This window comes from Gimesia chilikensis, assembly GCF_007744075.1.
Lineage (GTDB): Bacteria > Planctomycetota > Planctomycetia > Planctomycetales > Planctomycetaceae > Gimesia > Gimesia chilikensis_A.
Map to the genome: position 1 here is coordinate 5,753,016 of NZ_CP036266.1, position 230,686 is coordinate 5,983,701.

At 53.2% G+C, this 230,686-nt stretch carries 166 protein-coding genes and 2 tRNA genes (2 of these 168 only partly in view); 64 read left to right on the top strand and 104 right to left on the bottom strand.

The features are described from left to right. Window positions 1-1,264: the 3' portion of a dipeptidase gene (locus HG66A1_RS21730; protein WP_145188937.1), read on the top strand. 110 nt of this gene lie to the left of the window's left edge; the window shows 1,264 of its 1,374 coding nt (coding positions 111-1,374); the start codon falls outside the window, past its left edge; the stop codon is at window positions 1,262-1,264. Window positions 1,265-1,343: 79 nt separating this feature from the next. Here HG66A1_RS21730 and HG66A1_RS21735 read toward each other — a convergent pair whose 3' ends face one another. From HG66A1_RS21735 to HG66A1_RS21745, 3 genes are all read right to left on the bottom strand, one after another. Further along, window positions 1,344-2,687 carry a DUF1501 domain-containing protein gene (locus HG66A1_RS21735; protein WP_145188942.1) on the bottom strand — a complete coding sequence of 448 codons (1,344 nt, stop codon included), beginning with the start codon at window positions 2,685-2,687 and terminating at the stop codon, window positions 1,344-1,346. A 136-nt stretch (window positions 2,688-2,823) separates the two neighbouring features. Continuing rightward, window positions 2,824-3,555, bottom strand: a complete 732-nt coding sequence (gene folK / locus HG66A1_RS21740) for a 2-amino-4-hydroxy-6-hydroxymethyldihydropteridine diphosphokinase (protein WP_145188945.1) — start codon at window positions 3,553-3,555, stop codon at window positions 2,824-2,826. 159 nt (window positions 3,556-3,714) lie between these two features. Further along, window positions 3,715-3,888, bottom strand: a complete 174-nt coding sequence (locus HG66A1_RS21745; RefSeq protein ID WP_145042410.1) for a Flp family type IVb pilin — start codon at window positions 3,886-3,888, stop codon at window positions 3,715-3,717. Window positions 3,889-4,274: 386 nt separating this feature from the next. Here HG66A1_RS21745 and infA point away from each other — a divergent pair, with 386 nt between their 5' ends. The 3 genes from infA (at window position 4,275) to recG (ending at window position 7,233) form a co-directional block, all read left to right on the top strand. Next, window positions 4,275-4,493: a translation initiation factor IF-1 gene (gene infA, locus HG66A1_RS21750; RefSeq protein WP_002643979.1), complete on the top strand. Its 219-nt coding sequence runs from the start codon at window positions 4,275-4,277 to the stop codon at window positions 4,491-4,493. Between the two features lie 149 nt (window positions 4,494-4,642). Beyond that, window positions 4,643-5,137: a ribonuclease HI gene (gene rnhA, locus HG66A1_RS21755; RefSeq protein WP_145188949.1), complete on the top strand. Its 495-nt coding sequence runs from the start codon at window positions 4,643-4,645 to the stop codon at window positions 5,135-5,137. A 20-nt stretch (window positions 5,138-5,157) separates the two neighbouring features. After that, entirely contained in the window at window positions 5,158-7,233 is a 2,076-nt protein-coding gene (gene recG / locus HG66A1_RS21760; RefSeq protein ID WP_145188952.1) for an ATP-dependent DNA helicase RecG, read from the top strand. A gap of 6 nt (window positions 7,234-7,239) precedes the next feature. On the opposite strand, the gene HG66A1_RS21765 is transcribed toward recG, so the two are convergent. Next, the gene (locus HG66A1_RS21765) at window positions 7,240-8,361 is read right to left on the bottom strand and encodes an LptF/LptG family permease (RefSeq protein WP_145188955.1); all 1,122 of its coding nucleotides are present in this window, start codon (window positions 8,359-8,361) and stop codon (window positions 7,240-7,242) included. Between the two features lie 453 nt (window positions 8,362-8,814). Between HG66A1_RS21765 and HG66A1_RS21770 the strand changes: the two genes are divergently transcribed. Further along, window positions 8,815-9,267 carry a TraR/DksA family transcriptional regulator gene (locus tag HG66A1_RS21770; protein WP_145042414.1) on the top strand — a complete coding sequence of 151 codons (453 nt, stop codon included), beginning with the start codon at window positions 8,815-8,817 and terminating at the stop codon, window positions 9,265-9,267. A 285-nt stretch (window positions 9,268-9,552) separates the two neighbouring features. Further along, window positions 9,553-11,076, top strand: coding sequence for a trypsin-like peptidase domain-containing protein (locus tag HG66A1_RS21775; protein ID WP_145188958.1), 1,524 nt, complete (start codon window positions 9,553-9,555; stop codon window positions 11,074-11,076). A 192-nt stretch (window positions 11,077-11,268) separates the two neighbouring features. Here HG66A1_RS21775 and HG66A1_RS21780 read toward each other — a convergent pair whose 3' ends face one another. After that, window positions 11,269-13,386: a DUF11 domain-containing protein gene (locus HG66A1_RS21780; protein WP_197996741.1), complete on the bottom strand. Its 2,118-nt coding sequence runs from the start codon at window positions 13,384-13,386 to the stop codon at window positions 11,269-11,271. A gap of 512 nt (window positions 13,387-13,898) precedes the next feature. On the opposite strand from HG66A1_RS21780, the gene HG66A1_RS21785 reads away from it, so the two are divergent. The 9 genes from HG66A1_RS21785 (at window position 13,899) to argS (ending at window position 23,988) form a co-directional block, all read left to right on the top strand. Further along, window positions 13,899-14,645 carry a lipoyl(octanoyl) transferase LipB gene (locus tag HG66A1_RS21785; protein WP_145188963.1) on the top strand — a complete coding sequence of 249 codons (747 nt, stop codon included), beginning with the start codon at window positions 13,899-13,901 and terminating at the stop codon, window positions 14,643-14,645. Then, window positions 14,632-15,531: a lipoyl synthase gene (gene lipA, locus HG66A1_RS21790; RefSeq protein ID WP_145042418.1), complete on the top strand. Its 900-nt coding sequence runs from the start codon at window positions 14,632-14,634 to the stop codon at window positions 15,529-15,531. Before HG66A1_RS21785 ends, lipA begins: the two co-directional genes overlap by 14 nt. Beyond that, window positions 15,532-15,813, top strand: coding sequence for a biotin/lipoyl-containing protein (locus HG66A1_RS21795; protein ID WP_145188966.1), 282 nt, complete (start codon window positions 15,532-15,534; stop codon window positions 15,811-15,813). 17 nt (window positions 15,814-15,830) lie between these two features. Further along, window positions 15,831-16,892: a DNA polymerase III subunit delta' gene (gene holB / locus HG66A1_RS21800; RefSeq protein WP_145188969.1), complete on the top strand. Its 1,062-nt coding sequence runs from the start codon at window positions 15,831-15,833 to the stop codon at window positions 16,890-16,892. Between the two features lie 201 nt (window positions 16,893-17,093). Continuing rightward, window positions 17,094-17,978 carry a stage 0 sporulation family protein gene (locus HG66A1_RS21805; RefSeq protein ID WP_145188972.1) on the top strand — a complete coding sequence of 295 codons (885 nt, stop codon included), beginning with the start codon at window positions 17,094-17,096 and terminating at the stop codon, window positions 17,976-17,978. Between the two features lie 168 nt (window positions 17,979-18,146). After that, window positions 18,147-18,554 carry a Minf_1886 family protein gene (locus tag HG66A1_RS21810; protein WP_232101999.1) on the top strand — a complete coding sequence of 136 codons (408 nt, stop codon included), beginning with the start codon at window positions 18,147-18,149 and terminating at the stop codon, window positions 18,552-18,554. A gap of 303 nt (window positions 18,555-18,857) precedes the next feature. Further along, entirely contained in the window at window positions 18,858-21,470 is a 2,613-nt protein-coding gene (locus tag HG66A1_RS21815) for a sodium-translocating pyrophosphatase (RefSeq protein ID WP_232102000.1), read from the top strand. A gap of 71 nt (window positions 21,471-21,541) precedes the next feature. Beyond that, on the top strand, window positions 21,542-21,904 hold the full coding sequence (gene rsfS / locus HG66A1_RS21820) for a ribosome silencing factor (protein ID WP_232106638.1): 363 nt from the start codon (window positions 21,542-21,544) through the stop codon (window positions 21,902-21,904). A gap of 119 nt (window positions 21,905-22,023) precedes the next feature. Then, on the top strand, window positions 22,024-23,988 hold the full coding sequence (gene argS, locus HG66A1_RS21825) for an arginine--tRNA ligase (protein WP_145188978.1): 1,965 nt from the start codon (window positions 22,024-22,026) through the stop codon (window positions 23,986-23,988). A gap of 69 nt (window positions 23,989-24,057) precedes the next feature. Here argS and HG66A1_RS21830 read toward each other — a convergent pair. From HG66A1_RS21830 to HG66A1_RS21875, 10 genes are all read right to left on the bottom strand, one after another. Beyond that, window positions 24,058-24,128: transfer RNA gene (locus tag HG66A1_RS21830), tRNA-Gln, on the bottom strand. 143 nt (window positions 24,129-24,271) lie between these two features. Further along, entirely contained in the window at window positions 24,272-25,597 is a 1,326-nt protein-coding gene (locus HG66A1_RS21835) for a DNA-directed RNA polymerase subunit alpha C-terminal domain-containing protein (RefSeq protein ID WP_232102002.1), read from the bottom strand. Between the two features lie 217 nt (window positions 25,598-25,814). Beyond that, complete coding sequence (gene rsmB, locus HG66A1_RS21840; RefSeq protein WP_145188981.1) at window positions 25,815-27,248, bottom strand: 16S rRNA (cytosine(967)-C(5))-methyltransferase RsmB; 1,434 nt, start codon at window positions 27,246-27,248, stop codon at window positions 25,815-25,817. Beyond that, the gene (gene aroA, locus HG66A1_RS21845) at window positions 27,230-28,516 is read right to left on the bottom strand and encodes a 3-phosphoshikimate 1-carboxyvinyltransferase (protein ID WP_145188983.1); all 1,287 of its coding nucleotides are present in this window, start codon (window positions 28,514-28,516) and stop codon (window positions 27,230-27,232) included. The genes rsmB and aroA overlap by 19 nt, the downstream gene beginning before the upstream one ends. 131 nt (window positions 28,517-28,647) lie before the next feature. Next, window positions 28,648-29,562 carry an SDR family oxidoreductase gene (locus tag HG66A1_RS21850; protein ID WP_145188986.1) on the bottom strand — a complete coding sequence of 305 codons (915 nt, stop codon included), beginning with the start codon at window positions 29,560-29,562 and terminating at the stop codon, window positions 28,648-28,650. Window positions 29,563-29,600: 38 nt separating this feature from the next. Further along, window positions 29,601-30,101, bottom strand: coding sequence for a hypothetical protein (locus HG66A1_RS21855; RefSeq protein ID WP_145188989.1), 501 nt, complete (start codon window positions 30,099-30,101; stop codon window positions 29,601-29,603). A 45-nt stretch (window positions 30,102-30,146) separates the two neighbouring features. After that, window positions 30,147-31,094 carry a ribose-phosphate diphosphokinase gene (locus HG66A1_RS21860; RefSeq protein WP_145042428.1) on the bottom strand — a complete coding sequence of 316 codons (948 nt, stop codon included), beginning with the start codon at window positions 31,092-31,094 and terminating at the stop codon, window positions 30,147-30,149. A 218-nt stretch (window positions 31,095-31,312) separates the two neighbouring features. After that, window positions 31,313-32,056, bottom strand: a complete 744-nt coding sequence (locus tag HG66A1_RS21865; RefSeq protein WP_145188992.1) for an NTP transferase domain-containing protein — start codon at window positions 32,054-32,056, stop codon at window positions 31,313-31,315. Window positions 32,057-32,165: 109 nt separating this feature from the next. Then, entirely contained in the window at window positions 32,166-33,239 is a 1,074-nt protein-coding gene (locus HG66A1_RS21870; protein ID WP_145188995.1) for a hypothetical protein, read from the bottom strand. A gap of 556 nt (window positions 33,240-33,795) precedes the next feature. Next, window positions 33,796-34,035: a hypothetical protein gene (locus HG66A1_RS21875; RefSeq protein ID WP_145188998.1), complete on the bottom strand. Its 240-nt coding sequence runs from the start codon at window positions 34,033-34,035 to the stop codon at window positions 33,796-33,798. Window positions 34,036-34,420: 385 nt separating this feature from the next. On the opposite strand from HG66A1_RS21875, the gene HG66A1_RS21880 reads away from it, so the two are divergent. Then, on the top strand, window positions 34,421-35,416 hold the full coding sequence (locus HG66A1_RS21880) for an NAD(P)H-dependent glycerol-3-phosphate dehydrogenase (RefSeq protein WP_187781921.1): 996 nt from the start codon (window positions 34,421-34,423) through the stop codon (window positions 35,414-35,416). Window positions 35,417-35,477: 61 nt separating this feature from the next. Further along, window positions 35,478-36,770 (top strand): PQQ-binding-like beta-propeller repeat protein, encoded by a 1,293-nt coding sequence (locus HG66A1_RS21885; RefSeq protein ID WP_145189001.1) that lies wholly within the window; start codon window positions 35,478-35,480, stop codon window positions 36,768-36,770. 108 nt (window positions 36,771-36,878) lie between these two features. Here the strand turns inward: HG66A1_RS21885 and HG66A1_RS21890 are convergent, their stop codons facing one another. From HG66A1_RS21890 to HG66A1_RS21930, 9 genes are all read right to left on the bottom strand, one after another. Then, window positions 36,879-38,306 (bottom strand): DUF1501 domain-containing protein, encoded by a 1,428-nt coding sequence (locus HG66A1_RS21890; protein WP_145189004.1) that lies wholly within the window; start codon window positions 38,304-38,306, stop codon window positions 36,879-36,881. Window positions 38,307-38,545: 239 nt separating this feature from the next. Then, window positions 38,546-38,869, bottom strand: a complete 324-nt coding sequence (locus HG66A1_RS21895; protein WP_145189007.1) for a hypothetical protein — start codon at window positions 38,867-38,869, stop codon at window positions 38,546-38,548. Between the two features lie 165 nt (window positions 38,870-39,034). Then, entirely contained in the window at window positions 39,035-40,033 is a 999-nt protein-coding gene (locus tag HG66A1_RS21900; RefSeq protein WP_145189010.1) for a DUF1559 domain-containing protein, read from the bottom strand. 194 nt (window positions 40,034-40,227) lie between these two features. Further along, window positions 40,228-41,928 (bottom strand): CRTAC1 family protein, encoded by a 1,701-nt coding sequence (locus tag HG66A1_RS21905; RefSeq protein WP_145189013.1) that lies wholly within the window; start codon window positions 41,926-41,928, stop codon window positions 40,228-40,230. Window positions 41,929-41,966: 38 nt separating this feature from the next. Then, window positions 41,967-43,286 (bottom strand): tetratricopeptide repeat protein, encoded by a 1,320-nt coding sequence (locus HG66A1_RS21910; protein WP_145189016.1) that lies wholly within the window; start codon window positions 43,284-43,286, stop codon window positions 41,967-41,969. A gap of 237 nt (window positions 43,287-43,523) precedes the next feature. After that, window positions 43,524-44,081 (bottom strand): hypothetical protein, encoded by a 558-nt coding sequence (locus HG66A1_RS21915; RefSeq protein WP_145189018.1) that lies wholly within the window; start codon window positions 44,079-44,081, stop codon window positions 43,524-43,526. Window positions 44,082-44,151: 70 nt separating this feature from the next. After that, window positions 44,152-47,385, bottom strand: coding sequence for an efflux RND transporter permease subunit (locus tag HG66A1_RS21920; protein WP_145189021.1), 3,234 nt, complete (start codon window positions 47,383-47,385; stop codon window positions 44,152-44,154). A gap of 68 nt (window positions 47,386-47,453) precedes the next feature. Next, a complete protein-coding gene (locus tag HG66A1_RS21925; protein WP_145189024.1) occupies window positions 47,454-48,929 on the bottom strand; it encodes an efflux RND transporter periplasmic adaptor subunit in 1,476 nt (491 codons plus the stop codon). 147 nt (window positions 48,930-49,076) lie between these two features. Beyond that, entirely contained in the window at window positions 49,077-49,568 is a 492-nt protein-coding gene (locus HG66A1_RS21930) for a hypothetical protein (RefSeq protein ID WP_145189027.1), read from the bottom strand. A gap of 345 nt (window positions 49,569-49,913) precedes the next feature. Between HG66A1_RS21930 and HG66A1_RS21935 the strand changes: the two genes are divergently transcribed. Together HG66A1_RS21935 and HG66A1_RS21940 are read left to right on the top strand one after the other, a co-directional pair. Further along, window positions 49,914-50,882: a C-terminal binding protein gene (locus HG66A1_RS21935; RefSeq protein WP_145189030.1), complete on the top strand. Its 969-nt coding sequence runs from the start codon at window positions 49,914-49,916 to the stop codon at window positions 50,880-50,882. 153 nt (window positions 50,883-51,035) lie between these two features. Then, entirely contained in the window at window positions 51,036-52,682 is a 1,647-nt protein-coding gene (locus HG66A1_RS21940; RefSeq protein WP_145189033.1) for a hypothetical protein, read from the top strand. A gap of 13 nt (window positions 52,683-52,695) precedes the next feature. Here the strand turns inward: HG66A1_RS21940 and HG66A1_RS21945 are convergent, their stop codons facing one another. From HG66A1_RS21945 to HG66A1_RS21990, 11 genes are all read right to left on the bottom strand, one after another. Then, window positions 52,696-54,273: an arylsulfatase gene (locus HG66A1_RS21945; RefSeq protein ID WP_145189036.1), complete on the bottom strand. Its 1,578-nt coding sequence runs from the start codon at window positions 54,271-54,273 to the stop codon at window positions 52,696-52,698. Between the two features lie 98 nt (window positions 54,274-54,371). Continuing rightward, window positions 54,372-54,872, bottom strand: a complete 501-nt coding sequence (locus tag HG66A1_RS21950) for a hypothetical protein (RefSeq protein WP_145189039.1) — start codon at window positions 54,870-54,872, stop codon at window positions 54,372-54,374. 135 nt (window positions 54,873-55,007) lie between these two features. Then, entirely contained in the window at window positions 55,008-55,667 is a 660-nt protein-coding gene (locus HG66A1_RS21955) for a lysophospholipid acyltransferase family protein (protein ID WP_145189041.1), read from the bottom strand. Window positions 55,668-55,686: 19 nt separating this feature from the next. Beyond that, window positions 55,687-56,619, bottom strand: coding sequence for a phosphatidate cytidylyltransferase (locus HG66A1_RS21960; protein ID WP_145189044.1), 933 nt, complete (start codon window positions 56,617-56,619; stop codon window positions 55,687-55,689). Window positions 56,620-56,621: 2 nt separating this feature from the next. Next, the gene (locus HG66A1_RS21965) at window positions 56,622-57,263 is read right to left on the bottom strand and encodes a CDP-alcohol phosphatidyltransferase family protein (protein WP_145042448.1); all 642 of its coding nucleotides are present in this window, start codon (window positions 57,261-57,263) and stop codon (window positions 56,622-56,624) included. Then, window positions 57,256-57,669, bottom strand: coding sequence for a hypothetical protein (locus HG66A1_RS21970; protein ID WP_145189047.1), 414 nt, complete (start codon window positions 57,667-57,669; stop codon window positions 57,256-57,258). The genes HG66A1_RS21965 and HG66A1_RS21970 overlap by 8 nt, the downstream gene beginning before the upstream one ends. Window positions 57,670-58,001: 332 nt before the next feature. Further along, complete coding sequence (locus tag HG66A1_RS21975; RefSeq protein WP_145189049.1) at window positions 58,002-58,514, bottom strand: hypothetical protein; 513 nt, start codon at window positions 58,512-58,514, stop codon at window positions 58,002-58,004. Window positions 58,515-58,522: 8 nt separating this feature from the next. Further along, a complete protein-coding gene (locus HG66A1_RS32140; protein ID WP_197996742.1) occupies window positions 58,523-58,699 on the bottom strand; it encodes a hypothetical protein in 177 nt (58 codons plus the stop codon). Between the two features lie 83 nt (window positions 58,700-58,782). Beyond that, window positions 58,783-59,346 (bottom strand): hypothetical protein, encoded by a 564-nt coding sequence (locus tag HG66A1_RS21980; RefSeq protein WP_145189052.1) that lies wholly within the window; start codon window positions 59,344-59,346, stop codon window positions 58,783-58,785. Window positions 59,347-59,399: 53 nt separating this feature from the next. Then, window positions 59,400-60,833: a hypothetical protein gene (locus HG66A1_RS21985; protein WP_145189055.1), complete on the bottom strand. Its 1,434-nt coding sequence runs from the start codon at window positions 60,831-60,833 to the stop codon at window positions 59,400-59,402. A gap of 48 nt (window positions 60,834-60,881) precedes the next feature. Beyond that, the gene (locus tag HG66A1_RS21990) at window positions 60,882-62,585 is read right to left on the bottom strand and encodes a GntP family permease (protein WP_145189058.1); all 1,704 of its coding nucleotides are present in this window, start codon (window positions 62,583-62,585) and stop codon (window positions 60,882-60,884) included. A gap of 174 nt (window positions 62,586-62,759) precedes the next feature. On the opposite strand from HG66A1_RS21990, the gene HG66A1_RS21995 reads away from it, so the two are divergent. Both HG66A1_RS21995 and HG66A1_RS22000 read left to right on the top strand, forming a co-directional pair. After that, window positions 62,760-64,604: a DUF1549 domain-containing protein gene (locus HG66A1_RS21995; protein WP_145189063.1), complete on the top strand. Its 1,845-nt coding sequence runs from the start codon at window positions 62,760-62,762 to the stop codon at window positions 64,602-64,604. A gap of 62 nt (window positions 64,605-64,666) precedes the next feature. Continuing rightward, window positions 64,667-65,947, top strand: a complete 1,281-nt coding sequence (locus HG66A1_RS22000) for a DUF1501 domain-containing protein (RefSeq protein WP_145189065.1) — start codon at window positions 64,667-64,669, stop codon at window positions 65,945-65,947. Between the two features lie 45 nt (window positions 65,948-65,992). Here the strand turns inward: HG66A1_RS22000 and HG66A1_RS22005 are convergent, their stop codons facing one another. From HG66A1_RS22005 to glgA, 3 genes are all read right to left on the bottom strand, one after another. Further along, a complete protein-coding gene (locus tag HG66A1_RS22005; protein ID WP_145189068.1) occupies window positions 65,993-68,188 on the bottom strand; it encodes an alpha-amylase/4-alpha-glucanotransferase domain-containing protein in 2,196 nt (731 codons plus the stop codon). Between the two features lie 373 nt (window positions 68,189-68,561). Then, entirely contained in the window at window positions 68,562-69,545 is a 984-nt protein-coding gene (locus HG66A1_RS22010; protein WP_145189071.1) for a DUF4921 family protein, read from the bottom strand. Window positions 69,546-69,604: 59 nt separating this feature from the next. Next, a complete protein-coding gene (gene glgA / locus HG66A1_RS22015; protein ID WP_145189074.1) occupies window positions 69,605-71,116 on the bottom strand; it encodes a glycogen synthase GlgA in 1,512 nt (503 codons plus the stop codon). Window positions 71,117-71,531: 415 nt separating this feature from the next. Between glgA and HG66A1_RS22020 the strand changes: the two genes are divergently transcribed. After that, complete coding sequence (locus HG66A1_RS22020) at window positions 71,532-72,995, top strand: sensor histidine kinase (protein WP_145189077.1); 1,464 nt, start codon at window positions 71,532-71,534, stop codon at window positions 72,993-72,995. A 26-nt stretch (window positions 72,996-73,021) separates the two neighbouring features. Further along, window positions 73,022-74,377, top strand: coding sequence for a sigma-54-dependent transcriptional regulator (locus HG66A1_RS22025; RefSeq protein WP_232106639.1), 1,356 nt, complete (start codon window positions 73,022-73,024; stop codon window positions 74,375-74,377). An 11-nt stretch (window positions 74,378-74,388) separates the two neighbouring features. Here HG66A1_RS22025 and HG66A1_RS22030 read toward each other — a convergent pair whose 3' ends face one another. From HG66A1_RS22030 to mutM, 5 genes are all read right to left on the bottom strand, one after another. Next, window positions 74,389-76,761, bottom strand: a complete 2,373-nt coding sequence (locus HG66A1_RS22030) for a polysaccharide biosynthesis tyrosine autokinase (RefSeq protein ID WP_145189080.1) — start codon at window positions 76,759-76,761, stop codon at window positions 74,389-74,391. 86 nt (window positions 76,762-76,847) lie between these two features. Beyond that, on the bottom strand, window positions 76,848-77,822 hold the full coding sequence (locus HG66A1_RS22035; RefSeq protein WP_145189083.1) for an SDR family oxidoreductase: 975 nt from the start codon (window positions 77,820-77,822) through the stop codon (window positions 76,848-76,850). 394 nt (window positions 77,823-78,216) lie between these two features. After that, on the bottom strand, window positions 78,217-78,978 hold the full coding sequence (gene rlmB, locus HG66A1_RS22040) for a 23S rRNA (guanosine(2251)-2'-O)-methyltransferase RlmB (RefSeq protein WP_145189086.1): 762 nt from the start codon (window positions 78,976-78,978) through the stop codon (window positions 78,217-78,219). A 90-nt stretch (window positions 78,979-79,068) separates the two neighbouring features. Then, the gene (locus HG66A1_RS22045) at window positions 79,069-80,793 is read right to left on the bottom strand and encodes an ATP-binding protein (protein WP_145189089.1); all 1,725 of its coding nucleotides are present in this window, start codon (window positions 80,791-80,793) and stop codon (window positions 79,069-79,071) included. A 140-nt stretch (window positions 80,794-80,933) separates the two neighbouring features. Continuing rightward, complete coding sequence (gene mutM, locus HG66A1_RS22050) at window positions 80,934-81,785, bottom strand: bifunctional DNA-formamidopyrimidine glycosylase/DNA-(apurinic or apyrimidinic site) lyase (protein WP_145189092.1); 852 nt, start codon at window positions 81,783-81,785, stop codon at window positions 80,934-80,936. 265 nt (window positions 81,786-82,050) lie between these two features. On the opposite strand from mutM, the gene HG66A1_RS22055 reads away from it, so the two are divergent. Further along, window positions 82,051-83,940 (top strand): DUF1598 domain-containing protein, encoded by a 1,890-nt coding sequence (locus tag HG66A1_RS22055; RefSeq protein ID WP_145189095.1) that lies wholly within the window; start codon window positions 82,051-82,053, stop codon window positions 83,938-83,940. Window positions 83,941-84,019: 79 nt separating this feature from the next. On the opposite strand, the gene HG66A1_RS22060 is transcribed toward HG66A1_RS22055, so the two are convergent. Next, window positions 84,020-85,441, bottom strand: a complete 1,422-nt coding sequence (locus HG66A1_RS22060) for an arylsulfatase (protein ID WP_145189097.1) — start codon at window positions 85,439-85,441, stop codon at window positions 84,020-84,022. Window positions 85,442-85,966: 525 nt separating this feature from the next. Then, window positions 85,967-87,202 carry a glucose-1-phosphate adenylyltransferase gene (glgC, locus tag HG66A1_RS22065; protein ID WP_145189100.1) on the bottom strand — a complete coding sequence of 412 codons (1,236 nt, stop codon included), beginning with the start codon at window positions 87,200-87,202 and terminating at the stop codon, window positions 85,967-85,969. A 318-nt stretch (window positions 87,203-87,520) separates the two neighbouring features. On the opposite strand from glgC, the gene HG66A1_RS22070 reads away from it, so the two are divergent. Together HG66A1_RS22070 and HG66A1_RS22075 are read left to right on the top strand one after the other, a co-directional pair. Further along, a complete protein-coding gene (locus HG66A1_RS22070) occupies window positions 87,521-88,183 on the top strand; it encodes a class I SAM-dependent methyltransferase (protein WP_145189103.1) in 663 nt (220 codons plus the stop codon). 135 nt (window positions 88,184-88,318) lie between these two features. Beyond that, window positions 88,319-89,689 (top strand): alpha/beta hydrolase family protein, encoded by a 1,371-nt coding sequence (locus HG66A1_RS22075; protein WP_145189106.1) that lies wholly within the window; start codon window positions 88,319-88,321, stop codon window positions 89,687-89,689. A gap of 27 nt (window positions 89,690-89,716) precedes the next feature. On the opposite strand, the gene HG66A1_RS22080 is transcribed toward HG66A1_RS22075, so the two are convergent. Continuing rightward, a complete protein-coding gene (locus HG66A1_RS22080) occupies window positions 89,717-92,890 on the bottom strand; it encodes a glycosyltransferase (protein ID WP_145189110.1) in 3,174 nt (1,057 codons plus the stop codon). Window positions 92,891-93,921: 1,031 nt separating this feature from the next. After that, entirely contained in the window at window positions 93,922-94,893 is a 972-nt protein-coding gene (locus tag HG66A1_RS22085) for an amidohydrolase family protein (protein ID WP_145189113.1), read from the bottom strand. Window positions 94,894-95,201: 308 nt separating this feature from the next. Between HG66A1_RS22085 and HG66A1_RS22090 the strand changes: the two genes are divergently transcribed. The 5 genes from HG66A1_RS22090 (at window position 95,202) to HG66A1_RS22110 (ending at window position 101,459) form a co-directional block, all read left to right on the top strand. Further along, on the top strand, window positions 95,202-96,944 hold the full coding sequence (locus HG66A1_RS22090) for a DUF11 domain-containing protein (RefSeq protein WP_145189116.1): 1,743 nt from the start codon (window positions 95,202-95,204) through the stop codon (window positions 96,942-96,944). A gap of 94 nt (window positions 96,945-97,038) precedes the next feature. Then, window positions 97,039-98,520, top strand: coding sequence for an alkaline phosphatase D family protein (locus HG66A1_RS22095; protein ID WP_232106640.1), 1,482 nt, complete (start codon window positions 97,039-97,041; stop codon window positions 98,518-98,520). Window positions 98,521-98,618: 98 nt separating this feature from the next. Further along, window positions 98,619-99,890, top strand: a complete 1,272-nt coding sequence (locus HG66A1_RS22100; protein ID WP_145189119.1) for a PmoA family protein — start codon at window positions 98,619-98,621, stop codon at window positions 99,888-99,890. Beyond that, window positions 99,832-100,683, top strand: coding sequence for an amidohydrolase family protein (locus HG66A1_RS22105; RefSeq protein WP_232106641.1), 852 nt, complete (start codon window positions 99,832-99,834; stop codon window positions 100,681-100,683). The genes HG66A1_RS22100 and HG66A1_RS22105 overlap by 59 nt, the downstream gene beginning before the upstream one ends. Continuing rightward, a complete protein-coding gene (locus HG66A1_RS22110) occupies window positions 100,680-101,459 on the top strand; it encodes an amidohydrolase family protein (RefSeq protein ID WP_145189122.1) in 780 nt (259 codons plus the stop codon). Before HG66A1_RS22105 ends, HG66A1_RS22110 begins: the two co-directional genes overlap by 4 nt. A gap of 9 nt (window positions 101,460-101,468) precedes the next feature. Here HG66A1_RS22110 and HG66A1_RS22115 read toward each other — a convergent pair whose 3' ends face one another. Further along, window positions 101,469-103,409 (bottom strand): translocase, encoded by a 1,941-nt coding sequence (locus tag HG66A1_RS22115; protein WP_145189125.1) that lies wholly within the window; start codon window positions 103,407-103,409, stop codon window positions 101,469-101,471. 654 nt (window positions 103,410-104,063) lie between these two features. On the opposite strand from HG66A1_RS22115, the gene HG66A1_RS22120 reads away from it, so the two are divergent. Next, window positions 104,064-108,689 carry a peptidylprolyl isomerase gene (locus HG66A1_RS22120; RefSeq protein ID WP_145189128.1) on the top strand — a complete coding sequence of 1,542 codons (4,626 nt, stop codon included), beginning with the start codon at window positions 104,064-104,066 and terminating at the stop codon, window positions 108,687-108,689. Window positions 108,690-109,173: 484 nt separating this feature from the next. Further along, a complete protein-coding gene (locus HG66A1_RS32725) occupies window positions 109,174-114,045 on the top strand; it encodes a GEVED domain-containing protein (RefSeq protein WP_197996744.1) in 4,872 nt (1,623 codons plus the stop codon). An 81-nt stretch (window positions 114,046-114,126) separates the two neighbouring features. Here HG66A1_RS32725 and HG66A1_RS22130 read toward each other — a convergent pair whose 3' ends face one another. Genes HG66A1_RS22130 through HG66A1_RS22140 form a run of 3 tightly spaced genes read right to left on the bottom strand, consistent with a single transcriptional unit; the run spans window position 114,127 to window position 116,131 of the window. Then, a complete protein-coding gene (locus HG66A1_RS22130; RefSeq protein ID WP_145189134.1) occupies window positions 114,127-115,197 on the bottom strand; it encodes a tRNA dihydrouridine synthase in 1,071 nt (356 codons plus the stop codon). Window positions 115,198-115,227: 30 nt separating this feature from the next. Next, a complete protein-coding gene (locus HG66A1_RS22135; RefSeq protein ID WP_197996745.1) occupies window positions 115,228-115,833 on the bottom strand; it encodes a Maf family protein in 606 nt (201 codons plus the stop codon). A gap of 34 nt (window positions 115,834-115,867) precedes the next feature. Beyond that, window positions 115,868-116,131: a zinc ribbon domain-containing protein gene (locus HG66A1_RS22140; RefSeq protein WP_145189140.1), complete on the bottom strand. Its 264-nt coding sequence runs from the start codon at window positions 116,129-116,131 to the stop codon at window positions 115,868-115,870. A 349-nt stretch (window positions 116,132-116,480) separates the two neighbouring features. Between HG66A1_RS22140 and HG66A1_RS22145 the strand changes: the two genes are divergently transcribed. Next, the gene (locus tag HG66A1_RS22145) at window positions 116,481-117,386 is read left to right on the top strand and encodes a DUF1559 domain-containing protein (protein ID WP_145189143.1); all 906 of its coding nucleotides are present in this window, start codon (window positions 116,481-116,483) and stop codon (window positions 117,384-117,386) included. Window positions 117,387-117,493: 107 nt separating this feature from the next. On the opposite strand, the gene hslU is transcribed toward HG66A1_RS22145, so the two are convergent. The 11 genes from hslU to HG66A1_RS22200 all read right to left on the bottom strand — a co-directional run bounded on the left by hslU (window position 117,494) and on the right by HG66A1_RS22200 (window position 133,440). Continuing rightward, window positions 117,494-118,858 carry an ATP-dependent protease ATPase subunit HslU gene (hslU, locus tag HG66A1_RS22150; RefSeq protein ID WP_145189145.1) on the bottom strand — a complete coding sequence of 455 codons (1,365 nt, stop codon included), beginning with the start codon at window positions 118,856-118,858 and terminating at the stop codon, window positions 117,494-117,496. After that, on the bottom strand, window positions 118,846-119,406 hold the full coding sequence (gene hslV / locus HG66A1_RS22155) for an ATP-dependent protease subunit HslV (RefSeq protein ID WP_145189148.1): 561 nt from the start codon (window positions 119,404-119,406) through the stop codon (window positions 118,846-118,848). Before hslV ends, hslU begins: the two co-directional genes overlap by 13 nt. A gap of 301 nt (window positions 119,407-119,707) precedes the next feature. Next, the gene (locus tag HG66A1_RS22160) at window positions 119,708-121,129 is read right to left on the bottom strand and encodes a DUF1501 domain-containing protein (protein WP_145042486.1); all 1,422 of its coding nucleotides are present in this window, start codon (window positions 121,127-121,129) and stop codon (window positions 119,708-119,710) included. 57 nt (window positions 121,130-121,186) lie between these two features. Next, window positions 121,187-123,688, bottom strand: coding sequence for a PSD1 and planctomycete cytochrome C domain-containing protein (locus tag HG66A1_RS22165; protein WP_145189151.1), 2,502 nt, complete (start codon window positions 123,686-123,688; stop codon window positions 121,187-121,189). A 220-nt stretch (window positions 123,689-123,908) separates the two neighbouring features. Beyond that, entirely contained in the window at window positions 123,909-125,051 is a 1,143-nt protein-coding gene (locus tag HG66A1_RS22170) for an aminotransferase class V-fold PLP-dependent enzyme (RefSeq protein WP_145189154.1), read from the bottom strand. A gap of 28 nt (window positions 125,052-125,079) precedes the next feature. Further along, a complete protein-coding gene (locus HG66A1_RS22175; protein ID WP_145189157.1) occupies window positions 125,080-125,889 on the bottom strand; it encodes an IclR family transcriptional regulator in 810 nt (269 codons plus the stop codon). 150 nt (window positions 125,890-126,039) lie between these two features. Further along, window positions 126,040-126,534, bottom strand: coding sequence for a hypothetical protein (locus tag HG66A1_RS22180; RefSeq protein ID WP_145189160.1), 495 nt, complete (start codon window positions 126,532-126,534; stop codon window positions 126,040-126,042). Between the two features lie 23 nt (window positions 126,535-126,557). Then, complete coding sequence (locus tag HG66A1_RS22185; RefSeq protein ID WP_145189163.1) at window positions 126,558-128,087, bottom strand: SpoVR family protein; 1,530 nt, start codon at window positions 128,085-128,087, stop codon at window positions 126,558-126,560. Window positions 128,088-128,147: 60 nt separating this feature from the next. Then, window positions 128,148-129,254, bottom strand: coding sequence for a DUF444 family protein (locus HG66A1_RS22190; protein WP_145189166.1), 1,107 nt, complete (start codon window positions 129,252-129,254; stop codon window positions 128,148-128,150). Between the two features lie 108 nt (window positions 129,255-129,362). Beyond that, window positions 129,363-131,423 carry a PrkA family serine protein kinase gene (locus HG66A1_RS22195; RefSeq protein WP_145189169.1) on the bottom strand — a complete coding sequence of 687 codons (2,061 nt, stop codon included), beginning with the start codon at window positions 131,421-131,423 and terminating at the stop codon, window positions 129,363-129,365. Window positions 131,424-132,108: 685 nt separating this feature from the next. Continuing rightward, window positions 132,109-133,440 carry a neutral/alkaline non-lysosomal ceramidase N-terminal domain-containing protein gene (locus tag HG66A1_RS22200; protein ID WP_145189172.1) on the bottom strand — a complete coding sequence of 444 codons (1,332 nt, stop codon included), beginning with the start codon at window positions 133,438-133,440 and terminating at the stop codon, window positions 132,109-132,111. Between the two features lie 207 nt (window positions 133,441-133,647). On the opposite strand from HG66A1_RS22200, the gene HG66A1_RS22205 reads away from it, so the two are divergent. Then, window positions 133,648-134,646: an adenosine deaminase gene (locus tag HG66A1_RS22205; RefSeq protein ID WP_145189176.1), complete on the top strand. Its 999-nt coding sequence runs from the start codon at window positions 133,648-133,650 to the stop codon at window positions 134,644-134,646. A 7-nt stretch (window positions 134,647-134,653) separates the two neighbouring features. On the opposite strand, the gene HG66A1_RS22210 is transcribed toward HG66A1_RS22205, so the two are convergent. The 3 genes from HG66A1_RS22210 to HG66A1_RS22220 all read right to left on the bottom strand — a co-directional run bounded on the left by HG66A1_RS22210 (window position 134,654) and on the right by HG66A1_RS22220 (window position 136,134). Continuing rightward, a complete protein-coding gene (locus tag HG66A1_RS22210) occupies window positions 134,654-135,409 on the bottom strand; it encodes a hypothetical protein (protein ID WP_145189179.1) in 756 nt (251 codons plus the stop codon). A 57-nt stretch (window positions 135,410-135,466) separates the two neighbouring features. Beyond that, window positions 135,467-135,540: transfer RNA gene (locus HG66A1_RS22215), tRNA-Arg, on the bottom strand. Window positions 135,541-135,642: 102 nt separating this feature from the next. Then, the gene (locus tag HG66A1_RS22220; RefSeq protein WP_197996746.1) at window positions 135,643-136,134 is read right to left on the bottom strand and encodes a DUF6717 family protein; all 492 of its coding nucleotides are present in this window, start codon (window positions 136,132-136,134) and stop codon (window positions 135,643-135,645) included. A gap of 143 nt (window positions 136,135-136,277) precedes the next feature. Between HG66A1_RS22220 and HG66A1_RS22225 the strand changes: the two genes are divergently transcribed. Then, complete coding sequence (locus HG66A1_RS22225) at window positions 136,278-136,745, top strand: hypothetical protein (RefSeq protein WP_145189182.1); 468 nt, start codon at window positions 136,278-136,280, stop codon at window positions 136,743-136,745. Between the two features lie 27 nt (window positions 136,746-136,772). Here HG66A1_RS22225 and HG66A1_RS22230 read toward each other — a convergent pair whose 3' ends face one another. The 5 genes from HG66A1_RS22230 to HG66A1_RS22250 all read right to left on the bottom strand — a co-directional run bounded on the left by HG66A1_RS22230 (window position 136,773) and on the right by HG66A1_RS22250 (window position 143,052). Then, a complete protein-coding gene (locus tag HG66A1_RS22230; protein ID WP_197993607.1) occupies window positions 136,773-137,954 on the bottom strand; it encodes a phosphatase PAP2 family protein in 1,182 nt (393 codons plus the stop codon). Between the two features lie 271 nt (window positions 137,955-138,225). Then, the gene (locus tag HG66A1_RS22235) at window positions 138,226-140,301 is read right to left on the bottom strand and encodes an LTA synthase family protein (protein ID WP_145189188.1); all 2,076 of its coding nucleotides are present in this window, start codon (window positions 140,299-140,301) and stop codon (window positions 138,226-138,228) included. 219 nt (window positions 140,302-140,520) lie between these two features. Further along, window positions 140,521-141,666, bottom strand: a complete 1,146-nt coding sequence (locus HG66A1_RS22240) for a M56 family metallopeptidase (protein WP_145189191.1) — start codon at window positions 141,664-141,666, stop codon at window positions 140,521-140,523. Continuing rightward, window positions 141,663-142,037 carry a BlaI/MecI/CopY family transcriptional regulator gene (locus HG66A1_RS22245; protein ID WP_145189194.1) on the bottom strand — a complete coding sequence of 125 codons (375 nt, stop codon included), beginning with the start codon at window positions 142,035-142,037 and terminating at the stop codon, window positions 141,663-141,665. Before HG66A1_RS22245 ends, HG66A1_RS22240 begins: the two co-directional genes overlap by 4 nt. 91 nt (window positions 142,038-142,128) lie before the next feature. After that, complete coding sequence (locus tag HG66A1_RS22250) at window positions 142,129-143,052, bottom strand: DUF1559 domain-containing protein (protein WP_145189197.1); 924 nt, start codon at window positions 143,050-143,052, stop codon at window positions 142,129-142,131. 347 nt (window positions 143,053-143,399) lie between these two features. On the opposite strand from HG66A1_RS22250, the gene HG66A1_RS22255 reads away from it, so the two are divergent. Next, window positions 143,400-144,386, top strand: coding sequence for a DUF1559 domain-containing protein (locus tag HG66A1_RS22255; RefSeq protein ID WP_145189200.1), 987 nt, complete (start codon window positions 143,400-143,402; stop codon window positions 144,384-144,386). A 164-nt stretch (window positions 144,387-144,550) separates the two neighbouring features. Next, window positions 144,551-144,730 carry a hypothetical protein gene (locus tag HG66A1_RS22260; protein ID WP_145189203.1) on the top strand — a complete coding sequence of 60 codons (180 nt, stop codon included), beginning with the start codon at window positions 144,551-144,553 and terminating at the stop codon, window positions 144,728-144,730. Here the strand turns inward: HG66A1_RS22260 and HG66A1_RS22265 are convergent, their stop codons facing one another. The 7 genes from HG66A1_RS22265 to HG66A1_RS22295 all read right to left on the bottom strand — a co-directional run bounded on the left by HG66A1_RS22265 (window position 144,731) and on the right by HG66A1_RS22295 (window position 153,708). Further along, complete coding sequence (locus HG66A1_RS22265; RefSeq protein ID WP_145189206.1) at window positions 144,731-145,276, bottom strand: hypothetical protein; 546 nt, start codon at window positions 145,274-145,276, stop codon at window positions 144,731-144,733. Further along, window positions 145,273-145,476, bottom strand: a complete 204-nt coding sequence (locus HG66A1_RS22270; protein ID WP_145189209.1) for a hypothetical protein — start codon at window positions 145,474-145,476, stop codon at window positions 145,273-145,275. The genes HG66A1_RS22265 and HG66A1_RS22270 overlap by 4 nt, the downstream gene beginning before the upstream one ends. Before the next feature lie 14 nt (window positions 145,477-145,490). Continuing rightward, window positions 145,491-146,633: a hypothetical protein gene (locus HG66A1_RS22275; RefSeq protein WP_145189212.1), complete on the bottom strand. Its 1,143-nt coding sequence runs from the start codon at window positions 146,631-146,633 to the stop codon at window positions 145,491-145,493. Window positions 146,634-146,936: 303 nt separating this feature from the next. Next, entirely contained in the window at window positions 146,937-147,887 is a 951-nt protein-coding gene (locus HG66A1_RS22280; RefSeq protein WP_197993608.1) for a universal stress protein, read from the bottom strand. 153 nt (window positions 147,888-148,040) lie between these two features. Then, complete coding sequence (locus HG66A1_RS22285; RefSeq protein ID WP_232106643.1) at window positions 148,041-148,907, bottom strand: site-specific DNA-methyltransferase; 867 nt, start codon at window positions 148,905-148,907, stop codon at window positions 148,041-148,043. 66 nt (window positions 148,908-148,973) lie between these two features. After that, on the bottom strand, window positions 148,974-152,324 hold the full coding sequence (locus tag HG66A1_RS22290) for a HEAT repeat domain-containing protein (RefSeq protein WP_145189222.1): 3,351 nt from the start codon (window positions 152,322-152,324) through the stop codon (window positions 148,974-148,976). A 160-nt stretch (window positions 152,325-152,484) separates the two neighbouring features. Next, window positions 152,485-153,708 (bottom strand): hypothetical protein, encoded by a 1,224-nt coding sequence (locus HG66A1_RS22295; RefSeq protein ID WP_145189224.1) that lies wholly within the window; start codon window positions 153,706-153,708, stop codon window positions 152,485-152,487. Window positions 153,709-154,198: 490 nt separating this feature from the next. Here HG66A1_RS22295 and HG66A1_RS22300 point away from each other — a divergent pair, with 490 nt between their 5' ends. Further along, window positions 154,199-156,559, top strand: coding sequence for a protein-disulfide reductase DsbD family protein (locus HG66A1_RS22300; protein WP_145189227.1), 2,361 nt, complete (start codon window positions 154,199-154,201; stop codon window positions 156,557-156,559). A 262-nt stretch (window positions 156,560-156,821) separates the two neighbouring features. Next, window positions 156,822-158,297 carry a YeiH family protein gene (locus HG66A1_RS22305; protein WP_145189230.1) on the top strand — a complete coding sequence of 492 codons (1,476 nt, stop codon included), beginning with the start codon at window positions 156,822-156,824 and terminating at the stop codon, window positions 158,295-158,297. Window positions 158,298-158,361: 64 nt separating this feature from the next. Here HG66A1_RS22305 and argF read toward each other — a convergent pair whose 3' ends face one another. From argF to hemB, 3 genes are all read right to left on the bottom strand, one after another. Continuing rightward, entirely contained in the window at window positions 158,362-159,282 is a 921-nt protein-coding gene (gene argF / locus HG66A1_RS22310) for an ornithine carbamoyltransferase (protein WP_145189233.1), read from the bottom strand. A gap of 113 nt (window positions 159,283-159,395) precedes the next feature. Next, window positions 159,396-160,601, bottom strand: coding sequence for an aspartate aminotransferase family protein (locus HG66A1_RS22315; protein WP_145189235.1), 1,206 nt, complete (start codon window positions 160,599-160,601; stop codon window positions 159,396-159,398). Between the two features lie 252 nt (window positions 160,602-160,853). Beyond that, window positions 160,854-161,840 (bottom strand): porphobilinogen synthase, encoded by a 987-nt coding sequence (gene hemB, locus HG66A1_RS22320; RefSeq protein WP_145189238.1) that lies wholly within the window; start codon window positions 161,838-161,840, stop codon window positions 160,854-160,856. 288 nt (window positions 161,841-162,128) lie between these two features. Here hemB and HG66A1_RS22325 point away from each other — a divergent pair, with 288 nt between their 5' ends. From HG66A1_RS22325 to HG66A1_RS22335, 3 genes are all read left to right on the top strand, one after another. Then, complete coding sequence (locus HG66A1_RS22325) at window positions 162,129-164,366, top strand: PQQ-binding-like beta-propeller repeat protein (RefSeq protein ID WP_232106644.1); 2,238 nt, start codon at window positions 162,129-162,131, stop codon at window positions 164,364-164,366. After that, window positions 164,366-166,243 (top strand): PQQ-binding-like beta-propeller repeat protein, encoded by a 1,878-nt coding sequence (locus HG66A1_RS22330; protein WP_145189241.1) that lies wholly within the window; start codon window positions 164,366-164,368, stop codon window positions 166,241-166,243. The genes HG66A1_RS22325 and HG66A1_RS22330 overlap by 1 nt, the downstream gene beginning before the upstream one ends. A gap of 235 nt (window positions 166,244-166,478) precedes the next feature. Continuing rightward, a complete protein-coding gene (locus HG66A1_RS22335) occupies window positions 166,479-167,294 on the top strand; it encodes a glycosyltransferase (protein WP_145189244.1) in 816 nt (271 codons plus the stop codon). A 17-nt stretch (window positions 167,295-167,311) separates the two neighbouring features. Here HG66A1_RS22335 and HG66A1_RS22340 read toward each other — a convergent pair whose 3' ends face one another. Beyond that, window positions 167,312-167,719, bottom strand: coding sequence for an ABC transporter permease (locus HG66A1_RS22340; RefSeq protein WP_145189248.1), 408 nt, complete (start codon window positions 167,717-167,719; stop codon window positions 167,312-167,314). Window positions 167,720-167,766: 47 nt separating this feature from the next. After that, the gene (locus HG66A1_RS22345; RefSeq protein WP_145189251.1) at window positions 167,767-170,235 is read right to left on the bottom strand and encodes a DUF4159 domain-containing protein; all 2,469 of its coding nucleotides are present in this window, start codon (window positions 170,233-170,235) and stop codon (window positions 167,767-167,769) included. A 344-nt stretch (window positions 170,236-170,579) separates the two neighbouring features. On the opposite strand from HG66A1_RS22345, the gene HG66A1_RS22350 reads away from it, so the two are divergent. Continuing rightward, entirely contained in the window at window positions 170,580-171,596 is a 1,017-nt protein-coding gene (locus tag HG66A1_RS22350) for an AAA family ATPase (protein ID WP_194242482.1), read from the top strand. Between the two features lie 10 nt (window positions 171,597-171,606). On the opposite strand, the gene HG66A1_RS22355 is transcribed toward HG66A1_RS22350, so the two are convergent. Together HG66A1_RS22355 and HG66A1_RS22360 are read right to left on the bottom strand one after the other, a co-directional pair. Next, a complete protein-coding gene (locus HG66A1_RS22355; RefSeq protein WP_145189253.1) occupies window positions 171,607-173,100 on the bottom strand; it encodes a protein kinase domain-containing protein in 1,494 nt (497 codons plus the stop codon). Between the two features lie 372 nt (window positions 173,101-173,472). Further along, window positions 173,473-174,639, bottom strand: a complete 1,167-nt coding sequence (locus tag HG66A1_RS22360; protein ID WP_145189256.1) for an N-acetylglucosamine-6-phosphate deacetylase — start codon at window positions 174,637-174,639, stop codon at window positions 173,473-173,475. Between the two features lie 315 nt (window positions 174,640-174,954). On the opposite strand from HG66A1_RS22360, the gene HG66A1_RS22365 reads away from it, so the two are divergent. Next, window positions 174,955-176,256 carry a radical SAM/SPASM domain-containing protein gene (locus HG66A1_RS22365; RefSeq protein WP_145189259.1) on the top strand — a complete coding sequence of 434 codons (1,302 nt, stop codon included), beginning with the start codon at window positions 174,955-174,957 and terminating at the stop codon, window positions 176,254-176,256. A 34-nt stretch (window positions 176,257-176,290) separates the two neighbouring features. Here the strand turns inward: HG66A1_RS22365 and HG66A1_RS22370 are convergent, their stop codons facing one another. From HG66A1_RS22370 to xylA, 3 genes are all read right to left on the bottom strand, one after another. After that, on the bottom strand, window positions 176,291-178,489 hold the full coding sequence (locus HG66A1_RS22370; protein WP_145189262.1) for a serine/threonine protein kinase: 2,199 nt from the start codon (window positions 178,487-178,489) through the stop codon (window positions 176,291-176,293). Window positions 178,490-179,123: 634 nt separating this feature from the next. Next, window positions 179,124-179,288, bottom strand: coding sequence for a hypothetical protein (locus HG66A1_RS32145; RefSeq protein ID WP_155366009.1), 165 nt, complete (start codon window positions 179,286-179,288; stop codon window positions 179,124-179,126). Window positions 179,289-179,533: 245 nt separating this feature from the next. Then, window positions 179,534-180,844 carry a xylose isomerase gene (gene xylA, locus HG66A1_RS22375; protein WP_145189265.1) on the bottom strand — a complete coding sequence of 437 codons (1,311 nt, stop codon included), beginning with the start codon at window positions 180,842-180,844 and terminating at the stop codon, window positions 179,534-179,536. Between the two features lie 375 nt (window positions 180,845-181,219). Here xylA and HG66A1_RS22380 point away from each other — a divergent pair, with 375 nt between their 5' ends. Continuing rightward, the gene (locus HG66A1_RS22380; protein WP_145189268.1) at window positions 181,220-181,702 is read left to right on the top strand and encodes a hypothetical protein; all 483 of its coding nucleotides are present in this window, start codon (window positions 181,220-181,222) and stop codon (window positions 181,700-181,702) included. Between the two features lie 61 nt (window positions 181,703-181,763). On the opposite strand, the gene hemP is transcribed toward HG66A1_RS22380, so the two are convergent. Beyond that, on the bottom strand, window positions 181,764-181,946 hold the full coding sequence (hemP, locus tag HG66A1_RS22385; RefSeq protein WP_145442152.1) for a hemin uptake protein HemP: 183 nt from the start codon (window positions 181,944-181,946) through the stop codon (window positions 181,764-181,766). 384 nt (window positions 181,947-182,330) lie between these two features. On the opposite strand from hemP, the gene HG66A1_RS22390 reads away from it, so the two are divergent. Next, the gene (locus HG66A1_RS22390; RefSeq protein ID WP_145189273.1) at window positions 182,331-183,365 is read left to right on the top strand and encodes a DUF1559 domain-containing protein; all 1,035 of its coding nucleotides are present in this window, start codon (window positions 182,331-182,333) and stop codon (window positions 183,363-183,365) included. Between the two features lie 74 nt (window positions 183,366-183,439). Here the strand turns inward: HG66A1_RS22390 and murJ are convergent, their stop codons facing one another. The 4 genes from murJ to HG66A1_RS32490 all read right to left on the bottom strand — a co-directional run bounded on the left by murJ (window position 183,440) and on the right by HG66A1_RS32490 (window position 187,353). Continuing rightward, window positions 183,440-185,077 (bottom strand): murein biosynthesis integral membrane protein MurJ, encoded by a 1,638-nt coding sequence (murJ, locus tag HG66A1_RS22395; RefSeq protein ID WP_197996747.1) that lies wholly within the window; start codon window positions 185,075-185,077, stop codon window positions 183,440-183,442. 63 nt (window positions 185,078-185,140) lie between these two features. Beyond that, window positions 185,141-185,563 (bottom strand): hypothetical protein, encoded by a 423-nt coding sequence (locus tag HG66A1_RS22400; protein ID WP_145189279.1) that lies wholly within the window; start codon window positions 185,561-185,563, stop codon window positions 185,141-185,143. A gap of 237 nt (window positions 185,564-185,800) precedes the next feature. After that, window positions 185,801-186,817, bottom strand: a complete 1,017-nt coding sequence (holA, locus tag HG66A1_RS22405) for a DNA polymerase III subunit delta (protein WP_145189282.1) — start codon at window positions 186,815-186,817, stop codon at window positions 185,801-185,803. Window positions 186,818-186,924: 107 nt separating this feature from the next. Beyond that, the gene (locus HG66A1_RS32490) at window positions 186,925-187,353 is read right to left on the bottom strand and encodes a hypothetical protein (RefSeq protein WP_232106645.1); all 429 of its coding nucleotides are present in this window, start codon (window positions 187,351-187,353) and stop codon (window positions 186,925-186,927) included. 42 nt (window positions 187,354-187,395) lie between these two features. Between HG66A1_RS32490 and HG66A1_RS32495 the strand changes: the two genes are divergently transcribed. Next, window positions 187,396-188,454, top strand: coding sequence for a hypothetical protein (locus HG66A1_RS32495; RefSeq protein WP_261344745.1), 1,059 nt, complete (start codon window positions 187,396-187,398; stop codon window positions 188,452-188,454). Between the two features lie 20 nt (window positions 188,455-188,474). Then, entirely contained in the window at window positions 188,475-189,608 is a 1,134-nt protein-coding gene (gene hemW / locus HG66A1_RS22415; protein ID WP_232106646.1) for a radical SAM family heme chaperone HemW, read from the top strand. A gap of 11 nt (window positions 189,609-189,619) precedes the next feature. Here hemW and HG66A1_RS22420 read toward each other — a convergent pair whose 3' ends face one another. The 3 genes from HG66A1_RS22420 to priA all read right to left on the bottom strand — a co-directional run bounded on the left by HG66A1_RS22420 (window position 189,620) and on the right by priA (window position 196,331). Next, complete coding sequence (locus tag HG66A1_RS22420; RefSeq protein WP_145189288.1) at window positions 189,620-190,648, bottom strand: hypothetical protein; 1,029 nt, start codon at window positions 190,646-190,648, stop codon at window positions 189,620-189,622. Window positions 190,649-190,838: 190 nt separating this feature from the next. Beyond that, window positions 190,839-193,817, bottom strand: coding sequence for a PQQ-dependent sugar dehydrogenase (locus tag HG66A1_RS22425; protein WP_197996748.1), 2,979 nt, complete (start codon window positions 193,815-193,817; stop codon window positions 190,839-190,841). Window positions 193,818-194,000: 183 nt separating this feature from the next. Further along, window positions 194,001-196,331, bottom strand: a complete 2,331-nt coding sequence (gene priA, locus HG66A1_RS22430; RefSeq protein WP_145189293.1) for a primosomal protein N' — start codon at window positions 196,329-196,331, stop codon at window positions 194,001-194,003. A gap of 179 nt (window positions 196,332-196,510) precedes the next feature. Between priA and nadD the strand changes: the two genes are divergently transcribed. From nadD to HG66A1_RS22460, 6 genes are all read left to right on the top strand, one after another. Beyond that, a complete protein-coding gene (gene nadD / locus HG66A1_RS22435; protein ID WP_145189295.1) occupies window positions 196,511-197,113 on the top strand; it encodes a nicotinate-nucleotide adenylyltransferase in 603 nt (200 codons plus the stop codon). 358 nt (window positions 197,114-197,471) lie between these two features. Continuing rightward, window positions 197,472-198,671 (top strand): iron-containing alcohol dehydrogenase, encoded by a 1,200-nt coding sequence (locus tag HG66A1_RS22440; RefSeq protein WP_145189299.1) that lies wholly within the window; start codon window positions 197,472-197,474, stop codon window positions 198,669-198,671. Next, on the top strand, window positions 198,659-199,900 hold the full coding sequence (locus HG66A1_RS22445; protein ID WP_145189301.1) for a PQQ-binding-like beta-propeller repeat protein: 1,242 nt from the start codon (window positions 198,659-198,661) through the stop codon (window positions 199,898-199,900). Before HG66A1_RS22440 ends, HG66A1_RS22445 begins: the two co-directional genes overlap by 13 nt. Before the next feature lie 84 nt (window positions 199,901-199,984). Next, window positions 199,985-201,295 (top strand): coproporphyrinogen-III oxidase family protein, encoded by a 1,311-nt coding sequence (locus HG66A1_RS22450; protein ID WP_145189304.1) that lies wholly within the window; start codon window positions 199,985-199,987, stop codon window positions 201,293-201,295. A 67-nt stretch (window positions 201,296-201,362) separates the two neighbouring features. Continuing rightward, complete coding sequence (locus tag HG66A1_RS22455) at window positions 201,363-201,899, top strand: hypothetical protein (protein WP_145189307.1); 537 nt, start codon at window positions 201,363-201,365, stop codon at window positions 201,897-201,899. A gap of 55 nt (window positions 201,900-201,954) precedes the next feature. Further along, window positions 201,955-203,247, top strand: coding sequence for an NAD(P)/FAD-dependent oxidoreductase (locus tag HG66A1_RS22460; protein WP_145189310.1), 1,293 nt, complete (start codon window positions 201,955-201,957; stop codon window positions 203,245-203,247). Between the two features lie 898 nt (window positions 203,248-204,145). Here the strand turns inward: HG66A1_RS22460 and HG66A1_RS22465 are convergent. The 3 genes from HG66A1_RS22465 to HG66A1_RS22475 all read right to left on the bottom strand — a co-directional run bounded on the left by HG66A1_RS22465 (window position 204,146) and on the right by HG66A1_RS22475 (window position 207,634). Beyond that, window positions 204,146-204,997, bottom strand: coding sequence for a DUF1080 domain-containing protein (locus HG66A1_RS22465; RefSeq protein WP_145189313.1), 852 nt, complete (start codon window positions 204,995-204,997; stop codon window positions 204,146-204,148). Window positions 204,998-205,264: 267 nt separating this feature from the next. Continuing rightward, window positions 205,265-206,275, bottom strand: a complete 1,011-nt coding sequence (folE2, locus tag HG66A1_RS22470; protein ID WP_145189316.1) for a GTP cyclohydrolase FolE2 — start codon at window positions 206,273-206,275, stop codon at window positions 205,265-205,267. Between the two features lie 339 nt (window positions 206,276-206,614). After that, window positions 206,615-207,634, bottom strand: a complete 1,020-nt coding sequence (locus HG66A1_RS22475; RefSeq protein ID WP_197996749.1) for a tetratricopeptide repeat protein — start codon at window positions 207,632-207,634, stop codon at window positions 206,615-206,617. Between the two features lie 669 nt (window positions 207,635-208,303). Between HG66A1_RS22475 and HG66A1_RS22480 the strand changes: the two genes are divergently transcribed. The 5 genes from HG66A1_RS22480 to HG66A1_RS22500 all read left to right on the top strand — a co-directional run bounded on the left by HG66A1_RS22480 (window position 208,304) and on the right by HG66A1_RS22500 (window position 218,404). Further along, the gene (locus tag HG66A1_RS22480) at window positions 208,304-209,533 is read left to right on the top strand and encodes a hypothetical protein (RefSeq protein WP_145189322.1); all 1,230 of its coding nucleotides are present in this window, start codon (window positions 208,304-208,306) and stop codon (window positions 209,531-209,533) included. 144 nt (window positions 209,534-209,677) lie between these two features. After that, window positions 209,678-211,399 (top strand): DNA polymerase/3'-5' exonuclease PolX, encoded by a 1,722-nt coding sequence (gene polX, locus HG66A1_RS22485; RefSeq protein WP_145189325.1) that lies wholly within the window; start codon window positions 209,678-209,680, stop codon window positions 211,397-211,399. A gap of 69 nt (window positions 211,400-211,468) precedes the next feature. After that, entirely contained in the window at window positions 211,469-212,956 is a 1,488-nt protein-coding gene (locus HG66A1_RS22490; RefSeq protein WP_145189328.1) for an AAA family ATPase, read from the top strand. A gap of 543 nt (window positions 212,957-213,499) precedes the next feature. Further along, window positions 213,500-214,093 carry a hypothetical protein gene (locus tag HG66A1_RS22495; protein ID WP_145042567.1) on the top strand — a complete coding sequence of 198 codons (594 nt, stop codon included), beginning with the start codon at window positions 213,500-213,502 and terminating at the stop codon, window positions 214,091-214,093. An 81-nt stretch (window positions 214,094-214,174) separates the two neighbouring features. Next, window positions 214,175-218,404 carry a c-type cytochrome gene (locus tag HG66A1_RS22500; RefSeq protein ID WP_145189330.1) on the top strand — a complete coding sequence of 1,410 codons (4,230 nt, stop codon included), beginning with the start codon at window positions 214,175-214,177 and terminating at the stop codon, window positions 218,402-218,404. Here HG66A1_RS22500 and HG66A1_RS22505 read toward each other — a convergent pair. From HG66A1_RS22505 to HG66A1_RS22530, 6 genes are all read right to left on the bottom strand, one after another. Beyond that, window positions 218,367-219,707, bottom strand: coding sequence for a hypothetical protein (locus HG66A1_RS22505; RefSeq protein ID WP_145189333.1), 1,341 nt, complete (start codon window positions 219,705-219,707; stop codon window positions 218,367-218,369). The two genes, HG66A1_RS22500 and HG66A1_RS22505, sit on opposite strands and share 38 nt — an antisense overlap. A 42-nt stretch (window positions 219,708-219,749) precedes the next feature. Beyond that, window positions 219,750-221,117, bottom strand: a complete 1,368-nt coding sequence (locus HG66A1_RS22510) for a prealbumin-like fold domain-containing protein (protein ID WP_145189336.1) — start codon at window positions 221,115-221,117, stop codon at window positions 219,750-219,752. Between the two features lie 4 nt (window positions 221,118-221,121). Continuing rightward, window positions 221,122-222,615 (bottom strand): hypothetical protein, encoded by a 1,494-nt coding sequence (locus HG66A1_RS22515; protein WP_145189339.1) that lies wholly within the window; start codon window positions 222,613-222,615, stop codon window positions 221,122-221,124. Window positions 222,616-222,658: 43 nt separating this feature from the next. Next, window positions 222,659-224,179: a hypothetical protein gene (locus tag HG66A1_RS22520; protein WP_197996750.1), complete on the bottom strand. Its 1,521-nt coding sequence runs from the start codon at window positions 224,177-224,179 to the stop codon at window positions 222,659-222,661. Further along, entirely contained in the window at window positions 224,103-224,435 is a 333-nt protein-coding gene (locus tag HG66A1_RS22525; RefSeq protein WP_145189344.1) for a PadR family transcriptional regulator, read from the bottom strand. The genes HG66A1_RS22520 and HG66A1_RS22525 overlap by 77 nt, the downstream gene beginning before the upstream one ends. A 386-nt stretch (window positions 224,436-224,821) precedes the next feature. Further along, window positions 224,822-226,003, bottom strand: a complete 1,182-nt coding sequence (locus HG66A1_RS22530) for a M20 family metallopeptidase (RefSeq protein WP_145189346.1) — start codon at window positions 226,001-226,003, stop codon at window positions 224,822-224,824. A 216-nt stretch (window positions 226,004-226,219) separates the two neighbouring features. Here HG66A1_RS22530 and HG66A1_RS22535 point away from each other — a divergent pair, with 216 nt between their 5' ends. From HG66A1_RS22535 to HG66A1_RS22550, 4 genes are all read left to right on the top strand, one after another. Beyond that, a complete protein-coding gene (locus HG66A1_RS22535; protein ID WP_145189349.1) occupies window positions 226,220-227,149 on the top strand; it encodes an SMP-30/gluconolactonase/LRE family protein in 930 nt (309 codons plus the stop codon). Between the two features lie 328 nt (window positions 227,150-227,477). Then, window positions 227,478-228,671 (top strand): 2-oxoglutarate dehydrogenase complex dihydrolipoyllysine-residue succinyltransferase, encoded by a 1,194-nt coding sequence (odhB, locus tag HG66A1_RS22540; protein WP_145189352.1) that lies wholly within the window; start codon window positions 227,478-227,480, stop codon window positions 228,669-228,671. 65 nt (window positions 228,672-228,736) lie between these two features. Beyond that, window positions 228,737-230,119: a dihydrolipoyl dehydrogenase gene (lpdA, locus tag HG66A1_RS22545; protein WP_145042587.1), complete on the top strand. Its 1,383-nt coding sequence runs from the start codon at window positions 228,737-228,739 to the stop codon at window positions 230,117-230,119. 1 nt (window position 230,120) lies between these two features. Next, a protein-coding gene (locus HG66A1_RS22550) for a biotin/lipoate A/B protein ligase family protein (RefSeq protein WP_197996751.1) crosses the window boundary here: on the top strand, window positions 230,121-230,686 show its 5' portion. The gene runs 172 nt beyond the window's last position; 566 of the gene's 738 nt are visible here — the first part of the coding sequence; it begins with the start codon at window positions 230,121-230,123; the stop codon falls past the right edge of the window.

Below are 230,686 nucleotides of genomic sequence, written 5' to 3' on the forward strand. Positions count from 1 at the left end.
CGAAACCCGGCGGGGAGCTGAATTTGTCCAGCAACAGATGGAAGCCGCTGGTCTGGAAAGCCAAATCATCGAAACCGCGGGACATCCGATTGTTTACGGCTCCTGGAAAAAAGCAGAGGGGAAACCGACAGTCCTTGTCTATGGTCATTACGACGTGCAGCCCCCCGATCCGCTCGATCAATGGCAGACGCCCCCCTTCGAACCCGATATTCGCGATGGTCATGTCTATGCCCGCGGTGCGACCGACGACAAGGGGCAGATGTATACACACATTAAATCGGTCGAAGCCTGGATGAAGACGCAGGGAGAACTTCCCGTCAACGTGGTCTTCGTGATTGAAGGTGAAGAGGAAGTCGGCAGCGACAACCTCGATCGCTTCCTGGCAGAGAACAAGGATCTGGTTGCCTGCGATATCGCGGTGATCAGCGACACCAGCCAGTATGCCCCGGGCATCCCGGCGATCACGTACGGACTGCGGGGAATTCTCGCCTGCGAAGTGATTGTCAACGGCCCGCGACAGGATCTGCACAGCGGCGTGTTTGGCGGTGCGGTCACCAATCCTGCTAACGGTCTGGCCCGCATGGTAGCTGCTCTGCACGATGACCAGGGCCGCGTCCAGATTCCCGGCTTCTACGACAACGTCATCGAGCTCCAGCAGGAAGAACGTGACCAGTTCGCTGCCCTGCCCTTTGATGAAGCGAAATTCATGTCGGACCTGGGTGTCAAAGCAGTTTCAGGGGAAGCAGAGTTCAGCACACTGGAACGCCGCTGGGCACGACCGACGTGCGATGTGAATGGCATGGTCTCCGGATATACGGGTGAAGGTCCGAAGACAATCGTACCAGCCCAGGCGCGCGTTAAAATCAGTTGCCGACTCGTTCCCGATCAGGATCCAGCCGCCTTGACCAGAGCACTGGAGCAGTTCCTGCTCGAACAGTTGCCGGCGGGACTCACCATGAAGTTCATCGATTATCACGGCTGCAAGGGACTCGTGTTTGATTTCAACAGCCCCTACATGGCGGCTGCCCGTACTGCGATTGAACAGGCTTTCGGAACGGCTCCGGTCATGATTCGTGAAGGGGGCTCAATCCCGGTGGTCGAAACATTCCAGTCGCTGGTGGGCGTCGAAACGCTGCTTTTAGGCTGGGGACAGAATACCGATAACCTGCACAGCCCCAACGAACGTTTCTCCCTCGAAGCCTTCCGTCAGGGAACCCTGGCCAGTGCCCTGCTCTGGCAGGAACTGGCGAACATTCAGGTTTGAATTTCAGCGCAGATTGCTTGCTGAAATTTATTCAGGCGCAAGAGCCCCGAGTTTGGACAGTGCGCTTACTTCGAGTCAATCAGACCAGTTCGGGCATTGCCTTGTATTTATCGCGGTCGACCAGATAGCGGGGACGTCCCTGCAGGTCGTCGATGGTTGCAGATTCGACATCGATCCCCAGGTTGCGATACAGTGAAGCGAAGACTTCCTGGAAGTGCACCGGACGATCTTCTGCGTATTCACCCAGCCGGTTGGTTGAACCGATGACCTGGCCGGTCTTCATGCCGCCACCTGCCAGCAGTGCAGTTGAAACGCGGGGCCAGTGATCGCGGCCGGAATTGGCGTTGATCTTGGGAGTCCGTCCGAATTCGCCCCAGACGACTACGGTGACGTCGTCCAGCATTCCGCGGTTTTCGAGGTCTTCGACGAGTGCCGTCACACCCTGATCGAGCATCGGCATGTCTTCACGTCCGCGTTTGAAATTACCGCCGTGCCAGTCCCAGCGACTGAAGGCCAGCGTGACACAACGGGCACCGGCTTCGATCAGACGCCGGGCGGTCAGAAAGTCATCCAGCAGTTTAGGGCCGCCGTCCGCTCTTAATTTAGGAGTTCCTCGTCCGTAGCGGTCACGCAGCGTCTGATCTTCTTTCGAAAGGTCCAGAGCTTCGGCGAGTTTGCTGGAAGTCAGAATTCCAAAGGCCTGCTGGGTGAACGAGTCGAGGCCGTCCATCGTGCCGGAAGCGTCAACCTGGCTACGGAACTGATCGAGCGAGCTGAGTACTTTTTTACGGTCATTCAAGCGATCCAGGGTGATCCCGTTGAGGGTCATGTCGGCCATGCCTTCACCATTAGGACGGAAAGGCGCGTGTGCCAGTCCCAGGAAGCCAGGATCTCCCGCACGTGCCCATTCCATGTGGCCCATCTTGGGAGAGAGACCGAGGAACGGCGGGATCGAGGGATCGACGGCACCATATTTTTTCGAAAGAACCGAACCCAGGCTGGGCCAGCCGCCCAGGGGCTGGTTGTTGAAACGCTGTCCGGTCAGACACTGGAAGGCATCGTGCCGACCATCAGAGCCAACCATGGAACGGATGAACGTGAACTTGTCTGCCATCTGCGCCATGCGGGGGAACTGATCCCCGATTTCAATACCGGAAACATTGGTCTGGATGGCGTTGAATTCACCACGGATTTCACTGGGGGCATCGACTTTGATATCCCACATATCCTGATGCGGAGGACCTCCCGGAAGGAAGATCATGATGATGCCTTTGTGCTGCTTTCGTTTGGTAGTTGAAGATTCCGCCTGCAGCAGTTGGGGCAGCGAAAGTCCGCCTAAAGCGAGCCCACCGATTTGAAGAAAGTTCCTGCGTGAGATCCGGTCACAGAATTGACTCTTTTGAGAACCCAGAATCTTGAGCATCGTATCAGGTCTCCAAATCGTTTCAGGTGGGAATGTATGAGGAAGGCGAGCCACACCGAATTAGTTTATCAATCGCTAGTTCGGTCAGCCATATTAAAAATATCGGCGAGCCCTTATGTACCAGTATAGTTGTTTTTCAGCGGAAATCCAGTGCAGATTGCAGTAGCCAGACAATTTGTTCAGTATTTCGCCGCATCTCAGAAGCGTCTAATCGCGGAAGTAAAGGCAGGGACTCAAACGCTGTTGTGGTATTCTCCTCCCCAAACCAGGCGACCAGGGAAGGATCTGCGTGCTGTTCATTGCTTTCCCAGCGGGAAAATTCGACCGCCGGAAAACGGGTCTGCAGCTCTTGAATCAACGCCAGAGCCTCATCTTGAGGCAGGCCTGCCAGTGAGAATACGAACGGTCGCTGCAGCAATCGCTGCTGGAGCTTGCCGATCGTCGTCTGTTTCACCGGATGAATGACATCGGCCGCAATCTCTACCAGTGGATCGAGCACGAAACGACGATACCAGCAGGCGGGATGCGGAATCGTCAGTTTGTTGTTCTCCAGGATCAGTTGATTAAATAACAACAGGTCCAGATCCAGTGTGCGGGCGCCCCAGCGAACCTCGCGAACCCGCCCCAGTTCCGTTTCTATGGTCTGAAGTTCTGTCAATAATGCCTCGGGAGAGAGCTCGACGGAGAGTTGGGCTGCGCCGTTCAGAAAGATCGCTTCTGTCTGACTGCCGACAGGAGTGGTTTCGATCCACTGACTGAGCTTTCCGACTACGATATCAGGGTGAGCATCAAGCCGCTGCAGGGCCCGGTCAAAGGTCTCCCGGACATTTCCCTGATTTCCCCCCAAGGCGATATAGCAGTCAGGCATTGGAATTCCGGCAGTCAAAAGAAGCGTAAAATGAGAGGACGACTGCCTGCAGTTTAGTGAATTGAATCAGAAGTGCAATTCCGCGGCTGCGGCTCACACTAGACGTCGAGACCTGCGAAAGTATTTCGCATTCCCGGAAATGTGCACGCTGTGAATGGCTTACATGCCGTGGTTGTGCATTTCTGTGGTGGCATTTTCGAACAGGGCATTCGTATTCGTACCCACGGCTGCGATGGCAGCCACACATGCCAGGACAATCGCGGCCAGCATCACTGCATATTCGACAGCCGTCGGTCCATCTTCTTCACAGAGTAAGTTCTTGAGAAATTGCATTGTTCGATTCCGCTATTCATACCTGTCATATTTTTCTGGAGTCCGCTGATCAGTCAGAGAGCGAACCATCCCCTCAATTCCGTAAACTATGACGCATGTTTAAAATTAGCTCATATTCCTGATCGAAAGCTGGAAAAACTGGCGAAGGTGTCCAAAAATCAGCTAAATCGGTAAGAGTTGCAGGTTTTTCCCGCAGGAATTAACGGGAAAGCAACTTGCAGGTCTGTTCAGACTGGCATAATCGGTGCATCCCTGTCACAATAAGAGACAGAAGACCGCTCCCGGACCTGAGTTATCATTTTTCAGGCTGTGCCGGTAGCGAGGATTGTGCGACTCAGTTCGCTGCTTCCCATTTCGTTAACTTTATTGGACAGGATACAATTGTTATGGCCAAAGAAGAGGCCATCGAAGTCGAAGGTACTGTAACCGAGGCGCTGGCAAATACACAGTTTCGAGTCGAACTGGAAAACGGACACCAGGTTCTGGCGCACGTTGCCGGCAAAATGCGCAAGCACTTTATCCGTATTGTGCCCGGCGATAAGGTTGTGGTTGAGGTCTCTCCCTACGATCTGAATCGTGGACGCATTGTGTATCGGGAAAGGTAAAGGCCCGCGGCCTGCCAGCCCTGCTTGTGGAATTCACAGCCACAGGAGTTTTCACTGATGACGTGTAATCTCCTGTTGTTGCTTTGCGTGCCGGGCTGAATTCGATACGTTCTTATTCCCCCAGACCGACTTGCGTTCCCGGAAGACATATGCCCCAGGACTCAGCCCAGCTGGACTCTCTCCCGTTCGTGCAACTGTTTACCGACGGCGCCTGCCGTGGCAATCCGGGTCCGGGAGGTTGGGGAGTTATTCTGCGTCATCCCTCGACCGGCACCGAAAAAGAATTCTCAGGTGGAGAGGCAGAGACCACAAATAACCAGATGGAGCTGCAGGCAGTCATCTCCGGTCTGGAACTGTTAAAGAAACGTTCGCGGGTCGAAATCATTACCGACAGCGTCTATGTTGCGAAGGGGTCCAAAGAGTGGATGCCCAACTGGAAAAAGAACAACTGGCGCCGTCGCGAAGGGAAAAGCTGGAAGCCCGTCAAAAACGAAGAGCTCTGGCGGCAGCTGGATGAACTGCTGCAACAGCACGAGGTGCGGTTCACTCAGATCAAAGGTCACAGCGGACATCCAGAAAATGAACGCTGTGATGAACTGGCTGTCGAATATGCGTTGAAGCTGCAGAATCAGACTGATCTCTAATTTACCGGTTCCGGAATGCGATGACCGAACCTTCCCTGGACACACCGATTCAATTTCTACAAGGAGTCGGATCGGAACGCGCCGAGTTGCTGGCGAAGCTGGGAATCGAAACGGTAGAAGACCTGCTCTGGCATCTGCCCCGGAGCGTACTCGATCTGACAGACGTCCGCCCCGTAAATGAACTCGAGGAGGACCAGCTGGCTTCGGTCTGCGGAAAAGTGGTTGACCTCGACGCCCGTACGATTTCCCGTGGACGGACCATCTCCGCCATTCTCCTCGACTGCGGAACCGGCTTCCTCAAGGGAACCTGGTTTAACCAGCCCTGGGTCATCAAGCGTTTCTTCCAGGGGCAGTTGCTGATGTTCTCCGGCAAGCCCAAACGACGTTCGGGCAAATGGGAAATGTCGCATCCCCAATACCAGGTACTCGAAGAAGATCTCGATGATCCCCAGGGGGTCGTACTGCCCCGGTACAGCCTGACCGAAGGCATCAAAATGTACCAGATGCGACGCATGGTGCGGACCGCGGTAGAGGAATATGCACAGCTGATTCCCGACTACCTCCCCGAACCGTTTCGCGAAGAACACGGTCTGCTGCCGCTGGCACAGGCGGTGATCCAGATGCATAAACCACAGACAATGCAGGAATACGAAGCGGGCGTCCGTCGCGTTATCTTTGATGACCTGTTGGAATTTCAACTGGGCCTGGCCATGCGTCGGCGGCAATGGACCTGCGTTGACAACGCACCGCTGATCAAGGTGACTGCCAAAGTCGATGCCCGGATCCGACGCCTGTTTCCGTTTGACTTCACAGAGGGACAGGACCAGGCAATCCAGGAGATCAAAACGGATCTGGGTTCCGGTCGCGCCATGCATCGCATGCTGCAGGCGGACGTGGGTGCGGGAAAAACGGCCATCGCGATCTACGCCATGCTCGCGACGATTGCCGCAGGCAAACAGGCGGTTCTGATGGCCCCCACAGAACTGCTGGCTGTCCAGCACTGGGATACGATTAATCGCATCCTGAATCAGAGTCGGGTCAAACGATGCGTACTGACGGGCAGCCTGTCCTCAGCAGAGCGGAAAGCCACGCTGGAACAGATCGCCTCCGGTGAGCAGCAATTGATTGTCGGCACCCAGGCCGTGGTCCAGAAAGATGTGCAATATCACGATCTGGGACTGGTGATTATCGACGAACAGCATAAGTTCGGTGTGATGCAGCGGGCACACTTCACCAGCGAAGCGAATACGCCTCATATGCTGGTGATGACGGCCACCCCCATTCCCCGCAGCCTCTGCCTGACTCAGTTCGGTGAGCTGGATATCTCCATCAATTCCGAACTCCCACCGGGCAGACAGCCTGTCACCACCAGTCGCATCTCGACGACTCCTCAGCGGAAGAAAGCCTGGGATTTTCTGCGGGCTCAAATCGAGGCCGGCAGGCAAGCCTATATCGTCTGTCCGCGGATCGACTCCGAGCTCGAGGAAAACAGTCGATCCAGTGCGGAAGAAGTCTATCGCAAACTGCAGAAAAGCGAACTGGCCAGTGCCTCGATCGGCCTGGTTCATGGCCAGATGGATCGCGAGGAGCGGGCCCAGATCATGGAACAGTTCCACCAGGGCAAGATTCAGGTGCTGGTCTCCACGACAGTGGTAGAAGTGGGAGTCGATGTGCCTAATGCCACCTTAATGGTGATCCTGCAGGCAGACCGCTTCGGACTCTCTCAGCTACACCAGCTGCGTGGCCGTGTCGGTCGTGGTATTCATTCCGGATACTGTTTTCTGTTTTCGTATACCGAAAGCGAGGAGGCACTCAAGCGGCTGGCCGTCATGGAACAGACGACCAACGGCTTCGAGATTGCCGAAGCTGATTTTCAGGCCCGTGGTCCGGGTGACATCTTCGGAACCCGCCAGCATGGTGAGCTGCCTCTGCGTGTCGCCGACCTCAGACGCGATGACGACCTGCTGCAGGAAACACGTGAGATTGCGCTCCGACTGGTTGAAAAAGGGGAGTTTGATCAGCCCCGCTTTGCGCCGCTGAAGATTCGCGTCCTGGACCGGTTCGGACAACTGCTGGACCTCGGACAGAGCGGTTAAACGCTGTCAGGTCTGGACGCGATTCGAGAACCAGGCAGCCAGCGTTCCATTGGCAATCACCGGAAACCAGGCAGCCTGATCGGGCTTGAGCAGATTGGCACTTCCCATGTAAAGAAAACATTGGGAGATGGCAAAGATCACTCCCATCACGCAGGAACAGATGGCGATATTCAGAATCTGGCTGCGGCTCTCTTTCCGGAGTACAAAGGGAATCGCCATCAGCACGGCGATCAGGTTCATGAACGGTCGCGTCAATCGGGAATGCAGGTCGAGCTTCTGCTTACGAATGGAGAGATCACTGAACGAGGGATTGTTAATCCGGGCGATCAGTTCGGGCGTCGAAATCAGCGAGCTGGAATTACGGTTACACAACTGATCGCAGCCCACGTCAGTTACGATGAAAATATCATTGGGATTCTTGCCAGGTAGTATCATCTTACGGGCGAAGGCCGCGATATCCAGGTCTTCATACTTCGGGAGTGCATCCTGCAGCACCCAGCCACCAGGCCGCGTTTCAGTCCCGGAAATGTAGTGTGCATGGGGGGCCTTCACGGTTACAAAATCGTGCACGGTCGGCTTGGAAAGAACGAACTCCGCATTCACCATCCGCTGTTCCGTGAGATACAGTTCCTGCCCGTTGATCATGATCCGGGTACTGAAATCATAGACCGGCTCAACGAACTGCGCGCTGGTATCCATCTTTCCCCGTTCTGCCTGAACCTTGTCGGCAATGCTGGGAAGAACCAGTTCCTGGTTGGCGATGATAAAACCGTTGACAATGATCGTCGCGATGGTCAGTGGAATCGCCAGGCGATAAGTCGGAATGCCGGCGGAAAGTACGGGGTTGAGTTCCCCATGTCTTACCATCAGCGAGAACACAACCACAGCAGCCAGCACGGTCAGAATCGGACTGACCATATCAAAGAAGACACTGGACTGGTACAGATAGGTCTCGGCCATCAGCCAGAGCAGCCCACCTGAGGAATCACCTTCCTTCAGACCGGCCTGGAATTCATCGATATTTGTGAATCCGTCAAAGACGACATACAGACCATAGGTGGCTATGAATCCGATGATGAACACATGGAAATATCGTTTCAGAAGATAACGGTCAAAAGTTGTAAACACGGTTTCCGGTCGCTGTCAGAGACTGAATAGAGAATGGATACCTCAAATCTGAGATTGTGGGGCGGGTATTACATCGCAATCCCCGAAATGGGTCAATATCAGGAAACAGAACAGGAAGTGCACATAAATACACACCTCGATTTTAGCTGACTTTTTGGCACTTCAAAATCAGTCAGAGTGGCGTTTATTGTGAATTTCCAAAAACAGTGAGAAAAGAAACTTGCATAAGTCATTTCATTTTTGCAGTTTATGGGCTATTCGAGCTTTTAGGAACTTTCCAACTCTCGACATTTAATCCGCGTAGTGAATAATACTCACGGAGCAGAGTGATCTCAAAACTGTCAGAAACATCAAAGGTTTTTGATTACTTTAGCTAATTTAAAAGCTATCTTTTGGGAGTATTCAATTTCGAATTGAGCCGTCTGAATCTGATTTTTATGAGGGGAAGATCGAGTGGTACGTAAAGATGCAATAATTCGGTTGCACAAGCAACTGTTGAACCGCCGCGATGAGCTCACCAAGCTTGTGAACGACAGTTCGGAAGGCTCCTCAGCCAGCCAGTCCTCCGTGGAGGACAGTGGTGACGCCGCGATTCGCCAGACACGACAGGATCTGGAATCTCACCTGGCAGAGCTGGAATACAAAGAACTGATGCAGATTCGGCGCGCGATCTCCCTGATTCAGGAAGGACGTTACGGTCACTGCGAGAGCTGCAATAAGAATATACCGATTGCACGGCTTAAAGCGGTTCCTTACACGATGTTTTGTGTCAGTTGTGCACAACAGCGCGAATCGATGGGTTTATCCACGAGTGATGTTCATGGCGATTGGGAAAACGCCTACGAGTTCGAAGGACGTCTTAACGATCAGGAGTACAGAATTCACGATTTGGATCTCGAAAAATAATCCCCCCCTCCGATAATAAACGACACAGGGTCACGCTCGACCGACTGCGTTTATTATCTGATCTCTCCACAACACGATGTCCCCTCATTCCTGTTACGATTCCCGGAGAGTGTGATTGCAGTCAATCACCAGACCCTGCTTTGTTACTGGAAGCCCGCGTAGATTCAGTTGGACTTCCGTAATCAAATCGTTCGGCACTTGGCGAAGGATTGCCTTATTTTGCCGTGGTCAGCAATAAGCTGAAATGCAAAAAAAGATCCTGGGTCACGCTGAGAGATTTGCAACATGAAGAATCGATATCCTTTGCTGGCAGTCATTGCCATCATTGTCTCCATTTCGTTGTGGAATACCTGCTTCGAGTCACCGCTCAGTTCACGTCAGCTGGAAGCGAAGATTCCTTCTCAGGGTAATGCCCGTCAACCAAATGCAGCGATGTTGTCTTCCGCATCTTCTCTGCACGATGGAAGCAGGCATCTCGCCAAGATCGCCAAACTCGCGACCCCCAGTGTCGTCCACATCCAGTGCGAACGGCAGACTCCCCGTGGCGCAGTTGAAGAAACCGGATCCGGTGTCATCGTTCGCGGTGAGGGAAAACCGGGGTTATTCATTGTTACCAACCGCCACGTCGTGCGTGACTCAAACGGACCTGCGATTTCAATCCAACTGCACGATGGACGCGTTATCAACCCGACTCATAAATGGGAAGATAAAGATACCGACCTGGCGATCCTCAAGATTGACGTGACCGATGTTACTCCGGCCGACTGGGGTGACAGTGACAAACTGGATATTGGTCACATGGTCCTGGCCATGGGCAGTCCGTTTGGTCTGAGCGAATCGGTGACCCTGGGTATTATCAGCGCCAAAGGACGCCGTTCTCTGCAACTGGGAAGCGGATCAGAGGTACTGAACCAGAACTTCCTGCAGACTGACGCCGCCATCAACCCGGGAAACAGTGGCGGTCCGCTGATCGACCTCGAAGGTAAAATTATCGGGATCAATACTGCAATTGCTTCCAACAGTGGTGGTAACGACGGAATCGGATTCAGTATCCCCAGCAAGCTGGTACAACACGTCTTTACACAGCTCCTGAAGTACGGGCAGGTCTATCGCGCTTACCTGGGTGTCCAGCTCGATCCGGAATTCAGTATCGGGACGGCAACCCGATTGAACATGGACCGTGTGCGTGGTGCCCGTGTGGTCAAAGTAATTTCTAACACGCCGGCTTCCCGCGCCAACCTGAAATATGATGACATCATTCTCAGTTTCGGCGGTATTGACGTTCTGGATCAGAACCACCTGATCAACCTGGTCTCCCTGACGCCGATCGAACATCGTGTGAGTGTCGTTCTGCTGAGAGATGGCCGTAAGGTCAACGTGATGGTGGAACTGGCGAACCGCCGGATTCTGGACGAACTGGAACGCAAACAGCGCGAATCACAACAGTCATCCCGACGCTTTGGTACCTCTGCTGAGCCGATGAGCTTCCACAAAGTCAAACACGCATCCGCCACAGAGGATCTGGCCGGACTGGGGGTTCAGCCCATGAACGCAGATCTGGCTGCTCAGCTCGGTTTCGCACAAGGTCAGGCAGGTCTGCTGGTCTTAAGTGTCGACGAACAGAGTTCATTCTCTGGCGTGGTCGATCTCTATGATGTAATCGAAGAAGTCGCTGGTTCACCAGTCCGTAGTCTGCAGGACTTTCGCCAGGCACTGGATCAGCATCGGGATCTGAATTCGCTGGTCCTGAAAATTTCTCGTGGCAAGCCGGGATCAGTGCAGCAGCAACTCGTCATCTGGCAGAGGTAGTCACAGCCCGGCACGACATTATTCCGACATCCACTCACCATCCCGCTACAGACAGTTAGCCGGATCAGTGATCACAACCGTATTCAAACCAGACTCGTTTCGTTGTTCAACAAGGGTTCTGCTTCAACGAAAAAAGCCAGGTCAGTAATGTACTGACCTGGCTTCGGTTTGAATCTTAGATTCGCAGAGAACTTAGTCGCGGTAGAAGCGAGTCAGTTCTTCGAACAGCAGAGGATCGCGGATCGAATCGCTGGCGAGACGAGCCCGGAACCGCTGGTTGCCTTCGACACTGCCGCGTACGATGACCTGGAACTGAACCGAGTCACCAGGTGCCAGACCTGCCAGAGATTTGAAGACGACCACACCGTTCTCAGCGATGTGCTGAGTGGGACCGGTGGCAGAGATCAGCTCAACTCCGGGAGGCAGTTCGCAGGAGACAGAAACGTTCTGGGCAGACTTGCTACCGTCGTTCTTGACTACTACGTTGTAACCTGTTTCGGCTCCGATTTCGACCGGATCGTTCAGGTCGGCAATTTCCAGAACCAGCTGGGCGACCCCTTCGATACGGGTCTGAATCTGTGCATCGGATTTCACGTTGTGTTCAGACAGAGCACGCACGTGGTGCACGTAGTTGCCGATAGTTTTGGTTTTCAGTTCGACGTTGACATTGGCTGACTGACCGGGCTCCATACGTCCCAGGAACCAGCTGATGGTGGAATCTTCAGGATTGAACTGACCGCCACGATCGGCTTTGACGAATTCGAATCCTTCTGGAACTTTATGCAGCACGCGAACGTTGTTGGTAGCAGCAGCACCGTCGTTGACAGTAGAAATTGTGTACTGTGCAGAACGGCCTTTGTAACGCAGTCCGGGACCTTCGATGGCAACCTGAACTTTAGGAGCGATCACGTTCACACGAGCCTGAGTTTCCTGAGCCAGACCACCTTCAGCCTTAGCGACAACTTTCACAACCTGTTCGCCACCCAGGACAGCTGCCAGGGCCAGACGGATGGTGCGGGTTTCGCCAGGATTCAGCGAACCGACCTGCATCTGCAGATACTCGGCAGTCACATGTTCCAGACCTTTAGGAATTTCAGCTTCCAGCACAACGTTGTGCAGGGTACCTGTTCCCGGGTTGGAAATGGTGACAGACTGTGAAGCAGGCTCACCAATCATGACATTGGTAGGACCTTTGACTGCAACCTGCAACAGAGGCTCAGCAACCATGAAGGATTCAGTCAGAGAGTTGGTAAACCGAACATTCGCTGCAGCGGTAATAGCACCTCGCTGGCTGGGGATCATTGAGATCTCGATGGTTTTGGTTTCACCGGCGTTCAGTGAATCAAACTTCCATTCGAGATGATCCTGGCTGGCAATGGGCCGGGGAGTGGCATCTGTCAGACGAACTGATACCGGGAAGAAGGCTTCCACAACAACGTCCTTGGCAGATGCTTTACCTTCGTTGGTGACTTCCAGTGCGAACTCGCATTCCTGGCCAACGTTGATTTCACTTTTCTTGATCCACTTATGAGACACTTTGGCTTTCGCAACTTCAGAAGCAGTTCCGACAGGCTTCACCTGCACGGCTGCTGCACGACGTTTCTGAGGTGTGGAAGTAATGGTCACACCGGAAGGCTGAGTAGCAGTTTCTTCCTGTGCAGCTTTTCCAAAGGTCAGATGATGTTTGTTTTCTACAGCCTGACGATCAGGAATCCGGGGAATTGTCAAACCAGGTGCCTGAGGAGCAGGCTGTTTGAATTCGGTTGGCGTCCGGAATGGATTCTGACCACTGCCGGCACTGACCTGCTGAATTTTGCCCTGTGTACCTTTATGATGCTGAAACTCAGCATGCACGATATTCTTTTTAGACTGATCCGCATTGAACTCTTCAAAACGGTACCGCTTCTGCTCTCCAGCCGGTTCCGCGTGGTCTACCTGCTGAAAAGCGGACTGCTTGACTTCAGCCTGCTGTTGTTTCTGCTCCAGGCGACGGTAAGGGCGTTCCTGACCGAACAGCTCCTTGTAATAGTTCGGGACCTGGGACATACGGGCTTTACCCGTGGGCTGGTACTCTGCACCAGGCTGAGCCGCAGTCTGCTTCGGCTGGGAAATGGTGATATTTCCCGAGGTGCCGGCAGCTTCACCCGTAGACTTCTGTCCGGAGAAGTACTGAATACTGGCTTTGGAATTGGAAGGGGGAACAGAATCAAAGGGAGACTTTGATTCCATCATGCGATCATCGGCGGTTGCGATACTCGCACTCATTACCATGGTTGAAAATATCGCGAGCATCTTTTTTCCGCGTCGCATTGTGTTTCTCCTTACCGATAGGAACTTACTGCTGGATAGGGATGTTTGAGTTACTGGATTTGACATGATGAGAATTGTGAGAGCTGTAGTATCTGGATCATGCACAGGAAGGTTTTCTACTTTTATCCATCTCTCTCTATCGGGTGTAACGATTCACTTAATTGAACGAGTTGTAATGATTTTTTAAAATAAATCGGAATTATAAGCTTTTCCGGTTATTCCGATTGCACCAGTCCCGATATTTCACAGAGCACATCCAATAACACAAACCACTACACAGCAACACCTTAAGAACCGAGCCCCATTCCCGAATCGATTCCTGGATCATCCACAGTTCCCTAACCTTCCTATTCTGGCAAACAGGTCCCTGCAGGTGAAACCGGGCCCTCAAATCCTGCAAAACACGATTTTCATTTTCTGGCGATTGACTCATGGGTACTTAGACTCAAAATGACTGTTAGCTTACGGTCCGGCACCGGATCCCTTATTTTCGAGTCATACAGCAGGCAAATATGAGTTTATCCGCTTCAGAGACAGGCCATTCCATGCGTCAGCACAAGACGCTGAAGGTCTACCTGCTGGGCTGTGTGGACTTTGATTCCCTGCTGACACTGCAGGAACGGGCTCTGCAGGAGATCCATTTCCAGCAGGACGAGTCCGCTATTCTGTTTGTCTGTGAACACCCGCCCATCGTCACTGTGGGGCGTGAAGGCAGCCATTACCAGCTGTCCGGGGCCTATCATGACCTGAAGGCGAAACAGATTGAAGTTCGCTGGACGAATCGGGGAGGCGGAGCCCTGCTGCATGCCCCGGGGCAACTGGCCGTTTATCCCCTGTTCCCCCTCAAACAGCTGGGCATTGGCATCAGCGAATTCCGGGATCGCCTGCAGCGGGCAACACGCAGTGCAGCCGGGGAGCAGGGTGTCGACTGTGAAACCTGTCCGGATGACTCAGGAATTTTGGGCCGTTGTGGACAGTTTGCCTTTCTGGGGGCTGCGATCAAATCCTGGATTTCTTACTATGGTTTGTATATTAATGTGTCTCCCGATATGAAACTGCAACGTCTGATCGACGCCAATCGATTTGACCACCGCGTGACTTCCCTGTCGGCAACGCTCACGCGGGAAGCCAGTATGGGTTCGGTTCGCGAAAGCATGATTCGCAACCTGGCTCAGCAGTTCGGCTATCCGGATCCCCACATTTTTACACGACACCCCTTACTGCATCGAGTAAAGAAGAAAGTTTATGTCGACACTTAATATCATCACCGATCCCGCCCCCGCACCCCGGCAGCGTCTTCCCAAGTGGCTCAAACGGCCCATGCCGAAGCCTGGTATGGCTTTCACCAGCAACGTGATCGAAGACCTCAACCTGGTCACCGTCTGCGAAAGTGCCAAATGCCCGAATCGCACCGAATGCTGGTCACATAAAACAGCGACACTGATGATCCTGGGAAATGTCTGTACGCGACCTTGCGGGTTCTGCTCGATCGCCAAGGGGAAAACCGAAACCGTTCAGCTGGACGAACCCGAACGCGTAGCGGAAGCAGCCGCCCGTCTGGGCCTCGAACATGTGGTGATCACCTCTGTCACGCGTGACGACCTGCCGGACGGCGGGGCAGAACACTTCTATAACTGCATCCTGGCAGTCCGCGAACGGACCGGGGCAGACATCGAAGTCTTGACTCCTGACTTCCGTGGAAATCGTGATGCCATTCAGCGGGTGATTGAAGCTCATCCTGATGTGTTTAACCACAACACCGAAACGGTGCCGCGTCTGTATCACCGCGTCCGTCGGAACGCCGTCTATCAGCGGACCCTGGATCTGCTGAAGCAGGTGAAAGACACTGATCCGAGCATCGTCACGAAAAGTGGTCTGATGCTGGGTCTCGGCGAAACACGCGAGGAAATACTCGAAGTCTGTGCCGATCTGCGGGCCGTTGGCTGTGACATCGTGACCATCGGCCAGTACCTGCAGCCGACGCCTGAGAACCTGCCGGTTGAGCGATTCCTGCCGCCGGAAGAATTCGATGAAGTGGGCGATCAGGTGCGGGCACTGGGATTCAAACTGGTGGCCAGTGGTCCCTTCGTCCGTTCCAGTTATCATGCAGGCGAAATGGCATCGGTACTGGGGAAAGAGTCCTGAATGCCGACCCCGATCACGGTTCCTCCCCTGGAAAATCAGGACCAGAAACTGACCGTCAGTCTCTGGCTGACACGAACGGGAGAACCGGTTAACCGGGGAGACCGGGTTGTCGAACTTCTGATTCCCGGTGTGACGTTCGATGTGGCTGCCCCCTGCACCGGAACACTTGCCCGTTGTGAATGTCGATCCGGAGACGAAGTGCACGAGGGAACCGTACTGGGCTGGATCGAACCTTCCGAAGCCAGTCCTCCAGATGAAACAGCCGCCTCTGGACCTGAGTGATCAGAAACAGAAATGCCATGACAACCGACCAGATCCGAGGTCATCAAACGATTCTGGAAATGCTCGACCGGGCCCTGTCCCGCGGACGACTGCCGCACGCGCTGCTATTCGCCGGTCCGGTGGGCGTGGGTAAGAACCGGGTTGCCCGTTATCTTGCCCAGTGCCTGTTCTGCGAACAGACTCCCTCAGACCAGCTCAGTTGCTGTCGCGAATGTAACTCGTGTAAACAGATGGCCGCCGGCACGCATCCTGATTTGATCAGCATCGAATGCCCTCCCGACAAAGCCATCCTCCCCTTAAGCCTGATCATCGGCAGCGAGGAGCGGCGGGGCCGCGAAGGGGTCTGTTATGAAATGTCGCTCCGCCCCATGACCGGGAATCGAAGGATTGCGGTCATCGACGACGCTGACAAAATGAATGCCGAGAGTGCCAACGCACTGTTAAAAACCCTGGAAGAGCCCTCGGCGAATTACCTGATGATTCTGATCGCCAGTGAGTTGGATGCGATCCTGCCCACGATTCGTTCCCGCTGCCAGCTGATCCGGTTTGCTGAACTCTCTGCAGACGATGTTTCCGAACTGCTGCTGGAACATCAACTGGCGGAGTCTCCCGAACAGGCGCAACAGGTTGCCCGACTGTCGGGGGGCTCGCTGGATGTCGCCAGCCAGTTGCTGGATGAGAACCTGCAGGAACTCAGGACGAGCATCACACGACTGTTGTGCCAGCATCCCTTCCGTCCGCAGGCGTTTTCACAGGCGGTGATCAAAGCCGTGGATGATATCGGCGGCAATACTGCTGCTCAGCGGAAAACGGCGCACTGGATCCTGCATTTCTGTGCCGACTTCTATCACCAGGCATTACAGACGGCCGCCGGACATGAGTCGGCGGTGAACAATGCGCAGATCGACAAATTTGTGAACGGATTCCCCGGCTCAACCGAAGACCGGATCGAGAAGCTGGGTTCGCTGCTGGATCGACTGCTGGAAACCGAAGAACAGATCGATCGGAACGCCACGATCAGCCTCTGTATCGAAAACCTGAGCGAAGACCTCCGGGCGCTGCAGAAAAGCACTCCCTGAACGCAAGTGCCAGTAACGGGGCACAGTCTGCTTTTTAAAAAAAAGGATTTCGCCCGAATCGATAGAGATTGATCCCTGCTGTTCGGCTATAATAGAATCTTAACAGCAGAATCCACGCTTCTCCTGCAGAGGATTCTTCCCGAGGGATCCGCGGGCCATTCTGCTGCTGTTTCTGATCTCCATTCGATGAAATTATCATAGATGAATAACGAAGTCTCAGGTTACATCGTCCGCTACGGGTCAACCCGCATGATTGGCGAGTTCTCCGCCAAGGGCCTTGATGAGCTGCCACGAAATGCCTCAGTCATTGTCAAAAGCGATCGCGGTCATGAATGGGGTGAAATACTCTCTCCCGCCACGGACCGCGTGCGTTCCTTCATGAAAGATACCAAAACCGTCGGCCGCATCATTCGTCCCGTCACCGATGATGATTATCGCCTGCGCGACAAGAATCGACACGAGGAACGCACAGAGTTTCTAGGCTGCCAGGATCTGGTGAAAGAACACAAGTTGCAGATGCAGCTGGTCGATGTGGAACATATTTTTGGTGGTGAAAGGATCATCTTTTATTACCTGGCCGAGAAACGCGTCGACTTCCGCGAACTGGTCAAAGCGCTGGCCCGCAAATATCGATCACGGATTGAAATGCGACAGATTGGTGTCCGGGATGAAGCCAAACTGCTGGCCGACTACGGCGACTGTGGCAAAACAGTGTGTTGTGGAACACATCTGACCGAAATGCCACCGGTATCCATGAAGATGGCCAAACTGCAGAAAACCTCACTGGACCCCAATAAGCTTTCCGGTCGCTGTGGCAGACTCAAATGCTGCCTGCGCTACGAGTACGACACTTATCGCAGTTATAAAAAAGAACTGCCCCCGGTCGGCTCATTCGTCGTCACGGAACAGGGGGAGGGAAAAGTCACCAATCAGGATATCCTTTCGGAATGCGTCCAGGTGATCTATCCTGATTCGCGAAAATCAATTGTCCATAGAAAAGATATTCAGGAAGTCATCAAGAAGAAAAAAGGGGAAGGCCAGCCCCCCGGGAACGGGAAATCACTCAATCAAAAACCGGCACGCTGAAATTGGCCAGATCGGGATTGATTTTCCTGAAATTCCCAATGATAATTTCTCGCTATCTGAAGCGCAATCTCCTAAGATAGTATTGACGAAGGTCTCTGTGACAGAAACACTGGATTGTAACAACATCAGAGACTGCAACCGCTCGAGTAAGAAGGTATGGGTGAAAACATGACATTTGCAACCAATCTAACCCGCCCCAAACTGCAATATCACCCGAATGCCTACGACTTTATCTTTGAAGCGTTGCAGCAGGCGCAAGAGATTTACGCCCATTCCATCTCTGAACTTTCCGAACAGGAAGAAGCTCACGTTTCGGGACAGGAACTCCTGGAGGGAGTGCGCGTTCTGGCCCTCAAACAGTTTGGTCTGATGACCCAGACTGTATTCAAACAATGGGGCGTGCACTCAACCAAAGACTTCGGCAAGATGGTCTTCGAAATGATCGAGCATGGCAGAATGCGGAAGACCGACAATGATCGCCTGGAAGATTTCGTCGACATCTACGACTTCCAGCAGGCGTTCGACGCAAACTACATCATCGACACCAGCGAAGTCTTCACACGCAACCCGGCATAAAGACCGATTCGCCGCGACTCTGGCACCTGCCCGTCAGTCCCCATTTTCACCTCTTACAATCCTCGTCTGCGCACGCTGCTGCGCTCCGTAAGTTTTTGCGTTTAACCAACTTTGTTAAGTTATCGTTATTGCAAAAAAAACCTTACGTGATACACTCCCCGGATAGAGTTTTTGCTGGAGTTTTACTTGTAGGTTTTTTGATCCTTTGAAAAACCTGTGCTGACTGTTGCCCGGAATCATATGAGGTTTTGAGGTTTTACAACAAGATTTACAACGGCTTATTAAATGGGGTTAACTCTAAGGATGAGGTTTTCTACCGTCGCTCGCTACTCGCCCGTTCGTCCTGTTCCCAAACTCATCACTCTAACCATCAGCACGCTCTTCTGCTCCGCTCCCTTGCTGGCAGCAGAAACATCAGATGCCTCGCCACCAGTGGCCGCATCTGAATCCGTCGTCATCAGCTGGCTACTTGCGATTGCAGGTGCGATCTTCGCCCTGTTTACCGCTTATCGCTTTTTCTCCTGGATGGTCGCGCAGTCCGAAGGTGACGCCCGCATGAAGACCATCGCCGAGCACGTCCGTGAAGGAGCCCGTGCTTACCTGGACCAGCAGTTCAAGGTCGTGACCCTGTTCTTTGCCGTGGTCTGTGCACTGCTGGCCTTCATGGCCTTTGGCCTCAACACTCAATCACACTGGGTCCCCTTCGCCTTTTTGACAGGGGGCTTTTTCTCTGCACTGGCAGGCTGGTTCGGAATGCGAACCGCCACACTGGCCAGTGCCCGTACTGCCCATGCGGCGAAAGAATCACTCAACAGCGGCCTGCAGGTCGCGTTCCGCAGTGGTGCAGTGATGGGACTCGTCGTTGTGGGACTCGGACTGTTGGACATCAGTCTCTGGTTTGGTGTCCTGCACTGGATCGTCAAGATGCCTCTGGCGGAGATCACCGTTACCATGCTCTGCTTTGGTATGGGAGCCTCAAGCCAGGCACTGTTTGCCCGCGTAGGTGGTGGTATCTTTACCAAAGCCGCGGACGTGGGAGCCGACCTCGTCGGTAAAGTGGAAGCAGGCATCCCCGAAGATGACCCGCGCAACCCGGCTACGATTGCTGACAACGTGGGCGACAACGTAGGCGATGTCGCCGGCATGGGGGCAGACCTCTATGAATCATACTGTGGTTCCATCCTGGCCAGTGGTGCTCTGGGTGTCGCCGCATATCACGGTTATCCCAAAATGCAGATGATGTGCCTGCTGCTGCCCATGTGTCTGGCCGCAGTCGGAATCTTTCTTTCGGTCACCGGAATCTTCATGGTAAAAACAGAGGAAGGTGCCTCTCAGAAAAACCTGTTGAAAGCACTGGCTAAGGGAATCGACACTGCCGCCTTCTGTGTGATTGTCGCCTCCCTGGGCCTGGTCTGGATCATGCTGGTAATCCCTTCGCAGTCCGCAGGAATCCCAGAAGATTCTCCACTGCTGACGGGGAACAAACTGTTTGGTGTCTTCGGCGCGATCGTCTCCGGTCTGGTTGCAGGCTGGCTGATCGGGAAATGGACCGAATATTCTACCAGTGATGAATTCAAGCCAACCCGTTTCATCGCGGATCAGTCTTCAACCGGTCCCGCGACCGTGATTATCGCCGGGATCGCCGAAGGCTTTTACAGCGTCTGGGTGCCGATTCTGGTGATTGGTGTCGCTATCATCGTCGCCTTTGGCTTGTGTACCGGCTTCGACTTCCAGAACTCGCAGGTATTCGCGATGGGCCTGTATGGCGTTGCGATCGCCGCTGTGGGGATGTTGAGCACACTAGGGGTAACACTCGCCACCGATGCCTATGGTCCGATTGCCGACAATGCCGGCGGTAACGCGGAAATGAGCGGTCAGGAACCATTCGTACGCCAGCGAACCGACGCCCTGGACAGCCTGGGGAATACGACAGCTGCTACCGGAAAAGGCTTCGCGATCGGCTCAGCCGCATTGACAGCACTGGCTCTGCTGGCCGCCTACGTGGAAGAAGTCCGCATCGGGTTTGAACGCTGGGTTGAGAACTCTGCCATCGTGCAAACGGTAACCGATGATCCTTCGAATGCGTCTGCCCTGAAGCTGAGCAAAAACTGTATCGCAATCCGTATGCCCGACAAAGACGGCAACGCTCCCAAACATAACAACATGGGTTACCTGCTGTTCCCCGCCCTGCACCAGACGCAAATTACGCCCGGGCGAACCAAAATCGAAGAAGCCGAAGTGGGATCGATTATCAACGGTCTGAATATCACAGAGCTTTTGCTCCGTAGCGACTGTGTTGAAGTCAAAAAAGCGACCGTACCCGACTTCTCCCGTTTCTATAATTTCTCGCTGCTGAACCCCAAAGTACTGGTCGGGATCTTCTTCGGCGTGATGATTGCCTTCGTCTTCTGTGCGATGACCATGAAGGCTGTCGGCCGCGCCGCGGGTGCGATGGTGGACGAAGTCCGGCGGCAATTCCGTGAAATCGCAGGGATTATGGAGAACGAAGCCGAACCGGATTACGCCGCCTGTGTCGAAATCAGTACAGCTGCGGCACAGCGTGAAATGATTCTGCCCGCTATGCTGGGCCTGCTCTCCCCGGTTGTCGTGGGTGTCCTGCTGGGAGTCCCCGGCGTGGTGGGCCTGCTGGTGGGAGCCTTGACGAGTGGGTTCGCAGTTGCCATTATGATGGCTAATGCCGGTGGTGCCTGGGATAATGCTAAGAAGTACATCGAAGCAGGCGCACATGGCGGCAAGGGAACTGATGCGCACAAAGCCACAGTAGTAGGTGATACCGTAGGTGACCCGTTCAAGGACACCAGCGGTCCCAGCCTGAATATTCTGATCAAGTTGATGAGTATGGTTTCTGTTGTCATAGCCGGTTTTATCATCCAATACGCATTAGAGCTATTTTAAGTATTTGAAACAGGCTAAAGGTCACCAAAATCAATACCGAACCTTCTCAACAATCTGATTCCGTCGAAAGCATGTCGAGTCTGGAACGTGCCTGCCTGTGCGCCCGTGTCTGCGAGCAGTTTAAAGGTCAGGACATCGTGGTCCTCGACGTCACGAAAATCACCCCGCTGTTCGACTACTTCATCATCACCAGCGCGACCAACCAGCGGCAGGCCCATGCCATTGCCGAGGAAATCCGGGTCCTGATGAAGCAGGATCATGCGAATCGCCGCAACATCGAAGGCAAGGACAGCAATTGGATCCTGGGTGACTATGGCGACGTAGTGCTGCACATCTTCACCGATGATGCCCGCGGGCTGTACGACCTCGAGCGTCTCTGGGGGGATGCCCCCCAGCTGGACTGGCAGTCGCACAAACCCGCCGATTCGCAGTAAGCCTCTCGCGGTTTCTACCAATCTGACGCTGCAGCGTGTATTCTGGGTACCAGGAGCGTACCCCCTTTGTATCGATGTTATTAAATCGGAGCGCCCCCGCTCCGAGCGGAACGAGAAACATGAATATCCTCGCCGAACTGAGAAGCCGGTTTGAACCTGTATTAACTGAATGGACCGACAATCCCTCTTCGGTCATCGACATGCTCAAGGCCTCACAGGACCCCAAATTCGGGGACTACCAGGCGAACTTCGCGATGCCACTGGCAGCCAGAATTCCCGACCTGAAACCGCGGGACCTGGCCGCGCAAATCGTCGAAAAGGTGGACCTGTCTGATTTCTGTGAACCACTGGAAATTGCCGGCCCGGGTTTTATCAATATCAAGCTCAAGCAGGACTGGCTCCAGGAACAGACAATGCAGCTGGTTCAGGACGAACGATTAGGTGTCGTGGCTGTAGAAGCCCCCCAGAAGGTCGTCGTCGACTTCTCTGCCCCGAATGTTGCCAAACCGATGCACGTCGGTCACCTGAGAAGCACTGTGATCGGCGATGCCAACTACAGGGTCCTGAAATTCCTGGGACACGATGTTGTAGGCGACAACCACATCGGAGACTGGGGTACCCAGTTCGGGATGATCATTTTTGGCTACAAGCATTTTCTGAACGAAGCCGCTTTCCAGGAAGAGCCGGTTTTCGAATTAGCTCGACTTTATCGGCTGGTCAACCAGCTGTCGGATTACCACGCTTCCAAAAACTCTCTTCCGCAGAAGGAACAGGAAATCGAGCAGCTGACGGAAAAACTGCAGACGCTCGAAGGGTCTGCAGACCAGACCGACAAAAAGGTACAGAAACAGCTTAAAAAACTCAAAGCCGAATTGGAAACCAAGCAAAAAGCCCTCAGCTCACTGCAGGAAAGCCTCAGCCAGCTGGAAGCCAATGAAGACCTGAAAAGCAAGGCGACCGCCTTTCCGGATATCGCTCGACTGGCACGAGAAGAAACCGCGAAACTCCATGCCGGTGATGCCGAGAACAACGACCTGTGGAAACAGTTTCTCCCGCAGTGCCTCGATTTAATTCAGGGAGTCTATGACCGGCTCGACATTCACTTCGATATGACGCTGGGGGAAAGTTTTTACCAGCCCATGCTGGCGGATGTCGTTGCAGACTTGAAACAAAAAGGACTCGCCACCGAGAGCCAGGGAGCAATCTGTGTCTTCATGAAAGGTAAAGAGGCACCGTTCATCGTACAGAAACAGGATGGCGCCTTTACCTACGCCACTACTGATCTGGCTACCATCAAGTATCGAGCCGAAGAGCTCAATGCTGATCGAATCCTGTATGTCGTTGATTCCCGACAGAGTGAACACTTTGAACTACTGTTTTCCACCGTCAAAGACTGGGGCTACACTGATCTGGAACTGCAGCATGTCAGCTTCGGTTCAGTCTTAGGTGAAGATGGACGTCCAATTAAAACCAGAGCGGGAGACAGTGTTGGTCTGGACAGCCTACTTAATGAAGCGATTCAGCGAGCCTATAACATTGTTTCGGAAATTGACGATGACAAACATGACGGACCAGAGCTGAGCAAAGAAGAACGCAAACAAATCGCTGAGGTGGTAGGACTTGGTGGTATTAAATACGCTGACCTGAAGCACAACAGAGAGAGCGATTACAGATTCGATTGGGACAAAATGCTGGCCAAGCAGGGTGATACGGCCACCTACATGCAGTACGCTTATGCCCGGGTGAATGGCATCTTCCGCAAGGGAGGCATCGACAGAGAAGAACTGCGGACGCATCAGCAGTCTCTCAACCTGATCGAACCTACCGAAATCGCCCTGGCGATGAAAATCAACCGGTACTCTGAGATCCTGGAAAGTGTCGCCGCGGAAGCACGGCCCAACTACCTGACCAACTACCTCTACGAACTGGCTGACCTCTTCAGTACCTTCTATGACGTCTGCCCCGTGTTAAAGGCTGACGATGAGACTGTCAGAACGAGCCGACTGCTGCTCTCCGATCTGACCGCCCGGGTCGTTCAGAATGGCCTGTCACTCCTGGGGATCAGAACCTGCGAGCGAATGTGATCTTTCGCTCTCGCATCAGGAAACAAAAAAAACGCATTCCACAATATGGAATGCGTTTTTTTATGAATATTACCCGGCAAGGGCTCGAACCTTGACTAACAGAATCAAAATCTGTTGTGCTACCATTACACTACCGGGTAATGAGTTTCTGTCAATTCAGACACAGTAGCCCAACTCAGGTTCACCGCTGGAGACCAGTAATGAACCTGGCGAACGGAGTTTATTGGATCTCCGCAAATCTGACAAGAGTTCTCTTTCAGAAAAACGGGATCTTTTTATTTCACTAGTCGTTACGCAGCTTGAGGTTCATCTCGGTCAGCTTCTCGCGAATTTCGTTCAGCGAGGTCACACCGAAGTTACGGCTGGCCAGCAGCTCGTCCGGGCTGCGACGCAGCAGCTCACCAATGGTGCCGATACCGAGACGCGACATACATTTTCGCGAACGCACGGAAAGCCCCAGATCGGAGATCGGCTTTTCGGTAACCGGGTTGTCTGCCAGTTCCGGAGGCAGGGCAGCATAGCCGCCATCCTGTCCCAGAGCCTCGTGCAGGTTCTGACCGATGTGCAGACCGAAGGAAGACAGCATCTCGCGAATTTCGTCCAGTGAGGTCTGACCGAAGTTCTTACCGGCCAGCAGATCGTTTTCGCTGACGCGTGTCAGATCACCCAGAGTGTGAATGTCCATCGCATGCAGACAGTTGCGGCTGCGGACTGAGAGTTCGAAGTCGGTGACTGGACGATCCAGCAGCTGCTTCATGCGGGCTTCGTTGCGGGCGGTCTCTTCGTCGTAGTACATGTTGTCGGCTGCTTCGATGTCCTTGAGGTACATCGCTGCCATTTCGTTGGTTGGATCCGCTTCCAGAATTCGACGGAAACAGAAGGCGGCAGCCGGGTAGTTTTCCATGTCTTCGTAGAGCAGACCCAGATTCAGGATCGCGCCCAGGTAGAACGGCGGGCTGGAGAGAGACTGCTCATACAGGCGAATCGCATCTTCGTCGTTTCCGCGTGATGCGTTTTCTCCAGCCAGACGGAAGATGGCCCGTGAATGACGGGGATCCATGTCGACGGCACGTTCGAAGTATTCAATTGCGCCATACAGGTCGCCACGATCGGACCGAATGCAACCCATCTGGAAAGAGTACTCAGCACGACCAGCGGCATCTTTAGCGATGGAAGAGAGCAGCGATTCTGCTTCATCCAGCTTGCTGACCAGACGACGGGTTTCTGCACGCCGCAGCGAGCATTCGATCGAGTCATAACCCAGCTTGGCAGCAGCTTCCAGCTGTTGATCTGCATCGTCATAACGTTTGAGAGCGATCAGCGAGACGGCATGGAAAAAAGCAGCGGTTGCGTTATCCGTGACTTTTTCCAGTTCGATTACGGCCTGCCGATGCTTACCCAGTAGATGCAGGGCGATGCCGACCCGGGCACACAGTGCCGAAGAACTTTCTCCGTCTGCAATGCGTTTGACGAGCGACTGTACTTCACTGTTGAGCTCTGAAACCTGATCAGAGCAAACAATTCTTTTCAATTGCTCGACATCCGAGTAGCCTACACTCTCAGTGCTGTTAAATACACCTTTTACGTCAATTAATTCGTCGACACTCACACTAAGTTCCTTTATTGCAGCTGGCGCGCAGATGGAAGCGTACAACGGGCTTTTTCACAGAACCTGTTGCCAAATTTCACAAATTCGAATCTTACAGTCTGACCTGGCAAACGGCAACCATCAAGGCCTGTTTAGCCCCTTATCCGGCTGTAGTTATGTACCTCAGACCTCTTCCTGACACCACAAAAGATACACAAGTTCACCAATTCTGGCAAAATCAGCGTACGAGGGCCTGATATCCCCCATCGCTGGGTGCTCCTGGCAGGTGCAGGTTCTCCTGGACGATCTGTCGTTCCGGGAATTGGGTTAACACTGTTTTCAACAACTCACCATTCTCCCGCGGGTCAAAAGAGCAGGTGGAATACACGAGCCGGCCTTCCGGCTTAAGCTGTCTGAGGGCTGTTTGCAGTAAGTCCTGCTGAATCTTCTGGAGTTCCTGGAGAGAGTGCTCATCCAGCCGCCAGCGGGCCTCAGGGCGTTTCCCCAGCACACCTGAATTCGAACAGGGAGCATCAACCAGAATGGCATCGAACTGTTCTTCAGGCAGCGTAGCCCCCCTGGTGTTGATCAACTGTGTGCGAATGCAGGTCAGCCCCAGTCGAGATGCATTCTGTTCGATTTTTTCCAGCCGGTCCGGAGAGACATCGGTGGCGACGATCGTACCCCGATTGAACATCAGCTCTGCCAGATGTGTGGTTTTCGTTCCCGGGGCTGCACACAGATCCCAGACCGTTTCGTCCGGTTGCGGACTGAGCAGGTTACCGGCCGCCATCGCCGATTCATCCTGGATGGTAAACTTACCGGCATCAAAGCCGACCAGTGACTCAAGCGGAACTGCATTTTCGAGACGAATTGATTGCGGCTCTGCTCCCGGGCTGACTGCGATTCCTGCAGACCGCAGTTCGTTCAAGAGTTCATCCCGACTGTTCTGCAGCAGATTCGTACGCAGGTAGAGGGTATTTCGCTGGTTGAACCATTGCGCGATGGATTGAACCTGCTGGCTGTCATATCGCGACAACCAGTCTGTCATCACGGATTGCGGATAGCTGAATGCCCGCGAAAAATATCCTGCCTGATCGACTTTCGGATCCGGAAACAGATCCGTTGTCAGACAGCGAAACCGCTGTGTGCTGAGCGGGACTGCATTCGCCTGAGGCTCTGTGACTTCGTCTGTGGTCAGCAGTCTGCCCACTGATCTCAGGATGGCATTCACCAGCTTCTTCCAGCGTTCCCTGCCAACCTTGCCGGCCAGTTCGACGGTTTCTGAAACAGCAGCATGATCGGGGATCTGATCGAGCATCACCAGCTGATAGACGCCGGTTCTGAGCAGTGTCCAGAGTGCCGGCTCAACCTTCTCGCGGGGGCGTGTGAGCTGGCTTTCAATCAGTGTATCCAGTGTCAACTGGCGGCGGATCACGCCAATGCTAATTTCCATTGCCAGGCGACGGTCCTGCTGCGACAGATCGATCCGTCGACTCCACTGTTGCAGGGAATCAGCGACAAACTGATCCTCCGTGCGATACGCTTCCAGCAGAAAAAAGGCGAGTTGCCGGGCGGAACGAAAATATTGCGGTAGCGCAAGCTCATCCGCCGGACGGGACTTTGATTGATCTTCCCAGACGTTTTTTTTCTTCACGACGTCTGACCACACAACCGTTCCAGGTCGTCAAAAAACCGGGGATAAGTTTTCGCAGTACAGCCGGGATCTGCAATCTGAATACCGGGCACCTTCAATCCCACCAGGGCAAAGCTCATCGCCATCCGATGGTCGTCGTAGGTCTCAATCACCGCCGGCTGAATATCACCGGGATGAATGGTCACGGAGTCATCCGTTTCTTCGACTTGAATCCCCATCCGTTTCAACTCTGTCGCGATGGCAGACAGACGGTCTGTTTCCTTATGTCGGATATGAGCTACGTTGCGGATACACGTCGGTCCCTCAGCAAACAGAGCTACTGCTGCGAGCGTCTGGGCGGTATCGCTGATTTCATTCATATCAACATCAATGCCCTTTAAGGGTTTCCCGTGGACCGTAATGCTGTTACGGTCCCGCTTGATGTTACAGCCCATGTCTTCCAGAACGCGGATGAAGTTAATATCACCCTGCAAGGCATCCTGGTTGAGCCCATCCACGGTGACTGAACCGCCTGTGATCGCAGCTGCTGCAAAAAAGTAGCTCGCGGCGGAAGCATCCGGCTCAATATCATAGGCGCCGGGTCGCTGATAAGTTTGCGGCAGGATTCTCCAGACATCATTCTGCACTCGATCGATGGTCACACCGAATTGCGCCATGACACCGAGGGTGATATCCAGATAGGGTCTCGAAACCATCTCGCCCTGAATGGTAATTGTTGTGGGTCCCAGTGCGGCTGGCGTCACCATCAACAGGGCACTCAGATACTGACTGGAGACATTACCGGCAATCGCCGTTTCTCCGCCCAACAATCCTCGGGCTTTTACCCGGACCGGCGGACAACCAGTGTCGGATTCACAGGAAACATCGACTCCCAGCTGTGCCAGGGCGTCAATCAGATCCTGAATTGGTCGCTGCCGCATGCGTGTGTTACCGTCCAGCTGAAATTCCCCCTGCCCTACCGAGCAGAGTGCGGTCAGAAAACGGATACTGGTGCCACTGTTTTCCAGCCAGAGTGACGCTTCGCTGGCGGGGATCTGGCCCCCGCAGCCTTGAACGACGACTGTGCAATTTTCCGGATCGTGATCGACGTTAATTCCCAGTCGGTTCAGGCTTTCGATCATCACCTGGGTATCGCGACTGTCCAGAACGCCGGTCAGTTCAGTCTGTCCCTCTGCCAGGGCAGCGACAATTAACGCGCGATTAGTGATGCTCTTGGAACCGGGTGGTCTGACAGTCCCGTTGAGCGGACCGGAAACTGGTTGAACCTGGTAAGTGTCGGACATGCGATAAACTATGAACTAGGAAAGGCTTCTGATACGGACGGATCAGGATCTGCGACAGACCGTCTACACCCACACAGCATACACGTTCGCTCGCCAAAGCTAAAGTGAGGGACCTGTGATCCTGCTCGGTCTCAGGTATTTTTAATCGCCTGAGAGAGCCCTTCCCAGATACTGGGATACTGCAACTCCACTCCCAGTTCTTCGCGTAACCTTTTGTTATTACAACGTTTATTAACACCAGCAGCACGTTCAGTGCTGTTAGGGCGGGTCGATTTTGACTTCACATCCGCCGCTTCTCCCGTCGCAAGCCGGGGCTGAGGTGCTTCGAGCAGTTGAGCCAGGGTTTCGTAATATTCCTGACGCGTTACGGGACGGCTGTCACTCACCAGATAATGTGAAGCGAGCTGCAAGTCTCCATCGCAGCGGAGAATTGTCTGGACGATGTCATCCAGATGAATCAGATTCAGCCAGGCATCAGGTCTGCCCGCCAGAGGTTCTCCCGCTTTGATCTGTTCCATTCGAGCCAGCAGTCTCCCGGGACCATAAATCCCTGCCAGTCTGAGAATTACAGCCCGCGCGTTTCCCTCGACAGCTGCTTCTCCGAGCAGTTTCTGCTGGGCGAACAACTGTTCTGCCTCCAGACAGATCTGCCCGTTCTCCCGCTCCGGTTTGCATGCCGAGGTCTCGTCGACCCACTCCCCCGCCGTCTGACCATAGACACTGGTACTGGAGAGATAAATGATCTGCTGTGTACGCTCTTTAATTACTGACAGGGCATGCGCGAGACCTTCGACGTAGACTTCGCGTCGAGACTGGCTCGCGGATCGATCAAAGCCCACCGCATACAACACGGTTTCCGACTCGGGGAGGCCCTGCAGCGTTTCCGGATTTGTGATCTCTCCCAAGACAGGCTGAATTCCCAGATCGGAAAACTGCTGTGCGTTTGCTTCCGAGCGCGTGAGTGCAGCCACATCGTGCCCCGCTTCCAGCCATCGACGAGCCACTTCCCGCCCTACATATCCGCAACCAATGATCAGTTTTTGCATCGATCCTGTTTTCTCTGAAATTCGGTGTGTGCCCTGCTTCAACGTTTACCGCGAATGCGGGGGGCCAGTTGAGTCGCTCCCTGCAACACGAGGGCGATCTGTACCTGAATCTGCTCGCGCAGTTCCTCTTCTGTTGAATCCGTCAGGTACTCGCTTAACTGAAACCGCTCCGGGTCTTCAATCGCTGTCTGCAGCCTGGTAAAACGGTCCGCCATTCTATGCAGTATATCCTCGAGTTCCGCCTGCGTCAGATCATAACGCTCGAGTGTGGAAGAGTCAGCCGTTCTCACCTTAGTCAGGCGGGCCAGTGTGTTCCCCTGGGTCCGATAGAGGTGGCCATCGAGATAGGCGCGCCTCAGATGTCCCTGTTCATCGAACTGATAGACAGGATCGCCGCCGAAGTAAAACGAATACTGCCCACTCCGTTTCTGTCCCCAGAAAACGGGTTCTGATTCCTGAGGTACCTGGAATTCCGCCCGGGGATAGAGGGCGATCGCTTCCCGCATCAGATCTTCGCGGTCCTGTTCGTGAAGCGCCATCAGAACCTCGTATTCCGCTCAGACACTGTGACTCCCAGACGTCTCTCAGTCGAACAGGTGGCTGACCGATTCATTGCGATGTATTCGGCGAATGGCTTCTCCCAGCAGGGGTGCAATCGAAATCGTACGTAAATTCGAAAGCTTGTCCTGATCGGGAATCGGCAGACTGTTGGTCACTACAATCTCTTTGATCGGCGCTTCGCTGAGAGACTTGATTGCCGGTCCACAGAAGACAGCATGCGAAGCACCAACGTAAATTTCTTTGGCACCATGCTCTTTAACCACATTCACGGCTCCCACAATCGAACCGGCCGTGGAGATCATATCGTCAAACAGCAGGGCGATTTTGCCTTCGATCGGACCACCGATAATATTGGCCTGCTGTGTTTCCAGGGCGTTCTTGCGGCGCTTATCCACAATCGCCAGCGTGCCCCCGATATTATTATTGTGCTGCAGTGTCCGCTTGATACTGCCTTCATCGGGGCTGACGACCACCAGATCTTTATCGGGGATATTCAGGCTGCGGAAATAGCGATCGAGAATCGGAGCTGCATACAGGTGATCCACGGGGGTATCAAAGAAACCCTGGATCTGGGCCGCATGCAGGTCCATCGCCAGGACGCGATCCGCGCCTGCTTCGTTGATCAGGTTGGCGACCAGTTTGGAGGTAATCGGAACGCGTCCCGAGTCTTTCCGGTCCTGGCGGGCATAGCCAAAGTAAGGAATGACCGCGGTGATACGCTCTGCACTCGCACGTCGACAGGCATCCATCAGGATCAACAGTTCCATCAGGTTATCATTGACCGGCGGAGAAGTGGGCTGCACGATAAAAACATCGCGTCCCCGCACATTTTGATTGAGTTTCAGGCTGATTTCCCCATCCGGGAAATTTGATAATTCGACTGAGGCCAGTCGAATGCCGAGATATTCTGCAATTTCTCCGGCCAGTTTGGGATGAGCTCGTCCACTGAGAAGTGTGAGATGGTCATACATTGAAAAAAAAGCCTGCAGTAGTGCAATACCTGGGGTAGCGGGATTCAGATCTGCGAGAGCCAGACAGTCCTGTCCGGTCCGTTTCTCTATTCACGCTTATCCAGAGAAAGAAGTCAAGCATGAGCTTTCGATTTCATGCGAAACTGCCCAAATGCCTTGCTTTGCACATTTTTTACTGGCATTAACGGCTGAGGATTCCATGGAAACCGGAGCGATTATTACGCCGTTTCCTGTTGCAGAATGTCTGCGACCTCGGCCAGCTGTTCCTGGGTATTGACGCCCAGTGCTTCCTGGATAGTGAAAGCGGTTTCTGCCAGGACCGTTTCCCCGTCCTTGAGCAGAATTTCTGCACAGTCGGTCAGATAGTATTCGGCCTGATTGTTATTCGGTCTGACCTGATTCAGAGCTTTGAATAACTGTCTGCCATCGAATGCAAAACAGCCCGTGTTGATTTCAAGAATCGCGGCTTCTTCCGGGGTCGCGTCTTTCTGTTCCACGATCCGCAGGAAACTACCATTCGTGTCGCGGACGATCCGTCCGAGGCCTTCGTTGGCTTCGGTGATCGCAGTCCCTACTACGCAGGCAGCATTCTGCTGTTGCTGAACTTCCAGCAGACGCGAGAGTGAACTCCCTTTCAACAGTGGTGTATCCCCCGCGAGTACGAGAACCGGTCCGTCATGTTCGGCCAGATTATCGGCACTCATCATCACGGCATGTCCCGTTCCTTTCTGGTCCGCCTGCAGAGCAAACTCCACATCCGGATGGTGGGACAGCGCTGCTTTGACCTCTTCCGCTTTATGCCCCACGATGACTACAATTTTTTCGCAGCCGGCAGCACGGGCGGCGTCCAGCACATAATCAATCATGGGACGCCCCAGAATCGGGTGCAGGACCTTGGGAAGTTCAGATTTCATCCGGGTACTTTTACCAGCGGCCAGGATCACAGCAGCAGGAGCGCTCACTTCAAATTCCTTTATCTATAAAAAAAGAGCGGAAAGACATCAGCCAAACCGCTCCGCGTTTCATTTTAATTCCATCACAGCCTGTTGTTCGCTGAGGCACAGATCTGAATTAGAACTGGAAGCCGAAGCGGGCCATGAAGCCGTCTTTGGTATCAAATCCACCACCGGACCCGAAGTAAGCACGACGACGGAATACACCACCAGCCTCGAGGAACATCGACATGCAGGCGCCTTCGCCTCGCAAACCGAGCATCAGAGCATAATCCTGGAATTCCACCTGGTCGCGGTTGGCGATACCGGTTCGTTCGACCTCGAACGACTCGATATCGTATTCGAAGGTTCCATACAGCCAGACGCTCTTGTCGCCGACGTTACCCAGGAAGCGACTGACGCGTGATTTGGGGAACATTGCCCGGATTTCCCAGAGATCATTCGGGGTCCAGACAACACCTGCATAAGGAATAATGTAATCACCCAACCGGTCCCAGTAAGCGGCACCGACGGCAAACATCCAGGTTTGAGAAGGACGATAGAACAGCACGACACGGGCATCAAACTGCCAGGCATGCGAGCTCAGGCTTTTGCCGAAGTCGGAAGCCAGGGCGGGCGTGAAACCGAGTTGAACACTCCAGAGACCGTTGGCCGGCGTCGATAATGCCAGGTCACTTCCAAAGCGATAGCCGGCACCAGGCAGTGAGATAAACTGAGGACCATTCCAACCCCGATAATCAAATTCGGGAGCTGCAGAAAAGATCCAGCCACTCCGCAGGGGAGTTGAATATTTCAGGTCGACATCAGTCTCGAAGACACCAAAATTACCACCATCTGCACCGCCGGGTTGCGCGTAAGTGCGAACCTTGGGAATCAGACCAAAGGTTAAACTGGAACTCCAGCCAAAACGAAACGGCTGAGGGCCATTCAATCCGGTTGTATAACCGGGCATCGGCGAACCTGCATAGGGATCGACAATACCTCCCGCGCCAGGTGTCAGGAACGGATCGTATCCCGGTCCGGGAGACGGTGCGCCGTAGAGGTTTCCGGCTCCCATATTCGGATCGAAGGGTTGTCCGTCCGGTACGGTATAGCCTCCACCTGCTGGTGGATAGCCTCCCCCTGGTGGCGGAGTTGTTCCGTAGGGAATCGATTCCTCGTAGGTGGGAGTCGGACTTTGCGCACGAATCACATCATCGAAATCCGACGCTGGTCTATAAATGGTGGTCAGTTCAGTGGCCTGAGCATTCAGACCCGCTGTGAAAACAATGGCTAGACAAAGAAGTGTAGTTTTCAATGTTCGACCTGTGAATTTGAAGGTAATTCAGGTTTCGAGCAGAAATGCTCTTTTTCTGAAGGGAGAGCCGGCCACACTGTGTTGCACAGCTCTAATGACTCGGGGGTGGTACAGTGGGGGGAGTTTTCCAGAATCGTCGAATCAGGTCAACATCAATCTGCAGACTCGCAGCAGCATACTTGAGGAAAAAAATAAATTTTTCCTCAAATTTTGAGACTTTTTTGGAATGGAAGAAAGGGCCGTTTTCAGCGAAAACTGCTGGGGCTCATGGAATTAAGCAGCATCGACGCAGTTTTTGGTTTGGAGAACATGCGTGAAGCCAGCGAGCCAAAAGGAAGCGCTTCGCATACCGGCCAGCCAGATATCACGCGGGATACTGACTGGCGGTTCGAATGACAGGGACGACTTAGCAGATCCAGTCGAATCCCCGGAGCAACGGTGTTTTCCGGATTTACTTGTGGTAACCCAGGCCGGTCACGACGGAGTGCAGTTCTTCGAAGGTGATAAACCGACGACGGTGACGCAGTTTGTACTGGTCGATAGCCTGAGCCAGTTCGTTTACGTCTTCATTTTCAGAGTTGTAGGAATTGCTGAACTGCCGACGTTCGACGCCACCATCGGGACGCTGTTCCCCACGATTCTGACGACGATCCTGAAAAGTGACAGCCTGTTGCTCGGTAACCTGGTTCATAAGATTGCTCCTCATTTTAAAACTTACCAGGTAAAACCTAGTATGGATTTCCCGGTAAGCTGCGAAATACTGTGATCTGCAACGGTTAATTCTGTGATTTGCTGCGGAAGATGCCTGCTGTTCCGATCAGAGGGATCGTGGGAGAAATGCAGCACAATCGAGTTATGCAGGATGCTGGGGAGTCAATCTCGGCCCGAAATATTCCTGTCATAAACTGGATCGGCGGTTTCTGCCGCCTTCTTTGGCTTATGCAGCATTTCTCGTTATATTACAGGTATCCGGGTCGTAGGTATTCTGCCTGTCATGCAGCAGACAACAGGAGGCGTTGCCTGCAGAAGAACCGATTCCCGATTTTTCACACTCACTAATGAAAGACAACCAAGTTATGACAACCAAAGTGGCAATTCTGGGTGGAGGCGGGATGGCGACCGCCTGTGCATCATTGCTCACAGAAAGCCCGGAGACAGCGGTCTCCATGTGGGTCCGTAAGCCGGAAGTCGCTGAAGATATCAACGTCCATCGGGAAAACCGCAGACTGCTGCCGGGAGTGAAGCTGCCTGACGCGGTGCATGTGACCTCAGACGTCGATGCAGCGGTGAAAGATGCCGATTTTCTGGTCATTGCGATTCCCACCGAATTTGTCAGACAGGCGCTGACCACCCTGAAACCGCACCTCAAAGGGGAAACGCCGGTCGTCAGTGTGATCAAGGGGATCGAGAGAGAGACTTTCTATCGTCCCAGCGAAATCATTACTGACGTGCTGGGACCGCGGCCCGTCGTGGCACTGGGAGGCCCCAGCCATGCGGAAGAAATCGCCCGTCGTCTGCCGGCCAGTGTCGTGGCTGCCAGCGGGGAACTTGATCTCGCCCGGGAGACTCAGCAGCTCTTCAGTACAGACCGCTTCCGAGTCTATACGAATCTGGACATCATCGGTGTCGAACTGGCCGGGGCACTCAAAAATGTAATCGCGATTGCAGCCGGAATCTGCGATGGGGGCAAATATGGCGACAACGCCAAGTCGGCCATTATGACACGCGGACTGGTAGAAATGACCCTGTTCGGAGCCTCTTTTGGTGCCGAACCGTCCACGTTTTCAGGTCTGGCTGGTGTTGGCGACCTGATCACAACCTGCATGAGTCCCTTTGGACGCAACCGGAGTCTGGGAGAACGGCTCGGCCGCGGCGAGACGCTGCAAGAGATTCTCAGCAGCATGGAAGCGGTCGCGGAGGGTGTCAACACGACTCGCAGCGTTTATAATCTGGCAGAACAGAGAGGGCTGGAAATGCCCATCACTACCGAGATCTATCGGGTGCTGTTTGAAGGCAAGTCACCCGAAGACGCCACCCAGACCCTGATGACACGCCCCCCACGTGAGGAATAATTAACCACCTGACATTCCAGGTAGCGCGCTAATACCTTCACCCCCTTTTGGAGTTTGTTTGATGCGATTCACACCTTTGTTGTTTCTTACCGTCTGCTGCGGTTTGTTTTTATCGACCGCAGAGACTCACGCAGAGACCTGGCCTCAGTTTCGTGGAGCCGATGGCAGCGGGGTCTCTTCCGAAACGAATCTTCCCACAAAGTGGTCGGCTCAGGAGGGTCTGCTCTGGTCTGTCGATCTCCCCGGTCGTGCGAACTCTTCTCCGGCGATCACAGCGAAACGGGTCGACCTGACAACCAAAACTCCCGATAACGGTCTCTGGATTCTCTCCTTCGACCGAAAGACCGGTCAGCAGCTGCTGAAAGTCAAAGTCGGCACCGGGGAACTCGCTGCACCGGGTCCCCGCAATCTCTGGGAACATCGTCACAATGCCGCGACACCAACCCCGATGTCTGATGAAGAAAACATCTGGGCATTCTTTGGTTCCGGGTTGCTGGTCTGCGTCGATGCCGCTTCCGGGGGAATCGTCTGGCAGAAGGATATGGTCAAAGACTACGGTGCATACGACATCACTTTCGGCATGGGTTCCACTCCCCGCCTGTGGAACAACCTGCTGATCGTCACCTGCATGACCAAAGGCCCCTCGTATGTCGTTGCTTTCGATAAAGAAACCGGGAAAGAGGTCTGGAAAGCCAACCGCAAACTTCCTGCAGAGAAAGACGGTGCAGACGCTTACTCGACACCGACCATTTTTCAGCGAGGTGATCAGACGGAACTGCTGGTTTCCGGTTCCGATCATGTGAATGCCTATGATCCCGCGACGGGCAAACAACTGTGGATTGCCGGCGGCCTGGATATTCCGAGCCCCTTCGGCCGAATCATCGCGGCACCGGTTGCGAACAAAGAGATGATCATCGCTACTTCCGGGAACCCCGGTGGAGGCGGATTGGGTTACATCAAAGCCTTCAAGCAGGGTGGCACCGGCGACATCAGCAAGTCGGGCCTGATCTGGAAGTTTGATACAGCTACCCCCGATGCATCCACGCCCCTGATCATGAATGACAAACTTTATATGGTCAGCCAGAATGGTGTGGCGACCTGCCTGAACCTCAGCGATGGGGAACCCGTCTGGAAAAAGCGGGTGAACGGTCAGTACTTCTCGGCTCTGGTTGGTGGAGACAACAAGGTCTACTTCCTGAGCATTGAAGGATTGTGCACGGTCATCGATGCTAAGACGGGAGAGGTGATTGCCGAGAACCAGTTGCCCGGCACTTTCTATTCAACTCCCGCCATCAGTGACGGAATCATTTACCTGCGTTCATTCGATAAGCTGTACGCCATCAAAGGTAAATAAATCTTTTCAGCAGTACGCAAAACAGCCCTCCCGGCGTGATCCGCCTGGAGGGCTGTTTTCTTTTGGTCTGCGCATTACCGCTGCCGCGTCACCGCGAGTTACCTGAGATCAGGCACGCCCCGCCAGTTCCGGAATCGCCTGGCCATGCATGACGATCGGCGTAGGACGACCGGAGAAATCGGGCAGGAAGGTATTTGCATAATCAATACCGAGGTGTGAATAGATGGTCGCCAGGAAATCGTGAGGTCCGACGGCGCGGGCAATTGGTCCTTCCCCTTTGGCATCTGTGGCACCAATGATCTGGCCAGTCTGAATGTTTCCGCCGGCAAAGAGCATCGAATTCGCGTTGGGCCAGTGATCGCGACCGGGTTGTGTCGTGCCGGCACTGCCGCTGCCGATGCCGCCCCCGGTACTTTTCGAGTAGGAGATGCGCGGGGTTCGTCCGAATTCTCCGCCGACAATTACGAGTACCCGTTTATCGAGTCCACGAGCATAGATGTCTTCAATCAGAGCGGTTACAGCCTGGTCGAAGAATGGTGCCCGGTATTTAATTGCATCGAACACGTGGTGATTGACCGCATGGTCGTCCCAGTTGGAAACGCGTCCGCACAGAGGCCCGGAAAGCTCGGTTGTGATAATTTCCACACCCGCTTCCACCAGGCGACGGGCCATCAGACACTGTTGTCCCCATTGATGCATTCCGTATCGGTCACGAATGTGTTGAGGTTCCTGTGTCAGATCGAATGCCTGGGCCGCCTGTTTGCTGGTCAGCAGGTTCGTTGCCTGGGCTTCGAACTGATCCATGGCCTGCATGGCTCCTTCCAGGTCGAGGTCTCGACGCAGCTGGTCAAACTGTTGTCGCAGACTGATTCGCTTCGCCAGTCGTTCGGACTGCTGGGCATCTGACAGACCAATGTTGGGAACCTTGAATTCAGGTTTGCTGGGATCCCCTTGAATCTGGAACGGGCCGGCTCCAGGTCCCAGGTAGGTGGGGCCGGCAATCTGGAAGCTGTCGTAGTTTGTTATCGCATTCACGCCCACATAGTTGGGCAGTACTTTATTCGGATCCCGGCGGAGAAAGTTGGCGACCGACATCCAGTCGGGCAGCTTGGGTTTGCGTTTATCGACGCGATCGGGATCGCCTCCCAGAACCTGCAATGACCCAGCGGGATGACCGCCGCCTGTATGGGTAATAGACCGCAGCACGGTGAATTTGTCGGAGATTTGTGCACAACGGGGGAGCAGTTCGCTCAGATACAGGCCTTCGGTTTTTGTCGCGATCGGCGAATAGGGACCACGATAATCGGAGGGGGCTTCCGGCTTGGGATCGAATGTATCCAGATGACTCACACCACCGCGGCACCAGACCAGAATGATGGCAGTTCGTTCTTTATTACCGGCTGGTGCTGCTGCACTGGCTGCCTGAGCCGCCTGTAACTGGTAGAGTGCCGGTAACGACAGGCCTCCCAGCCCCAGCTTGAGAAACTCACGTCGTGAACCTGTTTCGGCCTGATTTAGCGACGATTTCTGCTTCATTCCCGATACCATTAAAATGGAGTCTGATCTACTTGTGAGGTGGAGCACACCCCTCAAATCAGAGATCTGTTATGAGTAGTATACCACGGCCCCTCCCGAAATGTCTAACTATTCAGATATCGGCTGTTGAAACGCGGTTTCTAAAACAGGACAAAGTCCCCCGATTCAGAAGTTGTTATGAGGGAAAAAATAAGCCGCGTCAGCAATCTGACGCGGCGTTTCTTGAGGGGACAATGCTTCTAGAGCTTATCCGCCATTCCTTTCGCGATTTTTTTGGTTGCAGCCGGCGAGGAGGCCGCTTCCAGTTTTTCCAGGTCGGAAAGCAGTTGATCTGCCTTGGCAGAATCCGTTTTTTTCAACTCTTCCAGTGTTTCCCGGAAGCCCATGGCTGCACTTCCCATTTCTCCGGACTGGGCAATGGACTCCAGTGAAGCTTTCATGTCATCGGTGGAGGTGACATTGTTCCTCTCGGTCGCAGCGTTCTCTGCATCTCCGCCGCCCCCTCCTCCACAGCCGGTACAGATCACAGCCAGTAAAATTAACAGGACAGAAAGCGTTTTCATGATCGATTCCTTTAGCGCGTATCAATTCGAAATGTGATGTCTATCAGAGTGCTCTTCCAAGCAGGCATGCGGAGCAGAAGAGCGGTCAGGAAATGAAAAGAGAGCGAAACTCGACAGGGTGAGAATCGCTCTCTTGTAGTAACTCATCAACTCAGTTGAATGGGCTTACCATTCACCAATTGTCTCGCCACCGATGGCGGAACCGAGATGTTGCCAGACGTTGATGTCAATGTTATTGCTGGCAAAGCGGACGGAACCATCGGCCAGCAGCACATGCGCGCCACCGGTGTGGCGACTGCGAGCCGACCAGACTCCGGCTGAATCGTACCAGCCACAACCACTACAGGGGTGGGCATCCGGATTCGGCGAGTTTGGTGGGTTCAGCGTATTGAAGACAGTCTGTCCCCCAACGCCATTCATCCATTCACGGTTAACGTGACTGTGAGTGTTGCTGGTCCCGGTCAGAGCCTGGGTCCCGTAAGCATCCAGTGCCGCTTTGGTGGCATAAGAATCAGCAAAGCCACTGGGAAACGCCTGCGCACGAACGAGGTCTGTGTGCAGATCAAATTTTCCACTGTTGTTGTCACCCACGGTACGTTCGCCGGCAGCGATCGTGTTGGATGTACCATCCAGAATATCGCTGATGCGAGTTGGCTTGCTGAAGTTAAACACACCAACCTGATGTGCGACACCAACACGCCACCACTTGGAAGGACCGGCACTCACACAGTAGTTGTTCCCTGGATCGCCACCAGCCCACTTGAGGTCTGAAGGACACAGGAAGGCAGGAATCCGTGTGTTCTGCACTGTAGTGTTAGGAGCTTCATCGTAGCGGAGGCTCCAGTTGATTTGGTTATAGATATTAGCCTGGTCCATGTAAGGCAGCATCAGTGCCTGAGCACTCATCGCACGCCAGGCACACCCACCCGTACAGGAATCGCGAACGGAAGGTGCATTTGCAATCGGAAACATACCATGAGCATCATGGTAATTGTGCATGGCCAACCCGAGCTGCTTCAGGTTGTTCTTACATGTAGATCGGCGGGCTGCTTCACGTGCCTGCTGTACTGCGGGTAGCAGCAGTGCAATCAGAATTGCAATAATGGCAATCACCACCAGCAACTCAATGAGTGTAAAACCTCGACGCCACGCTAAGCGCTTCATAATACTCTCCCTCTTTATTCACCAAAAGATAATAAAATGATAACTCGCAGATGATGGAACTCTTCTTCAAAACTCGGCCCCACTACTGCATTTACTTCACCAATTCGAGCACATCTCTATCATAGCAGTAAAAATGAGTTTATATCAAACCGTTTTCACTGGTTTGAGACATCAATTGACGAATAGATACTTAACTACTCTATCAAATTGTACATTTGATTTAAGGAGGTGATACTTTGCACTTCGTCTACCTTGCCCGATGGCCAGTAGACTGTGACACCCTGTAACTCCGCTCCCTCAGGGAGTCCTGCATGCACCGTGTAAGCACTTTGAGAGAGATAACTTCCTCCCCCTGTCACATACCGGAATATCTCTCCCTGTGTCGTATGAAAGACGACTGTCGTTCCAATCGCATTTCGATTGGTTTTAGTGCCGATCAAACGAATTTGAACCCAACTTCCTTTCGATTCAGAGCAGTTTTTCAGTATCGCGGCTCGTTCATTGCAATTAGCAAACACCACATCGAGATCACCATCGTTGTCGAGGTCACCGGTGGCCAACCCGCGACCATAGTGTTGTTGTCCCAGATAGGCTGATTTCGGAAACGATAAGCTATGAAATTTTGCCTGTTGATTCTCTAGCAACAGAGGTAACTGGCGCACGGTAGCATGCTGGGGAAAATGGATGGCGTGGCCGTTGGAAACCACGATGTCTTCATCACCGTCGGAATCAAAATCACCGAACCGGGTACCGAATCCGACAAACAGATTTCCAATTGAATTCACACCCGTTTCCCGGCTGGCATACAGGAACTGCCCTGCCCCGATGTTTTTATACAGCGCAAATGCTTCCGACTCATAGTTCGCCACCCAGAGATCGGGTTTTCCGTCGCCGTTGTAATCTCCCAGATCGACGCCCATACTCCCATTCGCGACCGCCTGATCATCTACGGCCACGCCCCGGCTCAATGCCGACTCCTCAAGTTTTCCCTCTCCGTCATTGAGATAGAGGAAGTTATCGGTGGTATCGTTGCCAACATAAATGTCGGTATCCTGATCGAGATCGACATCCCCCAGGATCACTCCCAGCCCTTTGCCTTTGGGTACCAGCGCCGCTTCCCGACTGGCATCGCGGAACGTGCCGTCACCGTTGCTGTAGAACACAATATCGTCCACCCCGTTAAACCGTCGCGGAGGACAGACATCGCGCGTTCCGGAGGATGACGCGCACGAGGGATGATTTTCAATTGACCAGTCGACGTAATGCGCCACGTACAAATCAACGGCCCCATCACCATTGAGATCTCCCCAACCTGCAGAGGAACTCCAGTGGGGATCGATTAAGCCTGACTCTTGCGATACTTCCTCAAATGTTCCATCTCCGAGATTATGCCAGCACAAGATTCCGCCGTATCCGGTCACAACCAGATCCGGAAAACCATCATTGTCGAAATCTGCGACCGTACAGCCATGTGAGTAATACGGGCTGGCACCAATACCGGCAGGAGTGGTCTGGTTCTGATACGTCCCGTCTGCAAGCTGTCGGTAGAGCACGGAAGGCAACCCTTGCGGCGGCTGATCTTTGAAAAGTGTTCCCCCTCCCGGAAAGAACAGATCGAGACGGCCATCCAGATCATAGTCCCAGAGGGCAACTCCGCCTCCGATAGATTCCAGAATCGACAGGTTCCCGGATTCTTCATCGTTGCGGTACTTAAAGTCGACGCCCGTCTGATCTGTGATTTCTTCAAAGCAAATTGACGATGCAACAGGCGCAGAAGATTCCTGCTCGGTGGATACTGTCTCGACCGTTTGCTCTGAAGTACAACTACTCAGAAGCAGGCAGAGCGGAACAATGAACAAACGAAGCTGCTGAATGGGAACACCTCGTAAAGACAACTGATAATGCTGGATAGAGGATAAATCTAACGGGAAATTTATTGAGTGGCAGACGAATCAGGCGGGGTTTGCTGTTTGTCGTAGTAGTCAGTCAGAGTCTGTTTCGCCAACTGATTTTCTGGATCGTAATAGAGGGCGTTTTTAAGCCAGACGATACCCTGATCTTCTGAAATGTATTCTAAAAAAATCGTGCCGATCTCCGCACGCAGTTCTGCATTCTCGAGATCCTGTTGCAGCTGATAGAAGCATTCATCCAGCCGTTTCACCGCCTGCTGGGTCTCTTCGACAATTTTGAGTTGATCCTGTGCCTCTTCCAGCTTCCCCTGACCACGCAGGGCGTTCGCCAGGGCCAGCCGGGCTTTGCGATCTTTAGGATTACGCTCAAGTGCTTCCTGCAGATGAGCCAGAGCCTGTTCGTAATTCCCTGCAGCCAGCTCAAGCTGTCCCTGTTCCCGAGGAATGGCACTCTGGGCTTCGTAAGCGGGATCGCCGACGCGCTGAAAATCTTTCTGCATCCGGGCTTCTGATATCGCCTGTGCTTTTGCCAGCATTTCGCGTGCCTCATCTACTTCCTGCTGCATCCGTAAGCAGATCGCAGTACCGACAAGTGCTGCCGCGTGATCCGGCTGAAGTTCTGTGATGCTACGGTAGTTATCCAGCGCCGCTTCCACCTGATTTTGCGTCAGTCTGATTCGGGCCAGATTGTAAGCGGAAGGAATATGTTCCGGATCCAGTTTCAATGCCGATTCAAATTCGGTAACGGCCTGATTCCAGTCCCCTTCATGTTCCAGAATCCGTCCGCGATAATAATGCGGAAGAGGATCTTCGGGAAAATCGGCCTGCCAGACTTCGAGAACCCGTTTGGCATCATGAAAACGATAATTGAGCACGCAGCTGTTGACAAACGTCTCACAAATATCGGGGGCCCTTCCCCGTGGATCAATCAACATGTCTGCCAGATGCTGTTCCAGGTTTTGCAGATCACCAACCTGGGCTTCAACCAGCCACTGCTCCCGTTGCAGATCTTCCGTATTGCCGGTTAACTGATACAGTTTCGTCAAGTCTTTCACCGCAGACTCAATCTGACTGGAACGGCGATGGACACGCGCCATGATCAACAGGGTCTCTGGATTTTGAGTATCCGCTTCATAAGCGCGGGTAATCCACTGTAAGGCAGCTTCTGCGTGACGGTCTGCCAGCTGGCTCTCCGCCTGCCACTGACAAAAATTAATCCAGGCAGTCTTTCCCCAGAACACTCCGATCACTGTCAGCACAATCAATGCAGCCAGAACCTTAACCACCCGTCTGCGGGAGACGGAGGGCTCGCTGATTTCAGATTGGACCTCTGGAGCTGCCATGAATATTCGCCAGTGAGATGCGCATCGCTGGAATACCTGGATTAAGTGAATGACTTCCTGAAAGCAAGAAGTCTCTCACACAGATTGACTCTGATTCGATTATAGCAGCATTCCTGAATCGTTGTCGAACCTGTTTCAAGCACAGAAGATAAATACTTCTCTCTCGAATTGAGGTAATAAAAAACGCCGCGTCAGTTTACCAACGCGGCGTCACCTGTTCAGTTTAAACGAATTCGATCAGTGGGCGTGTTTCTCGCCATGTTCGTGGTCGTGGTCATGATCGTGAGCAGAGATTTCTCCCGTGTACGATTTGCCGTCGATCTCAAGAACCAGACGAGCCGTGGTATCTTTCTCGTGCAGCAGATCTCCCAGGGCCTTCTCTTTCAGTACAAACCGTGACGATTCCCCCTGGGGATCGGATTCTTCAGGTGCAGCGGTCAGTGTGAACTGCGACCCTTTGCCGTCATGCTTGACGTTCACGAGAATGCTTTCCGCTTTAATCGGAACATTCTTTTTCGCGGCACCATCCAGAATATAGACCGTGATCGCACCACTCTTTTCGTCGTGAACCAGTTCGCCATGATAGGCTTCTTTTCCGAGTTCGATCAACGAGCCATGATGCGGGCCTTCGGAAGGATGTTCGTGCCCATGATCGTGATCGTCCATCTCTTTATCTTCATGCGCCGTTTCGTCGAAGGTCTTGGTGTTCTGATCACTTTGATTCTGACATCCCACCAGGGCCAGTCCGAGTACACAGCACAATACCGTCAGCCAGTTCGCTTTGCGAATTTTCATTTTACAATCCTTTTCATTTAATTGATTAAGTTACAATTGTCAGTTTTGTCTATCGTTATTCATTCTGTTTTTAATGTGCGGTCGAAGCCGCCTGTTCTTCGCTTTCTTCCAGCAGAGGAATATCTTCCGTTCCCCGTTCGACAATCCGTGCTCCCGCCTCGCGTCCAAAACTCCAGAACAGAGCAGGACGGATGAAAAACTCCAGAATCGTACTACTGAGCAGCCCTCCGATGATCACCGTCGCGACCGGGTACAGAATTTCCTTACCCGCTTCTCCCTGCGCCATCGCCAGGGGAACCAGGCCGATGCCCGAGGTTAACGCCGTCATCAACACGGGTGCCAGGCGTTCCTGACCTGCTCGAATTATCATTTCGCGTGTCCAGCTTTCGCCTTCGTATTTCACCAGATGCAGATAATGGTTGAGCAGCAGAATTCCGTTCCGGGAGGCAATCCCCCCCAAAGAGATAAAACCAACCATGGCTGCGATGGTCAGAGTCTGTCCCGTAATGACCAGTGCGATCACCGAACCGATGAAGGCCATCGGCAGTGCCGCCATAACCTGCAGTGAGAAATTAACGGAATGGAACATCGTAAACAGCACCAGGAAGACGCCCAGCATCGAAACCACAAACAGGATTGAAATCAGTCGGGAAGCTGTCTGCTGATTCTCAAACTGCCCGCTGTATTCCACAAAATAGCCTGCGGGGAGTTTCTGAATAATCGGCTTCTGTTTCGCCTGAATGTCCTGTACGACGTCGACCAGGCCACGACCGGACACGTTACATTGTACGATGATCCGCTTCTGAACCTTTTCCCTGTTGATCGTATTGGGCCCGGACGATTCTGTAATCTCTGCGACCGAGGACAGGGGCGTTGTACCGCCGTCAGGCAAATTGATCGAAAGCCGTTTTAACGTCTCCCGATCTTCGCGGTACTGTTCGTCCATCCGAATCAACAGATCAAAGGTCCGTTGCCCCTGCAATACCTGGGAAACCACCATGCCGTTCATGGCGGTCTGAACATATTCATTCACATACGCGGGCGTCAGTCCATACAGTTTCAATTTATCCCGGTTGAGTTTGATCTGCAGTTGCGGGATCTCCACCTGTGGCTCAACCAGTACGTCAGTCACACCAGGTACCGAACGCATAGCGGCTCCCAGTTTTTGCGCTGTCGTCCGTAGAATGGTCAGATCCTCGCCATATATTTTAATTCCGACCTGGGCTTTCACGCCGGAAATCATATGGGAGATCAGGTGCGCCAGCGGTTGTTCTACGGAGATCACAATTCCGGGAATCGACTCCATCGAATGCCGGATCTCTTCCAGTACCGCTTCGCGTCCCCGTCCTGATTCAGGATCAAACGAGATAATGTATTCCGAGACGTTCACCCCTTCGGCATGTTCGTCGAGTTCCGCCCGGCCGGTGCGACGGGAAAAGGCAGCCACACCTTTGATTTTCTTTAACTGATCCATCACCGTACTGGCGATTTCATTCGATTTCTTCAGAGAGGTTCCAGGAGGTAGAACCACATTCAATTGCGCGACCCCTTCGTTAAAGGGGGGCAGGAAATCCTGTTCGAGCTGTATCAGGAACAGCCCTGCGATCAGCACACTGATAATCCCCAGCATCAGCAGAGGTTTCGCAAAACGGATACTGAAACCGATGACCATTCCAGCGCCCCATTTCAGGAGACGAAGCAGTGGTCCATCTTTGTGAGTGTGCTCACTTGCGTTTTCTTTATCCGATTTCTGAACGGGCGAACCGAATTTCTTACCGAGCAGCCAGTAAGACAACACGGGAGTCAGCGTCAGAGAAACCAGCAGTGATGACAGGATCGACACGATATAGGCCACACCCAGGGGTGTAAACAGACGACCTTCCATCCCGGACAATGCAAACAGAGGCAAGAACACCAGCACAACAATCACGGTTCCAAAGACAATGGAATTCCGGATTTCACAACTGGCCTGAAAGACGACCAGCAATGTCGGCTTGGGATTCTCGCGATAGCGATTCTCCTGTAAGCGGCGGAAAATATTCTCCACATCCACGATCGCGTCATCCACGAGTTCACCGATGGCCACCGCCAGGCCTCCCAGCGTCATCGTATTAATTGATAATCCGAAGACCGCGAAAATAATCGCCGTGATCGCAATCGATAAGGGAATCGCAGTGAGGGTAATAAACGTCGTGCGGAAGTTCATCAGGAACAGAAACAGAATAATCACCACCAGAATGCCCCCGTCCCGCAGGGCTTCGATCACATTCTCAATGGAACGGTCGATGAATGATTTCTGCGAGTAGAGTTCCGGCTGAATCCGAATGTCTTTGGGAAGCGAAGGCTTGAGTTCTTCCAGTGCCTTGAGCACATCGTTAGTCACCCGTCGCGTGTCGGCATTGGGTTGTTTATTGACGGTCAGCACCACCGCCGGTCCGCCGGCAAAGGTGCCATCTTCCTGCTTGATGAATGCGGAACTGTCCCCCCGTTTCACCTGGGCACCTTCGGTTACCCGGGCCACCTGGGAGAGCACAATCGGGCGTCCTTCCTGGCGGGTCACGACGACTTTCTTCAGATCGTCCAGCGACTGGATCCGGCCCAGTGCCCGTACCAGAAATTCGTTGGGCCCCTGTTCGTCCAGGTAGCCCCCGGTCGTATTCAGGTTACTCTGCTGGCAGGCCTCCCGCACCTCGTGCAGTGTGATCCCGTATTTGATCAGGGCTTCCGGATTGACGAGGACCTGGAACTGCTTGCGTCCGCCCCCCATCGTAAATACCTGGGAGACACCGGGAATGGTCAACAGCCGCTGACGAACCACCCAGTCCGCCAGGGTCCGGACTTCCAGGGGGGAAGTTTCATCGTCTTCACTCCACATCCCGAGCATCATGATCTGCCCCATGATGGAGGAGATCGGCGCCAGTTGAGGCTTGATGCCTTCGGGCAGACGATCGGTGACCAGTTGCAAACGTTCGTTGACAACCTGCCGGTCGTTGTAGATATCGGTGCCCCATTCGAATTCGACATAGATCACGGAAATCCCCACGCCGGAGGAACTTCTCACGGCCTGCACACCGGTAGCACCGTTGAGGGTGGTTTCCAGGGGAAAGGTAATCAATGATTCGACTTCTTCGGGCGCCATGCCTGGTGCTTCCGTCATCACCACCACTCGCGGGCGGTTGAGGTTGGGAAACACATCGATGGCCATATTCAGTGCCTGCCATGTTCCGAATCCGATCAGGAACAGGGAGAAGGCCAGCGTCAGGTGCCGCTGTTTCAGTGAAAAACGTATAATTGCATTGAGCATTGGATTCTTCCGTACCGGGAGTCACATTCAAGGGATGCACTAGAGCTTCAGACTGGTCTATAAGACGATCAGTGGTTGTGTCCCGCGTGGGGATCGACCGCACCACCGGCTTTGTTTTTCAAAGCCATCTGCATCTGATGTGCTCCCGTGAGTGCAATTTTGTCTCCGGGGAAAATCGCACCATCGTTTTGAATGACGGCCCAGAGCTGATCCTTATACAGGACATGCACTGGACGCCGATCAAAGTGATCGCCGTTCTCCTGAAAAACGAAACTCTCTGCCCCTTCGGTCGCGATTGCTTCCACGGGGACGACAATCTGCTTCTTCCAGGTTTCCACTGGAATCCGCAACTGCATCCTCTGTCCCGGCTTGAAACGCCACGTTATAAAGCGTTCTCCGTCCGAGCGTACGTTTTCATGCTCGACCTTATTCGGCAGATCGACAAAGACCGAAAAGATGCGTGCATCGGTTTCGATCTGGTTGTCCAGGTAATCGATCTGCAGGTTTTTAATCAGCTCTTTGTTTTTATTATTGATTTCCTGAATCGCTTCGACAGACCAGCCATTTTCCAGGCAGCGCGTTAATTCATCGGCTTCCTGTTCAAATGCCTGTCCTTTGAGATACAGGTCACTGTAATCAGCCAGGACACACAGCGTATCACCTGCCTGGACGAAGTCCCCTTTGCTGATATTCAACGACTGCACGATGAAGATGGATTTGTGGCGGGCATTGACCGTTCCCTGCGAACCGGGTGCGGGTGCTGAGATACGTTGAATTGCCATGTTAGGCAGTTGGACTTCTCCCGACTGACCGTGCAGCTGAGGGGCATACACCTGATGTTCTTTAATCAACCGACGGTTATCACGAATCTGGTCGACCTGACCTTCAGAGAAACCGTGCAGCAGCAGTGCCTCTCGTTGGGCTTTCAGAATTGCTTCCAGTTTTTCTTTGGCATACTCGCGTTCCAGCAGGACCTTACCGGCGATAACACCCTTATCCGTAATTTCCTTGATCCGGGCGATTTCCTTGTCTTCGACATCGAGTTCACCCAGCGTCTTCAGGAAGTCAGCCTGGGCCTGCACCAGGTCTTCATGGGTCAGGCGGATCTTGAAGAGTTCCCGACCTGGCTGCACCGCTTCACCTGCAATCACATTCACGTTGGTGATAATTCCGGTCATCGGTGCCACGACTTTCACGCGGGTCTTACCGGGTACTTCCACGACAATCGCAGGAATGGTCAGTGTGCGTGTGAACGCCTGCAGTTTCACGGGAATGACTTTCTCCTCTGTCAGACCGATATTCTTGCGTGCCTGGGAAGTCAGTTCCAGAGAGGTCGATTCTTCATGTCCCGCGTGATCGTGGTCATGATGATCCTCTTCCGATCCATGTTCGTCTGTTTCAGTTTTTGATTTTCCGTTTTCCGCCATGTCATTCACGGCAGGCAGCCATTGTTGCTGAGTCTTCCAGGCCAGCAGGCCAACGGGGATCAGGATCAGGAAAAATAAAATCCAGATCCAGTTCTGTTTGAGTTTTGATTGATTCATCACAGTCCTCGACGATGACAGCGCATCGGCTGTCGTGATAAGCGCAAGGGAAGTCGAATAGAACCGGTCTCATTTGAAGGTCCGCTGACAGTTTGAACAATCCGTGTCAGAGCAGAGGCCGGAGCGACAAGAGGTACTGCGGAGTGGTTAAATCAACCAGACAGTTGTCTGGGCCTGGGCGCGTACGCCCGGCGCGGCAAAAAGAAAGGCCGGGGGTAACTCACGCATCTGATTCACATACTGACGTTCCTGTGTGGAACAGATCAGTTCCCAGATGGGAAGCAGGCTGACCAGCTGCGACGATTCATCATCGACTTTGACAGTCGCTGCCGTCAGATAAGAACAACGCCCTTCATGGCAAGGGTCGGAATGCTGATGCATCGGATGTTCGTCCTGATGTTCCGCAGCTGCAGTGTGCTCTGCATGCGCATCATGATGAGCACACCCGCTTTCGTGATCATGGTGAGCGTGTTCGGCTTTTGAGTGTTCCTGCTCAGCTTCGTGTCCGCACAAGCCCAGGGGCTGACAGGAGTTAGTATGACCTGCATGAGCGTCATGCGCATGATGCCAGCCACAACCCAGCAATGTGTGGGTCAGCATGGAAAACAGCATCAAGATGACAGTCATACGTAAAATCATAATCGTTCCTGAGAGGAGTATCACTCTGCTGGAATCATGTCACTAAAACGGGAATGTGTCAAGCTCTCTCCTTTAGAATGCAAATTTGACTCCCAGAGAGCCCCTTCTACAATGAATTTCTCTAAGTGGTTTATGAGTGGTGCTTTATCAGAATGTTGAAAAAATGCCTCGCTGACAAAATCTGTTGCAGAATGGATCACACTGTGATCAAACCGACTCTCTCTGAAATGATAATCATCAGTTCCCTTATTGGTCTCCGCCAGCTAGACTGGAAAGTGCGCCAGTCAGATGAATCTTTCAAATGCTAAGTCGAGTTCAAGCAGGAACTCACTAAAGGAGTGAATTGTGTCTGCGAAATATCGCGTATTAATTACGGACCGTGCCTGGCCCGATTGTGAGGTCGAAAAACGAGAATTAGCCCGCGTGGAAGCCGAAGTTATTGAGGCCCCTCCCGGCGCGGATGAACAGACCCTGATCGAACATGCGACCGGCGTCGATGCGATCGCGACCTGCTGGGCCCAGGTCACCCGGCCCGTCATTGAAGCAGCTCCCGACTGTAAAACCATCGCTCGCCTGGGAATTGGTCTCGATAATATCGACGTGGAATATGCGACGTCACAGAAGATCCCGGTCACCAATGTGCCGGATTACTGCATCCCGGAAGTCGCCGACCATGCGATTGCCCTCATGCTGGCCAGTCTGCGGAATGTGGCCTATTTCCATCAGCAGACCAAACAGGGGGTCTATGATCTCTCCGCTGCCCCAATGCCCCGCCGGGTAAGTACGCTGACCATGGGACTGTTTGGTTTTGGATTGACCGGACAGGCGGTTGCAGAACGGGCCCGTGCGTTTGGCATGCAGGTGATCGCGACGAATTCGTCCGGTAACGATTATGGCACTGGTACGAAAATGGTCGATTTTGAGGAGCTACTGGCTGAAAGCGATGTGATCTCAATTCACGCCCCGCTGACGGAAGCCACCGAGCACCAGTTTGATGCGACTGCATTCGAGAAAATGAAGTCCACTTCACTGATTATTAATACGTCGCGCGGTGCGTTGATTGAATTCGACGCGCTCAAGTCGGCGATTCAGAATCAGAGCATTGCCGGTGCTGCTCTGGACGTGTTTGATCCGGAACCACCCGACCTGACCGATCCATTCTTTCAGCATGAACGGGTGATCGCAACTCCCCATGCGGCTTTCATTTCCAGCGAATCACTGGACGAACTTCGAGCACAGGCGGCCCGCCAGATAGCAGAGCTTCTCGTCGGTAAAGAGACGACGAATGTTGTAAACCCGGAAGCACTTGCATAACCGGTACCATCCGCAAATAGATGTCGAAAATCTGCATCATTGAATCCCTGAATGTCATCTTGTCGGACTTTCAATAAGCTAGGTTAAATATAGCTGTATTTAACTTTAGACCAAAAGCTTTACGAAAGGCTTCACAGATTCAGGCAGGTATGGATGGCCCCCGATAACAATTCTCCTCAATCCGATCACGCTGATCAGCGAATCGAATCGCCCGCGCTCCGCGAAGCGACTTCGGTTCCCGAGGGAGATGTTGCGCCTCAACCCGCCCGGCCGGAACGCCCTCAAAGCTCAGGGGAAGCGAAAGTCAGTTTCTCCGAACGTGAGCAGATCCGTGCCCTGGAAGCAGAACTGCTGGGAAAAGAGCAGCTCGTCGAAACGTTGACCGAACGACTCACCGAAGTCGCCGAGGAACTGGAAAAGAGCCAGCACAGCAGACAGGATCTGGCCAAGGTCGACAACAGAAGAATCAAAGAGCTGGAAGCCTGCCTGCGGGAAGAAGCGGAACTGGTGGAAACGCTCAAGGAACGCTTGACCGAAGTCGCCACTGAACTGGAGCGGTGCCAGAACAACCAGCAACACCCCGCGGAAACAGAGAGCCCCCGTCTGGCAGAACTGGAAGTGGAGCTCGCAGAAAAATCACAACTCGTCACCGACCTGAGCGGGCGACTCTCCGAGGTCGAGGCCGAACTCGAACAGAGCCGCCGCGCGTACCAGGAACTCTCTGCGTCAGAAAAACAAAAGGTCCAGACACTCGAAACTGAGCTGCAGGAAAAAGACCAGCTCGTGGTCATGCTCACCGAGCGACTGGAACAGGTCGCCGAACAGCTCGATCGTCGGCACCGTAGCGGTGCAGACCGGGGCATGACGGTCTCCGGGGGCATTCCCCGTGAAGTGATCGAAGAACAGCAGAAAATTGCACAGGATCTGCAAGCCTTCATGGAACAGATGCAGGGCGCGGAGACCGAGTCTTCCCTGGCCCGCATTGAAATGCAGATCGCCGAACTCAAAAAGATGGTCGAAGACGGGTTCGAAAAAGGTCCCGTCGCTGCGAAACCGTCTACCCTGGTGGATTACCTCTCCGCACCCAGTATTCCTGCGGTAGAAGAAAGTCCGCTGGAAAGCGAAGTGGAACAACAGGAGTCTGAGCCAGAAGAAGCCCCCGAGGCCTGCAGTGAGCCAGCTGCGGATCCGAATGTGAGTGGCTGGGAAGCCATGAAGCAGAAGCTGCTCTCAGGTCAGGGAGTCGATGTCTCCAGTGATCTGCCGGAGAAAAAAGCACATGCTCCTGCACCTCCAGTGCCTCAACCAGAGCCCGTTGAACAGAACAGTGCCCTGCTCTCCGGTGGCACAGGTCGTACCCTGGCCAGCTACAAGCCTCCCTTGCCGGATGCCCCCGCTGAAATTGACTATGACCAGGCTTCACACGAAGATCTGACCGCAGCCATTCGGGAACGGGATCAATACATCGGGCTGTTGATCAAGCGTCTGAGAGAAGCCGAAACCGCTGTAATTCCAGTCAACTGGGAAGCGATCAACAATGCTCCTGAAGAGCTCGTGAAACATCTGCAGACACTGCAGCACGATCTGGAACACAACCTGGGACTGGCCGAAGTCGAGATCTCAATCGAACGAGCACGTCTCTCCCGTACCGAACTGATGCTGCAAAACCGCGAAGAACAGATTCGCAAAAAGGAAAAACAGCTTGGTCTGAACCTCGAACGCGGCGAAGACGAAGCGGTTCCCGAGGAAAAGCAGCTCAACGACGATCAGAAGAAACGCTGGCTCGGCTTTTTGAATTAACCAGTCCGCCCTATTACGGAATCTGCTTGCCTCGTTGATGCTTCTGGTTCGCCACACCGGTCATCTCTGCCCACTCCTGCCAGGCGGCTTTCATCTGTGCGACCCGTTCCGGATAGTGGGACGCCAGATTATTGGTCTCGGTGCGATCCTGTTCCAGATCGTACAGCTCCCAGCGATTGATGGTTCGATCCGCCACCAGTTTCCATTTCCCCTGTCGGACCGCCTGATTGTTGCGCAGTTCCCAGAACAGGGACTCGTGCGGCTGGCGCGTCTCTCCCTGGAAAATCGGCAGCATGCTCTTCCCTTCCACCGGGATAATCTTATGACCTGCATAGGTTTCCGGGTACGTTGTCTCCGCGAGTTCGATGCAGGTCGGCATCACATCGATAATATGTGCCGGCTGGCGGGTCAGACTGGCGGGAGCCACATGTCCGGGCCAGCGGACAATCAGCGGAGTCGAAATGCCCCCTTCATGCATCCAGGTTTTAAAACGACGGAACGGTGTGTTCTGCGGGAACGCCCAACTGGGTCCGCAGGTCGTGTAGTATTCTTTGGGACCGGGTTCCTGCTGGGGATTCGCACCTCCCGGCTCGCTGGCATCAGGACCATTGTCCGACAGGAACATCACAATCGTATTCTCATCCACGCCGGTCTGTTTGAGTGTCTGCATCAGGCGGCCGATATTCTGGTCCATGCAGTCAATCATCGCCGCATAGACTTCCATGCGTCGCTGCTGCCAGTCGCGGGGGTACTTGTCCTTTTCCCAGTCAGCGGACTCCGGATCCCGTTCGGGCAGCTTCCACTGAGGATCGACGAGCCCCATTTTCAATTGTCGTTGATAGCGTTCTTCCCGCAGCGCTTCCCAGCCTGCGGCATAACGGCCTTTGTACTTCGCGATGTCTTTCGGCTTCGCGTGCAACGGATAGTGAGGCGCGGTGTAACAGAGATGCAGAAAGAAAGGCTGGTCTGTTTTCGCGTAGCCTTTGATCTGTTCGATCGCGTGATCGGTAAAGGCATCGGTCGTGTAAAAGTCATCGGGGAACTCGGTGATCCGCGTGGTGTTTTTTGCGAAGAAGCGGTATCCGCCCCCGGAACTGCCCCACTTGTATTTGGGATCACGGTAATAAGGATCAAAGAAATTGCAGCAGCCATCCAGCAGACCGTAATAGTCTTCGAACCCACGATAAACGGGGTGCGTGGTCTCGGTACGTCCCAGGTGCCACTTGCCGCTGAGGGCCGTCTGATAACCGGCCTGCTTGAGCACTTCACCGAGTGTCACCATATTCATTGTCAGATGAGGTCGGGGATAACGGGGATAGAGCCCGGTCACCAGTGAAGCCCGCGTGGTCCAGCAGACCGCGTTATTGTAGAACTGGGTGAACCGCAGACCTTCCCGGGCCATCCGATCCAGGTTGGGTGTCTGTACTTCACCGCCGTAACAACCGAGGTCCGACCAGCCCATGTCATCACACATGATCAGAATGATGTTGGGCCGCTGCTTTGACTTGTCAGGTTCTGCAGACCTGGCGGATTCAAAACACGAAATACAGACCACAAGACAACAAAAGACACGCAAAGCTAGAGAAATCATATTGAACTTTACCTTTGGGAAACTTCGGATGGTTACTGATTTCTACTATAAACGCTGTCTCAATCTGATGTGAGTCTATCGGCATATTTTTCTTGAATTCACTTTCTAGCCATGCGATGCCAGTCTATTCCTTTGACTAGCCAACTCATTTGTGTAATTGTCTCCAGGTAACGCATCTGCCAGTTCTCGTCCAGTCGGTCCTCGATCGATGCATGAAATCGCAGAGGATCCACAAGTGAGAATGCGTTTACGAAATGCACCAAAAAATGTCCGCTCACTTGAGCCGAAGTAACCATTTGATCGAGGATCTTTTCTGAACCACAGAGATCCACCATTGCCAGATAACTGATATTACTGAATGATGTCACAGCTTGATCATATAGCATTGTCTTACTATCACTACTCGCCAGAATGACAGGATCCCCAACCCAGCGTCCTGTCATATCTAAAGTACCGTCCAAATCTGAGATAAGATGCTTCAGAACTATCCCTGTGTAAGTATCTCCTAAAAAGCCCCGAAAAAAATTGGCACCCAATAAGTAACCTGGCTCGAAATACTCTTCTTTAGCAGGATTTACTAAACAGCAATTCGACCCCATTTCTTGTCTCCCGGTAAGTTCACTGGCAAGATTTCATTTCAACGTATCTTATCAGGACAAGAAACTGAATACTCAGGCTCGCCAGAGACTGGCATTGTTTATGGCAAATCAGAGAAAAGTCGGACTGTCAGTAAGTCATGAAGGCGAATAATCACCTGTCTGTCGACATGTAATGCAATACTGCTGCAGGTCCAGGAAGGAGGCTTTGATCGACTCGACCAGTTGTTCGCCGGTCTCTGCATCGGGAATGGTTTCTCCAATGATCACATCGCAGTTAAAGGGGACCAGCAGCGCTTCACCCCGTGGCAGTGCCCGGCCCAGTCCGTGCATCATTACGGGGGTCAGTCTCGTATCGGAGCGATCATGCACGATGTGATAGACGCCTCGTTTGATTTCACTCAATTCTTCGGGATTACCGCGACTGCCTTCCGGGAACAGGATCAGAATCTCGCCCCGATCCAGTGCCTCGTGACAGCCCGCGAACAGTTCGCTCTTGCGCATGCGTCCGGTCCGCTGAATGGGAATGATGCCCAGACAGTTTTTGGAAAACCAGGAGAGATAGCGATTCTTCAGGAAATAATCGGCGGCCGCTACGGGACGCACCTTATGCAGACGCGACAGGGGATACAGGCTCATCAGCACCAGGGCATCAAGGTGACTGTTATGATTGGCGACGACGATCGACGGACCCTCGACAGGCAGGTTCTGTTTACCTCGCAAGTTCAGTCCGAGAATGATAATCACGATCGGTCTGACGATGAGCGCAAAAAACAGGATTTTGAGTACCCGCTCCATAGTTCTGTCACTCCACAGCTCAGAAACTCATGTAATAGAGGTAATGAAAAAACAGTGGCGATGTGAAAATCAGGCTGTCGCAGCGGTCCAGGATACCGCCGTGCCCGGGAATCAGCGAACCGCTGTCTTTGATCTCCAGGTCACGTTTGATCGATGAGATCACGACGTCGCCGATAAATCCCGAGACGCTGATCAGCAGGCCTGCCAGCAGACTGAAGCGGAAATTCAACGGTGTCAGAAACGGTCCCAGAAAACCGGAAACCAGTGCAATGGTCAGTAATCCTCCGATGAACCCTTCCCAGGTCTTATTCGGACTGACTTTGGGAATAATCTTGTGGCGTCCCAGCAGTTTGCCCCAGATAAACTGGCACACGTCATTGAACTGGGTCATGAATAACAGGAAGATCACCAGCCCCATGCCGCCGGCTTCAGCGTTCTTTACCGGCAGCATCAGCAGGTAGGCGATGTGACTCAGACAGAAGACAGTCAGCATGACGGCCCAGTGAATGATGCCTGCAGAATGAATGAAGCCGCGCGTCTCTCCAATCAGCACCATCCGCATCGGAAGAAACAGGAACAGGTAGACTGGAATAAAGATGATAAACAGACCATACCAGCCGATGCTGACCAGGTAGTATTGCACGGGAATCGACAGGTAGGCCCAGAACAGCACACGCCGATCCGCCTGCCTTGTAGGGACGATCGAAAAGAACTCTTTGAGTGCCAGGAAGCTGATAAAGGCAAAGAGGATGATGGCCGTCGTGCGACTCACAATCAGGCAGAGAAACAGAATGCCGATCATCCACCACCAGGACTGAATCCGCTGACGCAGTTCGGTATAGTCCTTTTCCGGCTTGAGTCGCTTGAGAGTCAGTCGACAGGTTGTAGCCGTGACCAGCAGACCGAAGACGACCAGCATTGCATACAGAGAATGCGGAGGGATCTCCCACATGATCAGGCCTCCAGAAATCGATAGGCAGAAACGGCGCGGCGGATGCACGTCACAACCGCTCCCAGGATGATCACGATCAAAGCGATCAATAAGCAGTAATCAGAGTGCCAGACCAGCGTTTCGATTGCGGTCAACACACAGGCGATCGTCAGCACAGCCATGCGATGCTGCTTGGCCATGGGGCCTTTGAAGTCGACGGGCGCCCCGATGCTGGCACTCAGCGTGCGGATGTAGGCCGTCATCACAGCCAGTAACCCCGCACACCAACCCAGTTCGGCACCGTAGGCGACCATATGCACGGCATAACCGGCTGAAACCAGGATCAGCGGGTCAGCGATCCGGTCCGGAATATCGTTGAACAGTTCGCCCGAATTCGTTTTCTTGCCCCCCTCAACGGCGACCATCCCATCGAAGAGGTTACACAGCAGTCGGCACTGGATCATCAATCCCGCCAGAATTAACAGCCACCAGTGTGCATACAATGCAAAGCAGATAAAACCGGCTGCCGCCAGAGCCGCGAACAGAATGCTGATCACGGAAATCTGGTTGGGGGTGATCTGCTTACCGCTCAGGTAACGCGCGAACGCGACAACGAATTTCACTTCGCGAACCTTGAGCGGTCGTCTGGTGCCGGTGTCATTCATATTGGGTCGTCCCCTGCTGCTGATGAATGCGGAGTAATCTCCAGGATGTAAACATACAGAACGAAAACGCGACCATCAGGGCCGGTAAGATCGTGGCGATGATCCGCGGGGTTCCCATCAGGGTGTGTACATTGACCAGGCAGAAGCCGGTGAAGCAGATCACAATCAACGCCGGCACCACAACTTTGACCAGCGGTCGATCAAAGCGATGAAACAGGTGAGTCACCGCCTGCACCATGAACAGTGTGATCATAAAACTGGCGGTTCCCTGGGTGAGGGCTGCAACCACTCCCTGCTGTGCGGACTCCCCGGAGTTCATCACATAGGCCCAGCTTCCCCAGAGCAGAAATGCCAGACCAGCCGAGATCAGGTTAAACAGTTTTGATGTGCGAATATTCTGTGTCATGAAAGCAAACCATATTTATCAATGAAGCGTTTATTCTCTGCCGGACAGCCCTACCTTGACGTCCGGATGAAACCATAGTGTCGGCTGGCAAGCGGTTAGGCAAGCTCCGCTACAGACGAATTCCCGCAGTTTTACTGCCTCTGCCTAAGTACAGGGCGATATTCTCTCCCCTTTACCACGGCCTTTTTGAAAGATTTTTTCTATTCCGTGGAAATCCATTGTCTGACGACCGGGAACCTCGAGGAAGTACGCCAACCACATGAACATAAGTCACATAAGAGAATGCCAGCCGGGGATCATGCTGATTCAAAGATACTTTGGTGACTTAAAGTTTATTGGACCGATTGAATCCGGTTGAGCAAACGTTCGAGTTCTTCCCGCGGTGTTTTTGAATGCAGACCGGGTCCGCGCAAAAAGAACTGGATCGACTTGCCCATACCAATCGGCTCCTGGAATCGGAGTCTGATGCGATAGGGCTTCTGGCTGAACGGATACAAGAGAGGGAAATACGCACAGCTTCGTAACTCTTCGATGTTACTTAGCGGCATTGTTTCAGTCTGACCATCCTTTTCAAACCGAATGTGACTGTTATTGACGCAGACTACGTCTGCAAAATCGGAGACCAGATACCGGATCAAAAATGATAAACAGAGTCCGAAAACTAATGGTGTCACAAACTGCCCGACGGTTTCCCAATTCCAGCCCCCGACATGCTTCGAGTTCACACCGACGAAAACAATGACAAAGATGAGCGGCGTCAGCGGTACCCACCTTCTGATCAGAAACGTTATGCCTTCAGTGGAGATCTGCTCCATGTCTGATCGTGGAATGGATTCATTAAGCATGGTTGCCCTCATTCCAGTTGGCTTTCCTGTTCTGACTGTGCCCCCACCAGTTGTTCCAGTTCCGCAATCCGCAGGTCTTGAGCTTCCAGTTTCTGCTTCAGGCCTTTCGCTTCGTTGATTGCACCACAGGCCAGGCAGAACCCCAGGAACCCCAGAAAACTACTATATGTATCAAGAAACGGCATAGATTACTCTTTCGAATTAATTGAGACTCACTGATTGAGCTGATACCTGACCCTCGTCACACCAGCTAATGAGTACATTGTGTTTACAGAAACAGACCAATGCCGATCACGATGATGGCGAGAACAAAGGCGGTGGCAATTGTTACCCCGAGCGGAGAGCGGAAAAAGGAATTCACGCCTACCGCTGCCGAGTGTGCTGTCTGAAATTCGAGCCGGTAATTATCAATCTCGACGGGCTGTCTGCTGAAGGGAACTTCGGCCAGGGTATCCGAAACGAGTTGATCCTGATCGAGCAATCGAATGCCCACAATTTCATGTACTGCGACAGGCGAACTCAGATTCCAGACGAGTCCGTCGGTGGCTGACTGATTCGGTCTGGCTCCCAGTTTGTGATTGAACAGGTCTTGTGTGATAATCTGCACTTCGTAGTCGGGCAGTGCTTCCTTCTGTTTCAACAGGGGAATTCCGTGATCGCGGGGTTCTTTATCCACATCCAGGGCAGTCACTTTGACCTGGGTCAGCCCTTCGCTCTGCCATGCCGCCAGTGCCACGCAGGCCAGTACACTGAATAACACCACGCCGCTGCAGACCAGACTGGTAATGGCCCAGGGAGAACGGGAGCGGGGTTCGGGTGTCGGATCTGTCATGAAGTAAACCAGTAAATAGAACAGGTAAAACTGATACTTTATTCAGTATAATTCTACTGACTGAACTGAAAGGAGTACAGATCACACTCCTGCAGAATCCAACAGAGGCGGACCGGCTTCCCGGCCAGTGTCGACAGATCCGCGTCGCTCTTCCAGCGTACCTGACCGTCAATTTCATCTCCGATCAGAGGGATGCAATCATCCCTGGTAAAACCGGGTATGGGAGTTCCGTCCGACTGCTGCAGTTCGACTCGCAGACTGCCCGCGGCACTGGTACTGAAATTGACCCGCAGACGATCCCCGGCAAAGACCAGCGGTCGGGTCAGCAGTTCCCCGGCGGTATAGCCTGCATTCACGGAGACAAAACCGTCGGTGCGGAGTACATAGCGATCGCCGCTGCGATGATAGATCGACATTTCGGTCGGGCTGGTCGGCACCACATTCAAGGCCACGTAGTTCGCCCGGTTTTTCCACTGTTCTGGTTCCAGGCCCGGTCGAATGAAGGCGTGCTTGAACAGGCGATCGTAGTGTGAGGAACCGGCGCGCGTGGTCATCAACAGGATGTCGGTGGCGTTCTGATCTTTGAGATCATAATCAGGTGCAGAGCCACGTCCGGGAATGAAGCGGGTCGGCAGGGAGATATAAATGTGTGGTGCCCGGAAGTAAGGATGCGTCTGATTCGTATAAAGGTGTTCGCCCGGCAGATTCGGATCCATGGCGACCGGATCAGTCCAGTGACGAAAATCCGGAGACGTCGTACGACTGATGCTGCGGAGCCGTTCAGGATCAGTCCACGTACGAAAATAACAGACATACTGCTGCTCGGCTTCGGACCAGAACGAGACATTCGCCGAATCAAAGGCGTGCCGCCACTGGGGCTGATACGGGATGACTTCAGACTGCTTCGTCCAGTGAATGCCATCATGTGAGACGAATGCGAACAAGCCGCGTCCCGGTTCTACTAAACCGCGTTTGTCTCCCGGACCGGGATAGCCGGCGAGTGCCTTATAGCGTTCCTGCGGAGCGACGCCCGAACGGGTATCCAGAAAAGGAGTGAAGTTGGTCAGGAAGGGAGGCTGCTGCGCCAGGATCACATTGTTCTTGCGTGTTCCCCCGACTTCGTGCAGCCCCAGTTCCGGGAACTCCCATTCATGCCCGTCCCGGCTCTCGGCGTAATGCACGGTCTCCCCGGCATGACCGGTGTGCTTTTCTCCGTGATAATCCGGATCGGAACCGCGCCAGTAAGCCTGGTAGCGATCCCCGTTTTTGATGACGGTCATCATGTGCCGCACCGGTAATGGCGAGCGGGGTCGGGGTGCTTTGACAGGCGTGTGCAGCTTGAGTTCCACGCCCTGCAGCTTGTCGATTAACAGTTGATCGACAAACAACTCCCGACGCGAGCCGATGCCAACGGGTTGCGCAAACGCCGACAGTGGCAGCAGCATCAGTAGAGACCAGATCAATCCTCTCAAAAGTTGCTGCTTCACAAGACATCATCCCTTCGTTAAATGTAACGCGTTTGAAACGGCTTTCATTCAGGCCATGGGGAAAAATGAGACTCCCAGCAGGACGACAATGAATCCGACGACGCCCATCAGGGCCGTCATGGGGGTAATGAATTTCAGAGTCTCCCCCTCGGTCATGCCACTCATTTTACCGATGACCCAGAAACCGCTGTCGTTCATCCAGGAAAGGGGCTTGGAACCGCAGCCAATCGCGAGGGCAAGATAAACCGGATGAAAACCGAGCGTGGCGGATTCCGCAATCCCGCCCAGAATCCCCACGGTCGTAATCATGGCCACGGTCGACGATCCCTGGGCAGTGCGGATTGCCGTTGTGATCAGAAAGGCCAGCGTAACCAGCATCAGGGGAGAGACATCGGGCAGTGATTCAATCAGAAAGCTGACGCCTGTCTGCTGCAGGACACCCCCGAAGGCTCCGCCGGCAGCGGTGATCAGAATAATCACGCCTCCCGTAGAGAGGGAGGCCTGAATCGATTCGGAAAGTTCGCCCAGCGAAGATTTTTTCTGTCGCACCAGCGTCGCCAGGGCGATCACGGCAGCGATACCCAGTGCGATGTTTTTATTTCCCAGCGTCATAATCAGGTCCTGAACCTCGGGAGAGATCTGGTCGCTGATGGACTTGAACTTCAGCAGTGTGGACCCGGCAATCATTATCACCGGCAGCAGGATGGGTGCCAGTGACAGCCAGAGTGAGGGAAGATCTTCGAGCTGGCTGTTGGAAAGTCTTTCGAGATCAGCCTGTGTGACGTCAGCCGAATCGCGAAAGGGGAGTTCACAGTGCTTGTTGATCAGGGTGGCATAAGCCAGACCGAAGATGGCCGCGATACTGCCGACAATCATGCCCCCCATGATCATGGTGGCAATGTCGACCCCCAGCTGCTCCGCTACAAACAGTGGTCCGGGAGTAGGCGGCACCAGGGAGTGGGCCATCGTGCCTCCGGTCACAATCGCCAGCACGTAAAGCAGGTAGTTTTTACCGGTGCGGAATCGCATCGCTTTACCGAGTGGAATCAACAGGTAAAATACCGTATCGAAGAAGACGGGAATCGCCAGCAGAAATCCACTGGCCATGAAAGCAACGGGAGCCAGCTTCTCACCTACAAAATTAATGGCTGAGCGGACGATTCGCTCGGCGGCGCCGCTCTCGAGCAGGCACATGCCGATGATGGCGGCTAATGCGATCAGGATGCCGATCTTGGCACAGGTCGATCCGAATCCCGCGGCCACCCGTTCGCCGACCGACTGCTGCCCCGCTTTGATGGCCGCCTTATAGTTGGCGGGGGTGATGGCAAAATCGTCGAGGCGAATCTCGCGGCTGGCGCTGTCATCCCGAACTTTGAGGTCAGCGATGATCATCCGCTGGCTGTCTTTAGTAAACTCGGAGGTCACCCGGGCCACTTCGGTCTCGGCAATCGGGATCAGCGGAAACCCGGGCTGCTCGCCACCCATAATCATCAATAGCATGCCGGGCTGCAGCATCCCGGCTTTTTCGATCTCAATGACAATCTTCTGATTATCGGGAGTGACTTCGAGGATTTTAAACTTGTTTTTCCGGAGGGCCGTCTCCTCGATCTGCTGAGTGGGCGTCAAGACACCTACACAAATGGCTCCTGCCAGCAATGCGAGGAAGGCATGCAGACGAAAAAACAGGACGCCACCGACGACGATGGTCACCCCGGCTAAAATAATCACGATCACCCAAGCGCTTAGTTCCATGATTCAACCAGTTCGAATTGTAGACGCACCGTGTGTATTTCATGAAATTCACCATTTTTTCGACACATCCTGATCGGAATCGGGTTAAATAGACGTCAGCCATTCAGTGATGTCTGACTGACTCCCGAATGAAATTCGGGGCCATTCTCTCCGTCTCAGTTCAGGTGAAAGGTCATGATGAGTTTTTCCATCAAACGCACGGCACAACTTGTGAGTTTTCTCCTACTTACATTGTCGGTCCCATTATGCCACTCTTCGACTTTCGCAGCAACAAAGAAGCAGGAGCGGGTATCCGAATCAGAGCTGGCTGCCAAGGTTGACGCGCTGATCGAAGGGGAGCTGAAGAAATCAGGAATCACCCCGGCCCCCCTGGCCAATGATGAAGATTTCCTCCGCCGGGTTACTTTTGACCTGGCCGGCAGAATGCCCACGACTTCCGAAGTGCTGCTGTTCGGACTGGACTCGACTTCCGACAAACGCCGGGCCGTGATTGAGGAACTGCTCAAGTCGGATGATTACGGGGTGAACTGGGCCCGCTACTGGCGGGATGTGATTTACCTCCGCGCCACCGACATGCGGGCTCGACTGAATGAAGCCCAGTTTGTCGACTGGATGACCACACAGCTGAACGAGAATAAGAGCTGGCAGGAGATCACGACCGATCTACTGACGGCCTCTGGTGACGTACGGGAAAACGGCAGCACGGCGTTGATCTTCGCACATGAAGGGGATCCGGCTGAGCTCGCTGCAGAAACCTCGCGTATTTTTCTGGGAATCCAGATTCAGTGTGCCAACTGTCACGATCACCCGACCGACAAATGGAAACGCAAAGACTTTCACGAATTGGCGGCCTTCTTCCCCCGCGTGCGGGTGCGTCCCGTACGGGATTCCACACCTCGTACGTTCGAAGTGGTATCGATGAACCAGGGCAACCAGTTTGCCCGCCGGGTACAGATGCTGAAAAACCCCGAGTTCCTGTTCCGCTCTTACGACCGTAATCGTGATGGCAAGCTGACACAGCAGGAAGTGCAGCGAACCCGAATGGCTCGCGGCTTCGAACAACTCATTTCCCGTGCTGACACAGACGGCGATAAAGCACTGACTGCGGAGGAACTGAAGAGCCTGCCTCTGCCAGAAAACACGCAGCGTTTCATGAGTGAATATTACATGCCCGACCTGAACGATCCGACGTCGATGGGTCAGGTGATCCAGCCGGTCCTGTTCGTAGGCACCAAAGCCCCCGAGGGCCTGGATGACCTGGAACGTCGCGAAGTGCTCTCGAAGTTTTTAACCTCGCAGGCGAACCCCTGGTTCTCGCGGGCCATCGTGAACCGGATGTGGTCGGAAATGCTGGGCGAAGGATTTTATATGCCCATCGATGATATTGGTCCTGAGCGAAGTGCCGTCTATCCCGAAGTACTCGATGCCCTGGCCCAGGGCTTTACCGCCAGCGGCTATGATCTGAAGTGGCTCTGTCGGACGATTACCAATACCCGGGCGTACCAGCGGAAGATGCAGAAACGGTCTGAAGGACAGATGCAGACACCTTTCGCGGCGCAGCTTCCGACCCGTCTGCGAGGCGATCAGATTTTCACAGCCATCACGCAGGTGTTCGGCGTGGATGATCTGCAGGCCGATCCCAGTGCCGGCAACCGACGCTACCAGCGTAGCCGTTCGGCCCGGGGGCAATTCAGCAGCCTGTTTACATTCGATCCATCCACTTCGCAGGATGAGATCACCGGCGATGTTCCGCAGGCACTGTTCATGATGAATTCCGAAGCCCTCAACGGCATGCTGGGAGCGAATCGATCAACGAAACTCGCCCAGATCGCCCGCGACTACCCCGAGAATAAAGCGGCCATCCAGAAACTGTATCTGCTCACACTCTCACGAGAGCCGAGTGCAAAAGAACTGGAGATCTGCGAGGACTACTTCCAGCAGGCTGAACAACGCGAGACTGCCCTCGAAGACCTGATGTGGAGTCTGCTCAACTCGAGTGAGTTTATCACCAAGCGTTGACCCAGAGTGACTGCCGTTTCGCTTCAACCTTCAAAATCAATCTCTCCATCGAGGAGTTTTAAATGAGTCTTTATCACCAACAGCATGTTCAGGCCGGCCGCCACGGATTTTCTCGACGGAGCTTCTTACGCAACGTTTCCCTGGGTGCCATGGCTGCAGGCACGCTCAGTTTTCACGATCTGATGAGCGTCTCCGCGGAAGAGCTCCGCAAGCAGGGACGTTCGATGATCCTGCTCTGGATGTCAGGCGGGCCCAGCCAGTTTGAAACCTTCGATCCCAAACCGGGAACTTCCAGTGCCGGTGATAAGGCTCCGATTAAAACCGCTGTCTCAGGCATTGAGATTTCCGAAGAGTGGAAAGAGACCGCGAAGGTCATGCAGGAGATCGCCCTGATTCGCTCAATGACCAATAAAGAAGGGAATCACCAGCGTGCGACCTACCAGATGCACACCGGCTACATTCCTTCCGGAAGTGTCAAGCACCCCAGCCTCGGCTCCAATATTGTTCGCGAGATTGGCAACCGGGAACTGGAGATTCCGTCGATTGTTTCGGTTGGTGCGACCAACGGGGCCGGGTTCCTGGGCGTCGATTATGAACCGTTCAACGTCAGCAATCCGGGGAGCATCCCCAACAACGTGGCTGCCACCGTTCCCGATCAGCGGTACCAGAAACGGTTGGGACTACTGGGACGCCTGGATACGGAATTTGCCAGCCGGGGTGGTGAAGTGGTCGTCAAAAACCACAGTAAGATTTATAACAAAGCCTCAGCCATGGTGCTGAGCCCGCAGACGAAAGTCTTCGATCTGAGCGAGGAACCGGATACCCTGCGTCGCCAGTATGGTGAGAACAACTTCGGTAAAGGCTGTCTGCTGGCCCGTCGGCTGGTCGAAGCGGGATCGACATTCATCGAAGTTCGCTCCAACGGCTGGGACAACCACTTCGATATTTCCGAGTCGATCACGCAGCGTTCCCAGGAAGTCGACGCCGGCATGGCGACCCTGATTTCAGATCTGAAACAGCGGGGCATGCTGGATCGTACGCTGGTCGTCTGGATGGGTGAATTCGGGCGTACCCCGAAGATCAATGCCCGTAACGGACGCGACCATTATCCGCGTGTCTTCTCCGCCGCCCTGGCGGGTGGGGGCGTCAAAGGGGGACAGGTCATCGGATCTTCCACCAAAGACGGCTCTGCGGTTCAGGACCGTCCGGTTACCGTGACAGACCTGTTCTGTTCGATCTGCCAGTCGCTGAATGTGAATCCGAAGAAGGAAAACATGAGCCCGCTGGGACGTCCGATGAAAATCGTCGACGGCGGCGAAGTGGTTCAGGAACTGTTTTCCTGAACCACGGCCTGAATCCCTCTGGTGCCTGACCGCTGAAGTTCAGTCTCAGGCGCCGGAAGCGGCTGCTTCGCTGAGTGCCTTGGCCTGTGCGGCGGACGTATCCAGTGAGAGTGTGATCGTGACCGACCAGCGTCCTTCATCGTCGGCAACGAACTCCCAATGCGGGATGACGACCGAACTCTGATGGACGAGTTCGTAGCCCCCTTCAGACTGGCTGATCGTTTCGATGGGGAAGGTCCAGATGCTGGCGGGCGATGATAAATCGAGTGCCGCATCCAGTCCAAGCCATTCGTCGACCAGACCGATGCGATCGAGCTTCTCCAGGTCCAGCTTTGATTCCAACTGTCCGAGTTGCTTGCCCATGTGGTTGTAGTAGTAGCGGTCACTGGCGCCCGCAGCCATGCCGGCGAAGTTGAATTCGACGCCGAAATGCAGGGGTACTTCAGTGGGCAGGTTCGACAGTTCGTACTGGACGACCAGCGTTCCGGCAGCAGACTTGCTTAAGGAGACGGTCTTGGTGACTTCGACTTCATACGGTCCCACGTGTCCTTTACGGCTCATGCGGACATCGCATTCGTCATCCGTGCGGCGTACCGAACTCAGATAGACGCCTTCGACGAAGTCGCCCAGTTCTCCACCGCCGTTGATCACCGTATCGAGGTCTACACCCGGCTGATAGAAGTGATCCATCAGCGACTTGCGGGGTGTATTGTCGTACTGCAGTTTCTGTTCGAGTCCCGGCTGTTTGAAGCGGACGGCGTTATGGATCTTGCCGATGTCGTCACCATTCTGACCGCCCTGTGCCTGTTCCTGAGCCGCCTGACGGATAATGTCGTGGTAAGGCTCGGGACGCCGACAGAGCGTGGCCAGCAGGTTGTGTTTGGCGCCGCGGATATCCAGTTCATACAGGTGACCGCCGTGAGCGGGTGAGAGGAAGCTCACCAGGCGATGGCTGGCCAGGCGGATTTCTTTGCGGGCATCCAGGTTGAAGTCGGCCGCTTCGACTTCCAGCCAGTTGTTATCGCGATGATTGATCTTTTCCAGCAGTGAATCTGCTGAGATCAGATGCTTGAAGATCGCATTTCGCAGGTGAGGCAGATACAGACCGCCGAACGCACCATGCCAGTAAGGGCAGTTACACTGAGCGCGGTAAAGTTCGGTCCGAGCTTCGTGCAGGATTGGCAGGTCCTCTGCGTCGACTCCGGTGGCTTCCAGACTCTGCAGACGACTACTGACCAGCAGCATCCGCGAATACATTTCGTTGAGCTCTGAATACTTCACGCGGAAGTTACGCCAGAAGCCTCCCCGCAGGTATGGTTTGAGACGATCGAATTCTTCGTCTTCTGAGAATTTGTCTTTGAGGTGTGAGAGTTCGAGTTGCCGCTCGGAAGAGAGCGCCCACTCGTTCATTTCGCGGTAGCTGGCGTCCGGCAGGTAGCAGCTGCCCATGGGGGAAACGGTGTCGACCGATTCGCCCAGGGTCGTCACTTTGAGCCAGTCACTGTTCTGACGCAGCAGATCGAGGAAACGTCGCAGCCAGCCGTCCCGGTAGACGTGATCGTAGGTCCCGGGCCAGGCGCCGAATTTTTCTCCGTCGTCACCAAAGACGACCACCGAATGCGGATGATGGTCGGCAATCTGTTTCAGGTAGTGAATCGTCTCGACCGGATCGGTAAAGGGAATCTGGTAGCGGAGGGTTTCGTTGTCGGGGAAAATTTTCAGCAGGCGACCTTCGTCTTCCGACAGGTAATAGCCGTGCATTTTTTCCGCCCGGACGCCGGCGGCACTGAAGTGCGAATCGTCGAGCAGCGTAAATTCCATACCCGCGTCGACCAGGTCAGACACAAAGGACTGTTCCCAGACGCGTTCCGGAACCCACATGCCGCGAATCGGTGTCCCGAAGAGCTTCTTGAGGTATTCGGTATAGGCTTTGATCTGGCCGATACGGTCAGACTTGGGAATCCCGGCCAGGATGGGCTCGTAAAAGGGCCCCCCCAGAATTTCCACCTGCCCGGATTCTGCCAAACCGCGGACGCGATCGATGTATTCCGGATGGGCTTCCACCATCCATTCCATCAGGCTGCCTGAGGTATGCAGTGAAAAGGGGATATCCGGGTATTCTGACAAGACATCGAGAAATGGCTGATAGCTGTTTTGATAGGATTCTTCAAAAACGCCTTCAAAATTCCCGACTGGCTGATGGTTGTGAATGACTAATACGAGCCGAAGTCGACAGCCCATGGGCCGCATCCTTTCATCTGTGTGGTACACAGAACTATCGATAACGCAGTGAATTAGAACGAATGAGTGCTGACACTCGCGGGTCTGATCCTCCCCGCGTTCAGCGCCAATCCTGCAGGGTCTGGACGAATCTGACTTATAGTAAAGCCAATCTTTTACTAATGATAGAGGACTTTTTCCGAGAATAAAATCCAGGAGTCCTTAAAATCAGCACTCCTGGAGCTGAAATACTGTCGGATGGAGGGTAATTGTTAAAGCAGGTAAGTTTTCACCAGACAGAACGATGGTTTTAAGCCAAAAACTGACAGTGGCTTCTCTATTTTACCTGAGGCCGAAAAGAGCGTAACAGTGCCCCGCTCTTTGTGTTGAAGCTCTAAGACTGCTCTTTCGCGAGTTCCCGCTGGAGCAGCTCCCGCGCCTGTTCGGGGAAGACCGGATTGACGTACATCTGGGAGGCGAGCTCGAAACCCGCCAGATGGGCCAGCCGGGGATAGATGCGCAGCGTCCAGGTGTACCCGACGTCGTCTCCCGTCGGAAACGGGGGCGTCTGAATAACAAAGTTCAGATCGTGGCTGCCCAGAATCGTCTCCAGTGCCTTGAGCAGACGTCGCGTGATTGCCGCCAGGTCGTCGAGTTCCTCATCACGGGAGTGGTCATAGTGCGTACCGCGGGAACGGGGAATCAGCCAGGTTTCAAAAGCGAACCGACTAGCGTAGGGGCAGATCAGATCGAAGTGTTCGGTCACGAGAACCGGGTCGGAAGCCAGCTGCTCGAACAGCGAGGTCCCCTGCTCTGCCTGATACTGTTGTGCGGTTTCAATCTCTCTGTGCAGTGCCTCGGGAATCACGTGACTGACCATCAGCTGCGAATGGGCATGGCCGAGCGAAGCGCCCCCCAGGACTCCCTGGTTTTTGAAGATGATCGCATACTGCAAGCGGGGGTTCTGCCGATGCACGCGCAACCGGGCGCGATAGGCGTGGAACATGTTTCGGAAGCTGGCGAGTCCCAGACGGGAAATGTGCGTTTCATAGTGTGGGCATTCCACAATGACTTCGTGCACGCCGAAGGAATCGTGTTCGGAACCGGGCGTCGAGACGGGCGTGAGAGCAGGATATTTGTTATCTACTACCCGCAGGCTCCAGCCGGGCCCGTTGGGTTTGGATCCGGGTGCGCGGACAGCGAATAGTTCAGGCTCCGTCTCGTCTTCCTTCCCCTCGGCAAAGGGATCGGAGGCGATCTGCTCTGCGCTCTGATCCTCGTCGCCCTGACTGCTCTTGATGGCGATGGGACGTTTGGCCCGTTCCGGCGCAAAGATGGTCGTCAACCCGGTCAGTGGGTCGGTACGAATTTCAGACATGGCAGACAGTGATTCGAATGGGGACAGAGAGATCGATTTGAAGGATCGCTGGATTCCGTTTAAGACGAGGCAGAAACTGATTCAGTACTATTCGCACGAAAACTGAGCGCCTGCTGATAGACTGAGAGGTAGTTCTGAGCGCTATGCTTCCAGGACCAGTCCCGGGTCATGCCGTTCTGCATCAGTTGCTGCCAGGTTGGTTTATCATTGTACATATCGATGGCACGTCGCATCTGTCGATACAGTACGGTCGCATCAAAGTGCCAGAAGGAAAACCCGTTCGCAGTTCCGTTTTCGAGGTTGGTGTCAGAGGCATCCACGACGGAATCTGCCAGGCCGCCGACTTCATGCACGATGGGAACAGTGCCATAAATCAGGCTATACATCTGGTTCAGACCACAGGGTTCAAACTGACTGGGCATCAGGAAGATATCCAGGCCGGCTTCGATCTGGTGGGCCAGGATTTCGTCAAAGCCGATGAGCGTGGAAACCTTATCGGGAAACCGTCGTGCCAGTTCGCTGAAGGAGGTCTCGTGATACGGGTCTCCCGTTCCCAGGATGACCAGTTGCACGTCTGTGGCCAGCAGGTTCTCGGCGGCATCCAGAATCAGAGAGAACCCTTTCTGATCAGTCATGCGGGAGATTGCCCCCAGGAGTGGAACATCGGGTTTCTGTGGGAGTCCCATCCGTTCCTGCAGTGCTGCTTTACAGCGTGGCTTGCCTTCTGTGACCGTCTTTGCGGAATAATTCGCGGCGATGTGCGGATCGATCTCGGGATTCCAGTCGGTCGTATCGACGCCGTTGAGAATGCCCACCAGCCGATCGGAGTGGGAATCGAGAACGCCGTGCAGACCGTAGCCAAACTGCTCGGTGCGAATTTCCTTCGCATAAGTGGGGCTGACCGTTGTTACCATGTCGGAGAAGACGATGCCTGTTTTGAGCAGGTTCAACTGACCGAAGAATTCCATCTGGTGGCGATTGAAGTATTTCCAGTCGATTCCGGTGAGCAGCATATCCCAGTGCCAGTACTGCCCCTGGAAGGCCATATTGTGAATCGTGTAGACGGCGGCGGTCTTTTCGAAACCGGGCTGGTCTTCATACTCAATGTTGAGCAGCGCCGGGATCAGGCCGGTCTGCCAGTCGTTGGCATGGATAATGTCCGGTGAAAGGTTCAGTTTTTTCGTGAACTCCATCACAGCGCGGCTGAAGAAAATGAAGCGTTCGCAGTTATCCTGATAATCCCGGCCGCCCTCGTGGTAGAGTTCGGGGCGATCAAAATAGCGGGCCTGTTCGACCAGGTAAACCGTGGCGCTGGAACCGGGGAATCCGGTTTTGCGGAGACGGGCTTCGACTTCCTTGCTGCCGACGGAGATCGTTACTTTTTCCGAACAGAGTTCGAAATCATCAAGATTGAGCCCCCGCTTCGCGATTGACTGCGGGTAGCAGGGTAAAAACAGGCTCACCTCGTGCCCGGCGTCCGCCAGTGCCTTGGACAGAGCGGAGGCAACATCAGCCAGTCCGCCCGTTTTGGCAAAAGGAATCGCTTCAGAACTCGCTACGACGATTTTCATAAAATCCCAATCTATCTGGATTACATATCCGGTGGTGTGTCTACAATATTCTATACGTCATTATCGGCTGTGAGTATTGGTTCTGTAAACTCAAGCCGGTGTGTTGCGGCTGGAATCGGCGGGTTGTTCGCACGAATGTCTCAGTACCGCTGATGAATTTCAGCAGACTATATCAGACCCGTTCTGGTTTTACCTGTTTGTTCAGTAAAATTAAACCGGAACTGCAGCAAAATACCGCATGTGTAATTGCGGATCAATTTCAGATTCATGATAGTATATGATCTGAACCTATTCTGAACCACAGGCCATCCTCCAAGGGAGGGGCCGGGTTTCAGCACGACACTTTGTTGACAGTGTGGATTCATTGACGTTGCAGTCGATCCGCGGTCTGTCTCATCCAGTCATAATTTCTGATATGAATGATCATTCAGTCCTGAAGAATCAGCCCGAAACGACAGACCAGCCACCGGCTCCGTCTGCCGAGAGCGAAGCTGCTGCGCCGCCGCACCTGGCGCCGCCCCCCAAGATTCACCACGATGCCTTTACCTGGGAACTGCCTGCCGAAGAGATTACGCTGCGAATCCGCTGGTTTGGATTGTGTGTCGGGTATGTGCTGGTCAACTTCGTGGGCAACGATGCTGCGATTCAGGTCCCCCAGCTGAACTGGATTCTGACCCTGGGGGCGATTTATGCCCTCGCGGACACCTGGTTCAGCTTTCGAGGCAAAGTCTTTCTGGGCGAATGGCCGCTGACCATTTCCGTGATGGAGGCGCTGTTTATCGGTCTGCTCTGTCATTACGACACCGGGCTGAACAGTCCGTTCCGCTTTTATTATCTGCTCTCGCTGATTGTCTGTTCGATCCGGCACTCACCTCTGATTGCTTATGTGACGCTGGCGCTGCATCTGTTGAGCTACACGACGCTGCTGTTCCCCCTGCAGAATGCACCACCAGACTGGCTGACCCAGATACTGTTGATGGTCGTGTGGATGGGCTGGGTTGCCTGGGCCAGTATTGCGTTTTCCAGCCTGGTGAAACGCACGAGTCTGGAACTCTCGGTCGCCAACGAACAACTCAAACAGAACCAGGAACTGCTGGAAGACCGGATTGCCCGGCGGACGAGCGATCTGCAGGAATCCCAGGCGCTGTTGATTCAGCAGGAGAAACATGCTGCCTTTGGTCTGCTGGCCGCGGGGATTGCGCATGAGGTCGGGAATCCGCTGGCGGGCATCAGTTCGCTCGTCCAGCTGCTGAACCGGCACAATAATGACGAATACACGAACAAGCGACTGGACGAAGTCGACGCACAGCTGCGGCGGATCCAGCGTATTTTACGCGAGCTGATCGATTTCAGCCGCCCGGCGACTACAGAGCGGAACCGCTGCTACATCAATGAAGTGATCACCGAATCGCTGAATATCGCCAAGTATTATAAGCGGAAAAAGGGGAAGAAGATCATCACGCGATTTGCGGAGAATCTGCCCCCCGTTCAACTCGTGCGCGATCAGCTGGTGCAGGTGTTTCTGAACCTGATTCTGAATGCAATGGACGCCACCGAAGAGGGACAGTCGATTGAAATCACGACTGAAGCACGAGACGGACAGATCCTGATCTCCGTGCACGATAATGGTGAAGGCATCAAGGAAGTGGATAAGGAAAAACTGTTCCGCCCTTACTTCACGACCAAGTCCAAGGGGACGGGGCTGGGGCTGTTTGTCTGTCGCAATATTCTGGAACATTCCAATACAGGCACGATCCGAATTGACGATACCGTAAGTGAAGGGGCGAAATTCGTTGTCGCCCTGTACTGTGAAGAAGTAAAAGATCTGGGCGAAATTCCTCCGGGACCGGCCCAGGAAATGAAATTTGTAACTACCTGATGATAGAAAACAGGACGAACTCCGACGTGCAACTCAACCGCTCGATACTGATTGTCGAAGATGAAGAAGTCATCCGCAGCTCACTGGCCGAATTTCTGACCAGCGAAGGCTACGAAACCATGCAGGCTTCGACCGTGGCCAAGGCACTGGAGTTGGCCCGGGATCGGGATTTCAATGTCGCAATCTGCGATGTGCAGCTTCCGGACGGGGATGGAATTGAACTGCTCCGCCGGTTGCAGAATATCAAGCCGAGTATTTTCGTCCTGATCATCACGGCGTACGCGACGGTCGAAAATACAATCTCTGCGTTCAAGGCGGGGGCGTTTGATTACCTGGTAAAACCGGTGATCTTTGACGATCTGTCTCACAAGCTCAATCGGCTGTTTGAATACCAGAAAATCTTCTACGAGAATCAGATTCTCAGGCGCGAGCTGGCCCGCAGCCCCGGTATCGAGGAGATTGTCGGCAGTAGTAAGACCCTGCAGAAACTGCAGAGTACAATCCGCAAGATCGCGGCTACGAACTCCAATGTGCTGCTCTCAGGGGAATCGGGGACGGGGAAAGAACTGTTCGCCCGCTCGATTCACTCGAATGGGCCCAATCGCGAACAACGTTTTCTGGCCGTGAACTGTGGGATGCGTCCCATTGAGCTCCTGGAGTCGCAACTGTTTGGATCCGCGGCCAGTTCGCTGCAGTATCCCCAGGCGGAGCAGACCGGCGTCTTCAAGAACGCCGACGGTGGTACAGTCTACCTAGATGAGATCTCGCAGCTCCCGCTGGGAACCCAGGGCAAACTTCTACGCGCGATCGAATACGGCGAGATCCTGCCGCTGGGAAGTGCGGAGCCTGTGAAAGTCGATGTACGACTCATCGCTTCCACGACGCGCGACCTGGCAGAGATGGTCAAGACCGGCGAATTCGAGCAGGACCTGTTCTATCGGCTGGACGGGATGAAAATTCACATCCCTGCGCTGCGTGAGCGGGTGGACGATATTCCCGAGCTGGTTGAATATTTCATCGCCAAGCATTCGCGCAAGATGGGCAAGCGGGTTACAGGGGCGACCAGTGAAACGATTCGGGCATTGATGTCAGCGGAGTGGAAAGGAAACGTCCGTCAGCTGGACAATGCCATCGAACGGGCGGTGATGATGTGCGACGACACATTGATCTGCCTGAATGACCTGCCGCCCGAACTGCATCAGAACGAACCCCCACTACCGGACGTCGATGACCTGCGACTGGCGTTGCGTCATTACGAGCGGATGCACATCACCCGCGTACTCAAGGACAGTGCCGACAAACGGGAGGCCGCCAAACGGCTCAAGCTGGGACTGTCGAGTCTGTACCGTAAGATTGAAGAACTCGATATTGAACTCGAATAGTCAAGCGTGAATCAGCTTGTCACTTCGGTCTTTGCAGGATTCGCAGCCGGCTTTGCAGGCTCAGGTGCCGGCTTTTCGAAGTAGGCCTGATAGCCTTCATTGTCGATGTAATCATAGCCGACCAGCGAGTTGGTAATCACATTGTTGGCGATGAGACCAGTGATTTTAATGCCGTTGGTCTGGATGATCTGCTGTACTTTGCGAATCACGCCGCGACGGTTCTTATCGATACGAACGACGAGCAGGACTCCATCGACCGTCGAAGCGATGACGGAGGGATCGCTGACCACCACCAGGGGCGGTGTATCGACCAGGATGTAATCGTATTCATTCCGCAGCTGATTGACCATTTCAGCAAAGCGGCGCGACATCAGCATTTCCGAAGGATTTTCCGGCAGCATGCCTGCTGTCAGAATCGACAGATTGCTGATGCGGGTTTCGCGAATCGAAGTCTGGGCATCAATTTCCTGAGCCAGAACATCTCCCAGACCGACGGCGTTATTAATTCCGAACAGTTTATGCACGGTTGGTCGCCGCAAGTCAGCGTCGATGATCAGCACTTTCCGGCCTGTCTGGGCAATCGCCAGGGCCAGGTTGGAAACAGATGTTGTCTTGCCGTCTCCGGGTTCAGCACTGGTCACCTGCAACACCTTCGCACCGTTGCGTTCGGTTTTCAACAGCAACGAGGTGCGCAGAGATCGATAGGCTTCCGCTTCCCGGGATGCGGGTCGATAGTAATACCAGAGAGCTGAGTCGAACTGGCTGTCATCCATGTGAGCCGGTTCTTCTGTGAACTGGGGAACTTCACCCAGCATCGGCAGGTGCAACTGGTTACGAATTTCATCGACCGATTTCATGGTCGTGTCCCGCATTTCGCGGAAGTATGAGAACGCGAGGACCAGTCCCAGACCGGCAGCGCCGCCTGCCATCAGGAATTTCAGCTGTCGCTTGATGACCAGTTCGTCTTTAACGGGCGACAGCTGCGTCATGGTATAACCGCTGTTCCCTTGGGCCACTTTTTCGAGCAGCAGCTGTTTGAAAATGCTTTCCCTCTGCGTTTTGAGTTGGGCGATTTCTTCGTTGTAAGCCTGGTCCACGACCTGGTAATTACCGACCTTCTTAGCCAGTTCCGTTTCCTGATCAAAGAGCCGGGTCAGTGCGGTTTCGCGGTTTTCCAGTTCTTTCAACTGCTGTTCCATCGACTTCAGATAGATGTTTACGAAGTCGACATCCTTCACCTTTGAAACCTGGAATTCTCCCGACTCCAGATTATCGGCAGAGATTTCGATTCCCTGTCGACGATAGAGGTTGATGATCGTGTCGATGCTGCGATTGACGGCATCCAGGTCCGGATGATTCTTTTTGTAATCCCGTTCGAGGCGATTCTTCTGAATCAGCAGCGGCATGAGATGCGTTTCGAGTGCGAGGCGTGCCCGTTCCACCTGCGTGTTACCCGGTGTGATTGCCTGAGATTCGACACCACCGGTGGTGGCTCCCGACTGTCCGCGGGCCTGGCCCATCAGAAACTGTTGCGCCAGCAGTTCCAGAGTCTCTTTGGATTCTCCGCTGGCGATGGCTGACTTGAGCGTATTGATTTTCGATTTCAGCTCGGTCAGTTTGAGCAGGTTCTGACGCCGTTCATTGTCGATTGTTTTGACGCGTTCCTGATGCATGTTCGTACTGCCTGCCACAGCGGCTTCTGAACCGGGGGTGTTTTCCCAGTACAGGGGGGCATCTTTGCGGAACTCTTTGTATTCCTGTTTCTTCTTTTCCAAATCAGACAGAATCGACTCATTGGCCTTATTGAGCTGGTCAATAATTTCGCCCGTATTCTGATCACGCACCTCATCCAGGTAATGATGATACGCATCCACGATGGCCTGCATAATGACTTTGGCATCGTTAGAATTCTTATTCTCGTAAGTCAGATTCAGGATATTCAGATAAGTTCGGTCGGTTCCCGAGAGACGCTTGACCTTGAGAGAATCGATAATTTCCTGGGCAGGATCTTTTTCCCCTTCAAGCGAAGGCAACTCCGTGAGTTTGCCAGCTTTGACTGCCTGGCCGACAATCCGGGGACTTTTGATGACGTCAATGTGAGCCGTCAGTTCCCCGAATGTCTGAACCTCTCCCTCTTTGATGGGAACCGGATTTTTCTGTGAGACCTGGATCTTGGTATTCGCAGAAAAGACGGGGCCCAGTTTCATGTAGGCAGCCTGTCCCAGTAACAAACCGGCCAGCAGTCCCCCGACGATCAGGTATTTATTTCTGAAGAGCAGCCGGACGATATCCACTCCCGGAGCGGAAGTATTCGTGGTTGAATCTTCCATTCCATCGAAGTCCAGGTCGGAATGAGGTTCGAGAGGCTGAAATTCAGTATTCACAACAGGGGTCCTGATTTAGTGAGGCGCAATCTTCCTGCGATTTTGCTTCTGGGAGATGACTGAGTCGATTTCTGATGCCGGGACGATTAACAACCGCCCAGGCATTTATTGGATTCTGCACCAACGTACTCAGCATACCATTCGATGGTCCGCCGCAGGCCTTCCTGAATATCTACAACAGGTGCGTAACCCAGGTCCCGCTCCGCAGCGGAAATATCGGCCCATGAATGTTTGACATCGCCGGTGCGGGGCGGCTGGAAATCGGGATCGAAGGGTTTGTCCAACTGTTCGCAGATGAACTTCAAGAGATCGATCAGATTCAGCGAGCTGCCACAGGCAACGTTGTAAACATTCCCTGAAACGACGGCAGCGTCTGCCTGAGAGGCCAGAATGTTTGCCTGCACCACGTTATCAACGAAGGTGAAATCACGCGACTGTAAACCATCGCCGAAGATCACGGGGCGTTTGCCTTCCAGTAAGGCGGAAGCAAACAACGGAATCACAGCCGAGTAAGGGCTGTTCGGATCCTGGCGGGGTCCAAAGACGTTGAAATATCGAATCCGTACGGTTTCCAGTGAGTAAGAATTGGCAAAAGCCTGGCAGTACAGTTCGCCGGCCAGCTTGGCGGCGGCATAAGGTGACAGCACTTCGGGTGTCTGACCTTCATGCTTGGGCATCTGTTTCTGGTTACCATAAGCACTGCTGGAACCGGCGTAAACGACGCGCTGTACGCCCGAGCGACGGGCGGCATCAAGCACGTGAATGGTTCCGGTGACACAGGCTTCGTGTGTATCAAGCGGGTGATCGACACTGCGTGGAACGGAAGCCAGGGCGGCCTGATGGAAGATGATATCGACATCTTTGGCAGCGGCTTCAACGGCGGACAGGTCGCGGAGATCTCCCTCAACGAATTCGACCTGCTCTTTAATGTGCTCCAGGTTCTTCAAAGCGCCCGTGCTGAGATTGTCAAAGACACGGACCCGATGTCCGTCATTGATCAACCGCGTCGCCAGATGAGATCCAATGAAGCCTGCACCGCCGGTTACTAGATAATTTGTCACGTTTCTGTTCCTGCAAAGATCAAATTTCGTCGGGCCAGAACCATACAGCCAGCAGACGCCCAAGTCTGTCTCTACGAATGGCCCATTAGTTGTACTTTCAATGTAGCATCCGTTTGCCGGGTATCTGGCATGGAATTCAGACGTTTCCTCTTAATCATTATCGAACATCCTTCGCTCGATATCCTGATCCCTATTATATGCAGTCATTTCCCATATAACCAAAATAATAAGTCATGGAAGCCGGCCGCGCAGGTGCGCAGGAGAGCACCGCAGAGGACAGAGATCGAGAATAATCGCTTTAACCACTACCTGTGCAGGGTGTTGTAACAATCGTCACAATTTTGATGATTGTGTGGCAGCCTGCAGGATTTTCAGGTGTGAACGAAGGGGAAACTTATTTCACGCCGGGCCCGAAGGGAGAAAAGCGGGCGATCATAATTCCCGCGGCGACGGAGGCATTCAGAGAATCGACGAGCCCCGCTGAAGTGAGGCGACAGACGACATCGCATTGTTCGAGCGTGAGCCTTCTGAGGCCCTTCTCTTCATTGCCGATGACGACCATCCAGGGGCGATCCTGGCTGTAAGCGGCGACGTCTTCTTCCGCATGTTCGGACGTCCCCATGATCCAGATGCCGGCTTCCTTGGCTTCGGTGATTGCGCGACTCAGATTGGTTTCAACGGCGAAAGGAACCCCTTCCATGCCTCCCGAAGCGACATCATAGACGGTGCCGTTCAGGGGCGCTGAACGGTCTTTGGTCAGGATCACACCTCGCACGCCGAAAAACCCTGCGGTTCGAAAAATGGCGCCGATGTTGTGCGGATCCTGAATGCAGTCCAAGGCCAGCCAAAGTCCGCGAGATTCGCCCTCTGATTTGTCCATTGCGAACAACTCGCTCAGCGAAGAGGGTATGCGGGGTTTGACCAGCGCCACGGAACCTGCGGTGCGGCGGCCCTGATCTTCCGACTGGCGGCGTTTCATCTTCTGAGGTGGTGCCTTGCGGACCACGACGGGAATGCCGTGACTGCGGGCTTCATCGGCTACGTCTCCCCAGTTTCCCTGTGAGGCTCCCGCGGTCAGACGGATTTCGGTCACGTCGATGGGGCGGGTTTTCAAGGCAGCCAGCACACTATGGGGGTTTTTCAGCTCCAGAGCCACTTACACAATTCCTGAGTCAGCAAAGAAAATGATTCCTGTCGGGGCGAATCCCGACCAATGTGCAAAGGGTAGGCGCTCTGATCGACAGATTCAAGGAGTGCGTGACTCAGAATGCTTGTTCTCGGCCAGTTTTTCCGCGTATTTAGCCAGGTCCGACGATTTGAGGCGATTCATGCCGACAGAGGTGTCGTTGATATCAGAGAGCAGGTTGTCTGCATTAACCTCCATGCGAACGGGGAGTCGCACGGTAAACTGACTGCCGCGACCGAATTCACTCTCGAGAAAGACTTCCCCGTCCAGCAGCTTGGAGAGTTCGCGAATGATGGAAAGTCCCAGGCCGGTGCCTTCGTAAGAGCGGCTCATGGTATCCCGGGTTTCCGAGTTCGATTTCCCCTGGCGGAATTTCTCGAAGATGAATTCCTGCTCATCCAGGGGAATCCCGATGCCGTTATCACGGACGAGCAGATCGAACAGTTCCGGGTCCTCTTCACAGAGGGTCGCCGAGACATGCACACGTCCCCCTTCCGGCGTGAACTTGATCGCGTTGGAAAGCAGGTTGTTCAGGATCTGCTGAATCTTGACCGAGTCCTGGAAGAGGATCGGAATCTTTGGATCGATTTCCGAAGTGAGTTCGATATTCTTTTTGTCCGCCAGCGGCAGCATGGTTCCCACGCGACGTTCGATAAGATCCGCGATGGAAATCTCCGAAAGCTGCAGTTCCATTTTGCCGCTCTCGATTTTTGCCAGGTCCAGCACATCGTTGATCTGGGCGAGCAGGTTTTTGCCCGACATCTGAATGTTGGCGACGTAGCGTTTCTGTTTTTCTCCGAGGTCCTTGGAGTTCGCCAGCAGATCGCTGAAGCCCAGGATACTGTTCAGCGGTGTGCGGAGTTCGTGGCTCATCGTGGCCAGGAACTCGTCTTTGAGTTTATTCATCTCGTAAAGCCGGAGGTTCACCTGGGCGAGTTCATCGACTTTGGTATCGAGGTCCGTGTTGACGGTCCGGAGTTCTTCCTGCACCGTAACGAGGTGACGCAACATGCGGTTGAACGCGTAGCTCAGCTCTTCGAATTCATCCCCGGTACGAATGTCGGCCCGCAGATCGAGATTGCCGTGTGCGATTTCATCGCTGACGTCCTTGAGGTGCAGGACCGGCTTGACGATCACATACCGCACGATGGCGTAAGCGGCGAGCATCGCCAGGACGGCGGTGATCAAAGCTGAAGCGACGTTGATCGCCCGGTTCCAGTTCTGGGCCTGTTCCACCTTCTGGGAGGGGAAGCGAATATTGACGATGCCGATCAGCCCGCCGAGTTCGAGATCCGGATCATCGTGCAGACGATGACAGGAGACACAGGATTCGGTGGCATGAATGGCGCTGTAATACTGGAACTTGCCCTCAGACACGTCGGCGTAGAAGATTTCGTTTTCGCCCTGCTTGATGCGTTCCAGCGCCTCGTAGCCGGCACTGTCGATGGGGCGTTCCTTGGAGTCGGCGTTAGAAGGGTTGGCTTTGAAAACCGACCAGCTGTAATTTCCGAGGTCTTTGGACTTAACCGACTGGGCGATCTTTTCGATCAGCTCGCGGTATTCCTTGTTGTTCTCGGACCACTTCCAGTGCTTTTCCAGAATGATGGGGGCCACCAGCAGTCGGGCGGAGGTCACGTTCTGCTCATCCAGTACCTGGTTGTTCATCCAGGTATTGAGGGAGAAACTGGCGGTAATCAGGACCATAAGCCCCCCGCCGAACAGGAAGCGGCACTTCCGTTCGAGATTGGTTTCACCGAGCAGTTTTTTAAAAACGCGATACGACATGGACTTCCAGCTGCTAACGAATCAGGATCAGACCAAGGCCCCGAGCCCGAGTATCCTCTGATCTTATTCCAAAATTACGCGGAGAGAAAAGCACGATTCGCCAATTCTACTCCCAATTCATTGAAATATCTGAGAAATCCTCAGAGGCTGTGACCGACCTGGCAACAGGGACAGTAGAAAGTGGAACGTTGCGCCTGCACGATGCGAATGATCTCCGCCCCCCGGCAGGTGGGACAGTGTTCTCCCGCCCGGCTGTAGACGCGGTGATGATTCTGGTAGCCGCCCGATTTGTTCAACGCATTCCGATAAGTGCCATCGCCGAGTGTTGAGCCTTCGTAGCGGATTGCTGCCTTTAGTATCTTGCGCGTCGCCTGGTGCAGGGCTTTGACTTCGTCTGCATTCAGTTCGTTGGCGGGGCGCTGGGGATGAATCCGGCTCAGATGCAGAATCTCACTGGCATAGAGATTCCCGATACCGGCAACCATTTTCTGGTCCAGTAAGGCGACTTTGATCGCCCGGCTGGTGCGGCCACACCGCTGCTCAAGTTCCTTGAGTGTCAGGGCCAGGGCATCCGGGCCGAGCTTCGCGGGGCCGAGCACGGTCTCCAGTTCGGCTTTGCGTAATAATTGAACCGTTCCCAGTCCACGACGGTCCCAGAACCAGAGTGATGTCTGCTTGCGTCCGTTCTGCAGACGCCATTCCAGACGGAGGTGTTCGCGATCCGGCGGATCGGAGAGTAACATCAGTCCAGTCATGCGGGGTTCAATGACGAACGAGTCCTCGTTCTCCAGATCCAGGATCACGCGTTTGGCCAGTCTGCGTACGGAAACCACCGACTGATTTAAGACTCTGCCCTGGATCGACTTCAGGCCTGGTTTCATCGAAATGGGCTTGCAGGTACAGCGGCATTTGACGAATTCACGGATCCGGGCGCCTACGACGGCATCGCGGATGCCCCGCACCATGGTTTCCACTTCCGGCAGCTCTGGCACGATTATACTTTCTATAGCAATGGTAGCGGTTTTGCGTTGTCAACAATTTTGAACGAAGTGTTTCTATTCTACTACCTGTAACTGTTCTTTCGATGTCAGCGTTCAGCTGAAACAGGAAGAAGAAGAAATTTGAGATTACGCTTGACGTTGGGCCAAAGTTGGACGATCCTAGATCATAAAGTACTTAGATTCCCTATCTTGCAGAACGTGTACACACGGCCTGCAAATCGAACCGTCAAATATCAGTGCCAATCGGAGAGCGTCCATGCGCCCTAAAAACCCTCGAGTCGGCTCCAGTGTTGTTTCAGTCCTGGCAACCATCGCCTGTTTATCAATCGTACTGGCAGTCACGTTTTATCTGGTGAACCGCCAGCCTCAAGTGACCGTGGAAAAAGTGGAGGAGCAAATTCAGGCTCCTGCAGAAACCCCACTGGTCATGGAAGAACAACAGGAAGAAGTTGTGGTTGTGCCGGAACAAACTCCTGAACCGGTTCAGGAAACTCCGCGAGTCACTCCTGAAGAAATGGTCGCCGCTCAACTGGCTGCCGGCGAATTTGGTCAGGCGATTGAAACCGCAGAGACCGTCGCTGACCTGAATGAACGCACCATGCTGCTGAAGATGGTTGTCAAAGCCCAGATGGATTCCGGCGACTTTGTTGCCGCCCTGGGAACGATCAACCGGATCCCACTGGCAGAAGCCCGCTCACAAGCAATGAGCGAACGAGCCCAGGCCATGTCATTGGCCGGGGGTTCTCAGCTGGCCGACTTCACCGAACTGATTCAGTTGATTCAGACACAGACCTCTGGCCTCTGGTCAGACACCGGGGAAGGTGACGGGGAAATCAGTCAGTTTTCCAGCGGGGTTAAGGTCGATCCCAACGGACTGCTGCATCAGATCAGTCAGCAGGAACGCAACGGACAGCTGGCAGCTCTGGGCATTAAAGCCCGTCAGGCTAACCTGAATCAGAATGTCGCTCAGAACAGCCAGCTGCGTCTGGTTTCGCTGACACGTCTGGAACAGCAGGTACAGCAGTTAATCGAAGAAGGTCGTTCACCGGTCGAAACCATGAAAATGCTCGCTGGTCTGACCAAAGTTCAATACATCTTTGTTTACCCGGAAGAGAACGAAGTCGTGATCGCCGGTCCGGCTGAAGCCTGGATCTACAACGAGCAGGGCCAGGCAGTGGGTGTCGAAAGTGGACGCCCCGTGCTGCAGCTGGATGACCTCGTTACCGTATTGCGGACCTTCTCTGACCAGGGTGAAAAAATCTTCGGCTGTTCTTTCGATCCCCGTCCTGAAGGACTGGCCCGTGTGAAAGAATTCGTCGCTCAGTCTAACGCCCGCGGCCCTCTGCACGCTGGTGGTGGTGTTCGTAACTGGACCCGTCAGCTGAAAGACAAACTGGGCGTCCAGGACATCACCCAGTACGGTGTGCCTGACACTTCCCGTGTGGCCCGTGTTCTGATCGAAGCTGACTACCGGATGAAAATGATCGGGATCGGCAAACTGGACGCTGGTGCGAATATCCCCAGCTACTTCGATCTGCTGGCCAAAGAAAACTCACAGTCGGCTCAGAAACTGGAAGCACTTCGCTGGTGGCTGACCATGAAGTACGATTCCGTACTGCACAACCCACAGCGGACCGCCTTCGAGCTGGTTGGCTCTTCGGTTCTCTGTCAGTCTGAAAACCAGATTGTGACTAAAGAAGGTCAGCGTCTGCAGACCGGTCAGGCCGAAAAGCTGAACCGCGAATTCGCGGCGAACTTCACAAAACATTATCAGGAACTGGCCCAGAAAGATCTGGTTTACGCCGACCTGCAGAACATTTTCGATCTGGCCCTGGTCGCTGCCCTGATGCAGAACGAGCAGCTGGCCAACCGTGCTGGCTGGGAAATGAATGCCTTCGCTGCGAACGGCATGTATCGTCCCGCTGAGTACAAACCTGCTCACACGGTCGAAACGGTCGTCAATCACCGGGTCTACAACGGCAAAGACGTTGTGGTTCAGGTAGCCGGCGGTGTTCGCGTCGATACGGCATCGGTCGTTAAGAACCAGAACAACCTGAAGGTCTCTCCCGAAGTGGGAGCCGTCTCCACCAAATCACAGGCCCCGGCTCTGCCCGTCGGTCGCTGGTGGTGGGATCTGGCTAACTGAGATCAGTTCATCAAAAACAGAGATAAAAAAAACGCGGTCCCCAACAGGGCCGCGTTTTTTTATTGGAGTGGGCTCTCGCTTATTTCACGTAGCCCTTGATGCCAACCGGCTTGAGAGTCTGCGGAAAGTCGCGTGGTTCCGTGTGGGCCTGCTGCATGGCTTCGGTCATCTGTTTGACCTGTTCCGGATTCTGACTGGCGAGGTCCTTCGTCTCACCGACATCCTGTTTCAGATTGTAGAGTTCAATTGGACGATTCATCCGATTTTGAACGGCCTTCCAGTCTCCCATCCGCAGTGCCCGGGAACGAATCGTACCTTTGGTGTATTCCCAGTAAAGGTAATCATGTTTTTTCTGAGTTCCCTTCCCGAGCAACGTCGGCAGAATCGAAATGCCGTCGATATCAACGCCGGCGGGTACCTTTGCATGAGCCACATCAGCGAAGGTGGGCAGCATATCCCAGAAGGCGATCTGTAAATCAGATGTGGTGCCGGGAGCAATCTTGCCAGGCCAGCTGGCGATGAAGGGCACCCGCAGGCCGCCTTCGTACATGGTTCCCTTATGGCCTTTGAGGGGTGCATTGCCGTCAAAGAAATCGGTCATCTCTTTCCAGTTGCCCCCCTGCCCACCATTGTCGGAAGTAAAGATAATCAGTGTGTTGTCACGGATACCCAGCTCTTCGAGCAGTTTCACTACTTCCCCGACATGTGCATCAAGGCGTGAAACCATTCCGGCAAAGGTCGTGAGGCCATCTTCGGAACCAATGTAACCCGGACGCGGATCTTTAATCTCCCGTTTGGGGAATTTTCCCCGGTAGGGACGTTCTGATTCTTCCGGCACCACCAGTTCCACGTGGGGCAGGATGTACGACAGGTACGCAAAAAAGGGCTGTTTGCTGTTCTGGCGGATAAAACTTTTAGCGTCTGCGTGAATCAGATCCTGGATGTAGGTCCCCCGCTGATTATTTTCGTTTTCCGGCAGCATGACCTTTTCTTCATTCCGCCAGATCCAGAAGGGATAGTAGAAATGGGCATGCACCTGCAGGAGCTGACCGGTAAACTGGTCGAAGCCTTTCTGATTCGGGCGTCCCGGCGTGCCTTCGTAACCCAATCCCCATTTCCCGAAACAGCCCGTGGCGTAGCCGGCGGACTTCAATACTTCAGCAACGGTCTTGTCTTCTTCGTAGAGCAGCTGATTCAGATCATTGGCACGCACGGCGGTATGCCCGGTGTGCTGCCCCGTCATCAATACGCTCCGTGAAGGCTGGCAAACCATGCAGCCGGCATAAGCCTGGGTGAACTTCATACCGTCTGCTGCCAGCTGATCAATGTGCGGCGTTTTGATTTTCGTCTGGCCGTAACAGCCGACTTCCGCATACCCCAGATCGTCTGCCATGATGAAAATGATATTCGGTTTCTGCTGATCAGCGGCGCGGGTGACCGTGGTCAGAAACAGATTCAGACAGCTCAAAACTGTCAGCAGTACAAAACAACGTCGAAGCATTATGCCATTCCCTTTCGAATGTGTGGATTTGGTTTGTTTTTGAAAGATTTACATGCGTTAAATGTTTTGAAATCTCAAATTGAAAAAACGCTTTGAATTGGTCTTGACCGATTCGAGGGTACCTTCTATTCTCCCCGCACCATTAACGTTCAAGTTAATGAAATCAATTTCGAGAAGACAATTCCTGTTACTATCACACCTCAGAATGACAGTTATCATTCTCTGTTTCAACCTTCAAGCAAATACCGGTGTTCGTTGAGTGATTTCATTCACTCAACGGAAAGATCGAATGCCCGAGGCACGGACGCTGAGGCATCGATCTTTTTTGAAGTCACTCCAGACTGATACCTGCCAGACCGTGAATAACAGGATGAAAATTTAAGGCGAACAATCGCCTCCCGGAAGTGGTGCATGTCCTTCCCCCCCTGGGCTACTGCTTCCGGGAATTTTTATGCGCAAAGGCCCGTCTCGTTGAGGATCTCACGAGACGGGCCTTTTGTTTTTTGCGTTCTCTCTGGAAGAGTTTCAACCCTCTTCGGGGAAACCATCCATCTTGCCGATCACGACGATCCCGGATTCAGAAACGGTAAAGCCCCGTTTTTTATCCTGCTCCAGGTCATAGCCGATCTCGCAGCCTTTGGGGATCGAAACCCCTTTATCGATGATCGCATTCCGGATCTTGGCATGTCGCCCGACGTTCACGCCGGAGAACAGAATCGAATTATCGACCTCGGCCCAGCTGTTGACGCGGACATTCGAGGAAATGATGGACTGGCTCACGCGGCCACCGGAAATGATCGACCCCGGACAGACCATACTGTCGACCGCCTGCCCGACGCGGGGCTTGGAACCTTCGCTCTGGGCGAAGACGAACTTCGGTGGTGGATCGGGTGCCTGGTACGAGCGAATCGGCCAGGTATTATCGTAGAGGTTCAGCTGCGGATGCACGGAGATCAGGTCCATATTGGCTTCGTAGTAAGCGTCGATGGTTCCCACGTCCCGCCAGTAATAGCCGTCGCCGGTGTTTTTATCCTGAAAGGGATAGGCACGGATCAGGTGGTCATCAATGATCGAGGGAATGATGTTCTTACCAAAATCGTGCGCGCTGTCGAGCTGGGTGGCATCGTAGCAGAGGCGTTCAAAGAGGAAATTGGTGTTGAAGACATAAATCCCCATCGAAGCCAGACTCTTATCCGGGTGCGTCGGCATCGGGGCGGGGGAAGCGGGTTTTTCTTCGAACTTGACGACCCGCATGTCATCATCGACTCCCATGACGCCGAACTGGGTCGCTTCGGTGCGGTCCACGGGAATACACCCGATGGTGACTTCGGCCCCTGATTCGCGGTGGTCGTTGATCAGTTTTGAGTAATCCATCTTATAAATGTGATCGCCGGAGAGAATCAGAATGTAATCGGAACGGGCGCGTTCGATGGTATAGATATTCTGATAGACGGCGTCAGCGGTTCCCTGGTACCACTGTTCGTCAATTCGCTGCTGGGGAGGCAGGACATCGATGAACTCATTCAACTCCCGGCAGAGGAACCGCCAGCCCAGGTTGATATGACGGTCGAGACTGGCAGCCTTGTACTGGGTCAGAATCAGAACCCGCCGCAGTCCACTGTTGATACAGTTGGAAAGGGTAAAATCGATAATCCGGTAACCGCCTCCAAACGGTACCGCAGGTTTTGCCCGATCCCGGGTGAGAGGCTCAAGGCGCGATCCCTTGCCTCCTGCCAGTATCAATGCCAGGACATTCCGCATAGCTATTCCTCCTGAATATGGAACAAGGGTAAACGAAGGCTCCCTCGCTCCATTAAAATGATTCTGATGATGACTCAGCCTATGTTGTATCATCCTCTGCGCACGAAAGGAATTCTAAAAAACTCTGTTTTGCAGAAGTTCAATTTTCTTCAGGAAGTTTCGCATTGTCAGAGTGTCAAGTTGACGCGTCTGACATTTCGGAACTGTAACTTAATGAACTTCAGACAGATTTCACGCTTGCGGCTTCTCTCCCGGAATCGATCGATTTATAATTTCGCGTGTTCGACTCTCACCTTCCAGATTGCGGAGAATGCATCCATGAGCACCACTGACGAAAAACTCACCAAGTCCTTCTACGATCGCATCAGCCATTCTTATGACGCGCTCGCCGATTCCAACGAGCACGTGGCGCGTGAAAAAGGGCTGGCAGCCCTGGCTGTTTCTGAGGGAGAGACAGTACTCGAAATCGGGTACGGCACCGGCCATTCGCTGGTCGCTTTAGCCGAAGCGGTGGGAGAGAGTGGGCAGGTCTGCGGGGTAGATATTTCCGATGGCATGCAGAAAGTCTCGGAAAAACGCGTGGCCGAGGCGGGTCTGGCTGAGCGGGTTAAACTGTCGGTCGCCAATACACCTCCGCTGCCCTTCGATGACAATACCTTCGATGCGGTTAGCATGAGCTTTACCCTGGAACTGTTTCCGCTGGAAACCATTCCGGAGGTACTGAAGGAAATCCGCCGGGTCCTGAAACCGGGAGGACGTCTGGGAGTGGTCTCAATGGCTCTCACCCAAGAAGGGGAAAAAGACAGTTTCCTCGAGAAGACCTACAAATGGATGCACCAGCACTTCCCGCACATCGTGGACTGCCAGCCGATTAACGCTGTTGGCTTTCTGAAAGAGGCCGGCTTCGAAATCAAGGTTGAAAACAACCTTGAAATCTGGACCATGCCGGTCGCAGCACTGGTTGGCGTTTCCCCAGCCTGATTGAGCGGGGTCGGGCCGTTCCCGCTGCAGTGTGTTTTTGCTGGCGAGGCGGGTACGTATTTCGTAAGATATCAGTCTAACCCAATACGACCCGCCCGGAAGTTACATTCACGCCTTGCAGACTGGAACCTCAACATGAAATCACGCGCTTACACTTCGGCATTTGCCCTGTTCTGTTTTGTCATCAACTCTGTTCTCCCTGCGTTTGGAGAAGAAAAAGCTGAAGAGAAACAGGGACCACTGGAATTACCGCGGGTTGAGGCGTCTTACCATCCGCCCTATTATTCGACCACTTACGAACAACCAGAAAATCCCGCAGAAGGACAGCTGCAGATCGGCGTGACGTATACGCTCTGGATTCCCGAGGGACTCAAGCAGGTCCGCGGGATCATCGTACATCAGCATGGTTGCGGTGAAGGGTCCTGCAAGGGGAGTGTCACCGCGGCTCATGACCTGCACTGGCAGGAACTGGCCCGTCGCAACGGGTGTGCCCTGTTGGGACCGAGCTTCCACCAGGTACAAGCACAGAACTGCCGCCTGTGGTGTGATCCGCGGAACGGGTCCAGCCAGGTCTTCACCGACTCACTGAAGAAGCTGGCGGAGCTCTCCGGTCATCCCGAAGTTGCGACGGCTCCCTGGTGTCTCTGGGGGCATTCGGGGGGCGGATTCTGGTCGAGCCTGATGCAGATGCAGTACCCCGAACGAATTGTCGCGATCTGGTTCCAGTCTGGTACTGCCTTTGGTTACTGGACGAAAGGTGAGATTGAGGCTCCGACGATTCCCGAGGCAGCGATGCAGATTCCAATGATGGCCAATCCGGGTTTCAAAGAGAAAGGACACGAACGATTCCGTCGCGCCTGGGATGGTAGTCTGGCGATGTTCAAAGCCTATCGTGCTAAAGGGGCTCCGATCGGTTTTGCCCCGGATCCCCAGACGGGACACGAAACCGGGGATTCACGCTACCTGGCAATCCCCTTCTTCGACGCCTGTCTTAAGCTGCGGCTTCCGGATCAGGTGGGATCGCCGTTGAAAAAAGTGAATGTAGAACAGGGCTGGCTGGCACCATTGAACAGCGAAGAGACGCCGGTTCCCTTTGATCAATATACCGTTGATAAAGCAACTGCGGTCTGGTTGCCCAATCAAACCGTCGCGCTGGCCTGGCTCGACTTTGTGAAAACCGGTGCTGTTGGAGATCAGACACCCCCGCCGGCACCGACCAACGTCAAAGTCGACTCGAAGACCGGTACTATCACCTGGAACGCGGGTACGGATTTTGAAAGCGGTCTGCAAAAATTCCTGGTTCAACGCGATGGAAAGACCATCGGTCAGGTTCCTGAAAAACCGACGAATCGCTTCGGACGCCCGCTGTTTCAGAACATGAGCTACGGTGATACTCCCGTGCTGCCGCTGCTGAAGTTTCAGTTCGTGGATAAAGCCGCTGAGCCAGGGAAGGCGCATCAGTATGAAGTGATTTCCGTCAACACGGCTGGGCTGAAATCCAGGTAGTTCCGTGTGTGGTATGAAGACTAAACGTCAAGCCGCTCGTTTCAGCTGGATAGAATCCTGGAAGAGATCGTCGTACTGTAAAGAGACGGTCTCTGCGCTGAACCGATCGATGATCTGATCCTTAACCTGACTGAGACTGGCTGCATACTTATCTCGTTGTGCCAGGAACTGATGAAAATACCAGACCGCTTCCCGCACACTAAATTCGACGGGGAACGTAAATCCGGCCTGATACTCATCCAGAACGACTTTGATATCCCCCACATCGGTTGATAAGATCGGCACTCCCAGGGTAAGCGCTTCCAGCATAGCAACCGGCAGGCCTTCAAAAGCGGAAGTGAAGATCATTCCTTTTGAGACGGCAATCAATTCCAGGGGATTATTCACAAAGGAAATCTGAATTACATTCCGAAGCTGATGGGTGTTGATATACGCGTCGACTTCACCTTTCAGGTCGCCATCACCCACCATGATAAAACATTCGGGCCGACCAGCGTCCCGGAGTGACCTGACCATTTCCAGAAAAGCGAGTGGGCGTTTCTGATAGGTCTGGCGTGCGATGTGAATATACTTATCAACGTCTGCAGGCAGGCCATACTTCTGGCAAACTGTGGCGGCATCAAATTTCGAACGCTTGAACTCACGAATGCGGGCAGTATCGACTGCATGGTAAATATGCCTGATCCGCTCCTGTGAAATTCCTTTCTCAGTCTGCATCACCGATTCAATTTTCCGGTTGATGGCGACAAAGCGGTCGAAGCTCTGAATCCCCGGGTCCGTATAGTGTTGAATCCAGCCCGCCTGCTGATCGTAGACCTGGTGATCGACTATCGGCACATCCTGAAAAATCTGGCGAATCTTCCGACTGTTGGAAACAAACCAGTTAGATCCATTCGTAACGAGGAGGAGTTTCGGATCAAATTGACGCTTAAATGCCTGTAACAGATCCAGGTAATCATCCACCTGGGCAATTTCTGCGAAGTCATAAATATCGTCTGTAAACTGCTGAACCTGATGATGCAGACTTCCGCCACGTGACGTGTGGGGATCGAACGTAATCACGACGAAATGATATTTCGCCTGGAGTTCCTGCATCACTGCAATGATGTTACGTTCTGCCCCGCCGACAGCCATAATGATGGGAAACACGAAGACGACAGGTTTATTATCGGGTGCGTGCAGATGATGCAGATCAAACACGCCTGGCGGATCAGGTGTGTGCTGACCAAAGCTTAATTTCAGATTTGGATTGACCGCCTGCAGGTGTTCTGAACCAGTGGCAAACAGCTCTTCGAGAGAGAATTCCCGTACTCCCTCTGGAGCGGGCAATAGTCGCAGCAAACGCCCCTTCTCCACCACTAGTGAATCCTGGGAGAAATAAAGATTGCGTTTGAAAAATAACTGCGCCGCGAGATTTTGCACACCAACCGTTGGCCCCTGCTCATACGAATAAGAAATGAGAGCATAATCAGCCTGTGAGCATGCCAGTGAGATCAACACATTCTTGATGTGAAAGATCAAAGGCAGCTCTGACTCATTTTGAACCTGCAGAACATAATCAAAATGGACAGAGTCTAAATCAGTAGTGAATCCCGTGGCACCTTCCAGTTGATATTCAAAGCCGTCATCGGCTGGCATCAGAAACAGAACGGAAGATCCGAGCTCTTTCTGGCAGGCCTGAATCGACTCAAGCGAGATGGTCCCTGGGGACAAGATCGCAACGCGCGGAAGGCCGCTGACGACAGGGAGTACCGCCAGGGGATCGTCTTTCGCATCATCTTCTTCCTGCTCAGGAGGGAGTGGTTCCTGGGTCCCCTGATTTAGATTTCGCGTCCGTTGCCACGTTTTCGGCATTTTCAGTTTCTGTTTTAAATAAGCCCTGGTTTTCTTTTTAGCGAGTCTTTTCAAACCGGGACGTACCATCCAGCTACGTAACTCAATCGGCAGTGAGTCACTGATCAGTTCGTTGGCCAGCCTGATATCGTCTCGATTCCATCTGAAATTCAGCAGACGGCGATAATATTGGACCAGCAGAGTTCCGTTCGTCAGTTCGTTTTCATCTCTCAACTGATCCAGAACCAGACTTTCGAGGCCATCGTAATAGTCATGACCGAAACAGAGGTCATACAGAAAGTGTTCAACGCTATATTTGTCGTAGGCTTCCGCCTGGGTCAGGTAACCTGCAATGAATTTGAATTTGAACAGCTGGAGATAAACCAGAGACAGAATTTTTTTCAGCCTGTCATCATCGGGATGATTTTTCAGCTTTGCTTCCAGTTCGTGACAACAATGATAGACCAGGGGTAACTGTCGATGAGGCTGTGTTTGCACTCCATGATTTTGCAGATAATTATGGTACTGATCGACGTAACAATCGATGCCTAGCCATCGGTGCCATTCTGTATGCAGTACCCCAAAGACATAAGCCATTTCTCCTGCAGTTTCCTGTCGATGACAAAATCCTTCGACGTCATATTCATGAAAATGCAAGGCGTGTGCTGCCGGTGCATAGAAAACCTGCATTCCATGCGAAGACAGCCGATAAGCCAGTTCAATGTCTTCAAAATTAACTTTGTAAAACCGCGTATCAAACTTAATCGGTTCCAATGACAGCAAATTGCTGGAAACGCTGACGTTGCACGTATAGAAGTGGGTATAGTCGACGAAACTGTTTTCGGGCATCTGATCAAAACAAAACTGTTCGTGCCCGATCTCAGTAATATGAGTGAGAAGATGATTCTGTTTCTGATCGGGATGCCAATCGACTCGCCCCTGAATGGCAACATGATCTCCGAATTCTTTTCCCAGTTTGACATGTAGATTTAACAGGTCAGTTCCCGGATAGATGTCATCGCCGAGGAAGAGCAGTCGTCGCCCCCTGGCTGCCTCAACCCCGCTGTTTCTCGCTTCTGAAGGACCTGCATGCGGATTGGCCAGAATCTGCATTGGCAACCGGTTTTGATATGACTTGAGGATCTTTATGGTTTCATCTTCGGAACCATCATCACAAAATATCACTTCATAATCGACAGTGGTCGCAGCGTCTACTTTCAGCCAGCAATCGAGTAAATCCCTAAGTCGATCTGCCCTGTTGTAGGTTGGAATAACAACGCTGAGTTCAACAGGATATGACCTATGATCTGGATCTGGCGGAAAGACATTAAGTCTGTTTTGAGATGATGACACTGGAATCCATTCCATATTTCTAAATCGAGAGCGACTTTGAAAGGCCCGTATGGTAGTGGTATTTGAGATGTGATTTGAATGCCCGGGGTGGGCAGAGAGGAGTCTGAGAGGTTCGAGGAGAGCTTATAGACTAAACATCAAAATACGTAAAGCCCAAGATCCTGAACCTGCATGCAAGCTAATTGATAAAATTGTGCGTGAAACCTATGGCTGATTCTCACGATCAGCGAAAACATGCATATACATTAGGATAGATTTGTAAATTTATTATCAAGAGCATTTCCAGTCAATACAAATTATTTCTCTGGTGCTTCTTAGGCAAATGGTGAATACTCGATTCCCTTTCAGGGGATGAGGCTGTTGTCTTTTGAGGAAACCAACCTATGCACAAATGCGAACATTCCTGTCTGATGCATTCATTAACCTGTTCTTTCTCCCCTGAGTCATCGGCTGTAAAATCTGGAAAGCCTCTCCACTTGCCTCAAAAAATAACTTCAGAAGATCAATCTATCCCCTCCCAGAGACAGGAAAGATGATTCGGATTTCAGAGGATTGATCTGCTGGAGATTCGGTTTTTACGATAGCAGATCTTCTTCAGGGGCGCGCACGGGTCAAGGGCAGAAGCTCTTCAATGGTTTTGAAACCAGGCTGAAGCTACGGTCAGGTGAGTTGATTATGCTCCGAATATGCTGCGAAATGATTTGAAAATCAGGGAGACAATGGGAAGGTATGCCTGTTGTTCCAGTGAAAAACGGGAAAAATCGACGTCGATTCAGGTGCTGCTGACGAACAGGTTCGACAGATTCCAGTGCACGCATCATCCGCCTCGCGCGCGAAGCACAATTGCACAACAATACGATTCGGAGAGGGGGGTTCAAGATCAGTCTGTTCAGCTGAAAATTGAGTGCACGAGCGATCATTTTTTACTACCACGAAAGGCACGAAATTTTGAAGACATGCATCCATGTTTGTGACAGCAGATAAGCGATGCGAATGAGCCCGATAGTCTGAAGTTTTCAAGAGCAGCAAATCCGCCTGAGTTAACTTTATTCCCCCGGATATTTATCCCAGCGATAGGCGACTTTGGAGTTCTGCCAGAAGACTTTATCGAGGGCTGCCTGCCCTTTGTCCTGCAGATAATCGACCAGAATTTTCTGTAGCGTTACATAGTCGGCGGCCCGCTCTGAAACGGGCCAGTTACTGCCGAAGATCATGCGGTCGACACCAATCTGGTTCCAGATGACATCCAGCGTCGGGCGGTAATAGTCCACATCTGAGGGGACATCATTGGGACGATGACGAGAGGCGCCTTCCACCAGGGCAGAGACCTTGATGAAGACCTGCTTCTGATCGGTCAGTGCTTCCATGTAACGCCGCCATTCGGGATCAATTTCGTCGCCTTTGATCACGACGTTGCCGATATGATCAACAACGATACGCAGGTCGGGAACCTGTTGGGCAACCTTGCGGGCTGCATCCAGAGTCACCGGTCCACCGTTGAGATCGACCTGCAGGCCCTTGTCGGCCATGAATTTCAGATCGTCGATGAAGCGGGGTTGGGAGAGTCCTGGTTCGACCAGGTTATGATTCACGCGGATGCCTTTGTAGATCGGGTTTTTAGCGAACCGTTTCAGTTGCTGACGAAACTGGGGATCGCCGGGAGTCAGACGACCGACGAAGCCGATAATCACCGGGTTGTCTTTTGCGACATCAAGAATCCACTGGTTGTCTTCGACCAGTTTACTGGCCTCCACAACGACTGTCGCATTGACCGGCTGGTACTTCTTCAGCGCCACGAAGTCTTCAGGAAGGACGGTCCGGTAGAGCGATGAATTCTTTGGGGGCCAGGGAACGCCCTCGGGACGGCTGGGATCGTAGAAGTGGGTGTGCGTATCGACAACCTTCTGAGGCAGTAATTCCTGTGTTTTCTCCGCAGCAGCCCAGCTCAGAGTAGTCTGAGCTGCGACAAGGCCTGCAGAAGCCGATTTCAGGAAGTGACGACGATTCATGGATTGCATGGGGGTACCTCGAGGCTGGTGAAACTGGATGTCTGTACGCCGTTCTTTACAGCATACCAGAACTCGGACCGCTGGCCAGTCAGAATTCATGCGGAGGAGCGAATCTCCAAGGCTCACGTTTGAACAACGAGCCCAGCATGACTTATCTATTTTCACAGACAGTCGCTCTGAAGGGCCGAATCAGGAAACGCACTTCCCATAGAGGGTTCTTTTTGCTAACTTTCACGCACTGTCTATCTTACTATGCATCTTATGGGAGCCTGTTGCCAGGGTTGGCAACGTGCAAATTCAACGGACCTGAGATTGTGATGCCCCAGCCGGAAAACCGTAATTCGAAATGGAATCAGCGTGAGGAACTCACGTCTGAAGCGGAAACGGAAGCGGTCGACAGTGGGGAATACAGTGATCTCAGCGATGATTCTGCCCAGGAAGCGGACTGGTATTCACAGGAAATCGACGACGATGCCGACGAATACGACCTCTCTCTGAAGTTCGAAGATTTTGCTCCAATCTGGCTGCAGAAAGCCAAGTCGTTATACGACAGCAACCCGGAATGGTCAGTGGCTTCAGCCCTGGGTATCGTGGCATTGGTTCTGACCACCCTGCTCTTCCTATCGATGCCCGCGCCTTCGAAAGAACCGGTGGCCGCAGCTCCTGAAGCCGAAATTCCCTTTATTCTGGAACCGACGGTCACTTACCAGGACTTTGACTCGGAGCCCATTGATACACGTCTCGAAGTCGAACCGGACGCCGCTTTGCCCGTGGAGTTGATGGAGAGTGAACCGCTGCTGGTCTCTTTTGGAGAATTGCCAAACACTCTGGTAGAACACGCTGCACCCCGGGAAAGAATGCCGGAATTTACGCTGCCCGATTTCAACATCCCTCCCGAGCCTGCAGCGGCTGCGCCTGAACTGGCGATGAATGTACAACGAATTCAGATCATCGAACGAGAGATGCTCGATCCTGCGATTGACGAACCATTTCTGGTAGAAGCGAACCCAACGGCGATAGCGGATCCACAACAACTGGAACCAGGCGACCGACTGCTGTTTGATCGAAGCTGGCAGCGCATCGATCTCGTCCGGGCGGATCAACAGTCCGAGCCAGCCATTCGCCCCACCTTGTACCATGAGCGTTTTCCAGGAGGAGAACATGTGCAGGTGGGACGCGAGCAACCGCAGGAACGGAGCCGACTGGATCACCTCACTCGAGTGTCGGCACCGCGACAACAGGAAGAGCTAGAAATCGAAATCCGCAAGCAGGCTCCCCAGGAAGGGTCTTCTCAAAAACTGTTGACTTATTCCATTCTGGTTAAGAATGGAGGCAGCTCACCCGTCTATGATGTGCAGGTAGAAGAGACGATCTCCCCTACAACAAGTCTGGTGGATCTTTCACCGCCGGCTGAGGTCAATCAGAATCTGGTCACCTGGAAACTGGCGCAACTGGATGCCGGTGAAGAACGGGAACTACAGGTTAAAGTCTTTCCGAATCAGGAAGGTCAGGTACAGACCAGTTCTGCGATCCGCCTGGCCTCGAATGTGACTTCGGCCACCGAAATTACCGCCCCTGAACTGGCTCTACAGGTTAATGGTCCCGAAGCGGTCACCGCTGGTGAAGTATTCGCGATGGACTTTGTGATAACGAATGAGGGACAGCAGTCCCAGGCGGATGTGAGTCTGAATCTGGATCTTCCTGAAGGGCTCACGCACGACCAGGGACGTCAGTTGACTTTCAAAATTGATCAACTGGCAGGAAATGAATCTCGACGGTTGCGTGCCCGGGTGAAAGCAGTGAAGACTGGACAGGTCACCTCGCAGGCCGTACTCGTCCTGCAGGGGCGCTCACTGGAAGAAGCCGCTTTGCAGCAGGAAGTCAGTGCTCCCGCTCCTCAACCGGCTCAACCAGAGGCCAAACCTGCAACACCACAGCAACCGGCTGCTCCCGCGAAGCCAACTCCTCCCACGCCAGCACAGCCAGCTCCTGTAACGGCTCCCAACTGCCCCTGTCAGCCGCCTGTCTATTATCTGCCTGTTCCCTGGATGACCCCCTGAACAACGCAGAGTTGAATGGCTCTCCCGACTTCGGTTACTATCAACGCTGAACCCAGCATAGGAATGTAACCCTGGAATCAGTGGAGAACTCACCATGTCTGCCTGCCTCACCGTAATGTCGCCACGCCTGTTTCTACTTGGCCTGCTCGTATTTCTGGTGAATGATCACCAAAGCACTTCCGCATACGGACAGCAGCTGGATCGTAAACAGGGAGAGATGGCAGGAGAGGTCGATACCGGTTCCGTTATACTCCAGTCTCGACTGACGGCTCCTGAACTGGACGAAACGGGCGATGTTCCCGGCAGAGCGGGTGTGGGGCGTTTTGAAATCTCGACGGACAGGAGTTTCGCCAAATCGCGTTATACGGACTGGCTGACGGCCAAACCCGAATCTGACTTTATCCTGAAAACAAAAGTCACAGGACTCCAACCGGGAACCCGTTATTACTATCGCCTGCAGTTTGGTGCAACAGAGAACAAAACCGAAACGGGCCCCGTCAATACATTCGAGACGCTTCCCGCTCCCGAGACAGTAGCTGAAATGTCCTTCGTGGTCGTGACGGGAATGAATTATCGCGCCTTCTATAAAGGTCTTGCCGGGCGTCCCCCATACAAGAGGAAAGATCGCGATCTGGGGTTTCCGGCACTGGCCAGCATCCTCAAGCTCAAACCGGACTTTTTCGTAGGCACCGGGGATAACGTCTACTACGATCACCCTTACGACAATCCCGCCAGGACCCCAGCCGAGCTGAGAAAGAAATGGCACGAACAGTTCGTGCAGCCTCGTTATGTCGACCTGTTTGCTAATGTGCCGACCTATTGGGAAAAGGACGACCACGATTTTCGGTACAACGACTGTGACTTATCAAAGAAGAAGCGTGAGCCGGGAGTCGAACTCGGACTGGAAACCTTTCGCGAACAGGTGCCAGTCGTGGATCCGGATGAGAGTGATCCGATCACTTACCGTACCTATCGCATGGGCAAGCTGCTGCAGGTCTGGTTCACTGAAAATCGAGACTATCGCAGCAACAACCGCGACAAAGATGGTCCGGAGAAAACGATCTGGGGGAAGAAACAGCGTGCCTGGCTGCAGGAGACTCTGCAGAATTCAGACGCGACGTTCAAGGTGCTGATTTCTCCTACGCCAATGATCGGCCCCGATGGGAAAGGAAAAATTGATAACCACACCAACATCAATGGATTCCGCCATGAACGCGATTCGTTCTTTCAGTGGATTAAAGAGCAGAAGCTGGACCAGAACGGATTTTACATCGTGTGCGGCGATCGTCACTGGCAGTACCATTCGATTCATCCGACAGGTGTGGAAGAATTTTCCACCGGTGCTCTGGTTGATGCCAACTCGCGACTGGGAGTCGCCCCGGGAAACAAAAAGGGGACCGATCCGGAAGGCCTGGTCAAGCAGCCATACACTTCGAATCCGGCTTCGGGTGGTTTTCTGTATGTCAAAGTGACACCGGAGAAGGAAGATTCGAAAGCTCTGCTCCAGTTTCTGTTTTATGACGAGCAGGGTAAACTGCTGCATCAGGTCAATAAAACGCAGTCCCTGAAACACTGACATAGAGTGTTGAAGTTGCCTTGCATCCGGTGATTCACCAAAGCTAGCATAAATAAAGTCCGTTCCCGGAATGACACCTTACTGATTGAGTCGCACATATGAACCATGCCCTACGCCTCGCAAGTTTTCTGATTCTGACCGCCAGTCTCGTGGTCTGTCACATTGAAACGGTTTCTGCAGAGAATGGTTCACTCGGCACGATCAGCATCAGAGCCGGGAAGACTCCGCTGCAAAATCAACCGGTGAGCGTGGACCTGTCTGATTCCCAAGCGATGACTCAGCCGGTGCATCTGATCGATCCCGCTTCGCAGGAAAAGATTCCGGTTCAGATCGAAACCCGGGACGGGCAGCCGAGCCGACTCTGGTTGATTTATCCCGGCACACTGGCAGCCGGTGAGACAAAAACGCTGGATCTGAAAACGGGAGCGGTACCTGCGGCCCGCGAAGTGACGATCAAAGATACCGGCAAGGCCTACCAGATCATGATTGGTCAGCATGAGGTACTGGCCTACAACTACAAGCACGTTCCCGCGCCGAAAGACCTGCATCCGCTGTATGGCCGCAGTGCTCATATTCATCCGATCGTGACCCCAGGTGGCAAAGTCGTCTCGGATGAATTCCCTCCCGACCACGCTCACCAGAGTGGACAGTTTCTGGCGTATACCAAATGTATTTTTGAGGGACGCCCTACCAATTTCTGGGAGATCAAGAGTAATAAGGGGCGTGTACGGTTTCATAAACTGCTGTCAAAACAGTCAGGTCCGGTGTTCGGTGAATTACAGGTCGAACAGGAATTTGTCGACCTGACAGGAACTGCTGAAAAAGTCGCTTTGAAAGAGATCTGGACCATTCGTGTCTGGAATCAGCTGGAAGCGAATCCGGAATACTGGATGTACGACATCACCTCCAATGCACGCTGTGCATCTGACAGCCCGTTGCTCCTACCCGAATACCATTATGGCGGCATGGCGATCCGCGGTGGTCGGGGCTGGACGAAAGAGAACTGCCGTTTCCTGACATCGAATGGAAAAACCCGCGAAAACGGCAATCACGACCGCTCCCGGTGGTGTGATATTTCCGGACGGCAAACAGCCGATGAATCCTTCAGTGGCTTTACGATTTTAAGTCACCCACAGAACTTTCGCTTCCCGGAGCCGGTTCGCATTCATCCCTCGATGCCTTACATGGTTTTTACCCCCAGTGTGCTCGGCGACTGGAAAATAGAACCGGGGACGCCTAATATCAGTCGCTACCGATTTCTGGTTCACGATGGTCCGGCGCTCTCAAACACTGACCAACTCTGGAACAGCTATGCCCACCCACCCCAAGTCGCATGGAAACTGGCTGCTCCTACCGAAACTGAAAAATGAAAGTAACACAATGATCTGGGACCTGCACTGCCACCTCTCCGGGGTGGATGGAAAAACAGTCGATGAACGTATCGCCCAGTTGATGGTCTATGCTGACCGGATGGGCGTAGAACGCCTGGTCTTTTTTATGGGCTGGCCCTTTCTGATCGATCCGACGCCGAAACAGTTCCGTGAGCAGAACGATCAGGTCATGCAAGCCATCAGCCACTGGCACGATCGGGCGTTTGGCTTCGTCTATCTGAACGCCAAGTATGTGGATGAAAGTCTGGAAGAACTGGACCGCTGCGTGAAAAATGGTCCGATGATCGGTGTTAAGTTGTGGGTCGCTGCCCGCTGCAATGATCCTGCCATCGATCCGATTATCAAACGCGCGGGGGAACTCAAGGCCCTGATCTATCAGCATACCTGGTTTAAGACCGGTGGGAACCTGACAGGCGAATCAACGCCCAGCGACCTGGCCCTGATGGCAGCCCGACATCCCGAGATCCCCATCATCGCCGGGCACACAGGCGGCGACTGGGAACTGGGTCTACGGGCGATTCAGAACAGCCCGAATCTCTACGCGGGAATTGGTGGCTCCGATCCGACCGCTGGCATGACGGAGATGGCTGTCCGCACTTTGGGAGCGGAACGCGTGCTGTATGGCAGCGATATCGGCGGCCGCAGTTTTTCATCTCAACTGGCAAAGGTTCAGGGAGCTGATATTCCCGAAGTGTCTAAACGACTGATTCTGGGTGGTAACCTCAAGCGACTGTTGACCCCCATTTTGAATGAAAAGGGGATCAAAGTATGATTTATGACGTCAACGTTTATCTCTCACAGTGGCCGTTCCGCCGTCTGCCCAATGATGATACTGCTTCCCTGGTCAGAAAACTCAAACAGAATCAGATTCAGCAGGCCCTGGCCGGCAGTTTCGATGGGCTGCTCCACAAAGATCTGATGTCGGTGAATCAAAGGCTGGTTACAGAGTGTCAGACTAAAGGGGAAGGCATTCTGGTTCCCGTCGGCAGCATTAATCCGCGTCTCCCAGGCTGGGAAGCGGATGTCATCGCCTGTCACGAAAAGTGGAAGATGCCCGGCATCCGGCTGCATCCGAATTATCACGAATACGAACTCAGTGATCCTGCCGTGAAGAAGCTGTTTGCCCAGGCAGCCGAGCGTGGACTGTTCATCCAGATTGCCATGCGGATGGAAGACGATCGGACACATCATCCGCTGGTGCGCGTGCCCGATGTGAATTTTGAAGCCTTGCCGGGCCTGATGAAACAGCATGAACAGCTGCAAGTCACCATCTTGAATGGAATGAAGTCACTGCGAGGAGCGAAGCTGACCCGCTTGACGGAAAACCCGAATCTGACGATCGAGATCGCGATGCTGGAAGAAGTGGGCGGGATCGAGAAGCTGATGAAACAGGTTCCGTATCAGCAGATTCTGTTTGGTTCTTACTATCCATTTTTCTATCTGGAATCGAGCCTGAATAAACTGAGGGAATCTCAGTTGGGTCAGGAAATCGAAACCATAATTATCTGGGAGAATGCACAGGAGCGTTTTGTGCCGAAGCAATCATAAGATCTGTGCTTACTCGGTCCATTCCAGGTAGGGATCAAGGCCCATTTTATGAAACATCTCGATACGGAACTTTTCCTGCTTGAGCATATCACGCCGCTGTTTGCGATGCAGCTTTTCGAGGAAGTCCTGCGTCTTCTTGAAAAACGAAATCCAGCCGGGTGACAGTTCGCCTCGTTCATCGGCTTTCGCAGAACGGATGATCTGATTCAGCTGGTTCAATTCCAGACAGCGGAGCAGTTCATCCTCGAGAGAGAGGAAGAACTGATAATGCCCAGGGTCACCTTGACGAGCAGAACGACCGATTAACTGACGGTCGATACGGGCCGAGGTATGCATTTCCGTAGCGATCACATGCAGACCGCCATTTTCGCGAACGATATCTTTGAGCAGGATGTCGGTCCCCCGCCCGGCCATGTTGGTGGCGATCGTCACGCGGGCAGGTTCGCCCGCTTTTTTGACGATCTCAGCTTCCTGTTCGTGATACTTGGCATTCAGAATCTGATGCGGAATCGCCTTCATCGCCAGCAGATCTCCCAGTTCTTCGGAGGCTTCCACCGAGGGGGTTCCGACCAGAATGGAACAACGTTTTTGACGCAGTCGTTCGATTTCTTCGACCACCGCCATCCGCTTGGCCTGCAGTGTTTTGAAGACGCGGGGAGGACTTCCTTTCCGCAGACAGGGGCGATGGGTGGGGATCGATGTCACTGAGACTTTGTAGGTTTTTCGAATCTCCCGTTCTGCCAGGGCTGCGGTTCCAGTCATCCCAGCCAGGTGGGCGTAGTTCTGGAAGAAGCTCTGCACAGTAATCCGCGCTGCCTGACCTGTGGCTGCGGTAATTGGAACATGTTCCTGAGCTTCGATGGACTGATGCAACCCGTCCTGCCATTTACGGCCTTCCATCATACGGCCCGTAGATTCATCGACGATGACCACTTCATCATTCACGACCACGTAATCGCGATCTTTCAGAAAGCCGAAGCGGGCGATCAGCGACTGTTCGACCTGTTTGTAGATGCGTTCGGTGTCGATCGAATCCAGCAGCGAAGGCTTGGGCATCAGCAATACTTTGCGACAACCCTGATCAGTCAGATAAGCAGACCGTTTTTTGGGCTCGTAAACGTAATCGACTTCAGATTCCAGTTGATGCGTGGCCCGGTTGCTCCAGCGGAAGAGGTTTACGGAAGCCGCATCGTTGGGCTGAATCAGACCGATAATCAGCGGTGTCCGGGCTTCATCGATCAGCACACTGTCTGCTTCGTCAATCAGGGCGAAGTAATTTCCCCGCTGAACCAGTGGTTCCTTGCCCGAAGATTTGTGATTAGAAATGGCCTGCTCTAACTGCCCCGGGGCACTGGCTCCAATGCGAATGCGATCCCTGAGAAAGTCAAAGCCCATTTCATTGGCGGTGCCGTAGGTGACATCGAGACCGTAGGCAATGCGTCGATCTTCGTCTTCCATATCAGAGGTGATACAACCAACGGATAATCCGAGTTTATTGAAAACAGGTCCCATCAGCTCTGAGTCACGTTTCGCCAGGTAATCGTTGACGGTCACCACATGACAGCCCTTGCCCATTAGCGCTCGCAAATAAGCGGGGAGCACTGCTGTCAGCGTTTTTCCTTCCCCGGTCTGCATCTCGGCGATGCCCCCTTCAAAGAGCGCGATTCCCCCCATTAGCTGTACAGGGAAATGGGCCATTTTCAGGGTTCGCCAGGCCGATTCCCGTACCAGGGCATACGCCTCGGGCATGATTCTCTTGAGTGGCTCACCCGACTTGGCGCGCCAGCGCAATTCCAGAGAATAGCGTTCGAGCTCGTCATCAGTCACTGTCTTCAACGCTTCCCCACGCTTAATAATCTGATTAGCCTGGGCGCGCCAGCGGGAGAGCCGGGATTTAGCAGGGCGAAATCCGGTTTTCATCCAATGATAGCTGTGCGAAGAGATGCTCAAGTTGCCTCCCGGAATGTTTGAAACACAAATCTGAGTATCAGTCAGCCGCCTGTTGGTCTCTGAAACACATGTAAAGGCGATGGTTACTCAACTGAAAGACGCTTCTGGACGTGAAAGATAACGCTGAATGTCAAAGCGAAAACTCAGAGAATCTGAGGGCCTGCCTCATGATTCCTATTCCCAACAGAGAGATGTAAATCTCTATGGAATAGACACTTATCCTCATAAACATCCAATAAATCTGTCCAGTTTAAGCATCATTTTATCCAATGAACGGATCTACAACCAAACAAAAAAGTGAAAAACCCAACCCGGTCTTTAAAATGGTTTCACCACGATAAGTTGTTACGGTCCGTTGACTTAAATCAACATTTCGCATCATGTTCAGCAGGTAAATGTTAGATCGAAGTCAACCAATCGTCATATTCGGTGCAGATTGTTTTTTGACTACGTCATATAGAAACAGAACACCCATTCGGTACAATTACCCTAAAGAATGAAAACATTCCAATTTACCTGTTTTTTTAGGTAGTGCCCCTGCTTTAAAATCAGGACCTGAACATGCAGGTTCTGATCCCCTGCAGTCGCCATCCGCCAGAGGACTGAATTCTTAAGACACCCCTGACTGACTCATACACTAAAGATACCGAATACATGATCTCAAAATTGATTGATAATCTGTGGAGACCACGCCGACACCAGCACCATCGTCGGCTCAAAAAAACAACGGCTCCACTGGCAGCAACTGAGAAGCTGGAAGACCGGACCCTGCTCAGTGGTCAGGACCTGATCGCGTTTGGACAGGCTTTAGCTGCAGCGAACGTCACTCTGTATGGTGCAGTCTGGGATGCCGATACGACAGCACAAAAAGCGTTGCTGGGTGATGGCGCGACTTATATTAATTTTGTCGACATTACAGACAACGAACGCAATCTGAATGGCAGTGCTGCTGACGTGGGTATCAGCGATGTACAGGACCTGCGCCCCATCTGGAGACTGAACAACGGTACGTTAATCGAAGGCAGTTCCATTAACAGTCTGCAGGATCTGGCAACGGCAACTGGAATCGCGATCACGAATTCGGAAGGTCCTTATCTCAAAGACATTCCCACTCAAAATCTGTTTGCCAATACCGGCCTGCATGTTGCCCTGGATGGATTCGATCCCGACGGCGGACCATTGACGTACACGATAGAGAGTAGCAATCCGAATGTCTCCGCACGCTTACTGACTGGAAATCGCAGTTTGCGCATCAACGTCGCAGGCTATGGGGAGATGATTTTTGAACTGTTCGAGGGGAGAGCTTCCCGCGCTACCGACCGGATCATTCAGCTCGCACAGGAAGGCTTCTACGATGGTGTCAGCTTCCACCGGATCATCAATGATGCCATCATTCAGGGGGGAGATCCCACTGGAACCGGCGCTGGCGGTTCTACCTATGGTTCATTCGACGATCAGTTTCATCCCGAATTACAACACGTGCAATCCGGCCTGCTCTCGATGGCCAAAGCACAAGACGACACCAATAACTCCCAGTTCTTCATCACGGATCGCCCGCTTCGCAGACTCGACTATCAACACACTATTTTCGGTTTCCTGACCGAAGGCGACGATGTTCGCAATGCCATCAACGATGTGAAAGTGATCAATACGGACGATCCGCTTTTTAATATCACCATGGACAGCGTGGAAGTCTTTTCTGACTTTGAAAATGCCACGCTCTTCTTAAATGCTGCCGAAGGTTATAGCGGTTCATCCACGATCACGGTGACCGTCACCGACCAGGATGGAAATCAGCAGCAGCGACAGTTCCAGGTCAATGTGGCACCGGATACGATCGACCCTCCCTATCAGGACCAGGTCACCGGCAACATTATTTTTGATGCTTCAGATGCCAACCCTTACCTGGCAGATATTCCCACTCTGCAAGTCAGGGCCGGAGAATCCATTCAGTACCAGTTGCAGGCCATCGACGTCGATGCGACGGCTCCCAACAACGGGGTCCCAGTCTATATGAATCAGGATCTCCTCTCTGATTATGGTTTGTACATTCCGGTTACGGCCCCTGCGGGACTGATTAATACCATTGACCTGAACAACCAGGGAATCCTGACGATCAGCCCCAATGCCGGGCTGGCACCAGGCATCTACCAGTTAACCGTGGCAGTTGGATTTCAGACCAGTGCGATTGACTACCAGGTCGTGACGGTCGTAGTGACCGAACCTCCCGTTGCCAACAACGATTTTGTCGCCCTGCAGGGAGATACTCCCGCGTCGTTCGATATCTTCGCGAATGATACAGACAGTGATGGCAGCATCGATGAACAATCCGCGGAAATCATCTCTCAGCCCACACATGGTACTGTTACGCTGGTGCAGGTTGGCGAAGATGATTACGAAATTCAGTATACGGCAGACGGCTCTGGTTACATGGGTCTCGACTCCTTTACCTATCGAGTCGCAGACAACCTGGGCGCCTACTCGAATGTCGCTACCGTACAGTTTTCGATTGCCCCCGAGGGAGTGATTCTGGTCACCAATCTGACCGATACTTCTCCCAATAACCGGGTGACTTTACGCAGAGCGATTCAGGCAGCCAATTCAGACACGAGCATCGGTGTCGCCCCCGCGGGGAATGGCGCAGACATCATCATGTTCGACCCTGCTCTGTTCAATGGCACTGCAAAAACACTGATTATTTCTCAAGACCTTGAGATCACAGACTCGCTCACAATCATCGCTCCGACTTCTGCAGAAGGGGCTCCGCTACTGACTATCGACGCATATCAGAATGATCGGCACTTCCTGATCGATGACGGTCTGGAAAGCGATCTTGTAGTGAGACTGGAAAACCTGAAACTGACCAAGGGTAATCTCGGCGATAACGGGGCATCAATCTTTAACGCCGAAAACCTGGTGATCACAAATAGCGAAATCACCAATAACCAAAGTACCTCCGGACTGGGCGGTGCCATCTACAATACGGGACATCTGGAAGTCTATGACACCCTGTTCCAGTCCAATCTTTCTCTCTACTCTTCTGGAGGGGCGATCGTCAGTCAGTCTGGTACTGTAATTTTGAATGGAAGTACGGTGAACCAGAATACCGCAGAGGGATTTGGAGGCGGTATCTATGCCATCAATTCCGATGTCACGCTGATTAACAGCACGCTATCGACAAATGTCAGCGCAAGCGGAGGGGGAGGCGGCCTCTATCAGAACGGTGGTACTCTGACGATCAACGGATCGCTCATCACCGACAACACCACTGGAGCCGCCACCGATGGTGCAGGGCTCTACCTCTTCGATCTCACAACCACAATTACCGATTCCACCTTTTACCTGAACCGCAGCTCTGGTTCCGGGGCCGCCATCAGACAGTCAGACGGATCGCTGACCGTTCGCAGCAGTACGTTTTATGACAACTCGGCACTGTTTGGGGACGGGGGAGCAATCTCATCAGGAGCCCTGACAACATTGCTGGTCAACATCACCCTGTCCGGGAATACAGCCAGCAGCAGCGGTGGGGGCATCTACTTCTCCAATCCGGTTGATTTCGACAGTGCCATTATCAGCAACAGCACCATAGCGAATAATACCGCAAACCAGGATGGAGGCGGCCTCTTTTCCTCGTTCGATGTAATTACGCTGAACAACACAATTGTTGCCGACAACTCTGCTTCCAGTTCAGGCGATGACATCAGTGGCTACGTGAACGGGTCTTACAGCCTGGTGGAATCGACGTCTGGATTTACCAATCAGGGATCGAATTTTATCACCGGCCAGGACCCCGAACTGCTGCCCCTCGCCGATAACGGTGGTTCCACTCTGACTCATGCATTGACGACAACCAGTGTCGCCATCGATGCTGGTAATCCCGCCTTTGATCCCAGTGCGTTTACTCCCGAACTGACTCTGGATCAGCGTGGTTCTGCCCGTGTTGCCGACGGTAATAACGATACCATCAGCCGCGTTGATATCGGAGCCTATGAGGCAGAATCAGTTCTCGCTTCAGCAGACATGACCGTGAAATGGAAAGCCACCAGTACTGGTAGCGAAGGGCAAGTCGGCTCCCTGCCAGCCAACGTGGATTTCCTGGACGAGTTCAGTCCGGTCACCGTCGAGATCTGGGTGAGCATTACTAATTCCACTCAAAATGGCGTTGCATCAGCTGCCGTAGACTTCAGCTTTGATGCGACTTATCTGACAGTAGAATCAATCGTATACGGCGCCGGATTTACTCAAAACCAGACCGGGGCCATCGACAATGAAAACGGGACCATCACCGGCCTGGGGGCTTCCAGCGAATTGTCTGCTTTGGGAGCAGAAACTCTCGTGCTACTGGCGCGTGTGAACCTGTCCGTCAAACCGATCGACCTCAACGCCGACGGGCAGTACATGCAGCCTGTGGGCAATGTGGACTTTGAGATTTCGAACAGTGTCATTAACTCTGCTGTCGGAGCCGCAATGGTGACGGAAGGTGCAGCGGTGAATCTGACTCTGGTCCCAGCGCTCTACGACCTGAATGACAGTGGCAAGATTGATTTTGGAGACCTGCTTCTATTCGTTTCTGTCTACAATAAAACCACCGGTGCTCAAGGAGCGGACGCCACCTGGGCCTCCGACTTTGACCGTTCAGGTAAAGTCGATTTCAAAGACCTCACCCTGCTGGCTGCCAATTACAATAAGGTAAAAGGGGGCAGCAGTTCCTTTGTCTATCCGACCAACTTCAGTGAAGTCTGGCAACAAAACAACCTGGTCACCGCAATCATCAATTCAGAAAATGACAACACGCAACCATTGACCAGTGAAGAGGCCGCGCCGGTCCTCGAAGCTGCGAAACAACAGGTCGCCGCCAGTTCTGATGAGATTACCATTGAACAGCTCAATGACGTCAAACTGGAGATAGTCGAACTGCCGGGAAATCAGCTGGCCAAAGCTGACTCTTCCACCAATACAATCTACCTGGATGTTAACGCCGCAGGCTGGGGCTGGTTCGTCGACAGCTCGCCATTCTCGAATAGCGAGTTCGATGCCACCGAAGACCCCAGAATCTTCTCAGCGGGCCTCCTGAGTGCTGCCAGCGGTCAGATCGACCTGCTGACCGTTCTGTTGCACGAGCTCAACCACCTGCTGGGACACGAACATAACTCTGATGCCCCCATCATGGAGCCAGTTCTGGAAACAGGTGAACGCAGACTGCTGGATTACGGGAACTCAGAAGCCACCGATGAATTTTTCGGAAGTTATCTGGATCCTGAATTCGGGGGGATTATCTAATGGCTCCGTCCGAGTTTCGAGGAACCTGTTTTTTTAAGAGGAATCTACCTTGTTAACGGTGAGAATTCGTAAGTTCAGACGTCCAGAAGATAATGGTTCTGCGCGGTACGTTCGTCAAAACCTGAATCAACGGCTGCTTTTCGGTCGATCTTTTTTATCTTTTACTTGACATACGTAGTTTTGCTGCTGCACAATCGGTGGTAACTTTGCCCATTTTAACACTTAATCGTCGGTGTTAACTTGGGAAAACATGTGATGGGAAGCGAGCCCAGGCTCAGCCATCAGGAATAACGGAAACACTTAATTCGTTTTGCAACAAAGAGTTAAGCAACCTCTTCAAGATAAGCGACTCGCTGAAAACAGCTGACCTGTTTTGGCATGATATGGAAAGATGCAAATGATGTTTATGAGAACTAAACGTCGTCACCAGCCTGGTCGAATTGGTTCATTTCTTCAACGTTTACGTAGAGGTCGTGCTCGACGTTTGAAGAATCTACGACTGAACGCAACAGTCCACTCCTATTCGACCGTAGAAAATCTGGAAGACAGAACACTCCTGTCGGCTGTTAATTCACTCATCGATCCCAACGTCTATGATTCTCCCGCCGATTTCAATCCTGATGATTACGGCACCGGAATCAACAACTCACCCAACCGGGGTTTGACCAACCAGACGCAGTCGCAACAGCGATCACAGGCCACTGTGACTGAGGAGGACAAACAGAAACAGGAAAATGACCTGGGCCAGGTAGACGCTCCCAGCAATCCCTCTCAGTTTTCTGTCAATGAGGGAGAAACCATCGGCACGACTGGGACCAATGACGATATTGGTTCAGCCCAGTTGATCTCCGGCCTGGGTACAGGTATTGACGATGAGTATGACGCCGATATTAAAGGCTATCTCGCTAACGCCACTGTAAACACATTCCGGTCACCATTTCCCGAAGATGATGGCTCCATTCTGCTGGCCAACGATTTGGGGATCCTCCCTGGACAACAGATTTCGATTTTCAACGCTCAACTGGGTGATGGCCCTCATGGAAGTGCTGGAACCGGCACAGGTGACTTCGACTTCTATCAGATTAGTGGTGTTCAGGCGGGCGACCGACTCTCAGTCTCTGTGAGAGACTCCACTCAGTTCTTCAACCTGGATCCCATTGTGGCGATCTATACCAGTTCCGGATTCCAGGTTGCGTATGATGACGATGGTGGTACTTCCCTCGACAGTTTGCTGGAATACACGGCAACACTCGATGGTGATTACTACATCATGGTCTCCAGCTTCTATACAGGCACTCCGAATGATCCTTTCGATGAAACCAGTGGAAATGGTGCTGGAACTAACTCGCGGGCCGAAGGGGCTTACGATCTGACAGTCGGTCTGAACATACAGGATGTGGATTACTTTGCAGTCGAACTGGAAGCAGGCGACATTCTGGGAGCCAACGTAACCGGCGCAGCCCAGACGGTTTCCATGTATGGCCCCAGTGGCGGTCTGATTCAGCAGTCGTCTTTCTACCTGTCAGATCTTTACCCTGCTGACAGTCCCCTGCCCGGCGATGGTAACGCCGCGGCCTCCTTCGTGGCTCCAGTAGCCGGAACTTATTATGTGGGGATAACGGGTGATGTCGGGCTCTATGATCTCCAGTTGCGAGTTTTCCGTCCCGAGTTGGAAACCCAGATGCCCGGCGCTATCCAGACACTGTACATCGATTTTGATGGGGCAGAAGTCGATCCTTCCATCTTTGACAGTTTCCAGGCTTCACGTACTGCTACCATGTCCCCCTTAAGCTCGTTCCTGGGGAACTGGGGGCTCACCGCTGCTGATGAGGAAGCGGTCATCCGGGCTATTATGGCCACTGTGGAAGAGAATTTTGCTGACCTCGCATCGGCCAACAATGGTGATTTTGCTACCACCAACAATCCGGGTGACTACGGAATTCGCATCTTAAACAGTTTTGATAACCCCGGTCTCGACGAAACCAATACCCCGAATCTCAGCCGTGTGATTGTCGGGGGAACGATCAACGAACTGGGTATCGGTACCATCGGTATCGCTGAGTCGATCGATGTTGGTAACTTTGATACAACTGAATCGGCTGTCGTGCTTCTGGACCTGCTCAGCAGCACGAACCCGGCAGACCCCAACTCATTGAATAATATCGTCCGTAACTTTACCTCCAGTATTGTCGATTTGATTGGTGTCGCTGTCGGTAATATTGTGACTCACGAAGCAGGTCACTTCTTCGGCCTGTGGCACACCTTGAATTACGTTTCACCATCACAAATTATTGACCAGGGTGGCAATCTCGCCAACACAATCGGACTTGGCAACGATAATTTCTTCGGTACCGGTGACGATATTGATGTCGATTTCAATGTGGGTTTCCTGAATGACTTCCTGGGAACTCAGGACAGCCCCAACACACTGGCCTTTGGCCTGTCTACAGGAGCGTTCTACGGTATTGATTACGGCGATGCTCCTGCCCCCTACCCCACACTGGAAGCAGACGATGGTGCTCGCCATGACCTCGCAGGCGGCTTAACACTGGGCGCTTCCATCGACTTTGAAGACGATGGTCTGCCCAGCCTGGATGCTTCCGGTGACGGTGCAGACGACGATGGCATTGTCTTCCTCGATCCCAACGGAAATATCACCAACGGCATTTCCATCAGCGATAACATTGCCACTGTCGAAGTAACCGTCAACGGTGCTGGTTATCTCCAGGGCTGGATCGATTTCAATGGCAACGGTGCCTGGGAAGCCAGCGAGCAGATCTTCACAGACGAGTTCCTCACTGCAGGCACCCACCAGTTGTCCTTCAGTGTCCCTCAGGGCGTGGGTGAATTCGTGATTGGCGAAACATTCGCACGCTTCCGTTTCAGTACACAGACCGGACTGGGTGTAACCGGTTATGCTCCTGACGGGGAAGTCGAAGACTATCGACTCGAACTGACGGCTTCCCGTTACGGAACGATCGTCTTTGATGACGCTACCTACGACTCAGGTGATCTGATCACAATCACTGTCACCGATGGCGATCTGCTGGGAGCAGGTACAGTCGATGTGACTGTCACATCAACCGGCGGTGACCAGGAAAACGTCACTTTGACAGAAGTCGGTTTCGGAACCTTCACAGGCACGATCAACTCTTCACCGGGCACACTGGTTGTCGGTGACGGCATTCTGCAGGTCGTCTTTGGTGAAACAATCACCGCGGCTTATGCTGACGCTGACACAGGAGAAGGTCAACCCGGTAACTACCTGGGTGACTTCGTCTCCACCAACCTGAACAGTCCGCGTGATCTGGTCTTCGGCCCCGATGGCGATCTCTACGTCAGTAACGGCTTTGAAGGCTCAGACGGATCCGATCATACGGTCGAGCGGTTCGATGGCCAGACAGGTGAGTCCCTCGGCTCCTTTGTGATCCCTGGCTCAGGTGGCATCGACGTTCCCAACGGTCTGGTATTCGGACCGGATGGAAACCTTTATGTCGCCAGTTCTGATACAGGACAGATTCTGCGATACGACGGCCAGACCGGTTCGATTATTGGCTCAGGTGTCTTCGCTTCCGGTGGTGGTCTGGTTCAACCCCGCTTCATTACCTTCGGTCCTGGTTCCGCACCTGGTATCCCCGACCTCTATGTTGCCGACACCGGCTTCCTGCGTGATCGAATTTTACGCTATGACGGTCTGACGGGCGCATTCATCGAAGAATACGTTGCCCGCAGTGAAGGTGGCATGGGCAAACCCTATGGCATGGCCTTCGACAGCAGCGGAAATCTGTATGTCGCCAGCTTCAATACCAATGAGATTCTGAAGTTCGATTCCAATGGAGACCCAGTTCTCGGCGGCCCATTCATTGCTGCTGGAACAGGTGGGCTCGCAAACCCACGCGGGATTACAATTGGTCCGGACGGACTCCTGTATGTCGCCAACGGTGCCACCGAAAGCATTCTGCGATTTGATCCCAACACGGGTGCATTCGTTGATAATTACACCTTCAACGCCACCATCCAGTTGCCTTACGGCCTCACCTTCGGACCGGATGACAACCTTTATGTGGTTGATACCGACCTGGGTAAAGTCCTGAAATTCGCTGGTCCATTCGGTACCTCAACAGCACGTGTGATTACAGACACGGCTCTGATCGTTGCCAGCAACGGCGTCGATTACGGTGATGCTCCCGCTTCATTCCCGGTACTCGATGCCGAAAATGGTGCCAAGCATGCAATCAATAACTACACGAACCTCTATCTCGGTGCCGGCGTCACTGCTGAAGCCGATGGACAGGAATCTGCGACAGCGAGCCTGGACACTGATGACGGCATCCTGCTCAACCCGATTATTGCCGGTGATACTTCTACATCGATCACCATCATCTCATCCGGGACAGGCTTTATGGATGCCTGGATCGACTTCAATGGGGATGGCGACTGGGACGATCCAGGTGAGCAGATTCTCTCCAGCCAGGCAGTTGTTGCTGGTGCTAATTCTGTTTCCATTGCAGTCCCTCTGGGTGTGACTGTCGGTGATGTTGCAGCCCGCTTCCGCTTAAGTTCGGCTGGTGGATTATCGACCACGGGTGCAGCAGCGGACGGGGAAGTCGAAGACTACCTGGTCACGGTCGTGCCGCAAGGTTTCACCGGCCTGCTGCCCGATCCGAACCGACCTGGAAAGTCAGCTCTGTTCATCACTGGTACTCAGGCAAATGATATCATTCTGCTCTCGCAGACCTACCAGACCAATATCGTTCAGGTTCGCCTGAATGGCGTCAACCTGGGTGAGTTCGCTCCCACGGGTGGCGTTTATGTCTGGGGCCTGGGCGGAGATGACCAGATTATTGCCGACGACACCTTCTACAACCGCGAATCAATGTTCTTCGGCGGACTGGGTAACGACTACCTCGTCGGCGGCTGGGGCAACGATGTTCTGATCGGTGGTGCAGGTAACGATACCATCGAAGGTGGCCCTGACGGCTATGACATCCTGATCGGTGGCCTGGGTTCTGACTTTCTGCGTGGGCATAACGAAGCTCTCTACACCGACTATGGTCAGAATGGTGACATCCTGATTGGTGGAGCAACAGTCTATGACAATGGCCTGGCACAACTGTTTGCGATCTACCAGGAATGGATTTCTGCCGATCCGTTTGGAGACCGGGTTGCCAGCATCAGTACTCGCGTTGATAACGCATCCCTGGGCGTAAATAACGTTCGCCTGGATGATACGACTGTCTTTGACGACGGCGAACTGGACCAGCTCTACGGTGCCGTGGCCCGTGGTGATGACTGGTTCCTGCTTGATCTCGGTTACGATATCAACAACGCCGGTGCTCACGATGTCCGGCAGTAAACCAACTACCCCACGTTAACCACACAGCCCCTGAGAAATTCATTTTTCAGGGGCTGTGTTTTATTAATTCTGGCGTCTAACCTACCAGCGTTCGACGGGACCGTTGGGGGTTTTGACCAAAGCAGTGGGAACAGAGGACTCGCGTTCTCCATGACGTTCGCGGATCTGGTTCACGATCTCCTGAAACTCATCCGCAGATTCCAGGCGACGCAGACGGTCTTCCAGATCTTCCGGAATTCCGAGGCGGGCACCGTACCAGGCGGCAAACTTCCGTATCAGCTGGCAGCCATAGTTGTCATAATGATCGATCATCAGACGGAAATGATGCTCAAGAAACGCGATCTGTTCCTCGCGGTCCGGTTCTTCAACAGGCTGATCTCCTTTGAGTGTCATCTCAATCTTGCGAAAGATCCAGGGATCCATCATCGCACCCCGGCCAATTGAAACAGCTTCACAACCCGTTTCTTCACGCATACGGAAAGCATCTTCGACCGTACAGACATCTCCGTTGCCGATCACCGGAATCTCCTGTACCGCTTCCACCGTCTGTCGGATGCCATCCAGATCGACACTGCCGCCAAATCCCTGATTACGGGTCCGTCCATGAATCGTAATCGCAGCGACACCCGCCTGCTCAAATTCCCTCGCGAGTAACGGCGCGGTGATCGAATCCCGGTCCCAGCCCAGTCGCATCTTAACGGTAACTGGCAGCGAAACCGCATCTACGACGTCTGCCACCATCTGACAAGCTTTTTCCGGGGAGCACATGATCCGTGCCCCACCGCCGCTGCCGTTGATTTTCGCCATGGGACAGCCCATGTTCAGGTCAACCGCCTCATAGCCGGCTGTTTCCAGCCAGCGGGCGGCTTTGACGAGTTCCTCAGTCACTCCACCAAAGATCTGTACTGTTAAAGGACGATCAGCAGAGGACGTCTTGAGCAATGCCTTTGATTTCCGACTGCCAGCGAGCAGATGCGAAGCCAGCACGAGATCGGTCGTACAGAGTCCTACGCCTCCGAGACGGCGTAAAGCGACACGAAAGGCGTGCTGCGTATATCCGGCCAGAGGAGAGAGAAAATAGCGGGAACTCAGCGTGCGATTCCCAATCCGGATTTCGGGAGATTCGACAGTACTCCACTTGATCAGAGACATAAGATTTGACGTTTTCTTTCCAAATGCGTTTCAGCTGACTAACGGCAACAGGTTTTCCAGGGGTAATCCTACTACATTGGTCAGGCTGCCTTCAATTCGCTTTACAAAGATACTGCCTGCCCCCTGAACCGCGTAGCCCCCTGCTTTACCTAGTGATTCTCCCGTTGACAGGTACCAGTCCAGATACTTGAGTACATGCGACCGCTCGTGAAACGTGACCAGCGTCTCACAAAATCCAGTCTGGATGCCTGTAGAGGAACGTAAACAAAGTCCGGTAATCACCCGATGGGTCTTGCCTGCAAAATCGTTTTCAAACCAGTCCCGCACTGCCAGCTCCCAGCCGGAACCGGTTGGGGGCTGGCCCAGAACTACAAAATGCCCCGGTTGTCGCTCTACAACAACAATGGTATCCGAAGTTAACAATAGAACCTGACGCAGATCCCCGTTGCACGACTGTGCGAACACGTCTTCATTCTTAGCCAGGCAGATTTCTGCCAGCTGTTCTTTAATCGAAGACAGATCATGCAGTCCTTCAAACCCCGCCTCCTCAGGATTGAGAGGAGGGACCACTTCGATCGCCGATTCAGGCACCAGCTGCATCAGCAGCTCTCTGCGTCGGGGAGAACGGGAGCCCAAAATCCATTTCTGAAATTGCATATTCTGCCTGTATTCAAATTCGAGACCAGAAAAACGCGCTGATAATTGTCAGGACGATGCCCAGGATTCCCAGCATCACCCACCAGGAAGGGCGATCGCTCAGTGGATCCGTATTGCGTGTGAGATACTCACCACAGATCGGACATGCGACGGCATCCTCATAGACGTCTGCGCCACAATTGCTGCACTCAATGGTCTCTGACTCCGATTCTTCATCGTATCCATCATCGGGACCATATTCGTCAGCATCATATTCAGAATCCCAGTCATCATACATTTGAGTTTATCATCCTCTCGCCAATCCACGGTTGCAAATGAGTATAATGTACAGTGCAGTTTAACCCTATTTCTTTCATCAGCAGGAAAGGGGCTACGATACTCACTATTTTGAGAATTAACAAAACTTTTGCGTTGGATTGTGTGACTCAGTGGTATAAAAACACGGAAGTGTTATTTATTAACTGAAACCTGGCGAACTATGCCCTCTCTTTCAGTTCATGCATCGGCCTCTACTGATGCACCAGCCTGGATGAAGCTTGTCTGAGCTAAGCCTTCCCCAAGCACACCTTCGTGTGCACCCCGATTCGTTTTCATCATTTTATTATTCTAGCTACTGGAGACTCAAGATGCAGCCTCGCAGCATCCGCCCCGTCCGCCCGATGGGTTTCACCCTGATCGAACTTCTTGTCGTGATTGCCATCATTGCGATCCTGATTGCTCTACTATTGCCAGCTGTGCAGCAGGCGCGTGAAGCAGCCCGCCGCAGTACTTGTAAAAACAATGTCAAACAGCTGGGGCTTGCCTTCCATAATTACCATGAAACACATCGCAGCCTGCCTCCCGGTTGGGTTCAACGATCTCTGTCTGCCTCCTGTCAGCCTTCAGCAACCAGTACAGGTAGCTGTCTGCCCGGTTGGGGCTGGAGCACCATGCTGCTGCCATTTCTGGACCAGGCAAACCTCTACAATGCACTGAATGTATCATCGAGCAACCTGAGTGTGACTCCCACGGATCAGACGAAAACCAAAATTCCCCTGTTCCGCTGCCCCTCCGATGTCGGCAGTGATCTGAACGCAGATCGCGGCGGACACGCGACATCCAACTACAAAGGGATTTATGGCAGCCGGGGAACCGGATCAATTAACACCAGTCCACATAACGCCGCAGCCGGAAATGGTTCTTTCTGGTCCAACAGCAATACCAAAATTCGTGATATTACCGACGGCACGAGCAATACACTCCTGATTGGTGAAACCGCACGGGGTCGCGTAGGGGCGAATACCTACAATGGTGGCATCTGGGTCGGTTACTATGACAACGGTAAAACAGCATCCTGCGTTTGGAAAACGGAAAACCACCCTGGTTCACTAATCAATGGTACGCTGGCGTGGGCCTTCAGCAGTCAGCACACTGGTGGGGCTCACTTCCTGCTGGCCGATGGCGGGGTTCGATTTATCAGTGAAAATATTGACGGCACAACCTACGAAAACCTCGGAAAGATCAGTGACGGAAATGTCATTGGTGAATTCTGATCTCAGTAATTGATCCAGACTGATCCTCCGGGATCACAGATTTAAATAACAGAGCCCCGATACAAAACATGTATCGGGGCTCTATCTCATTTCAGGATCTCGCCTGTTTACAGAATAAACTTACTGAGATCTTCATCTTCCACGATCGTGTGCAGTTTCTGCTGCACATACGCGGCATCGATGACGATCTTCTTCGTCTTCAAATCTGGTGCTTCATAACTGACCTCTTCCAGTAACCGTTCCAGAATTGTATGCAGGCGACGGGCACCGATGTTCTGAGTCGTCTGGTTGACCTGGAAAGCGATGTCCGCCAGCGCTTCCAGCCCATCCTGTTCGAACTTCACATCGACGCCTTCTGTTTTGAGCAGTGCCTGATACTGCATGGTAATTGAACTCGACGGTTCTGTCAGAATCCGCAGAAAATCTTCTCGCGTCAGTTCCTGCAGCTCGACGCGAATCGGAAAGCGCCCCTGCAGTTCGGGCATCAGATCTGACGGCTTGGTACGGTGAAAGGCCCCCGCGGCGATAAACAGCATGTAATCTGTTTTTACGGAACCACTGCGCGTCTGCACGGTCGTTCCTTCGACGATGGGAAGCAAATCGCGCTGCACCCCCTGGCGACTGACATCACCGCTGCGATTTCCCCCTTCTTCGGAAGTACAGATCTTGTCAATTTCGTCGATAAACACAATGCCGTGCCGCTCTGCGAGATCCACCGCTTCCTCGGCAATCGCATCCTTGTCCATCAATCCTTCCACTTCCTGTTCCAGCAGAACCTTGCGGGCCTCTTTGACCATCATCTTACGATGCTTGCTCTGCTGAGGCATGATGCGTTCAAACATGCCCTGCAGGTCGACATCCATCTGGTCCATGCCCATATTTGAAAAGACCTGCACGGGAGAGTTTTTCTGCTCCACCGAGATTTCCACTTCTTTTTCTTCCAGGGCGCCCTGGAGGAGCATTGTGCGAAACTTGTCGCGGGTGCGCTCGTAGCGTTCCTGCGAATCTTCTTCCTTAACCTCTTCGGTGGATTCACGGAAAGATGATTCCCATTCCGGGCGGGGGATCAGGAGATCCAGCAGGCGTTCTTCGACACGAGCCTTGGCTTTATCCACCAGCTCAACCCGTTTTTTCTCACGCACCAGATTCTTGGCAGAGTCTACCAGGTCACGAATCATGCTTTCGACATCGCGGCCGTAGTAACCAACCTCTGTGTATTTGGTCGCTTCAACTTTGATAAAAGGTGCATCAATGAGCTGAGCCAGCCGCCGGGTAATTTCCGTCTTCCCGACCCCCGTTGGTCCGATCATCACGATGTTCTTCGGGGTAATTTCCTTGCGAAGCTCATCAGGCAACTGTTGCCAGCGCCAGCGGTTTCGCAGTGCGATTGCTACGGCGCGTTTGGCATCATCCTGACCAACAATATGTTTATCCAGTTCGGCAACAATCTGCCGGGGCGTTAGTTCGTGCACTCCAACTCCTCCACGATAATATTATTATTCGTATAGATATCGATTTCTGATGCGATACCCAACGAGTTCTTGACGATTTCCGGGGCGGACAGATCTGAATGCCTCACCAGAGCGCGGGCAGCCGCAGTCGCGTAGTTGCCCCCCGAACCAATGCCAATCACTCCATCCGAAGGAACAACGACATCCCCCTGCCCGGTAATCAGCAGACTGTGTTCGGTGTTAACCACAATAATCAGCGCTTCCAGCTTCCGCAGGACGCGATCAGTCCGCCAGTCACGTGCAAGCTCAGTTGCTGCGCGAGGCATATTTCCGGGATAGTCCCGGGCTTTGACTTCAAACCGTTCCAGCAGCGAAAAGGCATCTGCGGTAGACCCGGCGAACCCACACACAATCTGGCCATCCAGAATTTTGCGGATCTTGCGAGTATCACTCTTCATAACGGTATCGCCGTGCGTGACCTGTCCATCACCGCCGATCGCCACTTTGCCGCCATGACGCACTGTCAGGATCGTTGTCGAACGCCACTTCTTTTTATCTTTGGAACTCATAACTGCTGTTTCTTAATAAGATTCTGATAGAAGAACTCTGATCACGTTAGCGGGTAGACACCATAGAACAGAGACGACAGACATGCAAGCATCCGGTATCTGAATCATAGTCCCCCGGGTTTGCGTTTTTCAATCGCAGCCGGAATACATGCGCGGTGTTTTATCTTAGACTCAACGCTGAGATCATCGTCAGGGATCACTGAGACAGGGAAAATAGCCTCGATTGCGCAGGAAAACAGCCCTGACTCACATGGAGCAGGGCTGTTCTGTCGATTCAGTGATGATCAGACGAACTGGACACTTAAGCCAGTACACCATGAGCCACGTGACCGGCCACATCGGTCAGGCGGAAATCGCGACCGGCATATCGATAGGTCAGCTTTTCATGGTCCATGCCCAGAATGTGTAGCAGTGTGGCATGGAAATCGTGAATATGCATTTTATCTTTGGTGGCGTAATAGCCGAATTCATCGGTCGCCCCATACTGGAAGCCGGACTTCACGCCGCCTCCTGCCATCCACATTGTGAACCCTTCGGGATTATGATCGCGACCATTCTTACCTTGAGCAGTAGGAGTCCGGCCGAATTCACCACCCCAGACCACGAGCGTATCTTTGAGCAGACCACGCTGTTTCAGGTCTTTCAAGAGAGCGGCGATCGGCTGGTCGACCTCTTTCGCATTTTTGGTATGCCCTTCAAACAGGTTGCTGTGCTGATCCCACTGGACCTTCTGATCACTGTGAGAAACCTGAATGAAACGTACGCCACGTTCTGCGAAACGACGGGCCATCAGACACTGGCGTCCGAAGTCCGCGGTCTCTTTCTGATCCAGTCCATACATTTTCTGAGTGGCTTCCGATTCATCTGAAATGTCCTGCACTTCGGGTACTTCTTCCTGCATGCGGAAGGCAAGTTCAAAGCTGCCAATGCGGGCATCGAGTACCTGGTTCGGACCGGCTTCATCCTGGTGCATCCGGTTCAGTTCATTCATGAACTCGACCTGCTTCCGCTGTACTTTACGGGAGAGGAAGTTGTTCTTGATATATTCGATCTGAGCGTTTTCCGCAGCGATCGCAGCGTTCCCCAACGGAGTTCCCTGGTACGGGGCTGGCAGAAACGCAGAGCTCCAGTTTTTGACGCCACCATGGGCCAGAGTCGGACAGATGGTAATGAAGCCGGGCAGATTCTGATTTTCCGTGCCCAGGCCGTAAGTCACCCATGAGCCCATACTCGGACGCACAAATGCGTCACTCCCCGTATGCAGTTTCAACAGGGCGCCACCGTGGGCTGCATTAGTGCCGTAGACAGAATTCAGGATACATAAATCATCCACACACTCAGCGACATGAGGAAACAGTTCACTGACATGAATTCCGCTCTCACCATACTGCTTGAATTTCCAGGGCGACTTCAACAGATTGCCGGTCGGTGCAAACTGTACCCGGGGCTTATCGAAAGGCAGCGGCTTGCCATCATACTTCTGTAACTGAGGCTTGTAATCGAACGTGTCCATGTGAGAAGGTCCGCCCTTCATGAACAGGAAGATTACCCGCTTGGCACGCGGCGTAAAATGTGGTTGCCGGGGCGCAAGAGGATCTTTCGATGAGGCAGCCGCTTTTGACTCTTCATTCAACATGGAGAGCAGCGCCAGATTGCCGAAACCAATTGCTGATTTCTTTAACAGATCCCTACGGGAGAACAGTGATTGAGGCAGGATACTCATGGCAGGTCTCGATAATTTATATGAATAATGGATACAGGTAGTGGCTCGCAGCAGTTTCTATCGCAGATAGATGAACTCACTGGAAGCCAGAAATGACTGACAGAGCACCTGCCAGGCACGCGTGATCCGTTGTTCCGAAGATTTCGTTTCCGCCTGCAGTTCCTGTTCAATATCGTCCAGGAAATGCAGAGATTTATTGATTTCCATTTCCGTTGGTTGACGTCCATATGTCTTGAGGAACAGTTTCTGGATCTTCTGTTCCGGAGACAACGCGGTTTCATGCTGAATCTGTTCTGCCATCCGATGGGATGCATTTTCGATCAGATGACTGTTAAGCATGAATAGTGCCTGGGGAGCCACTGTCGTCGACGCCCGGTTCCCGTTGAGCACACTGGCATCCGCATAGTCAAAGAGCATGAACATGCCAAACAGGTGATTACGGATGACAGGCAGATAGAGTGAACGACGGTTGAAATCGTATGTCACGCCATCTTTGGATTCGTGATTGAAGACGAACGCACGGTTGTCAACGTTCATCAATGATCCGCCCATGGTCAGGTCCAGTCCATCACTGACAGCCAGGATAGCATCGCGAATCGATTCTGCTTCCAGACGGCGAATGTCGGCATGCCACATCAGTTGGTTATCGGGATCGATCGCTGCCGCTTTCGCATTCCATTCGCTGCTCATCTGCCAGGTATTCGACAACAGAATTATGCGGTGCAGCTCTTTGAGCGACCAGCCCTCTTCCATTAACGTTGCCGCCATCCAGTCCAACAGACTCTGATTGGTAGGCTTGGCGCCCAGTTTTCCGAAGTTATCGGTGGTCGCAACAATTCCCTTCCCAAAGTGCCAGCGCCAGACCCGGTTCGCAATCACACGCGAGGTTAATGGATGTTCGGGGTTACCCAGCCACTCAGCGAACTTAAGACGACCACTCTGTTCTTTGGGGAATGGAGTTTTGGGTTCGGGAGTCAATACGACAGGCACGTGCCGGGGGACGGTTTCTCCCAGTGTCAGATGACTGCCGCGAATGTGAATCGGTACGTCCGTGGTTTCGCGCTCTGCGGCCCCCAGGGCCGTGGGGATTTCAGGGCGCGTCTTCTTGAGTTTCGCAACTTCGGCTCTAAGTGTTTTCAACTCGGCCTGTGCTGCTTTGGTATAAGCTTCTTCCGGCTTCTTGGGGAGCTGATAGTCTTTTCCTCCCTCTTTCTGCAACCGTTCATTTTCCGCTTTGACCAGTGCAGCAATTTTTGCTTCTTCGCCTTTGATTTTCTCATCCCAGCGGGCCTGTTCCTGTTTCTGCTCAGGAGTGGCCAACGGATTTTCGTACCAGCGAGCAACTTTATTATAGTGCTCCATGATCTTGGTACTTTTAAGAATACCAGCCAGACCATAATAATCGTGAGCCGAGATGGGATCAAACTTATGATCGTGGCAGCGGGCACAGCCCAGTGTCAGCCCCATCATCGAAACGCCGATCGTGTTAATCTGCTCGTCGATGATATCCATCTCCATCTTGGTGGCATCCACTTCCGCCAGAACCTTAGGGCCCAGCGAAAGAAAGCCGGTTGCAATCAGTCGTTCATTCCGCTGTGCAACACTCTCTGCCGGCTCCATCAGGTCGCCAGCCAGTTGTTCTTTAATGAAGACGTCGTAAGGTTTGTCTTTATTGAACGCATTGACAACATAATCCCGATACTTCCAGGCGGTACCGTAGGCAATATTTTCATCGAGACCATTGGAGTCTGCATAGCGGGCGACGTCGAGCCAGTGCCGTCCCCAGTGCTCACCGTAATGCGGCGAAGCAAGCAGACGATCGACAACTTTCTCAAAGGCATTTGGTGAAGTATCGTTGAGGAAGTTTTCGACTTCTTCCTGCGTCGGAGGCAGACCGGTCAGATCAAAGGTCGTCCGGCGAATGAGTGTCCGTTTATCGGCAGGTGAGGCAGGCTGCAGCCCTGCTTCTTCCAGCTTGTGTAATACAAACTGATCGATGGGATTTTTGACCCATGCTTTATTTTTGACTTCGGGCAGTGCCGGTTTACGTACGGGCTGGAAAGACCAGAATTCACGTTCCTTCTCCAGGTCATACTTACCCTTGTCGCTGGCAGCGCGGAGTTTACTTAAGTCTGCGTTCGGATAAGGTGCCCCCATTTTGACCCAGTCACTCAGGTCTTTGATTTCCTGCTTACTCAGCTTCTCATCGGGGGGCATCTGCAGGTCATTCGACTGGTAATTGACAGCCGTGATCAGCAGGCTCTGTTCCGGCTTTCCGGGCACGATCAGCGAACCAGCTTTGCCCCCTTTGGCGATCCCGTCAAAGGTATCGACACGCAGATCTGATTCCTGGGCATCCTCTCCGTGACAGTCATAGCAATGCTTAATCAGCAGAGGACGGATTTTCGATTCGAAGAACTGAATCTGTTCCTGACTCGGTTTCTGTTCGGCTGCGTTGACGGGAGAAAGCGTCAGCAGGCAGACCAGAGCGAACAGCCCGGTAGAACACTGTGTTACGAAAGAAAAGAAACAATCTCGTAAACTCGCAGGCATCTTCATCGTTTTTCCCGGTAGTTTTCAGGTAGGAACCACAGTCTGACGTCGAGGAGCGCTAGCTTCTCACTCGGACACGGTGTGGTCTGGAGTGAAGGTAAGATTTTTTGATGATTGAGCTTATGCTTACCTTCATTATATTCCATCTCGGTTAAAAATCAGCAAAAATACATGGATGTCGTCGAATTCCAGTCGATTTTCTGCCACTGAAATGTGGCTAAATCGCCTAATTTCCGACAAAACTCTTGGATGACGCGTGGTGCAATTCCTTGAGGAAGAGCTCCACATCGTCCATTGTATTGTATCCATGCAGGGCCACACGGATTCGACCGGCGTGGTACATGGGGTGAATCTCTTTACTGTGCAGGTGCTTATAAATCCGCTCTGCTTCCGGGTGCCGGAAAGCGATGATTCCCGCCAGATCTTCTGTCTGTTGGGGCGAAATCAACTCGACACTTGATTCTTTCAGGCCGGCAAGACAGGCTTCCACCAGAGGTGCCGTCGCCTTCTCGATCTTTTCGACCCCGGTTTCTGTGATGTACTGTAAGGCTGCTCGGATCGCATAAACAGCTGGATAGTTGGGCATCCCCACCGTAAAACTGGCCGCCCCTGGCAGACTTTCCGCTTTTTCGAAACGCTGATCTCCAAAAGCGTCTTTCAGATTGAACCAGCCCCCGGCAGGAACGGTCCAATCGCTGGCTTTCTTCGATGGCACACCGACCAGTCCACCTCCATGTGAAGCCAGAATCCACTTGTGAGTGCTGCTGATCACCAGATCGATGTCTTCCAGATCCAATGGGATGCGGCCCAATGCCTGGGTTACATCTAACGCGATCAACGCTGAGGAGTGCTGACGAATCGTCTGAATCACTTCTTTGAGCGGAATCATGAACCCGTTGAAAAAGCTGACCAGGGAAATACTGACCATGCGGGTTTTATCACTGAGCAGGGATTGCAAGTCTTCCAGACGTAGTTCCCAGTCGCGGGCTTCCCAGATTTTGACCGTAGCAGGACAGCTCTGCTGCAACCCGAAAGTGTAGCTGGCGGGGAAGTCCAGATCACTGATGATGACTTCATCCCCCTCCTTCAATTGCAGCGCCTGGTAGGCCAGGTTGAATGCTTCGGAACTGCAGGAACAGATGCTGACTTCGTCCGAACTCAAGCCATACATGCCTGCAATCAGGGACTTGGCAGCATCCCATTGTGCTTCATGAAGTTTGCGTCCATCCATTCCCAACAGCTTATCCTCGAAATACTGATCGAAGGCCGCTTTGACCTGCAGGGGAGGAATCCCTTCTGCAGCTGTATTCAGGTAGGTTCGTCCCTGCAGACTGGGAAAATCCTGATTCCGTGTTTGTAAATCCAGCATGAAAACTCCGTTCGAGAACGCAGGGAAATTAAGCCAGGTCCCCTGCCGGGACAGTTGACTGGTGCAACATAGTCGGTCCAAATTCACTGGAAATCGCTTGAGCACACTCCAGCATCGCGGTTGAAATTCGTGTCGAGTCTTCTGATTCACCCACTTTGAGAATATGAGAAACGCACAACACCGCCAGCAACTTACCATCGGCCCCCAGAATCGGCGTTGCCGTATCGCGTACACCGACAATCAGAGAACTTTCCATCGTCCGGAAACCGGAGCGGCGGGTGGCGGCGAATTCGCTTTCACACTCCTCAATTTCTGAAGCAGTGAGATCGGTCTGTTCCCAGTATTTACTTCGCTGATCAGCTGATAAATATGCCAGCGCGACATGGCCGCTGTTTCGTTCATGCAGTTTGAAACTCGCACCAACGCGAACTGCCAGCGAGACGTCTGCATCGCAGTTTACCCGGGCAATCACCAGCATTTTATTTCGCACAACCAGGTTCAGATGGCACGATTCGTTCAGTTCGTGCGTCAGATTTTCCATATGCGGAGTGGCCCGCGCGATCAGGGCTTCCGTACTGGCGTGCTTGGATCCCAGTTCGAACAGCTTGGTACTCATGCGGTATCCCTGGTTGGCATCACGGATCAGGTACCCCTGCTCATTCAGACAGGCCATGACCCGAAACAGCTCCTGTTTCGTTCGCCCCAGACGGTCTGCAATATCGGTCAGCGATAGTGGCTGAGAGATCCCGGATAACAGTTCCAGTACCTCTAGCCCCTTCTCAAGGGCCGGTACGCGGTAAGACTGTTTTTGTTCTGTACGCTCTAATGTTTTACTCATGAAATATGATTTTACATATAAAACGCGGGTCGTCAAGCACTAATCCTGTCTTTCAGAACAGGGGCGCAAGTTCCATGCAGAAAAAGCCTTAAGACCATTACATTTTAAGGCTGAGGCCAGGAACACAGTGTAAACAGGCGTCTGATCAGCTCAGGGAACGGTGTCGACAAGGTCCTCGACAAGCTTGCGGAGCACTTCGTGCGTGATCTGCATTTCGACCTGAGTTCGTCCCGATTGCCCTTTCTGAGAGGCAAAGCGTTTCAGGCTGAAATTCCCGTTCGAGTGAGAAGACAGCATGATTTCATAATACTTAGCGCCTGTCTTCTGCTGATCGGGTGGAGTGGAGCGAATCAGTACCTGGCCGGCATTTTCGTCGTATTCCAGTGGTCCGATGTTTTCGAGCAGATAAGTGATCCGCTGACAGAGTTTCTGCCCCCACTCTTTGAGCTTGTCAAACGTGGACTGTGACAGTGAGGGTACATTGACGCGGATCTCAAGAACCGAGCAGCTCATGGTGTCGACCGAAGTAAAATCGAGCATGACATCGATTTTGCCGGTCGCTGAGATGGTGACGGTTCGAGGCTGGGCAGAGTGATAGCCTATCAGCTGAGTCAGTTCATGATTGAGTTGGTTTAATACAGACATAGAATATCCTCCTGACGAGGATCTTATTTCTTTTCTTTCGAGTTCGTGGAATGTTTCTTACCGTCATAGTTCAGAATCGTGGGGCGGTCATCCACGACGGTTTCGATGTTTACAGGCCGCTTCCAGATGGAATGCAGGTTGGCCAGCGTGTCCTGAGCATAATCCAGCTTGAGTTCAATTCCCAGGTATTCGTGTTCCAGGTACAGTTCGCCCCGGTTCTTATAGTTTGCATCCTGCACGTAAATAACAGGCCGTCCATGATTGCTGAGGCTGTTCAACAACTGCTGTTTGATCTGTTGAAATTCGCGTGATTGAATCTCATATGTTTTATTCGAATCGTTAAAGCCAAATGAAAACATCCGATGTTTATAACAGAACTCGGGGGTCAGAAACGTATCGATAAATGTAATATCGTTATGGATCCTGCGGACTTCAAAGATTTTCTCCCGACCAAGACCGAGCTCTTTATCCCAGTGTTCTCTTTCATACATGTCGGTGCAGTTATCATACTCCGGACCGAACTGCCCTTTATTCCAGCGTTCCTCTATGTCTTTCAGTAGTTCAATCCCCAGCTTGTAAGGATTGAGTCGGTTCGGGCTCGTGGCCATCGTCCCACTATGATGATCCGCGTAGTTAATCAGACCCTCGTCGGTCAGACCATGGCGGGTCATGATGGTCGAGTGCCAGAAACTGGCCCAGCCTTCATTCATGATCTTGGTCTGTCCCTGCGGCGCGAAGTAGTAAGCTTCGTCACGAATGATCGTCAGAACATCCCGCTGCCAGTCTTCCAGCGGCGCATACTGCAACAGAAAGAACAGCACATCCCGCACACGTTCTTTGGGGAACTTCAGTTGATCAGACAGTTCCATCGCTTTCTGCCGTTTTTGACTCGCTTCTTCTTCCAGAGCATCTTCCGGGTTAATATAGCGATCCATATAGTTCTTGGCAGGGAAACGGCCTCCCGTGCTTTCGGCATCCTCTGCCTTGCGTCTTTGCGTATCAGCCTTCGATTCTGATTTCTGCGTACGTCGAATGTGCGGTGCATAAGGATCGATCAGACTCTCCAGTGACAGACAGGTATCAATGAAGGTCTCGACCTTTTCGTAACCCTGCTCATCAATATGACGATTCACGCGAGTCGCATGATTGGCCATCTGGTCGAGCATCTTGCGGTTTGTATGCGAGAACCAGGCGTTGTTTTTGAAAAAATCACAGTGTCCATACACGTGCGCAATCACCAGTTTCTGGTCGGTGATATCATTGGCACTGAGCAGGTAGGCGTAACAGGGATCTGTATTGATCACCATCTCATAGATCTTCTGCAAACCGTATGAGTAGCCTTTCATCAGCTCGTCATACTGAGCGCCAAACCGCCAGTGTGGATAGCGAATGGGAAACCCACCATAGGCGGCAAACATACTCAGCTCTTCGTAGTCGAGCACTTCAAAGATCGTTTTGAAGAAATCGAGCCCGTAATCCAGCGCGTGCTGTTCCATCTCCTGCTGGATATCGCTGAGTTCTTTAGGTAAAGGGCGATGCGTTGTGACTACCATACGAGCCTCCGTCAGTCGTCAGTAACTGCTCCCCGATTAGAAGCAATCCTGTCGCTGCTATTATTTTCCTGTTCCCAGAAATGTCTTGATCGAGCCGTAGATGCCTTCTTTATCTTCGATTTCTGAAAGAATCAGGTTATCAAACTCTTCTTCGACCTTGCGGAGTTCCTTGATGAAATCTCCGGAGCCATAGGGGCTTCTAACCTGTCCATAACAGAACAGATTACAGACAGGAAACAGATTCTGCTTCAGGCTTTCAATACACTCCGTATTGTCCTCGCCCCAGTTGTCACCATCGGAAAACTGAAAACAGTAAATATTCCAGAGTGCCGGGGGAAAGTCCCGTTTGATGATGTAATCCGCAGCCCGGTAAGCGGATGAGATACGCGTCCCGCCACTTTCACGAACGCGGTAAAACGTATCTTCATCCACTTCATGAGCGACTGCATCATGCACCACATAACGGCGTTCGATACCGTCGTACTGGCGCTTAAGCCAGGTGTCGATCCAGAACGCTTCGGTGCGGACAATCTCTTTCTGAACATCGGTCATGGAACCGGAGACGTCCATCATATAAATCACAGCAGCATTGGTATGCGGTTCGTTAACGGTCTTCCAGCTGCGAAAGCGTTCGTCATCCCGGGTAGGCACGATCATGGGGTCGCGGGGATCATAATTATTGGAGGCGATCATTCGCCGCAAGGCGCGCTTATAGGTCCGCTTGAAATGCCGTAGTGAATCAGGACCGGTTGGCCGGATCGATGTATAACGGTCTTTCTGAGACGTCAGTGCATCGTCGCCTTTCGGCTCAATCCGAGGCAACTCCAGGGCTTCGCCGAGCATGTCGGCCAGTTCCTCGAGGGACATTTCCACTTCGCGGATATGCTGCCCCCGTTCATTTCCGGCCTGTCCCTGACCGTCGCCTTCCGATTTACCGCGACCAATCGGCTGACCGACTTCGCCTTCACCCTGACCGACGCCACCACTCCCTTTTTCACCGTGCTGGAAATGGGGAATCTCGATATTGGGCACGGGAATACTGACCGTTTCCCGGCCTTTGCGTCCCAGCATCTCTCCGTGATTGATATATTTCCGGAGCTGCTGGCGGACCTTCCCTTTGATGATTTTGTCGAACCGTTGCTGGTCCCGATCAATTCTGCGCACCATGCTGTCGAGCCCCTTTCAAAACAGGGAATCAGAGTTAGCAGCGTTTTAAACTCTTCCTTCTCATCCTGTAATCAGAGTCATTTCACTGGTTCAGGTTTCCCTGGCCGCTTAAGCGGCGTCACTGTTCTTCTTGGAATCGCCACGGGCGAAGATACTGGCGACGTACTGCAGCACATCGGTAGCTGATTCTTCGTCGTAGCCGTAATTGCGAATCAGGCGGGCCTTGACGATATCGATCTTCTCCTGCGTATCTGCATCGACCACATTCGAAACCAGGCTGGTCAGCTTGATCGTGTCTTTCTGATCTTCGAACAGTTTCATTTCCAACGCCTTCTGCAGGCGTTCGTTCGTCTTGTAATCGAAGGTCTTACCATCCAGGGACAGCGCTCCGATGTAGTTCATGATCTCACGACGGAAATCATCTTTACGCGTATCGGGAATGTCAATGCGTTCTTCAATCGACCGCATGAGGCGTTCATCCGGCTCTTCGTATTCGCCGGTAAACTTGTTCTTCACACGTTCCTTCTGTGTGTAGGCTTTCACGCTATCGAGATAATTGCCGCACAGACGGGTGAGTGCCTCTTCATCAGCAGCAATCGCACGTTGTACTTCGTTCTTCACGATATCGGTATACTCCTCTTTCACCACGGTGATCAACTGACGATAGTGATCGCGCATTTCATCGTTGGCAATTAAAGAGTGATGCTTGAGCCCCTCATCCAGTTCGTTAAGCAGCATGAACGGGTTCAGGTTGGAGCTATGCGAATTGACCACCAGGGCATTCGAAATCTTATCCTGCACATAGCGGGGTGAGATCCCGAACAGACCTTCGGACTTGGCCTCTTTGCGGAGCTGCTCGACATTTTCTGTCGTGAAGCCCGGCAGAGACCGTCCGTTATAGAGGTGCATTTTCTGAATCAGAGTCAGACCATGATGCTTAGGCGTTTCGAGTCGCGTGAGCACAGCCCACATCGCACCAATTTCCAATGTGTGCGGAGCAATATGTTTCCCACGCACGCGTTTGGAGTTGTAATCCTTCTCGTAGATTTTGACCTCTTCACTCAGCTTGGTGACATAAGGGACGTCGATCTTCACCGTTCGGTCGCGAAGTGCTTCCATAAATTCGTTAGACTGCAGACGACGGTATTCGGGTTCGTTGGTATGCCCGATAATTACCGTGTCGATATCCGTCTGGGCGAATTTTTTCGGTTTAATCTTATGTTCCTGAGAGGCACCCAGCAGGTCGTACAGGAATGCCACATCCAGCTTGAGAACTTCGATAAATTCTATCAGACCTCGGTTGGAGACGTTGAATTCGCCATCGAAGTTGAATGCACGGGGATCACTCTCGCTTCCGTACTGAGCAATCTTGCGATAGTTGATGTCCCCGGTCAGTTCGGTTGAGTCCTGGTTCTTTTCGTCTTTAGGCTGGAACGTACCAATGCCGATCCGGTCCTGTTCAGAAAAGATAATGCGTTTGACAACGATCTGTTCCATGACCTTGGTCCAGTCGCCATCCGCTTTTTCCAGCCGTTCATTAAAAATGAATCGACTCAATGGGCAGACTTCGCCACTGATCTCGACCGAGTACGAGGTTTCATCATCGATGTCTCGCCCCTCGTTCAGGTAACTGCAGAGTTCCTGGCGATACTTCATCGGCACCAGTTGCAGAGGATCGCCATTCATGGGATCCCAGAGAATGGTGCCGTCTTCTTCTTTCCAGCCGAAGGTATAAAGTGCGCCTTCTTCTGTGCGGGAATAACGTTCCAGCCCTTGTTTAAGCAGGCGGGCGATGGTTGATTTTGAACTCCCCACCGGTCCGTGCAGCAACAGTACCCGGCGTTCGCTGCCATACTTGAGTGCAGCAGACTTGAAGACGTTGACCAGTTCCATCAATGGCTTGGACAGACCGAAGATGCCATCGCGGCCGCCGTTAACGGGATCATCAAAGAAGCGGTAGCGGATGAGCCCCTTCTTACCCTCGACGGGATAAGTCCCATAACTCATGATCATGTCGTACACGCGTTGAAACGCGGTGCGAGTCACTCTGTGATCTTTGCGAACAATATCAAGGTACTCATCGAAAGTCCCCTGCCAATGTTCCTGACGAAACAGATCTGAATTCAGTTGACCTGAAATCCGAGTTAAAAATGATCGACCATTTTCCATGGGACTCCTCCTCCTGGCGTCACGACTTGCTTTCTTGCAATTCTCGTGGAAGGCCAATTAGTTCGAGGTAATTGATTTTGATTTGAATAAGGGCTTTTTCGAGTGCTTCTGCCTTTCACATAGACCGAAAATTAATCATCCAAGAGACACAAACTGCGCAGGGATAGTTCCCTCATTCATTATGAAAAACTGAAATGAGGTTGCTTACAGGACCATCCATGGCCAACACCAAATTGTTAAAAGGGATGTTCGTGTGGACGTGACTCGATTGGTTTCAGGGCATGCCACACAGGAATGTTAGAGACCGAATATCATGTTTCGAGCAATACCATTATTTCCCACGCCTCTGATCGAGACAATACCAATCTTAAACGGAGCGTCTTGTCTGCTTCTTTAAGGACTTTAACGATCTCAGATAAGTGGCTGCCTGATAATCAGTTAGAGAACTCCATCCTGAAGCAACAACTCAAGTGGAATTTCATACTTAAGTAGCTGAACGAAGCGACCCTTCTCGCATTAGACAGTGAATTTCCCCTGTTCTTTCTTACGAAAAATCAGGATCTAACCCACTGGTATTCTTACGTAAAAGAACAACAGAATGTGAGAACAGGTTTCTGATGGAAAGCAATAATACAAACCGAAATGGGGACCGTGAAATCAGACCAGCAAGGCGAGCGGGACAGTCTTATTGAGCAAGCATGGTCTGAATGAGTTTGATAATTCGATCTTCAACGCCAGGCTGAAATGGTCCGTGCCAGCCGAAATATTTCATCGCTCCCCCGCCCTCATAGCCCCCCTCTTTCAGTACTCGTTCGGAGGGGACATAAGCGAAGACCTCGTTACAATAACCGGCTACCCAGAGATGTTTCACAGAGAGTTCTTCGTGCAGACGAATGGCATAGTCGATCACCGTTTCCCCTCCCAGACCGATCAGAGTCAGATCCTCGCCGAACTCAAAGATCTGCGCTGAGAAAGGATACGACGTGGGAATGCTGCCCTGCTCTTTTAGTTGTCCCAGCAGGTAATCTGTCAACCGCTGCGTATAGACATCCCCCTTCCCTGTTTGTGATTCCAGTTCTGCTTTTGAGGGAGGAGCTACAAAGGGGAGATCGGTGCGTTGGAACCGGACAGTCAGCGGTCCACGAACGGGATCAAGTTTCTGTTCTACCGCTCGGCTGACCGCCCGGGCCAGTGCCGTCCCATGCTGTTCGGCCAGTTCCATCGTGCCCCGGGGATGCGGATTGGCATCGCCTCCACAACCAAGCATGAACATAGCCAGTGTTCCCGGATACTGTTTCTCAATCGCAATTTGTGCGAAGCCGGCGTAATCGCCACAAAATTCAAACAGGGCAATCGTGGTATTATGACAGGCGTAACCAAACAGGATTGTCCGCAGCCGACCTTCGCTGTCCGTCACCTTCAAAACAGGCACACTGTGATCGACGGGGCCATCCGGATTGATTCTTCCACGACGGTTAATCGCAAAGGTGGCCTTCTCTTCTCCAAAGCTGAGATCGGCTGGCTCAAGTGATTGACTGGCTTCAACAATGACTTTCACCAGTTTTCCCTGCAGTGTCTCCGCGTAGTCATCGACGTCCTGCTGTTGCTCAGGAGTAAAATCGTAAGCGAGTGCAGCACACCCCTTGACGACCGGGCTGCAATGCGTGTGCGAAGAATTGAGCATAATTTGAGCACGACTGATTCCGGTCTGGTTGGTGACTCGTTTGCAGACCGCATCGGAAATTTCGCGGGTCAGGCCAATCAAGTCGGTCGTCACGATCACCGCCCGTTGTCCCTGTGGATCTTCAAACACCAGTGCTTTGGCCCAGAGTGGATGCTGCGTGCTTTGTGCAGGTTTCTTGCGGGAGGCATAACCGGCCAGCCAGATATTTTTTGCAGGAGTGATATCAACCCGCGACTGACCGACCTTCCAGTCTGCGGCAATCAGGAAGGAATAATTTCCCCCAAACAGTCCTATCAGAATCACCAAAAGCGTCTTCTGCATTGTCGTCAACATCTTTGATTCCCTTAGAAAATAACCTGTATCATGTGCATTGGCGCATCGACCAGGTGAAGCATCACATAAACACGATTTTATCTTACAACCTGTCGACCTGAAAACGAAGTCTCAGGGGCAGGGACGCTGTTGACAATCCCCTTACACGGGCTACGATGTTGCCAGTAATTCAACCGTTGAAACTGACTTCGACCGGGAGTAAAAGACATGGACGACTTCATAGCGGCTCTACCCAAGGCGGAACTGCATCTGCACATTGAAGGAACGCTGGAACCGGAACTGGCGTTTCAACTGGCCGACAAGAACCAGGTTTCGCTCCCGTTTGCATCCGTCGATGAAATGCGGGCCGCCTACGACTTTCAGGACCTGCAATCCTTTCTGGATCTGTATTACGCCTCGATCAGCGTCGTCTGTACCGAGGAAGACTTCCATGACTTGACACTGGCCTACCTGAAAAAAGCGGCTTCTCAAAACGTCCGCCATACCGAAATCTTCTTTGATCCCCAGTCGCACACGGCGCGTGACATTCCCATGGAAACCGTCTTGAACGGCATTACCTCCGCCCTGAAACAGGGTGAAAAGGAGCTGGGCGTCTCTTCCCGACTGATCCTCTGCTTTCTGCGACACCTGTCGGCTGAGTCTGCCTGGGAAACACTCCAGCAGGCGCTTTCCTTCCGCGAGCAGTTCATCGGCGTGGGACTCGATTCCTCCGAAGTAGGACACCCGCCCTCAAAATTTGTCAAGGTCTTCGAAGAAGCACGTCGAAACGGGTTGCACATCGTCTGCCATGCGGGAGAAGAAGGTCCTCCAGAATACATCACCGAAGCCCTGGACCTGCTGCATGCGGAACGCATTGATCATGGAGTCCGCTGCATGGAGGACCCCACTCTGGTCGAGCGGCTGGCAGCAGAACAGATTCCGCTCACCGTCTGTCCGCTTTCGAATGTGCGGCTCTGCGTCTATCCGGACATGTCTCAACACCCGCTCAAGCGGATGCTGGAGGCGGGACTGCGAGTGACTGTCAACTCTGACGATCCCCCCTACTTCGGCGGATATGTCAACGAGAACTTCACCGCAGTGCAGCAGGCACTCGACTTATCTCGACAGGAACTGATTCAGCTGGCGCGAAATTCATTTACCTCTGCATTTCTCTCAGACGCGGAACAACAGAAGCTGCTCTCAGAGTTGCCTGAGGAAATCGATTGAAGCCGGCTCAGTTGAGTGTATCCAGCACCTGATTGAGGTACTGTTTCGTCTTCGGATCCAGCTTTTCATAGCCCTTGTCGGAGCGAGGCTGGTCCATCGCGTGCCGCATTGCGTTGTGCATCAGATAGCGTCCCGAATCGAGTTTCATGTGAATCGCATCCCGGTAGATGTCGGCAATCTGATCAAAGGTGGCCTTGCCGGATTTGATGTCGGCATCGACCTGCTCCAGTAGATCAATGGCATGGGTCTGTTTGAATTTCCGCTCCGGGTATTTTTTCTGGAGTGCAGCCAGCAGGGCTTTAATATACGCGGGGCTGTGCTGCAGTTTTCCCGAGATGTCCTGACTCTGATATTCATCCTCCCGGGTCGCACTGCGGGCCCAGCCGGTATGAATGATGAAGGTCGCCTTGGGCTGCATCTCAATCCATTGGGAAATCGTAGCCACATCTTCAGCGAGTGTGGAACCGTAGTGCGGTTGTACGGAGATCAGATCGTACTGTTTGTCCTTGAGGGCGGTCGGCCACAGAGTCGAAGTTTTGACACAAGGCTGCTCCGGGTGCTCATGGATATAAGGCAGGCTCTTGCCACAATCCACGTGCCACTGCACATCGCCGGCGAGTAATGCAGGAGCGGTATCCCAGGTCAGAGAGTTACCGATCAGGTAATAGCGTTTCGCTTTCTCTTCCGCCTGCAGAGAGAGGCTGGAACATAGAATTCCCACAGTTGTGAGACCAAGAACAAACAGGTTGAACAGCCTGGACATGGGAAGCATCCTTCTGAGATCGGACTGAAAGGTTAAGCGGCCATCCCTGAGAAAACATACCCCCGGCAGGGTTCGAACCTGCGACCTATGCTTTAGGAAAGCATTGCTCTATCCAACTGAGCTACGGGGGCCGATTGAACCTAATATAGTTATGGCTCCGGGCTTTCGTCAAACGATTGCTTCTCGCGTTTTGAGAGTGACACCAAAAAGATGAAGCAGGCTCGGTTTTCGGCTTAGTTCATCGGTTCCGCTTTAACATAAAGTTCCGGGGGTGCTTTCTCGTAATATTGGAACATGGCGGGACAGATCCAGCCTTCCATATCAGAATCGGCAAAACGGTAATAGTTTCCGCCCCGGTCCCCCCGCAGCCAGACCAGCTTTTTCTGGTAGTCGGGGAAGGGGTTTGAGGAGAAGATCAGGCGAAATCCCTGATCGGCATCGGGGATGTCTTTCACGATCACATCGATCATTTCAGGTACTCCCGCCACAAAGGGTTCCTGAACGAGGCCGGCGGAACTGTCGTCAAAGACCCAGGTTCCCTGATGCTTATAAGGCGCAATGACCATGATCGCATTCTGTCGAGGCAGTGAATTCCCGAACGGCAACAGCCGGAGTTGCCAGGCAATGCCGAGAGCGACCAGGATCAACCCAAGTACCAAAAAACTCAGGCGGCCCCAGTGAGTCTTTGGCGTGCTGGTCTCGGCGGGAGTCGATTCATCGGTCATGTGGTGTTGCTCCTATGGGATCTATCAGTTGTCCGTTTCTATCAGTTTAACTGATTGTCCGCCAAAAGCGAAAACTTTGTCTTCCGTCATTGAGATTGACGACATTAATAGAAGACCTGGATTCTATCGATGGACGAGACAACGTGGCAAAACGCAGACAAAACGAACAGAATCAGAATGTAAATCAATGGGTTGCCACCTTTTGCGGGCTCATTCTGGGAATCCTGCTTGAAGCAATTCTCGGCAGTTATTCCTGGATGGAGACCGGGCCGATGCTCCGATTTCAGAGCGGGGTTCGCTTGCCAATCGTCGGTCCACTGCTGGGTGGCGCTCTAGCCTACCTGTTTGCACTTCATTTTGGACAGGTCAAATTGAAAGGTGCCCTGAGGCACAGTATCGTCGGGGCGATTGTCGGCCTGTTGATCGGCTATGTCCTGGGAGCCCTGGTACTGGCGCCCCTGATGGCACAACAGGATCCCTACTACAACTTTCTCCGCAGCAAAGTCACCGCTGGTTACACTCGATATTTCATCTTCAACGGGATGCCGCTCTGTGGAATCATTGGCTGCCTGATTGGCTTCATTTACAGCGTGAAACTGAAACGGCGATAAGATTATCCAACTGATTCTGTCCTCTGATCACCAGTTATACTCAATCCCAATGCCTGTATTACCTCCCCAGGAGATTGGAAACATCCGCCAGTTGCGATCCGCCTGCTGTGTGGCGTCGACGGCATTCGTAGCGACCCAGGCCATGTACCAGCCCAGGAACGCCTGCGAGGGATAATGGCGATTATCATTCAGGCGAGATAATGGGGCCAGCGTGGAACCGGCATAATACAGCACTTTGAGCAATGGTCGATCAGTGACTTTGGCTGCTGCCAGGAAGGGAATGGCTCCCATGAAACTGTGGCCGCTGACACCGTTGTTGTCCTGAAAAGGCTTCCACTTCGCATTCGCTGACGTCTCTCCCGGGCGTGAAGCGCCGGTGATAGATTGCATCGCCAGCATGGGAGGCGTACCAACAATTATTGCGCGAATCGAGCGTTCTCCCCATTCGCCAGTCGCATTGATCAGCGGCACTTTTTCAAACAAAAGTCCGGCTCCCCAGGCGGCAGCAAACAGCGGTAAGGTATAGCGACCATTGCCCAGTTCTTTTTGCGCATGAAAAGTTTCCAGCCATTCATCAGACGACGCACCCAGTACACTGGACTGCAGATGATTCTGAATACCACCGTCCAGCGATGTATTGGCTATAATTGCGCCCACCCCAAATCCACCTGCCAGCCAGACCAGAGACTCTTTCGAGTAATAGTGCTGATGATCCTCCTTGATGCGACTCCAGAGTGAAGGTGGTGAAGTACCAAATTCTTCTTCAATTGAAGGATTAACACATTCAAAATCCCCCTCGATCCCTGCCAGCGGATCTTCCTGAAGGAATCCCTGGATTTGAATTCGTGTGGATTGTTGCGGGTTCTCCTCATTTTCGGTAAGTGAGGCTTTGAGGATATCCTCAGGTCGATATAGGAGCCGTTTAAATCCAGAAGATGATTCAGCACTGTCACCTGTCGGACCACTTAAATGAGCGAGTCCCTCTTCTGCAGTTTGCATTGGGGAGGCGGGAGAATCCATTTCAATGATCCGGCGAAAGCCTGGAGGTTCCTCCAGTTCCATCGCTGTTTCCGAATCGACACAAACTACCGTTTCAACGTGTGTTCTTTCCTTCAGCGTGATACATCCGGTGGCCAGGCACATCAGCAGCAGATAACACAGGACCGGGAGCAGTCCGCTTCTGTACCTTGTGCGCAGAATCAGCGTCATGATTGATTTCATAAATCTAAATCAGTCTAACTGGTAGATGGTCTAACGAGATGAAGGAGGATGTGAGCAAATGAGAGAGAGGTTGTGTACGCAGCCAGTCAGCCACATGTCGTGCGAGAGGTGAACGCTATCCTTATGGTGAGAGTGAAACAGAGTTGTCGCGCTCCTGGCAACTCCGTCCCTCATCTCACTCTCAACCATAAACGAATAAAATACTTTTCTAAAAAATGACTTAACCAGACTTATAAAATCAAGGCTATAGCATGAACAATTAAATTCGATCGTCTTTATGAGATCCGGTGACTTTCAAATCAGGAAACCAGCGATCGGAGTAGTAGAGTTCATAAGCAGACTGGAAGAGCGCAATTGCATTGTGGACCATTTCCTGATCCGGAATTTTCCGTTGATCCAGCTGATGGTTGGCACGATTCAGTTCGAATTCTTCTGCTGATTGTCCATAGCCAAGTACAACCATCCGATTTTCTGAATCCAGTAGTGCGACATCATGATTGTGCTGCATGATGGCACGACCGTGTGCGGGTTCTCTCTGAAGTACATCATAGCCAAAGAAGACAGAACGATAGTCACTCCCCAATCGCCCCATAATGGTCGGAGCAATATCCAGCGTACATCCCAGTGTACTGCAGCGTTCTCCCTGCCCCTTCCCATCTGGCTGGATCATCAATACCGGCACCCGATAGGAACTCATCGGAAACAGTTGGCTGCCGGTAACGCGGGCTCCATGATCTCCCATCACCACGAAAATCGTATTTTTATAAAATTCGTGGCTCTGCGCTTCCCTGAAAAAGTATCCCAATGCCCAGTCTGCGTATTTTACAGCATTATTCCGAGTCTGTTCTGTCTCGGGAATGCGTCCCTCAGGATAGGTGTAGGGCCTGTGATTGGACACAGTCAACAGCGTTGCAAAGAACGGCCGACCGTTCTCCTGCAGTTTGTCGAGTTCCCCCAGAGCCTTGCGAAACAGATCTTCATCGCTGACCCCCCAGGCGTTGACAAACACAGGATCCTGAAAATCAGACTGTTCACGGAAGTGATTGAAACCGTTGGCCTTCATGAATGACCGCACACCATCAAATAGTCCCCGCCCCCCGGTCATGAAGAGCCGCTCGTAACCTCGCTCAGCCAGGACATTCGCGATGGTAAAGACCCGTTCGGAATGATCGCGTTTCAGAATGGATTCGGTAGGGATGGGAGGCATGGAGGTCATCACAGCCTCCAATGCCCGTGCCGTCCGATTACCGGTGGCATAAAAGTTATCGAACAACAGCCCCTGTTTACTCAGCTCATCAAAGTGGGGAGTTAATCCCCGGTTATCTCCCAGTACGCCGATGAAGTCGGACCCGAGACTCTCTTCCAGAATGATAACCACATTGTAGTCTCTTTGTGGTTTACCCGTGGCCACCATGCGATCCACGGGATTACTTGACTCCGATTTCAAATGGTCGCCGGCCCCCACGATCTGTTCCCGTAAACGCTGATTCACTTCCTGATCTTCGAGAGTCAGGTAGTTTTTGTTGAAGTCGAAATGGCAGGTCCAGGCGTAATACACAAAACTATACAGCCCGTTCCACGAGCATTCATTTGCCACGCGATCACGACTGACCTGACGACTCTCTGCACTGGTGGATGTCCAGAGTAGAGCAATCGCTGTCAACACGGTGGCAAAAAAACCAAGGCGACGACGGAATGGCAGTGGAGTAGAAATCTGTTTCTGAAAATGATTTCTCAGAAGAAACCAGCAGCAACCACTAAACAATCCAACAACGGTCAACAGTTCTATGATCGGATACGACTCCCAGATGTTACAACAGACTTCACGGGGATAGACAATGTATTCAAACGCGATGTAATTCAATCGCGATTGAAACTCTTCGAAGAAAACAAACTCCGCGATGCAGATAAAAGGCAGAAACAGAAAGGCGATGATCCAGGTCAGATCGAAGAGACTCTGGTTAATTCGGCCCGAGACACGCCGATTCGGCACGAATGTAAAATGCGTCAGCTGGGGAATGATAAAGCAAAGTGACACCAGCACATCGAATTGCAGTCCCACCAAAAATACAGACAGCCCCTGAAGCAGGGTCAACTTTTGCAGATCTGCATAAGCCACCATCATCGCAACCCGCAGCGTCAGCAGAAAACTGAGCATGATTGCAAAAATGATGGCCAGAACGGTATACCGTCCGGACCACTCCGCGAACCGCGCATACAACCGTTCGGGGAGGGCTGCAAATCTTCTCACTGGTCCGCAGTCAGCCGCCTTCGTCTCCACATTGGTTTCTGTCAAATTGAGAAACGGCTCGGTTGTATAGATTCCTTTTGACATAGGTCGAAAATCCTTTTCTTCCCGGGCTGATGAGGTCGCCCCATACCCTGTTTCAGTTTCAGATCTCAAATCCGAAACCTTTAGTAATTCAGTTTAAAAAAATACCAGGGATTGAAATTCACTATACCCACGAGAATCCAGCCGCTTGCAGACGCAACCAGCCACACTCCTATAGTTATAGTAGTCTGGTGTAAATTTTTTTGGCGGGTACGTGTATCACTACCGCGTTACATCGGATGACACATTGTGGCGGGTGCTGTTGTGTTGCAACAGTTCATGCAGTTCCATCCGCCCGTTGTAAGTCTCGAAGTCATGCACTGAGACGCCGAAGTCATGCAGGGCATCAGCTGACCAGGTCGGCCAGGGAGACCAGTTGGCCCGTGGTGAAGCCAACACATCTACGGGGAGCCAGATGAATGCAGTCAGTAAAGTCGCGAGAACGAGACTGACAGAAGCCAGACCTCCGGACAGAGAAATTCGATGGTCTGTTTTGTGATTTTGTGCGATCTGTGTCAGACGACGGGCGCGGCTGGCAATCATACTCTGACCGCGGCCAAACGCCAGAGGCGTATGTGTTTCATCTGGCTGAGTCGCACCATATTCAATAATGGTCAGGAGCGTACGCAGGTATTGCGCAATTTCCTGGGGAGTCTGAATCGCAGCCTCATCACAGGCAAATTCCCGGCACAGTGCCGATTGCTGTGAAGCCCACCAGACCATGGGATGGAACCAGAAGATGACTTCCACCAGTCTCTGCAGGAAGAGTTGCAGGGGATGTCCGGTCTGCAGATGCTCCAGTTCGTGCCTGATAATGAAGTTGAATTTCTGAGGTTCGAAATCCAATAAATACTCAGGAATTATGATATAGGGATAATGCAACTGAGAACAGAAGGGAGAGCTCAGGCGAGTCGTAGTCAGAAACCGGACCTGCTGTTTCCCGGAAAGCTTAAACTTCTGGGAAAGCTCGTCCAGAGCTTCTGTAGAAATATACTCACTGATTTCCACCGGCTGGCACGATTTAAGAAAACGGTTGACCTGCCAGGCGCGAAAGAGAAATACCATCAGCGAGAGTACAGTTCCCCCCAGCCAGATCCAGAACAAAAATCGTCCCATCTGCATCTCGATACTGAGTAAGGTCGATGCATGATTCGTACTGAGCTGATTCCAGGGGTTTAAAAATCGGGGATGTGGCAACAGCACTGAAACCAGAATTAACGATAACAGGATACCATAACAGACAGTCCACAACCGGCTTTGTACCCGTTCACTCTCAACGAGTCTGCCGAGCCAGTGGGTGGCAATGATGACAATCGACACCTGCACGGTCAGAGAAACAACCAGTTCCAGAAATTGGGTGGAACTCATGCGTCTGCCTCCAGTGACTGGATGGCGAGTTTCAGTTCTTCAATATCAGACTGCGACATCGAATCGCCCTCTACCAGACTGAGTACCAGAGATTTTACCGAACCACCAAACAGCCGATCGGTCAGATCAGCTGCCATGCTGCGACTGATCATCTCACGCGATACAGTAGGTTCATACTCGTAGGCACGTCCCTTTTTCTGCTTTCTGACGACACCCCGCGTTTCATCGAGAATCTTGAGCGTTGTCATTACCGTCGTGTAAGCCAGTGGACGTTCAAGCGAATCCACCACTTCCTGGACGGTAGCGCGGCCTTTGCGCCAGACAACATCCATGACTTCCAGTTCACATTTTGTCAGATGAGTTTTTGTCATCGCAACCATTCCTTTTCATCGACAGCAGACATTGGTCAGTATCGACATTCCACTCATGGCCGACGGGCCACATAACGTATTTAATATAATCCTACTGGCCTGAGCGGCGTGCCAGTTGTTGATATGTTTTTGTATCGATGGATTCTGAAATAAATCGAACGTGACCGTCGCCGAACAGAAAACTGGTACCGCCCGGATGGCGACTGGAAAATTCACATTCGTCACACAATTTACAATTGGGAGAAGTCATGTTACTTCCCGTCACTCGACAGGCTGCATCTTCCCCTGCCAGATCCACTCCCAGCCAGGTGGAAGGGACCATGGCCATGGTGCGTTCTCCCACAACTGCAGTATTACTTAAGCCCCGCTGCAAATCGCGAAAACGTATTGTCTGAGCATACACTAATGCGCCATCCCCGGGTGGAGGGGGCATCCCGTCGTCTGCTTCAACTGTACCGTAGACTCCTACATAACTGGCGGTAGGCAGCTCCATAATTGCTGCACCTGCACCACCGGCAGGCTGCTCTTCATACAGGATAAAGGTTGGATCAAAAATATCAGATGGACAGAGAAAACCGGCAAGGGAAGTCTGCCGGGCACTAAGATTGAAAGGATGAGCCAGTATCTGGTTACGATCAACGATTTCATACACGGCCCGCTGCTCCAGGTAAGGCAGCAGTGGAACTGACCAGCTATACAGCGATTTCTGCGTAGACTCGAACTGCCAGCCCGCAGGAAAACAACCGGCGGTATCGTGATAGCAGTGAATGGCAATTCCGATCTGTTTGAGCTGATTTTTACACTGCAGCTGACGGGCAGCTTCGCGTGCGGAACCAACGGCAGGCAGAATCAGACTGACGAGAGTGCCTATAATACCGCAGGTCACCAGCAATTCCAGAACGGTAAATCCAGAGCGAGAACGCGAGTTTGATCTCTGTCGCCGTACTTTCCCTCCACCACAGCTGTGCTGTGAGTCAGGTAAGCCGACACAAAGTCCCGCAGGGCTCTGATGCATGTCTGAAATTCCTTTTTTCCGAGAGAATCCATTCAGGAAACGTTTTGTACTAACACTTTAGTATTATGTCAAGAGGAAGCATCCCCCTGAAAAACCAGGCGGTGACTGTGTCTTTCAGTTCACTTTGTTGAAGTCGATTCGCAGGTTCGCTGGAAACGAAAAACTATTCACACTTCACTCACTATTCTTTAACACTCGCCCGATAGGATACTCACCAGCATCAGGAAAGGGACTCCGAGCCCTGTTCCTTACGGTCAGTCAAGACCCATACCGGCACACCCCGCCTTGAGAAACTGAAACGCTGCTCTACATTCCATACGACTTTCTCACTTTAAGGAGACTGGAAAATGAGGACGTTACGTCCAATTTCTTCCCTCGCTACCGGTACGCGTCAACTACGAACGGAATCCCGCCGGGGTTTCACCCTGATCGAACTGCTCGTCGTCATCGCCATCATCGCCATTCTGATTGCCCTGCTGTTACCAGCCGTGCAACAGGCCCGCGAAGCAGCTCGCCGTACACAATGCAAGAATAACCTGAAGCAGATTGGCCTCGCATTCCATAACTTCCATGATGTTTACGATCGCCTGCCTACAGGCGCTCGTGACGGTGCCGGTGCTTCCTATGCCTGCTGTAATGCAACAGAACGTGCCGGCTGGAGCTGGCTGTATCACATCCTGCCTTACATGGAACAGTCCACAATTTATGACCTCGGTACTGATGCTGACCCGGTTGGTACCTATCCCCTGGTGGGACGTAAGGGTGTCAAAGCTTACTACTGTCCCAGTCGCCGTAAGGTGACCTCTTACGGTAGTGGTTATTACCGCAGCGACTATGCCGGCAACGGTGGTCAACGTGAAGGTGGTATCACCTCAACACTCAGCCTCGGTAAGCGGGGTGTGGTCGTCAGAACGGACTCTAAAGAAGTCCGCATCAACGACATTAAAGACGGTGCCTCGAATACGATCATGGTCGCAGAAAAAGCACTCAACCCAGATCGCCACGGTCTGGATGGGGGAGACAACGAGCCCTGGGTCAACGCCGGCTGGGATGAATGTGTCATCCGCCACGGTGCTGGCCGAACCAGTTCCGGAGTAGAATACGGCCTGACTCCCCTGCCCGACGTGAAAGCGCCGACTGATACGGTTGCCGTTACCGACAAGGGTGGCGTCTCCTGGACTAACTGGCACCCCTTCTTCGGTTCTGCCCATGATGGTGGTATGAATGCCTGTCTGGCCGATGGCTCGGTTCGCCTGATCAGCTACAACATCGACGGCGACATCATGCGACGTATCAGCCTGACCGATGACCGGGAACCCCTGGAAAACTTCTAATGCAGCTTTCTCAATCGCCTGCGTAAAAGCCTGCATCATCGTGAGCGCAGGGCATCTGATGGAATCCCCCCCGGAACCTGACGATGCCCTGTTTATATTTGCTCAAGTATTCTCGCTCGAATATTTTTTGAAATTTTCACTGTAACACACTCGAGGAACCTGTTGTGAAATTTGCGTCTTGTCTCATACTGTTTGCTGCCGCCAGCCTGCTTTCCGCTTGTGGATCTGAAGCTCCCATGGACTCCGGAGAAATCACCCCTGATGTGAAATCCGAAATGGAAAAAGAAAAGCAGGAAGTCTTTGATTCGGAATCAGCGCACCGCGCGGCTCAGGAAAAGAAGTAATTACGTTTCTGCTGTTCCCTGTGAGATACATTGATCGCAGTGATCAATGAACTCTCTCAGGGTCCAGTTTTCTTCCCAGGCCCGAAGAACTCCCTCTGAGGTAAGACTGGCCTCGAATTCCTTCTGGATCTCGACCCCCACAATCAACGGTGTCAGATCATCGAATGGCCCCCAGAACAGCAAGGGAAAAGGATCCTCTGGATGGAGTGGGGGCGAATCAACCAGAAATTTTTCCAACGCTACCGCATCAGAAATGATTTCAGCAATTTTCTGATGACATGTTGTACAAAACCAACGAGATCTGTTGGACCAGCCAGCCAGCGAGGGGCGTGCTTCAAGCTGCTCTGTAATCTCGAAAGCGATCGGTTCCAAGACCTCAGAATAATGCTTTTGCCAGCGTAAATATCTGAGTAAGAAGACCGGAAACCAGCCCAGAATGGGAATGCGTTTGAACCTGGCTTCCCAGCTCCCCGGAACAGGAGGCGGCAGCGCAGGAGGTGGCCAGACCGAGGGATAAACCAGAGGTTCATATTCGACGGCGGTCACCCCGTCTGTTCCTCATCTGAGTAAATCACCTGCGCGGCCAGTTGGCTGTTTAACGTTTCGGCAATTAACGCCCCCGAGATCAGCACCCCACCGGTGAGTAAAACCAACCCGTTGGTGAAGATCCCCAATGCGAGCAGAATGAATCCTCCCAGTAAAATCAGTTTATTGAGCAGGCTGTTGTGTCTGACAACTTTGTTCATCGTCATTTCCTTTTTCAGATTCGAATCGCGGCTGCATAGCGATCCATAAGCAGCGTACTGTCCAGTGCTTGCAATCGGGGTTCCACCAGGTCGTAAAGTGTTTCTGCCTCCCGAGCATCCCCCTGCTCAGCCAGTGCAATCGCGAGATAGGCGCGGTTGTAGTCGACAATCAACTGCAGCATCGGCTCACTGTGCGCGATGGGCAACAGGTTCTCCTGGCATTCGTGAAACAGCTTTACTGCATCGCCGCTACGCCCCTGATGCAGTGCCAGGATTCCTTTGAAATAGGGAAGCAGATATTTCAACAGTTCACTCAGCTGCTCTTGCTCTGCTTCTGCCATCAGTTGTTCTGCCAGTGGTATATTTTCTTCATATTTGAGTAAGGCATAGGCATAATCCAGTTGAGCTGTTGGATTTTCGGGAGCTGCTTCATACGCCAGTCGGTGACACTCAATCACCTGTTCGCGATCTTTGACGACCTCATACAGTTCAGACAGTCTGCCCAGATACATCCAGCGGGGGACATCGGGATCCTTTTCAAACGGCTTGACCAGTTTCATTCCCTCATCAAACTCTCCCTGAGCCGCCAGCGCGACAGCATGGCGGCAAGCCAGTTCGTAATCGGGAACTTTGCCGACCAGGGTCGGACAGAGATCAATGACTTCATCCCAGTGTCCCCAGGCAAAGGCCTGCATCAGTCGTTTGTATTTTCGAGCCGGTGATAAATACGTGAACCAGAGACTGATCGCCAGCGGCCATAACATCACCACGACGACACCGATATCTATTGGGTCCAGATCGTCAGGATTGTCAAACCAGCCTAATTTGTAATACCAGCGGTAAGCAAAGACCCCGATGACCAGCAGATAAAACCAGGCAGATTGCCAATAAGCACGCCTCAGGGTAAACAGCAGCTGCTGAAAATCGCTCAAATATTGCATCTTCACCAGATCTTCTGCTGTCAGATGCTCTTCCACATCCTTGTTATCAGGGAACAGATTTGTCGCGGCTGCAAACGCATCATCGCTATGGAGTGTGATATCAACAAACCCCTGCTCTTCCAGTTCGTTGCAGGCTTCGCGGGCACTTTCCGCCTTCACTCGATGGGTGTCTCGCTTTCCGCGTGTGTCCGTAGCGGTGATCAGATAGACGGGCATAGGCTGTTCCTGAATAGCTGCAGTGTCTTACTTTCTGTTCGACTCTGATGTACAGAAAGCATTCGGTCGATCGATTACAAAAAATCTATCAACCAGTCTACCACGTCACATTCTTCCACTACACAATCGGGTTTCGATTTCATTCTGGAAAATCAAAATAATCGCCAATCCCAGTCTTGGACTTGATTTCAGCAACTCCCGTGTCCGTGATTGCAACAACGTAAAAAAACATCGCGGACCGAAATCCGCGATGATTGATTGAGTTCCACTATGAACGGCTATTCGTAATGCTTTGTAACAGGTTTATTCAGGCACAACCGGCGAAACGAAGTCAGACGGCTTGAAGGTCAGCACGGAGCAATTGACTTTTTCCAGCATCCGCTCAGCGGTATTCCCGATAAAGAAACCACTCAAACCGGAACGTGCGAGTGTACCCATCGCGAGCAGATTGACTTTATGTTCGGCGAGGAAGGCGGGGATCGCCACATCGGGAGATCCTTCCAGCACATGTACCTGCACGCCGTAAGTCAGGGTACGGAAGTCAGTCTGAGCCAGTTGCTCGTTGAGTTCGTTTTCGATTTCAGATTTGATATCTTCGGTACACTTCTTGAGCGTCTCCTGGTTGACCCCCAGTCCTTTGAGACGTTCGTCGAGCCGTGTATCAATGGCGTGGACCAGATGAATTTTCATATCTGCCACCTGGGCTGACGAAACGATGAAGTTCAGAATATCGCTGCTGACTTCGCTCATGTCACTGGCGACGACGATTTCCGGAACCTCGGGCTCTTCATCAACTTTCACAGCATAGACCGGGCAGGGACACTGACGGAAGAGGTTCATCACGGTGCCGCCAAACAGGCGTCCGGTGAAACCATGCGGTCGTGTGCCGACCAGAACCATGTCGTGTTTATCGCGAATCACTTCCAGAATAATTTCCCGCCAGGGTGCTCCGAAAGCGACTTTCGAAGAACTCTCCACCCCCTTTGCTTTGGCTTGTTCAATCAGCTCACTCATCACGCGGTGGGCTTCGTCTTCGACATTATTTGTCAGGTGATCTCGGTCTTCTTCCAGCAGATGCTTGGTATGGGCCGAAAGATCCATGGCTGCAAAGAATTCGAGCCGGGCATTGAACAATGCTGCTACCCAGATGGCACGTTCGACAGCTTCCGCGGTCTGTTCGTTAAGCTCTTCTGCCACCAGGCGATCCGCGTGGGTCAGATCGACGCCGACCAGAATGGAATTGATGTTTTGCATGGATATTCTCTCGTTGTATTGTTGAGCGTAAACCGGACTCTCCATCAATATTATGACAGAAGTCGGATCTGGTTCCTAGTTGAAATCCGTTGTTAGAACGTGAGTTATACCGACTCCGCCACACGAATGCCAATCTACTGACTCACCTCAGAGCTATTGTTTTGGCTTTTGCATCAGCAGAATAAATTCATGAACTTTATTCACGCGAAAGACCGAGGGAAAACCGAGTGGTCGGAGATTATTGTATTCTGCCTGGCGGTTCCAGATGATCAGATCATCATAAATCATGCCGATCTCCTGCAGACGGGCGGCGAGATCACTGTGCAGAGGAAAAAAGCGGCTTTTCTTGCGGAGATCCATCACAATCACACAACAGTAGCCGCCTGGTCTGAGCGCCGTCTGCACATCCTGAAAGACACGAGATAATTCCTGCAGGAAGTCTTCGTAATCTTCCACAACCCCCAGATCATGTTCATGATTTCCATAATGCCTGACCTCTTTATGGTCGGCGGAGCGGCGCTGGTTGAGCACGTCCCAATACGGGGGCGACGTGATACAGAGATCCACACTGCCCGGAGTGACGTAATCAGACAGATTCAAAGCGGAACCGTGATGAATACGCGAGCGACTGGTAACGGTTTCCCCATCACCTGACTCCTCTGTGAGCTCCCCCAGTTCGGCCAGTCTCCGGGCGGCAATCTCGGCGTACTCGGCAGAGAGCTCCACTCCCACACCCGTTTTTCCCATTTTCTCCGCGGTGATCACCGTACTACCCGAACCGGCAAAGGGATCGAGAATGACATCCCCATCCAGAGGGAGAAAGGTCTCAATCAGTCGTTCTACCAGCATTTCCGGGAAGATCGCAGGATGCTTGAGCCGGCCTTCCTCAGTCGATTTCCGAATGTCACTCCAGACGCTGATCGAGTTTTGAATCCAGCGTTTACCATCCAGGGAATTATAAGGAGGCGGTAGCGTTCTGGTTCGTTTCTTTTTGGCTGGTTTCGGATCAGAAGTCGACACGCGCGCTAAGCCTCCTGCTGAATAACGGCTCACTCGGTCATCTTTACTGCCTACAGGGTACCCGGTTTAGAGACTTTGTAAATAGGCATTCAAGTCTGCCAGGTCCTGTGGAGTGAGATCCTTCAAAAGTCCGGTTGGCATCAGTGATGTGCTTTTCTTGTTTTCAAAATCAATTTCATCCGCTTCAATGCGGGTGGTCTGATTGTTCGAATCCCGCAGGGTCAGCCCATCCACCGAACGGTAGACCACCAGCCCGGTATAGACTTTGCCATCCACCGTACCAACGATTGTGGTTTGATACCGGGGAGAAACATCCCGATTGGGAGAAACGATCGCGGTGAAAAGATCCTCACGAGAGAAACGACGGGCGACTCCCGTCAAAGCTGGTCCCAGAGCACTGCGGTTTCCGTGACACTGAATACAGGCCCGCTTCCGGAACAACGCTTCACCCCGCTCCTTACTGCCGGTCTCCCAGTCGACGGTGGCCAGCACCGCATTTAATTTCTCTGCCTCTTCTCCCCCCTGCTGCAACACCATCTGATACACCTGAGGATACGTTTTAGCAATCCACTCCTCCCAGGCCTGAACCAGGGCGCGGGCTTTATCCGTGTCGGCGAGATCCGAAACCTGACCAAACTGTTGCCCGGTCCAACGCTGCAGTAACGGAATGATCCGCGCCTGCAGATTTTTTTCCCGCTTGTCATGCCCCAGTCGTCGCAGTGTAGCAAACAGTTTCACCGTTTCTTCAGGCTGTTGTGGAGGGGACAGTTTTTCGAGCGCCTTCACACAGGCTTCGAGCACCTCTATCTGGGATGATTCGAGCCCTGCGATAAATTTGTCCCGATCCTGCTCTTCAGGTTGCGCCGCGAGAACTGCCAGCACGGCTGGCTGCAGCGCAAAATCATCGTAGAGATCACGAATCATTTCCCGATGTGCAGGTTTTGTTGATTCGCCAAACACAAAAATCACATCACTGTTCCACTGAAAATCAGGGGAGGCTTCGATCTTACGTTCAAAAGCTTCAATCGCCTTGCCCAGAAACTGAGGAGGCAGTTGACTGAGAAACAGCACATGCCCCGGCAGACCAAAGTCAGGCTGTTCCACAATCTGGCGTGGGAGGTCGGCGTCGATCTTTACCAGTTGACTGTAGAGTTCTCTGAAGCGGTCATCCCAGTTGGTATCCTGGGGCAGTTTGAACCGGATCAGTTTCTCATCGATGTGCACGAGGGCACTGGCGATTTTCTTCGACTGTTCCCGACTGCGGTCACTGGGAATGCGGGCCGCAACAATCAGATAATGAATGTCGGTCACCGGATCGGTATCGTCTGTAATTTTCGCCAGAATGCGATCCAGCAGCTTCGGATTATACGGTGCGAGCATTGCCAGCACCCGGGCCAGTTCATGATCGAGGATTTCGTGACTGCTGGGAAAGGCCTGCATCAGACGGATGCGAATCGGGTCGAGGTGCCGTTCGTGATCACTCAGATCGACGCCGTTGGCATAGCCGTCAAAGACCGCTGCCATTTTTGTAGGTGGGCCCAGATCTCCCAGCCCCAGCTGGATCAGTCTCAAGGCATCCAGACGCAGGTCGGTCTGGTAATCTCCTTCAAAGACCGTGATCCCGGTGCGGACCGCCAGGGGAACGACACCGCCCCCCTGCTTAATGACCGTCGCATAACCGAGCGTCATCAACGCGGCACCTTCATCAGGACCAATCCGTTCGGAGAGTGTTTGAAAGTCCTCAGCGTTCAATGTTGCAGCGGCCCGGGCTGCGGTCTGACGTACATATCGGGCCGTAGCTCCCAATGTCTGCTGCAGACCATCCAGGCACTGGCTCTGATCGATCTGATCCCCCAGTTGCATCAGCGTCTCTAGCGCAAAGCGGGCTACAAGGGCAGAATCATCTTTGAGCAACGCATTCAGCCACTCGGCTTTGCGTGTTGGTTGATCGTGATAGGCAAGAGACCACGCCAGGCGGGCACGTACCCGCTCCGATTGATCCAGAATCAGGCGTTCGACGATTCGGTCCGGAAAACCACCCAGCTGTTCGGTTACGATTTCAATCGCCCGTATACGCTGATCCTCAGGACGACCGCTGTCGAGAGCTGCACGATAAAAGTCTTCCGGCTGCAATTGTTTGAGAAGTGGAAGCCAGGCTTCCCGCGACCAGCTGCTCAAAGGCTGTGGTGCCGAGAGACAGGCGTCGAGTTCTGCAGGAGTTGCTGTGGAATCTGCGACTGGTGCCTCTTCAACATCCGCAAGGTTCGGTTTTTGAGCAACCACCGGACCCACATAGTCGATGCGAAACACGCTGCCACGAGTACCGCGTCCGCCGACACTGACATAGAGTGCCCCCTCAGCGCCGATGGCCAGGTCAGTAGGAGCAAAACCGAATTGCCCGACTCCAGTGATGAATTCGGTCGGCTCAGTGGCATAGCTGCCGTCATAGTTTTCCAGTGGAATCGCATGCACACGGCCGAAAGTCCAGTCGGCTACAAACAGGGCTCCCTGATACTCTGCCGGAAAACTTCGATGTCGATAGCAGGAGACACCGGTTGGTGAACCACGATGAAAAGCGGCAACGGCAGGTGGCATATCTAAAAATGTATCAGGGCGCTTCCAGCTGCGGCTCCGCCAGCCTGCATTTGAACCGGGGAGTACATGAAAGACACGCGTAGGCCGGTACCACGGTAGCGAAATATCCCGCTCACCATCGCTGTCATAAGTAAAGACATCACCATTGGCCGAGAAAGTGAAATCGTAGGCATTACGAAAACCGTCGGCTCGAACTTCCCCTTTCGTGAGATCGGGAGTCAGCCGCATCAGGGTGCCGGCGTAAGGTTTCTTGACAGGTGAGTTGTCGAGTGTGATATATTTTTCATTGATGCCTGTTGTATTTCCGAGCAACAGATACCACCAGCCATCGGGGCCTTTCTGAATCGAATGGGTATTGTGTTCTCCACCGGTCCGGGTTCTTAAAAAGACATCCGGCTTGCCGTCTGCTCGATCATCGCCAACCTGATCGCGATAGCGGATCAGTCCAGCGTCTCCCGTGCAAAGTAAATCGCGGCCCAGAAAATACATGCCCTGGGCACCACTGGCAGGACCGTCAGCGAATTGTTTGAAGGAATCAGCGACGCCATCCTGGTCTTCGTCAATCAGGATGCGTACGTAACCGGGTCCGGAAACGACAACGCGGCCCAGAGAATCGACGGTCATGGAATAAATGTCATGCGCCAGGTCATCATCGGCATATAACGTTGCGCGGAATCCTTCCGGAACCTTGAGTCCTGCGAAACTATCGGCTGGTTTTGTCTGCGCAACAAGAGTTTCTGCGCCAACAAACAGACAGAGGAACCAGATAGCAAATCGATTTCCAGTTCGTCTGACGGCGCGTCGTATAGTAAATAACCGCATTGTGCCTCATGGGGTTGGTGGTTTGAATTCTCAAAAGATCCCGATCACTGAACCTCAGAGGAACGAATGTCAGGTCAGGTAGCCTCGATTGACTGCAAAAGTATCATAGTGCCTGTCAATGGTCTAAGGCAATCCCCGCTTGTGAGAGCCCTGAAATGGTTCATTTCGAAGAGACTGCGGTGGTTTTCCAGAATTCCGGGAGCTCGTCCAGTGTTTCTGCAACGATCTGCAGGATCACTTGCCGCTCAGCTATGGGGAAGTTCTGGGGTTCGACGTCCCAATCCGCTTTCAGCGTAGAGTCATTCGCGTTCAGGAATTCATAAATATCCTTGAGAATCCGCAATCTGGCTCCTGCTGGCATCTTCTGGAATCCATCAGTGTAGATCAGGTAACTCAATCGATACTGAAACAACCGGGTTTTTAAATCGAAGTCTTTTAACGAGCGGCCCTGCGAGTCCCGCTTCCCCTGACAGGCAAACCAGTCCTGATAGCCACTGGTGCCCTTCACCGGTGCCGTGAGCGGAGCTTCATCCAGAAACAGCAGGTACCGCACCAGCCGCTGCAGGGCATCCGATTCCAGCCCCAGCTGATACTCCATGCCGACTCGCGTGATCAGATTATGCGCGTGGACCTGATGATCGAGAACCAGGTGTGCCACCAGATCGGAATCTGGACTGAGATATTTTGTTGTATCGAAGAACTGATCGACGCGTGTCAGGTTGGCACGTAACGCCGGATTCGTTCGGAACTCTTCAATCGTCTCTCTGCCGAATACATTCCCCAGGTGCAGCATGTCTCCGTGAGTACCGGTCACGTACCAGCCACCCCAGCGTTTTTCGAGTGGTTTGTCATGAGAGATCTGCGAATAACCGGATATCGGGCGACCATGATCATCGGTGAGAAAGGAACGGACGAGCAGTCCCGGTACCCGCAGACTCGAATCTCCTGCATGACAGGCCAGACAGCGGTCCGAGCGGACGAAGCGGGGTTTCGCGGAAGCCTTGAGGTCCAGTTCATAGAAGATCGTTCCCCTCAGCGGGTCTATGGACGCCAGTTCCATCGAGCGAGCCCCTGGCACCCAGCCCAGATAGACATCATCATTGAAATAAACCACTCGTGGGTTATCAGGATTAATAATCCGTGGATTCAGGGCCGTCCTCGAATAGACCATTAACTGTGAAGATTCGGGCAGCTGTAACTGCTTGAGGACTTCCCTTAAATATCCCCACTCTGTATCGAATTTCAGCTCTCTTTTTTGCTGAATCAGCTGTTCGTTTAAGAGCGAGACGGGGTCTGTTAAAGTGCCGGTACCATACGCTACGGGCTGTAATCCGTAGGGAACAGGATCCCTAAAGTCAATCTGTCTCACAGGTTTGGTAGCCACCAGTGGTTCTTCGCCAGACAAATTGCCTACCAGCAGAAGCAACAGAATTCCAACTCTCAACAGGGGTGATATCATTGATTCAGCACGCCAATTGATCAATTTACATTGATGGGTTAAGATATTGAGAGATAACAGGTTGCCAGCTTAGCACGCAGTACTCTTCCCAGTTTAACAAAGGGGATGAGAAAGTTTGCGGGTCCGGCAACGGATTGTCAATGTTGACTCAAAAATCTAAAATCCGTAAGAAACGGCAAGGTTTTGTATCTTACTTCACAGAAGAAAACAGGCCTGTCACCGATATCATTCTACGTATTGTATAATTTAACGAGTGGGCTTTCGAGCCCGTCCGTGTTTGTCACACCTGAAATTGCCTGCCTTTTAAAGACAGATCACAGGTTCTCTCGCGAACCTGCCCGACAGGAGTAACCTGTCAGATCAGGGGTGATCGACCAACTATCAAAGTATCCGAGTTTTCTGGAAGGGTTTCATTTTGAAAACTCCCCGCCGCCATACCGCAACCGTTGCCTGCCTGACTATTCTCGCCTCCCTGTTCTGCAGTTCGCTGACACTCACAGCTCAGAAACCGTCTCTGCCTGATCTCTTCGGACAGAAACAGGCAGCATCCGGGAAGGAAACAAAGAACGCCAAGGCAGAAATCAGTGTCAGCCTGCTCCCTCAGGATGCCAAAGCAGGAGAGACCGTCACACTCTCACTGACCATGCTGATCCCCGAAGGTTCCTACACCTATTCCACCAACCCGACGTTTGGCGGCGCTACCAAGTTCGTCATTGAGGAATCGAAAGGCGTGACCGCCATCGATCAGCACTTCAATGCCGACCATCCTCCTAAAACCGTCTTTGAGCCCCTGTTCGGCAAAGAGATTGAAAAATACACCAAGAGCGTCATCTGGACACGACGCTTTAAGGTCAATAAAGACGTAAAAGAACCCAGCCAGGTTCAGATCAAAGGGCAGATGCTCTACCAGGTCTGTGATGCCAAGAATTGCGTGCCTTCACAATACGCATTCTCCGCAACCCTATCCGGAAAGCAGGAAAGTGCACCGCTATCATTTACCACGACTCCCGAACGGCGAAACGTACCTGATCCGATCGAATTGAAGTTTGCGCTGGAACCAGCGGCTGTGAATCCCAAGCAACTGGTCGACCTGAAAATTACGATGAAGCTGGAACCGGAATTCCATACGTTTGCACTCGATCAGGATAAAACTCAGGCGGGACTGCCGACACATATCGAAATTCTGAAGCTCGAAGGTTTGAAATCCGTCTCCCAGCAGTTCAAAGCGACACCAGATCCCAAAGAGGAAACTCACGGAGAATTCAGCCAGCGTACCCACTACAACGAAGTGGTCTGGACGCGGCAGTTTGAACGAATAGCAGATGCCCGGGAAATTGGTGTAGAAGGAAAACTGACATACCAGATCTGCAATGAGGGCAGTTGTAGACGCCCGATGCCGGTCGAGTTCAAACTGGGAGATCTCACTAATGCACAGCCGGTAGCGATGTCTTCACTGGAAGAACTCAACAGCGGCAGTGCAGCTGACGACGACACCATTATTATCAGCTCTGAAGAATCCAACCGCAGTCTGTCTTCGTATCTGTTTTTCGCCTTCCTGGGAGGCTTGATTCTCAACGTAATGCCCTGTGTTCTGCCGGTCGTGGCAATTAAGGTCATGAGCTTCGTACAGCAGGCGGGAGAAAGTCGACTCCGCATCTTCCTGCTAAATATCTTCTATTCACTGGGTGTCCTGGTCGTCTTTCTGAGCCTGGCCTCACTCGCGGTCTTCGCGGGACTGGGTTGGGGCGGTCTCTTCCAGAGCACAAAATTTAATGTCATCATGGCCTGCATCGTTTATGCAATGGGCTTGAGCATGCTGGGCGTCTTTGAAATCCCGGTACCGGGTATGGTCGGCTCTGCCGCGGGCGGACAACAGAAAGAGGGTCTCACCGGTGCGTTTCTGACCGGGATCCTGGCAACACTGCTGGCGACCCCCTGTAGTGGTCCGTTCCTGGGACCGGTACTCGCCTGGTCTGTCAAACAGACACCTCAAATCACTTACCTGGTCTGGCTGGTCATGGGACTGGGCATGGCTTCACCTTATATCATCTTCAGCATTTTCCCCAACGCGATCAAATTCCTACCCAAACCGGGTATGTGGATGGTCCGCTTCAAAGAGTTCTCGGGGATCGTGCTGATGGGAGCAGTGATCTTTATCATTTCGTTCCTGGACGAATCCCTGACCATTCCCGTACTGATCATGCTGTTGGGGATCACCACCGGCCTGTGGATGATCGGCAGCCTGTACTCACACAGTTCGCCTGCCCGGGTGAAACTGGCGGTGCGGACGGCTGCTTTATTGCTCACAGCGGGGATCTGCTTCTTCGGTTATAACATGAGTCAGAAGTCGACCAACGATCTTCCCTGGGTGCCTTTCAATGCCCAGGAACTGAAAAAACTGCGTTCTGAAAATCGGACTGTCCTCATTGACTTCTCTGCGGACTGGTGCCTGAGCTGTAAGACCAACGAGAAGCTGGCTCTGAATACTCCCGAAACCCTGGAAATGGTCAGTAAGTATAACGTGGTGCCGATGTATGCGGACTACACAGATTACTCACCTGACATCAAAGCATGGCTGGACAAATTTGAGAGTGTCAGCATTCCATTAACTGTGATCTTCCCCGCCAATAACCCCAACAAACCGATTATCATCCGTGACCTGTATACACAGTCCACGCTTTTAAGCGCCCTGAAACAGGCTGTGGATGAATCTCCCGCCTCGAAATCTGTCCCTAAACAGGCAATGATTTCTACTGAGAACGCCGAAGCACATTAAATTCGCGCTCGTTCTGAGTTGATTGCTTGCGGGCTCTGAATCGAATTTCTGTCCGTAGATGCATCAACGCTTTTCGATTCCTGAACTTTTTTGTAAGGTATGATGCATTCCGTGAACGTACCGTTTCCGTACGATTCCATCCCCTGCTTTCCTGCTGACTTGAGCGGAATGGCGACAGCCACCGGTTGGTAATTTCAATTCCCCATGGCTGGCACCATGCTGCCCAGTAAAACACAATGATTCTCTGACACCGAGACCTGCCATGCAAGACACCCCCTCCGCTCCCGAACCAGAACAGAATCAAGATGATATTGTCGTAGCCGCTCCCCGGCGCTCGACCTGGTCTGAAATGAGAACGGCTGAAGACTGGTGGGCGATCTGGATCGGAGGAACGCTGCTGGTAGTCTGCTTTCTGGCGATGTATTTTTCACTACCCGCCGATTTCGCAGAACAGGTTAAAGCTGCGGAAGCTGCTGGCGAGAAGGTGAGTGCACACAGCCCTCTAAAACCATGGCTGGCTAAACCGGGGTCCTGGACAGATAACCCGGTAGATTCATTGTTTCCTCCTGAGAAATCGAGTCTGCTGCTGCCGATCGGTGTCGTCTTCCTGGTCAGCTTGATTGTGTTTTCGATTGGTGTCACAGCCATGGGACAGAAAGCTCCCCCCTTCGCCATTGGTTTCGTAGCGGTCTTTCTGCTGGCCACGCTGGCATATATTCTGACCGGGCAAGCGGTGATCAAAAGTTATAACCTCGAATACGCACTCTGGGCGTTGATGATCGGTCTGGTGATCAGCAATACCATTGGCACCCCGAACTGGATTAAGCCGGCACTTAGAACTGAGTTATACATCAAATCCGGACTGGTCATCATGGGCGCCAGCGTGCTGCTCAACCGTCTGCTCATCCTGGGCCTGCCTGGTATCTATGTGGCCTGGGTCGTCACACCCGTTGTTCTGATCAGCACTTACTTTTTCGGGCAGAAGTTCCTGAAAATGGAATCCCGCTCGCTGAACATGGTGATTTCCGCGGATATGTCCGTGTGTGGTGTCTCGGCTGCGATCGCCACCGCAGCCTCCTGTAAAGCCAAGAAGGAAGAGCTCTCCTTCGCCATCGGGCTTTCATTGACGTTTACGGTCTTCATGATGATTGCCCTTCCCGCGGTGATTAAGGCGCTGGGAATGAGCCCGATTTTAGGTGGTGCCTGGATGGGGGGGACCATCGATGCAACTGGTGCGGTCGCCGCTGCAGGTAACCTGCTGGGACCTGAGGCAGAGCAAGTCGCCGTCACCATCAAGATGATCCAGAATATCCTGATCGGCGTGACCGCATTTGGCGTCGCCGTCTACTGGGTCAGCTGCGTGGAAGGTAAAGAATCCGGTATCAAACCGGATGCCTGGGAAATCTGGTATCGCTTCCCCAAATTTGTTTTAGGGTTCATCGCGGCTTCAGCGATCTTCTCGCTTTTGTATGTATCGCTTCCCGGCGGAGATGTCGTGGTGCCAGCCATGGTGAAAGAATCGTCCAAGGTCTTCCGCGGCTGGTTCTTCTGTCTGGCCTTTATCAGCATCGGACTGGAAACCAACTTCCGCGAGCTGGCGAAATTCCTCAAAGGGGGCAAGCCGCTGATTCTGTATGTCTGTGGTCAGTCTCTGAACCTGATCCTGACTCTCCTCATGGCCTGGTTGATGTTCGAAGTCTTCTACAAGGATGTTGTCACTGAAGTCTTCAAGAAGTAGGCTATCTGGCGCAAAAGAAAACCCCGGTCATTCCGGACCGGGGTGGTTGTTATTTCGCGAGTCATCAGGATGAGTGTTTGAGCAACCAGACCAGCAGCCCTTTGGCAAGGTGCTTGCGATTCTCCGCCTGGTCGAAGACCATGCTCTGCTCGCAGTCAACAACTCCGTCTGTTACTTCCAGCCCCCGTTTTGCGGGCAGGCAGTGCATGAAGCGACACTGTTTTCCGGCTGCGGACATCAGGCCTTCTGTTACCTGAAAATCGGCAAAAATCTTTTTGCGTTTTTCAGTCTCTGCTTCCTGTCCCATACTGGCCCAGACATCCGTGTAGATCACTGTTGCATCGGCAACCGCTTTCATAGGATCAGCTTCCAGTTCCAGCTGCAGGCCGGGATAATTACTCTTAAGGGTCGCAACCAGATCCGAACAGAGTTCAAATCCCTCGGGCGAAGAGACCACAAACGGCACATTCAGCTTGGCACAACAGTTGGCCAGCGAATACGCCACATTATTCCCGTCGCCGACGTAGACCAGTTTCTGCTGCGTCAGATCACCGAGCAGTTCCTGCATGGTAAACAGGTCTGTCAGCGCCTGGCAGGGATGACTGAGATCGGAAAGGGCATTGATCACACAACTTCCCGCGTGCTGTGAGAATTTTTCAATCAGCTCGTGTGAAAAGGTCCGCATGGTAATCACATCTGAAAACCGACCGATCACCCGGGCCACGTCTTCGATGGACTCACGACCATCGAGTCCCGCCTCTTTACAAGTGAAAAAACTCGAACCGCCGCCCAGTTCCCACATGGCTGATTCAAAACTGAGACGGGTCCGCAGCGAGGGTTTTTCAAACAGCTGGGTCATCGTATAACCCTGCAGCAACTGAGGACGTTCACCCTGCTTCCGCTTGTCTTTGATCTCTTGCGCCAGAGCAAAGATTTCAGCGATTTCGGACGATTCCAGATCGTTTAACGTGACTAAATGCCTCATGGAAGTTCTCGTTTAATGACGTTTTAAAAACAGGAATTCCTGTTCGTATCTTAAATTAAGACTCGAACAGGAATGTGTGAATGAATAATGGATGCTTGAGAGGGGCCGCGGCCTTATGCCTCTTCGGCCATTTCACGCAGGACGGTTGCGATCAGTTCGCAGCCTTCCTCGACCTGCTCGGCGGTCACATTCAGAGCCGGCAACAGTCGAACGACGGTATCGTGCGTCGCGTTGATTAACAGGCCGCGTTCCATGCATTTGCCGACTGCGGGAGCAGAGGGGATATTCAGATCGACGCCGATCATCATCCCTTTGACGCGGACTTCGCGAACGATGGGAAGTTCCTGCTGAAGCTGTTCAAAGAACTGCTTGAATTTGTCGGACATCGCATGGCAGTTTTCCAGCAGATTCTGATCTTCGATCATCTGTCCTGTCGCCAGACCGGCAGCCATCGCCAGGGGGTTTCCGCCAAAAGTGCTGGCGTGCATTCCAGGTCGCAGGCTGGGAGCAACCTCTTCTGTCGCAATCAGAGCCCCGGCAGCAACACCGCCGGCAATCCCTTTCGCCATCGTCATGATGTCTGGCTGAACGTCCCACTGCTGATAACCAAACCAGGTGCCGGTCCGTCCCATACTGGTCTGGACTTCATCGAAGATCAAAAGGCAGTTGGCTTCATCAGCGATTTTTCGCAGACCGGCCAGATAGTCCTGATCGGGGACATTCACGCCCCCTTCCCCCTGAACCGGTTCGACCATAATCGCACAGGTTTCATCATCGACGAGGCTGGTGATCGCTTCGAGATCATTAAACGGAGCATAACGGAACCCGGCAACCAGTGGTCCCAGACCGGCATGGTACTTGGGCTGCGCTGTCGCGGTGACTGCAGCAAAAGTCCGCCCGTGGAATCCGTTTTCACAGGTAATGATCTTGGGCCGCTTACCGTCATAATGCAGACGGGCCAGCTTGAGAGCCCCTTCATTCGCTTCCGCACCACTGTTACAGAAGAAGGCTTTTCCAAAGCTGCGGCTACAGAGGAATTCCGCGAACCGTCCCTGAGCTTCGGTATACCAGGTGTTGGGAACATGAATCAGCCGGGAAACCTGATCCTGAATCGCAGAGACAACCGGTTCGGGACAATAGCCCAGAATGTTACAACCCCAGCCGGGAAACAGGTCGAGATAACGGTTACCTTCCGCGTCCCAGACATAGCTCCCCTCGCCGCGTACCAGACTGATCGGGTAGCGACCGTAATTAGGGATCACATACTTGTCGAAGAGGGCAATCGTTTCCTGACTACTGGCATGTCCCGTTACTGACACTGAAACACCTCACTTGTAAGAGAAATCCGTAAATTCACAATATCGGTTTGATGGAAAGGAATTTTGACACTAATTCTTGAACTGAAGTTCGAAAAAAAAGCAAACTTTGACTCACCTGTGATTTCAGCAGTGAATCAGGCTTCCCTCCTGCAGCTGACAGCAGCGCAGAACGAAGCGGAAAATTATAGCAGAAGGCTTAAAATTTAGCAGCAATCCGGGAAAAAAGAATCGGATTACTCATCAAATATTCATCTAGCCTGCCTGAAGGATTTCCGCAACTTCTTTAGCAAAGTAGGTTAACACACCATCAGCCCCTGCCCGCTTGAAACAGAGCAGGCTCTCCAGCATGCATTTTTTGCGGTCCAGCCAGCCGTTTTGAGCAGCGGCGGAAATCATCGCAAATTCCCCACTCACCTGATAAGCATAGGTGGGAACCTCAAATTCCGCTTTGACGCGACGGACGATATCCAGGTAAGGCATTCCCGGCTTGACCATCACCATGTCCGCTCCTTCGCTGACATCCAGGCCCACTTCCCGCATCGCCTCATCGCTGTTCGCAGGGTCCATCTGATAGGTTCGCTTGTCCCCCGTTCCCAGGTTGGTTCCAGAACCGACAGCATCACGGAACGGACCATAAAAAGCAGAGGCATATTTCGCCGCATACGCCATAATCTGCACATGCTGAAAACCAGCTTCGTCGAGGGCTTCTCGAATCGCTCCAATGCGGCCATCCATCATGTCTGAAGGCGCGATGATATCGCAGCCCGCTTCCGCCTGCACTACAGCCTGCTGACAGAGGACATCGATGGTTTCGTCATTGACCACGTATCCATCTTTAACGAGACCATCCTGCCCGTGACTGGTGTAGGGATCCAGGGCGACATCGCAGAGAATCCCCAGATTGAGGTTCTGCTCTTTTAAAGCACGCACCGCCCGGCAGACCAGGTTTTCAGGATTAAAGGCTTCTTCCCCCCCTTCGGTTTTCTTTGACGGATCGGTCGCAGGGAACAGTGCCAGAGCCGGGATCTGTAATTCTGCGGCCGCAGCCGCCTGTTCCACCAGATGATCGATGGTCAAGCGGTGGACTCCGGGCATGGAAGGAATCTCTGTTTTCTGGTTTTCGCCATCCTGAATAAAGACCGGCCAGATCAGATCATTTACTGAAAGCTGATTCTCGGAAACCAGGCGTCGTGACCAGTCGGTTCGACGATTCCGCCGCATACGTACCTGAGGATACATGAAAAACAGGGTCCTTCTTTATTTGAAGTCAGGGAATGCCTATAAATTATAGATCGATTTCCTGATTATGGTCTAAAGAGCCTCGAATATAAAGGTACAGGCTCTTTTTAAATCTGGATGAGAGAACAGATTAGACCATTGCAATACCCCGAAAACTTCAATAGTGTATTAATTATATGTAGGGGATTTAACCCTCCCACCTTGCAGCTGAGATCACAGGTCCGACACCCGACCTGTCGTCCTTCATCAGTGATACCACATTCTATAAAAGAACAGTGAGGATCTTCTATGCGAAGAATTAACATGGTGCTTGTCAGCTCCATTATGCTGTTATTCACAACGTCGCTTGCCTCTGCAGGCGACTGGGCGCATTGGCGCGGTCCGGAGCATAATGGGATCTCCCGTGAAACAAACCTTGTCGACGAGTGGTCCCTCGACGGTAAAAATGTGCTCTGGAAATCTGACATCGGTGGCCGGTCAGCCCCCATCGTATTGAATGGTCGCGTTTATCTGAATTGTCGCACCCACCACGATGTCACCGACCCCAAAGATAAAATCAATGCCCAGGAACAGGTCGTCTGCTGGGACGCCAAGACCGGCAAAGTAATCTGGAAAGATGTGTTCAACGTTTTCCAGACCGATATCCCTTCTCCCCGTGTCGGCTGGGCCAGCATGGTGGGTGATCCGGAAACCGGCAACGTCTATGTGCACTCTGTCAGTGGTCTGTTCCGCTGCTACTCTGCTGATGGCAAGGTCCTCTGGGAAACATCACTGTCTGAAGACTACGGAAAGATTTCCGGTTACGGCGGACGAACCCAGACTCCCATCATTGATGAAAATCTTGTAATCGTCAGCTTCCTGCAACTCAACTGGGGTAAGACTGCCGCTCCTCCACCAAAGCAGACTTACTACGCTTTCGATAAAAAGAGCGGCAAGCTGCTCTGGACGGCCGCTCCCGGCGGTGCTCCCTTCGACACCAACTATTCAGCCCCCATCGTAACTGTCATCGACGGCGTCCGTCAGTTGATTGCCGGTAATGCCGATGGTGGCTGCTACGGTATGAATGCCCGCACCGGAGAAAAGCTGTGGGGCTTCAGCATGTCAAAACGGGGTTTGAACTGTTCTCCCGTTGCTGACGGTAACCTGGTCTACATCACCCATGGTGAAGACAACATCGATAACGTGGAATTCGGTCGGGTGCAGTGCATCGACGCTTCCAAACGGGGCGACATCACCGAAACCGGCAATGTCTGGCGTGTCGACGGTATTAAAGCCGGCTATGCCAGTGTCCTCGTCAAAGACGGAATTCTGTATGTCGTTGCTGACACCGGTCAGATGTATGCATTTGACAGCAAGAACGGCAAACAGCTCTGGACTCACAACCTCGGAACCGTTGGAAAAGGTTCTCCGGTCTGGGCAGATGGCAAACTGTATGTGATGGAAGTCAACGGAAACATCTTTATCCTCAAACCGAGCCGCGAAAAATGTGAAGAACTGTCTCACGTTCAACTGCTGGCTCGCGTCGACAAAGGGATGGATGAAATTTACGCCTCTCCCGCGATTGCTGATGGTCGAATCTATTTCGTTACGCGTGACCGTACGATCTGTATCGGCGACGAATCGCTGAAGCCGAGCAGCGATCCGGTGCCTCCTCTCAAAGAAGAAAAACCGGTTCAGGATAAGATTGCCACCATTCAACTGGTGCCTTATGAAATTGCAGTTCCCCAGGGAGATAAGATCGATTATCAAATCCTGGCCTACGATGCCAACGGCCGCTTCATCAAAGAAGTAGAAGGGAAACTGACTCCCGGTCCCGGCATGGAACAGGCGAAAGTGGATGGCATGTCGGTCACCACTCCGAGTGACCTGAAATCTCCCGCGGCAGGAACCATCTCTGTTCAAGTTGGTGATGCTACTGCCGAAGCCCGTCTGCGTGTCTTCCCGCCTCTGCCCTGGAAGTATGACTTCGAAGGTATGAAAGGGAAACAGGTACCTGGCAGCTGGGTGAATGCGTTCCTCAAACTGCAGCCAAACGAACTGGATGGCACCACGGCAATGAAAGCCAGCCCGGGTAAAGGTCGCCCCAGTGCCAGCGTCTGGCTTGGCCCCTCTGACATGAGCAAGCTGGCACCGAACGGTTACACTGTTCAGGCAGACGTGTTCATGAAGGAACAGAAACGTAAGCTGGCCAGTGTCGGCGTCACCGTAAATCGTTATGACCTGATCCTGAAAGGTAACTCGAGCAAGCTCGCAATCCAGAGTTGGGCTCCGCACCAGCGGATGGCCAAGGAAATCCGTTTCCGTTCTGATCCGGATGTCTGGTACACTATGAAGCTCAAAGTTGAGGTCAAAGATGGACAGGCAACGGTAAAAGGCAAAGTCTGGCCTCGTGAAAAACCGGAACCCGAAGAGTGGACCATCGAAACTGTCGATCCGCATGCGAATGAGAAGGGAAGCCCAGGGCTTTACCTCTACCGTCTCGCCGATGTTTACTTTGATAACGTCATTGTCTCTGAGGATAAATAATGAAAAAGATTCTATTACGATTTGCCCTGTTGAACTCATTTGCATGCTGTGCACTGCTGGCTTCCACAGGTTGTGAATCCCGCGATGCTGAGAAGCCGGAAGCGATGCCGGAAACAACGACAGACCTGGGTGGTTCTGCTCCGATTGAAGAAGCAGGTTCAACCACCGGTGGTGCCGGCGTGAATGTTCCGGAAGAAAAACCGGAGATGAAAAAAGAAGAACCGGCTCTGGATTCCGATGGGAACCCCGTAAAGCCTGAGGCAGAAGCCAAGCCGAAAGCCGAGGAAAAACCCAAAGCCGATCCTAAGCCAGAAAAGAAAGCTGAAGAAACCTCGCAGACCAAGCCTGAAGAAAAAACAGAGCTGGTCAGCAAGGATACAAAATCCGATGCGAAAGTCGCGGGCGACTGGCCGATGTGGGGTGGAGATCCAACCCGAAACATGGTCAATAAAACCACTGGTATCTCTCTGAATTTCAAACCCGGCGAAGGGGATGATAAAGGCGAGAACATTGTCTGGGTCTCCAAACTGGGTTCACAAACTTACGGTAACCCGGTTGTGGCCAACGGACAGGTTTATGTCGGTACCAACAACGGCGGTAAGTATCGTCCACAGCACAAAGACGACCTCGGTGTCGTACTCTGTTTCGATGAGAAAACCGGTGACTTCAAATGGCAGCTCTCGCGAGAAAAACTGCCCCAGGGTCGTGTGAACGACTGGCCGGAACAGGGGATCTGTTCAACTCCCTGTATCGAAGGAGACCGTGTCTGGGTCGTTACCAACCGTTGCGAACTGATGTGCCTGGATGCGAATGGCTTCTACGACAACGAAAATGATGGCCCTTACAAGGATGAAAAGGATACCGACAAAACAGACGCCGACATTATCTGGAATCTGGATATGATCGAAGACCTGGGTGTCTTCCCGCATAACCTGGCAACCAGTTCGCCGGTCGTCCATGGTGACTATGTCTTCCTGCTGACATCGAACGGCGTTGATGAAGCACACCTGGAAGTCCCTGCTCCACGGGCTCCCTGTTTTCTGGCAATCAACAAAAACACCGGTGAGGTCATCTGGGAAGACAACACTCCATTCGACCAGATTCTACACGGTCAATGGTCATCACCCGCCATCGGTGTGGTGAATGGTCAGACCCAGGTTTACTTCCCCGGTGGGGACGGCTGGCTGTACGCCTTCACTCCCGAAGGAGACGGCGATGGTAATGCCAAGCTGATCTGGAAATTCGACCTGAACCCCAAAGACTCCAAATGGGAACTGGGTGGTCGCGGTACCCGTAACGCGATCATCAGCACCCCGGTCTTCAAAGACAACAGTGTTATCCTGGGCGTCGGACAGGACCCGGAGCACGGTGAAGGGGTCGGTCATATCTACCGCATTGATGCCACCAAAAAAGGTGATATCAGCCCACAGATCTCTGACGGTAAAGAAGGCTGGAAAGAAAACCCGAACTCGGGCCAGATCTGGCACTACGGTGGTGAAGACACCGATGGTAAGCTGACCGGCAAGAAAGGTGAGCTGCTTTACCGACGTACAATGTCAACTGTCGGGATCGAAGACGGACTGGTTTATGCACCAGACCTGAGTGGTTTCGTACACTGCCTCGATTTCGCAACCGGTAAACGCTACTGGGAATACGACATGTTTGCCGCCTGCTGGGGATCCCCCATGGTGGTTGATGGGAAAGTATTCATTGGAAACGAAGATGGAATGCTGATCATTCTCAAAGCCGGCAAGGAAAAGAAACTGCTGGAAGAGAAGACCTTCAATTCCTCAATCTACAGTACACCCACGATCGCCAACGGACATATGTTCGTTTCTGACCGTTCCCGGCTGTACAAGATCAAAGTGACTGAATAGTAAACAGTTACGACGATCAATTAAATTCTGAGAGCAGAAGTCTTCCCGCGAAGGCTTCTGCTTTTTTCTTGCGCCTCTAAAATTCGGTTTTGACATAAATTCACTTTTTTGATACACCCCGCTCACCACTCCCACACCGCCCCTGCGACAGGCAGGGGGGACTCATCAAATCTGAGCAATCTCACCAGCTGGAAACGACGTCTGTCTAACTGGCGAAACGGGTATCAAATCATTCATGTCACCTGCCATTATTGTCGTCCCCTGTTATAACGAAGAGAAACGGTTAGAGATCCTCCAGTTCCGTAAGCACGTCGCGCGGCACCCGGAGCACTCTTTTCTGTTCGTTAACGATGGTAGTTCCGATCGCACCGCGCTGATCCTGGATGACTTGCATGCTGCTGATCCCGACCACTTTGAAGTTTTACACCTCTCCCACAATCAGGGAAAGGCTGAGGCGGTCCGCCAGGGAATGCAGCAGGCATTGCAATCCGGTGTGGAATACGCAGGTTTCTGGGACGCAGACCTGGCTACCCCCCTGGAATCGATTCCGGATTTTGTCGCGCAGCTGGAACAGATGCCTGAACGATCCATGGTTCTGGGTGCCCGTGTCAAACTGCTGGGACGTCAGATCGAAAGAAAACAGCTGAGGCATTACCTGGGCCGCATCTTTGCGACATCAGCGTCTACAGTATTACGGCTCCCCATCTATGATACCCAGTGTGGCGCAAAACTGTTTCGCGTTACACGGGAAAATCAGAGTCTGTTTGCCACACGGTTTCTCACCAACTGGATCTTCGATGTGGAGCTGCTGGCACGGTCGCGGCAACTGGAACAGTTCTTTGGATGTCCCAAACTGGAAGACACAGTCTATGAACTGCCCCTGACCAGCTGGCGAGACGTGGCAGGCTCTAAAGTGAAGCCTCACGATTTTTTCAAAGCGTTTTTTGAACTCTGCACCATTTACTGGCGTTATCTGCGTCCATCTCTGAAATCGCCCTTCACTCAGCTGCCGGCTCAGGTTGAAACGCAGTCGAAGCGCAAAGCAGCATAGGCCGCACAAGTCAGAGATCAGTCACTGTGAGTATTAAACCACTTTTTACAGTAACTGCACTTCACATCCCCATGAGGTGAAACGTCCGACTCTTCCCCAATCGGCGCATTGCAGTGCGGGCAGGCATAGCTGCTGCGTTTCTTGGTAGGGGATGGTTTCCGGGTTGCCCTGACACCCGTCAGACGGCTGCCCCTGGCGGTAAGTGACCTGTAAGCCGTAAAGCCACCGACCATCACAAAGGGAATCGCTATCAACGAACCAATAATGCGAAAAAACAGAGGCGGTGAATGGAATCCCCCGAAGGGCTGAGACCACAGAAAAGAAATCAGAGTCAGACCAATTCCGCCAAAGACACAGCCAATCACGACCCCGACCAGACGGGCTCCCGGTGAAATATTCTGCTGGCGCTCTTCCTGCTCGCTCATGATTCTCCCTGACTTGTTGCCTCAACTGGTGGTAACCGGAGTTGAGACTATTCCGCCTCGACTTCCTGTGATATGACTTCCCGATACGCGATATCCTGCAGCAGGGCATAGCGGACGATATTCAAGGCCAGGTTCACTGCATCCTGGGGCACATAACCGGCACAGGCGACCGACGCCTGCTGCTCCAGGGCACAGCTGATATCGTACTTACTATATATGACAGCCAGGTGCCCATCAATTTCAATTCCTTCGAGCAGCGGTTCAACGACCAGGGTTTCCGCTTTCAGCGGCTGGTTTACATCGTTGACCTCCATCTGGCGACGACGCACGCGGCGCACGTCATATCCGGTCTGCTCCGAAAACAGGGGATGATCGACGGGAATGCGTTTTAACTGTTTAGTCGGAAACATTTCCTGCATTAGTTGACGAAAGCTTTTATCAAACGGCTGGGCGCCACAACAGGCATCAGCAAACAGTACCGCCCCATTATCCAGGGCCTGTTTCAGGTTCGACTGCTCCGTTTTAGAGAGGCTGAACTGGCTTCTGCCATGCATGTACAGCAGCGGGTACTGCATCAGATTGGGATCGCTGGCCGGCAGACTGGGCGTTTTGGTAGAAGCAATCATTCCCGCATTCTGATTCAGGGCCTTGAGCAGATTCGTCAAAGCCCGCGGCGCCGCATCCCAGGTACCGTTATGACGGATCTTGGCGATCTGCAGAAAGCCCCGTTCGACCTGATTCTGCAAACCGTTCTCACTGGCCAGTTCTTCCTGGTCAAGTTTGTTTGGTGGTTCTCGACCTGTCGCATATGCAATCACGTTGGTTCCGATCCGGACAGCACGCGTGATCATGGAAGTTGCTTTCACCGGCCGATCTTGAGAGGGGAACCGCATCCATTTGTCCCAGAGACAGGCCAGATCGTCAGGGCAGTAGATAATGGAAGTCCGACAGCCGACATCAACTCCATAGAGTTCGACACTTTCCGCGTCGAGCAGATATTCGCAGCGGAATACGGGATGTTCAGCCGTCAGCCGTTTCAGCTGAACTTCCCCCTGGGGATACATTTTTTTGATCAGTTCGCGAAAACCACGATCAAAACCGGCCCCATTACAGTTATCAACGGCAAAGATAAAGCCCCCCTGCTCCACAAACTGTTTGAGCATGTTGACCTCAGGTACTCCGAACTGGGGATCTTCCTGACCACTGATAAACAGCACGGGGGCCTGCCTGAGAACCTGCACGCCGCCCCCCTGAATCGCCAGATCGAGATTTACGGTTTGCCAGGTCAGCAGCTTCGGCCAGTCAGGGCGTCCTGAAAGTGCATCGGTCAGATTCAAAATATCATTCTGGTGATGATTCCAGTTTGGAATAGTTCCCGGCTGCAGTTTTACCTGCCCCTCGGTTTTGTATTCCAGTTTATTGATCAAGACTGGAGCCAGACCTTTGGAGAGAAAGAGCAGGACAAAGCTGGTTCCCAGTACGGGATCGGATTCCAGCTGGCCGGCACCACGCCATGAACCATCGCGCACGGACTGTCTTTGTGTCAGAAACGCGGCTCCTTCCCGATACCAGTCATGCTTGCCGAAGAACCGGGTACCACTCAAGCGTCCTGCACGTTCCAGACCATACAGATAGTAGAGTAGCCAGGAGTTGACGCCTGGATTAGTGCCCACGGAAAAATGGGTGGTCATCCAGTGAATCGCCCGTTCGATTGATTTGTCTTCTTCTTTTTGATCACAGCAGACGGGAGTACCATCGGGATTCAATTCCAGATCGTCTCCCAGCATCGAATTCACGATCACCATAGTGGCGATCCCCGCGACGGTCATACTGCCTCGACTCGCCCCGGCGTTGGACTGATAGCCCCAGCCTCCATCGCCACTTTGCTGTGTAGACCAATACTGTTTGATGAGTTTCCAGGTCTTCTGGCTGACTGGTACCCCCGCATGCACGGCATCCCGCAGAGCGAGTACCGCGTACTGACTGTTACTGCGGTCGGCAACCCCAGCTCCGCCAATTGCCATCCCGGGGCCGTAACTCCAGCCTCCCGCGTTGGGCCCGGTCGTCACCTGACTTTTCTCAAGTCGTTCCACCAGGGACTGAATCAGAGGTAAATCCCGTTTGCCATCTTTAGCGGCTGCCAGTGCCATAATCATCAGGCTGGTCTGGTAGGTTCCCCTGGGTTCGGGAGCGCGGAGTGATCTGAGGTATTTGAGGCCGCGTTGTACGGGTTCATCATTCGCAGTCATGCCGCAGTTGATGATGGCCATCAGAGCCAGACAGCTGACGCCGGGTGTATAGTTTTTCCCCGGACCGGACCAGGAACCATCGCCCTGCTGTTCCTGCAGAAGAAAGGCTTTTCCACGCTCGATGGATTCCAGTACTGCCTTGGCTGACAGTTCCTGTCCCTGTGCGAAAACGGCTCGCCTGGAGTACAACAAGAGGGAAATGCACAGGACTGCTGTTAACGTCCAGCGCAACGCCCGATACGCTCTACGATAATGCGGAAAATCCATTACGTTTTACTTTCGATTCCGAGTCCACACTGGAGAAGAGCCTGCACAGCCCCTTCTCTCCAGAACTGTGTCCGGAAACTGATTTGTTTAATTTTTATGCATTCTTACAAGATATTTTACCTATTCCAGATGAATTGTTTGTTTTTTCACCCGTCTCCCTGATTGTATCATATTTGCGTTCGCAAGTCAGCGGGTCTCTGTTTCTCTCGGGATTGAAGATGGCTATAATTACAAAAACTGACTGCGTAGTTTTACACGGACTGAAGGCTGTCCGCATTGATGATCTATGCCGGTCAGCATTTTGAGTCAGTCAGGCCTGAACCACGAGACAGAATGGAAATCCCTTGGCTACCGAAAAACGCGACTTTGACGAATTTCTGGAGAAACTCAAACGTCACCATGACGTGATGGTGGACGAACTGCATAAGGTCGTGATCGGCCAGGATGAAGTGATCGAGCAGATCCTCGCGGCGATATTTACGGGGGGCCACTGTCTGCTGGTCGGGGTACCCGGACTCGCGAAAACCCTGCTGGTAAGTACCATTGCCCGCATTCTGGATTGTGAGTTCAAACGAATCCAATTCACCCCCGACCTGATGCCCTCAGACATTACCGGCACTAACGTGCTGGAAGAGGAAGAATCGGGCCGCCGCTCGTTCCGATTTGTTCAGGGCCCTGTATTTACCAACATTCTGCTGGCTGATGAAATCAACCGAACTCCGCCTAAGACACAGGCTGCCTTACTGCAGTCGATGCAGGAGCGGGAAGTGACGGTGGGGCAGACCACCTATGACCTGCCGGAACCGTTTTTTGTGATCGCCACCCAGAACCCGATCGAACAGGAAGGAACTTACCCCCTCCCAGAAGCGCAGCTCGACCGATTCATGTTTAACATTAAGGTGGAGTATCCGAACCTGGAAGAGGAAGAACAGATTCTGGCCGCCACCAGCTCCAGCGAGAAACCGGAAATTCGCAAAGTCCTTTCCGCCAAGTCGATTTTATACCTGCAGCGGCAAATCAACATGATCGAAGTCGGCCCGCTGACAATCAATTACGTTACGCGACTGGTCCGTGCGACTCGGCCCAGTGACGGCTCTGCGCCAGCCTTCATCAAGCAGATGGTTGACTGGGGAGCCGGCCCTCGTGCCGGCCAGTATCTGATCGCGGGAGGCAAAGCCATTGCCGCCATGGACGGTCGTGCGAGTGTCTCGCTCAATGATATTCGTCGCGTGGCAGTCCCCGTGCTCCGTCATCGTATTTCTACGAACTTCCAGGCGCAGGCCGAGGGGATGGTCACTGAGGATATCATCGGACGTCTGCTCGAAGAAATTCCGGAACCCAACATTCCCAAGTATGAGTGAAGTGGGAATTTCAGTAGGCAGTCAGCTCTGCAGAATCATTGAGTTGATGCTGCAATACCTTCTGGATTTTGGCCCGCAGATTACGAATTTTGATCGGCTGAACGAGAATCCGGGAGCGATCAGTCTTCTTCAGCGTTTTCTTGATCGCGGCATTCTTCTCTGACAGAACCAGGATGGCTGCCAGATCCGGATCCATGGCGAGTGCCTGTTTGAAGGCTTCGACACACCCTTCGCCGATGGAATCTTCCATGAAGACAATGCAGTCGGGGGCATTGTCTTTCACCCGCTGCATGGCCCGATCCAGATCGCTTAAAATCAGAACACGATAACCGTGTTTAGTGAGGTAATCCCGCAAGACATCCTGGTGTTTGGAACGATTCTCGATACACAGGATTGTCGGTGGTGCGATTGCCATTTTCAGATCCTGCTCAGCACTCGCTTTGACATCCGCGGTTGTCTGTGGTCTTGGTGTTTCTTCCGCTCCACTGAGCTGAGCACGGACTTCCAGGAGATCTTGAACCGCTTCGGTTGCCGTCTGATACCGAACCTGTGGCAGATAGGCCATCAGTTTTTCCAGTACGTCTACGACGGCTTCAGGCAGATCGGGCTCGATCGTAGTAATCGAAGGTACCTGTGAATAGCGGGTCGGCCGCTTGCGTTCCTCAATGTCTTTCGTGCGTGGGAAAGGAGGTTTGCCACAGAGAAGCTCGTAAAAGATGGTGCCCACAAAATAGAGATCGCTGCGGGGATCATTTCGGGGAGCCCCTGTTGACTTTTCCAGCGTTCCGTATTCGACGGCGCGTTGATGTGCTTCACCAGCACCGGCGGCATCATCTTCACCAGCCAGACCGAAGTCAATCAGCTTGGCCACTCCCTGAATCGACATGAGCACATTGGTCGCTTTCATGTCGCGGTGCGTGTACCCCAGACGGTTGGCGTACTCCAGCCCTTCGCAGATATCGATGGTGTAATTGACGGCTTCCAGGGGAGAGAGCTTTTTGCGGATAGTGATAAAGTCCCGCAGATTTCCACCTTCCACAAACTCCATGGTGAAATAGTGAATATCGTCCTGCACGCCGACATCGAAAATCTCTACGATGTTTTTATGTTTGAATTGCTTGCAGACTTCTGCTTCCCGGCGAAACATTTTTATGTTATCGGGATCTTGAGCCCAGCGTTGCCGAAGCACTTTGACGCCAATCATGCGTCCATCTTCCAGAGATTCTGCGCGATAGACGCGGGCAAAACTTCCGGAAGCGTTCTGGTACATCAGCTTGTTGCCGCCCAGAACGAGCCCTTCGAACTCATTGTTTTTCAGTCGACTGGCCTGAAATGAGGTGATCAGGTTTTTGCGTTCCAGTAACCGAATCAGTTGATCGTCATCAGCTGCTTTGTCCTGAAGTTCCTGCAGGCAGGCATCCATCTCGTCTGGTTTGACGAGCTTCAGATCAATCAGCTGCGCACTGAGTTTCTTTTTGCGCGACTTCTTATTGAAAAAAATCATTCGTAGTCCATGCCCTGTTGATGCACACCAGGCAAAGAATCGTTACTCAGCAAACAAATAAGTACGGTGGCTACACATCACTGATTGATGTGCCTGCCCAAAACTGGCGAATCAAAAAAATGAATAACTCGTTTGGACTGAGATCCGACTACCGGGTACCATCCCAATTAGAATTGCGAGCCCGAAAATAATAATAAAACAAAGGCCCTCAAATAGACACAAAATTCCGTTGATGAAAGTTTGATGTCTGAAATATGAATATCAAATTATAACATTGAAAATGGCGGAAGGGAATCAGTGAACACGCGAGCAGAAAATTATTTTAACTTTTTCTGAGGTGAAATGAGCGTATTCGTTTTAAGCAGCACAATTTCAGGAATTGACGAGCAGTGTGCCGTATTTGACGGAACCGCAGGATAAAACGGTCTGAATATTCATCCGGGATCCTGCTCCTTCGTAGTGGAAGAGAATCAGATCGGCCCGGGAACCGACTTCCAGCTTGATTTCTTCAAACCCAAGCAGTCGAGCAGGGTTCAAGCCAGCCATGTCGAGAGATTCCTGCAGAGTGATTCCAGCCATGTCGATGGCGGTGGTGACGCAGGTATCTGTCTCCAGACCGGAGCCAGCGAGTAACTGCCGCTGACCGGCGATGACGATCGGGCCGTCTTCCAGGACTTCCATCTTAACGGAACCCTCATCGTAGATTCCGGGGGGAGACCCGGCCAGACCTGAGGCGTCGCAGGTAATCACGACATTCTCGACACCTTTGGTTTTGATAATGGTTCTGACCACACTGGCGGGCAGGTGATGTCCGTCTGTGATGATGCTGGCCATCAGACGCGGTTCACCCAGTTGCTCCCAGATGTAATTCGGGTGGCGACGCAGAGTTCCATGTGCGCCATTGCCCAGGTGAGTACTCAGGCGAGCCCCTGCATCAACGGCTTCGGTAATCTGCTCGGGTTCTGCAGCAGTATGCCCAATGGAGACAACAACCCCTGAGGCAACGGCTTTTTTGATAAAGGGGATGGCGTTATCGACTTCAGGGGCCAGAGTAATCAGACGAATGCGATTTCCGGAAATCTCCTGCAGGCGGCTGAATTCATCCCAGTCGGCAGGGCGAACCTGATCCAGCGGATGAGCACCACGGGGTCCCTGAATCGGCGAAATGAAGGGACCTTCCAGATGGCAACCGGGAACCATCTGCTCCACCCAGTCATTTTCTTCACACGCCTGACGAATGGCAGAGAAGCCGCTGACGTAGTCTTCGTAGGAACTCGTAATCAGTGTGGGACAAAGACGGGTGATGCCGTACTGGTAATGTTTCTCCATTACCTGACAGACTTCATCTGAAGTCAGACCTGGTTTGTTGAACCAGATCCCACCGTGGCCATTGATCTGCAAATCAAACATTGATGGAGCAATGAAAGGCAGTCCGGCTGCTTCTGAATCAGGCAGCAGCTCAATCGAAGAGATCTTGTTTCCCTTGATCTTCACACTGACAGCCTCAAATGTATCGTATCTTCGTCCGACTAACTCCATCAATTGCCTCGAGCTCTAAAACAATTTGTAAAAGAAAATATTGGGTTCACGAATAAGCGGCTAGCTAAGGTTTATTTAAACTTAGAAAGTATAAGAAATGTACCTCAATGTCAAAAAAAGAATTTCCTCAACACTGCCTTATACCATGAAATTCGTGCAATTTACAGTGCGAGAATCTATGTTTATGTATCGCAGGAAAATTCTATGTATTTTTTGAGGGAAACGGGTGTTTTACCGCGCCTGAATGAGTAGAATTGATAGTAAAAATTATATTTGTTCAGTAATTCAACACCCGTAGGGGAACTGAGTGCCTTCATGTATCTGAAAATGGCCAAACGCGTCTTAATGGAAACAGACAAAAGACTTGTCTGGAAACTGGCTTACAATTTCGGTTTCAAAGGTGCCCTCTCGGTTCACAAACACAAAAAACGCCTGAAACGCGGTGAGTTTTTCCCCCCCTTCCTCTATGTCTCGGTGATCAACAGCTGCAACCTGCGCTGTCAGGGCTGCTGGGTCGATGTCGCCGCCAAACAGGAAAAGATAGATGTCGAGGCGATGTCAAAGCTGATCGGCGAAGCCAAGGAGATGGGCAACTCCTTCTTCGGTATCCTGGGGGGTGAGCCATTCATGCATCCCCAGCTGCTGGAAATTCTGGAACGTCATCCCGACTGCTACTTCCAGATTTTCACGAACGGACAGTTCATTACCGACGAGATCGCAAAGAAGCTGCGAAAACTCGGCAACGCGACTCCGCTGATCAGCGTGGAAGGAAACGAGATCATCAGCAATGAGCGTCGCGGGCGGAGCGATGTCTACAACAAAACGATGCAGGGAATTCAGAACTGTCTGAATAACAAACTGCTCACCGGTGTCTGCACCAGCTTATGCAAGTCGAACATTGATGACCTGCTGACTGAAGAATGGGTCGACAAGCTGATTGACATGGGGGTCATGTATACCTGGTATCACATTTACCGTGTCGCCGGCCCCGATCCGAACCCGGAACTGGCGCTCTCTCCGGAAGAGCAGTTACGAGCCCGCAAATTCGTTGTGGATATCCGGGCCCGCAAACCGATCGGAGTGATCGACGCCTACTTTGATCATGATGGAACCGCACTCTGTCCGGCAGCGACCGGTCTCAGCCATCACATCAATCCCTGGGGCGATATTGAGCCCTGCCCCGTGATTCAGTTCGCCACCGATTCCATCCACGATGAATCCAAAACACTGAAGGAAAAATTCGTGCAGTCGGAGTTCCTGAAAGACTTCCGACACGTCGTTCAGCAAAACACGCGTGGCTGTATCATTCTGGAGCGGCCCGATCTGCTCGAAGATCTGGTCAAAAAGCATGGCGCCAAAGACTCCACGTTCCGCAAACAGGCGATGCAGGAACTGCAGAATCTGGAAACGCGCACTTCCCAATATTCACCCGGGAATGAAGTTCCCGAGAAGAGTTGGGTCTACCGCATTGCCAAGAAATTCTTCTTTAACGATTTCGGCGTCTACCAGGGAACGGACCATAGCCAGACTGCAGCTCCCGGAATCCTGGCGAATCGCAGTGAGTCAACCACTCCCGGAAATCCTCCCGATTTCATTCCCCTGGAAGCGTTGAAATAACAGCGTTCTCTGATCGGCTTACCCGGCAGGAAGCTTACTCATCCTCTTCCGCTAAATTCACGATCAGCGTGGCATCAGCCGAAGCACTCCGAATGCGTGGGACATCTGTGGCGGTTTTTTCCAGAGCGGCCCTGGATTCCATATTTACTTTCCACCATTCGCTGGCATCCAGCAGGGACCACTGCCCATCCTCCTCACAACGTGTCAGGGACAAGACGAGTTCTGAAGCAGACTGAGGCCGTTTATCGGGATCTTTCTCCAGACACTGCATAATGATCTGCTCCAGGTCGGCCGAGACCGGCTTTCCCAGTCGCTCGGAAGGAGATTCCGGATCATCCTGAGTATGCTTCATACAGATCTCAATGATGGATTCTCCATCGAAGACGGTGGTTCCCGTGAGTAGATAATAGCCGACCGCTCCGAAGGCATACAGGTCACTGCGTGCATCGACCCGGTCCGGATTTTTGATTCCCTCTGGTGAGAGATACATGGGGGTCCCCGCCATCGCGTTCGTCGAGGTCAGCGTAGCCTGCTCTCGACCATCCACGGCTTTGACGAGTCCAAAATCGAGGAGCTTGATGAAATCGTAAACGCCCCCTCGATGCGTCAGAAAAATATTGGCCGGTTTCACATCCCGGTGAATCACTCCCAGTTGATGTGCTTCCGCGAGGGAACCAGCGACCTGCTTGAGCAGATGGATCACCCGAGCTTCAGGCAGGGGGCCGAACTGTTTGACCAGATCATCGAGGTCAATGCCATCCAGCAGTTCCATGGCGTAATAGAAAACTCCTTCCGGAGTACGGCCGTAGTCGTAGATCGCAATCGTATTCGGATGATTAAGCTGACTTGTCAGCTGTACTTCCCGTTCAAAACGAGCTACTGCTTCGTCGGTCGTTTTTTCGATATCCAGCAATTTGATAGCCGTCGGTCGGCGGAGCATGGCATGCTGTCCACGATAGACGACCCCCATGCCCCCTTCTCCGAGCTTCTCTTCCAGGGCATACTGGCCCAGCTGTTTTGCTTTAATTACCGCCCGCCGGGTTTCCTGTTCTTTTCGCGCCACGATGACCGTAAAGATAAAGATGACGATACTGCCCACAATCAGCAGGCCGAACAGCCCCCAGAATGTATAACGCAACAGGTAGAGCGAGCGGTAAGCTTCTGACTGATCCATCTCGGTAGCGACGCCCATTCCGTATTCGGGCAGCCAGGTCCAGGCCCCCACAACCGGAACACCGCGATAATCGCTGTAGCCTTCGACGTCGATGCCACTCTCATTCTGAACGGCAGAGGCTGCCATGCGGGTCAGCGTGCGTTCGGCCATGCGTTTCGTAGGACGGTTCCCGCGTGCCATGTTGACTTCAGGATCGCGTACCTGCACATTGAGGATCGACTGGGCGTCTTCGCGGTCGGGTATCAGCCCCATCAGTTTTAAATCATCTTCAAACCGACTCTGCGAAAGCATGACACCATCTTTATCGAAGGCATAGGTCTCGCCAGTTTTCCCCGCCCGGGCGACCGAGAGGATCCGTGTGAAATCCTGCTCCGGCTTGATCAATAGCGCCAGGACAGCAATCGGTTTTCCGTCTGCATCCTTCACTGGCGCCATCGCCAGCATGGTTGGGAGCCCGGTTTTTAATTCTCCTGAATCCGTTTTGCGGGCGAACAGACTTTCAAAGGGACGCGTGACTGTCGCTTTCCCTTCACGAACCTGCTCCAGAGCAGACTGCTGAATCGGAAGATCCGCACGGCCGATCGGCTCGTCACGTGAAGAGGCCAGAACTTTGCCAGCCAGATTGAACAGTCCCACATCCAGGTATCCCAGATGCTCCAGCTCGGAACTGAATTCTTCCCGCAAACCATCCAGCGACTGGGAATGCAGTAGAGCATCCCGGTTGTCCGGATCCTGTTGCTCAATGCCGATCAATTCTTCAGTGAGTTTGCGGACGCGTGGCTCTTCGGCCAGCACCTCCGCGAGAGATTCTTCTCGTGCCAGCCAGATTTTCAACGCAGCCACATCGGCGTCCAGAATTGTCTGCAGATTATTGGCAACGTTCTCCCGACTCGAGGTCTCCACAATCGACCGGACCATCAACCCCAGAAACAGCAGCAGAATCGTGCCTGCAATCGGCCAGATCCACATGCTCCGTTTGGAAAAGAGCCGGGAACGGGTAAACGATTTCATAAAAGAGCGGGAAAACGATCGTCCCAGTGAAGTCTTCGATGCGTTCATGAATCAGGATTTCAGCAGATACGGGGAGAAAACGGCTCAGGTTCTTAATTCTGACATCTCTCCGGGCGTTCAGCAAGAAATGAATCCTGTTTCGTGGGGAAGTAGACCGAATCAGTTGCCGGATATCACGATCAAGGCGCATAAAAAAAGCCGTGCCTGTTTCAGGTCACGACTTTTATAGTATCTGCCATTACATTGCGACGGTGGGGTCGCTGCAAGAAGGACGGCGAATCGGGTAGTGCCAGGCACTCACCACTATTGATTCCGGTCCATGCTAAGGTTTAGGATCCTCCGACGGAATAAAGAATGACAGGATACTGTTTCAATTGTATGCATCGTCCTGACAGTCGTCGACGGGAGTTTTCCGCGTTTTCACGAAAATTCACCCTGCGTCAGAATGTCTGGTTAAAATCAGATATCTGATTTTCAGGATAGTTATCAACATCGGCATTTCAGGGCGTAACGGTTTGATCCGATTTTCAAAAAAAACGGAAAAACATCTGCCGCTCCGTGCCTCCCAGATGGGAGTTCATTCCCTCAAGGGACCGGGAATCTTACTGATTTTCCCCGTGCCTACAAGAGGAGATCTTCGTGAATTCTGGAATTCACGGGAATCAGTTTCCGAGAACTACAATCAGACTTTGCGCATGCCGTTACGCATTAAGAGCCAGCCGATGAATGCGATGACCACCAGAACGATGCCGTACTCCATCGGCGAAATATTATCCCAGCGTTTGTTGAGATAGTTGATGTAGAAATTGGAGTACTCGTGGCAGGTTTCCAGAATCGTGTCGATCATGATGTCACCTCAAATGATGCGTGAACTTGATACGATCTGTAGAGCGCTGACCTCTGCTGTCAGAAACGAACCCGGTCTGGATTCTAGATCAGTGGGTCAAACCGTTTACAGATCCATTTAAAAGCCTAGCTCACAGATCAGAGCGTGCAGCGAAAAAAATAATTTTTGGTCCCCTGAGCAAAAAACAGGCCTCTGCGAATTACTTCACAGAGGCCTGTTCTCTTTAACATATCGGGTTTTGAATTTTAGATATAATCATTGATGACATTTTCAATCCATTCCTGGCGACCGCTGGAGTTGGGAGCAGAATCCCCTTTCTCAAGCATGTAGGCTTCCAGGTCACTGAAGTTCACACTGCCGGCTTCGATTTGTGCACCAATGCCCTCGTCGTAACTTGCGTAACGTTTCGATACGAAGTCAGAGAGGATACCGTCTTTGCGAATCTGGGACGCAATCCGCGCACCGCGGGCAAACGCATCCATGCCGCCAATGTGGGCGTAAAACAGATCGATCGGTTCAAAGCTTTCCCGCCGGACTTTGGCATCGAAGTTGACGCCGCCGGGTGCGAGTCCCCCCTGATCCAGAATCGCCAGCATGCATTGCGTGGTCAGGTAGATATCTGTCGGGAACTGGTCGGTATCCCAGCCCAGCAGAAGGTCCCCGGTATTAGCATCGATACTGCCCAGTGCCCCTTGAATCGATGAGTAAACCAGTTCGTGCATCATGGTATGCCCGGCCAGCGTTGCATGATTGGTTTCAATATTCAGCTTCACATGGTCCAGCAGATCATACGACCGCAGAAAGTTCAGACAGGCGGCAGCATCGAAGTCATACTGATGTTTGGTTGGCTCTTTCGGCTTCGGTTCGAACAGGAACTGCCCTTTGAAGCCAATCTTCTGGGCATGCTCTACTGCCATATGCATGAATCGGGCGAGATGATCGAGTTCCCGTTTCATGTCGGTATTGAACAGATTCATGTAGCCTTCGCGACCACCCCAGAAAACATAGTTTTCGCCTCCCAGTCGATGCGTGACTTCCATTGCTTTTTTGACCTGGGCGGCTCCGTAAGCGAAGACATCTGCGTTCGGGCTGGTGGCAGCTCCGTGCAGGAAGCGGGGATGGGAAAACATATTCGCTGTTCCCCACAGCAGTTTGATTCCGGTTTTTTCCTGGGCTTCCAGAAGTTTGTCGGCGATGCGGTCAAAATTCTCGTTGGCTTCTTTCAGCGTGTCCCCATCGGGAGAGACATCTTTGTCATGAAAACAGTAATAGGGAGCCTGCAGCTTTTCGAAGAATTCAAAAGCAACATCGACCCGCTTCAGCGCATTTTCGACTGAGTTCGAGCCATCATCCCACGGACGCTGCAAAGTACCTGCCCCGAAGGGATCACTGCCGGTACCGCGGAATGTATGCCAGTAACAGACACTGAACCGCAACAGATCCCGCATCGACTGCCCTTCGATCTGCTCATCTGGGTTGTAATGTTTGAATGCGAGGGGATTCTTGCTTTCCGGGCCTTCGTACTCGATTCGGGGGACGTCTGCAAAGTATTCCATGGGGCGCACCTGTCATGTGGTTAAAACGTTTAAAGACAATCACTTCAAACAAAGATTCTAAACAGAAAATCCCTTCGAGAGTAGGCTCGGAAGCTTATTGAACAAACATTACGAATGGATTTTCAAAGTGATCTTGCCTCAATTTTCTCAATCTGGGAAACTGGGCAGTTGAAGTACCATTTCCAAGTTCCCCTGCACTTTTCCCTTCCATGGCGGAGAGGGGCTTTCGCTCTGAAATCTGCCTGACGATCCTGTTAATTTTGCGTACAGCAGCCAGAATGGCGTCAATCAGCAATGAGCTGTAACCTTCTGAAATTTATTGGCTTATGTCTGCTATGCACCAGTTGTGCATCTGGCCTGTCTCAACCTGCGCCGATGCAGGCCTCTAACCCGATCCAGATCTCAGGAAATAACCAGGACGTCGTCTGGGAACGGATAGTCGATACCATCCACAACTACAAATTCGCCATCGCCAAAGAGAACAAGCTGGATGGCCGCATCGAAACCGAATACAAAGTCGGCGCCAACCTGCTTGAGCCCTGGCACGGTGATTCGGTCGGCTTTGATAACCGTCTGGAAAGCACGCTGCAGTCCATCCGCCGCAGAGTATTCGTCAGTGTCACCCCGATCGAGGGAGGGTACCTGCTCGGAGTGGAAGCGTTCAAGGAAATCGAGGACGTAACTACCCCCACCGCCAGTGCGCCTGGCGGCGCCACGTTTCAACAGGAACTCAGCCTGAGACGTGATTTGAACCTGGTCGAAGAACGCAGCAACCCGGATGGCTGGATCCCTCTGGGGAGAGACCCGGCCCTCGAGCAGGACATTCTGGAAAGCCTGCAGATCGCATTCTCGCAGTAAACCTGAAAAAAACGGGAACAGTAGCGCAACTGATAGCAGGCATATACTCCCGGGATCAGGCTTATTTACACAGAATCAACTTGCCGTTCTGTGTGATTCGCAACCGATAAGTCGTCTCGCCATGCTGGATCAGGACTTCCTGCTTTCCATTCAAAATGGCATCGGATTCAATGACATCAGTTGGGGTTTCTTCTTGCGCATTGGTAGCGGTAGCCGGGCGTTCAAGCTTCTCTGATTCGCTCATAATTAGGTTCATGTTACTCAACAAAGTGAATTTTGTATTTCGCAATTCAATACGCCCCCGGCAGTGGATCGTACAGATTCCCACTCCCGAATGAATTGCCCATCATCAGTACAGCTGTCAGCTAAGTTTTTTCTTTTCCCAGGAACACATCCGAAAAAAGTATGCTTTCTGAGAGAGAGTTGCTTGCTTCCAGCACAACTGACGGCTAACATAATGAACCTGAGACTCAATGTCAACTGGGACTGATTATCCTGTCTCAGAGAATTTACTGATAATTTCGGCAAGACGGCTATCACTCAGATCACGAGGCGATCTGATTTGTACGTTGCATACCACATGTACACGAGCACGTTGCCTGAATCTTTTTTACTGGAAAGAAGAGAAATGGCGCAACGTTCTCAAGAGAGCCGAATGTTCGGCAGACGTGGTTTTACGTTAATTGAGCTTCTGGTGGTGATCGCCATCATTGCGATTCTGATCGCTCTGCTGCTCCCCGCCGTCCAGCAGGCCCGCGAAGCTGCCCGCCGCAGCCAGTGCAAAAACAATCTGAAACAGATTGGTCTGGCTCTGCATAACTACCTGAGTGCTTATACCGCGTTTCCTCCCGCTTTCTGTGCTGGTCCTGGCGGAGGAACTTTCACTGAAGGTGGTCAGTGGTCGATTCACGCTCGCATCCTTCCCTTTGCGGATGGAGCGAATCTGTTCAATAACATTGACTTCACACGCAGCTATGAGAATCAGAGCGATCCTTCGATCGCCTACACCCGCATTCCCTTCCTGCTCTGCCCCAGTGAAGTGAATGACAAAATTCGTCCCGATTCTTCAGGCAACCCCGAACATTACCCCATCAGCTATGGTTACAACGGGGGTACCTGGCGTGTCTTTACTAACTCCAGCCTGAGTGGCGGAGACGGTGCGTTCTTTCCGAACAGTAAAACGAAACCACGTGACTTCACAGACGGAACCAGCAACACGCTCTGTTTTGCAGAGGTAAAAGCATTTACCGCTTATAACCGCGATGGAGATGCAGGCACTTCTACCGTGCCCAGTGTCGCCGGTGATGTGGAAGCCCTGATCAGTGGGGGCGGTTCCAATAAAGCCAATAGTGGCCACACAGAATGGGTCGATGGTCGCGTCCACCAGACCGGTTTTACTACTACATTGCCCCCCAATACCAAAGTTGCTGTCCCCGGTGCAGGTGGCGGCGCCATCGATGCGGGTGACTACACGTCCTGCCGGGAAGCCAAAAGCTGCACCGGTCCCACCTACGCTGCTGTCACAGCACGCAGCTATCACATTGGGACCGTACACGCCCTGATGGTAGATGGTGCAGTCCGATCCATCAGCGAAAATATCGACCTGGGCACCTATCGTGCCCTGAGCACCCGTAGCGGTGGAGAAGTTATCGGCGAGTTCTAAACCAGCTAAAGACTGACCGGCAAAATTCAGATTCTATTCCAAACGGTCCTGAGTGTTTTACTCAGGGCCGTTTTTTATTTTTCGCCATCCGTTGATTTAACAGAAGCTTTCCTGCCAGACCGTAACAGTGTCATGATCTCATGCAGCCCTAATATCTTCGCCAGCTGCAGGTAAATTACAACAGCGGTGATAACGGGAACCAGCACACGCAGCAGGCGATAACGAAATAAATCAACAGTGGGCAGTAACTGTAATTCGATCAGGATGATCGCAGACATCACTGCGGTCGCCAGGCTGGCCCGCCAGCTAGTGTTGAACAGTTTCGCATAATCGATCTGCCCCACCTTCTCCCTGATCAGCCACAGACAGAGGCCCGTCTGAATCATAGCGGCCATTGATGTGGCCAGTGCCAGCCCCCTACCCTTGAGCCACCAGATCAGCGCCAGATTCAACAGCAGATTGCAGATTACGACCACCACCCCAATTCGTACCGGCGTACGGGTATCTCCGATGGCATAGAATCCTCGATTCAAAATCAGGACCGCCATAAAAGCAAACACGCCGATGCCATAAAAGCGAATCATCTCTGCCGTCTGCAGGGCATCAAACTGATCAAAGTCACCATACTGAAACAGCAGCGAAGAAAGCGGCTGTGCCATCAGCACCAGTCCCAGGCTGGCGGGGAGCCCTACACCAATCACAAGTTGCAGTCCCAGCAGTAAATCTCGTCGTAACAGATGATGGTCGTTCCGTTCTGCATGCCTGGATAACTGAGGATAGAGCACGGTTCCCAGGGCGACTCCAAACACTCCCAGGGGGAACTGATACATTCGCTGTCCGAAATAAAGTGCCGAGGCGGTTCCCGATTCAAAGATCTGCCAGACCGCGGGGCTGGCTCCTGTCGCGTAAATCCCCTCTGGTCGGGCCAGGCCCCACGCCAGACAGCTGTCGATCAGCGTGTTCAACTGCGTAATCGACAGGCCGACCACAATCGGAGCCATGCTTTGGGCAATGGACTGTACCTGACCGAACCCGACTCCCCAATCCATATGTGGTCGGTAGCCCATCTGGCATAGCTTCCAGAAAGGCAGCACCAGTTGCACCACTCCGCCCAGCAGAATCGCGATGCAGATCGCAGTAATTTTGGCAGGAGCATCCGGCAGAAAGGGAGCGACCAGCCAGATCCCGGCCATCCAGCTCAGGTTCAGAATGGTCGGTAACAGGGCCGGTACTGAAAAATGGTTCAATGCATGCAGCGTCGCGTTGATCTGAGCTGCCAGACAGACCAGAATCAGATAAGGCAGCAGCAGCCCGGTCAGCCAGTACAACAATTGTGCTTCTGACTCCGGATTCCCTCTCCAGCTAAGCAGCACCAGAATGACTTCTGCACTGCCTACGAGTAATACGGAAACCACCATCAGCCAGAACAGGACCGCGGTCACCAGCTTCCAGGATGCTTCACGTCCGTTCTGCTCGAGTTCGCGGATATAGGTGGGAAGAAAGGCCGTAGAGAGTGCCCCTTCTCCTAACAGACGTCGCGTCAGGTTGGGCAGTTTAAAAGCGACAGAAAACGAGTCCATGATTGGACCGTTGCCAAAGAGGGTTGCCATACCGATATCGCGAACCATCCCCAGCACGCGGCTTAACAGCGTCAGCAGACTAACAGTTCGTAGTCCTGCGAACAGCCCGCGCGTATGGTCAGATGCAACCACCTGAGCTTGATTTTCCTGGACAGGTCCAGGTGGCGCAGAATCATCCATAATTCAAATGAGAAATCAGGACAGTACCGGCTCGAGTCGTGCAGAGTTGATATCGATCATTTTCAAGATCTCAAGTACACGCTCCATGGGCAGATTCCACTCTCTGGCCCAGATAATAATGTCCAGATTCTCCATCCGCAGCCAGAAGATTCGATCCAGAATCCGATCTGCCAGCAGATCATTCTCCAGTTGAAGAGACTTCAAAAAACCGAAACGGGTATCACTGAATTCTTGCCAGCATCGATTTCCCAAAAGATGCTCAATTTTCTTCCCGATGCAAAAGTAATACCAATGATTTGCATACCAGTCAGAAATAGCAAGCGTACCCAGATCAAAGCCATTCTTTTGGCTTTCGATCCATTTGTGGCGTTCCGCTTCTAGAGGAGCTTCCTCATAGATGCTGGAGGCCGTAGACGGATCCAAGAGTTCGGACGACATGCTTCACCTCAATGTGCGTCTGCGATCCCAATAGAAGAAGTACGAAACTTTGTCAGTCGCTGCCAGGTTCCAACAGCGTTAATGAGCTTCGCAAAAACCTTAGTAACATAGTGTTATACCCCCGCGGAATATTCCAGGCAAGATTCATTTCCGGGAGAAATCAGATTTTTGAAAGGAAGTTTAAGAAGAGGCGAGCAGGCGTCAAGTGCCTGTCAGTCCCCTTTTTACTCAAAAAACTCAGGCACAGCCGCTGAGCAGAAACAGCAGTTGCTCCAGTTCCAGCCGGGGGTCCAGGCGGCTGTTGCCTTTCAGATTTAAATCGGCGTCCAGCAGCCATTGACCTATTTTTTCCGCCCGCTGCCGGGTCAGTCTTCGCAGGTAACGGTCAGACGAATCGATGTCCCGCGGGAAGACTCCCGACTCCTTGAGCGCCTGCCTCAACGGGGTCCCCTGCACCGCCAGTTGCGTGGCCTTAAAGTACTTGCGCCAAACGAAGTTGAGCCCCCCCAGGATTTTCTGGGGCGCCTCGCCGGCCACCAGCAGATTATCCAGGTATTTCAAAGCTGCTCCGACATTTCCGTCTCGCACGGCGTCGGTCATCGCCCAAGTCGTCTCTGCTTTCCAGCCTCCGACAACAGCGCGAATATCATCTGGACTAATGCGTGCCGCCTCTCCCACAAAGGTGGCGAGCTTGGAGAGTTCCTGATGAATCTGTCCACAATGGGTTCCCACGAGTTCGACCAGCAGCAGCGAAGCTTCTCGCGAAATCTGTTTCTGATGGACCTGTTCTGCAGTATCTGCGATCCATTTTGCCAGTTGGCTCCCCTTGAGCTCCTTGCATTCCAGATCCAGACCGATCTTCGCGACAGTCTTGGCGAGTTTGGTCGACTTATTCCACGATTTGACGTCCAGAATCAGCAGCGAACTCTTCGAGGGTGCTTCCAGGTATTTTTCCAGTCGCGAGCGGAACGCGGAGACAAACTTCTCTGCCTCATCCACGATCACCAGCCGCTGATCGCCCCACATAGAGACGGTTTTCAGTTCGTCAAACAGGGTGGATGGGGGGAGCTCTTTTTCCAGCCGCTTCCCGTCGAAACGCGTGATGCTGGTGTCCTCTTCCTCGCCCAGCACAATCGGCTCGATCGCATGAATCGCTTCCTGTTTCATGTACCGATCATCACCGTGAAGGACCACAATCGGTCCCAGCGTGTGCTGCTCGGGGCTTAACAGAAACTCGGTGACATGCAGGGGCATCGCTAACTCTTATTGACCGGAAACCGCGGGATCACATACATTCACACTTCTGGAGCGGCAATATTGAAAACCATTCCAGAGTATTTACGAAATCTATTACACTCCATTTAGCAGCGAATTTCGAGTGCCCCCGGCACCGGTTCCTGCATTTTGAGTAAAACCAGGCGGGGAACAGACCGATTTCCGAGGATCCGGCAGATCAATTTGAACAGGCATCGAGTCAGTCTTCTCACCTGCTGCACCAGGCGCATGCGCAACCACCGCTCCCCAAACTCCTGCAGCAAGCAGAACTGTTCTTCCAGTGCCCCGGCGAGAAGTATCCGATCTCCAAAGCGATTCACCTTTCGCGTCTGGCTGCCTTTTATCCCAAGTGCCGCGACTGTCCTCACAACCAGATCACCGGAAACCTTTCTCCGCAGACGGTTAAACGCCTGCATCAGACTCAGCAGGCGCGAGGCACTGCGCCCGACCTGTTTACAGCTGAAGGAGTACGTGGCGTTTATCTGAATCAAATCGACCGCACACAGGCCGCTCACCTGGCCGGCGCCTTCTCGCACCTGCTCTGGGAGAGCCTCCCGCTGAAAGGGTTAGCCCCGGATTCCAAAACCGCCCACTCCCGAAGATCGTCTGCTCCCTCCAGAGAACAACCTCGGCCCGAAAAGAGTCGCGGACCCTGCGTTGTCATTGGGTTCGATGAACGACCTTCGTCACCCGACATCATTACCGGCGTTGCGGGAGCACTTCGTCGAAACGGCTGCCGGGTGATTGATCTGGGTCTCACAGTACCTGCAATCCTCGCTTATGCCACCTCGCATCTGCAGGCCCAGGGCGCGATCATGGTCACCGGTTCCCACTGTGGTCCGTCCAGTACCGGACTCGAATTTTTACTTGAACAGTCCCAGCCTGTCTCCCGGGGATTCCGCCTCGAACGCATCCAGGAGATCGCTGAGCAGGGTTACGGTCGTGCATCACGACAGCCGGGTTCTCAGCGTACCTTCCACCCCATGGAAACATACCGCAGCCAGTTCCTGAAACACTTTCACGCCCTGCGACCGTTGAAAATCGCGGTCGCCTGTTCCCTCAGACTGGTCCGGGAAACCCTCGATTCCCTGTTCGATAAGCTCCCCTGCCAGCTCTCCTGGGTCGACATTCCACATCAGAAGCGGAACCTGCTCGATCCCGACGATTCAGATGTCCGCAAAATGCAGCAGTACCTCGAAACCCACACCTGCGACCTGGGTCTGCTGATCGACGACGACAGCCGCCAGACCGCGTTCTTCAGCGAGACAGGTGAGTTACTCCCCAATTACGCCGTCACCCGGTTGCTGATGCAGGCCCTGGCCGCCGAACAGTCAGAGGCCGTCTTCGTGCTCGATCAGATCAGCCGGGAACAGCAGACAGAGCTCCCTGCAGACTGGAACCTGCACACACATAGGGGAACGCTGGCAGACAGCTATTTTCAGATGCAGCAACACAGGGCCGTTTACGCTGCCGATCACAGTGGATATCATTGGTTCCGGGAAACCGTCCCCACCTGCGATGCCATTTTGACGCTGGCTCATGTCCTGGCTGCCTTGAGCTTCAGCGATGCACCCGTCAGCGAACTTCTCTCTTCCACAGACGAAGAGACACCCTGACAGCCTGCGGATCTGCTGCTGTGACTAACCCGGAAACACCGTCCTCTGCGTACATACACGTCCCTTTCTGCCAGCACCGCTGCGGCTACTGTGACTTTACGCTCGTTGCCCGCAAGGACCACCTGATCGACGACTATCTGGCTGCCATGGAACAACAGTTCGCGACAGTCGAACCGGGCACCGAACTGCAGACCCTCTTCCTGGGAGGGGGCACTCCCACTCATCTCAGCATTGAACAACTGGAACGACTCTTTTCCGCCCTCTTCAACCGGTTTCGTCTGGCGGACGATTGCGAATTCAGCATTGAAGCCAATCCACTGAATCTGAGCATTGAGAAAATCGACTTCCTCAAGCAGCGTGGCGTCAACCGGGTCAGCCTCGGCGTCCAGTCCTTTCACTCCGAGATACTCACCTTCCTGGAGCGGGATCATCAACCCGAGCAGATCTTCGAAATCGTGCAGAACCTGCAGGCCCGCATTCCCAATACCAGCCTCGATCTGATCTTCGCGGTCCCCGGTCAAAGCCTGTCGGACTGGGAGTCCTCCCTGGCCGATGCCGTCGGTCTCGGAATTCCCCACCTCTCGACCTACGGCCTGACCATCGAGAAGGGAACCTCGTTCTGGAGTCGCCAGCAGTCGGGGCTCTTCGATTTACCCGCGGATGACCTGGCCGGCAGCATGTATGAATTTTCGCTGGACTATCTGGGCTCCCGGGGACTGCAGCATTACGAGATTTCAAACTTCGCCCGCCCGGGGTTCGAATGTCGCCACAATGAAGTCTACTGGACCGGCTATCCCTACTTTGGTTTTGGTCCCGGTGCAGCCAGTTACCTGAATGGTGTTCGCCGCCAGAATCACCGCAGTGTCACTACCTGGCTCAAGCATGTCGCCGCCGGTGAGTGTCCGATCGCGGAACAGGAAGAACTCGATCCCGAATCCCGAGCCCGCGAGGCAATCATCTTCGGTCTCCGGCGTCGCGTCGGCATCGATCTCGCTGAGTTCGCATCCCGCTACGGTTTCTCAATTCCGGAACTGGCGGAATCCGCGATTGAGAGAAATATCGCTGCGGGACTACTGGAACAGACCGAAACCCACCTGCGGCTCACCCAGGCCGGTTGCCTGCTCGCCGATTCCGTGGTGGTCGATTTCCTCTGATCACGCGAGACTCAGTGCCCCTGGTATTCCTGAGTCACCTGGACCGTATACTTGCCAGGAAACTTCGTCCAGCCATTCTCCATCTGGCTCCCCAGAATTTCGAACTGCAGTGTTCCTTTCGGCACCAGGAAGTACAGCCCCCCGTCATAGTCATCATGCACGCAGGGAAAAACCCGATTATTAACGCGGGCTTCCATATGATAACCCAGTCCGCCGATCAACGAGTTCAAACCGATTGTGTTTCGATAGTTGATCAGGTCCGGCATCGGTCCGCCTTCCTGCAGGAAGCGATTCCAGTCCGTATAAAAAGCTGCGAGCTGACTCTGCAATTCTGTGTAGCGTGGCTGATCGAGTTGCGTGCCATGCTGCTTGATGTATTCCAGCAGTGCCGGATCGCCCGTTAAATCGACGCGAACGATTTCCGTTTTCGCGCCCGGCTTCAGACGAACTTTCAATCCGCCCTGTTCCGGACCAAAGAACGTCATCTCCATCAGGTCGCTCTGCACCCGACGTGGCGTCTCTTTAAAACTGTTATTCACCGCCTGGATCACATCCTCAGACAGTCCCAGATCCGATGTTTTCTGCAGTTGCTCCAGGCTCGCATCTTCCGGACTCAGCCGGGCTCCGACAAGATTCCCTTCCAGCCGTGGACCATAGGTGTAATAGAAATAGCCGGCTGCGCCGAGCATCAGCCCGAAGCAGAGAATGATCAGTAGAATGGGACCCACGTTCGACCTGCGTCGTTTCCGCAGATACTGGGCTGTCGCGGTCGATAAAGGTCGTTGTTGAACCGCAACGGAATCACCTGCCGGTGGTGCGGCTTCCTGTGATGCTCCTGCCGGTGCATCCATGGCGGGAGCCTGCGTTTGAGAAACCGCCTGCGTTTCCTGGGCGGCAGGGGCAGCCTGCTCGCTCATGGCGAATGGATTGGGAATCACAAGCTTCGTGCCGCAACGGGGGCAATCCCCCTGTTTGCCTGCGGAAGCATCGGGAACCTTCAACGTGGAAGTACAGTACGGACAATCAAATTGTATTGCCATGTCTCAACTCAATGTTATGTCTGGGTTTATATATTCGGGACGAACGGGGAAGGCGTTCGTACTTCCGTCTGATTGAGGCGCAAACGTTGGGTGGGAACTCAGGAGCGTCAGTATCAATTATAAGGATATTCAGTCCGAAGACCAGACTGTTTTTCAGCAGGAAACCGCATTCGTGAAGGGCGAGAACCGGTTATTTCAATGATTCGAGATATGCCAGCAGATGAGCGGCCTGCTCGGCTGTCAGGTCACGGAGTAACTGGTCGGGCATCAGCGATTTCTTCTGCATCACCACAGTTTCCACATCCTGCACCGGGATCTCCAGAAGTTCGTTTTTGGCATCCTTCAACACCACGCCCGCATCGTCTCTACGGACCAGCAGCCCACTGACCACCTTGCCCGAACGCAGCTCGACCACGCAGGTAAAATATTTCTCATCGATTTTTTTCGATGGTTCAATAATATTCTCCAGCAGCTCCTGCCGTGAAAGTTTCTTGCCAATCTGGGTCAGGTCAGGGCCGAGCTCTTTGCCATGCTGATGCACACGATGACAATTCCGGCACTGCAGTCCCGCCATCTCCATGAACAGTCGCTTCCCTTCCCGCGAATCTCCCGGCAATGAAAGCAGCGCCCGATGGTCGATGTTCTGCCCCAGCCGTTTTACCCGCTGATCCTCAGGCAGGAATCGTTCAAACAAATCACGCACCAGTGGATTCTCACCCTGCGTCGCCAGCCGTACGATCTGCTTCTGCGTGTCCTCCGACATCGGTTGTCGATCCAGGGCGTTCAAGAGCATCAGCCCTCCGCTGGTAGTTCCGAGAACTTCCTGTAGTTTCTGTCCGGAAAAATCCTGATCTTCAATCTGTATCGCGTCTTCCAACAGATTCACCTGTCGGTTCCGCTGACGTGCGATTTCGAACTGCAACTCATGCGGACGCGTAGGCAGTCGTTCGATCCATTCCTGAATTAACCGGGTCCCTTCGACATCAACAATCGATGAACCCGAATAAGGCATCCGCCCTTTTCCCAGTTTGCTCATGCGATAGAGTAACACCGATCGGAACGGATCGCCCGGAGCAATCACTTCTGCTCCGAGAATCTCAAACTTCCCCTGGGTGGGTGTCACTCCTACCGCTTTCATCGCTTCCAGATCGAAAGAGGCATCGAGTTCAATCGTCGAACCGCCTCCGCCGTTATTGCGATGACAGTGTCTGCAGTTCGCATGCAAGTAAGATCGGGCCCGCAGGTTCAACGCTGCCGCGGTGTTGTGTGGATCCACCAGATAATGTGCCTTAGTCCCCTTTGATTCATTCCACACCGATTCGGGCAGCACCTTGATGTGCGCCAGAGCCCGCAACTGATTGTCGACGATATCACCGAATTTTCGTTCCCGGTTGAGTTGTGCTTCTTCGAAGGAAAGCACCGACAAATAATTCTGGTAGGGTGTATGACAGACCGCACACTCCGCCCGACTGGAAACCCGCCACTCGTAGTTCAGTTTTCCGTCCGGATGGCCCGCATCGGTTATCTCCAGTTTGATGCTGTCGCCTTCAGTGGGGACCAGAGTCGCATCGGTCTGATCTTCGTTCCAGCGATAGGAATATCCCTGCCAGCGGGCCCCGTTGAAGTGTAACAGCTGTGTTTCGAGCCGCAGGGCCGTCTGCGGATTCCCCCGCTCCGTCTCCAGCGAAATGGTTTTGACCAGCACCGTATCTTTGGGAAAATTCCAGAACCGTTTCTGCACGACTTCAATCGTGGTATCAGGAGGCAAGGCGATGAAGCGTTCGGCAGTCGCGTAGTCCGCCCAGGCAGGTGCATTGATTTCGTATGGTATCACACCCGCGGCCACCTGATGCTTTTCGGTTGATTCGAATAAACCGGTCTGGCTCAATCGGGTCGGGAAATCCGGATTATGATCGGACTCCTTAATTGGCGCCAGCCGATGAAAGGCGCCTCCTTCAATGTCAACGATGTAAACTTCGCCCGCATCATCGATGGCAAAGGCGGTTACTTTCAACGTCGAGTTCGCCAGCTCCTGATGCCAGTTGACCCGTTGATTTTCATAACGCAACCCCCACAGTTTTCCCGTGGAATAGTCACCGTAGATGTAAGTATCTTTCAGATCCGGCAGGCGCGTGCCTCCATAAAAGTAGCCCCCTGTAATCGAACGGGCTTCGCGATGCGAATGGGCAATCGTGGGTGGCAGAATGGGCGTCGGTCCCAGCTGATTCCCCGGCTTGACCGGCTGGCGGCCTTCTTTGATACTCCAGCCATAGTTACCGCCCTTTTCGACGCGATAGACGAGTTCCCACAGTTCCCAGCCGACATCGCCCACCCATAAATCACCGCTCTTGGGGTCGAAGCACATCTTCCACGGATTACGAAAGCCGAACGCCCAGATTTCAGGCCGCACGTTCGGCAGTTTCACGAACGGATTATCAACGGGAATCGCATAAGGCAGATCCTGACTGCGTTGATCGACGTCGATTCGCAGCACACAGGAGAGCAGGTTGCTCACATCCTGTCCGGCATTATGAATGTCCGGCGGTGAAGCGGGTCCGCCATCACCTGTTGAGATATAAAGATAGCCATCTGGTCCAAACCGCAGGCAGCCACCATTGTGTCCGCCCGACAGCCACTCAATCAAAGTCTCTTCCGATTCCGGATTGCAGTGCAGCCGATTTGCATCCTGTACCTTAAACCGCGAGACCCGCGTCCCTTCGGGCAGGCCTGGCTTCAAAACGTAGCAGATATAAACATATCCGTTTTCTTCAAAGCGGGGATGAAATGCCATCCCGTAAATTTCATTCAGTTCGGGGACATGCTGCTTGAGATCCAGAAAGAGTTCGGTTTCGGAAGTCCCCTGATCCTGGTAATCGAAGGAAAAGATCTTCCCCTTGCGCTCGGCAACAAAAAAGCGTTTCATACCTGGCGCGGTCGCAACCACCAGGGGTTGATTGAATTTCAACTGGGGAAAGGCCCGCTCGGTTTCGTAAGGCAATGCGGGATCGGGGCTCCCCTGCACCTTTGAAGTCGTCCAGGGAATCCGTTCCTCGATCCCGTACTGGGCATCCTGCGCCTGCAGACGTCCCTGCAGGCAAAAGATGGCCGTCAGGACCAGTGACCAGACTAACCAGACTCGGGAATCAGACTTTTTTCCAGGGGCCTTCATGCAGAGCAGTCCTCTTCTTCTGTGAGAGATGCAGGAGCCCGTCTTCGCCCCCGCTGAATGGATCCTTCGTCGCATCCTCTGATACTATTCAACCTGCTGTCCCCACCGAATGCAATTCCGAATGCCGCTTCGCGCTGCGGAACACGGATCTTTTCCACCCGGTTCTCAAATGTGAACCGGCGGTTACCGCATGTTAACCGGATCCACATCGATGATATATTCGATCCCCTTTTCCCGAGGCAGTTTGGGATCCACTTCCCGCCACAGTTGCAGAATCTCTTCCACATTCACCGCAGCCAGCTGGAAATGGTAGCGAAAATATTTCTTCAGCCTGATAATCGGCGCCGGAGCCGGTCCCAGAATCTGCACACTCAGTTTCCGTTCTTCTGCGGCATCATGGAGAATCTCGGCAATCAGTCGGGCGAACTTTTCCACATGCTCTTCGTGGGGACCACGTAGAATCACCCGGGCGTAATGCGAAAAAGGAGGTGCGAGCATCTCTTTACGGTGCCCCAGCTCCAACCGGGCAAACCCCAGGAAGTCATGCTCCGCGGCTTTGACGATGGCGGGCTCGGCCGGCGAGGTTGTCTGCACAAACACGCGTCCCCCCTGCATGCCCCGTCCCGTACGTCCGGCGACCTGCGCAATCAACTGAAACGTCCGTTCCGAAGCAAACAGATCGGGTTGATGCAGCATCGTATCCGCGTCGATCACGCCCACGAGCGTTACGTTCGGGAAGTCGAGCCCTTTCGCAATCATCTGTGTTCCCAGCAGGATATCGACCTCACCCGCGGCGAAGGCATTGAGCACCTTCGCATGACTGCCGACACCCCGCATGGTATCGCTGTCCATTCGCTTGCAGGTGTAATTGGGAAACTTCGCTTTGACCTCTTCCTCCAGTCGTTGTGTCCCGGTACCCACATACCGCAGTCCCGGTGCCCCACAACTGGGACAGTGCGTTGGCGGCTTGCTGGAAAAATCGCAGCTGTGACAGACCGCAAGGCTCTTATCCCGATGCCAGGTCAGTGAGATCTCACAGTGCGGACACTTCACCGAGTTTCCACACCCTTTACACCACAGTGCCGGCGAATAGCCGCGGAGATTCAGGAATAGAATCACCTGCCCACCCGCTTCGAGTGCGTGCTGCATGCCCGTGAAAAGTACACGTCCGAGCGACTCGTTTCGCCTGACCTGCACATCATTGCGAACATCGATGATATTCACACCGGGCATCGGCAGATTATTGACCCGCTTAGGCATCGAGATCAGCGTGTCTTTCTTCTCAATGACCCGCAGCCAGGAATTCAACGTGGGCGTCGCCGACCCCAGAATCAAAGGAACCTTCTCCAGTTCGGAACGTTTTCGCGCCACTTCGCGGGCATGATAACGGGGCGCGGTCTCCTGCTTGAAACTGGTCTCGTGCTCTTCATCAATGATGATCAGCCCCAGATGTGGTGCGGGAGCAAACACGGCACTCCGGGCTCCCACAATCACCTGCACCTTACCGGCCGCGATATTCTGCCAGTGGTAATGACGGTCGCTGTCACTCAAATGACTGTGCAGCACCGCCACCGAATCGAAGCGGGAACGAAATCGCTGAATCGCCTGCGGGGTCAGACTGATTTCGGGAACGAGAACAATCGCCTGCTGACCATAGCTGACGACTTCGCGGATCGCCTGGATGTAAACTTCGGTCTTACCACTGCCTGTCACGCCCTGCAGGACGAACGTTTCGCTCCGCTGCCCCCGGATCGCGGACAGAATCTGATCCAGCGCCATCCGCTGGTCCCGGTTCAACTGCAGATCGTCCTGCTTGGTGATGTGTGCGTAAGCCGCATCGTCGCCATTTTCGAAATGCTGTACCCGTTTCTGATGACTGCGAATCAAGGTCTTCTTTTTCAGAGTCTGAACCGGGCCGGAACCACAGCCGGCGGCGGCCATGACTTGATCCATCGTCAGTGGCTGGTCGGCAGATTTAAGTGCATCGTAGACGGCCCGCTGTTTGGCCGGCAGCCGTTCGATTTCTTCAGGAATGTTTCTCCCCTGTAGTGCACGCGGATCGGTCAGTTCAAACACCGTCACCATCCGGGTGCCCGCCTGATTCTTGACGCCGGCAGGAACGACACAGTCCAGCACCTGCCCCCAACTGCACAGGTAGCGGTCGGCAATCCAGCGGGTCAATTTTAGCATCTTGGCGCTGAACAACGGGCGGCTGTCCAGAATGGTATCGACCGACTTCAGACGCACACTGGGCTGATCTTCATCCGCAGGTCCCACGCCCACACAATAGCCGGGCGAGAGCTGATTCCCCCGACCAAAGGGGACCTGCACCCGATGTCCGGGCTTGAGCAACGGGCGCATCGACTCCGGCACCAGGTAATGAAACACGCGGTCCACCGGTCGGTTCAGAACGATTTGTGCCAGATACAGATTCTGTGAATTCCGCTCCCAGGGCATCGGGTTTTCGGGGAGCTCTTCATCTTCAAACAGGCTCTGTTGCTTCGGTTTACTCATACAGCCAGCAGGATATACTAGGGAAAAGGTCAAATCGTTTTGTAACTCTTTGACAGCGGTAACTCAACAAACAAACTCGACTATCGAGCATTCGATACAAAAGATTCTTTCAGTGATGCCCCCTGCTCACTCAGCTCCTTTGCTGAAAGCCTCCGCTGAAAGATAGAAATGATTCACCGATGCGTATTGGAATTTTTGGAGGAACCTTCGATCCCATCCATAACGGTCACCTGCTTCTCGCCGAACAGTGCCGCGAACAGGCCGCACTGGATGAAGTCTGGCTGATCCCCGCCGGTTCTCCCCCGCACAAGGAAACAAAAGGCATTACGGCTGGGAAACAGCGGCGAGAAATGCTGGAGTTCGCGATCGCCGGCAACCCCAGCTTCGTCATTCAGGACCTGGAACTGCACCGCGACGGTCCCAGTTACACGGTAGATACGCTACGTCAACTCAAGGAATCCCACCCCGCCGACGACTTTTTCCTGATCATCGGAGCCGACTCTGTTCGCGACTTCCACACCTGGCGCGAGCCGGAAGCGATTCTGGAGCAGGCACACCTGATCGGCGTCAATCGCCCTAACATTAGTTTACCAGATCTCAGTAATCTGACAGACAAGCTCGGCGAGACGGTCATTACCAAAATCTCCTGGGTCACCATGCCCGGCATCGATCTCTCTTCCACCGACATCCGCCAGCGGATTCGCGAAAACAAAAGTGTCCGCTACATGATGCCGCGGGCAGTCGAAGTTTATATCCACAATAACAGGCTGTATTTAGACTGAGATTTCCCTAAACTGAGACTTAAACATCGCTTAAGACGGGTGAACCGTCTATAAATCAGTGCTGACTACTGGAAATTCCCGGTCAGTTTGATCAGAATTAGAACAGTAGACACGTACGGTGTGGAAATGGAACGATGCCAGTGAGCGCTCTACGGTGTTTATTACGGAAGGGAATGGATTACCAGCGTTGGATATTGCGCCCCAATTAAACCTGCCTGATTTATCTCACCAGACGAAACAGACGACTTCGCATGCCTGTCCCCGCACAGCAAAACGGATTCGAAATGGAACACCCGCCAGCGTGAATCATCATTCAGCCTGATCAACGGATCGAAAGAGTAAGGAAAACTTCGGCGTCATGGATTCGAAATCTTCAACCAAACTGAAAACGGATCAGGGAGAAGGAGCCTCACTTTCTGCCTTTGACTATCAGCCCCGCACCAGAATCGTCTTCGGTGGGGGAACCCTGAGCCGGTTGGGAGAACTCGCCGTCGAACAGGGCGCAAAACATGTCCTGCTGGTCACCGATAAAGGTCTCGCGGAAGCCGGTCACGAAGCCCGCGGCGTCGCTTCGCTCGAACAGGCAGGCGTCGAAATCACCATCTTTGACGACGTTCACGCCAACCCCACCACCGAAGACGTCGAACGCGGACTGGCCGTCGCCCGTCAGCAACCCATCGATCTCATCGTCGGCCTCGGAGGAGGCAGCAGTATGGATTGTGCCAAGGGCATCAACTTCCTGCTCACCAACGGCGGCAAAATGGAAGACTACTGGGGAGTCGGCAAAGCCTCGAAACCGATGCTCCCCCTGATCGCGGTTCCCACCACCGCTGGAACCGGCAGTGAAGCTCAGTCGTTCGCCGTCATCGCGCATCCCGAAACACACATGAAGATTGCCTGCGGCGATAAAAAAGCGGCCTGCCGCGTCGCCATCCTCGATCCCGAACTCACGCTGACCATGCCCCGCTCGGTCACCCACGTCACCGGCATCGATGCCCTCAGCCACGCTCTCGAAACCTACGTCACCAAACCCCGCAATGAAATCTCGCGACTCTTCAGCCGTCGCGCCTGGTCTCTGCTCGCTCATAGTTTCCCCCAGGTTCTCAATACCCCCGATGACCTCACCGCCCGCGGCAATATGCAGCTGGGAGCCCACTTCGCCGGAGCCGCCATCGAAAATTCGATGCTCGGTGCCACACACGCTCTCGCGAACCCTCTCTCGGCACATTTTGGTCTCACACACGGCGTCGCCATCGGCATCATGCTCCCTCATGTAATCCGTTTTAATGCGGAACTGGTCGGCGAGCATTACTCGCAGCTCGCGTCCGACATCGGTCTCTGCGACCAACACGATCCCGCGGGTCCGGGCCTGCTGGCCGAACACATCCAGTCCCTTGTTTCATTAGCCGGAGCCCCGACCACACTCACTGAATGTGAAGTCGACACCGGCCTGTTCGATCAGTTGGCCGAAGAAGCCTCCCGACAGTGGACCGGGAACTTCAACCCCCGCCCTGTCGATCAGTCCTCTTTACGGGAATTGTATGAATGCGCGTATTAAAGCGAAATCAATCGAACCACCTCCCTTCCCGGATCGCAGCTGTAGCACTCTGCCTGATCGCATTCAGTCTGTCTCTGTCTGCTGCTGAGAAACCCGCGGAAAACAAACCGGCCGCCAAAGCAGATGCCTCCGCGGTTCCTGCGCCACAGACCAACCCGGAAGACTGGCCCTCGTTCCGCAACGGGAACCTGCAGCAGGGCGTCGCGAAAACCACGCTCCCCGAGAAACTCGAACTGCTCTGGGAATACCCCTCGTCCGACGGCATCGCTTCCACAGCTGCCATCGTGGGCGACAAAGTCTACATGGCCGGCCTCAACGGCTTCGTGGAATGCCTCGAGCTCAAAACCGGAAAGCCGGTCTGGAAATATCGTTCGATTGAAAATCCCGATCCGAAAAAATTCGCCCCGGGTTTCAAGTCTTCGCCCCTGGTCACCGCCGATGGTGTTTACATCGGCGATGAAGACGGCGTTTTTCACGCCCTCCACCCCGCGACAGGCAAACAACTCTGGACCTTCAAAACCGACGCCGAAATCATCAGCAGCGCCAACATCACCGGCGATAAAATTCTGTTCGGCAGCTACGATAATTTCCTCTACTGCCTCAACGTCAAAGATGGTTCCCTCGCCTGGAAATTCGAGACCGACGGCTACGTGAACTGCTCCCCCGCGATTGTCGATCACTTCACCTTCGTCACTGGCTGTGACGAACAGCTTCGCGTGATCGATATTGATACCGGCAAACAGCACAGCCAGATGCCCTTGATGACCTACCTGATTGCCTCGCCCGCGATCTGGGAAGAAGACCTCTACGTCGGCACCTATGCCAGCGAGATCATCGCCGTCGACTGGAAAGACTCGAAAGTCGACTGGCGTTATAAAGATCCCAAAAAAGAGTATCCTTACCACTCCTCCGCCGCCATCACCGAGACGCACGTCGTCGCCGGGGGCCGCGATAAACAGGTTCACTGCGTCGAACGCAAAACCGGAAAACCCATCTGGAAATTCATGACACGGGGACGTGTCGACAGTTCTCCTGTAATTGTCGGCGACCGCGTCTTCGTCGGTTCCTCGGATGGTAACCTGTATGAGTTCGATCTGAAAGATGGTAAGAACCTCTGGAAAAAGAACTTAGGTGACGATATCACCGCTTCCCCGGCCATTGGCCAGGGACATCTGATCATCGGCACAGAATCCCGAAATGGCGCCTTGTATTGTTTCGGAAAGAAGTGACAATAAGAAAGACCCGTCAATTATCATCAAAACCGGTGGCAACATCGGTTTGCTGAACGACACAGAAAACACGTTGAGAGCATTATGGATCTGGAAACAACAGGCACTACCGAAATCGGCAGTTACTTTATCTCCAACTACCCCCCTTTTTCGCAGTGGAGGCAGGAATACGTCACCCGTATCCAGGAAGTCCTGCACCAGCCCCCCGATACCAGCATTCCGATGGGGCTCTATATCCATATCCCCTTCTGTCGTAAACGCTGTAAATTCTGCTACTTCCGCGTCTACGAAAAACAGAATGCCAAAACCATCGAACGCTACGTTCAAGCCCTGCAGAACGAGTTCGAAATGCTCAGCCAGGTCGAAGCCATCAAGGGACGCACCCTCGACTTCACCTACTTCGGCGGTGGAACTCCCTCTTATCTGAGTTCCAAACAGCTCCTTTCGGTCCGCGATCGGCTCTCCAGCCTGCTCAACTGGGAAACCGCCCAGGAAGTCACCTTCGAATGCGAGCCGGGGACCCTCAACCTGGAAAAAGTCAAAACCCTCAAAGAGATCGGCATCACCCGCATCTCGCTCGGCGTCGAGAGCTTCAACGACAAACTGCTCGAAGCCAACGGTCGCGCGCATCTCACCCCGGAAGTCTATAAAGCTTATGACTGGATCCAGCAGGTCGGCTTCCCCCAGGTCAACATCGACCTCATCGCCGGCATGATGGGTGAGACTGATGACAACTGGTCGGACGCCGTCGAAAAAGCCGCCGAGTTCAATCCGGATAACATCACCATCTACCAGATGGAACTCCCTCACAACACGATCATCTCCAAAGAGATGAAAGAGATGGGCATCGACTCCCCCATCGCCGACTGGAAAACCAAACGCCGCTGGATGAACGAGGCCATCGAAACCCTGCAGGGTAAAGGCTATCACCTCGCCAGCGGAAACGAACTCGTCAAAAACCCCGAAACAGATCGTTTCGTCTACCGCGACAATCTGTTCCGCGGCAACGACATCATCGCCACCGGGGTCTCTTCGTTCGGTCATATGCAGGGCGTGCATTATCAAAACCTCGATCGACTGGAAGACTATCTCGAAACCGTGGAAAGCGGCAAACTTCCCGTAAACCGCGCATTGGAACCCACCGAACACCAGCGGCTCATCCGCGAATTCATCCTGCAACTCAAAGAAGGACGCGTCCGTACCCAACCCTTCATGGACAAGTTCGGCGTCAATCTCACGGAAGAATTCTCCGAAGCACTCCAGAACCAGCAGAAAGCGGGCTACCTGAATTATGATGATTCCCAGGTCGAGTTGACCCGCAAAGGCATCCTGCAGGTCGACAGCCTGCTGACGGAGTATTTCGAACCGGAACACCGCATGGTAAGATACACCTAAGCAGCGGATCTCCGGATTCCTGTTCTCTCACATTGACCCTCCCCTGAATTAAAGAAGTTATGACCAAGTGAACCCACAAGACGAACTCGATGCACTTGTTAAACTGTTCCCGAACGAACAACGATTGTTCGAACGGGCCGAACACGTTTCTTCCGCGACCACTCCTGAGCCTTACAAATCCCTGCTCGCACATTACCACCACATGACCATCTCCATGGAGGAATATCACAAATCCCCCGTCGACGTCATCGTGCTGGATCAGAGACTCGATGAAAATGTATACAGCCGAAAAATCCTGCTCGTCAAAACAGGCACCGAACAGGTCGTCCAGTTCGGCATCGTGCGGTTCAATTTCGACTATGTCACCCAGGCCGTTAAGGACGAAATCCTCGCAGGCCAGATCCCTCTGGGACGCGTATTGATCAATCATAATGTATTACGACACGTAGACTTAGGTGCCGTCCTCCGTATCACCGCCGGACCGGGGCTTGCCAATGTCATGCACATTGAACCCGGCCAGGTAACCTATGGACGCCTGGCGACCATTTTTTGTAATCAGCAACCCGCAATTGACCTCTTGGAAGTTTCGGCTCCACTGCTATAACTCCTTAGCTCACAACACAAGACGGTCCTTTCAACTGTAGAGACAAAGGCTTTCCATGATTGATTCGAGTACAACAGAACAGCCTGAAATCGAAACCGAATACGACGTGATCATCATCGGGGCCGGCCCTGCCGGTACCGGTACCGGAGCCCTGCTCGCCGAACAGGGGCGCAAAACCCTCATCGTCGACCGTGCTCACTTCCCCCGCTTTCACGTCGGCGAATCGCTGATTCCGGAGACCTACTGGTCCCTCAAACGACTGGGGCTGGTCGAACAACTCAAACAGACCGCCTTCCCCAAAAAATTCAGCGTGCAGTTCGTCACCGATGAAGGTGTCGAAACCATGCCCTTCTACTTCCACGAATACAAAGACCACGAAAGCTCGCAGACCTGGCAGGTCCTCCGCGCCGAGTTCGATCAGATGCTCGCCGACAATGCACAGAAACAGGGAGCCACCATCCGTACCGGCACACAGGTTCTGGACCTGCTCACCGCAGGCGAACAGGTCACCGGCGTCCGGGTGAAACTCCCCAACCAGGAAACCCGCGAGATCAAAGCCAAACTCGTCGTCGATACCAGCGGCCAGTCCGCCTTCATCGTCAATCGGCTCAAACTCAAGCAGGCCGATCCGGTGCTCCGCAAGGGAACCGTCTGGGCTCACTTCAAAAACGCCCATAGAGACGAAGGCATCGACGAAGGCGCGACCATCATCCTGCAGACCGAAGGCAAACACTCCTGGTTCTGGTACATTCCACTCCCTGACAACGTTGTCAGCGTCGGCTGTACCGGCGACATGAACTACATGTTCGCCAAAGATCGGGGCACCAGTGAAGACATCTTCTGGCAGGAAGTTGAACGCTGCTCGGCCATCAAACGTCGCCTGGAACATGCCCAGCCTGACACCGAATTCATGACCACCAAGGACTTCTCCTACCATTCCTCGCAACCGGTCGGACCGGGCTGGATGCTCGCCGGCGACGCGCTCGGCTTCATCGATCCCGTCTACTCCAGCGGTGTTTTCCTGGCCCTCAAATCGGGTGAGCTCGTCGCCGACACCATTAACGAGGCTTTCGAAGCCGACGACTTCTCCGTTGAACGACTCAGCCAGTGGTACCCCGGCTATCGCGCCGGTGTCGAGAACTTCCGTAAACTCGTCTACGCCTTCTACACTCCCGGGTTCAGTTTCGGCAGCTTCCTCAGACAGTATCCGCAGTTCAAAACCAACCTCGTCGACATCCTCATCGGCGACGTCTTCAAACCTGAAGTCGCCGAGATGTTTACCGTCATGCAGGACGAAATCCCCGAACTCGCCATGACAGACGACTCCGAAGTCGCCATGAAGAAATAATTCTCCCGCCGGTCTGTCGCACAACAACACAGGCCGGCATTTTTTATGCGCCCGCCATCCATCGCTGCTGATCCAAGCACTGATCATATCCCCTCCCTGCGCCCCTGCTACCTGAATAAACTGAACTTGATTTGCCCGCCCCGAACCGTATGCTGGTTCCCTTCTGGCTCGCGCGCGAGGCGGGTCTGCGTGCACTGGAACAGCCGGAACCACTGACGCAATTTCACCTGAATCCCCGTCGCTTTTCATCTGCTGTTCACCGAAACCCATCGCACCAGTTCGCCATGTTCTCCCTCCCATGTTCAGGGCAGACCAGGACAAACCCCGGCCGAATAAGGACAAAATCCCGGACACACCAGGACAAAATCCGGCCACATCGGGACAAAATTCTGTCTTGCCCTCCCCGTGCGCTTCAGCAAAATCAAAACCGCGCGTAGGGGCAGTGCCTGTGTGCCTGCCCGCCGAACGACGATCCACCCGGTCCAGACTCCAATGGAATCCCATATACATCCTCCCCCTGAGCGGCAAGGTGCTACCCGCCGGTAATAAAGGTCGACTCCGATCCCAGTTCCAGCAACGATCCCCCTTCCCCTCAAAATACCGGGTAAACCCGAATGTAATTCGGGCCGAGCGCAGCGAGCAGGAAACTGACAGTGTTGCGTTCATGAAAGAAAATCCGGTTCGACAGCAAATCCACACTATACGAGAATAAAGTAAACACGCAGGGACCACGCCTGACCTGACTACCAGCAAACCAGCCACGATCACCAGCAGATCATACGCATTCTCACCCACCACCCGCAGATGAAAATCCGGAACCTCTCACTCCCCACAGCGCACAAAAAAAGCCCTGCTCCGGTCATCACCAGGGCAGGGCTCAGTTCACAATCGGGTGAACTTATTTCTTGTCTTTCTTATATTCGGGTGCTTTACCCAGCGGATACAGGTCCCATTTACGAACCCACATTTCCGCCATTTCGGTCTGCACCAGCAGCTTGCCATGATCGGGCTTGGCGTTGTAGCCGGCATTCACGACCACACCGTTAACCAGGTACTTGATCTTGCCGCCGTCGCAGATGACGTCCATCCGGGTCCACTCGCCGAATTCGCTTTCGACGTCGTCTTTACCACGGAAACCGACTTTGTCAGCCCAGTCAGGGTCACGGCCCCACCAGTTGATCCGGCCGGAGCTGAGAGTGATCTCTTCGCCATCTTTGTCCCAGACCTTTTCGCCGTCACGGTCTTTTTTGATCCTGGTCGTCAGCGAAGTCGGCAGTGTTTCGCCAGTCTTGGGATCTTTACCAGTCAGCACCAGAATATCACCCACGCCCCCTTCGATGATCTGGGCTTCGATGGATGCCATCCAGGTGTTGCCATAACCGCCGTCCGGACCGTGACAGTGAATCAGCACGCCCGAATCGCGGGCACGGTCTTCCCGTTTGCCCCAGGTCTTTTCGCCCCATTTGAATTCGATGACCATGTGGTAATCGCGGTAATCTTTCTTGGTGATCAGGCCGCCATAGCCGTCACCCAGAATGTGCAGCATGCCGTCCTTGACGGTGAAAATGTTCTTGGGATCTTCATATTCGGTTCCCCGGTTCCAGACATACAGTCCGTCCAGGTTCTTGCCGTTAAACAGATGAATCACACCATCTTTCGGCGTGACCACTTTGTCCCCTGCCTCTGCTCCCACGGTACAGACAGCAGCCAGACAGACACAGGTGATCGAGAGGAGTCGTTTCAAAACCATGTTTGCGCTTTCCTGAACTGGAGCACATTTCCAAAGCCCCGAGCCCCGGCCATGTGCTGCTCACAGCCCGCGTACGGGCCTGACAAAAGTATTTTCTTTAATAAAATTAAGTTATTGAATGCCGTGACCAGACGCAAGAAGGAAGCGCAAAAAAGTCGGCACTCTCGCGAAAATAGAAAAGCACTCGCCACGAGCAGATATGGCTGTCTACGTAAAAAAAGGCCCGCTTGCTGAGCGGGCCTGAACGTAACAGAACATGGGGTGGAATCAGGACCGCGATCCACTCGCCACAGCCGACGCATCGTGCGGATGCAGGCTCTCCAGGTGATTGATCTCCACGCGGAAGTCTTTCACACCCTCGTAGCTGTCCAGGGCCGCTTTCAGTTTGCGGGCCGCGTCTTCGCAGAACATCAGGTTCGCACCGTTCAGTCGGGCGAATTCCTGCTCGTCTTCGCGTTTGACTGCGGTCTGCACCGGAGTCGCAATCACCCGTTCCAGGTAATCGATCAGCGTCTCAATCGGGAACTCGTCCACTCCCTCTTCCAGTTCCACAGTCACGTCAGCATGACTGCGCTGGCTGTGAGGAACTGCCAGAATCGCGTCCGGCGTGCCCAGCCATTCGAAGATCTCATCATGTGACAGCTCGCTCCGGTCGCCGAAGGACCGTTCGAACGCCTGCTGGATCAGCTGACGTGACAGCGCGGCCGAACAGGGGCAGGCACTGGAGTAGGTCAACTGCACCGTCAGTTGATGGCGGAATTGGCCCTGCTGGTAAGCACTCTGAATCGTCACTGGGTAAGCCCGCCAGCCGGAATGATCGGAAAGCAGCGCGGGCCGCTTCATAGAATGCTCGTACTTGAGAGTCAGGTAACTGTTCGAACTCATGTCGGCATGCGTCTTGACGAAGTCCTGCAGGATCTCGTTGACCACAGACATCGACAGCTCCGCGTCTGCCAGTCGATTGTTCAGGCTCAGGAACAGACGCGACATGTGAATGCCTTTCACACGCTCGTTATCCAGGCTGACGGCGGCATCGGCCCGTGCCGGTGTCCGGAAGACTTCACCAGCGGCATCCCGCAGACGCAGCACCAGTTCGACGCCCGACATACCCACCCGATCCAGGGTCCCCCCGATATGCGGCTCTGATTCATTGGCAACATCGGGTAAGACTCGAGAGATCGGTACCACACCTGCACCGGTGGAAGAAAGCGGTTGTCTGCCTTGCTCTGCAGAATCCATCTGCTTGAGGTTCAGTACATCGGATACAAATTCAAACATGCAAACGTCTTTCATCATCCAGTCTCAGGTGAAACGTCGAGTTCACTAAAGATTGTTCTGTTCTTAATGGGATTCAGGTGCTGCCGGTTACTATAGCAAAACCTTGCCATTATATCATTTAGTCCGCCTGATTCTTTTTTCAAGTCTCAAAATTCGATAAACGAACCTGATTTATTGCTTTAGATGCTGATTCCTACTGATTTTACGGCGAAAACCATTTCCAGACACTCCGGGCCATTTCTCACCCCCGTCAACGCGGATCAGGCCGACAGTTGACGTATCACACTGAACAGGGTGCCCTCTGCTCTGCATTCACAGCGTCACCCATACGCCGCCCGTCTATTGCAGTGGCAGCAGATCCGACGCTTCAGGTCCGCGCGCAGCCCACTCCCAGCCTTGAGGAGGCGTCAGGGTTTGAATCGGAATTGGCTGTGGTGCCTGGCGAATGAAGCCCGGCTGTTGCAGAGGTGTATACATGGAGGCCTGCTGGATCTGCGTTGGCTGATTCTGCTGGGTTAGAAAATGTGACAGGCGATTGGTCTCGGTATGCATCGGATTCAGGGTCAACGCCTGCGTCACGGCCGGATACACCTTCTCCATCTGACCGTCCTGCAGACAGGCATACGCCACGCGATACCAGTCATCGGCTGTCACATCTTTACGATTCTTGAGTGACTGCTCCAGTGAAGCAACCGAATCACTCCACCGACGGTCGGCTCCATAAGCAATCCCCAGCAGCCATTGCGCCTCGGCCCGTTGATCGATGGTCGCACTGTTGTTATGACAGATCGGCCGCAGGATTGGTGTTGCCCGGTTATGCTCGCCCATCTTGATCTCCAGCGACGCCAGCTTCAAACGGGAAACGATGTTGTAAGGATCGACCTGCAATACACGGTGATAAGTCTCGATCGCCGTTCCGTTCAACCCCGCCAGCTCTTCCAGTTCCCCCTTTAAAATCAGTGCCCGGATGTTGGTCGGATCCAGGTTCAGACCCAGCTCCAGGTTCTTGAGCGCGTCGGTATACTGCTTCTTCTCATACAGCAGATAAGACAGATCGATGTAAGGCCGGGGATCGTCGGGGTCCAGCACGGTCGTACGCTGCAACTGCTGGATGGCCTCTTCCGAATAACCGTTGGCAATCAGAAACTCGGAGAGCTGCTGTCGCACTGCCGCATTGTTCGGGTTGTTGGCCACCGCCCGTTTCAACAGTTCTGCCGCCTGCTCCTGGCGACCACTCTCGGTTGCCACGCGAACCTGTTCCACCAGCTCCTGCGATTCCGAATCCCGCATCGCCATCTTCTGTTTCCAGGAAGAGCAACCCGGACCGGTCAGCATGAGCAGACACAACCAGCAGCACATTCCCGGGACGCACCCTCTCTGACTCAGAGACAACAATGATCTGACCAGGGAGAACAGGTTTTCAGGAAAGCCACGCATGAAATCCATTTCACTCGTTGACCGACATACCGGTACATCACATCCAGTTTCGCCAACAGGAATCAGCCCATAACCCCTGCCTCGACCGGTCGCCGACTGCGCAAGTTACCATTTTCCGCCAATTCCGGGTAGAGGAACTCACCTCGAAACGGCACCGGCGCGCCGGAAAGGTTCCCCCTCGCTCACTACTCCTGGTCTCAGGGAACCAGGATTTCGATAAGTTTTTTTCTCACATCAACTTATCCAAATCCGTTAATGCCAGACACGCTTCAGAAGTCCTCTGAGCGCGTTATCTCCTACGAAACGTGTTTGATCACGCAACCTTGCAGTTTAGATAAAATAGTGACATTCGCGAATCATTATAAATTATCGCGCAAAAACTTAGTTGATCCGACCCGCGTAGCGATCACAATCATTGACATCGGCACGATTGGCAGGGTACAACAGGGTAACTAAAGGATTAGCTACTCGAAACTTTCGATACAATTGGAACTTTAGAGAAACTGGCGTGATGGACTACGTCTTCTTTCGGCATGGCTTTCTGCCCCTGGTCGTGCAACAGTGTGGCTCGATTTTAAAAAGGTCGAATGGATGATGAGTCTTTCCAAAAACGTGAATCTGAAAAAAGTGTGTCTGACGGCCGGCTGTCTGCTGGCGGTCAGTCTGGTTTCTGTTCCTGAATCTTCTGCCGGGATCATTCCCTGGACCTACAACGCCATTTTTGGTCCCAGCCGCAATGGTCCGATGTACTACGGAGCCGGATATGCACCCGCTCCTTACACGACCAACTACGGCGGTTACGGCATGACGGGTTCCTGCAACAGCTGTGGCCCCAACACCGGCTACGGTTACACCAGCTACTACGGCGGCACCAGCCGTGCTGCGTCACGTCGCAGCTCCCGCGCCGCTTATCGCTGGTATCTGATCAACAACCCGCAGGCTGTCGGCGTCAGCTACCGCAACTTTAATGGTGGCGGCAACATGTATGCTTCCACTGTCGGCTACGGTCCGGCTGCAGGCTGCTGTTCCCCTTGTGGAATGGGTGGCTGCTCAACCGGTGCCTGTGGCATGGGTGGATGCAGCACAGGCAACTGTGGCGTCTCCTATCCTCCGGCCAGTGCCAGCACACCGACTCCCGAACCCAACAACACCACCAACGGTGCCAAGGTTCCGGAACCCCGCGAAATTGAGAGCACTCCTCCCAAGACTTATGCCGAAGAGCCCATGAATTCTGGTAACCCCGGCGGCAACGTGGAAGATTCCGGCTTCGGTGAACGTCGTTATGATCGTAAAACCCCCATGGATACTCCCATGCCGGACAATGAAGCAGAAGACCTCTTCAAAGAACCGCTGAAACGGGATGCCACTGAGTCTCCCATGCCGGGCAGCAGCAATCCTCCCGCACAGCCAAACTTCGGAACAGAACCTTCGCAGCCCAACTTCGGTACCGAGCCTTCTCAGCCCGGCTTCGGCCCTGAGAAAAAATCGGACGACGATCTGTTCGGTTCTCCGGACAACAAGGCCTTCAAGCCGACTCCGGATGGCAAACTGCCTGAATCAACCATCCCGCAGAAAAAGGCCGCTCCGACAACTCAGCCGGAAAAGAAAGCTCCCAAAGCGGAACAGGAAACCAACCACCTGCCTCCTCTGCGTGTGCGTCCTCTGAATCTCGATCAGAAGATCACCTGGAAGTCAGCACCACGGGCTGATCGCCTGACAATCCGTGCTCACTTCTCTGCACCAAAGATCGCCAAGCAGGATGTTCCTTCGAACTCTGGCTGGTATGCCATCGATGACACCGCCAAAGTTGCCAGCAACTAACGCCGGCAACTGACGGCTGACACCAACCGACTTTTACAAAGTGCAAGTGCTTCACCGCCTTGCACTTTTTTTATGCGCCGGTCACGTTATTGTAACAGAAGAGAAACCCGCACATCATTTACGACCTTCATCCGGATTCGGAACATGCAAAACGCTGAAATCGCCCGTCAGTTTGAGGAACTTGCCGACCTCCTGGAAATTCAGGGAGCCAACCCCTTTCGCCTCCGGGCCTATCGCAACGCAGCCCGCACCATCTCCGGCCTGCCCGACTCGATCCAGGAGATCGTCCACAACGATCCCAAAGAACTGCAGGAGCTCCCGGGCATCGGCAAAGACCTCGCCGAAAAAATTCAGACCATCGTGGAATCCTCCACACTGCCGCAACTCGAAGAGCTCAAAGAACAGATTCCCCCGGACGTCGTCCGCATGCTGGATATCCCCGGCATCGGTCCCAAGAAGGTCGCCTTCCTCTTTTCCGAACTCAACATCCATTCGCTCGACGATCTCAAGGCGGCTGCCGAGAACGGCGTCATCGCCGAACAGAAAGGCTTCGGCAAGAAAACGGAACAGATTATCCTTGAAGGTCTGGAACAGCTGAACCAGATCGGTGACCGCGTCCGGCTCGCGGAAGCCAAGGCCCAGTCCGACGCCATCATCGCCGATCTCGGTCAGCTCGACTCCGTGCAGCACATCTCCGAAGCCGGCAGCTGTCGTCGTCGCAAAGAGACCGTCGGCGATCTCGATATTCTCGTCACGTCCAGCGAACCCGAAGAAGTCATGGATGCCCTCGCCGATCATGAACTGGTCAGCAAGGTCCTCGCGCGCGGTGATACCAAGCAGCGCGTGCGGCTCAATTCCGGACTGGAACTCGACCTGCGTGTGGTCCCCGAGGAATCCTACGGCGCCGCCCTGCTCTACTTCACGGGCTCCAAGGAACACAACATCGTCCTCCGCCGCCGCTCCCAGGATCGCGGGCTCAAACTCAACGAATACGGGCTCTTCAAAAAAGACAAACTCGTCTCGGGCAAAACCGAGGAAGAGGTTTATAAATCGCTCGACCTCCCCTGGATCCCGCCCGAAATCCGCGAGAATCGCATGGAGTTCACCGCAGCCGAAAACGACGAACTGCCCGAGCTGATCGAACTCAAACAGATCCGCGGCGACCTGCACATGCACACCACCGCCACGGACGGCAAAGCCTCGATTCAGGAAATGGCCGAGGGAGCGCTCGCCAAAGGTTATCAGTACATCGCCATCACCGATCACTCCAAGCGGGTCACGATGGCCAACGGCCTTGATGCGAAGCGGCTGCGGGCCCACTGGAAAGAAATCGAAAAGGTTCAGCAGAAGGTCCCCGACATTCAGATCCTCAAAGGCATCGAATGCGACATCCTCGAAGACGGCACCATGGACCTCCCCGATGACGTGCTCAGCGAAGCCGACTGGGTCATCGCCGTCTTGCACTACGGACTCAAACAGCCGCAGGACCAGATTAACAAACGCCTGCTCAACGCGATTCAAAATCCGCATGTCTCCATCCTGGGACATCTCTCCGGTCGCCTGATCGGCAAACGCCCGGGAGCCGACCTCAACTACGGCGAGATCCTCAACGCCGCCGCCGATCATGGCGTCATGCTGGAAATCAACGCCCATCCCATGCGACTCGATATCGACGACATTCATGCCGCCCGCGCCAAAGAACTCGGAATTCCGATTGTCATCAACACCGATGCCCACAGCGTCGGCGGGCTGGACGTGATGCAGTACGGCGTCTACCAGGCCCGTCGCGCCGGACTGACGAAAAAAGATGTCGCCAACACGAAAACCTGGAAACAGTTTGAGAAACTCCTCAAAAAGTCGCGTTAAACATTGATCCAAAGCTGCCGGGGTTCCGTTACCACGCCCAGGTCATCAGTCTGCAGAGGAAGCAATCACATGTCGAACACGCTGGAACTGTTAATCCGTTCGGGAAATCCTTTCATCTCCATCGAAACGCTGGACGAACAACGGGCCCTGGAAGTCGTCCAGAAAGTCGCCCGCGGACTGAAGATGACACTCTACGAATGGTCTGCCACCAGTGGTCTCTGTAAATCGGATCATGGCAAACTGAAGCCGGCACTCGTCCCCGGCGGCAAACCGGATCAGGCACTGAGCTTCATTCACCAGAACACCGATGCCGACATCATCCTCTTCAAAGACCTCGGTGCCTACTGTCGCGACAGCGTCGTCAATCGCATGCTCCGCGACCTGATGCAGACCTGCCACGACAAAAAATCAACGTTCATCCTCGTCGATGCCTTCCCGCTCCCCGATGAAATCAAACGCTTCACCGTCCGCTACGAAATCGGCTGGCCCGACGCCGACGAACTCTCCGCAGTCATCAAGCAGACCTATAACCGCATCAAGCGCGAGAGCGATTCCGAAATCACGGCCCGCCTGACCCGCCATGAAATGGAACAGCTGGTGCTCACGCTCCGCGGGCTCAGTTGCAGCGAAGTCGAACGGGTCATCAGTTCCGCCATCCTGCAGGACAACGACCTCAACGCCAACGATCTACCACATGTCATCGAAGCCAAACGCACACTCCTCGGCTCCACCGGCTGTCTGGAAGCAATCGCCGTCGATGTCAAACCGGGAGAAGTCGGTGGTCTCAGCAAACTCAAGGACTGGCTCAAACTGCGTCGCGGCGGCTTCACCCGCCAGGCACAGGAGTTCGGCATCGAACCTCCCCGCGGCGTTCTCATGCTCGGCGTCCCCGGTTCCGGTAAGAGCCTCTGCGCCAAAATGGTCGCCTCCGACTGGAACATGCCCCTGCTCCGACTCGATCCGGGCATGCTCTATCAGAAATTCATCGGCGAAAGTGAAAGCCAGCTCCGGCAGGCCCTCTCGCAGGCCGAATCCATGGCCCCCGTGATTCTCTGGATCGACGAAATTGAGAAAGCATTCGCTTCAGCCTCTGCCTCCTCTTCCGACGGCGGCCTGTCCAAACGCATGTTCGGCACCCTGCTCGCCTGGATGCAGGACCATCGCCATCCGATTTTCATCATCGCCACTGCAAATGACATCTCGGCGCTGCCCCCCGAACTGATGCGCAAAGGCCGCTTCGATGAAGTCTTCTTCGTCGATCTCCCCAACGCGGCCTCCCGGGAGCAGATCCTCAAGATCCACATTCAACGCCGCAAGCGGGACTCGGACCAGTACGACCTCCGCTCCCTGGCCGCGATGGCCGACGACTTTACCGGCTCGGAACTCGAGCAGGCAGTGATGTCAGGACTCTTCGCCGCATTCTCCGAAAACGCGGAACTGGAAGACCGCCACATCGCCTCCGAAATCCAGAAAACCCGCCCCCTGGCAGTCGTCATGCGCGAACGCATCGCCGAACTCCGCCACTGGGCCAACAACCGCTGCGTCCCCGCCGACTGAGCCCGCCCGAAGCATAACAAGATTTCAATACCGGGTAGGCCCGAATGCAACCCGGGCCGAGCGCAGCGAGCAGGAAATCTCAGGGAAAACTAATCATTAAATCAGATCGTGCCTCACCAGATCCGTAGGATGCGGCCCCATGTGGCCGCCCGCCTGGCGATAAACGAATATTGATCATATTTCCAACGGCTCCAATTCAAAAAGGGTAGCCCCGGATGCAATCCGGGGTGAGCGCAGCGAACAGGAGGTCCCAGCTCACGCGTACAACACATAAAATGAGTCGAATATAGATACAGCACAATAAAACAAGGCCGTAAGGCACCAGCCGCCGGTTCCCCCCCTCAAGCATTCCCCTCCACAAAGTTGCCACAACCACTCAACCGTGTTGATTTTTAGCAACATTGTGTCACAACATCGCTGAGGATTTTAAAAAAACAGGCTCGGCCGCCATTTCTTGCGATGCCGAGTTGAAAATCAGCGGGAAATGCGGGACAATTAACAACGTCGTAAGCTCAAGCTCCTTAATTCAATCTGAGGAATTTTATGATTTCACCCACCACCTACCGCAGAGTGTTATATTCCGTCCTGGGAATTTGTCTGGCGATCTACGCCTGCACAGCCGATGCAGCCGAGACTTCCGAAAAAACCAACGAAGTCAAAGTCAACGACATCACTCTCAAAGTGCCCGCCGACTGGAAAAATGCACCACCATCTAACCGACTCCGCCTGGCTCAGTTCGAAATTCCCGCCGTCAAAGGGGACAAAGAACCTGCTGAGCTGGTGATCTCATCCTTCGGAGGAACCGGCGGTGGTATCGCAGCCAACGTCTCCCGCTGGATTGGTCAGTTCAACAGCGATGGCCGCAAAGCGAAAGTCACTCAGGGTGAATCAGAACAAGGCAAGTATGTCTTCGTTGATATCTCGGGAACCTACAACAAATCCATCGGTCCGCCAATTCTGCGTAAAACCGAAGCTGTTCCCAACTCCCGCATGCTGGGTGTCATCCTGGCCGTCGAAGGGAAAGCGTACTACTTCCTCAAACTGACCGGTCCCGACAAAACCGTCGCGGAAGCTGCAGACGCACTCCGTACCTCATTCGGTGCCAGCGCCAAAGATGAAAAGCCATTCGAACAATAACGAATGGCTGATTTTTTATTTCACCCGCGACTTAATTCGGGTTCTTAACAAACCCTCTGCCCCATTGAATTATCTGAAAACATGAAGCTCAGCCAGCGCATCCCTTCATCCTGGATCAGGGGCATTCTGCCCCTGTTGGCATTTCTATCCCTCATCTTTTTCTGCTCGCTCAGTCAGACACGTCTGATCGCAGAAGAAATTGATCCCGAAGAAGACGACTACCCGCCCGGGTTGCTGGCCACCTACAAAGCCGGCGGAAAAGAGATTCAACGGATCGATGCGGATATCGCCTTCGACTGGGGCAAACAGGCGCCACTGCCACAACTGCCAGATGGAAACTTCACAGCTGACTGGACCAGTCTGATCCTGGTCAAGCAGCCCGGCGAGTATCAGCTCTCCGCCTACCTCGTCGGTGAAGTCAAAGTCGAAATCGACGGAAAGACCGTCCTGGAAGGCAAACGCGAAACGCCCGGCTGGGTTGTCGGTCCCAAATACGAACAGAACTTCGGCGAATTCGAACTGCAGGTCTCCTACAAAAAAACGGCTCCCGAGGCCCGCCTGCAACTGTTCTGGTCTTCGAACCTGTTTGGCCTCGAACCGATTCAGTCCAACATTCTCTACCGGGAAGCAGGCAGCCCCGAGGTCGCACAGATCTGGCGGGGACGCACACACTTCGATGCGCATCGCTGCAACCGCTGTCACCAGCGCTCAGGTCAGGCCACCAGCCCCGCTGCCCCCGATCTGACGCACGTCACCACCGCCCTCAATCCCGAATGGCTCGTCCGCAAAATTCAAAACGACGATGCCATCGCTGCCCATGCCAAAATGCCTTTCTTCGGCTTCAACCAGCAGGAAGCCGAATCCATCGCTGCCTATCTTTATGCAAACGCGAAGAACGCGTCGTTGAAAAAGATTCCGGCTCCGAAGAAAGATAAAAAAACAAAGAAAGCGCCCACCCGCGATGAAGAACAGCGGGCCGGCGAAATCCTGATGCATTCAGTCGGCTGTCTGGCCTGTCACACCATTGACGGCAAAGGCAATCAGCAGCCCTTCAGTGGGGGCGACCTGAGCAGCATCGGTGACAAACGTAACGAAATCTGGCTCTTCAACTGGCTCTCCGATCCCGCGAAGCTCAACAAAGATCATCGCATGCCGGTTGTCAAACTCAGTACCGACGAACGCCGACAGCTCGCTTATGCCCTCGCGGCCCTCAAACAGGCCAAGCTGCCCACGGGCCAAAAACCGACCAGCGATAAACAGACCATCGCCGCGGGTCAGAAACTGATCGCTCAGGCCCGTTGCGCCGCCTGTCACACGATCCCCGGCATCGAAAAACCGAACCTGCAGATTTCCGATCTCACGAAACCGGTCACCAGTTGGGACAACAGTTGCCTGGCCGAAACCCCCGATCTCAAACAGGGACGCCCCGCTTACCGCACTATCGATCGTGACGCCGTCAAAGCGTATCTCGCCGCCAGCTATCACGCCCCCTCGCCGGAAAATGAATTCGATCGCGGTCGTTACGTTCTCGAACAGCGGAACTGCATCTACTGTCACGAACGGGACCGGCATGAAGGCATCACCCAGATCGCCGGTCAGATGGCCAAGTTCGATCCTGCGTTGGCCGGACAGAGCGAAGCCATGATTCCCCCCGCTCTGACTGCAGTCGGCGATAAACTCAAACACGAAGCCCTGGCCGAAGCGGTCAGCGGTCAACAGAAGACACTCCGCATGCCCTGGCTCCGCGTCCGCATGCCCCGTTTCGAACATACCGAGGCCGACAAACAGGCCCTGCTCGGCTACCTGGTCTCGCACGACCGTGTTCCCGACGATGGCCCCCGTCAGCCCGGCTTCATGGTCGAATCGTCAGACAAGGACCGCGCCCAACTCCTGATCGCAGGTCAGACCATTACCGGCGCCAAAGGTTTCAGCTGTATCTCCTGTCACGAACTGGGCGACTACAAACCCCGCAACGTGGCCTTGGGAACCCGCGGTTCAAACCTGCTCATGCTGGGTAAACGCATGCGGAAAGAATACTTCCTCCGCTGGGTTCACAACCCGCTGCGAATCGTCCCTGGCATGGAAATGCCCGCCCTCAAGAAGAGCGTCCCCAAAGTCCTGGGAGGCGACATCAACCGTCAGCTGGATGCCATCTGGCTTGGCCTGAATGATCCTCAATTCAAAGTGCCCACGAACCCCTCCGTCGTGGAACAGTTCTTTACTATCGCTGCCGGCGAACCCGCGCGGATCGTCCGCGATGTCTTCACCAATCCCAAAGAGACCGGCGGCGGATACGTGCCTCGCGCCTTCGCAGTCGGCTTTGACAACGGGCATAACCTTCTGTTCGACCTCGATCAGTTCTCCCTCGTCCAGTGGACGCTCGGCGATCTGGCCCGCCAGCGCACCGAAGGCAAAAGCTGGTACTGGGACATGGCGGGCACACCGATTGTCACCGGCTACAACCGCGGATTCGAATTCGTCCTCGCCAAAGCCGGCAAGGAACCGCTGCAGGTCGTCTACCCGCATCTCGAAAACGGCAGTACCGGCACCCTCCGCAGCTATGACTCGCAGAGCAACCGGATCACGCTCAACTATGAACTCAATTTCAAAATCGGTGACCAGATCCAGACGGTCGCCGTCACCGAAACCTTCGAGCCGCTCCGCGGTCAGGACAAGGGATCCGGCTGGCAACGGGACATTAAAGCTACGAACCTGCCCACCGGTTACGACCTTTACGTCGGTCGTCCCCGCTTCTCGAAAAGTATCGGCAGCCCGACCATCAGCGATCTCACACGCCCCGATGAGAAGTGGCTGCACATCTCCGATAATAATTCGCACGAATACATCAAAGCGACTGGCGGAAAACAGGACCGCGTTGCGCTGACACTCAACTACCTCTGCGAACTCAAGGTCGATGGCCTCGACGTCAAAATCAAACCCGAGCCCAACCAGACGCTGGAAAAAGTCACCAGCGCTCCCGGCTTCGACGGCGTACGGCTTCCCCTCGATCGGGGCATCATGCCAACCGCGATGGCCTGGCGCAACGATGGCACACTCATCTTCACCTCTCTCAAAGGAGACGTCTATCTCGCGAAAGACACCAACGGCGACGGTGTGGAAGATGAGATGATCCTCTTCGAAGAAGGCCTCTCCGCCCCGTTCGGCATCGTTGCGGATGGCAGCGACATTATCGTTTCACACAAACCCGAAGTCCTGCGGCTTTCCGATACCGATGGAGACGGCCGCGCCGACAAACGAACCATCGTCGCCTCCGGCTGGGGCTTCAACGACAACTACCACGACTGGGCCTCCGGCTGCATTCGCGACAGCAAAGGCAATCTTTACATCGGCCTGGGCAGCGATTACGCCCAGATGAAACGCCCCGACGATCAGATTCACTGGCGGGGGAAGATCCTCAAGATCACCTATAACGGCAACATCGAAGTCCTGGGACACGCCTTCCGCTACCCCACGGGCCTCGCCATCAACTCCAAAGATGAAATCTTTATCTCAGACCAGCAGGGCGTGCAGAATACGTTTAACGAGATCAACTTCCTGATCCCCGGCAAAGCGTACGGCGTTCCCAGTCAGTCCGACCTGCGAAACAAGGAAAACCTCGAAGAAACCCGCGCCGCGATCCAGGTTCCTCACCCCTGGACCCGCAGTGTGAACGGCCTGACCTGTATTCCGAAACAGTTCCCCTACGCCAGCCTGTTCGATCAGGGACTGGGCTGCGAATACAACAACCGCTTCTTGATCCGCTTTACGCAACAGAAAGTCGGCGACTCCGTTCAGGGAGCCACCTACTACTTCACCCGCGCCGATGTCCCCCCCGATGAGTTTAACTTCACCGGACCGATGTCGGTCGCCGTCAGCCCCAAGGGAGATATCTACGTCGGTTCCATTCACGACAGCGGCTGGCTGGGCGGACGTAACACCGGATCGATCGTCAAGCTAACTCCGAATGGAAAACTGCCGAACGGCATTAAAGAACTCCGCGCGACTTCCGACGGCTTCGAACTCGAATTCTTCTCCCCCGTTGATGCGAAAAAAGCCGCCGATAAAGAGGCCTACACCATCGCCGGCTACACCCGCGTCTGGAGCGGCAGCTACGCCAGCCCCGACAGCGGCCGGTACAAAGTGGAAGTCGAAGGAGTCATCCTCTCCGACGATCACAAAACGGTCCGCCTCAAGGTCAACGAACTCAAAGAAAAATTCGTCTACGAAGTCAACTGCCAGCAGATCGGCACCGGAGACGAAAAACTCTTCCCGGTCACCGGACACTACTCAATGAACCGGATTCCCGAGTAATCGGGAACAGATCGGGTATGTTGATTTCCCAGACATTGGGTTGATCCGTAGAAGCAAAGAAACTTGAAGTGGCGAATTGTTTTGTGCTGAAGCCGTGAAAAGTTCCGTCAATATATTTCAGAGAACTACTATTCTGCATTTCGAGTTGTTTCAGTAATTTGTGTTCGATCTCAAAGGCCTTAAATGGAGATATAAATACACCGCCAAAATGCTGCGTGTAGATTCCCCAATCAATATCATTAAACAACCGAACTACACCAATTTCATTTAATGAATTGATTTCCGATAATCTGGAAAGCTCACTTTTCTTAATCAGATATATGGCGGGTGGGCCATACTTTCCCTGGTTGATTCTCTCAAGTGCTCGCCAATCCAACTTCAAAGGATCAACAGCTTCAAAAAGCCCCTTTGCCGTTAGGGGACAACGAGTCATCTGGTTATTCTTTACGTCAAACAGAATTACCATTCTATCCTTAGCATCAGTCTGAGAATGTTTCACAACCCACCCGGTCTGTTCAATAATTCGAATCGCAGCGGTGCGGTTAAAATCACAGAGCAGATAATAATCTTCCCCCTCGGGCATTTCTCGCCAGTTGACATGTAACTGCATAGCAACCTTTTCGGGCACTCCCAACGGACAGATTATTGTTTGCTCGAAGCTCCGCCCTGGCACTGTTGTAATATTAAGCGAATCCATCTCCTCACCCCAGGGTGCTTTCAGTGTCAAAAGATAATTCCCCCAGGGCAGCTTTCCGAAATTTAATAGGCCATTTTGGTCACTGACGGCTTCGACTGTAAATATAGTGTCGTTGCCGTCCCGCTTGGATAACGTTCCTTCAAATCCTGCAGCAGGTTGCCCCTCACTCCCCTCCTGCACCAACTGAAACTCAATCGGCTGTAGTTCTCCCGACGACTCTTCTGCTGACCGCTCCTGTGCCTGTTTGAACTGTTCCAGCATCTGCAGATTAAACGCCCGGCTTTCCTGCATCATCGACCAGGCAATCCCCACCACGGCAATACAGCAGACCGCCATTACCGCAGAAATACCCACAAGAATACGTTGAGACATAACCTTCTCCTTCATCGCTTCCAGCCAGAGCTGGCGGGCAATTTTGATTGGATCGCCGAACTGATTTAACACACGCTGTCTGGCAATCTTTTCATCCGGATTTTTCAACAGCTCCCGATTCAAAGCACACACAAAATGGTCACTGAGTTCATCGATAATATCCTGCCGCAGTGACGACGGTTCGTCATCCCGTCGCGGCGGTAAATCATCAACACTGATCTCAGGCCAGGTCACGTGGTTCTCACTCTCATCCGGGATTCAAATTGCAAATGATTCCTACAGGTTGTCTTGAATATTTTCGAGATAAGAGAATGTAATCTCCCGGGGTGGCAGATCAATCTCCCAGACATTGTCGCTTCCTTTGACAGCAGTAAACATGGTTTGTTCCTTCAACTGGATTCCATGAATATTCTCTGCTCTGCTGTTGTTGAGTGGACTATTTAAAGCATTCAGTAACCCGGTCCCCAGGCTCAACTTCTCTGAGACATTAACGAAGGCACTGTACCCCGTGCCGACGCGCAATCTGTTCTCAATTCTCATACTGGGATTGCTGAAGGGCGTCACGGCAATCACGTCAAAAGCAGGGTGCGCAGACAGCCTGGCAAGGCTTTTCAAATCGGTTTTGCGAATCAGGTAGACCACCGGCAGATGATACTCCCCCTGCTTTATCGAAATTTCCGTGTCGAACTTTAACGCCGCAGCGCTGGTATCCTGATAGTTCCCTCGAGCCCCCAGGGGACAGGCAGCCACCCGGCTCTCACCATTGACCAGATAGACGCCCCGGGGCATCTCCTGCAGATTTTGTTCAAAGGTCCAGAAATGATTCTGAATGTTTCGCTTGCTCTTGAGCACATAGGGAATCGGTGATTTCCCCTTCTGAGGGTACCGGAAATCACACAGCACCACCCACTCGTCGTCATTCAACCCTTCCGGCCAGTGCACCTGGAATTTCACAGGAACCTCGCCAGGGGGACCTGCCGGGCATTTGATCGTCTGCGAATAATCGCGCCCGGGAATCGTCACAAAACTCGGCAGTATCGCCGTTTCGTCCCAGGGAGCATGTAATTTCAAGTAATATTTACCCCACGGCAGTTTCCCAAAATCGAGTTTCCCCGAATCATCAACTGCCACATCCAGGGAAAACGATTCCGCCTTGCCGTCATCCTTTGTCAATGTGCCGCTAAAGCCAGTCGCAGGCTTTGCTGGATCACCCTGCTGCACCAGTCGAATGGCGATCCGGTTCATCCCCTCAGAACCGGAAGCAGCCGGAACAGCCTGCTGATCCAGCCGCTCCAGGAGTAACAGATTCACCCGTTCGTTCTGCTTCATCATCGACCACACCAGCCCCACCACGATGAAGCCACACAGGGCCATCACCACAGAGACTCCGGTCAGAATACGTTGTGACATGATCTTCTCCTTCATCGCTTCCAGCCAGAGTTGACGGGCCACTTTGATGGGATCGCCAAACTGCTCCAGCACGCGTCCCCGCGCCACCTGCTCGTCCGGATTTTTGAGTAACTCCCGGTTCAGGGCACACGCAAAATGGTCGCTGAGTTCATCGATGATCTCCTGACGCAATGACGACGGCTCATCGTCCCGTCGCGGCGGAAAATCCTCGATACTGATCTCAGGCCAGCCCACTGTTTCATTCCCCTGAACGTTGACTTGAATCGACCGCGGAACTGGCCTCCGCCTGTAAAGTTGTTTTCGTTAAGCCGGATTCCGCCGTGATCGGAAACAGGTCAGGCACGTTAATCTCCCAGACATTCGGCCCTTGAGGCGTAGCAGTATATCCCCCCAGCGACCAGTTTCCTGAAAAGGCATTTAACTTCCCTGCCAGTAAGATGTAATCCATTTTCATTTTTTTCATAAACTTGGGAGCCACTTTGAATTTTTCAAAGGGAGAGATAAACATCCCATGGCTGGGAGTACCAGTCACTCTCAACAATTCCCCGCCGTTCTGGTTAGGAGTGAGTGTTATGAAGACCTTAATCGAATTCAGTTTTGATAGCGTTGCCAGGTCGCCTTTCCGAAGCAGGTAGCTGCAGGGAGGAGCGATATACTCCCCCTGCAACGCTTCGACAGTCGGCTGCCAGACCAGTTTGTCAAAATCTATATCGACAAATCCACCACCTTCTCCTACGGGGCAAAGAGTGGCCCGTTGATTCTGCACATCGATCAGGTACACGCTTCTCGCTGCTGCCTGGGTCATATTATGTCGATACGACCAGCGACTGCCCTGTATGCGACGATAGGTAGACAGTGAATAACGCCTGGTACCGGAACGATGGTAAGAACTTGCTGAGCGGAAATCGCACAGCATAAACTCCGCTTCATCTGACGCCTGTTCTGGCCAGTTGACCTGGAGCCGCAACGATGCGGTTTCAGGAGCGTCCGCAGGACAGTAAATCGTCTGCTCATACTTTCGCCCGGGAATCGTCGTTAGAATTCCCGAACTATATTCTTCCCTCCAGGGCGTGCTTAATTTCAGCTCGTATTTTCCCCAGGGGAGCTTCCCGAATTTCAGTTGCCCCTCTGCGTTACTCTCCGCCTTGACCTTGAAGACTTCCCTACTCCCCTGGTCATCCAGTTTCGACAGCTCACCCGAAAAGCCGACCGCCGGCTTTCCCCCTTCCTGTTCCTGAATCAGTTCAAAGGTAATCGGATTCATCTCCTGAGAACTGGATTCACTCTGGGCCGCCTGCTCTGCTTTCAGTTGCTCCAGTTGCGTTAGTATCTGCTGCGTTCCTGCGTCCCGGGGCTGCTCCTCCATGGCTGCCAGCCGTTCCAGCAGTTTCAGGTTCACCCGTTCGCTCTGTTTCATCATCGACCAGGCAATCCCCACCACGGCCAGACAGCAGACCGCCATCACAGCTGAGAGTCCAGTCATAATACGTTGTGACATGATTTTCTCCTTCATCGCTTCCAGCCAGAGCTGGCGGGCCACTTTGATCGGATCCCCAAACTGTTCCAGTACGCGTCCCCGCGCCAGTTGCTCGTCCGGATTCTTGTGCAGTTCCCGATTCAGGGCACACGCAAAATGATCGCTGAGTTCATCAATAATCTCCTGTCGCAATGACGACGGCTCGTCGTCCCGACGCGGCGGAAAATCGTCAATACTGAGCTCAGGCCAGCCCACATTCACTCCTCATTCTTCGTTACATCAGTTCGCTTCATAACCATTAGAAAAATCCCTGACCTCCGCCGGGGGTCCCTTGGGGAATGATGAATTCGTCCAGATCAGGCAAATTGATTTTCCAGAGGTTCTGTTCGCCTTTAATTGCCTTGAATTCCAGTCGCTTTGTTAATTCCAATCCACTGGCATACAACGTATGTCCTCCCTCGGGTCGCGTTTTCACTTTCGTCCAGGGCGGCGGATGATTCATCAAGGGAATGAGCAGAAACGTATTGCCTTCAATCCTGCCGAATCTTGTGGAGTCTCCCACCAGGGCCCGATACTGCAGATTGTAATTGCCTGCTGCTGACCGGGACTTGTTTAATGACTGAAAGGAGGGGATGCGATTCACTTCCGCGAGCTGGGGCAAGTCTTGCTTTTGAATCAGCATCAGATCGGGCAAAGCATGTTTTCCCTGAATCATTCGCGTCGACGAATCAAAAGCCAGCTCTTCTAAATGAATGTCTTCATACTCCCCTTCTTCGTTGAGCGGGCAGACTGCGATCATACTTTTGCTGTTGATGAGATACACGCCGCTGGCATCTCTGGTGCTGCTGCGTCGATAAATCCAGTTTTCCCCCTGGATCAACCTGCTGCTCTCAATCTGCCGGTTTCCATCAGAGGAATTACGAAAGTCACAGACCAGATACCAGTCTTCGCTATCAACTTCCTCGGGCCAGTTCAATCGGAACCGAACCGAGACGACCTCCGGTTTATCGGTTGGACAGACGATCTCCTCGGTCATATCACGACCGGGAATCACATACACATTCTGGTGAAGAGTCTCTCCCCAGGGAGCTTTCAAAGTCAGCCGATATTTCCCCCAGGGTAGTTTTCCGAAATCAAGCATCCCCCGGCCATTACTGACGGCTTCCAGGGTGAACTCTTCGGAACGATCACCACTTTTAGTAAGTGTACCGGCATAATTGTGGGGCAGCCTCTCATCCTGATCCTCCGCAACCAGTTGAAAGGCAAGCTGATTCATCCCAGTGGCAACAGTATCCGGCTCGACTGACCTGTTCTGATTCAACTGCTCCAGCTGTTTCAGAATCTGCTGATTCACTTCGTCCGACGTCACCGGCTCGGGTCGATTCGCCATCTCAGCCATCTGTGCCATCATCCGGTTATTGAATGCCTGGCTCTCTTTCATCATCGACCAGACCAGCCCCACCACGATGAAGCCACACACGGCCATCACCACAGCGACCCCGGTCAGAATACGTTGTGACATGATCTTCTCCTTCATCGCTTCCAGCCAGAGTTGGCGGGCCACTTTGATCGGATCACCAAACTGTTCCAGCACACGTTTCCGCGCCAGCTGCTCATCCGGATTCTTCAACAGTTCCCGATTCAGGGCACACGCAAAATGGTCGCTGAGTTCATCGATAATCTCCTGCCGCAATGACGAAGGTTCGTCGTCCCGTCGCGGCGGAAAATCTTCGATACTGATCTCAGGCCAGGCCACTTTCCGCTCCCAGAATCCGGTCCACCGCGGATGAGAACTGCTTCCACTCCTGACGCTTCTCATTCAGGACCTTCTGCCCCTGCGTCGTCAGCTCGTAATACTTCCGCCGACGACCATCGACTTCACGCCAGAATGATTTCAGCAGCTTTTTCCGCTGCATCTTGTGCAACGCCGGATACAGACTCCCCTCCTTCAGCTCAAATTCCTGAGCCGAACGGTTCGTCACCTGTTGCGTAATCTCGTAACCATACGTGGGCCCCTCGGAAACCAGTTCCAGAATGAGCATCTCCAGCGTGCCTGCAAATAACTGAGGATTCATCTTTCTTTCTCCCATACCTAGGATGACTACATATCCAATATATAGCCGCTCTAGGTATGTACTGTCAAGCAGTTTTTTTTTAAAAGAAATCACGAGGGGGTGAGCCCGAATGCAATTCGGGCCGAGCACAGCGCGCAGGAGGTCCCAGCTTACGAGATCAATTTACAACAGAGAAACCCATCATTCGCACAAGTGGGCTCGAGGCACACGTACGCTCCACATCGTTTGCACCGCGACCACCTGTTGCCTGCGGCAATACCGGATTATATACGGTACCACCCAGATTATTCAGAGGCCCTTGAAAGTGGACACCAATCGTACTTCACCAGGCGGGCGGACACATGGGTCCGCACCCTACGCCAGTTGAAGCAAGCACAGACGGACTGTTAAACAGCCCGTCCCGCGTTCGCGCAGAACTGGTAATACACCTCTTCCGATTTCACGAGCTGATCGATTTCGACCCACTCATCCACCGTGTGGGCCTGGGCGATGGAACCGGGGCCGAAGACCATTGAAGGCACGCCACTCTGATTCACACGGGCTGCGTGCGTACCGTAGGGGACACCCACTTTTTTGTGACCGGGCTCCATCGTGTCGATTACCTTCAGCAGTTGATCGCTCCATGCCCCATTATTGTGATCGGAGAGAGAAACGCCGGTAATCCACGGCGGCAGCATCTCGAACTCAAAAGGCAGCTGTTCTTTGAGGTAGTCTTCCACCTGGTTCATCACATCGATGCCATCTTCACCAGGAATGACGCGGCGGTCGATTTCAATCGTGCACCAGTCCGGCACAATGTTGACGCTGTCGCCCCCTTCGATCACGCCGACACTCAAGGTCGGCGGACCGCACAACGGATGTGCTTCCCGTTTCGTCAGCTCATCCGCGTAGACCTGCAGCGCCTTGATCACATCCGCCATCCGGTAGATGGCATTTACGCCATCATTGGGTTGTGAACTGTGACAGGCCTTCCCGGTCGTCTTGATTTTCCAGCGGGTCGCGCCACGATGGGCCACGACGATATCCAGCATCGTCGGTTCGGCCACGAGTCCCAGATCGGGAGGCGCGGTCAGAATCTGGCTCAGCCCACTCGGGTTTTCCCAGAGCTGGACCAGGTGGTTGATGCCCTGCACGGTTGCTTCTTCATCGCAGGTACAGGAGAGAATCACATTCGCCGCCTCGGGAGGATTGTCCTTCACCAGTCGCGTGAAGGCCATCAGCATCGCCGCCATGCTGCCTTTAACGTCGCAGGCACCGCGACCGTAAATCCGGCCGTCTTTCTCGGTCCCTTCAAAGGGGGGCACGATCATCCCTTCCGCGGGAACCGTATCCTGGTGCACGTCCATCAGAATCGTGGGCACGCCCTCTTTAACCGGCGTGCGGGCGATCACATTATTCCGCCCGGGAACCACTTCGATTGATTCATATTCGACTCCCAGTTCTTCGAAATAGTCACACAGAAACTGGGTCAGTCTGCCTTCAAAATAAATATCACCGGAAACAGCGCGGCCCATGGGATTCACGCTGGGAATGGCAATCAGTTGTTTTAACAGCTGGACGACATCCATCAAAAAATAACCTTTTCTCGAGCCCGCTTTTGAATACTCTCGCGCTGAATTTTATGTAGTTTTCCACAGCCAGTGTCCCTCAACTGCAGCCCGATTTCTACTGATAACGCATTCAGTTTCTTAAGTTGGTTGAATTTTACAGCCCGGACCGACTCTAATATCAGTAGACCGCGTTTTACCCAAATCACGCTGACCACAAACTCCAAGGAGCCTTATATGAGAAACATACTGAACTGGTCCGCCGCTCTCCTCGCGTTGATCATCACCGCAGCCCCCCTGCAGGCGGATCCGATCCCCGGCGTTGGTCCGGTAAGCGACCCCGTCAAAGTCTTTTCTGATTTCAAATTCACCGAAGGTCCCGCCTTCGACCTCAAAGGCAACCTCTACTTCACCGATATCCCCGCCAACCGGATCTACAAAGTCGATACCGATGGCAAACTCAGCGTCTTCCTGGAACCCTCCAATCACTGCAACGGCCTGATGCTCGATGGCTCCGGCAAACTGCTGGCCTGTGAAATGGATGGCCGCCTGGTCAGCATTAATCTGAAGAACAAGAAAGTGACGCCGCTGGTCTCCGAATACGAAGGCAAACGCTTCAACGCACCGAACGATGTCGTGGTAGACAGTACAGGTGGTATCTACTTCACCGACCCGCATTTCCGCGCTCCCGAACCCCTGCCGCAGGGAACTGTCGCCGTTTACTACCGCTCCGCTGACGGCAAGGTGAGCCGGATCATCGACGATATCAAAGCCCCCAACGGCGTGATTCTCTCTCCGGATGAAAAAACGCTGTATATCATCCCCAGTATGCAGAAGGAGATGATGGCATACCCCGTGACCGCTCCCGGCAAAATTGGCAAAGGCCGCGTATTCTGCACGCTGAAGCAGGCTGAAGGCTACAAAGAACCGGGCAGTGGAGGTGATGGCCTGACCATCGATACCAACGGGAATCTGTATATCACGACCGGCCTGGGCCTGCAGGTCTTCTCGCCGGAAGGAAAACTACTGGGCATCATCGATTTCCCGGAAAAGCCGGCCAACGTCACTTTCGGCGGCAAAGACAACTCAAGCCTGTTCATTACCGCACGCACTTCGCTGTACCGGGTCGATACACAGGCCAAAGGGCACCGGTTCCCGGGAAAATAATTCTCAGGCCGATCTGACAACTGATACGCATTGTCGCACCTGTTTCGATAATGCCTGAACTGGAATAATCCACACGCTGGTCTGGCTGAAACGCCGATAAAAAGACCAGCGTTTTTTCATGTCATGTGAGCCTCCTGCAACTTTTAACCGTTGACCCGCCTGAAGCCAAATAATTTTTCCCGATTATCATCTTCCCGGTGTGCGGGAATTGTGCTGGCTTTCTCAACAAGTCATAATCAAAATTGCTGCTCAAAAATGACCAGATTAACGGAATTTACTCTGAAAAATACAATTTTCCCCTCATGACTCGGTTGGAGATTAGTGTCCGATGTCTGTTGAAATTAAGGTCCCCTCAGTCGGGGAATCCATCACCGAAGTCCAGATTGGTGCCTGGCACGCAGAACAAGGCAAATGGGTCGCTCAAGACAGTGAAATCGTTGAGCTTGAAACCGATAAAGCCACCTTCGATGTGCCGGCCCCCCTTGATGGGATCATCGTCGAAATCCTGAAGAAAACCGGCGAGATGGCTTCCGTAGGTGAAGTCATCGGCTACCTCGAAGAAGCCGAACGCCCTGCAGACCAGGCCGCTCCCGCTCCCGAAAAGAGCCCCGAGAAAGCAGCCGCCGCTCCCGCCCCCAAAGCGGAAGCCCCTGCACACGTCGGCGGCGGTTCGGATGATCGGGTCATGCCGGCAGCCGCTCGCGTCATGGCAGAAAAGGGACTCTCCCCGGCAGACGTCACCGGCACCGGACCAGGTGGCCGGATTCTGAAAGAAGATGTCCTCGCTCACCAGGGTGGTGCTGCCTCCGGCAACGGTGCCTTCCGCGAAGAAGAAATCGTCCCCATGAGCCCCATCCGCAAGAAGATCGCGGAACGGCTCGTCGAAGCACAGACCAACGCAGCCCTGCTGACGACCTTCAACGAAGTCGACATGTCTTCCGTCATGGAACTGCGGGCACAATACAAAGACCTGTTCCTCAAGAAATACGACGTGAAGCTCGGCTTCATGTCCTTCTTCGTCAAAGCAGTCGTCGACGGCCTGAGCCAGTTCCCGCAGATCAATGCTGAGATCCGCGGTACCGACCTGGTCTTCCGCAACTACTACGATATCGGAATTGCTGTCGGCGGTGGAAAAGGCCTGGTCGTTCCCGTCATGCGGAACGCAGAACGTCTCAGCTTCGCTGAAATCGAACTCAAGATCAACGACTTCGGCCAGCGGGCCCGGGCTAACAAAATCAGCCTGGATGAACTCCAGGGCGGTACCTTCACCATCACCAACGGTGGAGTCTACGGCTCGCTGCTCTCCACACCGATCGTCAATCCGCCGCAGAGCGGCGTGCTCGGCATGCACGGCATCCAGGAACGGCCCATCGCCGTGAATGGTCAGGTTGTGATTCGGCCCATGATGTACATCGCGCTCACCTACGATCATCGTGTCGTCGACGGCCGGGAAGCAGTCGTCTTCCTCAAGCGGGTCAAAGAAGCACTCGAAGAACCCGCTCGCATGCTGATGGAAATCTGATAACAGTCAAAACGCGCATCTAAGAGGTTTGGAAAGGTTTCCTGTCGCTGCAGGAAAAAGTGAAAATGAACCACGATCTGGTTATTATCGGTGCTGGTCCCGGAGGATACATCGCAGCCATCCGAGCTGCACAGCTCGGTCTCAACGTCGCCTGTATCGAAAAAGAACGTATGCTGGGCGGCACCTGTCTGCGGGTAGGCTGTATCCCCAGTAAAGCCCTGCTGGAATCCAGCGAGCTTTACCGCGAAGCAGAGCACACCTTCAAAGATCGTGGCATCAACGTCGGCGACCTGGAACTCGACCTGGAAAAGATGCTCAGCCAGAAAGACCGCACCGTCAAAACCATGGGCGGTGGCATCGACTCATTGTTCAAAAAGAACAAAATCACCCGCTACAGCGGTCACGCCACCATCACGGCACCGGGAAAGGTAGTCGTCGATGACGGCAATGAGCAGACCGAACTCGACGCCAAAAACATTCTGATCGCCACCGGCAGCGAACCTTCCACTCTGCCCGGCATCGAACTCGATGGTGACAAAGTCGGCACCAGCACCGAAGCCCTTGCTTACGATGAGGTCCCCAAACACCTGGTGGTGATCGGCGGTGGTGTGATTGGTCTCGAACTGGGCGCTGTCTGGAACCGCCTGGGTGCCAAGGTCACTGTACTGGAATACCTCGACCGGATTCTCCCCACGACCGATACCGAGATCGCTAAAGAAGCACAGAAAATCTTCGAAAAACAGGGACTCGAATTCCAGTTGGGTTGCCGCGTCACCGGCGTCAAAGTCAACAAGAAAACCTGCGACGTGGAAATCGCTGACAGCAAGTCCATCCGCTGTGATCGCGTACTGGTCGCCGTCGGCAGACGTCCCAACACTGAAAACCTGGGTCTCGAAAACGTCGGTATCGAAGTCGATCAACGAGGATTCATTCCCGTAAACGCGCACTTCGAGACTTCTGCCAAAGGCGTTTACGCCATCGGCGATGTCATCGGCGGTGCCATGCTGGCCCACAAAGCGGAAGACGAAGGGGTCGCCTTCGCCGAGTACCTCGTCACCGGTTATGGACACATTAACTACGACACCATCCCGAGTGTCGCTTACACCAACCCGGAAATCGCTGCCGTCGGTAAGACCGAAGAACAGCTCAAAGAAGCCGGGATCGAGTATCGCAAGGGGTCCTTCCCCTTCCTGGCCAACGGCCGGGCTCGCGCGATGGGACAGACAGAAGGACGCGTCAAAATGCTGGCCGATGCCAAGACCGACCGCGTCCTGGGCGTGCACATCCTGGGACCGCGTGCCGGGGATCTGATCGCCGAATGTGCCGTCGCCATGGAATTTGGTGCCAGCAGCGAAGACATCGCCCGTTGCTGCCATGCCCATCCGACCCTGGCAGAAGCCATCAAGGAAGCAGCACTGGCCGTCGATAAACGTACCCTCAACTTCTGAAATGCAACCGCAGGCCTGTCAGCTTTCAGAAACCGTTTTCCCCACGCCGGAAGAAAATCTGGCGCTGGAGGAAAGCCTGCTCTACCAGATCAACGAACAGGATTCCGCCGGCTGCCTGAGGCTCTGGGAAGTCGACCAGTACACGGTCATCATGGGCAGCTCGAATCAGACGTCCTGTAACGTGGATCTGGAAGCCTGCCGACGGGATCAGATTCCGGTCCTCCGTCGCTGTACCGGCGGGGGAACAGTGCTGCTCGGCCCCGGTTGTTTTATCTTCTCCCTGTTCCTGCGGATCTCCCCGGATCAGCATCTGGCAGGCATCGAAGCCACCACCCGCGACATCCTGGACCGCATCCGCGACACCCTCAACACGCGTTTCCCGAAACATGACATCGACCTGCAGGGAATCAGCGACTTGACGATTGAGGGTCACAAATTCTCAGGCAACTCGCAAAGATGGCTGACGCGCACGCTGCTGCATCACGGTACCATTCTCTACGATTTCGACCTCGATCTGATTTCCCGCTACCTGACCAGCCCGGAGCGGGAACCCGAATACCGTTCGCA

What these genes read in the sequence shown, in the direction of transcription:
- HG66A1_RS22465 (WP_145189313.1), bottom strand. Translation starts at nt 204,997, where the DNA reads ATGGTTTTGAAACGACTCCTCTCGATCACCTGTGTCTGTCTGGCTGCT.
- HG66A1_RS21775 (WP_145188958.1), top strand. Translation starts at nt 9,553, where the DNA reads ATGAAGAATCGATATCCTTTGCTGGCAGTCATTGCCATCATTGTCTCC.
- HG66A1_RS21930 (WP_145189027.1), bottom strand. Translation starts at nt 49,568, where the DNA reads ATGATTTTACGTATGACTGTCATCTTGATGCTGTTTTCCATGCTGACC.
- recG (WP_145188952.1), top strand. Translation starts at nt 5,158, where the DNA reads ATGACCGAACCTTCCCTGGACACACCGATTCAATTTCTACAAGGAGTC.
- HG66A1_RS22180 (WP_145189160.1), bottom strand. Translation starts at nt 126,534, where the DNA reads ATGTCTGTATTAAACCAACTCAATCATGAACTGACTCAGCTGATAGGC.
- HG66A1_RS21975 (WP_145189049.1), bottom strand. Translation starts at nt 58,514, where the DNA reads ATGCTTAATGAATCCATTCCACGATCAGACATGGAGCAGATCTCCACT.
- glgA (WP_145189074.1), bottom strand. Translation starts at nt 71,116, where the DNA reads ATGAAAATCGTCGTAGCGAGTTCTGAAGCGATTCCTTTTGCCAAAACG.
- HG66A1_RS22005 (WP_145189068.1), bottom strand. Translation starts at nt 68,188, where the DNA reads ATGGGCTGTCGACTTCGGCTCGTATTAGTCATTCACAACCATCAGCCA.
- polX (WP_145189325.1), top strand. Translation starts at nt 209,678, where the DNA reads ATGCAAAACGCTGAAATCGCCCGTCAGTTTGAGGAACTTGCCGACCTC.
- HG66A1_RS22100 (WP_145189119.1), top strand. Translation starts at nt 98,619, where the DNA reads ATGAACCATGCCCTACGCCTCGCAAGTTTTCTGATTCTGACCGCCAGT.
- HG66A1_RS21805 (WP_145188972.1), top strand. Translation starts at nt 17,094, where the DNA reads ATGAATAACGAAGTCTCAGGTTACATCGTCCGCTACGGGTCAACCCGC.
- HG66A1_RS22140 (WP_145189140.1), bottom strand. Translation starts at nt 116,131, where the DNA reads ATGTATGATGACTGGGATTCTGAATATGATGCTGACGAATATGGTCCC.
- HG66A1_RS22535 (WP_145189349.1), top strand. Translation starts at nt 226,220, where the DNA reads ATGAGAAACATACTGAACTGGTCCGCCGCTCTCCTCGCGTTGATCATC.
- lipA (WP_145042418.1), top strand. Translation starts at nt 14,632, where the DNA reads ATGTCGACACTTAATATCATCACCGATCCCGCCCCCGCACCCCGGCAG.
- HG66A1_RS22370 (WP_145189262.1), bottom strand. Translation starts at nt 178,489, where the DNA reads ATGAACGCATCGAAGACTTCACTGGGACGATCGTTTTCCCGCTCTTTT.
- HG66A1_RS22280 (WP_197993608.1), bottom strand. Translation starts at nt 147,887, where the DNA reads ATGCAAAACATCAATTCCATTCTGGTCGGCGTCGATCTGACCCACGCG.
- HG66A1_RS22255 (WP_145189200.1), top strand. Translation starts at nt 143,400, where the DNA reads ATGAGGACGTTACGTCCAATTTCTTCCCTCGCTACCGGTACGCGTCAA.
- HG66A1_RS22090 (WP_145189116.1), top strand. Translation starts at nt 95,202, where the DNA reads ATGCCCCAGCCGGAAAACCGTAATTCGAAATGGAATCAGCGTGAGGAA.
- HG66A1_RS22480 (WP_145189322.1), top strand. Translation starts at nt 208,304, where the DNA reads ATGATGAGTCTTTCCAAAAACGTGAATCTGAAAAAAGTGTGTCTGACG.
- HG66A1_RS22185 (WP_145189163.1), bottom strand. Translation starts at nt 128,087, where the DNA reads ATGGTAGTCACAACGCATCGCCCTTTACCTAAAGAACTCAGCGATATC.
- HG66A1_RS22460 (WP_145189310.1), top strand. Translation starts at nt 201,955, where the DNA reads ATGATTGATTCGAGTACAACAGAACAGCCTGAAATCGAAACCGAATAC.
- HG66A1_RS22095 (WP_232106640.1), top strand. Translation starts at nt 97,039, where the DNA reads ATGTCTGCCTGCCTCACCGTAATGTCGCCACGCCTGTTTCTACTTGGC.
- folE2 (WP_145189316.1), bottom strand. Translation starts at nt 206,275, where the DNA reads ATGTTTGAATTTGTATCCGATGTACTGAACCTCAAGCAGATGGATTCT.
- HG66A1_RS22355 (WP_145189253.1), bottom strand. Translation starts at nt 173,100, where the DNA reads ATGATTTTTTTCAATAAGAAGTCGCGCAAAAAGAAACTCAGTGCGCAG.
- HG66A1_RS22195 (WP_145189169.1), bottom strand. Translation starts at nt 131,423, where the DNA reads ATGGAAAATGGTCGATCATTTTTAACTCGGATTTCAGGTCAACTGAAT.
- HG66A1_RS22235 (WP_145189188.1), bottom strand. Translation starts at nt 140,301, where the DNA reads ATGTCAAAAGGAATCTATACAACCGAGCCGTTTCTCAATTTGACAGAA.
- HG66A1_RS21815 (WP_232102000.1), top strand. Translation starts at nt 18,858, where the DNA reads ATGAGGTTTTCTACCGTCGCTCGCTACTCGCCCGTTCGTCCTGTTCCC.
- HG66A1_RS22020 (WP_145189077.1), top strand. Translation starts at nt 71,532, where the DNA reads ATGAATGATCATTCAGTCCTGAAGAATCAGCCCGAAACGACAGACCAG.
- HG66A1_RS22105 (WP_232106641.1), top strand. Translation starts at nt 99,832, where the DNA reads ATGCCCACCCACCCCAAGTCGCATGGAAACTGGCTGCTCCTACCGAAA.
- HG66A1_RS21855 (WP_145188989.1), bottom strand. Translation starts at nt 30,101, where the DNA reads ATGGCGCTTCACGAACAGGACCGCGAAGATCTGATGCGGGAAGCGATC.
- HG66A1_RS21795 (WP_145188966.1), top strand. Translation starts at nt 15,532, where the DNA reads ATGCCGACCCCGATCACGGTTCCTCCCCTGGAAAATCAGGACCAGAAA.
- HG66A1_RS21955 (WP_145189041.1), bottom strand. Translation starts at nt 55,667, where the DNA reads ATGGAGCGGGTACTCAAAATCCTGTTTTTTGCGCTCATCGTCAGACCG.
- HG66A1_RS22170 (WP_145189154.1), bottom strand. Translation starts at nt 125,051, where the DNA reads ATGCTGGATTTACAAACACGGAATCAGGATTTTCCCAGTCTGCAGGGA.
- HG66A1_RS21900 (WP_145189010.1), bottom strand. Translation starts at nt 40,033, where the DNA reads ATGAAGCGCTTAGCGTGGCGTCGAGGTTTTACACTCATTGAGTTGCTG.
- HG66A1_RS22305 (WP_145189230.1), top strand. Translation starts at nt 156,822, where the DNA reads ATGCAAGACACCCCCTCCGCTCCCGAACCAGAACAGAATCAAGATGAT.
- HG66A1_RS22245 (WP_145189194.1), bottom strand. Translation starts at nt 142,037, where the DNA reads ATGACAAAAACTCATCTGACAAAATGTGAACTGGAAGTCATGGATGTT.
- HG66A1_RS22145 (WP_145189143.1), top strand. Translation starts at nt 116,481, where the DNA reads ATGCAGCCTCGCAGCATCCGCCCCGTCCGCCCGATGGGTTTCACCCTG.
- HG66A1_RS32145 (WP_155366009.1), bottom strand. Translation starts at nt 179,288, where the DNA reads ATGATCGACACGATTCTGGAAACCTGCCACGAGTACTCCAATTTCTAC.
- glgC (WP_145189100.1), bottom strand. Translation starts at nt 87,202, where the DNA reads ATGCGGAATGTCCTGGCATTGATACTGGCAGGAGGCAAGGGATCGCGC.
- HG66A1_RS21925 (WP_145189024.1), bottom strand. Translation starts at nt 48,929, where the DNA reads ATGAATCAATCAAAACTCAAACAGAACTGGATCTGGATTTTATTTTTC.
- HG66A1_RS22420 (WP_145189288.1), bottom strand. Translation starts at nt 190,648, where the DNA reads ATGGCAATACAATTTGATTGTCCGTACTGTACTTCCACGTTGAAGGTT.
- holA (WP_145189282.1), bottom strand. Translation starts at nt 186,817, where the DNA reads ATGCCCCTGCATGTCACCGAGTTTCTGTTAAGCCCCGAGCAGCACACG.
- HG66A1_RS21940 (WP_145189033.1), top strand. Translation starts at nt 51,036, where the DNA reads ATGGCCCCCGATAACAATTCTCCTCAATCCGATCACGCTGATCAGCGA.
- HG66A1_RS21735 (WP_145188942.1), bottom strand. Translation starts at nt 2,687, where the DNA reads ATGCTCAAGATTCTGGGTTCTCAAAAGAGTCAATTCTGTGACCGGATC.
- argF (WP_145189233.1), bottom strand. Translation starts at nt 159,282, where the DNA reads ATGAGGCATTTAGTCACGTTAAACGATCTGGAATCGTCCGAAATCGCT.
- rnhA (WP_145188949.1), top strand. Translation starts at nt 4,643, where the DNA reads ATGCCCCAGGACTCAGCCCAGCTGGACTCTCTCCCGTTCGTGCAACTG.
- HG66A1_RS22275 (WP_145189212.1), bottom strand. Translation starts at nt 146,633, where the DNA reads ATGCCCGTCTATCTGATCACCGCTACGGACACACGCGGAAAGCGAGAC.
- HG66A1_RS22085 (WP_145189113.1), bottom strand. Translation starts at nt 94,893, where the DNA reads ATGCAATCCATGAATCGTCGTCACTTCCTGAAATCGGCTTCTGCAGGC.
- HG66A1_RS21890 (WP_145189004.1), bottom strand. Translation starts at nt 38,306, where the DNA reads ATGAAGCAGAAATCGTCGCTAAATCAGGCCGAAACAGGTTCACGACGT.
- HG66A1_RS22270 (WP_145189209.1), bottom strand. Translation starts at nt 145,476, where the DNA reads ATGAACAAAGTTGTCAGACACAACAGCCTGCTCAATAAACTGATTTTA.
- HG66A1_RS21885 (WP_145189001.1), top strand. Translation starts at nt 35,478, where the DNA reads ATGCGATTCACACCTTTGTTGTTTCTTACCGTCTGCTGCGGTTTGTTT.
- HG66A1_RS22390 (WP_145189273.1), top strand. Translation starts at nt 182,331, where the DNA reads ATGGCGCAACGTTCTCAAGAGAGCCGAATGTTCGGCAGACGTGGTTTT.
- HG66A1_RS22345 (WP_145189251.1), bottom strand. Translation starts at nt 170,235, where the DNA reads ATGGATTTTCCGCATTATCGTAGAGCGTATCGGGCGTTGCGCTGGACG.
- HG66A1_RS22000 (WP_145189065.1), top strand. Translation starts at nt 64,667, where the DNA reads ATGAGTCTTTATCACCAACAGCATGTTCAGGCCGGCCGCCACGGATTT.
- HG66A1_RS22055 (WP_145189095.1), top strand. Translation starts at nt 82,051, where the DNA reads ATGCGCCCTAAAAACCCTCGAGTCGGCTCCAGTGTTGTTTCAGTCCTG.
- hslV (WP_145189148.1), bottom strand. Translation starts at nt 119,406, where the DNA reads ATGAGTTCCAAAGATAAAAAGAAGTGGCGTTCGACAACGATCCTGACA.
- HG66A1_RS22240 (WP_145189191.1), bottom strand. Translation starts at nt 141,666, where the DNA reads ATGAGTTCCACCCAATTTCTGGAACTGGTTGTTTCTCTGACCGTGCAG.
- HG66A1_RS22190 (WP_145189166.1), bottom strand. Translation starts at nt 129,254, where the DNA reads ATGGTGCGCAGAATTGATCGGGACCAGCAACGGTTCGACAAAATCATC.
- HG66A1_RS22340 (WP_145189248.1), bottom strand. Translation starts at nt 167,719, where the DNA reads ATGAGCGAGCAGGAAGAGCGCCAGCAGAATATTTCACCGGGAGCCCGT.
- nadD (WP_145189295.1), top strand. Translation starts at nt 196,511, where the DNA reads ATGCGTATTGGAATTTTTGGAGGAACCTTCGATCCCATCCATAACGGT.
- HG66A1_RS22500 (WP_145189330.1), top strand. Translation starts at nt 214,175, where the DNA reads ATGAAGCTCAGCCAGCGCATCCCTTCATCCTGGATCAGGGGCATTCTG.
- HG66A1_RS22495 (WP_145042567.1), top strand. Translation starts at nt 213,500, where the DNA reads ATGATTTCACCCACCACCTACCGCAGAGTGTTATATTCCGTCCTGGGA.
- HG66A1_RS22080 (WP_145189110.1), bottom strand. Translation starts at nt 92,890, where the DNA reads ATGGAATGGATTCCAGTGTCATCATCTCAAAACAGACTTAATGTCTTT.
- HG66A1_RS21915 (WP_145189018.1), bottom strand. Translation starts at nt 44,081, where the DNA reads ATGAAAATTCGCAAAGCGAACTGGCTGACGGTATTGTGCTGTGTACTC.
- HG66A1_RS21970 (WP_145189047.1), bottom strand. Translation starts at nt 57,669, where the DNA reads ATGACACAGAATATTCGCACATCAAAACTGTTTAACCTGATCTCGGCT.
- HG66A1_RS21880 (WP_187781921.1), top strand. Translation starts at nt 34,421, where the DNA reads ATGACAACCAAAGTGGCAATTCTGGGTGGAGGCGGGATGGCGACCGCC.
- aroA (WP_145188983.1), bottom strand. Translation starts at nt 28,516, where the DNA reads ATGTCCGACACTTACCAGGTTCAACCAGTTTCCGGTCCGCTCAACGGG.
- HG66A1_RS21980 (WP_145189052.1), bottom strand. Translation starts at nt 59,346, where the DNA reads ATGACAGATCCGACACCCGAACCCCGCTCCCGTTCTCCCTGGGCCATT.
- HG66A1_RS21810 (WP_232101999.1), top strand. Translation starts at nt 18,147, where the DNA reads ATGACATTTGCAACCAATCTAACCCGCCCCAAACTGCAATATCACCCG.
- HG66A1_RS22425 (WP_197996748.1), bottom strand. Translation starts at nt 193,817, where the DNA reads ATGAAGGCCCCTGGAAAAAAGTCTGATTCCCGAGTCTGGTTAGTCTGG.
- HG66A1_RS22530 (WP_145189346.1), bottom strand. Translation starts at nt 226,003, where the DNA reads ATGGATGTCGTCCAGCTGTTAAAACAACTGATTGCCATTCCCAGCGTG.
- rsfS (WP_232106638.1), top strand. Translation starts at nt 21,542, where the DNA reads ATGTCGAGTCTGGAACGTGCCTGCCTGTGCGCCCGTGTCTGCGAGCAG.
- holB (WP_145188969.1), top strand. Translation starts at nt 15,831, where the DNA reads ATGACAACCGACCAGATCCGAGGTCATCAAACGATTCTGGAAATGCTC.
- HG66A1_RS22210 (WP_145189179.1), bottom strand. Translation starts at nt 135,409, where the DNA reads ATGTCCAGGCTGTTCAACCTGTTTGTTCTTGGTCTCACAACTGTGGGA.
- HG66A1_RS22130 (WP_145189134.1), bottom strand. Translation starts at nt 115,197, where the DNA reads ATGTCTCTGATCAAGTGGAGTACTGTCGAATCTCCCGAAATCCGGATT.
- argS (WP_145188978.1), top strand. Translation starts at nt 22,024, where the DNA reads ATGAATATCCTCGCCGAACTGAGAAGCCGGTTTGAACCTGTATTAACT.
- HG66A1_RS22200 (WP_145189172.1), bottom strand. Translation starts at nt 133,440, where the DNA reads ATGTTGACGACAATGCAGAAGACGCTTTTGGTGATTCTGATAGGACTG.
- HG66A1_RS21965 (WP_145042448.1), bottom strand. Translation starts at nt 57,263, where the DNA reads ATGAATGACACCGGCACCAGACGACCGCTCAAGGTTCGCGAAGTGAAA.
- HG66A1_RS21780 (WP_197996741.1), bottom strand. Translation starts at nt 13,386, where the DNA reads ATGCGACGCGGAAAAAAGATGCTCGCGATATTTTCAACCATGGTAATG.
- HG66A1_RS22475 (WP_197996749.1), bottom strand. Translation starts at nt 207,634, where the DNA reads ATGTGCTGCTGGTTGTGTCTGCTCATGCTGACCGGTCCGGGTTGCTCT.
- HG66A1_RS22070 (WP_145189103.1), top strand. Translation starts at nt 87,521, where the DNA reads ATGAGCACCACTGACGAAAAACTCACCAAGTCCTTCTACGATCGCATC.
- HG66A1_RS22060 (WP_145189097.1), bottom strand. Translation starts at nt 85,441, where the DNA reads ATGCTTCGACGTTGTTTTGTACTGCTGACAGTTTTGAGCTGTCTGAAT.
- HG66A1_RS22335 (WP_145189244.1), top strand. Translation starts at nt 166,479, where the DNA reads ATGTCACCTGCCATTATTGTCGTCCCCTGTTATAACGAAGAGAAACGG.
- HG66A1_RS22165 (WP_145189151.1), bottom strand. Translation starts at nt 123,688, where the DNA reads ATGAAGATGCCTGCGAGTTTACGAGATTGTTTCTTTTCTTTCGTAACA.
- xylA (WP_145189265.1), bottom strand. Translation starts at nt 180,844, where the DNA reads ATGGAATACTTTGCAGACGTCCCCCGAATCGAGTACGAAGGCCCGGAA.
- HG66A1_RS21785 (WP_145188963.1), top strand. Translation starts at nt 13,899, where the DNA reads ATGAGTTTATCCGCTTCAGAGACAGGCCATTCCATGCGTCAGCACAAG.
- HG66A1_RS22250 (WP_145189197.1), bottom strand. Translation starts at nt 143,052, where the DNA reads ATGCATCAGAGCCCTGCGGGACTTTGTGTCGGCTTACCTGACTCACAG.
- HG66A1_RS22160 (WP_145042486.1), bottom strand. Translation starts at nt 121,129, where the DNA reads ATGAGTATCCTGCCTCAATCACTGTTCTCCCGTAGGGATCTGTTAAAG.
- HG66A1_RS22120 (WP_145189128.1), top strand. Translation starts at nt 104,064, where the DNA reads ATGATCTCAAAATTGATTGATAATCTGTGGAGACCACGCCGACACCAG.
- HG66A1_RS22075 (WP_145189106.1), top strand. Translation starts at nt 88,319, where the DNA reads ATGAAATCACGCGCTTACACTTCGGCATTTGCCCTGTTCTGTTTTGTC.
- HG66A1_RS21860 (WP_145042428.1), bottom strand. Translation starts at nt 31,094, where the DNA reads ATGTATGACCATCTCACACTTCTCAGTGGACGAGCTCATCCCAAACTG.
- HG66A1_RS22220 (WP_197996746.1), bottom strand. Translation starts at nt 136,134, where the DNA reads ATGACCGATGAATCGACTCCCGCCGAGACCAGCACGCCAAAGACTCAC.
- HG66A1_RS22205 (WP_145189176.1), top strand. Translation starts at nt 133,648, where the DNA reads ATGGACGACTTCATAGCGGCTCTACCCAAGGCGGAACTGCATCTGCAC.
- HG66A1_RS21990 (WP_145189058.1), bottom strand. Translation starts at nt 62,585, where the DNA reads ATGGAACTAAGCGCTTGGGTGATCGTGATTATTTTAGCCGGGGTGACC.
- HG66A1_RS22400 (WP_145189279.1), bottom strand. Translation starts at nt 185,563, where the DNA reads ATGTCGTCCGAACTCTTGGATCCGTCTACGGCCTCCAGCATCTATGAG.
- HG66A1_RS32140 (WP_197996742.1), bottom strand. Translation starts at nt 58,699, where the DNA reads ATGCCGTTTCTTGATACATATAGTAGTTTTCTGGGGTTCCTGGGGTTC.
- HG66A1_RS22290 (WP_145189222.1), bottom strand. Translation starts at nt 152,324, where the DNA reads ATGCGGTTATTTACTATACGACGCGCCGTCAGACGAACTGGAAATCGA.
- HG66A1_RS21995 (WP_145189063.1), top strand. Translation starts at nt 62,760, where the DNA reads ATGATGAGTTTTTCCATCAAACGCACGGCACAACTTGTGAGTTTTCTC.
- HG66A1_RS22490 (WP_145189328.1), top strand. Translation starts at nt 211,469, where the DNA reads ATGTCGAACACGCTGGAACTGTTAATCCGTTCGGGAAATCCTTTCATC.
- hemB (WP_145189238.1), bottom strand. Translation starts at nt 161,840, where the DNA reads ATGTATCCTCAGGTACGTATGCGGCGGAATCGTCGAACCGACTGGTCA.
- HG66A1_RS22010 (WP_145189071.1), bottom strand. Translation starts at nt 69,545, where the DNA reads ATGTCTGAAATTCGTACCGACCCACTGACCGGGTTGACGACCATCTTT.
- HG66A1_RS22525 (WP_145189344.1), bottom strand. Translation starts at nt 224,435, where the DNA reads ATGAATCCTCAGTTATTTGCAGGCACGCTGGAGATGCTCATTCTGGAA.
- HG66A1_RS22325 (WP_232106644.1), top strand. Translation starts at nt 162,129, where the DNA reads ATGCGAAGAATTAACATGGTGCTTGTCAGCTCCATTATGCTGTTATTC.
- HG66A1_RS21875 (WP_145188998.1), bottom strand. Translation starts at nt 34,035, where the DNA reads ATGAACCAGGTTACCGAGCAACAGGCTGTCACTTTTCAGGATCGTCGT.
- HG66A1_RS22520 (WP_197996750.1), bottom strand. Translation starts at nt 224,179, where the DNA reads ATGAGAAGCGTCAGGAGTGGAAGCAGTTCTCATCCGCGGTGGACCGGA.
- lpdA (WP_145042587.1), top strand. Translation starts at nt 228,737, where the DNA reads ATGAACCACGATCTGGTTATTATCGGTGCTGGTCCCGGAGGATACATC.
- HG66A1_RS22380 (WP_145189268.1), top strand. Translation starts at nt 181,220, where the DNA reads ATGCAGGCCTCTAACCCGATCCAGATCTCAGGAAATAACCAGGACGTC.
- HG66A1_RS22110 (WP_145189122.1), top strand. Translation starts at nt 100,680, where the DNA reads ATGATTTATGACGTCAACGTTTATCTCTCACAGTGGCCGTTCCGCCGT.
- HG66A1_RS22330 (WP_145189241.1), top strand. Translation starts at nt 164,366, where the DNA reads ATGAAAAAGATTCTATTACGATTTGCCCTGTTGAACTCATTTGCATGC.
- HG66A1_RS22175 (WP_145189157.1), bottom strand. Translation starts at nt 125,889, where the DNA reads ATGAGTAAAACATTAGAGCGTACAGAACAAAAACAGTCTTACCGCGTA.
- HG66A1_RS21920 (WP_145189021.1), bottom strand. Translation starts at nt 47,385, where the DNA reads ATGCTCAATGCAATTATACGTTTTTCACTGAAACAGCGGCACCTGACG.
- HG66A1_RS22045 (WP_145189089.1), bottom strand. Translation starts at nt 80,793, where the DNA reads ATGTCGTATCGCGTTTTTAAAAAACTGCTCGGTGAAACCAATCTCGAA.
- odhB (WP_145189352.1), top strand. Translation starts at nt 227,478, where the DNA reads ATGTCTGTTGAAATTAAGGTCCCCTCAGTCGGGGAATCCATCACCGAA.
- HG66A1_RS21945 (WP_145189036.1), bottom strand. Translation starts at nt 54,273, where the DNA reads ATGATTTCTCTAGCTTTGCGTGTCTTTTGTTGTCTTGTGGTCTGTATT.
- HG66A1_RS21850 (WP_145188986.1), bottom strand. Translation starts at nt 29,562, where the DNA reads ATGCAAAAACTGATCATTGGTTGCGGATATGTAGGGCGGGAAGTGGCT.
- folK (WP_145188945.1), bottom strand. Translation starts at nt 3,555, where the DNA reads ATGCCTGACTGCTATATCGCCTTGGGGGGAAATCAGGGAAATGTCCGG.
- HG66A1_RS21960 (WP_145189044.1), bottom strand. Translation starts at nt 56,619, where the DNA reads ATGTGGGAGATCCCTCCGCATTCTCTGTATGCAATGCTGGTCGTCTTC.
- HG66A1_RS21895 (WP_145189007.1), bottom strand. Translation starts at nt 38,869, where the DNA reads ATGAAAACGCTTTCTGTCCTGTTAATTTTACTGGCTGTGATCTGTACC.
- HG66A1_RS22445 (WP_145189301.1), top strand. Translation starts at nt 198,659, where the DNA reads ATGCGCGTATTAAAGCGAAATCAATCGAACCACCTCCCTTCCCGGATC.
- priA (WP_145189293.1), bottom strand. Translation starts at nt 196,331, where the DNA reads ATGAGTAAACCGAAGCAACAGAGCCTGTTTGAAGATGAAGAGCTCCCC.
- HG66A1_RS22230 (WP_197993607.1), bottom strand. Translation starts at nt 137,954, where the DNA reads ATGACGCTGATTCTGCGCACAAGGTACAGAAGCGGACTGCTCCCGGTC.
- HG66A1_RS21745 (WP_145042410.1), bottom strand. Translation starts at nt 3,888, where the DNA reads ATGCAATTTCTCAAGAACTTACTCTGTGAAGAAGATGGACCGACGGCT.
- HG66A1_RS22360 (WP_145189256.1), bottom strand. Translation starts at nt 174,639, where the DNA reads ATGGAGTTAGTCGGACGAAGATACGATACATTTGAGGCTGTCAGTGTG.
- HG66A1_RS21910 (WP_145189016.1), bottom strand. Translation starts at nt 43,286, where the DNA reads ATGGCAGCTCCAGAGGTCCAATCTGAAATCAGCGAGCCCTCCGTCTCC.
- HG66A1_RS21950 (WP_145189039.1), bottom strand. Translation starts at nt 54,872, where the DNA reads ATGGGGTCGAATTGCTGTTTAGTAAATCCTGCTAAAGAAGAGTATTTC.
- HG66A1_RS22450 (WP_145189304.1), top strand. Translation starts at nt 199,985, where the DNA reads ATGGATCTGGAAACAACAGGCACTACCGAAATCGGCAGTTACTTTATC.
- infA (WP_002643979.1), top strand. Translation starts at nt 4,275, where the DNA reads ATGGCCAAAGAAGAGGCCATCGAAGTCGAAGGTACTGTAACCGAGGCG.
- hemP (WP_145442152.1), bottom strand. Translation starts at nt 181,946, where the DNA reads ATGAGCGAATCAGAGAAGCTTGAACGCCCGGCTACCGCTACCAATGCG.
- HG66A1_RS22365 (WP_145189259.1), top strand. Translation starts at nt 174,955, where the DNA reads ATGTATCTGAAAATGGCCAAACGCGTCTTAATGGAAACAGACAAAAGA.
- HG66A1_RS22440 (WP_145189299.1), top strand. Translation starts at nt 197,472, where the DNA reads ATGGATTCGAAATCTTCAACCAAACTGAAAACGGATCAGGGAGAAGGA.